We start from the raw sequence: 193,379 nt of genomic DNA, 5'->3' as shown, positions 1-193,379 counted from the left end.
CACCGGCCGCGCCCGCGGCACCGCACCGGCCGCGCCCGCGGCACCGCACCGGCCGCGCCCGCGGCACCGCACCGGCCGGGACGACAGAGAAGCCTCCGGCCGCGCCTGCCGCACCGCACCGGCCGCGACAGTGGCCAGCAGCCGGCACGGCGATGGACGAAGCCGCGGCCATAGCAGTGGACATGACAGCCGTCCACGGGGTGAATCGCGCCACGGCCGAGAACGCGTTCCGCGGGGCGGCGAATGCGGCCAATGCTGGTCCAGACCTATGCTGTCGCGCCCTGAACCCGCAGGCTGACCGGCGATTTCGTACGCTCGTTCTGGCTGAATCATGCGCTCCGCAACGCTGGGCTCTCCCTCACACTCGTGTTCGTACGGCCCACGCGCCACCCCCGCCACCCCGTCGTGGCCCCGTGCTCGGGAGGCTCAGCCGATGTTGCGAGACGCCCCACCGGACGGGGAGGGTACGACCGCGGAGCCCGAGCGTGACCGGCGCCCGGCCGACCGGATCGCGCTCCGCGCCGATCTGCGGGCCGCCGTGCCGGACGCCGCCGCCGCGCTGGTCGTGACGGCCGCGGTCTTCGTCCTGCTGTACGTCCGGATGGACGACGGCAGTTCGGACACGGTGTCCGTGATGCCGTTCATGAACGACTCCCGCACCTACTGGATGTACCTGCTCAGCCAGGCGTTCGGCTGGTCGGGGCTGCTGTGGGCGTGGGGCACGGTGATGCTGGGTCTGGTGCTCTCGGGCCCGGGGCCGGCAAAGCTCGGGGTGCGCCGGGCGGTGTGGGAACGCTGGCACCGCACCACCAGCCTCACCACCATGGCGCTGATGGCCGCCCACGCCCTGCTGTTCGCGGCCGAACTGGTCCGCTACGAGACCGACCTCGGCTGGCTGGATCGGCTGTGGGGCGGCTTCGCCGACAGCTTCGTGCCCGGCTGGTACGACTCGGGCACCGGCCGCACCGCCATCCCCATCGGGCAGGGCGCCCTCTACCTGGCGGTCCCGCTCGGCCTGCTCTTCTACGTACGGCACCGCATCGGTGCCAACACCTGGCGCCGGCTGCACCGGTTCGTCATCGTCATCTACGTGCTGAGCGTCTGGCACACCCTGCTGTACGGCACCAACGTCTGGTACGACGGCTGGCCGCGCACCGTGCTGTGGCTGCTCCAACTTCCCATCGCTGGGCTGCTGTTGCTCCGGCTGCTGCGGCCGGCCCGGCGGGCCGAGCGGCTGGGCGCGCCCACCCGCGGCGGCGCCGCGGACGCCCCGCGCTGGGCCGGACGGGCGCTCGGCCGCCTGGTCGTCGCCGCGGTCGCGGTCGGTCTCGTCGCCGTGGTGGCCTCCGGGCACGACGGCGGCCGGGCCCGCCCGGCCGAACCCCCGGCCACCGCCCCGCACGCCCAGCAGGCGGAGTAGACACGGCGGGCGCTGCGGGCGCCGACGGGGCGGGGCCGCGGCGGTGCGACGCGCGGAACCCGCGTCCGGGCCGCCCCGGCCCACCCATCGCGGCCCGGCGCACGCCGTGAGCCGCGGCCACGGTCGTACCGGCGCGGGGGACTGCGGGCGGTAGCCCCTCGCGCCGGTCGCACCCGTACCACGCCGCGTGACGCCGCACCGCGTGACGCCGCACCGCGTGGCGTCGGCCCGCATAACGCCGGCCCGCCCCGCGCCCGCTCGCGGCGGAGCACGGCCCGCGCGCCCGCCCCCGCGGCTCAGGCCGGCCGTACGGCCCGCAGGATCAGCCGCTCGGCGTCCTGGTCGTACGGGCGGCCGTCGAACCCGCCGAAGACCTCGATGCGCTCGAACCCCGCTTCCCGCACCAACTGCCGCAGCTCCACCGCGCTGTACACGAACCACACCAGCGCCGCCCGGGTGACCCGCTCGCCCCGTACCAGCACCCAGTCGCTGCGCAGCCGCGCCCACTCGTCAAGCACCGTGTCGGTCTGCACCATCAGGTCATCGCCGCGCCGCACCACCTTGGGCGGGGTGACCCGGCCGGCCAACTGCTCCTTGCCTGCCATGTCGAGCAGCAGCGTGCCACCGGGCGCCAGTGATGCGTACATGGTGTCGAGCGTCCGGGCGTTGTCGGCCGGGTCCTCGAAGTAGCCGAAGGAGGTGAACAGGTTGAGGACCACGTCGAAGGGTTGGCCGGGGCGGTAGTCGCGCACATCGGCCGACACGTAGTCGATCTCCACGCCGGAGCCGGCGGCGCGGTCGCGGGCGCGCCCCAGCAGGTCCTCGCTGCGGTCCACGCCGGTGACCCGGTGCCCGGCGGCGGCCAGCGGCGTGGCGAAGACGCCGGGCCCGCAGCACAGGTCCAGGATGCGGGCGCCGGCCGGGAAGGCCAGCAGCGGCGATCCGGCCAGCAACTCCTCGGCCTGCGTGAAGCGTTGCTCGGAGAAGAGGAAGTCGTAGAACTCGATCCAGAAGTCGTCGTCCTGGAACCCACCGGTGTCGGTCATGGTCGCGTCAGCGCTCCTTCGGTGTCGCCGTGGGGTCGGGGGAGGTCGGCCGCGGGGCGGCGCAGCAGCACCAGCAGCGGTGGCAGCAGCAGGCACTGGGCGGCGGCCCAGAGCCAGAACCAGCCGGCGTCGCCCGCGTGCTCGGCCGCGCCGTAGAGCTGCCCGCCGAGCACCCCGCTGGCGCAGGCGCCGATGCCGGCGGCCAGCCGTTGCTGGCCGAAGACCACGGCGTCCGAGCGGGGGCTGCGGCGCAGCGCCTCCAGGTCGTTCTTGAGGAAGAGCACGATGTCACCGAGGGTGATCAGCGCGCCGCCGGCCAGCAGCGCCGGCCGGTTGCCGACCGCCAGCACGGCAAGTCCCGCGGCGAGCCCGAGGAAGCCGACGGCCAGCGCCAGCCCGTACGGCATCCGCCGGATCGCCCCCGAGGCCAGCGGCTGCACGACGATGACCAGCGCGAAGCACAACAGCAGCACCAGGCTGTAGAACTCGCTGGACGCCCGCTCGACCGCGTACACGGCCAGGTAGTGCTGGAAGTGGAAGTACAGGTAGAACGCCAGCCCGTTGGCGACGAACGGCAGCAGCGCCACCCCGGACAGCAGGCCCTGCCGGCCCTCGTCCGCGATGGCCAGCGCCTCGCCCGAGGGCGCGGGCAGCCGCGCGTGCCCCGCGGTGACCAGTACGAACAGCGCCGTGACGGCGACGAACAGCCAGCCGGGCGAGGACAGTACGAACGGGCCCGCCACCAGCGGCCCCACCGCCATGCCCGCGTTCAGCGCCGCATTGCCGGCGGACAGGAACGCCGGCCGGCGCTCCTCGTCCACGCCGTGCACCAGGTACGCCTTGTTCGCCGGCAGGTAAAGGGCCGCGCCGCAACAGGTGAGGATCAGCGCGCCGACCGCCAGCGGCGGCCAGCGCAGCGCCAGCAGCAGCCCCACGAACCCGGCGGTGCGGACGACCAGCGCCCACAGCATGGTGCGCCGCAGCCCGATCCGCTCCGCGAGCGCGCCGCCGGCGATCCCGCCGGAGAACTGCACGAGCGAGGCCGCGGCCAGCACCACGCCGACCGTGCCGAGCCCCATGCCGAGCCGCTCGTGCAGGAACACCGACATGAACGGCAGCACCATGAAGCTGCCGAGCGGGATCAGGAACGAGCTGAGCAGCAGGAACCGCAGCGGGATGCTGAGCGTGCCGAGCGCGGTCCGCAGGCCCGGGCCGCCGGTGGGGCGCTCAGCCATCGTGCGCCGGGCCCGCCGCCGGTGGGGCGAACGGCGCGGTGTGCACCCGGACGCCACAGGCCGCGGCGACCGCCCGGTGGGTGGCGAGCTCCGCGCTCTCGCCCTCCGCGTACACGATGCCGGCGTAGCCGCGGCTGTCCGCCAGGTGCTCGATCGGGTCGCCGATCCGCTTGGTCGGGTACCAGGCCGGCGCGCCGGGCATGTCGGCCAGCCGGTCGAGCCCGGTGACCTCGGTGAAGGTGCCGGGCTCGGCCGGGTAGCCGAGGACGAAGGCGACGGCGGGCCCACCCGGCAGCTCGGCGTCCAGCAGCCCGGGCCGGCGCCCCAGCGCGGCCTCCACCATCGCCTCGTACACGTTGACGCCCAGCGCCCGGCACAGCCCCTCGCCGACCAGCGCGCCGCCGATCCGCGGGTTGACCTCCACCACCTCGGGCCCCGCGGTGGTGAGCACGAACTCCACGTGCGCGAACCGGTCGGTGTAGTCGAGCGCGGCCAGCACGGTGTCCAACCACCGCTCCAGTTCAGCGTGTTGACCGGCCGGGAAGGCGACCGGGAAGGCGGTGATCTCCTCGCGGAAGTACGGCTCGGGCGACATCAGCCGGCTGGAGACGCCGAGCAGCCGGGTGCGGCCGGCCCAGGTGAGGGTCTCGGCGCTGTAGAGGGGGCCGCTGAAGTACGGTTCGGCGAACGGCCTGCCCATCAGCTTCCGCCCCGCGACGGCGTCCAGCGCCGTCTGCCACGCGTCCTCGTCGCGGACCAGGAACACGTTCTGACTGCCGGTGCCCGCCGAGTCCTTGACCACCGCGGGCAGCCCCACCTCCTTCAGCAGCGCCGCCCGAAGCGCCGGGTCGTGCGCGGCGTCCGCCGCCTCCACGGCCCGGCCGCGGGTCAGCCCGGCCGCGTGCAGCCGGTTGCGCACGGCGACCTTGTCGCGGGTCAGCCGCAGCACGTCGGTGGCGAGGCCGGGCAGGCCGAAGCGGGCCGCGAGTTCGGCGCCGACCAGCGTCCAGGTGTCGGTCGAGCTGATCAGGCCGCGCAGTTCGGGCGTGCCGGCCAGCGCTGCGGCGACCTGCTCGGTGTCGAAGGTCTCCACCTCCACCACGTCCAGCGCGCCGGCCGGCAGCCGCGCCAACTCGTGCGCGTAGTAACCCGGGTCGCGGGTCAGCAGCCGCAGCCGCTCGCCGAGCCCGTCGGCGGCGCGCACCAGGTGGCCGAGGCCGAAGGTGAGCGATTCCAGGCAGACCACGCTCATGCCGCCTGCTCCTTCCAGTGCGCGGGGCACGCGGCGCGGTTCCACGCCATCGTGGACCAGGGCATGGTCATCTCCTCGGGGCTGCTGACGTCGACGGGGGCGAGGGTTGTGAGGTCGCGGGCCTCGGCGTGCCGGGCGAAGACCCGCTCCACGTAGCGGTGTCCGGTGTCGGCGCCGATCACCAGGTGCAGCCGGTCCGGGTCGCGGCGCGCGGCGTCGGTGGCGGCCAGATAGCCGGCGCCGGTGGACAGGCCGGCGAAGACGGCGTGCTCGCGCAGCAGCGCCACCGACCCGGACAGGGCGTGCACGAAGTCCATCCAGTGCAGGGCGTCGTAGAGGTGGTGGCGCACGTTGTCGAAGACGATGGAGGAGCCGATCCCGGCGATGATGGCCTCCGGGTCGTGGTGGTCCTGGCTGCCGAAGGTGACGCTGCCGAACGGCTGCACCCCCACCAGTCGCACGCTGGGGTCGGTGCGCCGCAGATGGGTCACCAGCCCGCCGGTGGAGGCGCCGGAGCCGACGCCGCCGACCACGGTCAGCGGCCGGCCGGCCAGCGTGTCGGCCAACTCGGCGGCGACCGCGTCCGCGATCTCCCGGTATCCCAGGTAGTGGATGTCGTCGTGGTACTGGCGCATCCAGTGCACCTCCGGGTGGTCGGCGAGGATCTCGCGCACCCGGCGCACCCGCAGTTGCTGGTCGAGCTTGAGGTTCTCGGACGGCTTCACCTGCTCCACGGTGGCGCCCAGCACCTCCAACTGGGCGAGCGTGGTGGCGTCGACGGTGGTGGAGGCGACGATGTGGCAGTGCATGCCGTAGCGGTGGCAGGCGAGCGCGAGGGCGTGCGCGTAGATGCCGCTCGAACTGTCGATGAGCGTCTGGCCCGGGCGCACCACGCCCCGGTCCAGCAGGTCGCGGACGGCGCCGAGCGCCGAGTAGATCTTCATCGACTCGAAGCGGAGCAGCACCATGCCGTCGGTGAGGCGGATCAGATCGGGGACCTTCAGGGCGTCGGCGATGTGGGGGTGGATCACCCGTAGCCTCCTTGGGCGAATGAGCACTGGTGGCCGAGCGAACGGAAGAAGGCGGAGAGTTCGGACTTGACGTCGCTGGGTGGGCGGTCGACGAAGAGGTAGCCGACCAGCGAGCCGGTGTGGGCGACGAAGACGCCGTCGGCCCCGAACCGCTCGCGGTGCCCGAGCACGCTGGCGAACGTCTGCTTGGGCAGCGCCTCCTGGGAGAGCACCGCACTGGTGGTGGCGGCCCGGGCGACGACGGCCGGGTCGCCGGTGTCGAACCCCTTCAACAGGTCGGACAGGCACCGCTCGTACTCCTCGCCGCGCCGCCGGTAGTGGCGCAGCAGCAGCGCGGTGACGGCGCCGGTGTCCACGGTGCCGGGCTCGGTGACGAACGCGGTGTGGAAGCCGATGGCGGTGCCGAGGGTGCGCACCACCCGGTGCCGGGCGCTCAGGTGCAGCGCGAACTCGTCCAGGAAGACGCTGTCGGCCCGCTCGATCGCGGCCAGGATGCCGAGCACCACCTGCTGGTCGTACGGCAGCAGGAAGAGCCGGAACAGACAGCGCAAGGTGGCCACGACGTCGGCGGTCGAACTCGCCATGCCGACGCCGATCCGCAGGTCGGAATGGGTGCTCCAGTGCCCGGGCGGCAGTTGGAGGTCGAACCGGTCGAGGAACAGCCGCACCGCCTTCGCCGCCTTCGCGCCCAGCGGCAGCGGCCCTGGTGGTCCTGCGCCCGGCGTGAAGTACACCCAGGAGTGCCGGTCCACCGGGAAGGAGACCAGGGCGATGTCGGGCGTCGGGCCGGCGCGCAACGGGCCCTGGTAGAGCTCGCCCAGGGTGCCGTGGCAGACGCCGGCGGCGATGGCCGGAACCGGGGTCGTGGTGGGGGCGCCGGGCGGGGGCGCGGGCGCCGTGCGTGGGGGTGGCGCGGGTGCGCCGGACGGAGCTGGGAGCGCGGGCACCGTGGCCGGGGGCGTGGTGGGTGCGGGCGCCGTGTCCGGGAGTGCGGTGGGGGCGCCGGTGGGGGTACGGGGGCGATGCGCCGATCGGCCCGGTTGCGGATCTCCGTGGCCAGGCATGCGTCCTCCCTCGTCATCCCGTGCCCCGAGCGATGACGGGGGAGGGGCGAGGGCGAAGCGCGGGGTGAGGCCCCGCGCAGCCACCTGTACCGCCGACCCAGTCCACGAGGCCACCGTGCACACACCACGTGCACCACGCACGTGAGCAGCGGCAGGTCTTCGGACTCATGGGGCCTGCCGGACTTCCGACGGACAGCTACCGGCCACCGCTCCCGGGCCCGCCGCTGCGGGTCGGACGTCGACGGCGTGAGCTCCCACTCACCGTTGCGGGACAGTCCCGGACTCACACCGGGTTCCCTCTTGCGTCACGCCACTGGTGGATGGCGTGAACCAACTGCGCCTATCAGCGTAGGGGCGCCGCTCCGCAGGGGACAGAGCGAGTTCGCCCGTTGTCCTGATGTAGCGGTGTTGTCCTGATGCAGACGGTAGCTGGAGTGAATCTTGTGGGTGACACTGCTGGGTTGGCCAGGGAAGGGAGGGGCGCGTGGGGGCGGTGTGGTTGTCACCCGCCTGCCCACCGCCCACCGCCCGCCGACTGCCCACCGCTCACCACGCGCCGCCCGCAGGGCACCCGGCCCGCCACCGCCCCGGCGCGATCATGATGGGGCAGCCGGTACGACCGTCGTGGCCGGCATCGAGGGAGGCACCCCGTGGACATCAGGACCCGCGTCTCTGCGTACGCGATCGTCGTGGAGGCCGACCGGCTGCTGCTGACCCGGCTCTCCGCCGCCTCGCCGGTCTTCGCGCCCGGGCTGTGGCACCTGCCGGGCGGCGGCATCGACCCCGGCGAGCAGCCGGCCCAGGCGCTGGCCCGCGAACTCCACGAGGAGAGCGGCCGTACGGCACGCGCCGTCCGGCTGCTGGACGCCAAGAGCTACACCGCTCACCGCAACGGCACGCACTGGCACCTGACCGGCCTCTTCTACGCGGTCGAGCTGGCCCCGGGCACGCTGCGGGTCACCGAGACGGACGGCGCGACCAGCGCGGTCGCCTGGCACCGGATCGCGGACCTGACCCCGGAGGTGCTGTCCCCGGCCGCGATCGACGCACTGGAGTTGCTGCCGCGGGCGGCTGGTTGACGCACCGGGGCCGCCGGCTCGGTTGACGTACCGGGAGCGCCGACGGGCTGGCGTAACGCCTGTCCCACCCCGTCTCGCCCCCACCGCCCCGTCGGCGGCCCACCCGCGGCGCCCCGGCGCCTACCTGCACTCCGTGGTGCGCTTGAGGTCCCTGAGCCAGACCGTCAGCGACTGCGTCAGCTCGGCCCGCAGGCCGTACGGGTCGGCGTCCACGCGCGGGCCCGACCAGGTCTCCTCGGTGCGGGCCAGCGTGTTGTCGCCGATGGCCGTGAACGTCCAGCGGTGGACCTCGTGGATGCCGGCCGCCGGGCTCTCCCAGGTGATGTGCCGGCCGGGGGTGAGCGCGATGACCGTCGAGCTCACGGCCAGCCCGTGGCTGCGCCAGCGGAAGCTGGAGCCGACGGTCAGCGTGCCGGTCGGGGCGACCCGGTCGATCCCCGAGTTCCACACTGGCCAGGCGGCGACGTCGGTGTGCAGCCGCCACACCCGCTCCACCGGTGCGTGGATGAGCAGTTCGCGTTGGCCGCGGATCATGCTGGGGCCCCGTACTTGGTCAGGGCGTGTGCCGTGACCCCATCGTCCAAGGGTGCGAGATATCGGCTGCGGTAGGGGTCGGCAGGAATCGGAGGCATGGTGCACGTCCTTTGCGATGGCGCGGGGAGTCGTACGGCAGGGGTTCGCGGCGTGGGGCGCGTGGGGTGGTGGTGGGCGGGCTAGGGGGTGGCTAGGGGGTCAGTGGCTGACGGGTGGGGGTGCGGGCACGTCAAGGACAGGGGGCAGTGATGAGTGGTGAATTACTCTTGGTGGCACGCCGGTGAGTGCCACGGCGCGTAGTGGCGAATATGGCCATTTAGCTCTGTATGTACGGCAGTTGGCGGGACGGAATGCGTCCGTGATGGGCAACGCGGGGAGGGTCGTTGAGCGGATGCGGGCCATCGCACATCTGCTAAGAGTAATAAATCACTCACATCTAACGCGGTCAAGAGAAGTCCGAGAATCCGGCGGGCCGCGGTCCGTGTCGGCGCGGAGGTCGTCGATCGGCGTTGCCGGCTTCGGAAGTTGAGATGCACGGTCGGCGGCGGGGGTTCACTGCGCGCCCGGCAAATCCGTCCGACCACCCCGCGCCGGCACCCTGCCACTCCGCGACCCCATCAACCGTCACCGCGCGACCCGGCCCTGGCCAACCGCGACCGGCCAACCGCTCCCCGCGGCGGGGTCCCGCAACCGGCATGACCCGCGGTCAACTGCGGAATGAGCTGCCCGTGTTGCCGGTTGGATCGACCATGACTGTGGGAATCTCGCTGAACGCGGCGGAAGCCGCCAACCAGATCGACGCCACCGTGCAACTCGCCACCGAGGCCGCCGCGGCCGGACTGCGGTCCGCCTGGTTCGGGCAGACCTTCGGCGCCGACTCGCCCCAACTGGCCGCCCTCGTCGGGCGCGCCGTGCCCGAACTCCAGGTCGGCACCTCGGCCATCCCGGTCTTCGGACGCCACCCGCTGACCGTGGCCAGCCAGGCACTGACGGCCCAGGCCGCCACCCACGGCCGCTACCACCTCGGCCTGGCGCTCGGCAGCAAGCTGGTCGTCGAGGAAGGTTTCCGGCTGCCCTTCGAACGCCCCGTGGACCGGTTGCGGGAGTTCTTGACCGCCATCCGCCCGCTCCTGGAGACCGGCAACGTCGACTACCGCGGCGAACTCCTCGGCGCGGCGACGCCCATCCCGGCCCGGGTGGCCGGCGCCGATGCCGGCGTTCCGCTGCTGGTGGCGGCCATGGGCCCGAAGGCGCTGCGGGTCAGCGGCGAACTCTCCGACGGCATCCTGCCGTTCCTGGCCGGCCCGCGCGCCCTCGGCGAGCACATCGTGCCGGCCGTCACCAAGGCCGCCGAGGCCGCGGGCCGCCCCGCGCCGCGGATCGTGGCCCTCGTGCACGGCGTGGTCACCGACGACGTGGAGCGCGTCCGCGCCGAGACCGCCGAGCGGCTCGCGTTCTACGAGCAGATCCCCTCCTACGCGCGGGTGATCGAACTCTCCGGGGCCGAACGCGCCGTCGACGTCGCGGCGATCGGTGACGAGGCGGCGATCGCCGCCGAGGTGCAGCGCTACCGGGACGCGGGGGCGACCGAGGTGGTGTTCGCCGGTACGGAGACCGCGGGCGAGGAGAGCCGCCGCCGCGCCTGGGCGGTCCTTGGCGAACTGGCCGGTACGGTCGGCTGATCCGACGCCCCCGGCCGGGCCCCGCGGAATCTGGCCACGCCGCGTACCTCTGTTGCACGTTGCGGGTCGCAGGTCGCAGGTCGCAGGTCGCAGGTCGCCGGTCCCACGCCGCAGGTCGGCCGTACGGGCTGGCTGCACCGGACGCCCGCGGCCGTGCGCCCGCACCCGTCCGGCCGCACCGTCCGGCCGCCCCGACCGGTCGCCCGCCAGCGCGCCCCGCCCCGTTATGCCGAGTTGGCATCTCCACGGGGCGGGGCGCGCTGGCTACCTTCGCTGGTGGTGCCGGTGTGCTGCCGACACCCGATCCGGCCGGCGCCCCCACGTGCCCGGCCGGACCCCCACCCCCACCCCACTCACCCCGCCGGCGGTCACCGTGCGCCGGCTCGGGCCCGTACCGCCGGGGCCGTACGGGCAGCTCGTACGGCCAGGACAGCCAGGGCGACGACGCGCGCCGTACCGAACGCTTTGGCGCGGGGCGCGTCCACACCGGCTGTGTCCCGGCCGATCGCGTCCGCATGGGGGGCGTCCGTGGGGCTCGTCCGTCCCCTCACAACGAAGGAGCAGCACCATGCCTAGACGACGGTTCTCCCTGGTGGCAGCCCTGTTGACGACGGTCACCTGCGCGGCCACCGTACTCGTCACGCAGCCGGCCGGTGCCGATGCGCAGGGCCAGGCGCCGGCTCCGGCCGGCCGGGGCGCCGCGCTCGCCACCTCGCCCGGCGCGCTCGACGCCCTCCAGCGCGACCTGGGGCTGACCCGTGAGGCGGCGCTCGACCGGCTGGCCGCCGAGGACCGGGCCGGCGCCGTGGACCGCCGGGTACGGGCCGAGCTCGGTCCGCGGCTCGGCGGCACCTGGTACGACGCGCGCACCGCCCGGCTGGTGGTGGCCGTCACCGACCCGGCCGACGCGGCGGCGGTCCGCGCGGCGGGCGCCGAGCCGCGGCCCGTCGCGCACTCCGAGGAGGTGCTCAAGGCGGCCGTCCGCGCCCTGGACGCGGCCGGCGACCCGGCTCCGGGTACCGTCGCCGGATGGCGCACCGACCCGGTCGGCAACGCCGTCGTGGTCCGGCACCGCACGGCGGACGCCGCAGCGGCCCGGGCGTTCGTCCGCGCGGCGGGCGTACGCGCCGAACTGGTGCGGTACGAGCGGGCGCGGCAGGCGCCGCGCCCGCTGCTCGACGTGGTCGGCGGCAACCGCTACTGGACCTCCCAGTACGGCTGCTCGGTCGGGTTCACCGTCAACGACGGGTTCGTCAGCGCCGGCCACTGCGGTGAGGTCGGCGAGCGCACCACCCAGCCCAGCGGCCAGTTCACCGGCTCCAGCTTCCCCGGCGACGACATGGCGCACATACGGGTGGCCGCGGGCAACACCCTCGTACCGGCGGTCAACCGCTACCGCAACAACGAGCGGGTGACCGTGGCCGGTTCCCAGGAGGCGCCGGTCGGTGCGTCCCTGTGCCGCTCGGGCGGCACCACCGGGTGGCACTGCGGCACCGTCATCTCCTGGGACTCCTCCGTCGACTACGGGGACCAGGGCCAGGTCACGGAGTTGTTGGAGACCAATGTGTGTGCCGAGCCGGGTGACTCGGGCGGCTCGGCCATCGCGGGGCAGCAGGCGCAGGGCGTGACCTCGGGCGGTTCGGGCGACTGCACGCGGGGCGGCAAGACCTGGTTCCAGCCGGTCAACGAGATCCTCCAGACCTACGGGGTCACCCTGGCCACCGGCACCGGCCTGGCCCTCCACCCCTGATCGCCCCCGGCGCCGGCTCCCGCCTGTTCACATCGGCGCCGGCTCCCGCTTGATCACTCCAGCACGGGCTCCCGCCGGCCGAGCCACCAGTCGTCGTACGCGCCGCTGCACCCGAGCCGGTCCCGGTAGGCGTCGGCGAGGTGGTGCAGGACCTCGTCCAGGTGTCGGTGCGGGAGGCTGTGCCGGCGGTAGAACAGGTGCAGTTCGAGACGGAGCGGCTGGTCGGCGAGCGGCCGGATGACGATGTGTCCCGGATGGTCGCTGCTGGTGGAGAACGCCGGCGCGATCGCCTGCTCGTCGGCGACCAGCTCCAACACGGTGAACAGGCTGACCGTGCTGTGCCGCTGGTCGAGCGAGACCGCCGCCTCGTGGCAGGCGCGGCGCAGATAGCTCGTCCACAGCGTGTAGCCGGGCGGCTCGTCGACCCACGGGAAGTCGGCGAGCCGCTCCAGCGGCACCGGCGCGCCGCCGCGGGCCAGCGGATGGTCATGGGCCAGGGCGATGAACACCGGCTCGTCGGCGTGCACCACCACCCCGCCGACCGCGTCCGGCACCGTGAGCCTGGCCTGCGGCGGCAGATAGACCAGCGCCAGGTCACAGGCGCCCACCGCGAGCCCGTCCACCGCGGCCTGCGGGTCCAGGTCCTCGCGCAGCGCCACCTCGGGGCACCAGGGCAGGCCGCGCAGCCGCCGGGCGAGGGCCACCTGCGGGTAGCCGCAGTGCCCGCCGAGGGTCAGCGGGTCGCGCGGCCCGCCCCTGGCCCCCCACGCCTGCGCCCGCTCCCGGATGCCGCTCATGCCGCGCAGCACGCTGTGCGCCTCGGCCAGCACGTCCGCGCCGAGCGGGGTGGGCACCGAACCGCTGCGGGTACGGACGAACAGCGTGTCGCCCACACAGCGCTCGATGCGCTGGAGCAGCTTCGACAACGCCGGCTGGGACATCCCGAGTTGGCGCGCGGCCAGCGTGAGGCTGCCGGTGTCGCTGATGGCGGCGATGGCGCGCAGGTGCCGGACTTCCAGTTCCAAGGTGAACCTCCCGTGCGAACGCGGCCGGTGGCCTACCTCGCCGGTCAGCGCCCGGCGCGCGGCTGGTCAGTCCCGGTGCGGGGAAACCGTGACGGAAACTCTGCGGGAAACTCTGTGGGAACGAACGGTCCGAGGGTAGTCCCAGATCGTCATCAGCCGCGCCTATGCGGACCGGGCCACTGTGCACCGCGCCCGTGCGAACCGCGCTGGTACGGACCGGTTCGTACGCACTCGCCCGCGCATTCGCCCACGCACTCGGCCGCCCCCGCAGCCGCACCCGCACCCGTGCCCGCCCGCTGCGGTGGGCCGCCGCCGGTCAGCGCCGCCGGCGGCCCAGCAGGGAGAGGTGGTGCAGGACGAACTCCAGCGGGCCGCGGCGGAAGAACCGCGACCAGGCGTACGCGGACAGGCTCACGGCGGCGATGAAGCCGAGCAGCAGGCCGATGGAGAGGTCGTCGCCCTCGATGTCGATGTGCAGCAGGCGGATGCCCACGATGTGGAAGACGTAGCTGCTGAGCGACATGCTGCCGACCGCGATGACCGGCACGGCGGCCGGGCGCAGCCGCGGCAGCAGGTCCATGGCGGTCAGGGCCGCGGCGACCACGGTGAGGGCGACGCCGGTGTTGGCGACGACGGAGAGCGTGGTCTCGCTGTGCGGGGCGGCCAGCAAGAGCAGGCCCGGGTTGAGGTCCTCGGGCCACTCGTCGGTATCGGCCCACCAGCCGTGCGGCATCCCGGCCCGGTCCCCGACCGCCGGGACCTGGAGCGCCAGCCAGGAGGCGCCGTAGCCGAACGCGGCGAGCGCTGGCCCCAGCACCGCGAGCCGGGCCCGTACCCGCGGGGCGCGCAGGTCGAGCCGGCCGACGGCCATGCCGGCGAGCACGAACGGCATCCAGGCCAGCGCCGGATAGTTGCCGGTGACCAGGAGCCGGGTCAGGCCCTCGCCCTCGGCGTAGTGCGCGAGTGGGTCGTGGGCGGCGATGCCCCGCTCCAGCGCACTGTCCCAGAACACCTGCTGCGCCATGTACCACAACTGCGGCCCCACCAGCGCCCAGCCGACCGCGAGTGCGGCCAGCGCCCGGCTGGTCAGCCGCACGAACGGCAGGGCGAGCAGGAAGTACAGGCCGTAGTAGGCGAGGATCACCTCGACCTTGGTGCCGCTGGCCGTCAGTACGCTGCCGAAGGCGAGCAGGACCAGGGCGCGGATGGCGATCCGCAGCGCGGCCCGCCGCCCGTCGCGGGCGTCGGACGGCGGCTGCCGGCCCGCGAGGAAGACCAGCGTCACCCCGGCGAGCACCGCGAACAGCGCCGATGACCTGCCGTGCGCCAACTCAAGGAGGAAGCCGCTGGGTTCGCCGAGTTCGGGCTCGGGCCCCAGGTGCGCCGCGTACATGCCGAACACGGCCAGCCCGCGCGCGAGATCGAGCCCCACGAGCCGCACGGCACCGCCGCCTGCGCCGGCGCGGGAGGGGGCCCCGCCGACTTCGACGACCGGTCCGGGGCGGGGTGTGCGGGTGCTGGTACCGGATTCGGCGATGGGGGCGGGGGTGGTGCTGGTGGGGGGTTCGGGGGCGGGAGTGGTGGTGGGTTCAGGGGCGCTGCCGGGGTCGGCGTCGGGTTCGGCGGCGGATTCGGCGTCGGGGGAGGAGCTCGTGCCGAGGTCTCCACGGGCTCCCGCGGCGACGCCCGTACCGGCTCCCGCCCCGTCGCCCGTATCAACGCGCGTGCAACCTGCGGCGCCTGACGTCGCACCGGGCCGCACGCCGACCCCCGCGTCAGCCCCCGTACCGTCGCCAGCCGGTCGCGGCGGATCGCCCTCCGCGGCGGCGCGTGTGCTGTTTGCCATGGCTCCACGCTCGGCCATCGGCGCCGCCGAAGCCACCGGGCGGCACGCTGTCGATCCCCGCCGGTCGGCTGGAGTGGCTCCGCCACCCGGCAGGGCCGGCCGGTTCGGCGCGCCGCCGGCCCGGTGCGCGTGGTAGGCAGGTCGGACCACAGGGCGTGGGCGGGGGCGGAAGGGGGCGGCGTGGTCCGGGTACTGGTGGTCGACGACGAGGCGTTGATCCGGAGCGGGTTCCAACTCATCCTCGACGCGGCCCACGACATCGAGGTCGTCGCGGCCGTGCCCGGCGGCGAGGCCGTGGCGGCCGTCCGCGCACACCACCCCGACGTGGTCCTGCTCGACATCCGGATGCCCGACGTGGACGGGCTCACCGTCCTGGAACACCTGCGCGCCCTGCCCGAACCGCCGGTCGTCGCCATGCTGACCACCTTCGACACCGACGAGTACGTGGCCACGGCGCTGCGCTCGGGCGCGGCCGGCTTCCTCCTCAAGGACACCGACCCCGAGCAACTCCCGCACCTGATCCGCAACCTGGCCGCGGCCGGCGTCGTCCTCTCCGCCCGCGTCACCCGCCGGGTGGTGGGCGGCTACCTGGACGGCGCGGCGGCCGGCCCGGACGCGCACGCCGTGGCCCGGCTCACCGACCGCGAACGCGCCGTCCTCGTCCTGGTCGCCGACGGCCTGTCCAACACCGACATCGGCCAGCGGCTCTATCTGAGCACCGGCACCGTCAAGGACCACGTCAGCGCCATCTACGCCAAGTTGGGCGTCACCGGGCGCATCCAGGCGGCGCTGGTCGCCCAGCGCGCCGGCCTGCTGGGCCCCGGCCGGGGCGGCGCGTGAACCCCCGCCGGATACCCGCGCCCCTGCTCGACGCCCTGCTGGTCGTGGTCGGCCTCCTCGACCTGTGGATCAACGTCGACCTCACCGACCGCACCGGCGTCGGCTGCGCCCTGCTGGCCGCCTGCGCGCTCGTGCTGCGCCGTACTCTGCCGCTGCTGGTGTTCGTGCTCTCGCTGCCCGCCGTGCTGGTCACCGCGGCCACCGCCGCCACCCTGGTCACCCTGGCCACGCTGGCCGCCCGTACCCGCAGCCGGGCCGTACTCGGCGGCTGCACCGCGGCGTTCGCCGCCTGCTACGCACTGCCCTGGCCCACCGGCCGGTTCGCCGAGGGCGACTACGGGATCTTCACCGCGCTCACCGCCGGCCACGGCCTGGCCTCCGCCGTCGCCGCGCTCTTCCTCGGCCAACTCGTCCAGACCCGCCGCGAGCTCTCGGCCAGGCTGGCGGAGATCACCGAGGCCAGGGAGACGGAGCGGGTGCTCACCGCGCAGACCGCGCTGGCCACCGAGCGCGCCCAACTCGCCCGCGAGATGCACGACGTGGTCTCCCACCAGGTCAGCCTCATCGCGGTGCGGGCCGGCGCGCTCCAGGTCAGCACCCGTGACCCGGAGACCAAGGAGGCGGCCAGCACCATCCGCCGGCTCAGCGTGCAGACGCTGGAGGAGCTGCGGCACATGGTGAGCGTGTTGCGCGGCGCGGGCGGCGCCCCCACCGAACTCACCCCACAGCCCACCCTGGCCGGCCTGGAGCGGCTGGTCACCGGTAGCGGCATCGAAGCCGAACTCCGGCTCGACCTGCCGCACGAGGTGCCGCCGCCGGTGCAGCGCGCCGTCTACCGCACCGTGCAGGAGGCCCTGACCAACGTGCGCAAGCACGCCCCCGGCGCGCGGGCCGAGGTCCGTGTGCAGCACACCGCGACCGCCCTCACCACCGAGGTCACCAACACCGCCGCCACCCGCCCCGCCCTGCGCCTGCCCAGCTCCCAGCACGGCCTGGAGGGCCTGCGCCAGCGCGCCGCCCTGCTCGGCGGCAGCCTCACCGCGGCCCCCACCCCTGCCGGCGGCTACCGCCTCACCCTCGAACTCCCCCTGGAGACGTGAGGCCGCCCGGTGCGAGGAACCGGCGTACGGGGCGGCCGGCCGCGAGGGGCCCCGTACGAGGAGATCTGCGTGCGCCGAGCCGCGTGCGCCCAGCCGCGTGCTCCGAACTGCGTGCGAGGAGGCACGTGCGGCACGTGCGAAGAGGCGCGGGCGTCCAGCCGGGAGCGGGAGCGACATGCGAAGAACCGCACGCGAAGACCGGGGCCCCGCATACGAAGACCGGGGCACGCGTCCGCGTGGTGCGGAGGCGTGCCCCGGTGGGGGAGCCGGCGGGGGATAGGGCCCTGCGCGCTGTCAGGTGGTGCGCGGGGCGTTGGGTGAGAGGGGGGAGTCGGCCTCGGACGCGGAGTGTTCGGCGGGCCGGTCACTCAGGTCCCCGAGTGCCTCGGACCGACTCAGTGCCTTGCCCCAATCGATGCCGGGCAGGTCGTCCTGGACCAACGGAGCGCCCACAGCCGTGACGGCACCTGCGACGACAGATGCCACGGTGAATAGGTCGAGCATCTTCATGTCCGGACCAACGCCTACGAACACGTCGAAGTCACGCCCAAATGGCCGCTGATGGGGCTGATTTACCCACCACGAACCGCCCTGGCCATCCGTTTCGCCCCACCCGCCCCACCTACCCCAAGCGCCCTGTCGTGCCCCCGGTGACGTTCCGTACCACGCGCAACAGGTACTCCTTGCGGTCCAACGGGTCGTGATCGGTGCGCTGCCGGGTCGGTGGGGCGCCGTGGACCGGGCGGTAGCCGGCGAAGGAGTAGTCCAGCAGGGCCTCGCCGCGGGTCAGCCCGGTCAGCCGCTGCTCCAGGGCGTGCACCGCAGCCGCCGGGATCTCCCCCTCCAGTACGCCGTACTCGCCGCGCACGGCCTGCGGGCGCGGCACGGCCCCGAGCCGGGCCAGAACGGGCAGCACCACGCCCACCGTGTCGGCGGGCACCTCCAGGTGGAAGTGGTGCATCGGCTCGTGCACCCGGGTGGCGGCGCGGCGCAGCGCCGTCAGCAGCACCAGCGGGGTCAGCTTGCGGAAGTCGCCGGCCGTGCTCGACATGCTCTTGTCGAACACCCCGTGGGCGTGGCTCTGCCGCGCCGCGTAGCCGGAGCGGGTGAGCGTGACGACGCAGTCGGGGACCGCCCAGCCGTACAGGCCCTGTCCGAGGGTCTCCCGCACGGTCTCCTCGATGGCTTTGGTGAACGCGTGTGGCAGGGCGCCGAGTTCGACGGCCAGCCGGAAGGCGACCCCGCTGCCCTCGGCCGCCGGTTCCACCCGCAGCCCCACCGTGGCCAGGAAGGGGTTGCCCGGCGCGTGCATGACCTCCACCGCCGAGCCGCTGCCGATCACCCGCTCCACGTGGATGGTGCTGGTCCGGCGGAAGACGACCGCCACCCCGAACTCCTGCGCCAGCGTTGCCTCGATGACCTCCTTCTGCACCTCGCCGTAGAGGGAGAGGAAGAGTTCCTGCCGGTCGCCGCCCTGCCGCAGGTTGATCAGTGGGTCTGCCTCGGCGAGTTGGGCGAGCGCCAGGTGCAGGGCGGGACGGTCGGTGGCGCGGTGCGGGGCGATGACCGTCTCCAGCGTCGGCGGCGCGAAGTGCTGCCCGGTCGTCCCCGCGCCTGCGGCCCAGCCCCGAGGGCGGTTGTCCACCGCCCCTGGCCCCGTGGGCGGCGGCTCGGCGCCTGGTGGCGCGCCAAGGGGGGCCGCGGCCGGTGCTGCTGTGGGCGTCGGTGTCGATGGCTGGGCTTCCACCGCGCTGATCACGTCGCCGATCCGGACGCCGGTCAGCCCCCGGACCGCGCCGATCTGGCCCGCGGTCAGCACCGCGGCCTGCCCGCCGGGCCCGGGCGCGAACACCCGTACCGCCGTGACCTTGGCCTCGCCCCGCGGGGTCGCGGCGCGCGGCTCACCGAACCACAGGCGGTCCCGGGCGCGGACGGTGCCGGCCAGGAGGCGCAGATAGGCCAGCCGTTCGCCGGCGGGGCCGCGTTCGACCTTGAAGACCGTGCCGGTGGCCGGCGCGTCCCGCTCGCCCCGCGCGCGGGGCAACAACTCCGTGATCCCGGCGGTCAGCTCCGCCACCCCGGCCCCGGTGTGCGCAGAGCCGAAGAACACCGGGTGCAGCAGCCCGCGACCGGTCTGCGTGACCAGCTCGGCCCGCAGCCGTGCGTCGTCCAGCCGCGCCTCATCGGCGACGAACTCCGCGAGCAGCCGTTCGTCGTAGGCGGTCAGTGTGTCGAGCAGCGCGCTCCGCAAGCCCGCGTCCGCACTGTCGTACGGCAGCGAGCGCGCGTCCCGGGTGCCGAGGCCGCGCACCGTGTTGAGGGCGAGTACGGCCGGGGTGAGCTTCGCGGCGAGTTCGCGCAGCAACGCGCCCTCGCGCGCACCGGAGCGGTCGATCTTGTTGACGAAGACGAGCGTGGGGATGCGCAGCCGGCGCAGGGTGCGCATCAGCACCCGGGTCTGTGCCTGCACGCCCTCGACCGCGGAGACCACGAGCACCGCCCCGTCCAGGACGCTCAGCACCCGCTCGACCTCGGCGATGAAGTCGGGGTGCCCGGGGGTGTCGATGACGTTGACCGCGAGGTCGCCGATGGGGAAGGAGACCACCGCGGCCTTGATGGTGATGCCGCGCTGCCGCTCAAGGGCGAGCGAATCGGTCTGGGTGTTGCCGTCGTCCACCCGGCCGACCTCCGGGATGACCCCGGCGGTGTGCAGGAGCCGTTCGGTCAGGCTGGTCTTACCGGCGTCGACGTGCGCGAGGATGCCCAGGTTCACGGTGTGCAAGATGTGTCATGTCCTTAGCAGAGTTGGTCATTACCTGCGAGTGGGACATGGCTGTGAGTCGCATGATCGTCTCCTGGGGACGCCGCTGCACGGCGGATGGCTGGGAAGCGCGGCCTACGGTCCGTACCCGGAACGCGCAGCGCGTACGGGCGCCCGCCGACCGGGCACGCCAAAGGGTGCGGGGCCCGATCCGGCCGCCAAGGAAAAGTGCAACAGAGCCCGACCGCGGCGGGCAACTGAGTTATGGCGCCGGTGCTGCTGTTGCTGCTTCGCCGTCGCCGCCGTCGCCGTCGTGCGCCGTGCCGCCCGCTCCCTGGTACGGCGCTCCGCGTTGCCCCACGCCCGCCGTGCTGCCTCGCTCCGTAGTGCGACGCCTCGTGCTGCCGCACCCGGCCGGCGGCGCTCCATCCGGTCCGCGCTCCCCGCCGCACGCCAATGCACCTCACAGTCCGCGGCGGCGGCCCGCGCGACCGGCCGTGGTCAGCGCGACCTGCTGCGGTGGTGACCGGCCCCGACCTAGGGTGACGGCCATGAACCTGTCACCCATTCAGCCCGGTCAGCTCGGTCAGTCCGGTCAGCCCGCCGCCGTCTCCCTCGACCTGCGGGGACGTACGGCGCTGGTCACGGGAGCGGCCAGCGGCATCGGGCGGGCCTGTGCGCTACGACTGGTGGCGGCCGGCGCGCAGGTGCGGGCGGTGGACCGGGACGCCGAGGGGCTGACGGCCCTGCTGGCCAGCGCCAACGCCGCCGCATCGGCCGCATCAGCCCAATCGACTGCATCAGCCGAAACCACAGCCGATGCCGGCGCCACCGGGAGCGCGACGAACGGGGCGAACTCCGGGAGCACAACGAGCTCCGCGAACGCGGCGAGCGCCGCACCGCCCGCCGGCGAGATGCTGCCCGTCCCGCTCGACCTGACCGACCTCGATGCCGCGGAGCGGGCCGCGGAAGGCGTGGACGTGCTGGTCAACAACGCCGGGCTGCAACTGGTCCGGCCGATCCACGAGTTTCCGCCCGAGGTCTTCTCGACCGTGCTGACGGTCATGCTGGAGGCGCCCTTCCGGCTGATCAGGGGCGCGCTCCCGGGCATGTACGAGCGGGGCTGGGGCCGCGTCGTCAACATCTCGTCCGTCCACGGGCTGCGCGCCTCGGCCTTCAAATCGGCGTACGTGGCGGCCAAGCACGGACTTGAGGGCCTGTCCAAGGTCACCGCGCTCGAAGGCGCCCCGCACGGCGTCACCTCCAACTGCGTCAACCCCGGCTACGTACGGACCCCGCTGGTGGAGCGCCAGATCGCTGACCAGGCCGCGGCCCACGGCATCCCGGCCGACCGCGTGGTCACCGACGTACTCCTCGCCGACTCGGCGATCAAGCGCCTGCTGGAACCCGCCGAGGTCGCCGAGGCCGTCGCCTACCTGTGCACCCCGCAGGCGTCCTTCCTCACCGGCGCCTCGCTGCCGCTCGACGGGGCCTGGACGGCGAGCTGACCGAGCCGGCCGGCGACCCCCGGGGCGACCGCGGCCCGGGGCCGCGGGCGGTCGCGGATTGGTCCGAGCGAGGGGTGCGCCGCAGCGCCTGCGCGTGTCGGGTCGTACGGGCTCCGCCCGGGCGCGCACGGTGTTGCCACCACTCGCCTCGGAAAGGAACGCCATGCGCTCTGTCATCCGCCCCGTCCTGATCACGCTCGCCGTCGCCGGTCTCTCGCTGGCCGGTGCCGTATCGGCGGAGGCACACAGCGGTCAGGCGGTGCACAACGACAACGACACCACGAACGTGAACGTGTGGAAGCGCATCTGGAGCACGGAGGTCGAGACCTCGATCGACGACAGCTTCAACCACAACGCCATCAACAGCTTCAACGGTTCCATCATCTTCGGGAACCAGTGAGCCCTGGCGCCCAGAGCGCCCCACGGCAGGCACGGCCCGCCGCACACCAGAGCGGCCCCGGGAGGACACTCCGGGGCCGCTCTCGGCTGCCCGGCCCGGCACCGCACGTGGCGGGCACCGCACCGGAGGGGACGGACGTAGGAGCGTACGCGGCGGGAACCGACCACCGCACGAAGACCGCGCCGCCACGACGGAACCGGACCAGATCGAGTCGCACCCCATGAGACCGGGCGGGGCCGGATGAGGCCGTACGAGATCGGACCCGACCGGACCCCTCAAACGGGTCAGCCTCAACTCAACCAGCCCCAACCGGCCCGGCCTGAGCCAGGGTTAACCATTTCGAACCGGGCCCGACCGGACCGCGTACGCGCCTACACCGTGCCCGCGGGGTCGGGCAGCCCCAGCAGCCGCCGGGCACTGAGCACCATCGTGGTGCGCAACGCCTCCTCCTCGGCGGGCGTGTGCTCGCGGCTGAAGAGGATGTAGCAGTTCCGTTCGACCATCCAGTGCGCCGCCACGGCCAGCGCCCGGGCGTCGCCGCCCGGCTTGACCAGACCACGGCCGCGGTCGCGTTCGAGCATCGCGGCCAGTTCGACCGCTCCCGCCTCCAACGCGTCCCGCCACGCTATCCGCGCCTCCATGTCCCGGCCCACGTAGTCGATGGCGGCGCAGAACAACGAACCGTGCTCCACCCAGGTGTCCAGGACGTTGTTGATCAGACCGTCGAGCGAAGCCTGGAGCGTGACCTCCTCGTCCCCGGCGACGGCCGCCGCGGTCGACAGCAGAGTGCCCATCACCCGCTGCACGGCGGCGTCGATGATGGCCTGCTTGCTGTCGAAGTAGAAGTACACCGAGGGGCGGGAGAGCCCGGCGCCCTTGGCGATCTCCTCGATGGTGATCTTCCGCGCGGGCCGCTCCCGCAGGAGTTCGACGACGCTGTCGAGGATGGCTGCCTCCCTACGGTCCCCCCGGCTGAGCCGGGGGCGCCGTCGCCCCCTGACCTCCGCCGGCGGAGGCAACGTACTGTGCAGCGCTTCGTCCCCGTTGTCGTCCATGCGGCTCACCGTAGCTGTTCGAATGGCTCGTAACGCAGTTTCGACAAAACTCAACACGACGTTGAGTTTTGCCCCGTTGGCATGTGATGCTGCGGGGGCAGAGGCGGCGGTGTCGGGGGAAGCAAGAAACGGGGGCTCACTGCCGCCTCTTCCCATTCGCGCTGCCCCGGGACGGGTTGCTCCCGGGGACGGCGCTCTGGACGGAGCCGGCGCGACGTGCCGGTGGCCACGGCGGTACGGGGGGTCGGCGGGGACCTACCCGCGCCGGCTCAACCGTTGGGCCACCGGGCCGACGTCGCCCCGGCCCCGCGTCCGAGCACCGGCGCGCATGGGCCGCGCTGGTGGCTGGAGCCACAACGGGGGAGGTGCCGACGGGGGTCGGCACCTTCAAAGCTCCAGCCACACGGCGTGGAGCGGGTACGACGGGACCGCGGAGCCTGCGGTGCACGGCGTCGGGGGACGCGGTGCGCGGCGGCCCCCCAAGGTCGCCGCGCCGGGGCCGCACCCCGGCCCCGGTCCCGTCCCCGGCCGTTGCCTACGTCACTCCCGCCGCCACCACCTGTGTCGGTGTACGAGGCACGGCCGCACATATACCTAGAATCGCCCGATGCAGATATCCAGCGAGCACGCCTTTGGGGTGAACCGGTGAACCGTCACGACGTCACCGACGAACAGTGGGAAGGGCTCGCCGAAGTCGTCCCGCTGCGCAGCAACAACGCCTGGCCGTCCTGGCCCCACCACCGGGCCCTCCCGGACGACGAGCCCGAGGAGGACCTGCGCCAGTTCGTCGTCCTCCGCGTACAGACCTTCGCCGACGCGCGCGAGGTCGCCGAGTACCTGATCGCCCAAATACCCGTCCTGCTCGACCTGACGGGAGCCGAGGCGGACGTCGCCAAGCGCATCCTCGACTTCTCCAGCGGAGTCGTCTTCGGGCTCGGCAGCGGCATGCACCGCGTGGACACCAACGTCTTCCTGCTCTCCCCGGTCGGCACCGAGGTGGACGGCCCCGAACTGCGCCCCGCATTCACCACCGTGACAGGGGCTTCCGTCCCCCGTTCGTAGGAAACCGTCAACGAGCAAACGGTTCGGCGAAAACCGGCGGCGATACCTTCCCCGCCATGAACGCATCAGGCCAGCGGCCCGCCGTAACCGAACTGAGGCTCTCGGCGTACAAGACGCACCGGCGCGCGGTCTTCCCGCTGGGACCGGTGACGCTGTTCACCGGCCCCAGCGGCAGTGGCAAATCCAGCGCACTCGAAGCCTACGGAGCCCTCGCCAGGCTCGCCGCGGGCGACGGACTCGCCGACGTCTTCCCCGACCCCGTCGGCTGCGTCCCCCACCAGGCACGCCCCGACGCACAGGGCCGCCGCGGCTTCCGCATCGGCTGCACCGTGGACGGCACGGTGGGCCCCGTACGCCTGGACGTCGCCGTCCAAGCCGAACCCGAACTGCGCATCGTGGGCGAGCGCATGACCGGCGCCGGCGAAGTCCTGCTGGAGACGGCGCTCCGCGACCCGGGCCGGCGCACCGTACAGGCCGCCTGGTACACGGCGGGCGCCGTCCCCGTCACCCGCGCCCCGCTCCCCGACGACCGCCTGGCCACCGCCCTGCTGCCGCTCCGCATCGCCGGCAAGACCGCCGGCCAGCGCCTCGCACTCGCCGCCGCGGAACAGATCGTGGTTGCGCTGCGCTCGGTCTTCCCCTGCGACCCGCGCCCCGAATCCATGCGAGGCCCCGCCATGCGCTCCGACGGACAACTCCGCAGCGCCTGCGACAACCTGGCCGCCGTGCTGTACCGCACCCACAAGGAGTGCGGCACCCGGCACGCCGCGCTGGTCACCGCCGTACGGGACGGCTGCGCGGGCCCGGCGGTCAAGGAACTCACGGTCGAGGGCGCGGGAGCGGACGCGCGTACGGGCGCGCGGAGTGGCCCGACGGAGAGCGACGGCCGCATCGCACCCCACGGCCCGCGCACCACCGGCGGCCAGGCCCGCACGGGCGACGGACGCGGCAGCGGGGGCGGCACCGGCACCGGGCGCAGCGGCGCCGGCCTGCGCGCGGTGCTCGGCCGCGGCGAGTTCGGAAGCATGCCCGTGGACCGGCTCGGCGACGGCGAACTGCGCTACCTGGGGCTCGCCCTGGTCCTACTCACCGGGCCCGGCGTACTGGACGTCGATCCGGTGGCCGACGTGCTGCCCGCACTCCAGACGCTGACCGTCCTGGCCGACGGCTTCGACCGCTGCCTGGACGCACGACAGGCGCGACTGCTCCTCGAACTCGCCGGGCGGATGTGCGAACGCGGCCACATCAGGCTGGTCGGGGCCGTCCACGCAGTACCGCTCCCGGTGCCGGACGCCGCCGCGGAACGGCCCCCCGAGCCTGCCGTGCCCGGTGCGCGTGCCGCGAGCGGTGGGGCGCGCGGCGCCGCAGCCGCCGGGGCGCCCGGGACGTCCGTGTCGGCTGGGGCGCCCGTTGAGGCCGGTGCCGCCGTGGCCGGCGGAGCGGGCCCCGTGCCCGCCGCGGTGGGGGCGGCGGGCACGGGGCGTCGGAGCGGCAGCCGGCGGGACGGCGGGGAGGCGGGCTCGTTCGGGGTGCGCGGGCTGACAGTGGTAGACCTGGGGCGTGACCAAGGCACCCCATACCGATCCTGACCTGCACGCTCTCCAGCGTCGGCTGGCCGAATTCGCGGCGGCCCGCGACTGGCAGCGCTTCCACACGCCGAAGAACCTCGCCTCCGCACTCAGCGTCGAGGCGGCCGAACTCGTGGAAATCTTCCAGTGGCTGACGCCGGACGAGTCGGCCGAGGTGATGGCCGACGCCGGAGCCGCCGCCCGCGTCGAGGACGAGGTGGCCGACGTGCTCGCCTACCTCCTCCAGTTCTGCCAGACCCTGGGCATCGACCCACTGACCGCGCTCGCCGCCAAGATCGAGCGCAACGAACTACGGTTCCCGGCACGCCGCATGGCCGCACCCTCCAGCGAAGATCGTCACTCTATGTAGTGAGAAAGTTATCTGCGGCGTAACTGTTGTCCACAGATTCCTGAATTCCCCTGGCTTTCCCGCCTGTCATTCATCACTCTGGGTAGCAGACAGTTGGCTGCTCGGTGACACGAGCGACGTGCTGGACGCGGCGGACGCGGTGCATACGGCGGAGAGGGGCAGGGGTCATGGAGGCGATGCGGCTCATCGAGGCCACTCGATCGGCCCTGACACGGTCACAGACCGTGCAGGACATCGTGGCCGAAGCATGGCAGGCGCAGGCCCTCGCGGAGGTGATCGGGGGATATTTCGCGGGCAGCGCCTCCCCCGTGACCCGCTGGGAGGCCGAGGGGCTCAGCGAGGCGGGCGGCCGGGCGTGCGGCGCCCTGCGACGCCCCGCATCCGGTCATACGACGCTCCAACGGGGCGGTGCCATACGTGCCTCCCAGTTGACGGAAGTGCGCGATCCCCAGCGCGTCCTGCTCGCACTGGGGGTCCTGCTCGGCGACGTGGGCATAGCCCTGGTCGAGGTGGCCTGCGTGGCCGACGAGGGGCTGTACTGGCAGTGCGTGGAGGCCGTCGACGCCGCCGACGAATCGCGGGACCGCGTCTTCGGCATGTTGCGCGAGTTCTCCACCCACCGGGCAGGCGGCGCCGCCTGACCAGGGCGCACCCCGCACGCCCACCCCCTGCACGGACCGCCCCCTACCCCGCCCTCGCCACCGCCCGACCACGGCTGGGCGCCACCACGGCACGCGCAGCCCAGCCCCGGCACGCCCGCGCGGCACCGCACACCTGACACCACGACCTCGGCCCGAGCACGCCGGGCCTGACGTCGACACCCCGTTCGACACCGACACCGAGGCCGGTGCCGGTATCGGCTCCGGCGCCACGGCCGGCCTGGCGGGCACCGTGCCCGGGAAAACCCGGGCACACCCCGGGCCCCGTACGGGCGCCGCCGCACCGGCCCGGACCCACCGGTTCCGCGACCGGTCTGACACGGATCGGGGCATGTCGGCGGCATGCCCCAAAGCAGGCAGGATGGAGACCATGGATCTACGCATCTTCACCGAACCCCAGCAGGGCGCGAGCTACGACACCCTGCTCACCGTTGCCAAGGCCACCGAGGACCTGGGCTTCGACGCCTTCTTCCGCTCCGACCACTACCTGCGCATGGGGAGCGTCGACGGCCTGCCCGGCCCGACGGACGCCTGGATCACCCTGGCCGGCCTCGCCCGCGAGACCAGCCGCATCCGCCTGGGCACCCTGATGACCGCAGGCACCTTCCGCCTCCCCGGCGTGCTGGCCATCCAGGTAGCGCAGGTCGACCAGATGTCCGGTGGCCGGATCGAGCTGGGGCTCGGCTCCGGCTGGTTCGAGGAGGAGCACCGCGCGTACGGCATCCCCTTCCCGAAGGAGAAGTTCGGGCGCCTGGAGGAGCAGTTGGCGATCGTCACCGGCCTCTGGCAGACCCCCGTCGGCCAGACCTTCAGCCATGACGGCACGTACTACCAGCTCACCGAGTCGCCGGCGCTGCCCAAGCCAGCCCAGCAGAAGGTGCCGGTCCTCATCGGCGGCCACGGCGCGGTGCGCACCCCGCGCCTGGCCGCGCAGTACGCGGACGAGTTCAACATCCCCTTCGCTTCCGTCGAGGACAGCGACCGGCAGTTCGGTCGGGTGCGGGCGGCGGCCGAGGCGGTCGGTCGCAAGGCCGATGACCTGGTGTACTCCAACGCCCTGGTGGCCTGCGTCGGCAAGGACGACAGCGAGGTGGCCCGCCGCGCCGCGGTCATCGGGCGCGAGGTGGACGAGCTGAAGGCCAACGGACTCGCCGGCTCACCGGCCGAGGTGGTGGACAAGATCGGGCGGTACGCGGAGATCGGCGCCTCCCGCATCTACTTCCAGATCCTCGACCTGGACGACCTCGACCACCTGGACCTGATCGCGTCCCAGGTGAAGACACAGCTCGGCTGAGGACCGCGGCCGTGACACCCGTCGCCGAACCGCCAGCCACCGGACCGCGGGGGGCCGAGCCGCCCGCCGGGCCGGAGCGGCACGCTCCGCAGCCCTGCCCCGCGGCCCCTCCGCCCTCCCTGGCCGAAGCCCTCGCCCGGGGCCCGGTCGTCCTCGACGGCGGGCTGTCCAACCAGTTGGCGGCGCAGGGCTGCGACCTGCCGGACGACCTCTGGTCCGCCCGGCTGCTGGTGGACGATCCGGCGCAGATCGTGGCGGCCCACGCGGCCTACGTACGGGCGGGCGCGCGGGTGTTGATCACCGCCAGCTACCAGGCCAGCTATCAGGGCTTCGCCCGCCGGGGCCTGGGCCGGAGCCAGGTGGACGCACTGCTCCGACGGAGCGTTCACCTGGCCCGGCAGGCGGCGGCAGAAGCAGGAGCCGAGGCCACGACGCGGGCTGGGCCCGGGGGCGGGGCCGGGCCGCACGGCCCTGGTGGCTCGGGTGTGGGTGCGGATGCGGGTGTGGGGCCGGGGGCGGGGGCTGGAGGCGTGTGGGTGGCGGGGTCCGTGGGGCCGTACGGGGCGATGCTGGCGGACGGGAGCGAGTACCGCGGCAGGTACGGGCTGAGCGTGCGGGAGTTGACGGAGTTCCACCGGCCGCGCATAGCGGCCCTGGCCGCCGCCCGGCCAGACGCCCTGGCCCTGGAGACGGTGCCGGACGTCGACGAGGCAGAAGCGATGCTGCGGGCTGCCGAGGGATGTGACGTGCCGGTGTGGCTCTCGTACAGCGTGCAGAGAAACCGCACGCGGGCCGGCCAGCCGTTGGAACAGGCCCTTGCACTGGTGGCCGGCCACGACCAGGTGATCGCGGTGGGCGTGAACTGCTGCACGCCGGCCGATGCGGACGACGCCGTGCGGCTGGCGGCGCGGGTCACGGGGAAACCGGTCGTGGTCTACCCGAACAGCGGCGAGGAGTGGGACGCGACCGCGCACGACTGGCGCGGTCGGAGCACCTTCGACCCGGCGCGGGTCGCCGCCTGGCGGACCCACGGGGCGCGACTGATCGGCGGCTGCTGCCGAGTGGGCCCAGGCCACATCGCGGAGCTTGCGCTTGCGGTCGGGGACGGGTGAGGGGCGGGCGGGTGTGGGGTGGGGTGGGGGTGGGTGTGGGGGCGGAGAGGGGGGGGAGGGGAGGGGAGGGGGAGCCCCCCGCCCCGGGGGGAGAGCGAAGCCGCAACCTCAGCAGGCCAGACAAAGCCTCCGCCTGAGCCCCCACCGGAATAGAAGCGGAAAGAACAGCAGAGCGAGGCAGCAGGACCCGGCAAGAGGAAAGCGACAGAGAAGCGCGGCAAGGAGAAGAAGCGGGAAGCGCGGCGGGGGAAGGCAGCAAGAGAGCACAGCAAGGGAACGCAGCAAGGGAACGCAGTAAAGGAATTCGGTGGGGTGAGGGGCCGTTCCCGGCGATACTCGGGCGTGTGTTCTTATCTCTGACCACCACTGGTGGCTCCGAACTGCCCGCGACCGACCTGGGTTTCCTGCTGCACAAGCATCCGGAGAAGGCCCAGCGGTTTTCCACCGCGCACGGTGTGGCGCATGTCTTCTATCCCGAGGCGTCGCCCGAGCGCTGCACTGTGGCGTTGGTGTACGAGGTGGATGCGGTGGCGTTGGTGCGGGGCGGGCGGGGGAAGGGTTCGGGGGCCCGGCGTGGTGCGGGGCCGACCGCGGCGGACCTGGGGAGTTATGTCAACGACCGGCCGTACGCCGCCTCGTCGTTGCTGGCCGTGGCGTTGCGGGCGGCCTTCGCGACGGCGCTCCAGGGCCGGTGCGTGGCGCGTCCGGAGTTGGTGGAGCGGTCGTTGCCGCTGCGCATCGAGGTGCCTGCGGTGGCGGTGAGTGGTGGGGCGGAGCTGGTGCGGCGGCTGTTCGCGCCGCTGGGGTGGCAGGTGCGGGCGACGGCCGTACCACTGGACGCGGAGTTTCCCGAGTGGGGCGATGCGGACTACGTCCACCTGGTCCTCACGGGGCGGGCCCGGCTGGTCGATGCGCTGCGGCAGTTGTACGTGCTGTTGCCGGTGCTCGACGGCGGCAAGCACTACTGGGTGGCGCCGGACGAGGTGGAGAAGCTGTTGCGGTCCGGGGAGGGATGGCTCGCCGGGCACCCGGAGGAGGAGCTGATCGCCCACCGCTACCTGGCGCGCAGTCGGGCGCTGACGCGGGACGCGTTGGAGCGGCTGGAGCTGGTGCGGTTGGCCGTGGCGGACGACACCGCGCCGGAGCAAGTGGACAACGCGGTGGACGAGTGCGCGGACACGGAGCAGGCGCCCGTTCCGCTGGCGGCGCGGCGCCGGGCCGCGATCGCGGAGGTGCTGCACGAGGTGGCGGCGGCGCGGGTGCTCGACCTCGGGTGCGGCTCGGGCCAACTCCTGGCCGAGCTGCTGCCGGATGCGCGTTTCACGGAGTTGGTGGGCGTCGACGTCTCGCAGCGGGCGCTGAGTGCCGCGGCCCGCCGGCTGCACGTCGACCGGCTCTCCGAGCGGGAGGCGGCCCGCGTCAGGCTGGTGCAGGGTTCGTTGGCGTACTCCGATGCCCGGTGGCAGGGGTACGACGCGGCGGTGCTCAGTGAGGTGATCGAGCACGTCGACCCGCCGCGGCTGCCCACGCTGGCCCATGCCGTGTTCGCGACGGCCCGGCCGCGCGCGGTGATCGTCACGACGCCGAACGCGGAGTACAACGTGCGCTATGCGGGCCTCGCCCCCGGGCAACTGCGCCACACCGACCACCGCTTCGAGTGGACTCGCCGGGAGTTCCGGGCCTGGGCCGATGCGGTGGCCCTGCGGTACGGGTACGGGGTGGAGTTCCGGCCGGTGGGCCCCGATGACCCCGAGGTGGGTGCGCCGACCCAGTTGGCGCTCTTCATCCTGCGCGCGCCGGAGGAGACGTCCCCGGGCACGACACGGAGCGCGACCACGGGTGCGGCCCCGGCACGACCGACCGCACCACCGGCGTCGTCCCCACACCCAACCGCCACACACTCGACCACCTCACTCCCAACCACTCCACACCCAACTGCCCCAGAAGCCACCTCACACCCAACCATCACCCCACCCCCACCCGCCGCGCACCCCGCGGCGGAGCGGCAGCGGGGCGAGGGGGACGCGCGATGAGTGGGGCGAGTGGGGTCAATGGGGCGAGAGGGGAAACGGTGCGTGAGGAACAGGTTCTCGGGGTGCCTGATGTGGCGCTCGTGGTGCTGGTAGGGGCCACGGGGTCAGGCAAGTCCACCTTCGCCGCACGGCACTTCAAGCCGACCGAGGTGGTGTCGTCGGACGTCTGCCGCGGTCTGGTGAGCGACGACGAGAACGACCAGGGGGCCAGCGCCGACGCGTTCGACGTGCTGCACTTCATCGCGGGCAAGCGGCTGGCCGCCGGGCGGCTGACCGTCGTCGACGCGACCAACGTGCAGTCCGCGAGCCGCAAGGACCTGGTCGCGCTGGCCCGGGAACACGACGTCCTGCCGGTGGCGATCGTGCTCGACGTGCCCGAGGGCGTGTGCGCCGAGCGCAACGCGGCGCGCCCCGACCGCGCCGGACTGCCGCGCCACGTCATCCAGCGCCACCAGCGCGAACTGCGCCGCTCGCTCGGCCACTTGAAGCGGGAGGGGTTCCGCGCGGTGCACGTGTTGCGCGGCGTTGCCGAAGTGGAGTCGGCGACCGTCGTGCGCGAGCGGCGCTACAACGACCTGCGGCACCTGACCGGCCCGTTCGACGTGATCGGCGACGTCCACGGCTGCCGGTCCGAGTTGGAGACCCTCCTCGGCGACCTGGGGTACGAGTTGCGCCGCGACGCGGGCGGGCGCGCGGTGGACGCCGTGCATCCGCAGGGCCGCACGGCGGTGTTCGTCGGTGACCTGGTCGACCGCGGACCGGACAGCCCGGGCGTGCTGCGGCTGGTCATGGGCATGGTCGAGTCCGGTACGGCGCTCTGCGTCTGCGGCAACCACGAGAACAAGCTCGGCCGCTACCTCGCCGGCACCACCGTGAAGATCGCGCACGGCCTGACCGAGACCATCGAGCAGTTGACCAGGGAGGAGGCCGTCGACCCGGAGTTCCGGGGCCGGGCCGCGGCCTTCATCCGCTCGCTGGTCAGCCATTACGTACTGGACGGCGGCGCGCTGGTGGTCGCGCACGCCGGTCTGTTGGAGAAGTACCACGGCCGACAGTCGGGCCGGGTGCGGTCCTTCGCGCTGTACGGCGAGACGACCGGCGAGACCGATGCGTTCGGGCTGCCGGTGCGCTACCCGTGGGCCGAGGACTACCGGGGCCGGGCCGCCGTCGTCTACGGCCACACGCCCGTGCCGCGGGTGCGCTGGCTCAACAACACGGCCTGCATCGACACCGGCTGCGTCTTCGGCGGTGCGCTGACCGCGCTGCGCTGGCCGGAGCGGGAACTGGTGAGCACGCCCGCCGAGCGGGAGTGGTACGCCCCGGTCAAGCCGCTGGCCAGCGACGCTTCGGGCGGTGCGGACGGCCGCCCGTTGGACATCAACGACGTCATCGGGCGGCGCACGGTGGAGACCAAGGAACTGGGTCGGGTCACCGTGCAGGAGGAGAACGCGGCGGCTGCGTTGGAGGTGATGAGCCGGTTCGCGGTGGACCCGAACCTGCTGGCGTACCTGCCGCCGACCATGGCGCCGTGCCCCACCGCCACGGCGGACGGCTATCTGGAGCACCCGGCCGACGCGTTCGCCGCCTACCGCGCCGAGGGGGTGCGCCGGGTGGTGTGCGAGGAGAAGCACATGGGTTCGCGGGCCGTGGCCCTGGTGTGCCGGGACGCCACGGTGGCCGGGGAGCGCTTCGGAGCCACCGACGGCGTGCCGGGCGTGCTGCACACCCGTACCGGGCGCCCCTTCTTCACCGACCCCGGCCTGACCGCGTCGCTGCTGGACCGGCTGGCCGCTGCCGTCGAAGGGGCCGGCCTGTGGGCAGAGCTCGACACGGACTGGCTGTTGTTCGACGCCGAGTTGATGCCGTGGTCGTTGAAGGCCGACGGGCTGCTGCGGACCCAGTACGCGGCCGTCGGCGCGGCCTCCCGGGCCGCCTTCCCCGGTGCCGTCGCGGCCCTGGAAGCGGCGGCGGCCCGGGGCGTCGACGTGACCGAACTCCTGGACCGGCAACGCGGACGTGCGGCCGACGCGCAGGCGTTCACCGACGCGTACCGCCGCTACTGCTGGCGCGTGGGCGGTACGAGCGGTACGAGCGGTACGAGCGGTACGAGCGGTACGAGCAGTGCGGGCGATGCGGGCGGTGCGGGCCTTCTGGGCGATCTCGACGGGGTGCGGCTCGCCCCGTTCCAACTCCTGGCCGGGCAGGGGCGCAACCTCGCGCTGCTGCCGCACGACGCGCAACTGGAGCTGATCGACCGGCTGGTGGCGGCCGATGCCGCTGCTGCGACCCCTGCGACCCCTGCGACCCCTGCGACCCCTGCGGCCTCTGCGACTCACGGGACCGGCATGGCCCACGTACCCGACGCACCCCACGTATCTAACGCACCCCACGCCCCCGTCGCACCTGATGCACCTCACGCACCCGCAGGGCCAGCCGCCGCAGGGCCCGGCCGCGGCGGCCTGCTCGCCCCCACGCGTCGGCTCTTCGTCGACACCGAGGACGAGGCGTCGGTGGCGGCGGGCGTCGAATGGTGGCTCGAACTGACCGCGGCCGGTGGCGAGGGGATGGTGGTCAAACCGGTCGAAGCGGCTGCCCGTACCGCGGCGGGCAAGCTCGCCCAGCCCGGCCTCAAGTGCCGCGGCCGGGAGTACCTGCGCCTGGTCTACGGGCCCGAGTACACCCGGCCGGAGAACCTGGAGCGGCTGCGGTCGCGGCACCTGCACCGCAAGCGTTCGCTGGCGCTGCGCGAGTACGCGCTCGGCCTCGAAGGGCTGGACCGGCTGGCCGCGCAGGAGCCGCTGTGGCGGGTGCACGAGGCGGTGTTCGCGGTCCTGGCGCTGGAGTCCGAGCCGGTCGACCCGCGGCTGTAGGCCGGTGTGGGGCCGTACGGGCGAGCGGCGTTCGCCCGTACGGCGGCGGCAGCCCGCGGTGAGCGCCCGGCGGTCGGTGCTGCGTGCGACAGGCAGGCAGGCAGACGCCGCGCCGGGCCGCCCGTCAGGGCCGTTCGGGTTTCCGACAGATGTCGGCAAGTGGGCCCGGCGGGCCCGGCCGGGGCGCGTCGGCGTCGCCGGTGCGCCCGGCGCGGGGTGGTGTGGGGCGGGCCCGCAGGCACCGCGCCGCACCACCTGTGACCGGGTGGCCCGGGAACCCTGCCTGGTCCACCGCGTCCGGCCGGGGGCGTACGCCGGGCGCACGGTCCGTGTCGCCAGCGATGTTCAGGGCGCTGGCTTGGGGTGAGGATAGGGACATGGGATTCCATGTCGACTCCGAGGCCGGGCGGCTGCGCCGCGTCATACTGCACCGCCCCGACCTGGAGCTGAAGCGGCTCACTCCGACCAACAAGGACGCACTCCTCTTCGACGACGTGCTGTGGGTGCGCCGGGCCAGACAGGAGCACGACGGGTTCGCCGACGTGCTGCGCGACCGGGGCGTCGAGGTGCACCTCTTCGGTGACCTGCTGGCCGAGAGCCTCGCGGTGCCGGCGGCGAGGGCGCTGGTGCTCGACCGGGTATTCGACGAGAAGGAGTACGGGCCGCTGGCCACCGACCATCTGCGGGCGGCCTTCGACGAACTGTCGGCACCGGAGTTGGCGCAGGCGCTGGTCGGCGGGGAGACCAAGCGCGAGTTCCTGGAGCGCCATCCGGAGCCGGTCTCGGTGCGCTTCCACGCGATGGACCCGGACGACTTCGTGGTCCATCCGCTGCCCAATCACCTCTTCACGCGCGACGCCTCGGCCTGGGTGTACGACGGTGTGTCCATCAACGCGATGCGCTGGCCCGCGCGTTGGCACGAGACCGTGCACTACGAGGCCGTCTACCGGCACCACCCGCTGTTCGCCGCCGGTGGTTTCCACGTGTGGTCGGAGGGGCAGGCCGCGTACCCGTCCACCATCGAGGGCGGTGACGTGCTGGTCATCGGCAACGGCGCGGTGTTGATCGGGATGAGCGAGCGGACCACGCCGCAGGCGGTGGAGATGCTGGCGCGCGGCCTGTTCGCGGCCGGGTCGGCCCGTACGATCGTGGCGCTCGACATGCCCAAGGGGCGGGCGTTCATGCACCTGGACACGGTGATGACGATGGTGGACGGCGATACGTTCACCCAGTACGCGGGCCTGGGGATGCTGCGCTCGTACACCATCGAGCCGGGCGTCGAAGAGCGCGACCTCAAGGTGACCGACCATCCGCCGGAGCACATGCACCGGGCGATCGCCGCGGCGCTCGGGCTCGACTCGATCCGGGTGCTGACCGCGACCCAGGACGTGCACGCGGCGGAGCGCGAACAGTGGGACGACGGGTGCAACGTGCTGGCCGTCGAGCCGGGCGTGGTCATCGCGTACGAGCGCAACGCCACCACCAACACGTATCTGCGCAAGTGCGGCATCGAGGTGATCACCATCCCGGGCAGCGAACTCGGCCGCGGCCGGGGCGGCCCGCGCTGCATGAGCTGCCCCGTGGAGCGGGACGCGGTGTGAGCACGGGGCCGCCCCGGCCGCTCCCGTAACCACTCGCCCCACCGGAACAGGAACCCGAGCAGGAACCCGAGCAGGAACGGGAAGCGGGAACGGGAAGCAGAAGCGGAGGGAGAGAACAGGAAGCAGCGACAGGAAGCAGAAGCGGGAACGGGGACAGGAACAGCAGCAGGCACGGGAACTGGGGCAGATACAGGGGCGGAAACCGGGGCAGGGGCCGGGGGCGGGGAGCGGCCCCACACCCGCTTGCATATAAATGCTGTTATTCGTATATGCTTCCGGAGTTCCCGAACGCTGCGACCTAGGAGCCTGCCATGGCGACAGACCTCTACGGCCGTCATTTCCTCAAGGAGCTCGACCTCACCGCGGGCGAGTTCGTCGGCCTGGTGGAGCTCGCTGTCGAGCTGAAGGCCGCCAAGCGCGCCGGCGCCGAGGTCAAGCGGCTGTCCGGCAAGAACATCGCATTGATCTTCGAGAAGACCTCGACGCGTACGCGCTGCGCGTTCGAGGTCGCGGCGGCCGATCAGGGCGCCTCGACGACCTACCTCGACCCGGCGGGTTCCCAGCTCGGGCACAAGGAGTCGGTCAAGGACACCGCCCGCGTGCTGGGCCGGATGTTCGACGCGATCCAGTACCGGGGCGCGGGCCAGTCCGTCGTCGAGGAGCTGGCGGCGCACGCCGGCGTGCCCGTGTACAACGGGCTCACCGACGACTGGCACCCCACCCAGATGCTGGCCGACGTGCTCACCATGGTCGAGCACGGCACGAAGCCGCTGGCCGAGACGGCGTACGCCTACCTCGGCGACGCGCGCGCCAACATGGGGCACTCGTACCTGATCACCGGCGCCCTGCTGGGCATGGACGTCCGCATCGTCGCGCCGCGGGCGCTGTGGCCGGCCGAGGGGATCGTGGCGCACGCGCGGCGGCTCGCTGCGGGTTCGGGCGCCCGTGTCACGCTCACCGAGGACGTCGCCGAAGGCGTGCGCGGTGCGGACTTCGTGGCCACCGACGTCTGGGTCTCCATGGGGGAGTCGACGGAGGTCTGGGACGAGCGGATCGCGCTGCTCCGCCCGTACGCGGTGACCATGGACGTGCTGCACGCCACGGGCAACCCGCAGGTGCGGTTCCTGCACTGTCTGCCCGCCTTCCACGACCTGGGCACCGGGGTCGGCCGCGACATCCACGCGCGGTACGGGCTGACCTCGCTTGAGGTCACCGACGAGGTCTTCGAGTCCGCCTACTCGGTCGTCTTCGACGAGGCGGAGAACCGGATGCACACGATCAAGGCGGTCCTGGTCGCCACCCTCGCGCATGAGTGAATAGTCATACGCCGCGGTGATCATTCATGCGGCGAGCGGGTCTAGAATGGTCGTATTACGTGTCGTATTACGTGGGGTTCGGGCGCGCCGGCTCGGGCCCCACTGGGCTGTCCGGGGCGGGTGAGACCTGCCGGCCCGCCGCGCAGACCGTGCGCAGCACGCACGTGCGTCGTAGGCGCCCTGCGGTGTGTCGGACGCCGCCCGCCCCACGAGATCCACGCGCCCCACCTACGCCACCCAACCCGCCTGCTCCACCCGTTCCACCCGTTCCACGCGTTCCACCAGAGAAGAGACCCACCCATGCGCGCGCACCTGCTACGCATCAAGTCCCCCGATGTGCTGATCGCCGAATCCGGCGCGGACCTCGCGGGGCACGGGCTGCGACGCACCATGGGCCTGTTCCAACTGGTGTGCTTCGGCGTCGGCGCGATCGTCGGCACCGGCATCTTCGTCGGCCTTTCGGACACGGTCGCCGAGGCCGGCCCCGCCACCGTGGTCGCCTTCGTGCTCGCCGCGGTGACCTGCATCCTGACCGCCTTCTCCTTCGCCGAACTGGGCGGCGCCATCCCGGTCTCCGGCAGCTCGTACTCCTACGCGTACGCCACCCTCGGCGAGGGTGCGGCGTTCATCACGGGCTGGTGCCTGCTCCTGGAGTACGGGGTCTCCGTGTCGGCGGTCGCGGTGGGCTGGGGGCAGTACCTGAACGAGCTGCTGCACAGTGTGTTCGGCTGGCAGTTGCCCGCGGCCCTGTCCAGCTCGCCCAGCGAGGGCGGGATCCTCAACGTGCCGGCCGTCGTGGTGATCATGTTGGCGGCGTTGCTGCTGGTGCGCGGCGTGCGGGAGAGCGCCCGGGCGACCGCCGCGATGGCCGTGCTCAAACTCGGCGTCCTCGCGCTGTTCTGCGCGATCGCCTTCGCGGCGTTCGAGGCGGGCAACCTGACGCCGTTCGCCGCGCACGGGCTGGCCGGCGTGACCTCCGGCGCCTCGGTCGCCTTCTTCTCGTACATCGGCTTCGACGCGATCACCACCGCCGGCGAAGAGGTGAAGAACCCGCGCCGCACCATCCCGCTGGCGATCATGGTCTGCATCGGCGTGGTGACGCTGCTGTACTGCCTGGTCGCGCTCGCCGCGATCGGCGGTCTCTCCGCAGGTGAGGTCGCTGGCAAGCCGGCTGCCCTGTCGCTGATCGTCAACCAGGTCACCGGGTCCGCCTGGGGCGGCGGCATCATCGCCTTCGGCGCGGTCGTGGCCATCGCGTCGGTGGTCCTCACGGTCACCTACGGGCAGACCCGCATCCTGATGTCGATGTCCCGGGACGGTCTGATACCGCCGGTCTTCGCACGGATCTCGCCGAAGACGGCGACGCCGGTCGCCGGCACCTGGATCGTCGCCGTGGTCTTCGCGGTGCCCGCGGCGCTGGTCCCGCTCGATGTGGTCCTCGACCTGACCACGATCGGCACGCTGACCGCCATGGTCGTGGTCAACGTCAGCGTCCTCGCACTCCGCCGCTCCCGCCCCGACCTGCCCCGCCCCTTCCGCGCCCCCCTCTTCCCGTTGCCCCCGCTCCTCGGCATCGTCTGCTGCGGCTATCTGATCTACGGCACGGGCTCCGCCGCCTGGCTACAGTTCGGGATCTTCCTGCTGGTCGGGGCCGGTCTGTACGTCGGGTACGGGCGCCGCCGCTCCCGGCTGCGCGGCGTGCCGCAGGACGCGGCTGCGGCGGGGCGTGCGCCGGCGGCCCGAGGGGCGGGCGGCGCGGTGTCGTCGGGCGGGTCGGTCGGCCGCGCGGCTCAGAGCGGGGTGGTCGACCGTGCGGCTCCGAGTGGGGCGATGGACCCCGCGGTGACGGATGGGTCGGTTGGCCGTGAGGGCCCTGGGGCAGCGGTGGCCAGTGGGGCGGGGAACGGCCGAGCCGGTCAGTAGGTCGATAGGTCGATAGGTCGGTAGGGCGACTGCGCGGCAGGTCGGTAGAGCGCGAGGTCGACCGGGTGGAGCGCTGCGGGGACGGTGCGCGTTGTGGGGGCGGGGGCTCCACGGCGCGAGCCGGTTTGGTGCTTCTGGTTCTCCTGGTGCCCCTGGTGTGTTGGGCGGCGCCGCCGGCCCACGGCGGTGTGGGCGCCAACGCTGGCGCTCGCACGGCTGGCTGCCCACGCGACCCATACGTACGGGCGTGCGATTGCCTGCCTCGCGCCGGCCCGTGCTTTCCGTCCGCGCGCCGGTCCGCACCCCCTCCCGCCTATCGCGTACTCGTGACGGCAGTCACGAAGGGGTGATAACTTCAAAGCGTTACGGGCACCTGCCGTACGGCTCAAGGAGGCCATGCGTATGAGTCCGTTCAGCGGTTCGGCGTCGGGGACGACGAGGTGGCGGCATCTGCACGTCACTTTCGACGGCGCCGTGGCCACCGTCACCCTCGCCCGTCCCGACAAGCTCAACGCCCTGACCTTCGGCGCCTACGCCGATCTCCGTGACCTGCTGGCGGAACTGTCCAGGACCCGTTCCGTGCGGGCCCTGGTGCTCGCCGGCGAGGGGCGCGGCTTCTGCTCCGGCGGCGACGTGGACGAGATCATCGGGGCGACGCTCGGCATGGCCACCGATGAGCTGCTCGACTTCAACCGGATGACCGGCCAGGTCGTCAGGGCCATAAGGGAGTGCCCGTTCCCGGTGATCGCGGCGGTGCACGGGGTGGCCGCGGGCGCCGGTGCGGTGCTCGCGCTGGCCGCCGACTTCCGGGTGGCCGACCCGAGCGCCACATTCGCGTTCCTGTTCACCAAGGTCGGCCTCTCCGGCGGCGACATGGGCGCCGCCTATCTGCTGCCCCGCGTCGTCGGGCTCGGGCACGCCACCCGGCTGCTGATGCTCGGCGAGCCGGTGCGCGCCCCCGAGGCCGAGCGGATCGGGCTGCTCAGCCAACTCACCGACGAGGGCCGGGCCGACGCCGAGGCCACCGCCCTCGCCCAGCGCCTCGCCGCAGGCCCCGCGCTCGGGTACGCGCAGACCAAGGCGCTGCTCACCGCCGAGCTCGACATGCCGCTGGCCGCCGCCATCGAACTCGACGCCGCCACCCAGGCCCTGCTGATGAACAGCGCCGACTACGCCGAGTTCCACGCGGCGTTCACCAGCAAGCGCCCGCCGAACTGGCAGGGGCGGTGACCATGGCAGGGCCGGGGCCGGGTGCAGGGCCGGTCGCCCGGCGGGTCGCGATCATCGGCGGCGGCCCCGGCGGGCTGTACGCAGCCGCGCTGCTCAAGCGGCTGCGACCGGAGCGCGAGATCACCGTCTGGGAGCGCGGCGAGCCCAGCAGCACCTTCGGCTTCGGCGTGGTCCTCTCGGACGAGACGCTGGGCGGCATCGAGCACGCGGACCCGGTCGTCTACCAGGAGCTGAGCCGCGAGTTCGTCCGCTGGGACGCCATCGACGTGGTGCGCGGCGGTCAGGTGCTGACCTCCGGCGGCCACGGCTTCGCCGCGCTCGGCCGACAGCGCCTGCTGGAGATCCTGCACCGGCGCTGCCACTCCCTCGGCGTCCACCTGCGTACCCGTACGGCCGCGCCGCCGGCCGCCGAGCTCGCCCGCGACCACGACCTGGTCATCGCGGCCGACGGCGTCCACAGCGCCACCCGCACCGCACACGCCGACGTCTTCGCCCCCCACCTCACCACCCACCGCTGCCGGTACATCTGGCTGGCCGCCGACTTCGCCTTCGACGCCTTCCGGTTCGAGATCGCCGAGACCGAGCACGGCGTGCTGCAACTGCACGGCTATCCGTACGCCCGCCCCGCGCTGCCGACCAGCGGGCCGTTCACCGGGCCGCCCGGCCCCGGCGGGCAGGCAGCGGCCGGCGCCAGCACGGTCATCGTGGAGGCCCGTGAGGAGGTGTGGCGCGCAGCCGGGCTCGACCAGTGCGACGAAGGGGAGTCGGCGCGGGCGTGTGCCGCGCTCTTCGCGGACGCGTTGGGCGGCCGTCCCCTGCGCGGCAACGCCTCCTCCTGGACGGCCTTCCGCACGGTCACCAACGAGCGCTGGTCACACGGGCCGATCGTGCTGCTCGGCGACGCGGCGCACACCGCGCACTTCTCCATCGGCTCCGGCACCAAGCTCGCCGTCGAGGACGCCCTCGCCCTCGCCGCCTGCCTGGAGGAATCGCCCACCGTGGCCGAGGCACTGACCGCGTACGAGGCGGAGCGGCGCCCCGTCGTGGCCTCCACCCAACGGGCCGCCGGCGCCAGCCTGCACTGGTTCGAGAACCTCGCCGACTACCTCGACCAGCCGCCCCACCAGTTCGCCTTCAACCTGCTCACGCGCAGCCGCCGGGTCACCCACGACAACCTGCGGCTGCGCGACGCGGACTTCGTCACCGCCGTCGAGCGTGAGGCCGGCCTCGCCCGGGACACGCCGCCGATGTTCACACCACTCACCCTGCGCGGCCTGACCCTGCGCAACCGGGTCGTGGTCTCGCCGATGGACATGTACTCGGCCCAGGACGGCACCCCGGGCGACTTCCACCTCGTCCACCTCGGCGCCCGGGCGCTGGGCGGCGCGGGCCTGGTGATGACCGAAATGGTGTGCGTCAGCCCCACCGGCCGTATCACCCCCGGCTGCACGGGCCTGTACGCGGAGGGGCACGAGGCGGCGTGGCGGCGCGTCACCGACTTCGTCCACTCCGCATCGCCCGGGGCGGCGATCGGCGTGCAACTCGGCCACAGTGGCCGCAAGGGCTCCACCCGGCTCATGTGGGAGGGCATCGACGACCCGCTGCCCGACGGCAACTGGCCCCTGGTGGCCCCCTCGCCACTGCCCTACCGCCCCGGCATCAGCCAGGTCCCGCAGGAAGCGGACGGCGCGACCCTGGCCGAGATCCGCGACCAGTTCGTGCGCTCGGCCCGCAGCGCCGCCCGGGCCGGCTTCGACCTCCTCGAACTGCACTGCGCCCACGGATACCTGCTCTCCGGCTTCCTCTCCCCGCTCACCAACCGGCGCACCGACGGGTACGGGGGCGACCTCAGCGGCCGGCTGCGCTATCCGCTGGAGGTCTTCGACGCCGTGCGCGCCGTATGGCCGTCGGACGCGCCGATGACGGTCCGCATCTCCGCGACCGACTGGGCCGAGGGCGGCACCACCCCCGACGAGGCGGTCGCCATCGCCGCCGCCTTCGCCGCCCACGGAGCCGACGCCATCGACGTATCGACCGGCCAGGTGGTGGCCCACGAGCGCCCCGAGGTGGGGCGTTCGTACCAGACCCCGTTCGCCGACCGCATCCGCAACGAGCTCGGCGTCCCGGTCATCGCGGTGGGCGCCATATCGTCCTGGGACGACGTCAACTCCCTGCTGCTCGCGGGCCGCGCCGACCTGTGCGCACTGGCCAGGCCGCACCTGTACGACCCGCACTGGACGCTGCACGCAGCCGCCGAACAGGGCTACCGCGGCCCCGGCGCCCCCTGGCCCGCCCCGTACCGGGCCGGCAGCCGACGCCCACCCACCGGACGCACCGACGACCCCAAACCACGCCTCACGCTGCACACCACGACCCCACCCATACCCCCGGCCCCGTCCCCGGCTGCGGCGTCCGGGCCCGGCACCCGGGCCCAGTAGCCGCACGCCGGTGGGGGCCGGCTCGGCCGGGCAGCGGGCCACCCCGGGGCAGGGGAGCGCGAGGGTAGGGGAGTTCGGGGCTGGGCCGTGCCGCCGCTGGTGGCGGGTTCTCAGCCGTCCGTGGAGCGTACGGTCTCCATGATCTTCTGGATCTCGGGGGCGGTGAGGGCGTTGGGGACGCCCTGGTCGGCGTAGATCACCCAGCCGTGCATGGTGCCGTCGGGCAGCTTCTGCGCGATGGAGTGCACGACGGCCGACGCCGGCACGCAGGCGCTCGGCCGGTGGGTGACGGTGACCTTGGCGGTCGCGGTGTACCCGGTGATCCCGCCCCGGTTCCACGGCTTGGCCTGGCTGACCTCGATCTTGGGCTTGTGGTCCGGGCCGCCGTACGCGGCGAAGCCCCAGTTGCCTGCCCAGTTACGGGCGTTCTCCTGCAACGAGCCCTCCGTGCCGCCGCCGGTGGTGCCGACGGTGGCGAGCTGGCCCTTGCCGGCCTCGCCGAGCGCCTTGGGGTTGGGGCTGGAGGCGCAGCCGCCCTCGCGGTAGTTGGCGGCGCCGGTCATGACGACGATCGGCTGGCCGTCCTTGTCGGTGTAGGACAGGGCGGTGTCCTCGCCGATGACCCGCCACTTCTGCGCGGCGCCCGGTACGTCGTACCGGAAGTGGTGTTCGGCACGGGCCTGCGTCTGCCATCCCGGTATCTGCGGCTGGTCGCCGGCGGGGGCCGCGGACGAGGACGAAGACGAGGACGGGGCGCCGGCCTCGGATGCGGCGGGTGCGGGCGAACTGGCCGCCGGCGACGTGGACTGGGCGCCCCGCGCACCGTCGTCCGTGCCCCCGTCGGCATCGTCGTTGCACCCGCTCAGGGCGAGGACCAGACCGAGGCCGGCCGCCGCGCACAGCACCCGGTTCCGGCGCGAGCGGACCGGAGCGGCAAGCTGGGGCTGCTGGGGCTGGTGGTGCTCTTGAGGGCTGTGTGACATAGGCATGATCAGTACCCTAAGCGGTGCGCGCGGCCGAACCGTACGGGCGACCGGGCAGCACGACCGAGGCCACCCGCCCCGCCCCGGGCCCCGGCCCCGCCCCAGACCTACTGCCCCCGCAGACCTGCCCGGATCGCAGGCCCCGGCCCGTACCGCAGGTTCGCGGCCACCACACCGGGCGCGGTGCGTGCCCGGGCGAGGGAGGCGCGCGGGCGGGCAGACGGTCGGGCAGCGGCGGCGGGAGGGGTCAGCCGGCCTGGTTGCGTACGTAGGCCGCGCCCGCTTCCCGTAGCCGTTGGTGGAGTTCGGCGAAGACGCGGGCCGAGCGTTCGCCCGGCCAGTCGGCGGGCAGCAGCGCCGGCGGGAGCCCCGGGTCGGCGTAGGGGAGGGCGCGCCAGGAGTCGAGGGCCAGGAGATAGTCGCGGTACGCGTCGGCCGGGGTCCCGCTGCCCTGCTGTGACCAGCGCTGCAACACCGGTTCGTGGGCGGCCAGGAACGCACGGTGCCGGGCGGCCAGCGCGTCCAGATCCCACCAGCGGCGCACCGCCTCGGCCGTGGGCTCGAACCCGGTGTGCGCACCGCGGAAGAGGTCGACGTAGCCGGCGAGGCCGAGCCGTTCCAGGGTGTGCCGGGTCTCCTCGTACAGCGCGGCCGGGGCGATCCACACCCCCGGCGCCGCCGTGCCGAAGCCCAGTCGGGCGAGTCGGGAGCGCAGCAAGTGACGCTTGTTGCGCTCCTGTTCGGGTACCGAGAAGACGGCCAACAGCCAGTCGCCGCCCCCCTCGGCCCCGGCCGTCCCAACGCCTCCGTCGGCCTCCTCGCCCCCATGGGCCCCATGGGCCGCCTGGCTCTCGTGAACCCCCTGGCCTTCGTGAACCTCGTGGCCCTCGTAGCGCCCAGGAACTCCGCGAGCCGCGCCGCCCGCACCGCTCGCGCCGCCCGTACTGCCCGCGCCGCCCGTACGAACCCCGCTGCCCCCATTGTCCCCGCGCCCCTCACCACTCGCCCCGTCCGCAGCAGCCACCCCACCCGCTCCGAACCCCCAGGACTTTCCGGACTTCCCGGACTCCTCGCCCGTCCCGTACGCGCCAGCCGTCCCGCTCGTCCCGCGGTGCTCGGCAGCCCCGCCGGCCGCGGCCTCCACAGCCCGGACGGCACCACCAGCTCCACCAGCCGCACCAGTCAGGGCAAACCCCTCTCCACCAGCCCCTCCGGTGGACCCCGCCGTCCCCGCCGTCCCCGCCGTTCCCGCCGCGCCGGCTCCGTGCACGGGCGACAGGTACACCTCCAGCCGCCCGTAGATGCGCCGGTCACCGTCGTCCAGCAACTGGACCGCGTCCGCGGACGGCGCGTAACCGGCGGCTCCCTCGGCGGTCTTGGCGGGTACCAGCAGCCCGCGCCGCTTGAGCCGGGAGACCGCCGAGCGCACCGACGGCGGGTCCACGCCCACCGTGCCCAGCAGCCGGATCAGCGTGGCCACCGGCACGGTGTCGGCCGCCGCGCCGTGGCCCGAGCCTCGGCCGTAGGCGCCGTAGTACGTCACGATCAGGGAGCGCGGGGTGTGCTGGACGAGCGGATCGGTCACCCGGTCACTCTAGAGCGGCCTCGGCGCCGGCCCCGCGCAGCCGGTACCGCTGGAGCTTGCCGGTCGGCGTGCGCGGCAGCGCGGCCACGAAGTGGATCTCCCGCGGGCACTTGTACGGGGCGAGCTCCGCCTTGGTGAACGCGCGCAGCGCCGCCACCGTCTCGGGGCCGTCCGGCACGCCCGCGCGCAGCACCACGTGGGCGACGACCACCGCGCCGCGCGCCGCGTCGGGCCGCCCGGTGACCGCTGCCTCCACCACGTCGGGATGGCGGGCGATGGCCTCCTCCACCTCGGGCCCCGCGATGTTGTAACCGGCGGAGATGATCATGTCGTCGCTACGGGCCACGAAGCGGAAGTAGCCGTCGGGTTCGCGGACGTAGGTGTCGCCGGTGACGTTCCAGCCGTCGCGCACGTAGCTGCGCTGCCGTTCGTCGGCGAGGTAGCGGCAGCCGATGGGGCCGCGCACCGCGAGCAGTCCGGGTTCGCCGTCCGGCAGCGGGGCGCCGGACGCGTCGACCACCCGCGCCTGGAAGCCGGGCACCGGAACGCCCGTGGTGCCAGGGCGGATCGCCTCGTCGGCGGCGGAGAGGAAGATGTGCAGCAGTTCGGTGGCGCCGATGCCGTTGATCAGGCGCAGCCCGGTCGCGGCGTGCCAGGCGTGCCAGAGCGCGGCGGGCAGGTTCTCGCCGGCCGAGACGCACCTGCGCAGCGAGGACACGTCGTGCTCGCCCAGCCGGTCCAGCATCGCCCGGTACGCGGTGGGGGCGGTGAACAGCACCGACACCCGGTGCCGGGCGACGTCCGCGAGCAGCCGTTCGGGGCCGGCCCAGGGCACCAGCAGGGCGGATGCGCCCACCCGTAACGGAAAGATCACCAGGCCGCCGAGGCCGAAGGTGAAGCCCAGCGGCGGGCTGCCGGCGAACACGTCGTCCGCGGCCGGCCGCAGCACCTGCGCCGAGAACGTGTCCGCGATGGCCAGCACGTCGCGGTGGAAGTGCATGCAGCCCTTGGGTTGTCCGGTGGTGCCCGAGGTGAAGGCGATCAGCGCCACGTCGTCGGCCGCGGTCGGCACCGGCTCGAACACGGCCGGCCGGGCCGCGGCGAGACGCAGCAGGTCATCGGGGTCGTCCGAGCCGTACGCGGCGATGCGCAGCCCCGGCACCCGGGCCTGCACCAGGTGGTCGAGTGAGTCAGCCGAGCACACCGCGTGCCGCACCCGGGCCAGTGCGCAGATGGTGGCCAGCTCCTGGGACCGCTGGTTGGCCAGCACGGTCACCGCCACCGCGCCCGCCTTGAGCACCGCGAGCCAACAGGCGGCCAGCCACGGCGAGGTCGGGCCGCGCAGCAGCACCCGGTTGCCGGGCCGCACCCCCAGGTCCGCGGTGAGCGCCTGGGCGAGCTGGTCCACCCGGCAGCGCAACTCCCCGTACGTCCACACCACCCCGTCGGCGCCCCGGAGCGCGACCCGATCGGCCGCGCGCCGGTCGGCGGTCTCGGCGAGGAGTTCGACCGCACAGTTGAGCCGGTCGGGGTAGGCGGGCGCGGGCGGGTCGCGCAGCAGTACGGGCCACTCGGCGGCGGGCGGCAGATGATCACGAGCGAAGGTGTCGACGTGCGCCGACGGCGTGAGCTCCATGGCGGATGCGCCCCCTCTGACCGATGGAGAAGTGCGGCAGTCCTGTCCCGAAGATGCTCCGTCAGCGTAACGTGTTGGTGACGACAGTCAACATGCCGCGATAAAGGAGGGGTGTCGATGACCGCCTTCGCCCTCGATCCGCACCAGCAGAAGTGGTGCGCCGAGCTGCGCACGATCGCCGCCGAGCGGCTGCGCCCGCTGGCCGAGCGCGGGTTGCCGGGCCGGGTGAACCGCCCGCTGGTGGCGGCGCTCGGTGAGCTCGGGCTGCTGCGCCGGCTCTTCCCCGCCGCCGGCCCGGCCCAGGTCAGGGCGCTGGACCTGTGTCTGCTGCGGGAGTCGCTGGCGAGCGAGTGCACCGAGGCCGAGACGGCGCTCGCCCTCCAGGGCCTCGGCAGCTATCCGGTGGTCCAGTCCGGCACGCCCGAACAGCAGGCCCGCTGGCTGCCGGAAGTGGTGGCCGGGCGCGCGGTGGCGGCGTACGCGCTGAGCGAGAGCGCGGCCGGGTCCGACGCCGCGGCGCTCACCCTCGCGGCGGAGCCGGTGCGGGCCGCGGCGGGCTCTGGTGCGGGGTGGGGCCCGGGGTCTGGTGCGGGGGCCGCCGCGAGGGTGAGCGCGGGGGCCGCTGCTGGGCCCGCTTCCGGGCCGGCTGTGAAGTCGGCCGCGGGGTCGGCGACCGGGCCGACCGCCGAGTCAACCGCCGAGTCAACCGCCGAGTCGACCGCAAGGTCGGGCAAGGGGCGTGCCGCCGGGCCCCTCGCGCACTGGCGCCTCACCGGCGAGAAGTGCTGGATCTCCAATGCGCCCGAGGCGGACTTCTACACCGTGTTCGCCCGGACGACCCCGGGCGCGGGCAGCCGCGGGATCACCGCCTTCCTGGTCCCGGCCGACCGCCCCGGGCTGGTCGGCGAGCCGTTGGAGATGCTCAGCCCGCACCCGATCGGCCGGCTGACCTTCGACGCGGTGCCGGTCAGCAGGGCCGACGTGCTGGGCGAGGTGGACGCCGGCTTCCCGGTCGCCATGCAGGCGCTCAACCTGTTGCGCCCCAGCGTCGGCGCCTTCGCCGTCGGCATGGCGCACCGCGCACTGGAACTCGCCCTGGCGCACGCCGGGGAGCGCACAGCCTTCGGCGGCCCGCTCCGCGACCTCCAGGCCGTCTCCCACCAACTCGCCGAGATGGCCACCCGCACCGAGGCCGCGCGGCTGCTGGTCTACGCGGCGGCAGCGGCGTACGACGCGGGCGAGCCCGGCATCGCCCGCCGCTCGGCGATGGCCAAACTGCTGGCCACCGAGACCGCCCAGTACGTCGTCGACGCCGCCGTCCAGATCCACGGCGCCCGCGCCCTCCAGCACGGGCACCCCCTGGAGCACCTGTACCGCGAGGTGCGCGCACCGCGCATCTACGAGGGCGCCACCGAGGTCCAACGCACCATCATCGCGAAGGAGTTGTACCGGTGACCAGTCCGCTGCACACCCCACAGCCCGGCCCCCGCGAGCCGTCGGCCCCGCCCGTCCAGCCATCGAGCCCCGCACGCCAGGAGCCCGCATCCCCAGGGCCCGCACCTCAGGAGCCCGCCGCACCCCAGGAGCCCGCGCCGCGGAAGCCGGCCCCGCAGGCGCCCACGCCCCAGGCGCCGGCCCCGCAGGCAACCGCCCCCACCCCCGCGCAGCCGCCCCTGCACCGGGTCAACCCCGCCGAACTCGCGCCGCCCACCGGCTTCTCGCACGCCGTCACCGCCACCGGCGCCCGATTGGCCTTCCTGGCCGGCCAGACCGCGCTCGACCGGGCCGGGCACCTGGTGCCGGGCCCGCTGCCGGAGCAGTTCGAGCGGGCCCTCGGCAACCTGCTGGTCGCCCTGGAGGAAGCCGGCGGCCGGCCGGAGCACCTGGCCAGGGTCACCGTCTACGCCACGGACGTCGCCGACTACCGCACCCACGCGGCCGAACTCGGTCGCATCTGGCGGAAGTTGGTCGGCCGCGCGTACCCGGCGATGGCCGTGGTCGGAGTGGTACGGCTCTGGGACGAGGAGGCTCGGGTCGAACTCGACGGGATCGCCGTCCTCCCCTGACCCACCCGCAACCGGCGACACCCAGCCACCGGACGCCCCCCGACTGGCCAGCCCGGGCCCGCGCCCCGAGCGCCCCGGACCTCGACCCGCACCCGGGCCCACACCCAACACCCAGATACGGCCCCGGACGCACTGGCCAACGCCAGCCCCAACCCCAGCCCCCACACCTCACGGTGGCGCTCCGGCCGATGCTCGCGACTGCCCAACCTCAACCCCAACCCCAACTCCAATCTCAACCCCAACACCCCACGGTGCCGCTACCGGCCGATGCCCGCCACGAGCCGGCGCGCGGCCACTGCCGCCCCGTCCGTACGGATCGTGCCGGCCACGGCCCGCGCCCGCGCCTCGCTGCCGGGGGACAGGGCCGTGGCCAGCGCGGCCGTCAGGGAGGCGACGGTCGGCGTGCGCCCCTCGTGCGCCGTGCCGATGCCGAGTTCGGCCACCCGCCCGGCCCACTGCGGCTGGTCCGCGATCTGCGCCACCACGACCTGCGGCGTGCCGGCCCGGGCGGCGGTCGTCGTGGTGCCCGCGCCCCCGTGGTGCACGACGACGGCCACCCGGCGGAACAGCGCCTGCTGGTTGACCTCGCCGACCACGAAACAGTCCGCGCCGTCGTCGACGGGCGCCAGCCCGGCCCAGCCGCGGGCGAGCACCAGTCGCCGGCCGAGCCCCCGGGCCGCCTCGACGGCCACCCGGGCGACGCCCTGGGGCGCGTGCGCGGCCATGCTGCCGAAGCCGACGTACACCGGGGGCTCGCCGGCGGCCAAGAACGCCTCCAGGTCGGCCGGGAGCGGCCGGTCGTCGGGCAGCAGCCACGCCCCGGTCTGCACCACGTCCAGGTCCGTCTTGCCGGCCGCCGGCCAGAGCGTCTGATCGGCGGCCAGCCACGGCCGGTCGGTGAAGACGTGGCCGCGGACGTCGTCCACCGGCGCCAACCCGAGCGCCGCCCGGTGTTCGTTGAGCGCCGGGCCGTACAGCGCGTTCACCCGCTCCGCGTCCTGCTTCCACAGCACCCGGACGTCCGTCTCGCCCTCCGGCGACGGGGTGCCGGGCCGCGCCCCGGGCCTGAAGTGCCGGGAGGGCAGCCCCAGGGTGTGGAAGCAGGCCAGCACGTACGGCAGCCCGAACCTCTCGGCGACGTCCCGCGCCCCGGCCGGCAGCAACCCCGTCGCAAGCACCGCGTCACAGCCGCCCGCCACCGCCCCCAGCACCTCGAACCGCGCCGCGACCAGCGCGGGAGCCAACCGGAACGCGTCCTCACGGGTCGGCGGCTGCGCCCCGGCGACCACCGAACGCACGGTCGGTCCGAGCGGCACGGCCTCCACGCCCGCCCGCGCCAACAACGACGCGAACTCCTCGTCCGGTGGCACGCACACCAGCGCGTCCACCCCGAGTCCGCGCAACTCCACCGCGAGACCCGCCAACGGTTCGACATCCCCGCGCGATCCCCACGACGTCAATAGCACCCGCACTTCGCGACTCTCCCTCGCACCTGAACCCGCACCTGAATCCGCGGTCGAATCCGCACCCGAATTCGACTTTCGGCCGCCGATTGTGCGGTACGGGCCGGGCCTTGCGGCAAGCCCCCCAGTGCGCTATACGTTGAAAAGGGTAAGGAGAACGACTCCTTACCCTTTTCGCTGCCCACTGCTTTTGCCGGCCCATCTCGGGCCCATCCCGGCCCCGCATCGGACCCCGTCGTGGTTCGGCCGCGGCCCGCCCCCAGCTTGATTCCGGCCCGACCCGGCGGGCCCAGGACCTTGACGGGCCGGGCGATCAACGGCCCGTACGGTTGACGCGCGATCACCGCCCCCAGGATTTACGCGCGATGCCTGCCCGAGCCCGGTCGCAAGCGGTTCGCCTGCGTCGCAAGATGGGCGGAGAACGTTCCGATGACGCCGCCCAACGTATTGAAGAGCAGATCGTCGACGTCCGCCGTGCGGCCGGCTGCCAGCAGGAACTGGGCCGTCTCGATGGACGCGCTGAGGGCCAGGCAGCAGCCGATGACGGCAATTCCGGAAAGGGCGGGGAAGGCGAGCGACGAAAGGGCGGCCAGCGGAATGAACATGGCCGTGTTGGCCACCTGGAGGCGCAGTACGTTCTCGCGTTCTTCGGCGAATGCGCCGGCGCCCTGGTAGCCGCTCGGCTCCCATAGGCCCTCGCCCGGGACCCAGGCCACCTCATGGCTCCCCGAACCCGGCGCCTCCATCGGCAGCACGGTCGCCACGAAGACCACCAGACCCCAGCCGACCAGCAGGAACCTGGCCACGGTCAGCAGCCGGCGGGCATCGGCCCGGGAGCGCCACCACACGCCCAGCAGACACAGCCCGACGGTTGCCGTGAGGAATGCGGCGACGGACAACGGGCTGATGTAGAGGATCACTTGCCACATGCAGGAAACGTCCCGATCTGAACTGCGGCGCGCCGTACCCGGGTGCCACCCTCACGAGTGGCGCCCGGCTCCGTACGGAATTACGGGCAGCGCCATTTCGTGTAGTAGGTGTTCTTCCGGTACTCCATGACACCGCGAATGCATTCGTCCCGGTTGATCTCATGCCGTCTGCGGAGTTCGGCAACGCCGTGCCGGGTCTTCTTGCTGCCGAACCACAGGGGCCACGCCGTGATCCTGGAATCCTTGCGCTGCGATCCAAGACGTACGGTGATCTCGTTTCCCTGATGGCGTACGTAGCGGACCCGCCAGGTGTACGTTCCGGTGCTGCCGATCTTGCCGCCCTTGACGCAGAGCGATCCCTTGGAAAGGTCGCCGCAACCCGCGGGCGTGGCACTCGCCGCGGGCGCGAGGACCAGGGTGCTCCCGAGAATTCCGGATAGGGCTACGGCTGTTCCCAGACTTCTTCGCGTAGGCACGTGCCCCCCATGCGCATCCCAACGACCCCGGGCCGGGACCAGGCCGGCGGAGCGTGGCATTGCCTCACGCCCGGGAGCCGCATCTGATATGGCGGCAATCAGAGTAGCAACTAGCAGAGTATGGGCGTATATCGCAAATAAGTCAGAGGTAAGCGACCATTCCTGCGTAATTCTGGACGAGGTTGAGGGAATGCGACTCCACCTGACCGGCTTCGACCGCGCTCCGATCGAAGCCGGCCACCTTCAACGCAGCACCCACGGGGAGCGGTGCGGTGGGTCAGCGCCCGAGCGCGGCGGCTTCCCGTACGGCCGCGACGAAGGCGTCCGGGCGTTCCTGGGGGAGGGTGTGGCCGGCCCGGTCGACCACGTGGTGGCGGCGGGGGCCGGTGAAGTGGGCCCGGGACGCGGTGCCGTCGGTCCACGGGGTCACCCCGTCCTCGCGGCCGTCGAGGGTGACGGCGGGGACGGTGATCGGGGGCTGTGCGGCGAGCCGGCGTTCCAACTCCTCGTACGCGGCGGCGCCCGGCGCGGCGGCCAGCCGGTGCCGGTAGCTGTGCAGCACGACGTCGACGTAGTCCGGATTGGTCCACTGCTCGGCGGCCTCGTCGAGCTCGGCCTCGGTGAACTGCCACTGCGGCGAGGCGCGCCGCCAGATGACGCGGGCGAACTCCTTGGGGTCGGCGGTCAGCCCCTTCCGGCCGCGCTCGGTGAGGAAGTAGAAGAAGTACCAGTAGCCGCTCTCCAGTACGGGCGCCAACGGCTCTTCGGCCGTGGCCAGTTGCTGGATCAGGTAGTTGTTGACCGAGACCAGGCCGAGGCAGCGCTCGGGCCACAGCGCGGCGACCACGTTGGCCGCCCGACCTCCCCAGTCGTAGCCGGCCAGCAGGGCCCGGTCGACGTCGAGTGCGTCCAACAGGCCGATCAGATCGGCGCCGATGGCCGACTGCTGCCCCGACCTCGGGGTGTCCGCGGCCAGGAACCGGGTGGGCCCGTGACCGCGCAGATAGGGGACGTAACAGCGGTATCCGTGGCGCGCCAGCCGCGGCGCGACCTCGGCGTACGAGCCGGCGGGGCTGTACGGCCAGCCGTGCAGCAGTACCACCGGGGTGCCGTCGACGGGGCCCGCCACGTGGTAGGCGACGTCCAGCACGTCCGTCCGCACCCGGTGCAGCGGTCCCAGCCGGGGCGGCCTCGCGGTGGCCGTCGCCGGCGGGGCGGCGGGAGTGGCGGGCGGGGTCGGCGCGGCCGATGCGGTGCCGGCGGGCGGCGGGGCGAGGCCGGCCGCCGGGAGCACGAGCGCGCCCGAGGCGACCGCCGCCGTCTGGGCGAAGTTCCGTCTGCTGATCATGGGGGGTCCACCTTCGCGGTACGGCGTTGCGTCGTGCGGTGTCGGGTGCGTGCGTGCGGCGGGTGCGTACGGGCTGGTGCCGGGGTGCGCCGCCGGCCCCACGCCGCCCCGGCCGCCCGCCTCCTACAGGCCCAAGTCCACGGCCAGGCAGGAGAAGTGGGTCCAGCTCCGCTCGGCCTGGTACGTGCTCGGTGCGCGACCCTGCGGTGTGGCCTGCTCCGTGACCATGTCCTCGTACCGGATGCGCTCGGGCAACGTGCCGAACTTGGCCCTGCGGGCCGCGCCCGCGCCGTCCCCCGTGTCCTCGGTGTGCGCCATCGTCCCCAGCTCCCTCCCGTCCCGCCCGGGGCCGTACGCCCCGGGTTCGGCCTCCAGGCTGCTCCCTCCTCGCGTCACCAGTCAAGCCGGTGACGCAATGCCGCCGGCGGGGGCGGGTGGGCGGACGGGTGGGCGGGGCGCGGATCGGGCGGCTGGTGACGCGAGTGACGAACGGGGCGAGGAATGGCCGAAGTTGGCCCTGTGCGGGGAGGGGGCGTGGTGCGTAGCGTACTCCGCAAGCAGAACGACCGTTCTTTCTCCCTGAGGAGTGACGCATGATCGACCGTCGTGCCCTGATGCGGTCCGGTGGCATCGCCGCGGCTGCCTTCGGCCTCTCCGCCGCCGTTCCGGCCGCGCACGCCGCGGATGCGGGCCCCGGCGCCGCGCACGGCCACGGCTGTCCCGGCGGCCACGGCCAGGACCGCCCGCCGGGCGGCCCGATCGACCCGTGCGACCTGACCTCCGGCGTCACCCGGGTCGAGCTCCAGCGCAACCCGTCGCCGGCCAAGGGCTGGCTCACCGTGCAGACCCTGGTCGAGATCCCCCGCCACAAGGAGTCCGGCCGGCACAGCCATCCCGGCGTGGAGGTCGGGTACATCGTGCGCGGCGACGTCCTGATGGTCTTCGACGACGGGCCCGCCCAACGGCTGCGCACCGGCGACCCGTTCTTCATCCCGTCCGGCGCGATCCACAACGCCCGCAACGTCGGCACGGTGACGACGATGATGCTCTCCACGTACGTCATCGACGAGACCAAGCCGCTGGTGACGACCTACTGACCGGGCGCCGCGGGCGGCAGGCCGGGGCCGGTGCCCCACCCGCGCGCCACCCCGGGTCCGCCGCCCCGGGTCCGCCGCCCCGCGGCCCGCCCCGTCGTCCGACCAACGGCCCACCCCGCCGCCCCGGCCCGCCAGTCGGTGCGGACGGGGGGCGGAGCCGTGCGCTCGGGGCGTCCGTACGCTGGTGCCCATGACTTCGGGGACCGATGCGACCAGCCATCCGCGGCAGCGACTGCTCGACGCCGCGGGGGAGTTGTTCTACGCGAACGGCATCCACACCGTCGGCGTGGAACAGCTCGTCCGGCAGGCGGGGGTCACCCGAGCCACCTTCTACCGCCACTTCTCCAGCAAGAACGGCCTGATCATCGCCTATCTGGAGGAGCGCGACGCCCGGGTGCGGCGCGGTGTCGCAGCCATCCGCGAGGTGCATCAGGGGCGCACGGCGCTGTTGGAGATCGTCGACATGGTGGCCCGCACCATCCTGCTCCGCGAGTTCCGCGGCTGCGGGTTCCTCAACGCCGCCGCAGAGTTCGCCGACCCGCAACACCCCGTGCGCCGCTACGTGGACACGCACCGCCGGTGGTTCCGCGGCGTGCTGCGCGACGTGGTCCAGGAGACCGGGCACCCCGACCCCGAGCGGGTGGGGCGGGCCCTGATGGTGTTGCGCGACGGGGCGATGGCCGGCGGCTACCTCGATGACGAACAGGACGTCGTCCGCACCCTGCGCGAGGCGGCCGAACAGGTGCTGGACGCCTGAGTCGGGTGCGCGCCGCCCGCACGGTCGCCCCGGCGGGGACTCACTGAGCGTGCTGGGTTCTCCGTGACGCCGTGACGCGGTGACGTCGCGGCGCCGTGACGTCACAGGGCTGCCGAGATCCCCGGCGGGGCGGCGGTCGTCGGGTGGTGGCCGGAGCGGGCGGGGCGCAGGAGGCGGGAGACATCTCTTGTGGCTTGAATCGCTCTACCACTTTCGTTGAAGATGCAAGCAAAGTGCTGTCAGGGCGGCGGAGTCGCCCCCTCCGGAGCGTTCCTGCTCCGTATCCGACCGACCGAGAGGAACGACATGTCGACAGCGTTCAGCAGGTGCGCGGTGGCGGCGGGCGGCGCGCTCGCCAGTGGGCTGCTCGTCCTGGGGGCCGCCGGCGCGCCCGCCAGCGCCGGCCAGCTCCCCGGCGTCACCTTCTACACCGGTGCGCACGGCACCGGCACGGCGATCTCCGCCGACCTCGACACGGTCGGCGCCTGCCACGAACTGCCGGCCGGCGTCCACTCCTTCCGCTCCATCTCGGAGCGCGGCGTTGAGGTCTTCTTCAACTCCGGCTGCCGCCCCGGCGCCCCGGGCACCACCGGTGACCTGCGGTACGTGGTGGGCACCCTGAACACCGGCGACTTCCCGTACACCGCCGTGAGCTACCGCGTCCTCGGCTGATCAGCTCGGCCGCCGCCGGGCCGACGTGCGGCCGACGTGCGGCCGACGTACGACTGACGCGCGGCCGGCGCACGGGTCGGCGGCCGGCCGGCGCCGTCGGGCAGCCGGCCCGGCGACGGCCGCGCCGGGTCCGCGGCGCTCCGTCAGCGGGCACCCGACCCGGCAGGGACGTCGGCCGCCGCATCGGGAGCCGCCCTCTTGCGCGCCCGGTAGGCGGCGGCCTTGATCTTGTTGCCGCAGGACTCCATGCCGCACCAGTGCCGCCGCATCCCGCGCGAGCGGTCCACGTAGACGCGGGTGCACTCGGGGTTGCCGCACTCCTTGAGCAGCGGCACGTCGGGGCCGCTCAGCAGCTCCACCGCCTGTCGGGCGACGGCGGCCAGCGCCTGTTCCGGGGTGGCGTCGGTGCGCCGCCCGGCCCGGGTGAGCTGCGGGGCTGCGGTGGGCGTGCGCGCGGCCTCGTTCAGCACCTCAAGGGCCGGCTCGCCGAACGCCTCGCCGCGGCGGCGGGCGGTGACCAGCGCGTAGATCGCCTCCCGCACCTTCCGCGCGTGTTCGACGTCGGCCGGCCGGCTGCGGGTGACGGTGTCCACGATCCCGGACTCCACGTACCACGCGTCCAGCCGCTCCGGCGTCGCGAACATCTCGAAGCGCAGCGACCGCCGGGCGCGCAGCGTCGCGGCGAAGTCGAGGGCGGGCTGTCCGCAGACGAAGACGTGGTCGAGGTTCACGCTCCCCATCTTGCGGGGCGAGCGCCGGCCCGGCCAAGCGCCCGGCCGCCCGGACGCGCGCTCGGCCCCGCAGCGACCCCTGACGTACGACGCCCGGACGCGGACGACCGCCGGCGGGCCGGGCACCCCGTCCACCAGCCGGAACAGCCGGGCAGCCAGCCAGTGGGCCACTCAGCCAGCCGCCCGGCCCAACACCGCCGGGGCCCAACACCGCCAAGGCCCAGCAAGACCGAGCCCCGGCCAAGGCCGGGGCCCCGCCTCACGCGGCCTGCCGCCGCCACTCCCGTACCAGCAGGTAGCCGAGGTAGGTGCCGCCGACGGCCATGGTGTACAGGCCCACCGGCAGATCGTCGAAGAGCGGCAGTTGCTGGGCGGCGAGGTCGGCGGCGACCAGCAGCAGGGCGCCGAGCAGCGTGGAGACCACCAACTGCGGGCCGGTGGTGCGGGTGAGCCGCTTGGCCACCTGCGGCGCCGTCAGCGACACGAACGCGATCGGGCCCGCGACGCTCACCGCCCCGGCCGACAGCACGATGGACAGCAGCACCGCCGCGGTCTTGGCCCGCCCGGGGCGGGCGCCGAGCCCGGTGGACAGGTCGTCGCCCATCTCGCCGATGGCCAGCGGCCTGGCCAGCAGCGCGGCCAGCGGCAGCGCGCACAGCAGGACGGTCCAGATGACCGTCGCGTCGTCCCAGGAGCGGGCGGCCAGACTGCCGTTGACGTACGCGGACAGTGAGCTGGCCTTGTCCCGTTCCACGGCGTACACCACGTACTGGGTGATGGCCGTCGACATCGCAGCGACCCCGATGCCCGCCACCACCAGCCGGCCCGGGCTGCGGAAGCCGGTGCCGGTGGACACGTACACCAGGCCCATCGCCACCAGCGCGCCGAGCAGCGCGCCCACCGAGACCGGCAGCACGTCGGGCAGGAAGAGGGCGACGATCGCCGCGCCCGCGCCGGCCCCGGAGCCCAGGCCGATCACGTCGGGGCTGCCGAGCGGGTTGCGGGTGACGGACTGGAAGAGCGCGCCGGACAGGCCGAAGGCCGCGCCGGTGGCGATGGCCACGCTCAGCCGCGGGCCGCGCAGCCGGTCGAAGACGAAGGCGTCCTTGCCGGTGGCGTCGCCGAGTACCGCGGCCGGCAGGTCGGGCAGTGCGATGCCGAGCCGGCCCAGGGAGAGCGTCGCGGCGCCGGCCACGACCAGCAGCACCAGCGCCGACACCGCCACCACCAGGGCGGACAGATGGAAGGGCAGCGCGATCCAGGGGCCCATCCGCAGCATCCTGCGGCGCGGGCCGGCGCGCCGTGCCAGCGGGCGCACGGTCATGACGTCCCCCTCATCCGACGCACCGCGATCAGCAGCGCGGGCGCCCCGACACAGGCGGTGACGACCCCCACCATCAACTCCTGGGGCCGCAGCAGCACCCGCCCGAGCACGTCGGCGAGGAGCAGCAGCGACGGCCCGGCCAGCGCCGAGAAGGCCAGTTGCAGCCGGAAGTCGGCGCCGACCAGCACCCGCACCAGGTGCGGCACGGCGAGCCCGACGAAGGCGATGGGGCCGACCGCCGCGGTCGCCGCAGCGCTCAGCAGCGTCGCAGCGAGCAGCCCCAGCCCCTTGATCCGGGCCGGGCTGATCCCCAGCGAGGTGGCCTTGTCGTCGCCCATGGCCATGGCGTTCAGCCCCGGCCCGAGCAGCAGCGCCACCACCAGACCCGTACCGGCGAACGGCAGCACCGACCAGAACACGTCAAAGCTGCGCCCGCCCAGCGCACCCACCACCCAGTAGCGGTAGGTGTCGAAGACCCGCGGCTGGGAGAGCGTGACGGCCTGGATGAAAGCGACCAGTACGGCGCTGAGCACCGCACCCGCGAGCACCAGCCGCACCGGGTCGGTCCGGCCGCCGGCGGTGCCGATCACGTGCACGACGAGCCCCGCGAGCAGCGCGCCGGGCAGCGCCCACCACATGGTTTCGCGCTGTCCGGCGGCCCCGAAGTAGGCGGTGGCCGCGACGATGCTCGCGGACGCGCCCGCGTTGATGCCGAGCAGCCCGGGTTCGGCCAGCGGATTGCGGGTGATGCCCTGCATCAGCGTCCCGGCGACGGCCAGGCACACCCCGGCCAGCACGCCGAGCGCGGTCCGCGGGTAGCGGCTCTCGACGACGGTGCGCAGGTAGGTGTCACCGCCCCCGGTGACGACGTCCAGCACGTCGGATGCGGGGGTCGGCTTGCTGCCGTACATCACGCTGGCGAACAGCGCGACGAGGAGCAGCAGCAGACACCCGACCAGGGCGAGGGAGAGCCCGGCAGGGCCCCGGCGACGAACGCCGGGGCCCTGCCGGGCCGAGACTGTGGTCACGCTTCCGGGCCCCCGGGAGTTACTTACCGGCCTTGGCGACGGCCGCGTCGATCATCGGCAGGTAGCGCTCGATGCTGTACGGCACGGTCAGCGGGTTGATCATCGAGGAGGCCGTGACGAAGGGCTGGTCCTTGCTGGAGACCAGGGCGCCCTTCTTGACCGCCGGGATCGCGGCGTACAGCGGCTGCGCCTCGACCTCCTTGCGGCTCTTGTCGTCCGTGTAGAACGTGAACGCGACGTCGCTGCCGGCGAGCTTGTCGGCGTTCTCCAGGCCGATCAGCGCGGAGTCGGTGCCCTCGGTCTCCTTGAAGGTGTTGACCACCGGGTCGACCTTCAGGCCCAGCTTGGAGACCATCTCCACGCGCTGCTCCTTCGGCTTGAAGACGCCGAGGGTGCCGGGGCCGGTGTTGTAGATGTACGAGAACGTCACGTCCTTGTACTTCGGCCGCTTGGCCGCGGCGTCCGCGAGCTGCTTGTTGATCGTGGCCGTCAGCTCCTTGGCCTTGGCCGGCTGACCGAGGGCCTTGGCGATCAGGTCGATCTGCTGGTCCCAGTCGGTGCTCCACGCCTTGTCCGGGTACGCGACGGTGGGCGCGATGTCCTTCAGGATGTCGTACTGCTTCTGCGTGATGCCCGACCAGGGGGCCAGGATGACGTCGGGCTCCAGCTCGGTGATGGCCTCGATGTCGAGTTCCTCACCGCCGGTGAACTGCTTGGGCAGGTCCTTGCCGGCCTTGGTGACCGCCTCGTGGACCCACGGCAGGTAGCCCGTCTTGTCGCTGCCCCACTCGTACTTCTCGATGCCCACCGGCACGTTGCCCAGCGCGATGGCGGTCTCCGTCGAGCCCTGGCCCAAGGTCACCACGCGCTGCGGCTTCTCCTTGATCACGGCCTCGCCGAGCGCGCTCTTGAGCGTGACGGGGAAGGCCCCGGCCTCGGCCGAAGCGCCCGCCGCGTCCTTCTTGGTGTCCTTGTCGTCCTTCTTGTCGTCCGAGCCGCAGCCCGTGACCAGCAGGGCGAGCGAAACGGCACCGGCGGCGGCCACGGCGGCCCGGCGGCGCAGGGAGGTCAACGGAAGGGGCATTGCGGCGGTCCTCGTTCTCAGGCATCAGGTGTCGACTGCCGCCTTCCGCGCATCGGCCCAAGGACGTGTTTCGGCCTACGGGAACCAGCGCGACGACAGGCGGCCGACGGCGATTTTAGGTGAGCCTAACCTATGTAATTCCCGGGGTGCATGGCGCCTAGCTGGTCGAGCGGTGAAGAGCTGACGACGGCCCGAGAGCGGCGGGGCTGGCGGGACCGCACCAAGTCGCGGATCTCTTTGGCCGGTATGGGGGTTGTGGGGGAGGGGCGGGGGTGTTCTCCGTATCAGCCGGTGCGGGGCGGAAGGGGCCGGTCGGGGGCCCGTCCGCACGGGATGGTCGTACGGGCCCGTCGGGCGCCGGGCGGTCGTATGGGCCGCCGGGCGTTGGGCGGTCGTACGGGGCGTACGGGGCGTACGTGCCGCCGGGCGTCGCGCCGTCCTCTCGCCGTACCGCCGTGCAGGAACGGCCGCCGCCCGGCCTGCGGGGGTGCAGACCGGGCGGCGGCGAGGTCGGAGAGTCGGCCGGGCGGCCGGGCGGGGGGGCGTTGGTGCGCGGCCGGGCCCGTCGGGCGGCTAGATGTCCCGGAAGATCTCGATCTGCGCCCCGATCGAGTTCAGCCGCTCCGCCAGGTCCTCGTAACCCCGGTTGATGACGTAGACGTTGCGCAGCACCGACGTGCCCTCGGCCGCCATCATGGCCAGGAGGACCACCACGGCCGGCCGGAGCGCGGGCGGGCACATCATTTCGGCGGAGCGCCAGCGGGTGGGGCCCTCGACCAGGACGCGGTGCGGGTCGAGCAGTTTGACGCTGGCGCCGAGCCGGGTCAGGTCGGTCAGGTAGATGGCGCGGTTGTCGTACACCCAGTCGTGGATCAGGGTCGAGCCCTGGGCGCTGGCCGCGATCGCCGCGAAGAACGGCACGTTGTCGATGTTGATGCCGGGGAACGGCATCGGGTGGATCTTGTCGAGCGGCGCGCTCAGCTTCGACGGGCGCACCGTCAGGTCGATCAGCCGGGTGCGGCCGTTGTCCGCCGGGTACTCCGCGCTGCGCTCGTGGTCGAGTCCCATCTCTTCGAGCACCGCGAGCTCGATCTCCAGGAACTCCACCGGCACCCGGCGGATCGTCAGCTCGGACTGGGTGACCACGGCCGCCGCGAGCAGGCTCATCGCCTCCACCGGGTCCTCGGACGGGGCGTAGTCCACGTCGCGGTCGATGTGCGCGACGCCGTGCACGGTCAGCGTGGTGGTGCCCACGCCCTCCACCCGTACGCCCAACTGCTCAAGGAAGAAGCACAGGTCCTGGACCATGTAGTTGGAGCTGGCGTTGCGGATGACGCTGACGCCGTCGTGCCGGGCGGCGGCCAGCAGCGCGTTCTCGGTCACGGTGTCGCCGCGCTCGGTCAGCACGATGGCGCGGGTGGGGGAGACGGCGCGGTCGACCTCGGCGTGGTAGATGCCCTCGGTCGCGGTGACTTCGAGGCCGAAGTGGCGCAGCGCCGTCATGTGCGGCTGGACGGTGCGCGTGCCGAGGTCGCAGCCGCCCGCGTACGGGATGCGGAACCGGTCCAGGCGGTGCAGCAGCGGGCCCAGGAACATGATCACGCTGCGGGTGCGGCGGGCGGCGTCCATGTCCATGGCGGCCAGGTCGAGTTCGGCCGGCGGCACGATCTCCAGGTCGTTGCCGTCGTTGATCCAGCGGGTGCGGACGCCGATGCTGCCCAGCACCTCCAGGATGCGGTAGACCTCCTCGATCCGGGCGACGCGGCGCAGCGTGGTGCGGCCGGCGTTCAGCAGCGAGGCGCACAGCAGGGCGACGCAGGCGTTCTTGCTCGTTTTGACGTCGATGGCGCCGGAGAGCTGCCGCCCGCCGACGACCCGCAGATGCATCGGACCGGCGTACCCGAGCGACACGATCTCGCTGTCCAGGGCCTCGCCGATCCGAGCGATCATCTCAAGACTGATGTTCTGATTTCCCCGCTCGATGCGGTTGACGGCGCTCTGACTGGTACCGAGTGCCTCTGCGAGCTCCGTCTGGGTCCAGCCACGGTGCTGGCGGGCGTCGCGGATGAGCTTGCCGATGCGGGCGAGATAGGCGTCTGTCATGAGATCGATATTATCTCAGATATGAGATGTACTCATGTTGTGGCTGGTGCACGGCGTGCCGCGGGTGAGTAAGCGACGGCCGGGGCGTGCGGGGGCGTTCGTGGCGATAGGCGGTGGTTGTCAGGGGGCATACGGGTACGGGGCGTATCTCCTCGGCGTGGCGTGCCGGTCGGGTGCCTCGGCCAGATGGGCCAGTCGCGCGCGCCGTGGCTTCGGCGCGCCGAGCGTGCCGGTCCGGCGCAGCGGTGGGTCCCTCGGTCCGGCGCGCCGGCCGAGCGCCACGGCCCGCCGCCGGTGGTGCGTCCGCCGGTCGTCCCACCGCCCGGCGGCGTCTCCCCACCCGGTGGCCGGCGCTCCGGCCGTACGGCACTGATCTGGGGCAACGCCCGCTGCTCGACGCGTCGTTGACGGCGCGGGCGGACATTCGGCGGGGAGGGTGCTGCGGGCAATGAATTGCCAAAGGACTGTCATTGTTGCGTGCCGCAGGCGCCTCTTACGGTGCTGGTGGCTGGAGTGCCCACGCCACCCACATGCGCGTAGCTGTCCGTACTTCCGTAAGTCGCTGCACTTTCCGTAAGTCGCCTGCACTTTCCGAAAGAGGTCTCACCATGCGCCATTCCCTTGCCCACCGTGCCCGGGCCGTCGTCACCCGCCGTCCGCGGCGGACGCTCGGCGTGGCGGTCGGCGCGGGTGCCGTGCTGTTCGGACTGGTGGCGGTGCCCAGCGCCGGCGCCGCCGATGAGCAGAGTTCGCCGGAGACCGCCTCCGCCGTGCGGTTCCCCGCCAGCCCGCGTGCCGGCCAGGCCGCCCCCGCGTCCGAGGAGATCTCCAAGGTCCGGGTCAGCCGGAACGAGGTCCCGGTCAAGCCGGGCAGCCGGACCAAGGTGACCGTCACGGTCGACTCGCCCGAGGCCGGCTACATCTGGGTCTACCTGGACCGCGCACACATGGGCGAGATGGGCCCGCAGTGGGCCAACGGCCCGCACCCGGGGCTGACCGCCAAGCCCAACAAGAAGTGCGTGTTCTTCGCCGACACGGAGAAGATCGGCATCGGTACCGGGTTCAAGTGTCCGACCCCGAAGGGCCACTCGAAGGTCGTCTTCACCGCCAAGGTGCCGCGGAACCTGCCCTCCGGCTCGGTGGCCTACTTCGACGCCTACCACCAGGTCGGCTCGTCGGTGTGGAACGCCGGCTCCTTCTCGGGCGGCTTCGGGGTCGAGTAACCCCGGCCGCGGCGCGCGGGGGCCGCGTTCCCCCGGCCGGCCGCCCCGTACGGCCGCCCGCACGGGCCCGGCACCGTGCGGCCCCCGCACCGCCGTGCTCCGCAGCACCACCCCGGGCCGCCGGGCCCGAGCCGCGCGCCCCACGCCCGGCGCGGGCGGACGACCGCTCGCGAGTCCCCCTCGCGTCCGCCCGCGCCGGAACCGCCCGGCCCCGCGCCCGTACCGCCCCGGACCAGCGCCCGGGCGGGCGGAAAAAAAGGAACTGCTCGGCGCGGCGCGGTGCGTCATGATGCCGGCATGGGAGCGATCAGGATGCATGTCGACGAAGTGCCCACCGATCCCGAACTGGTACGTCGTCTGATCGCCGACCAGTTCCCGCAGTGGGCCGGGCTCCCGGTCACCCCGGTCGACTCCTACGGCACCGACCACGCCATCTACCGGCTCGGCGACGACCTCTCCGTACGGCTGCCGCGCATCGGTTGGGCCACCCGCCAGGCGGCTAAGGAGGGCCGCTGGCTGCCCGCGTTCGCGCCGCACCTGCCGCTCGCGGTCCCGGTGCAGGTGGCGGTGGGGCGGCCGGCCGACGGCTATCCGTACGACTGGTCGGTGTACGAGTGGCTGCCGGGCGACGACGCCAACGGCACCATCGAGGACCTGGTGCGGGCCGCCGTCGACCTCGCCGCGTTCATCACCGCGCTGCGCCGGGTCGACACGGCCGGCGCCCACCAGCGCGGCCACGGCAGCCGGGGCGCGCCGCTGGCCGAACTCGACGCACAGGTGCGCAGCTCGATCGCCGAACTCGGCGACCGCATCGACGGGCCGGCGGTCCTCGCCTCCTGGCAGCAGTCGCTGCACGCGCCGGCCTGGTCGGGCCCGCAGGTGTGGCTCCACGGCGACCTGCTGCCGGGCAACCTGTTGGTGACCGGCGGGCGGCTGTCGGCCGTGATCGACTTCGGCACCCTCAACGTCGGCGACCCGGCCTGCGACCTCCAGCCCGCCTGGAACGTGTTCAGCGGCCCGAGCCGGCAGCGCTTCCGCGCGGAACTCGGCGTGGACGACGCCGGCTGGCTACGGGGCCGCGGCTGGGCCCTCGCCCAGGCGGTCTCCGCCCTTCCCTACTACTGGGACACCAACCCCAAGATGGTCCGCCAGGCGTCCCACGCGCTGGCCGAGGTGCTGGCGGACGGGACCGCGGGGTAGCCGCGCGGGGGCGGGCGCGGCGCCACTGACGGCGGTCGGCGGGGCGGCGGACGGGCCCGCCGCTTTCGACCTCGCGCGTGCGCTGCGGCCCGATCTGGCCCTCGCCGACGTCCACATGCCGGGCCTGGGCGGCCCCGAACTCCCCCGCCTCGCCGGTCCGGGCGCCCCGACGACCTCGTACCCGCCCCGGGCCCCACCTCGCGCCCCGGGCCCCGCGCCCGTCCCGTACGCGCCGACCCGGCCTCCGTGCCCGGCCGCTACGCGCCTGCGCCGGGCCGTCCCGTCGCGCGCGAGCGCCGATGGGCCGCGACGCGTTCGCGGGTCGCGCACCGGCGGGAGCAGAACCGGCGCTGCGGGCCGCTGCCCTGCGCGATGAAGACGTCCGGGCAGGCCGGGGACGCGCAGACCCGGCCGGGCGGCCGTTGGCGGTCCCACAGGAGGACCGCCAGGGCCATGCAGGACGAGGCGATGAACCACACGTCCCACGGCGCGTCGTCGTCCCGGTCCAGATGCGGGTGCCAGGGGGTGCTGCCGCCGTGCGAGGTCAGGCGCAGCGGCCCGGCGTGGTCGCGCAGCAGGCGGTTGAGGGTGGTCGCGGCGGCGTCCGCGTGCTCGGCCGCGAAGACGGGCCGCAGCAGCGCGCCGGCCGTGCGCATCCGGGCGACGTCGTCGGCGGTGAGGTCGACGGGCTCGGCCTCGCCGTAGGCGCGGAGCACGGCGGCGACGGCCGCGACGTCGCCGCCGTCGGTGGCAGCGGGGCGGTCGTCGGCGAGGACGTTGAGCAGGGCGGCGGTGCGTCGGGCCGTACTCAGCACGGAGTGCCGGGTGGACCAGTCGTCGTGGTGGGGGGCCATCGGCGGAATGTAACGCATCTTGCTGAGTTTTGAGTTACCTCCCTAACGTCGTGCCGATGAAGAGGGGACATGCGCTCCACCGCCACCTCGCCGGGGCGGTGGCGGCCCGTATCGGGGACGAGATGTCGGGGCCGGCACTGATGCTCGCGGGGTTCGCCCTGACCGGATCGGCCGCCGACGCCGCCTCGCTGCTCGCGGCCCTCACGAGCGCCGCCGCGGTGGGCGGCCCGCTGCTCGGGGTGCTGCTCGACAGGGCGGACCGCCCCGGGCGCCTGCTGGCCGGGGCACTCCTGCTGTACGCGGCGGGGCTCGGGGCGACCCTCCTGGCGCTGGGCAGGTCGCCCCTCGCCCTCACCCTGCTGATCGCGGTGGTGACGGGGTTGCTGGGGCCGGCCGTCTCCGGTGGCTGGACGGCCCAGGTGCCCCGGGTGGTGCCGGACGGCGACCGGCTGCCCAGGGCGAACGCGCTCGACGCGATGACGTTCAGCGCGGCGAGCCTGGCCGGCCCGGCCCTGGCCGGCGGGCTGGCGGAGGTGGCGGGGGCCCCGACGGCCGTCGGGGTCGCCGTGCTGCTCATCGCCGCGGCGCTGCCCGCCGCGTGGCTGGTGCCCGCCCGCCCCGCCCGGGCGCGGGCCGCCGGGCCCGCCTCCGTCCTCGGCGATCTCGTGGCCGGCGTCCGGGTGATCCTCGCGCGGCGGGCCCTGGCCCGGGCCACCCTCACCTCGACCGTCTCCTGCACCGCCCAGGGCGTGCTGCTCGCGTGCATTCCGCTCCTCGGCGAACGCGCCATGGGCGGGGCCGGTCGCGGGGCGCTGCTCCTGTCCTGTGCGGCGGTCGCCGCCCTGGCGGCGGGCGCCGTACTCGCCCGCCTCCCGCGCGCGGTCGCCCCGGACACGGTGCTGTGGGCCAGCGCCCTGGTCCAGTGCGCGGCGCTGACCCTGGCCAGCTGGGGAGAACCGGCCCCGCTCGTGGTGGCCGCGCTCGTCCTGGGCGTCGGCGAGGGACCTCAACTCGCGGCCCTCTTCGCGGTGCGCCACCGGGAGGCCCCGGAGCACCTGCGGAGCCAGATCTTCACCACCGGGGCCAGCCTGAAGATCACCGGGTTCGCCCTGGGGGCGGCGGTCGGCGGACCGCTCGCGACGTGGTCCCTGTCGGGCACGGTGGCCCTCGCGGCGGGTGTGGCGCTCCTCGCGGCGGTGGCCTTCTTCGCGGTCCCGCCGCCGACCGGCGAGGCGCCCGGGGGCGGGGCGGCGCCGAGGTGAAGCCCGCCGGGGACGGCGAAGGTCCGCGGGCCCGCCCCGGTACGACACGCCGAAGCGGCCGACCGAAATCTGAGCCGGGCCGCGCCCCGCGACGGGGAGAACCGGAGGCAGGGCCCACGACCGTGCCCGGCAGCAGCCAGAAGCAGTGGAAGCAGTGGAAGCAGCCGGAAGAGTCAGCACAGCCAGCAAGTCAGCACAGCCGTGCAGCAGCCGGGAGCCCGGGGAGCGTCGGCGCGGAGCTCGATAAGCGGGCCATGCGGACGCCGTAGGGCACCACGGGCCGGCGGGCCAGCGGTCCGGGAACGCGGGGGCCGCGGGCGCGCGGAGTCCACTGGCCCGTCGCGGCCCGTCGTACGCGCGCGCCGGGCGCCGGCCCGGCGCCGACCTACGCCCACCAGCGCCGACCTACGCCCACCAGCGCCCACCGGTGCCGATCGGGACCGGCGGGGAGCGCCCGGCGCACGACGGGCCGTGCGCCGGGCGGCGCCTGGGGCCCGGTGCCCGGTGCCCGGGGCCGCGCGGGGGCGCTGCGGACGAGCCTTGAGACGCGTGGCGGACGAGCCGTGAGGCGTGCGGCAGTAGGGCCGCGTGGTGCGCGAGGGGCAGGCCAGCGCATGACCGTGCGCCAGCGATGTACTAGAGTTATCTCGACATCGAGATATCTGCCGGGAAGGCGTACCGCTGTCGCGCTAGTTAGGTGAACCTAAGTTAGGCACACCTTAGCGGATCGGCAAGGTCCCCGGGCGGCAGGATGCGGTGGTACGCGCGAATTCATGCATGAAGGAGACTGTCGTGTCGGCGAACAGCTTCGACGCCCGCAGCACGCTGCGCGTGGGCGACGAGTCGTACGAGATCTTCAAGCTGGACAAGGTCGAGGGCTCCGCCCGCCTGCCCTACAGCCTGAAGGTGCTGCTGGAGAACCTGCTCCGTACCGAGGACGGCGCGAACATCACCGCCGACCACATCCGTGCGGTGGGCAACTGGGACTCGCAGGCGCAGCCTAGCCAGGAGATCCAGTTCACCCCGGCCCGCGTGATCATGCAGGACTTCACCGGCGTGCCCTGCGTCGTGGACCTCGCCACCATGCGTGAGGCCGTCAAGGAGCTGGGCGGCGACCCGGCGAAGATCAACCCGCTGGCCCCGGCCGAGCTGGTCATCGACCACTCCGTCATCGCCGACAAGTTCGGCACCCACGAGGCGTTCGCGCAGAACGTCGAGCTGGAGTACGGCCGCAACCGCGAGCGCTACCAGTTCCTGCGCTGGGGCCAGACCGCGTTCGACGAGTTCAAGGTCGTCCCGCCGGGCACCGGCATCGTGCACCAGGTCAACATCGAGCACCTGGCCCGCACCGTCATGGTCCGCGGCGGCCAGGCGTACCCCGACACCCTGGTCGGCACCGACTCGCACACCACCATGGTCAACGGCCTCGGCGTCCTCGGCTGGGGCGTCGGCGGCATCGAGGCCGAGGCGGCCATGCTCGGCCAGCCGGTCTCCATGCTCATCCCGCGGGTCGTCGGCTTCAAGCTCACCGGTGAGCTCAAGCCCGGCACCACCGCCACCGACCTGGTGCTCACCATCACCGAGATGCTGCGCAAGCACGGTGTGGTCGGCAAGTTCGTGGAGTTCTACGGCGAGGGCGTGGCCGCCACCTCGCTGGCCAACCGCGCCACCATCGGCAACATGTCGCCGGAGTTCGGCTCGACCGCGGCGATCTTCCCGATCGACGCCGAGACCATCAACTACCTGAAGCTGACCGGCCGCTCCGAGCAGCAGCTCGCGCTCGTCGAGGCGTACGCCAAGGAGCAGGGCCTGTGGCTGGACCCGGCCGCCGAGCCTGACTACTCCGAGAAGCTCGAACTGGACCTGGCCACCGTGGTGCCGTCCATCGCCGGCCCCAAGCGCCCGCAGGACCGCATCGTGCTGGCGAACGCCGCCCAGCAGTTCGCGCAGGACGTGCGGAACTACGTCAGCGACGACGAGGAGGCGGGCAAGGAGTCCTTCCCGGCCTCCGACGCGCCGGCCGCCACCAACGGCGTGCCGACCCGGCCGACCACCGTCACCGCCCCCGACGGATCGACGTACGAGATCGACCACGGCGCCGTCACCGTCGCCGCCATCACCTCGTGCACCAACACCTCCAACCCGTACGTCATGGTCGCCGCCGCGCTGGTGGCCAAGAAGGCGGTGGAGAAGGGCCTGACCCGCAAGCCCTGGGTCAAGACCACCCTCGCGCCCGGCTCCAAGGTCGTCACCGACTACTTCGACAAGGCGGGCCTGACCCCCTACCTCGACAAGGTCGGCTTCAACCTCGTCGGCTACGGCTGCACCACCTGCATCGGCAACTCCGGCCCGCTGCCGGACGAGGTCTCCAAGGCCGTCAACGAGAACGACCTGGCCGTCACCTCGGTGCTCTCCGGCAACCGCAACTTCGAGGGCCGGATCAACCCCGACGTCAAGATGAACTACCTGGCGTCCCCGCCGCTGGTCGTCGCGTACGCGCTCGCCGGCTCCATGAAGGTGGACATCACCACCGAGGCGCTGGGCACCGACACCGAGGGCAAGCCGGTCTACCTCGCCGACATCTGGCCGACCGAGGCCGAGGTCAACGACGTGGTCGCCAGCGCCATCGGCGAGGACATGTTCTCCAAGTCCTACAGCGACGTCTTCGCCGGCGACGCCCAGTGGCAGGCGCTGCCGATCCCCACCGGCAACACCTTCGAGTGGGACGCCGAGTCCACCTACGTGCGCAAGCCCCCCTACTTCGAGGGCATGGCCATGGAGCCGTCGCCGGTGCAGGACATCGCCGGTGCGCGCGTCCTGGCCAAGCTCGGCGACTCGGTCACCACCGACCACATCTCGCCGGCCGGCGCCATCAAGGCCGACACCCCGGCGGGCAAGTACCTCACCGAGCACGGCGTCGAGCGGCGTGACTTCAACTCCTACGGCTCGCGCCGAGGCAACCACGAGGTCATGATCCGCGGCACGTTCGCCAACATCCGGCTGCGCAACCAGATCGCGCCCGGCACCGAGGGCGGCTTCACCCGCGACTTCACCGTCGCGGACGGCCCGGTCTCCTTCATCTACGACGCGTCGCAGAACTACCAGGCCGCCGGCATCCCGCTGGTCGTCCTGGCCGGCAAGGAGTACGGCTCCGGCTCCTCCCGCGACTGGGCCGCCAAGGGCACCGCGCTGCTCGGCGTCAAGGCCGTCATCGCCGAGTCCTACGAGCGCATCCACCGCTCCAACCTGATCGGCATGGGCGTGCTGCCGCTCCAGTTCCCCGAGGGCGCCACGGCCGAGACGCTCGGCCTGACCGGCGAGGAGACCTTCGCCATCGCCGGTGTGACCGCGCTCAACGACGGCGCCACGCCGCGCACCGTCAAGGTCACCACCGACAGTGGCGTGGAGTTCGACGCCGTCGTGCGCATCGACACCCCCGGCGAGGCGGACTACTACCGCAACGGCGGCATCATGCAGTACGTCCTGCGGTCGCTGATCCGCAAGTAAAGAACCGGCCGAGCGCACCGGGTCGGCAATTTCGTTCCGGTGCGCTAAAGGTCTGGACTAAGCCGATGGCCGGGTGAGAGAAATCCGCCCTTCCGTATCGGCACGGGCGGTTTCCAGCCGGCCCGGGTAAGCCTGAGCGGGCCGCATTCCCCAGCGGGAATGCGGCCCGCTTCCGTGTCTGCGGCCGGTGCTACGGGCGGGCCGCCAGAGCCTGTCTGCGCTGCCCGAAAGGGCAGGTCGGAGATGGTGTGGCACGGGCAATCCAGCGAGGCTCCGAGATGTCCGCGGTACGTGCGTGCCAGGGGTGGAAAAGCACTTCGGACGTGCGGGTTCGGGCGCCCCGCTGTGCCATCGGTGGTGGTAAGCCGCCGAGGTCTCAACTCGGGAAAGACGCACACGATTTCTGCTGCCAATCTTGCCCCGTCACGCCAAGTGGACTATACCTGTCGCGTCTGATCCGCCGTGGTCCACGGCAATGGACCCGACGACGGATGTGCGCGCCCAAATCTGACGCGTGCCCGTCGTCCGTGTCTTTGCGCAATTCAGCACCTCCAGCTCTATCTGACCCGCGGTGTCGGGGCGTTCGTCGTACGCGGACGAAGTACGGGAGATCTGGCACCGCACAGTCCTGAAGAAGGCGAGGACTTGCCATGGGATTCACCTCAGAATTCGGTCGACGCGATCTGGTGAAACGAGCAGCGGCAATCGGGCTGATCTCGGTGCCCACGATGACGGCGCTGAGCGCCTGTGCGACCGGTGGTGGTGACGACACCAAGCAGGTCGAAAAGGGAGAGCGGACGGCGAAGAATCCGCTGGCGGTCAACGAGGGCGCGGGGCTTGACGTCGTCATTTTCGACGGTGGCTTCGGTGATGAGTACGCGAAGGCCGCTGAGGCGCAGTACGTGGCGGCTTATCCGAAGACGGACGGGAAGATCAAGCACACGGCGACGCAGAAGATCCAGGCGCGGTTGGCGCCGCGGTTCAACGGGGGTACGCCGCCGGACCTGATCGACAACTCGGGTGCGGAACAGATGGATTTCGGGACGCTGGTCGCCAAGGAGCAGTTGACGGACCTGCGGGCGCTTTTGGACGCGCCGTCCCTGGACGATCCGAAGAAGAAGGTGCGGGACACGCTGCGGCCCGGCGTGGCGGAGATGGGGCAGTTCGACGGGGACGAGGTCTGGGTTCTGTACTACGCCTACACGATCTACGGGGTGTGGTATTCGAAGTCGCTGTTGGCGAAGCACGGTTGGGAGTACCCGCAGGACTGGGACGCGATGCTCAAGCTGTGTGAGGACGCGAAGAAGCAGGGGATCGCGGGGTGGACGTATCCGGGGAAGTACCCGTACTACCTGCCGTTCAGCCTGTATCCGTTCATCGCGAAGATCGGCGGTCGCGAGGTGTTGGACGCGATCGACAACCTGGAGCCGAACGCCTGGAAGCACGATGCGGTGAAGTCGGCGTTCGAGGCGTACCACGAATTGCAGGCCAAGGGATACATCCTCAAGGGCACCCCGGGCCTTGACCACACCCAGTCACAGGTGGCGTGGAACGAGGGCAAGGCGCTCTTCATCCCGAACGGCTCGTGGGTGGAGAACGAGTCCAAGAAGACGACGCCGAAGAACTTCGACATGGCGGTGGGTGCGCCGTCCTCGCTGGATGCGAGTGACAAGCTGCCGTTCGGGACGATCTGGGCCTCCGGTGGTGAGCCGTTCATCGTGCCGAAGAACGCGAAGAACCCGCAGGGGGGCATGGAGTTGCTGCGGATCATGCTGGGCGAGAAGTCGACGCAGACGTTCATCAAGCAGGTGTCCTCGCTCTCCTCGCTGAACGGTGGCACCGAGGGGCTGACGCTCGCGCCGGGGCTGGCGTCGGCGCAGGAGCTGTGGACGAAGGCGGGGGAGAACGTGGTGAACCCGCGGCTCCAGGACTGGTACGTGCGCTTGCAGAAGGAAAAGATCGGCACGTCCGCACTGGGCGAGATGATGGCGGGTCGCCTGTCGCCCAAGGAGTGCATGGACAAGTGCCAGAAGTTCGCTGACGAGACCGCTCGGGACGATGCGGTGAAGAAGTACCGGCACCGCTAGTCCGGCGTCGACCAGATCATGCCTCGCGGGCGGGAAATGGGGTCGGTAGCAGTGCGGCACGGTAAGTACGGCTTCATCGTAGGGTTCTTGGCCCTGCCTCTGGCGATCTATGCGGTGTTTGTTCTCTCGCCGTTCGTCCAGGCCATCTACTATTCGTTCACCAACTGGAGCGGTTTGAGCTCCGATATCCAGATGGTGGGGTTCGACAATTACCGCAAGATGTGGGAAGACGACGTCTTCTGGCATGCCTTGCGGAACAATCTGGTGTTGTTGCTCGTGTTGCCGCTCGTGACGCTCGGCATGGGGCTGTTCTTCGCCTTCATGCTGAACGTGGGCGGGCGGCGCAAGGGCGCGGTGGTCTCGGGCGTACAGGGATCCTCCGTGTACAAGGTGGTGTACTTCTTTCCGCAGGTGCTGTCGATCGCGATCGTGGCGCTGATCTTCCAGTTCGCGTACAACCCGAACAGTGGCGCGTTGAACTCGTTCCTTTCGGGCATCGGACTCGATTCGTTCCAGCCGAACTGGCTGGGTGATCCGAAGTATGCGCTGTGGTGTGTGATGGCGGTGATGGTGTGGAGCAACGTCGGGTTCTACGTGGTGTTGTTCTCGGCCGCCATGAGCACGATTCCGCGGGATTTCTACGAGGCGGCCCTGCTCGACGGGGCGAACCGGTTCACGACGTTCTTCCGGATCACCTTGCCGTTGTTGTGGGACACGGTGCAGACCGGTTGGGTGTACATGGGAATCCTGGCGTTGGATTCGTTCGCCGTGGTCCAGATCATGACGGTCGGGCCCGGTGGTCCTGACTATTCGACCGAGGTCCTGACGTGGTTCGTGTACACGAAGGGCATTCAGGACGGGCAGGCGGGTTACGGAACGGCGTTGGGCGTGGCCCTGTTGATCGTCACGATGATCTTCGCCGCGATCGTCATGCGGCTCGGCCGCCGCGAAAGGCTGGAGTTCTGACATGCCCCGGCCCGTAACGCCCCGTCATCCACAGGGAATCCAGCCGCGCCACGACGCCGACCGACGTCGTACCGGGGGGAGTGAAGCTCCATGACCGAAGAACCACCACGCCGGGCCACCGGCGCACTGGACCTGGCCAAGGAGGAAGGGACTACCGGGGCCCACCACAGCGCACCGTCCGCGCCGACCGGGAAGGAGCGGCGGGATTACGCGGGTGGCGTGTTGAACGTGTTCTCGCACGGAATCCTGGCCGTGTGGGGCCTGTTGGTGACGATGCCGCTGTTGTGGGCGGCGATGAGTTCCTTGAAGACCGACAAGGAGATCTTCACCTCGCCCTGGTCGCTGCCGTCCTCGTTGCACTTCGGGAACTGGTCGGACGCGTGGCAGACCGCGAACATGGGGCGGTACTTCCTGAACTCGGCCGTGGTGGTGGCCGGTTCGCTGTTCGGCACGATGCTGCTGGGCGCGATGGCCGCCTACGTACTGGCCCGGTTCGAATTCCGCGGGAACCGGTTCATCTACTTCCTGTTCGTGGGCGGGATGAGCTTTCCCATCGTGCTGGCGCTGGTCCCGCTGTACTTCGTGTTGCAGAACATGGAGATGCTCAACACCAAGCACGGTCTGATCCTGGTCTACATCGCGTACTCGCTGCCGTTCACGGTGTTCTTCCTGACCTCGTTCTTCAGGACGCTGCCGACCTCCGTCGCGGAGGCCGCCATGCTGGACGGCGCCTCCCACACGCGCACGTTCTTCCAGGTCATGCTCCCGATGGCCAAGCCCGGACTGATCAGCATCGGGATCTTCAACTTCCTCGGCCAGTGGAACCAGTACATGCTGCCCTACGTACTGAACCAGGGCGACGACGAAGACAAGCTGCTTCCCCAGGGGCTGGTGGAACTCGCCGTCTCCCAGGGGTACAAGGGCGATTGGGCGGTGCTCTTCTCCGGCCTGCTGATCGCGATGCTGCCGGTCCTTGCGGTGTACATCATCTTCCAACGCCAGGTCCAGGCCGGCCTCACCGCCGGCGCCCTCAAGTAGTCGACCCCTCCACACCGGGCGCACCGGTCACCTCCCGGGCCCGTCCCGCCCTCCGCCGGCGCGTTCCGCCCCGCCCCGCCCGACCACGGAGCCCCGTCAGGCCCCGGCCCCGCCCCCCGGTGCGGCGGGGCCGGGGTCGCCCCGTGGCACCCCGCGGCGCACGGCCGAGTCCCTGGGAGTTACGGTGCCGCTGCACCTGCTCCTCGCCCCGTCCGGTCGCCGGGGCCGCCCCCGTCGGGCGGCCGGGGGCGGGGAGCGGACTTGACGCGCGACAACCAGTACGGCTCAGCTTAGAGTTCACATGTTGGAGACAGTGCCGGACCCGCCCCTGTGGTCCGGCCGGCGGCCGGCCGGCGAGCCGTTCGCCAAGGCAGGAGTGGGATGGGCGTGGAGACTCCGGGATCGCAGTCATCGCTGCACCGGGCCAACCTTGAGCGGGTCGTCCGCGCGGTGCGGATGGCGGGATCGCTCACCCAGGCGGAGATCGCCCGTACCACGGGGCTCTCGGCCGCCACGGTCTCCAACATCGTCCGCGAGCTCAAGGACGGCGGCACGGTCGAGGTCACCCCGACCTCAGCCGGCGGGCGCCGCGCCCGCAGCGTCGCGCTCAGCGGCGACGCCGGCATCGTGGTGGGCGTCGACTTCGGCCACGCCCACCTGCGGGTGGCCGTCGGCAACCTGGCCCACCAGGTGCTCGCCGAGGAGACCGAACCGCTGGACGTGGACGCCTCCGCGGCGCAGGGCATGGACCGCGCCGAGCACCTGGTCGGCCGCCTGATCGAGGTCAGCGGCATCGACCCGGCCAAGGTGGTGGGCGTGGGGCTCGGCGTGCCGGGCCCCATCGACGTGGCCTCCGGAACGCTCGGTTCCACGGCGATCCTGCCGGGCTGGGCCGGCACCAACCCGCGCGATGACCTCGCGGCCAGGCTCGGCGTCCCGGTCTACGTGGACAACGACGCCAATCTGGGCGCGCTCGGCGAACTGGTGTGGGGCAGCGGCCGGGGCGTGGCCGACCTCGCGTACATCAAGGTGGCCAGCGGCGTCGGCGCCGGCCTGGTGATCAGCGGCCAGATCTACCGCGGCCCGGGCGGCACGGCGGGCGAGATCGGCCACATCACCCTCGACGAGTCCGGCCCGGTGTGCCGCTGCGGCAACCGCGGCTGCCTGGAGACCTTCACCGCCGCCCGGTACGTACTGCCGCTGCTGCACTCAAGCCACGGCCCCGACCTGACCATGGAGCGCATGGTGGCGCTCGCCCAGGACGGCGACCCCGGCTGCCGCCGGGTGATCGCCGACGTCGGCCGGCACGTGGGCAGCGGCGTGGCCAACCTGTGCAATCTGCTCAACCCCAGCCGGGTGGTGCTCGGCGGCGATCTCGCGGACGCCGGTGACCTGGTGCTCGACCCGATACGGGACTCCGTCGCGCGGTACGCGATCCCCAGCGCCGCCCGCCAGCTCTCGGTGCTGCCCGGCGCGCTCGGCAGCCGGGCCGAGGTGCTCGGCGCGCTGGCCCTGGTGCTGAGCGAGATGGGCGACTCCACGCTCCTCGACGGCTCCCTCACCACGGGCACACCGGCCCTGGCCTGACCGGCACGGGCTGCCCGGCGCCTGGGCCGACCCGGGTGCCGGCGCCGCCCGCCGCGCGCACCGTAGCCGCTGCGGCCCTGGCCCGACCGCCGGGCCCAGCTCCGCCCCGGCCGGGCGTACCGCTACTCCAACACCCCGGCCGCCACACGTACCCCAGCCGCCCCCACGCACCCGCGTGGGGGCGGTTTCGTGTTGTGTGCACCGAAGTCGCCACGTTCACATAAGTTACGAATGGCACCGTTGCCATCTCGTTAAGGATTTACTTCTTGACGCGTGAGTTACTGGCGAGTTGACTGCCTGCCACCTCGGCCGCACGGACGGCCGCGTCAGGGAGGTACCCCACATGAACGCGACGCTCCGGCGTGTCGTCATCGCCACCGCCGCGGCCAGCCTCACCGTCGGTCTGGCCGCGTGCGGCAAGGCCAAGGAGGCGGACAGCAAGGAGTCGCGGGACCGCCAGCAGGGCGCTCCCCTCACGATCGGGCTTCTGCTGCCGGAAGACCAGACCGCGCGCTACGAGAACTTCGACAAGCCCCTGATCACGAAGCGGGTCAAGGAGCTCTGCTCGGCCTGCGACGTCAAGTACGTGAACGCCAAATCGGACGCCTCGGTCCAACAGCAACAGGTCGACTCCATGATCACCAAGGACGTCGACGTGATCGTTCTGGACGCGGTGGACTCCAAGTCCATCGCCAGCTCCGTCGAGAAGGCGCACGACGCGGACATCCCGGTGGTCGCCTACGACCGGCTGGCCGAGGGCCCCATCTCCGCGTACACCTCCTTCGACAACGCGGAGGTCGGCCGGGTCCAGGCCAGGTCGCTGCTGGAGGAGATGGGCAGCAAGGTCGACCGCGGCCAGATCGTCATGCTCAACGGCTGGGAGGCCGACCCGAACGCCGCCATGTACAAGGAGGGGGCGCTCTCCGTCTTCCGCGGCAAGGTCAAGGTCGGCAAGTCCTACGACGTGGAGAAGTGGCTGCCCAACCTCGCCCACGACAGCATGAACGGCGCGATCTCCTCGCTCGGCAAGGACCGGATCGTCGGCGTGTACGCGGCCAACGACGGCATGGCGGGCGGCGCGATCACCGCGCTCCAGCACGGCGGGTTCGCCACGATCCCGCCGGTGACCGGGCAGGACGCGGAGCTCGCCGCCGTGCAGCGCATCGTCGCGGGTGAGCAGTTCATGAGCGTCTACAAGTCGTACAAGGTCGAGGCCAGGACCGCGGCCGAGATGGCGGTGGCGCTCGGCTGGGGCGAGGACGTGCCGGCGAAGACCACCGTGGACAGCCCGACCGAGCAGGACGTCCCCGCCACGCTGATCCCCCCGGTCGCGCTGACCGTGGACAACATCAAGGACACCGTGGTCAAGGACCGCCTCTACCCGCTGGGCAAGATCTGCACGCCCAGGTACCGGGCCGCCTGCGAGCGGGCCGGACTGCGCTAGCCCCCGCCCCTGCCCACCGCGGCCGGGCCCCGGCCGGGCACCCGGCTTCGACGCGCCCGCCCCGGCGGTGCGGCGCAGACCCGCCCCGACGGGCGGCGAAGGAGATGGTTGACGTGACCGCTACGCCCGTACTGGCGTTGCGCGGGATCTCCAAACGGTTCGGTGCCGTCCAGGCGCTCACCGACGTCGATCTGGAGGTCCACGCCGGCGAGGTGGTCGCCCTGGTGGGCGACAACGGCGCCGGCAAGTCCACCCTGGTCAAGACGGTCGCCGGGGTCGGCCCCGCGGACGGCGGGGTGATCGAGTGGCGCGGCCGGCGGGTCCGGGTCGAGCGCCCGCACGACGCCCAGGCGCTCGGCGTCGCGACGGTCTACCAGGACCTCGCGCTCTGCGACAACATCGACGTGGTCGGCAACCTCTTCCTCGGCCGGGAGCTCACCCGCGCCGGCATCCTGGACGAGGTCGAGATGGAGCGCCGGGCCCGCGAACTGCTCCGGACGCTGTCCATCCGCATCCCCAGCGTGCGCATCCCCATCGCCGCGCTCTCCGGCGGGCAGCGCCAGACGGTGGCCATCGCCCGCTCCATGCTGGGCGAACCCGGCCTGGTGATCTTGGACGAGCCGACCGCGGCGCTGGGCGTCGAGCAGACCGCCCAGGTGCTCGACCTGGTGGAGCGGCTGCGTGAGCGCGGCCTCGCGGTGATCCTCATCAGCCACAACATGGCCGACGTCAAGGCGGTGGCCGACCGGGTGGCGGTGCTGCGGCTGGGCCGCAACAACGGCACCTTCGACGTTCGGAGCACCTCACAGGAGGAGATCATCGCCGCGATCACCGGCGCCACCGACAACGCTGTCACCCGCCGTAAGGCCCGTATCTCGGACCCGGAGGACCTCGCGTGAGCCCCGATCTGGACAAGCCGGCCGACGGCGCGGCCGACGAGCCGCGCCCGTCCACCGCACCTCCGCACGCCGCCGCGCACGCCGATCCGCCCGCATCCGGTGTCCCCGCTGCGGACCCGCCGGCGGAACCGGCGGCAGGACCGGCCATCGAGGGCGAGCCCGCGGCCCCCGGCGCGATCGCCGCCGTCGACCCCCGGCTGCTGGTCCGCGAGCGCGGCCTCGCGGGGTACGTGCAGGAGTTCGGCCGCAAGCTGCGCGGCGGTGAACTCGGCGCGGTGCCCGTCGTCGTCGGGCTGGCGATCATCTGGGCCGTCTTCCAGTGGCAGGACTCGGCCTTCCTCTCCCCGAAGAACCTCTCCGACCTGTCCATCTACATCGTCGGCACCGGCATGATCTCGGTCGGCATCGTCCTGGTGCTGCTGCTCGGCGAGATCGACCTGTCGGTCGGCTCGGTCAGCGGCCTCGCCGCCGCCGTCGTCGCCGTACTGCACGTCAACGAGGGCGTGCCCGAGGGGCTCGCGATCCTCGTCGCCCTCGCCTCCGGGGCGGTGGCCGGCGCGGTGCACGGCTTCTTCTTCGCCCGCATCGGGGTGCCGGCGTTCGTGGTGACGCTGGCCGGGCTGCTGGCCTGGAACGGCCTGATGCTCCAGGTGCTGGGCACCACCGGCACCATCAACCTCGATCGCGACAGCTTCATCGTCAACCTCACCAGCCACTACTTCGTCTACATCGCGGTGGCCTACGGCGTCGCCGGGCTCGCCGTCGCCGGATTCCTCGCCGCCCAGCTCCTGGACGCCCACCGCCGCCGGGCCGCGGGCGTGCCGCACCGGCCGCTCGGCGAGATCCTGGCGCGCACCGGCGTGCTGGCCGTCCTCGCCTTCGCGGCGGCCTGGCGGCTCAACGAGTACAAGGGGCTGCCGCTGGCCCTGCTGATCTTCCTGGTGGTGCTCATCGGCTACGACGTGTTGCTGCGCCGCACCCGCTTCGGGCGCCAGGTCTTCGCGGTGGGCGGCGGCGTGGAGGCGGCGCGCCGGGCGGGCATCAACGTCACCTTCGTACGCATCGCCGTCTTCGCCGTCTCCGGGCTGATGGCCTCGGTCGGTGGCCTCTTCATCGCCTCCCGGATCGCCGCCGCCAACCAGGGCGCCGGCACCGGGAACCTGCTGATGGAGGCCATCGCCGCGGCCGTGATCGGCGGCACCAGCCTCTTCGGCGGCCGGGGCAGCGTCTGGTCGGCGCTGCTCGGCATGTTGGTGATCGGCTCCATCGCCTCCGGCATGACGCTGCTGGGCATCGAGGCGTCCGTGCAGTACATGATCACCGGTGGTGTGCTGCTGGCGGCCGTGGTGATCGACTCGGTCGCGCGCCGCACCCAGCGGTCGGCGGGCCGCGGCTAGTGGCGGGCCGGGGCTAGGGCGTACGGCGTTGGTGGTCGGGTGGGCCGTGGGTCGTGGCCGGCGGTCCGGTCTGTGGCCCGCTGCCCGCTGCCCGCTGCCCGCGGTCGGCCGGCCGCCGCGTGCGGGCCCGTGCCGCGCATCGCTCGTACGCAGCCGGTGCGTAGCCCGAATGCAGTCCGGATGCAGCCCAGATGCAGCCCGAATGCTGCCCCCTACGCCCCACCCGCCCCCATACACCATCTGTGCCCCGTCCGCGCGTCGCCCGTCGGGGGCGCTAGGGGCCGCTCCGGGGGTGGTCGGCCGGGTGTCGGGCCCGGGGCGCCTGCCCCGTTCCGCCGGGCGCACGGTACGCACGCGCGGTCGAGCCGCGTCCCGCACGGGAAGTAGACCACTCGCGTGAGTTACATCGCATCCTCTCGACATCACCGATAAGTGCGGAACATTAGACTCGTCAGACCGGCAAGGCTCGACAGCTTTACACCAAGGAGGCGCAAGTGCCGAAGGAGCCGCGTGCAGCGCGTGCGGAGGCAGCGGACGGGTGGCGACTGCTGAGCCGGGTCAAGCGGCCACGCGACCTCGACAAGTTCAGTACCGAGCAACTGGACGAGCTGGCGACGGAGATCCGCTCCTTCCTCGTGGAAGCCGTCTCCAAGACCGGCGGGCACCTCGGACCCAACCTCGGCGTGGTGGAGCTCACCATCGCCCTGCACCGTGTCTTCGACTCCCCGAAGGACCGGGTGCTCTTCGACACCGGACACCAGTCCTACGTGCACAAACTCCTCACGGGCCGGCAGGACTTCTCCAAGCTCAAGGGCAAGGGCGGCCTCTCCGGCTACCCCTCGCGCGCCGAGTCCGAGCACGACGTCATCGAGAACAGCCACGCCTCCACCGTCCTCGGCTGGGCCGAGGGCATCGCCAAGGCCAACGAGATCCTCCGCAAGAAGGACCACGTCGTCGCCGTCATCGGCGACGGCGCGCTGACCGGCGGCATGGCCTGGGAGGCCCTGAACAACATCGCGGTGGCCAAGGACCGTCCGCTGGTCATCGTCGTCAACGACAACGAGCGTTCGTACGCGCCGACCATCGGCGGCCTCGCCAACCACCTCGCGACGCTGCGCACCACCGACGGCTACGAGCGCTTCCTCGCCCGCGGCAAGGACCTCCTGGAGCGCACCCCGGTCGTCGGCCGCCCGCTGTACGGCACGCTGCACGGCGCCAAGAAGGGCCTCAAGGACTTCATCGCGCCGCAGGGCATGTTCGAGGACCTGGGTCTGAAGTACGTCGGCCCGATCGACGGCCACGACATCGAGGCGCTGGAGTCGGCGCTGGAGCGGGCCAAGCGGTTCGGCGGCCCGGTGATCGTGCACTGCCTCACCGAGAAGGGCCGCGGGTACACGCCCGCCCTCCAGGACGAGGCCGACCGCTTCCACGCGGTGGGCAAGATCCACCCCGACACCGGACTGCCGATCTCCAACTCGGGCGCCGACTGGACCTCGGTCTTCGGCGAGGAGATGGTCAAGCTCGGCAAGGAGCGCAAGGACATCGTGGCGATCACGGCGGCCATGCTCCAGCCGGTGGGCCTGGAGAAGTTCGCCAAGGAGTTCCCCGACCGGGTCTTCGACGTCGGCATCGCCGAGCAGCACGCGGCGGTCTCGGCTGCGGGCCTGGCCACCGGCGGCCTGCACCCGGTCTTCGCCGTCTACGCGACCTTCCTCAACCGCGCCTTCGACCAGGTCCTGATGGACGTGGCGCTGCACAAGTGCGGGGTCACCTTCGTGCTGGACCGGGCCGGGATCACCGGCACCGACGGCGCCTCGCACAACGGCATGTGGGACATGTCCATCCTCCAGGTGGTGCCGGGGCTGCGGCTGGCCGCGCCGCGCGACGCCGACCAGGTCCGCGCCCAGCTCCGGGAGGCCGTGGAGGTTACCGACGCGCCGACCGTGGTGCGCTATTCCAAGGGCGCGGTGGGCCCGGCCGTGCAGGCCGTGGACCGGATCGGCGGCATGGACATCCTGCGCGAGCCGGCCCCCGAGGGCCGCGCCGCCGGGCGCGCCGACGTGCTGCTCGTCTCGGTGGGCGCCCTCGCCCCGATGTGCCTTGAGGTCGCCGACCTCCTGGACAAGCAGGGCATCTCGACCACCGTGGTCGACCCGCGTTGGGTCAAGCCGGTGGACGAGGCGATGCCGGCGCTGGCCGAGCGGCACCGGGTGGTCGTCACCGTCGAGGACAACAGCCGGGTCGGCGGCGTCGGCTCCGCCATCGCCCAGGCGCTGCGCGACGCGGGCGTGGACGTCCCGCTGCGCGACTTCGGCATCCCGCCGCGCTTCCTCGACCACGCCTCCCGCAAGGAGGTGCTGGCCGAGATCGGCCTCACCGCCCCCGACATCGCACGCCAGGTGACCGGCCTGGTGGCGCAGATCGACGGCCGGTACGAGGCGGACGCCGCCGGCGCCCGCACCGGCTCGGCGGAGCCGGCGCGCGACTGAGCCCCGGCGCCCGGCCCCCGCTGAGGGGCGCCCGGGCGCACCGACCGACCGCTGCCGGGTCGGCCCCCACGGCACCCGCCGTCCGGGCCGGCCCGGCTTCGTGGTGCCCGGGCCCGGCACGCGTCGGGCGGACCGGGCACCGCAGGTCCGAGCTCTGCACGCGTACGCCCGCCCCCGGCACCGCAGGGCCGAGCCCAGTACCCGTACGCCCGGGCCCCGCACCGCAGGCCCGAGCCCGGCACCGGTACCCCCAGCCCCCGCACCGCAGGCCCGGCCGGACCCGTACGCCTGAGCTCGGACCCGTACGCCCGCCCCCGTCGGCCCTCCCCGCACTGCTCCGGGTGGGCGATCCCCGCCGCGTCGCCCCGCACCCCATCGGGTGAACCGTGCGGTCGCCGGCGGGGTGCGCGGCCGGCCCGTCTCCGCCGTGCGAGACCTTGGCGCGTACACGCGCAGCGCCAGGTACGGGTCGGGTGCGCGGCGGAGCGGAGCCATAAGGAGCACCGGTGAGTGCACGGGTACCCAGGGGCGACGCCGGGGGCTATTTCCGGACGAAATCTGTCGAGCAGTCCATCCGGGACACCGAGGAACCGGACCACGCGCTGAACAAGTCGCTCTCCGCGCTCGACCTCACCGTCTTCGGGGTCGGCGTGGTCATCGGCACCGGCATCTTCGTCCTGACCGGCCAGATCGCCAGGAACACGGCGGGCCCCGCGGTCGCGCTCGCCTTCCTCGCCGCCGGCCTGGTCTGTGCCCTGGCGGCCCTGTGCTACGCGGAGTTCGCCTCCACCGTGCCGGTCGCCGGCTCCGCCTACACCTTCGCGTACGCCTCGCTCGGCGAACTCCCGGCCTGGATCATCGGCTGGGACCTGATGCTGGAGTTGGCGCTGGGCTGCGCCGTGGTGGCCGTCGGCTGGTCGGGGTACGTGCGCTCGCTGATGGACAACGTCGGCTGGCACCTGCCGGCCCGGCTGTCGGGCGGCGAGGCGGACGGCGTCGGCTTCGACCTGCTCGCCTTCGTGCTGGTGCTGGTGATCACCGGGGTGCTGGTGGCCGGCATGAAGCTGTCCGCGCGGATCACCTCGCTGATCGTGGCGGTCAAGGTGGGGGTGGTGGTGCTGGTGATCGTGGCCGGGGCGTTCTTCATCGAGGTCGACAACTGGCGCCCCTTCGTCCCGCCGGCCGAGGGCACCGCCGACCGCGGTTCGGGCCTGGCCGCCCCGCTGATCCAGGTCATGTTCGGGTACGAGCCGACCACCTTCGGCGTCCAGGGCATCTTCACCGCGGCGGCCGTCGTCTTCTTCGCCTTCATCGGCTTCGACATCGTGGCGACCGCGGCCGAGGAGACCCGCGACCCGCAACGCGACGTGCCCCGCGGCCTGCTCGGCTCGCTCGTCGTCTGCACCGTGCTCTACGTCGCGGTGTCCCTGGTGGTCACCGGCATGGAGAAGTACACCCGGCTGACGGTGGACGCGCCGCTCGCGGACGCCTTCAAGGCTACCGGGCACCCCTTCTACGCCGGGCTCATCAGCTTCGGCGCCGCGGTCGGGCTCACCACCGTCTGCCTGATCCTGCTGCTCGGCCAGTCCCGGGTGTTCTTCGCGATGAGCCGTGACGGACTGCTACCCAGGACCTTCTCGCGGGTCCACCCGCACTACGGCACCCCGTACCGCTCCACGGTGCTGCTCGGCGTGGTGGTCGCCGTCATCGCCGGCTTCACCAGCCTGTCGGAGCTGGCGGAACTGGTGAACATCGGCACCCTGTTCGCCTTCGTCGTGGTGGCGGTCGGCGTCGTCGTCCTCCGCCACACCCGCCCCGACCTGCCCCGCGCCTTCCGCACCCCGCTGGTGCCCGCGCTCCCCATCGCCTCCGTACTGGCGTCGCTGTGGCTGATGCTCAACCTCCCCACGGAGACCTGGCTCCGCTTCGGGGCCTGGATGCTCGTCGGCACCGTGATCTACTTCGCGTACGGGCGGGCGCACAGCCGGCTGGGGGCGGCGAAGGACCGGGCGGACTAGGAACCGTGGCAGAGGCGGGCCGCCCGGGCCGGCGGCGGGACTTCCGTGCCGTGGGTTCGACGGGAGTGGGACCGGAGCGGGCCGAGTGAACTGAACGTTGCTTTACGGGTCCACCGGGCGGTGGCGCTTTTCAGACGTAGCTACCTGAGAGTCACCGCTCCCACTTTCCGGGCCCCGTTGACGGGTCATCACGCTACCTGCGATTCTCATGCGGGCTCAGTGACGTGGTTGCCTCTGATGTTGTATTTGCCGTACGACCGTGGAAGGAGAGGTTTTTCTACTGCCGTGTGCTACCAGGCCGCTTTGGGCCGTGGACTGCCGATTCGCCGTGAAGGCTGCCGCAAGGTGTGCGGCACAGTGCGGGAAGGGCGTGCAGTAATTCGGCTGGCGATCGCCAGTTTGCGACATGTTGATGATTAACGCTCTTGTTGTTGTTTGCTCGATCAGTGGTGTTTCGGAAGGTCGCCGGACGCGTGCCCGCGACGTCGCGGGGCCCGCGCTTTTCCCGTGCGGCTCACCAGTGTGCATTCTGCCCTTGAGGCCACACGGCTGTACGCGATGGGTGCCGCGTGCAGGTACCGCGCCGGCGTCACCCAATCGGCGTTAACGACGCTCCCTCTTGGGGCCTGTTGCAGCGTTCGCCCGTAGCTGCGGCACGCCCACGGCGAGCCCGGGCCAGCGGCGGGTCGCGTTCCGTGACCCGGGTCTGTAGCCGCCGTGATGGGTCCCAGCAGTTCACTTCAGACATCACGCCCTACGTCACCCGGCCCGGCGTCCCGCGCTCCGTGCGACTGAAGAGGAATGGCGCACGCACGGCGCGCCAACGGGACGCCCGCTGTCTCTCAACTGCGCAGAGAAGGGGCACGTGTTGAATTCCCGAAGAAAGAGAAAGAAAGCTCCGCTCGCGGCCGTCGCCGCCGCAGCGCTGACCGTGGGATTACTTCCCAACCTGCCGGCCTGGGCCGATGAGGACGGCCGGGGGAACGCCGCACCGTCGTCGGCGCCGGCCACCGCCACCCAGGCCGCGACATCCTCCAGCGTGAATCCGGCTGACCGTAGCGAAATCCTCGGAAAGGACTGGCAGCGGTCCCGTGACCGGGCCTGGACGACGACCGGTGACGCGCTGGGCTTCCACCTGCTGGTCGCGGACCAGAAGGACGGGTACGCCTGGCGTACCGTCGCCTCGCTTGCAGAACCCGGCTTCGACGCGGACCAGTGGATCGGCAATGCCTGTGTGACGGGCTCCGGGCGGCGCGCGGTCGTCGCCTACGCGCCGCGGACGTTCACGAACAAGCCCGAGTTGATGGCGCGGGGCGCCTTCACCGCCGTGGTGGACCTCGGGACCGGCGCGGTGACGAAGCTGAAGCACCAGGCGTCGCTCGCGTACTTCAGTCCCGGTTGCGGCACGGCCGAGACCGCCGTCCTGACCCAGTACGCGGGCGAGACGAAGAACGCCACCCGGCTCGTCACGGTCGACACGGAGACCGCCAGGACCGGCCGGCCCATCGAGTTGGAGGGCCAGGTCAGTTCCGCGGTTCCGGTGGGCAAGGATATCGTCGCGGCCGACGCCGCCCGGCTCGTCAAGATCGACGGAGCGGGCCGGCGTACGGCGCTCGCCCGGACCGACCAGGTTCCGTTCCTGCTCAGGCCCGACGCCGACGGCGGCGTGAGCTACCTCGACCGGCCGGCCGGTCGCGCCCGGGGGAACGCCGAGCGGGGCGAGGTGGAACGCCTGACCGCCGAGGACATCAAGGCGGCGGACGCGGCTGGTGCCAGGCCCCGCGTGCTGGCGGTCGGCCCGCTGCGCGGGATGGACCTCACCAGCAGCGCGGACGGCACGGTCTTCGTCACGGGTGAGACCACCGCCGTCGGCCCCATGCCCAGCACGGTCAAGCGCCGCACCGACATCCCCGCGGGCGCCCACGCGACGACCCGCGGCGCTGCACTGGTGACCGAAACGGCCTGGGTGACGGGCAAGGGCTCCCGGAGCGCCGCACCGGACCCCACGGGGGCGCGGCCGGCGAGCATCGACCTGAAGGTGCTGGCCACGGGGGAGCGGGCCGCCTTCCGGGTCACGCCAGGTGAGGCCGTCAAGCGTCCGAAGGGCGGGGGGAACGCCCGCTCCCCGGCCCTCCCGGGCGGCAAGGCCCCGTCCGGTACGAGGCGCTCGGTGGCCGCGGCGGGTTCCCCGAACAACCCCGTCGAGGACGAGCGGTACTGCTCCGTCCCGCGCAACGACGTGCGCAAGCAGGCCATGCAGCCCAAGCCCCGCCAAGTCGAGTGGGCCGTGGACCAGGCCATCACCAACAACCTGAACAAGCACATATCGCGCCCGGCGAATTGGAAGAACCTGGGCATGGGCGCCTATCAGCCGCAGAGCCTCTTCCCCCTCAAGGCGTTGGAGGGCGGCGGACGGATTCCCGCACAGATCATGCTCGGCATCACCGCACAGGAATCCAACATGTGGCAGGCGTCCCGCGTCGTCGTGCCCGGAGTGACCGGAAATCCGCTGATCGGCAACTACTACGGCATCAAATACGCGGCTGACGGCGAGCAGACCGACCCGTGGGGCATCGACTGGGCCGAGGCGGACTGCGGTTACGGCATCACCCAGGTCACCGACGGCATGCGCGTGCACGGCAAGGAGAAGCCGGGGGAGAAGCCCCTGACCACGCTCCAGCAGGAGGCCGTGGCGCTGGACTACACCGCGAACGTCGCCGCCGGCGTCAACATCCTGGCCGACAAGTGGAACCTGACCCGCAAGGACGGGATGACCGTCAACGGCGGTGACCCCAAGTACCTGGAGAATTGGTTCTTCGCCTTGTGGGCCTACAACTCCGGCTACTACCGGAAGGCCGACGCCGCCAAGAACGACGGCCTGTGGGGGGTGGGTTTCACGAACAACCCCGCCAACCCGCTCTGGAAGGCCAACCGTACGCCGTTCCTCTCCAATGCGAGCGGCACGGGAGACGACTACTCGCATGCCGCGCACCCGCAGGACTGGCCGTACCAGGAAAAGGTCATCGGCTGGGCCGCCCGTCCGCTCCAGGCCCTGGAATCCCCCGGCACCATGGTGCTCGGCTTCCGGCAGGCGTGGTGGAACAGCAACGAGCTCCGCATGGCCATGAAGCCGTCGGAGAAGCTTTTCTGCACGACTGCGAACACATGCGATCCGAGCAAGATCGGGCCGAACGACCAGAACGAACCGGGGCTCGGCGCCTGTACGCGTGCGGACCTGAAGTGCTGGTGGTCGCAACCCGTCAAATGGAAGGACTGCACCAAGGCGGAGTGCGGCAACGAGATCCTGCGGTTCAACGACACCTACAAGGAAGAAGCGGACGGCACCGCCTATCCGCCGAACTGCTCCACCGCCGGACTCCCCGGCAAGGCGCTGATCGTCGATGACGTCCCCGACAACATTCCCTCGATCCGCCCGGATTGCCCCCGGCAGGCCGGGTCCGGCAGCTTCAGCTTCGACTTCATGAACAACGGGGTGGAGGCACACCTCCCGGCCAAGATCGACACCCATCAGCTCGGCGCTGGATACGGGGGGCACTTCTGGTTCGCCCATACTCGTCAGTCCGACGTCGAGGGCCAGCGACTCAAGGTCACGGGAACGTGGACGCTGAACAAGCCCATCAACGGCACGGCCAGAGTGTGGGTGCACCTCCCTGATCACGGTGCACAGACCGAACAGGCGCGGTACGAGGTGAAGGGGAAACAGGGCTGGCGGACGAAGCTCCTTTCCCAGAAGGGCAACAAGAACCGGTGGGTACCGCTCGGGGCCTATCGGTTCAACGACAGCAACCCGCAGGTCCGGCTCACCACGATCACCTCGGACGGTACGGGCGACCAGGACATAGCCTTCGACGCCGTCGCCTTCGAGCCCGGCAACTTCCCGACTCTGCCCGAGGTCAAGGTCCCCGACCCGGATCCGAACGCACCGGACCCGGACTACAGCGTCCAGGAGCCCCAGGGGAACGACGGCCCCGTCGCGGTGGCCCAGCGGGTGGTGTGCAGCAGTACGGCCGAAGTGGACCGAAAAATCTGCGCCGAAGCCGCAAGGAAGGCGCCGGACCTGAAGGACGTGACAGACCCGGCCCAGCCGAAGAGCAACCTGAATCCCTGGTGCGACAAGATGAGGCACAAGTACGAGATCAAGCGCTACGAGGGGTGCTATCGGGACCAGTGGCCGGTCCTTTATCTGGACCCCGACACCCTTTCGCTCCTGGGCACGGTCGTCTTCTCTTTCGTACAGGAATTCAAACTGCGCGGGAACGAGAGCCAGTTCCTCGACAGCATCACCTTCAAGCCCGTCAGTTATACGGGGGCAATGCCTCCCATCTCCATTAAAGAGTGGACTTCCAGTTGCACCCCGCAGGGCAAGTGTGACACCACGAACACCCCGCCAGCGCCCGCTCCCACCTGGCAGGGCAAGCCCACCTGGGTAATGGGGGAGTTCCACCAGGCATCGGCTGTCCGGGGGCACCAGTCGGGCGACCTGCTGATACCCGGATATACTCACGAGCACCGGGTTCAGACTCAGATTGACATGCAGGTTCCGGGCACCGAGAAAGTCATCGACTTCGGCTCGTGGGACTCTGCGTCGATGGGCCCCATCCGATGCGACTCCGTCTTTCCCAAGGACACCAAGGGGTGCGTCTTCAAGGACTACCGCCCGACATTCAAGACCAATACCTATCAGTACCCTGCGGCGGCGGCCTACTACTGGCTGATGCGCGAGGGACTCGATTCCCACCCGGGGAGCAAGCGGCACAAGAGCCCGCTCCGTCGGGAGGGAACCAAGGCCGTCAGCGATAGGAACCGCGAGGTGATCTGCAACCTGGGGGGCCAGGAGAACCGTTGGAGCGCACACCCGGACGCCACGCCCGACGCCGAAGGGGTGCAGTGCGACGAGTACCCCTTCGCCACCACCAAACAGAGCGGTGGGCAGAAACTGCCACACGGAAAGTCGTGCGTCCAGCTCTATGCGAAGAAGGAGAGCGACGGGTGGCGCCTGTACGACGATGACAGGGAGGAGTTGCCCAACTGGAGTGCCATCTGTGCGCGAGCTTCCATGCCCGCGAAGCAGAACATGGACGCCGGGCGCGCCGGGGGCCTCGCCACCTTCACCAAGAATATGCGGGTACAGGACGACGATCCGTACTACATCGAGGTCCCGGAGCTCGAAGGATGCGACACCAGCAGCGTGTGCGTCATTCGCCCGCGTAGCTGAAGCAGAGCCCGCGTCATGGACGTGCGGTGCGCCTTTGACATGAAGTGAGCACGGTGGGGAGCAGGCGCCATGCCTGCTCCCCACCCCACTGAAGTCAGCCGACACGCCATTCGACGCTCAGTGAGTCCTCGCGTATCTGCGGTAGGTAGTGGTCAATGCGGCTCATGGTCTCCAGCGCGTCCGCCACCTCGCCGAAGAAGTGCGTCAGGCTCCGCCATCGCGGCTCGTACCGGCAGTACTCGTCGTCGTATTCCAGCACCTGGCCGTAGGTGGCGCCCGGGCGGTGGTCGACGACGAGTTCCTGCCCCGTGACGTCGCCCGCGAACGGTATCCAGTGGGTGTGCGCCGTCTCGCCGATGACCAGGCTGCTTGTTTCCTCTTCGATGCTCCACGAGACGTTTTCCCTCATGTGCTGGTGCCCCGCACGTAGGCGCTGCGTCCCGTAGAGCCCGCGGGTGCCGGGGAGGAAGGAACCGGGATCGCCCGCGCTGCGCAGGAGCGGCACCCCGTCGTGGTGTCGTAAGAGCGCGCGCAACTCGTCGCACAGCGGGAACGCGCCGTCCGTGACGGAATTGATCGCCGCGTCGGATGCGGGTGCCCGAAGGGCGCGGTAGTCATCCGGAGCGTGCAGTTCCAGCCAGGTTTCCAGGCGTTCCCACACCTCGTGGAATTCGCTTGTTCCGCGGTCCTCGCTCGGCATCGTCGCCGCCCTTTCGCGTCCGATTCATTCACGGCCCGCCCAGTGTCCCGCGGCCCCGACCGGCGGCTCTCCCGCCACCGCACCCGCGTCGGCGCCGTCACGAGGACGGTTCCGTCCGGGACGACGGAGCGGAAGGCGAAAAGTACCGTGACCCGACCGGTAAGTGACATGGCGTCAGATTCGCGAGTGCCTAAGCTGGTCCTGCCGTACGCATACCACTCTCACGCCACGGACACCTCAGCGATCACGAGCATCTCGGGAGCCTCCAGTGAGAAGTGCAAAAATCACGCTCTGCGCCCTGCTCTTCATCGGGGCCACCAGCCTCTCGCCAGCCACTGCCGCGCCGGCTTCACCGGCTTCAGCAGCTCGGTCGAACCTGTCGAACCCGTCGACCGGGAACGCATTCGCCCTGTCCAGCACCGCATTCGCCGACGGCGGCGTCATACCCAAGGTCCACGAGTGCACCAGTGGCGGCGGGAGCGACCCCGGCAAGCGCAACGAATCCCCCGCCCTGAACTGGTCGGGCGCTCCGGCCGGCGCCAAGAGCTATGCGATCGTCATGCGGGACCTCGACAACGCCAGCCTCATCCACTGGGTCATCTACGACATCCCCGCGCAGGCGACCTCGCTCCCGCAGAACGTCGACCACGTGTACCAGCCCTCGACCCCGGCGGGGTCCCGGCAGGTCTACTACCGCGGCAGCGCGAGCCTCTTCGGCTACCAGGGGCCGTGCTCGCCCTCCACGGTGAACACCTACGAGTTCGTCGTCCACGCGCTCAACCAGCCGTCGCTGACCAGCCTGAACTCCAGCTCGACGACCCGGACCGCGGCCAGGACGATCGCCGCGGCGACCATCGGGTCGGCCCGGATCACCGGCGAGTCATAGCGCCGCCGCGCGGGCCCGCGCACCGGCCCGCGCCCCACCCGGCCGCCTGCTCCCGCCGGGCAGGCTCCCCGCTCGCTCCCGCCGGCAGGCCCCCGTATGCGCCCGCCCGCGCCCGCCTGCCCGCTCCGGCCCGCCCGCTCCCGCCCACGAGCTGACCGCCCGCGTTACGAACGGACCGCCCGCGGCCCCGCCACGTCCGCGCCCAACGCGCCCACCCGCTGCCGCAGTTCGCGGTCGGCGGTGACCACCAGGCAGGGGCGGTCCGGGGCACGGGCGGCGACCACCGCCACGATGTGATCATCGCCACTGCCGGGCGCCGACTCGACCCGTACGACCGGCGTCGATTCCACGCCACGCGCCCGGCCTTCGACCACGAGCACGACCTCTACGGGGCCCTCCTGCGCCCAGCCGGGCACGTCCGCGCGGGCGGGCAACCCAGCGTCGGCCAGGGTCGCCAACGCGTCCCGCAGGCGCTCGGCGGCGCCGTGCCGATCGCGCCACCATCCGTCGGGTACGGAGCCGACCACGTTCGCCGCGTCCACCACCACGAGTGCCTTCATGCGCTCAGCCTGGCACGATCAGGGCGTCGGGGCCGTATTGCCCTGGAGAGGGCACGCGGCGCCCTGGGCCAGGCAAAATACTATGGTCGGTGTTACAAGAGGGAAGGTTGTCTGCGAACCATGGTGTTGCGGTTGCTGCGCGGAAAGGACGGCAGGCTCTCGGCCTACGCCCCGGCGGCAGGCGGCATCGCCCGCTGGACGGAGACCCGTCCCGGAGGGCCGAACTGGACCGGGCCCGAGTGGCTCGACGTGCCGGGTCTGACCGCCTGTTCCATCGGCCAGGGGTCGGACGGTTACGTCCATCTGGTCGGGCTGCGCGAGAAGCGGGCCCCCGATGACCAGATCGACGTGGACGTGGTGCACGCCACCCAGTACCAGACGGGGCGGCCGACCACGGTCTGGCACTCGCTGGGCACCCCGCACCCCAAGGACGCCGAGCGGGCGCGGCGCGTGACGGTGGTCTCCACCGTCGTCGGCAAGGAGGGCGCCCTGCACGTCGTGGTCCGCAACGCGGGCGGCGGCATCAGCGCCCGCCGGCAGGACGCCAAGGGCAAGTGGAGCGGCTGGGTCGACTTCAAGGGCAGCAACGTCACCGATGGCGTGTCCACGGTCGCCACCAAGGAGGGCCGGGTCGAGTTCTTCGCGCCGGCCACCGGCGCGGCCCTGCGCTGGTACATGACCGAGCCAGGCGGCGGCCTCAAGCGCGGCGCCAACCTCGACGTGAACCCGCTGCCGGGCTCCGCGTCGGGCGTCCAGACCGGCCGTGACTCCCTCACCCACTACTGGCGGGACGCGGACACCCGGGAGATCGTCGCCTACCGGCCCGGCGCGGACGCCGAGCCCGTGTCGCTGGGCGGCGCGGCCGGCGAGGGCCCGGCGGCGGTCATCCAGGCGCCCGTCTACGGCTACGACTGCACGGTGCTGGCCCAGCACGAGCCGGGGACCAGACGCCTGGCGGTCGCCGCCTACCCCACCGAGAACGAGGCCGCTGGCGCCTACTGGACGCCCACCGGCGAGCCCGGCCTCACCGATCCGGCCCTCGCGCTCGACGGCTACGGACGGGTCGTCCTGGCCGCGCTCGGCCCCGGCCGCGAACTGCTGGTCACCCGACAGAAGACGACGGAACCCGGGCTCGCGCTGGACGCCTGGACGGTGGTCTAGCCTCCCCTCAAGAAAACGCCGACCGGGGAGCGGCCACACGCCTCGTGCGTGTGCCCGCTCCCCGGTCAGGTGGTGGCGTGTCGCGCTACTGCGGGACGCTCGCCAGGCCCGGGGCCAGGAAGCGCTTGCCGATGACCCGCTCGGAGACGCCCGTACGGTCCAGGTACGGGGTGATGCCGCCCAGGTGGAAGGGCCAGCCGGCGCCGGTGATCAGGCACAGGTCGATGTCCTGCGCCGCCGCAACCACGCCCTCGTCCAGCATCAGGCCGATCTCCTGCGCGACGGCGTCCAGCACCCGCTCGCGCACCTGCTCCTCGCTCAGCACGGTGTCGCCCTGCTGGAGCAGCGCGGCGACCTCCGGGTCGAGTTCGGGGGTGCCCGAGTCGTACACGTAGAAGCCGCGCTTGCCGGCGGCCACGACGGCCTTGAGGTTCGGCGAGACCGTGAAGCGGTCGGGGAAGGCCCGGTTCAGGGTCTCCGACACGTGCAGGCCGATCGCCGGGCCCACCAGCTCCAGCAGCACCAGCGGGGACATCGGCAGTCCGAGCGGCTCCACGGCGCGCTCCGCGGTGGCCACCGGGGTGCCCTCGTCGATGACGTTCTGGATCTCGCCCATGAAGCGGGTGAGGATGCGGTTGACGACGAACGCCGGGGCGTCCTTGACCAGTACCGCGGTCTTCTTCAACGTCCTTGCGACCGCGAACGCGGTGGCCAGCGACGCGTCGTCGGTCTGCTCGGCGCGCACGATCTCAAGCAGCGGCAGGATCGCCACCGGGTTGAAGAAGTGGAAGCCGACGACCCGCTCCGGGTGGGCGAGTTGGGAGGCCATCTCGCTGACCGAGAGCGAGGAGGTGTTCGTGGCCAGGATGGCGTGCTCCGGCACGACCGCCTCGACCTCGGCGAACACCTTCTGCTTGACGCCCATCTCCTCGAAGACGGCCTCGATGACGAAGTCCGCGTCGCCGAACGCGGCGGCCTTGTCCAGCGATCCGGTCACCAGGGCCTTGAGCCGGTTGCCCTGGTCCTGGTTGACCCGGCCCTTGAGCAGCAGCTTGTCGATCTCGCCGTGGACGTACGCGACGCCCTTGTCCACCCGCTCCTGGTCGATGTCGGTGAGCACCACCGGCACCTGGAGGCGGCGCACGAACAGCAGCGCGAGCTGCGAGGCCATCAGCCCCGCGCCGACCACGCCGACCTTGTTCACCGGGCGGGCCAGCGACTTGTCGGGGGCGCCGGCAGGCCGCTTGGCGCGCTTCTGCACCAGGTTGAACGCGTAGATGCCGGACCGCAGCTCGCCGCCCATGATCAGGTCGGCGAGCGCCTGGTCCTCGGCGTCGAAGCCCTGCCGCAGGTCGCCGTTCTTGGCCGCGGCCATCAGGTCCAGCGCCCGGTAGGCGGCCGGCGCCGCGCCGTGCACCTTGCCGTCCGCGATGCCCCGACCGCGCTCGATCGCCCGGTCCCACGCCTCGCCGCGGTCCACGTCGGCCCGTACGACCTCGGTGTCGCCGCGCAGCACCGACGCGGTCCACAGCAGCGACTGCTCAAGGAAGTCGGCGCCGTCGAAGATCGCGTCGGCGATGCCCAGCTCGAACACCTGGGCGCCCTTGAGCTGCCGGTTCTGGTTGAGCGCGTTCTCGATGATGACGGTGATCGCGCGGTCGGCGCCGATCAGGTTCGGCAGCAGCGTGCAGCCGCCCCAGCCGGGCACCAGGCCGAGGAAGACCTCGGGCAGCGAGAACGCCGGCAGCGCTCGGGAGACGGTGCGGTACGTGCAGTGCAGACCGACCTCGACGCCGCCGCCCATCGCCGCGCCGTTGTAGTACGTGAAGCTGGGGACCGCGAGCTGGGACAGCCGCTTGAAGACGTCGTGCCCGCCCTTGCCGATGGCCAGCGCGTCCTCGTGCTGCTTGAGCAGCTCGACGCCCTTGAGGTCGGCGCCGACGGCGAAGATGAACGGCTTGCCGGTGAGGCCGACGCCGACGATCTCGCCGTCCGCGGCCTCCCGCTCCACCTGGTCGATGGCCGCGTTCAGGTTGGCCAGTGACTGCGGGCCGAAGGTGGTCGGCTTGGTGTGGTCGAAGCCGTTGTCCAGGGTGATCAGCGCGAACCGCCCGGCACCGGGCAGCTCCAGGTGGCGCACGTGCGCCTGCGTGACGACCTCGTCGGGAAACAACTCGGCCGCGCCCCGCAGGAGTTCGGTGGTGCTGGTGCTCACTTGCCCTCCCAGTGGGGGTTCTCCCAGATGACCGTGGCGCCCATGCCGAAGCCGACGCACATGGTGGTGATGCCGTACCGCACCTGCGGCTGCTCCTCGAACTGCCGGGCGAGCTGCGTCATCAGCCGCACGCCGGAGGAGGCCAGCGGGTGGCCGAAGGCGATGGCGCCGCCGTACTGGTTGACCCGCGGGTCGTCGTCGGCGATGCCGTAGTGGTCCAGGAGCGAGAGCACCTGCACCGCGAACGCCTCGTTGATCTCGAACAGGCCGATGTCGTCGATCGTCAGGCCCGCCTTGGCGAGTGCCTTCTCGGTCGCCGGGATCGGGCCGATGCCCATGACCTCCGGCTCCACACCCACGAACGCGTACGAGACCAGCCGCATCTTCACCGGCAGGCCCAGCTCGCGGGCCACGTCCTCGGCGGCGATCAGCGAGGCGGTGGCGCCGTCGTTGAGGCCGGCCGCGTTGCCGGCGGTGACCCGGCCGTGCGGACGGAAGGGGGTCTTCAGGCCCGCCAGGTTCGCCAGCGTGGTGCCCGGGCGCATCGGCTCGTCGGCGGTGGCCAGGCCCCAACCGGTCTCGCCGCCCTCCGGGCTGGTGCGCCGGATCGAGATCGGCACCAGGTCCTGCTGGATCTTGCCGTTCGCGTACGCCTTGGCGGCCTTCTCCTGGCTGCGCACCGCGTACTCGTCGGCCCGCTGCCGGCTCAGGTGCGGCAGCCGGTCGTGCAGGTTCTCCGCCGTCATGCCCATGAACAGGGCGGACTCGTCCACCAGCTTCTCGGCGACGAACCGCGGGTGCGGGTCCACGCCCTCGCCCATCGGGTGCCGCCCCATGTGCTCCACGCCACCGGCGACCACCACGTCGTACGCGCCGAAGCTGATCGAGCCGGCGGTGGTGGTCACGGCCGTCATGGCGCCGGCGCACATCCGGTCGATGGAGTAGCCGGGCACGCTCTGCGGCAGCCCCGCCAGGATGCCGGCGGTGCGGCCGAGCGTCAGGCCCTGGTCGCCGATCTGGGTGGTGGCGGCCACGGCCACCTCGTCGATCCGCTCGGGCGCCAGCGTGGGGTTGCGGCGCAGCAGCTCCCGGATGCACTTGACGATCAGGTCGTCAGCGCGGGTCTCGTGGTAGATGCCCTTGGGGCCCGCCTTGCCGAACGGGGTGCGGACGCCGTCGACGAAGACGACTTCCCTAGCGGTACGAGGCACGTTGGCTCTCCCTCTCATTGTGTTCGCTCGCCACGGGGTACGGCGCGACCGATGCCGCCCCGGCGGACCCGGGGTCCGCACGGACCGGCGGTCGGCGGACCGCCGGAGCCGACGCGCGACCCGGGACGGCCCGCGGACCGGGCTCCCCGTGCGACATCGGAGCACCCGCCGGCTCGCTCACCTCACGGGGCTGGCCGGATACACAGGGCAGGTCACCCGGCAGAGCTCACCGCAGGCGTAGCGGCGGGGCTCACACCGCCATGCTACTTACGAGTAACCAAGCTGCCCACCCCCTGCGGGCTAAGCGGCGTAGATCACACCGGGATCATTCCCGGATCACCCCGGCGGCCTTTCCGGCGCGTCCCGGCAGCGCCGCGGGGCCGTCCGCCCCGGGCCGTCCGGAGCCTTCCGCGAGCGCCGCGGGGTCGGGCCGGGCAGCGCGTGCCGCGACCGCCGGGCGGACCGGCGGGGGAGGTCGGTCGAGCGGACCGGTCGCGGGCGCCCGTGCACGCCGAGCGCACCCGAACGCGTCGAGGGTGCCTATCCGCGCGTCACTCAGGCAGCCGTCGCGAGCAGCGCCTTGGTGAGGGCCGGCGTGACCAGCTCGATCTGCCAGGGCCTGGCCCCGTACCCGCCGAGCACCGAGGCGACGCTCTCCGGCGTGGCGTTCGCCGGCGGCTCCCAGCACAGCCGGCGCACCGTGTCGGGGGTGATGAGGTTCTCCTGCGGCAGGTTCAGCCGCTCGGCGATGGCGCTCACCGCGGAGCGGGCGGCGGCGAGCCGGGCGGCGGCGGCCGGGTCCTTGTCGGCCCAGGCGCGGGGCGGCGGGGGGCCGTTCAGCGGCTGGCCCGGCTGCGGCAGCTCCGTCTCGGGCAGCGCGCGCGCCCGCTCGACGGCCGCGTGCCACTGCTCCAACTGGCGGCGGCTCATCCGCTGCCCGAACCCCGGCAGTGCGGCCAGCGCGCGGGGCGTGGTCGGCAGCGCCAGCGCGGCCTCCACGATCGCGCCGTCGCCGAGCACCTTGCCGGGGGAGATGTCGCGCCGCTGCGCCACCCGGTCCCTGGCCTCCCACAACTCCCGCACCACGGCCATCTGCCGGCGCTTGCGCACCTTGTGCATGCCTGAGGTGCGCCGCCAGGGGTCCTTGCGGGGGGCGGCCGGCGGCGCCGCCGCAATGGCGGCGAACTCCTGCCGGGCCCACTCCAACTTGCCCTGCTCCGCGAGCTCGGCCTCCAGCGCGTCGCGCAGGTCCACCAGGAGCTCCACGTCGAGCGCGGCGTACCGCAGCCAGGGTTCGGGGAGCGGCCGGGTCGACCAGTCGACCGCCGAGTGCCCCTTCTCCAGGGCGTAGCCGAGCACGTTCTCGACCATCGCGCCGAGCCCCACCCGGGCGAACCCGGCCAGTCGGCCCGCGAGCTCGGTGTCGAAGAGCCGCTCCGGGACCATGCCTATGTCCCGCAGGCACGGCAGGTCCTGGGTGGCGGCGTGCAGCACCCATTCGGCGTCCGCGATGGCGGCGCCGAGTTCGGAGAGGTCGGGGCAGCCGACCGGGTCGACGAGGGCGGTCCCCGCCCCGGCGCGGCGCAACTGGACCAGGTACGCGCGCTGTCCGTAGCGGTAGCCGGAGGCGCGCTCGGCGTCCACGGCCACCGGCCCCGAACCGGCCGCGAAGGCCGCGATGACCTCGGCGAGTGCGGTGGAGTCGGCGGTGACCTCGGGGATGCCCTCGCGCGGCTCCAACAAGGGGACCGCTGCCGATGGGCTGTCCGGGGGGCCGCCCCCGGTGGTTCGCAGTGTCGTCTTAGCTGCGGCTTCTTGGGCGTCGGTCACCCATCAAGGGTATAGCTCGCACCGATCGATGACCTGCCCTGATTCCACACCCTGGGCGATCACCTGCGACCACCACGCTCAGTAGTTCCCAAGCCCACACCAAGGGGCTATTTCCGGCATCCATGCTCACCGCCCCCGACCAGCGCGAAGGCGTGGGACGACCGCCCGCGCCCCCGGCCGCCCCACTGCGGGCGCCCCGCCCAGAAGCCTGGTGTACCGCTTGTATGCGTCTGGTGCACTTCTGGTACACCGCTGGTGCACGGCTCGTGTACTGCTCGTGTGCCGCTTGTCTGCTGACCGCGTACGGATCGGGTACGGGCTGGGCGTGGGCCGGGCGCCCCGCGCGGCCGGCCGTCGTGGTCCCGGGGTCGGGCCGGACGGGCATGACACGCGCCCGCCGGCGGGACGTTGCCGTCGACGGGCGCGGGGCTCGTGCGGGGAGCGCCCCGGTGGCTGGGGCGGTGGGCGCGGGGGAGGGGAGTGGGGCTCGGGGTCAGTGGATGATGCCGGTACGGAGGGCGACGGCGACCATGCCGGCCCGGTCGCCGGTGCCCAGCTTGCGGGCGATCCGCGCCAGGTGGCTCTTGACGGTCAGCGCGGACAGGCCCATCGAGACGCCGATGGCCTTGTTGGACTGGCCCTCCGCCACCAGCCGCAGCACCTCCACCTCGCGTCCCGACAGTTCCCGGTAGCCGCCGGGGTGGCCGGGGGCGCCGGGCGGCCGGCGGTGCAGCCGGGCCGCGGTCGCGCCGACCGGGGCGGCGCCGGGCCGACCGGGAAGGCCGAGGTTGGTACGGGTGCCGGTGACCACGTACCCCTTGACGCCTCCGGCGAGGGCGTTGCGGACGGCCCCGATGTCGTCGGCGGCCGACAGGGCCAGGCCGTTGGGCCAGCCCGCGGCACGGGTTTCGGAGAGCAGGGTGAGCCCCGAACCATCGGGGAGGTGGACGTCGGCGACGCAGATGTCGCGCGGGTTTCCGACTCGGGGGCGGGCCTCCGCGATGGACGACGCCTCGATGACGTCCCGTACCCCGAGCGCCCACAGGTGGCGGGTCACGGTGGAACGGACTCGGGGGTCGGCCACGACGACCATGGCCGTCGGCTTGTTCGGGCGGTAGGCGACCAGGCTCGAAGGTTGCTCAAGAAGAACAGACACCAGGCCTCCTGGAGGGAGTGGCGAAGCGGACGCCGAGCTCGGGGGGATAAGCGGGGCGTTCCGTGCGGGAAGGGTCATGTGATCCTTCGGCAGCTCAGGTGCGGGGCTTTAGAGAGCGATCGTGGAATGTTTGGTAACAATTGAGAAGAAAAATGGACTAGATCCCTAAATGTCGAACTCGGCGGCAGCGAGTCGGGCGTGGCGGAACCGGGCGGCACGAGGACGGGCGCGGCGGCATCGGCGTGCCCTGCGGAGTGCGGTCCACCGGGCCGCGGCGGTGGCCCGGGCCGTGGGAACGCCGCAGCCGCCCGACGGGTGCGCTGCGGCGGACGACGGCCGGCGGCCGGGGCGGCTGGCGTGGGCCGGGTCGTACGGGGGAGGCCGCGCGCCCCCCGCCCGGTGCGTACGCCGCGTACGTCGCGCGGTGGCCGGTGGGGCGCGGCGGTGGCGACGGCGGCTCGCCGCGCCGTGCCGGGTGGGGCTGTCCGCCCCCGTGCGAGGGCTGCCCGAGGGCCGTGCGAAAGCCGTACGGGAGCGCTGCCCGGGCCCGGGCCCCCGCCCACGCGATGCGCGGGCCGCAGCAGCCACGACCACCGGAGCCACCGCGCCGGGGCCGGCAGGCCCGTAGACCGACCCGGGCGCGGGGCGATCCCGCGGGCGGATGGCGGGTCGGTCGGCGGCGGGGCCGCCGCAGCCGCCGCCGGGGTCAGCGGGAGAGCGGGCCGCGGCGCTGCGGGAGGGTGACCACGCTGGGGTCGCCGCTGCCCAGCGGCGGCAGGCCCGCGATCTGGCAGAGCAGGTCGCCCCAGGCGGAGAGGTGGGCGGCGGTGTCGGGCACCGGGGCGAGGACGCCCCGCCGGTCGGGTTCGCCCGGGTCCGCAGGGGTCCACGAGGCGCGGATCTCGATCCGGGTGGAGGGTTCGCGGTCGGCGAGGCCGCCGAAGAAGTGCGACCCGGCGCGGGTCACGGTGCCGCTGGGTTCGGAGTACGCGACGCCGCGCGCCGACAGCGCCCCGGTCAGCCACGACCAACACACCTCGGGCAACAGCGGGTCGGCCGCCATCTCCGGCTCCAGCTCCGCGTGGACGAGGGTGACCATGCGGAACGTGCCGTGCCAGGCGTCGTGCCCGGCCGGATCGTGCAGCAGGATCAGCCGGCCCTCGGCCAGCTCCTCGTCGTCGACGACCACCGCCGCCTCCAACGCGTACGAGAACGGCGCCAGGCGCCGTGGCGGTGGCGTCGGATCGATCTCCAGCTCGGGCCGCAGCCGCGCGTCGCGCAGCCCGGCGACCGCATGCCGGAACACGAGCGGGGTGCCCTCCCCGTCCGCGCCGTCCGCACCGTCAGCGAGGTGTCCGTGAGCCGCAGCCATGCGGGGAAGACTAGGCGGAGATCGGAGCTGGGTCGGGTAGGAACACCCGCATGGGCGGGTCACTCGTTCGGCCCGTGCGAAGATTTGGGACATGAGCGCCAACTCCCGGCCGACGAGCCAGCAGCAGACCGACCGCACCGCTGCCCACGACTCCGCGTTCCTGCGGGCGTGCCGGAGGGAGCCCGTTCCGCACACTCCGGTGTGGTTCATGCGGCAGGCGGGCCGCTCGCTGCCCGAGTACCGCAAGGTCCGCGAAGGCACCGCCATGCTGGAGTCTTGCATGCGGCCCGACCTGGTCACGGAGATCACGTTGCAGCCGGTGCGGCGGCACAACGTGGACGCGGCGATCTACTTCAGCGACATCGTGGTGCCGCTCAAGGCCATCGGAGTGGACCTCGACATCAAGCCCGGCGTCGGCCCGGTCGTCGAGCACCCCATCCGTTCGCGGGCGGATCTCGAACAACTTCGGCCACTCACGCCCGACGATGTGAAGTACGTCACTGAGGCCATGGGGATGCTCGTCGGGGAGCTCGGCGCGACCCCGCTGATCGGCTTCGCGGGCGCGCCGTTCACGCTCGCCAGCTATCTCGTGGAGGGCGGCCCGTCCCGCAACCACGAGCACACCAAGGCGCTCATGTACGGCGACCCGGAGCTGTGGGCCGACCTGCTCGACCGGCTCGCCGACATCACGGCCGCCTTCCTCAAGGTGCAGATCGAGGCCGGCGCGAGCGCCGTGCAGCTCTTCGACTCGTGGGTGGGCGCGCTGGCCCCGGCCGACTACCGCAGCTCGGTCATGCCCGCATCGACCAAGGTCTTCGAGGCGGTCGCCGAGTACGGCGTGCCGCGCATCCACTTCGGCGTCGGCACCGGCGAACTGCTGCCGCTGCTCGGCGAGGCCGGCGCGGACGTGGTGGGCGTGGACTGGCGGGTCCCGCTGGACGAGGCCGGCCGGCGCATCGGCCCCGGCAAGGCGCTCCAGGGCAACCTGGACCCCGCCCTGCTCTTCGCTCCGCGCCGCGCGGTCGAGGCGGCGACCGACGAGGTCCTGTCCGCCGCCCGCGACCTGGAGGGCCACGTGTTCAACCTGGGCCACGGCGTGCTCCCGGACACCGACCCGGACGCGTTGACCCGCCTGGTCGCGTACGTGCACGAGCAGACGCAGCGCTAGGCGCAGGGGCAGGAGCCCCGGGCGTGACGGGTACGGGCCCGGCCCACCGCGATGGCGGGGGCCGGGCCCGTACGCGTACTGCGCCGTCGAGAGCCGGGCCGTACGGGCGGCCGGGCCGCGCGGTCGGGCCGTTCCTCAGCGCCCGCCCGCGGCCGTGTCCTTGGCCACCGCGGCAGCCGCCTTGCGGGCCGCGACCAGGACCGGGTCCCAGACCGGCGAGAACGGCGGGGCGTACCCGAGGTCCAGGGCCGTCATCTGCTCCACCGTCATGCCCGCGGTCAGCGCCACGGCCGCGATGTCCACGCGCTTGGCCGCGCCCTCGCGGCCGACGATCTGCACCCCGAGCAGCCGGCCCGTACGCCGCTCGGCCAGCATCTTCACGTGCATCGGCCGGGCGCCCGGGTAGTAGCCGGCCCGGCTGGTCGACTCGATGGTGACCGTGACGAACTGGAGCCCCACCGCCCGCGCCTGCCGCTCCAGCAGCCCCGTACGGGCGATCTCCAGGTCGCACACCTTGCTCACGGCGGTGCCGACCACGCCGGGGAAGGTGGCGTAGCCGCCGCCGACGCCCGCGCCGATGACCTGGCCGTGCTTGTTGGCGTGGGTGCCGAGCGCGATGTGCCGGGTGCGCCCGGAGACCAGGTCGAGCACCTCCACGCAGTCGCCGCCGGCCCACACGTTCTGCTGCCCGCGCACCCGCATCGCCAGGTCGGTCAGCAGCCCGCCAGACTCCCCGAGCGGCAGCCCGGCCTGCCGGGCCAGCGTCGTCTCGGGGCGCACGCCGAGGCCGAGCACGATCACGTCGGCCGGGTACTCGGCGTCCTCGGTGACCACCGCGCGGGCCCGCCCGTCGGCGTCGGTACGGATCTCGGTGACCTGCGCGCCGCGCACCGTCTCGATGCCGAGGCCGCACATCGCCTCGTGCACCAGGCGCCCCATGTCCGGGTCGAGCGTGGACATCGGCTGCTCGCCGCGGTCCACCACGGTGACCCGGTAGCCGCGCTGCACCAGCGCCTCGGCCATCTCCACGCCGATGTAGCCGGCCCCGACGACCACCGCGCGCGGCGCCTCGCCGCCCTCCGCGGTGCGCAGCGCGTCCAGCAGCGCCTGCCCGTCGTCCAGGTTCTGCACCCCGTACACGCCCGGCGCGTCGATGCCGGGCAGCGGCGGCCTGACCGGCCGCGCGCCGGTCGCGATGACCAGGTCGTCGAAGCCCGTCCACGCCTCGGTGGCACCGGGTGCCGCAAGATCGCGGGTGCGCACCCGCTGCCGGTCGAGGTCGATCTCGGTGACCTCGGTCCGCATCCGCAGGTCGATGCCGCGCTCCCGGTGCTCCTTGGGCGTCCGCGCGATCAGCGCGTCGGGCCCCGCGACGCTGCCACCCACCCAGTACGGGATGCCGCAGGCCGAGTACGAGCTGAAGTGCCCCCGCTCGAAGGCGACGATCTCCAACTCGTCGGGCTTCTTGAACCGCCGCGCCTGCGACGCGGCGGACATGCCCGCCGCGTCACCACCGATGACCACCAGCCGCCGAGTTGCCATGCCGCGTGCTCCTCCATCGTTCGCCGAACGTGCGGCTTCACGGTACGTGGCGGCCGGGGGGCGGGCCGAAGGCAGTGGTCGTGGTGGTAGGGCCGTGCCCGACCCGGTGCAGTGGGCCGGGCCTGGGTGGCGGCAGTGGCCCCCACCCCTGTCCTTTTGCCCTACTCGTCTTCCCAGACCAGGTCGGACTCGTCCACGACCTGGTCGGCGGGCGGCGGCTTGAGGACGAAGCCCTTGGGGAGGGCCTGGAACGTCAGGGTCCGCTCCACCAGTCCCTTGGGGGTGTTGCTGCGCATCCGGTACCGCTTGGTCTGAAGGCGCGCGTCGTCGACCCAGATGTCGACCGTGAAGCGCTTGATGCCCCATTTCTTGAATTCGCTCATGGTGGCAGCGTTCTGCAACCGTTTGTCCCGGTTCTTCGCCGAATCGCGTAGTGCGGCGCTCATCCGGTCCACGGGCGTGGTGCCGCGGTAGTGGGTGGTGCGCACGCCTTCGATGACCTCTTTGCCGATCTTGCGGAGGCCGTCTACCGCTGATGTGTCGGGGGCGGAGTCCTTCGCCGCCCCGTCGAACGCGCCGTCCAGCAGCTCTGGTGCCCGCTTGGACCCCTTGATCCAGGGGGTGTCGCCCAGCCCCTCGCTGCTCTCCGCATCGCCCTTGTAGTACATCCAACCGTCGACGAGTCGAAATTCCATCTGCGGCTCGCCGCCCAGGCTCGGTACGTAGGTCCGACGGGCCACGGCCTTCGGCTTGTCGGTTATCACGAGCTCGTTGATCGTGAGCGGCTCCCCGGGTTGCCGCGCGGTCCCCGTCATGCGGAAGGACCCGTACTTCTTCCCGTTCTTCTTCATGGCCTCGCGCAGCTTCGCCATCTCATCCGTCCGGGGCGAACTCGTCCCGGTGGCGGGTGCGGAGCCGGGCGTGGCGCGTGGCTTCGCACTCGGCTCCCCGCTCCGCGCGCCCTGCGATGTCCCGCTGGGCCGCGCCCCCACCCGTCGCAGGTCGTCTTCGGCGGCGTTCGACGACGAGCCGCAGCCGGCTGCTGTGCCGCACAGGACGATGGTGCCGAGGAGGGCGCCGATGCGGTGTCTGTGGCGGTGGTTGGGTCTTTGTTGGTGTGTGCGTAAGGCGTTCGTCATATGTCCCACCCCTGTTGGTTATGGCGCGCTTTGTGTGCGGCTCGCGGACTGTAGCGCACGGATAGCGGACGGTTGGGTGGGGGGTGGGGTGAAGTTCCCTGGTGGGGTGGGGTGTTGCCGCGGCCCGGGGTGACGGCTTGGTGCTGCGCGCAGCGGGCCGCGGCGTGGCCTCAGGCGCCCGAACCGCCGCTGTCCGCAGCCGGGTCGGTGATCTGGTCGGGCGCGGGCGGGTCGATGCTGAAGCCCGAGTCGATGCCGTCGTAGGCCAGCCCCATCGCGAAGGGACCGGCGGGCGAGGTGCCCCGCATGACGTACTGGCGGAGCAGGCCGTCGGTGTCGATCCACAGCTCCAGCGTGAACTGCTTGATGCCCAGCGCCTCGTACTTCGCGATGCGCCGCGTACGGTCCGCACGCTGGGTCCGGTCCTTGACGGCGGCGAGTTCGGCGCGCAGGGCGGCCACGGTCACGGTGCCCCGGTAGCGGGTGGTCTCGGCGTTGCGCAGGGACTCGGTGCCCGTCTTGCGCAGGCCGTCGATCTTCGCGGGCGGCGTCGACGGGCCCATCGGGTTCTCCAGCATCCGGTCGGCCAACTGGTCCCAGCCGCCCTCCAGCGGCCCCGAACGCCCCTGCTTGACCCAGGGGGCGTTCCCGTCGACCTGGGTGTAGACCACGCGGTCGACGACGCGCTTGGAGCGCGAGTCGGCGGAGCCCGTTGTCTCATCGGCGCCTGCGAGGTCGACGTCCTCCCGGCTCATGCTGAACGGCTTGAAGGCCATGTCGGCGCTGGTGAACAGCTCCTTCTTGCCGGGCGCTGTGACATTGAGCGTGACGCGGATCGAGGTGGCCTGCTGGAGGCGGCGGGTGGCCGTGCGCACCGCCTCCGCCGGGGAGAGCTGGGCCGGCGTCGAGCTCGTACGCGCGCTCGGCGTGGACCGCCGGGGCTCGTCGGCCGCGTTCGACGAGGAGCCGCAGCCGGCCACCGTGCAGCACAGCACGGCACTGACGGCGACGAGCGCCGTCCGGTTGGGTCTGTGGTGGTGCTCCCGTAAAGCTGTGTTCATCTGCCCCGCCCCTTAGCGTGGTCGGACCCCTGCAGCCCGGCGCGCGGACCCTAGCGCGGGCCGAACGGGGCGCCGGGCGCGGGGTGGGGTGAACGAACCGGCAGGCGGGGCGGCGGGGCCGGCCGGTGTCGCGGCGGGGGCCGCCCGGCCCGGCCGCCTCGCGCGCACGCGTACGCGCGAGGCGGCGGAGAACGGGGCCGCAGCGGCGGGGACGGGGCTGCCGCGCGAGGCGGCGGGGGACGGGGCCGGGCGCGCGGCGCCGTTCAGCGTTCCAGCACCAGCGCCTGCCCCTGCCCCACCCCGATGCACAGCGCCGCGAGGCCCACGCCCGAGCCCGCCGCGGCGAGTTGGTGGGCGACCGAGCCGGCGAGGCGGGCGCCGGAGCAGCCGAGCGGGTGGCCGATGGCGATGGCGCCGCCGCGCGGGTTGACGATCGCCGGGTCGAGCTCGGGCCACTCCGCGAGGCAGCCCAGCGCCTGGGCCGCGAACGCCTCGTTCAGTTCGAACGTGGTCAGGTCGCCGAAGCCGAGCCCGCTGCGCTCCAGGACCTGCCGCACCGCCTGGATCGGACCGAGGCCGAAGTGCTGCGGCTCGATGCCGGTGACCGCCGTCGCCCTGATGCGGGCCAGCGGTTCGCGCCCGGTCGCCGCCAACCCCTCGGCGCCGCACAGCAGCAGCGCCGCCGCCCCGTCGCTCAGCGGCGAGGAGTTGCCCGCGGTCACCGTCCCCTGCGGGCGGAACGCGGGCCGCAGCCGGGCCAGCGCGTCCAGCGAGGTGTTCTCCCGGATCGTCTCGTCCCGGTCGAGGGCGGCGGCCGGGCAGGCCACCACCTCCGCCTCGTACGCGCCGTCCTTCCACGCCCGGGCCGCCTTGTCGTGGCTGGCCAGCGCGAACGCGTCCTGCGCCTGGCGGCTGATCTCGTACTGGTCGGCGATGAGTTCCGCGCCCTCGCCCAGCGAAACCGTCCACTCCGGCGCCATCTGCGGATTGGTCATCCGCCAGCCGAGCGTGGTGTTCAGCAGCGTCTGGTTGCCCGGCGGGAAAGCCCGGTCCGGCTTGGGCAGCACGTACGGGGCGCGGCTCATGGACTCGACGCCGCCGGCGATGACCGTCTGCGCGTCGCCGACGGCGATGGCCCGCGCCGCCTGCACGACGGCCTCAAGCCCGGAGGCGCACAGCCGGTTGACGGTCGCGCCCGGCACCGTGACCGGCAGCCCGGCCAGCAGCACCGCCATCCGGGCCACGTTGCGGTTCTCCTCGCCCGCACCGTTGGCGTTGCCGAAGTACACGTCGTCGATCCGGGCCGGATCGAGCTGCGGCGAGCGCTCCACGAGCGAGCCGAGTACGTGCGCGGCGAGGTCGTCCGGCCTCACGCCGGACAGCCCGCCGCCGTACTTGCCGATCGGCGTGCGAACTGCGTCGACGATGTACACATCGCGAAGGCGGTCATTCATGCGGTGGTGGTCCCTCGTCTGAAGGTGTGCCGGTGGATGACGGTGGTGCCAAGGCTGGTACGGGGCGGGGCGGGAGCGGCAACGGGCAGGCGGCGGTGCGGCCGGGTGCCACGCGTGGTGAGGCAGGTCGGAAGCCGGTGGCGCCGTTGCCGGGCCGGCCCGTCGGCGGGCAGCAGCCAGCCGGCCGACCGATCGTCCGTTCGGCCGGTGGGAGCAGCTCTGCGCATCGTGCGCCCCGCGCCGAGTCTCCGCACCATGGCACGCAGTGTCAATGGGGCCCGCACACCCGTCCGCCGACGGGGGCGCCGCCCGGGGTGGGGGCGGGGCGGGACGGACCCGGCGCGGTGAGAGAGTGGGGGTATGAGCGAATCGCACGTTCCGGCCCGCCGGGTGGTCGTCATCGGCGGCGGGATCTCCGGACTGACCGCAGCCCACCGGCTCCAGCACGGCGGCGCACAGGTCACGCTCCTGGAGGCGACGGGCAGGCTCGGCGGCAAGCTGTACGCGGGCGAGATCGCCGGCGTCCCGGTGGACCTCGGGGCCGAGTCGATGCTCGCCCGCCGCCCCGAGGCGGTGGACCTGGCGCGCGCCGTGGGGCTCGCGGACCGGCTGTGCCCCCCCGCCGCGTCGGCCGCCGGCCTGTACACCCGGGGCGCCCTGCACCCGATGCCGGCCGGCCAGGTGATGGGCGTCCCCGGCGACCTGACCACGCTGGCCGCTTCCGGGGTGCTCACCGACGCCGGCGTCGCCCGCGCGCGCGAGGACGCCGAACTGCCCCCGGTGGAGGTCGGCGAGGACATCGGCATCGGCGCGTACGTCGCCGCCAGGCTCGGCCGCGAGGTCGTCGACCGGCTGGTGGAACCGCTCCTCGGCGGCGTCTACGCCGGCGACGCGTACCGCATCTCGATGCGTGCCGCCGTGCCCCAGTTGTACGAGGTGGCGCGCGCCGGCGGGCCGCTCACCGGGGGAGTGGCGGCCCTGCTGCGGCGGGCGGCGTCCGCCGGCACCGCGGCGGGCCCGGTCTTCATGGGCATCGAAGGCGGCGTCGGCCGGCTGCCGCTGGCGGTGGCCGACGCGCTGCGGGCCGCCGGCGGGCAGGTGCGCCTGCACACCCCGGTGCGCGAGCTCACCAGGACCGGCGCCGGCTGGCGCGTGGTCACCGGTGACGGGGCCGCGCTCACCGCCGACGCGGTCGTGCTCGCGCTGCCTGCCGCCGCTGCCGCCCGGCTGCTGGCCGCCGAAGCGCCGGCCGCTGCCACCGAGCTCGCCACCGTCGAGTACGCGTCGATGGCCCTGGTGACCATGGCGTTCCGGCGCAGCGAGGTGAGCGAACTGCCCGCCAGCCGCGGCTTTCTGGTGCCGTCCGTCGACGGCCTGACCATCAAGGCGTCCACGTTCTCCAGCAACAAGTGGGGCTGGGTCGGGGACGCCGACCCGGAGCTGTTCGTGCTCCGTACCTCCGTCGGCCGGTACGGCGACGAGGCCGACCTGGAGCGCACCGACGCCGAACTGGTCGCCGCCTCGCTGACCGACCTCGGGACCGTCGCCGGGCTGCGGGCCCGCCCGGTGGCCAGCCGCGTCGAGCGCTGGGACGGCGGGCTGCCGCAGTACCCGGTCGGCCACCTGGCCCGGGTCGCGCGCATCCGCGAGCACGTCGCCGGGGTGCCCGGGCTCGCGGTGTGCGGCGCGGTCTACGACGGGGTGGGCATCCCGGCGTGCGTGGCCAGCGCGCACGCCGCGGCGGACGCGCTACTCGCGACGGCGACGGTGGCTGGGGCGGCGACTGCGACGGCGCCCGCCGGCTGAGCGCCCCAGCCCCCGATGTCGTGAAGACTCCCGGCACCCGACCGCCCCGGCACCGCGCCCGGCGGCGGGCGGCGACCGCCGGAGGCAAGGTGAAGAGTGAGAAGAGGAACGATGACTGCTGCTCCAGACAAGACGCCGAACGCGGGCAAGCGGGCCAAGGACCTCAACGAGGTCATCCGCTACACGCTGTGGTCGGTGTTCAAACTGCGCGACGTGCTGCCCGATGACCGCAGCGGCTACGCGGACGAGGTGGAGGAGCTGTTCGCGCAGCTCGCCGCCAAGGACGTGACGGTGCGCGGCAGCTACGACGTGTCGGGGCTGCGCGCCGACGCGGACCTGATGATCTGGTGGCACGCCGAGACGGCGGAGGCGCTCCAGGACGCGTACAACCGCTTCCGCCGCACCCGGCTGGGGCGCGCGCTCGAACCGGTGTGGTCGAACATGGCGCTGCACCGCCCCGCCGAGTTCAACAAGTCGCACATCCCCGCCTTCCTCGCCGACGAGGAGCCCCGCGCGTGGGTCAGCGTCTACCCCTTCGTACGGTCCTACGACTGGTACCTGCTGCCCGACGAGGACCGGCGCCGGATGCTGGCGGACCACGGCAAGATGGCGCGCGGCTTCCCGGACGTACGGGCCAACACGGTGCCGGCGTTCTCGCTCGGCGACTACGAGTGGCTGCTCGCCTTCGAGGCGGACGACCTGCACCGCATCGTGGACCTGATGCGCCACCTGCGGGCCTCCGAGGCACGCCTGCACGTCCGCGAGGAGGTGCCGTTCTTCACCGGCCGCCGCAAGCCGGTCGCGGAACTGGTGGCGGGGCTGGCCTGAACCACGTTCGCTGGCTGCGCGGCGTGGGTACGGGCAGCCGGCGGCACGGGGTGCCGCCCACCGTGGAGCGGGCGGGCGGCGTCGGCCGCGGGCCGCGCACACCGGCCGTGGCGCAAGCGACTGCGCGCTCAGTGGTGGCCGCGGTGCCTGCCACCGCGCAGCGCGGCCCGTAGCGCGGGGTCAGCGAGTCCGGCCGCGCCGTGGATGGCCAGCACGGTGAGCGCGGCCCTGGCGGCCCGGGCGTCCGCGTCGTCCGATGCCCGGCCGGTGACGCCGGCCGGGCCCGCGCCCGCGGCGGGCTCCGCGGGGGCGGTCCTGGCGGGGCCCGGCTCGGGCAGCCGGTCCTCGCGCGGCGGTACGGATATCTCGCCGAGCCGCTGCTGCCCGGCCGGCGAGGCCCACCGCGTGTACGGGTGGACCTCCACGCGCGCGATGACCAGACAACCCGTGGTCAGCACGAGGGGCAGCGCGAACCAGGCGGCGACCGGCCCCGCCCCGGTCGTCGGCGGCACGATCGCCAGCGCGGCGAACGCCGCCACCAGCACCAGCACACAGGCGCCGCGCACCAGCGAGACGGCGGACGCCACGCCGTTCCTGGCCGCGTCCGGCACCGCCAGCCCCGCGGCCACCAGCCGGTCGGCCAGGGCCCGTACGGCATCGGCCGCCGCGAGCGCTGAGCGCACCGGCGACACGGGCGCCTGCCCGGCCGAGCCGACTGCGCGGATCAGCGAACGCTCCAACTCGTCCCGGCCCACCGGGTCGACCACCGTCACCCAGCCGGTGTGCGCGAGCAGCAGTCGCCGCTCGCGGTGCATGGCGACCAGGGCGAGTTCGCTCACCCGGTACGGGCCGCCGGACAGGAACGCCGTCTCGTACAGCGTCAGGGCCCGGCCGGCATCGGTGGCGGCGGGGGCGTCGGCGCCCCGCGCGGCGGCGACGGCCGCCTGGCACAGCCTGGCGCAGGTGACGATCGCCGCGACCCAGGCGACCACGAGGAAGAGAACCCACAGCATGGCCGATTCTTACTCGGCCAATTCCCGCTCCGCCACGATGTGTTCACGATACGGACGGTCGGTGTGCGGGCGGTCACCGACGGTTTCCTCCCGGCGGGGGAGCCGGCCCCGGCCGGCCGCGTGTGGTCCCGTGCGGCTGCGTGTGTCCCGCGTGGTCTCAGCCGCCACCCCCGCCGCCGCAGCCACCCCCGCCACCACCGCAGCCTCCTCCGCCGCCACAACCGCCGCCCCCTCCGCCTCCGCCTCCGCCACCACCACAAGCGCCGCCGCAGGCGCTCCCACCACCGCAGCCCCCGCCGCTACCCGAGCTGACCCCGCAGGAGGAGAGGCCGCAGCCCCCCGGAGTGGCGCAGCCGCCGGTGCCGTTGCCGCCGCCGCTGCTGCCGGACCAGCCACCGCTCTTGCCACCGGCGGAGGTCCGCACCGACGCTTCGAGCGCCGTGCCGCACCAGGCGACCACCGCGGCCCCGGCCGCCGCCGTGCCCGCCGCCGCTGCCCCGGCCGCGGGCTGCCCGGTCAGGCTGCGGCGCGCGGCCTCCCGCAGCAGCGTGCGCACCTTCTCCTCCATCACCGCCGTGCCGCGGACCGCGATGCGGGACTTGGACGTCGCCGAGGTGTTGCCGGCGACGCCGCGCGACCGGGCGTACGCGGTCAGGGCCGTGCGCCCGGCACGCGTCACCCGGCGGCCGAGCGCCCGCTGACAGCCGAGGGCGGCCAGCGCCCCGAGGAACAGCGGCGGCAGCAGCGCCGCCAACAAGGTCCACGGGGAGTCCGAACCGAAGGTGGACACCATGGCGATCACCGCGAGCGCCAGGCACGCGTACTTGACGACCCGGCACCGCAGGCGCCAGTGGTCACCCGCCCCGGGCCGCACCATCAGGCCGCGCACCGCGAGCGCGTCGCCGATCTGCTGGACGGTGGGGCTGCGCATCACCTCGCCGCGCAGCCAACCGAGGCTGCCGTACGGGGAGCGGGCGTGGGCCGCGACGACCTCGCCCTCCACCGGATGCCGCGGCTTCACCCGCTTCACGGTGACCACACCCGGCTCGATGAGCTTGATCCGCTTGTCGGTGTGCATGGAGCACAGGACGAGGTCGGCGACCCGGCCGGGCCCGCCCGCCAGGAACGCCGCCTCCCACAGGTCGTCGGCGTCCGGCTCGCCCACCGGCGTCGGCCGCGCACGGCGGGCCCGTACGACGCCCTGCACCAGGTACGCCACGGCCGAGGCGACGGCCACGTAGGCCGCCACGGTGAGGCTCGTGAGGATCATGCCCGCCCCCAGCGCAGTCGGGCGGCGCGCCACAGCCGCGCCGCGGGGTGCCCGGTGGGCGGCGCCGGTTCGGCGCGCTCCTGCCACCAGGCGGTGAGGCTGCGGCGCAGCGCCGGGTCCCGGTGCTCGTCGGCGGCCAGCAGGTGTTCGACGAAGGCCAGCGCGTCCCGCCGGTAGCCGGCACTCAGCGGGCGGCTGCGGGCGTACGCCCAGAACGCCGGCCGGTAGTCGGCGCCGAGCAACTGCGGGAGTTCGGGGGCCACCCTGGCGATCACGTCGCAGCGCTTGGCGAGCAACGCCCGCCCCTGCACCCGGATGCGGGCCCGGTCGAACCCCTCGGGCACCGGCGTGCCGGCGACCAGCGCCGAGAGCAGGGCGGTCTGTGCGAGCGCCACCTGTTGCCGCACCGGGTCGGCCACCTCGCGCGCGCCCGCGGGCGATGCGGGGCGGGCCGGGCCGGCCTCGGAAGCCGGGCCTGCCGAGGTGGTCTCGTCGGCTTCGGCTGTCTTGGAAGCGCCGGCTGCTTCGATGGTGTCGCCGGTGTCGCCGGTGTCGCCGGTGCTGCCGGTCGCGGAAGCCCCGCCCGGCCTGGCTGCCCTGTCGTCCGCGATGCCCGCGATACCTGCGATGCCCGCCACGGCCGCCGCGGTGGCCAGGGCCGGGGCGGCGGCAGGGTGCGCGGCGCCCGGCGCGGCGACGGCCGCTACTGCGGGCGGGTGCGGATGGCCGACGCGTGCCGGGCCGCGCGCCCTGCGGGCCAGTGACACCGGGTGCCGCTGCCGTGTCCCGCCACCGGGCGGACGCGGCCCGGCCGCCGAACCGGCGGCGTGCGGCAGCGAGCCACCCGACGGCACGCACCCGCCGGGGCCACCCGGCGACCCGGGCCCGCCAGGGGCGCCCGGCGTTGTGTACCCGCCAGGGCCACCCGGCCGGCGGGCCTCCACCTCAGCCACCTCAGCCGCCGGCTCGGCCGTCACCCCGGCACGCTCGGCCGCGGCCCCGCCTGGTCCGGCAGCTCCGCCCACGGCGGGGCGCCGCCCGGTCGTCCCCGTCAGTACGGACCGGATCGCATCGAGCTCGCCCGCGAGTTCCGCCGCGGCGGGGAACGCCTCGTCGCGCTCCAGCAGGACGCCGGGCGGCGCCACCCGGGCGCACAGTTCGGCGAGGACGTCGAGGACCGGCTCGGTCACCGGGTGCGCGTGGCTGTCGTGCCAGATGCCGTCGCGCTCGACGCCGCCGGCCACGTGGACGTACGCCAGCGCATCGACGGGCAGCGCGTCCAGCGTGGCGGCCGGGTCCTCGCCCCGGTTGACGTGGTTGGTGTGCAGGTTGGCCACGTCGATCAGCAGATGGACCCCGGTCCGCTCCACGAGCTCGGTCAGGAACTGCCCCTCGGTCAGCTCCTCGTCCGGCCAGCGGAACAGCGCCGCGATGTTCTCCAGCGCCAGCGGGACCGGCAGCGCGTCCTGCGCGATGCGGACGTTGGCGCACAGCACGTCCAGCGCGTCCCGGGTGCGCGGCACCGGCAGCAGGTGCCCGGCCTCGATGCCGGGCGAAGCGGTCAGCGGCCCCCCGCCGCGTACGAACGCGATGTGTTCGGTGACCAGCGGGGCCGCCAGCGCCTCGGCCCGCTCGGCGAGCGCGGCCAGCCGCTGCGGGTCCGGGCGGGTGGCGTCGCCGAGCCCCAGCGAGACGCCGTGCGGGACGACGGTCGTGCCGCCGTCCAGCAGCGTGCGCAGGGCATCGGGCAGATGGTCGGGGCAGATGTTCTCCGCCACCACTTCCACCCAGTCGATGCCCGGCAACTGCGCGATGTCGGCGGCGATCTCCGGTCGCCAGCCGATGCCGATGCCTAGCCGTTCCATGGCGCCCCCCTGAAATGCGCGACGGTCCGCGTGCGAGAAGTCTTCGCCCCCACAAGCGGGGACGAACCGCACTCGCGTTTGGTTCAGAGCTTCTTTTGAGGTTGCCCTCCCGGCCGTCCGGGGCCGGAGGGCGGGGTTCCCCGGGCGCCCGGCAGGGGCGGGCGCGCCCGGCTCCGAACCGATCCGGAACCGGGCGCCTACGGAGCCGCCCCCGCCGGTGGTGGTTCCGATTTTCCAGCGCCTTGGCAGAAGGTTGAGTGATGATAGGCACGCAGACCCGGATACGTAGATTGCTCTTGCACGAGTCCGCTAATGTCAGCACTGCTACGAACTTGTGCGGTTCTCTTGCGAAAGCTGTTCACAAGGCGCCATAGGGTCGGACGGTTATGGGGGCGCAGTGGATGCGGCAGCGCGCCGTGTTCACCGTGTCGCACGCGGGACGTGGGAGAGACGTGCGGATCGGAAAGCTGTTCGCTGCGGCCAAAGCGCGGCGCAACGGGGAGACGGGCGGCGCGGAAAACGCGGGGGACCAGCCCACCGCCACCGGCGGCGCCAGCAGGCTCCCCGACGACCACACCATCTCCTTCGGCATCGTCACGCCCGGCTCCGCCTCCCGCGGCGGCCCGCGCGTTCCGCCCCCGCCGGGCACCCCACCGCCCTCCGCACCGCGGGCGTCCCACGCCGCCGCGGACGGTGAGGCCGCGGACGGCACGGGCGCGGCGACCGCAGGCCGCTCCACCGACGAGACCGCCAAGGGGCGCACCCCCGCAGGTGGTACGGGCCGTAGGCGCAAGAGCCGGCCGCAGCGCGCGCGTTGGCTGCGCCGCCCCTGGGTGGACTATCCGCGCGCGGGCAAGCGCGGCGTGCGCCGCTGGATACCCTCCTGGCGACTCTCGCTCGGCCTCTTCCTCTTCGTCTTCGGAACGCTGTCCGGCGTCGTCGGATACGCGTACTCGCAGACCGAGATCCCCGAAGACCTCAATGACTTCGCGACCCAGCAGGACAACGTCTACTACTGGGCGGACGGCACCGAAATGGGCCGCACCGGCCAGATCAACCGGCAGGCCACCGCGCTCGACCGGGTGCCGGAAGACGTGCGCTGGGCGGTGCTCGCGGCCGAGAACGCCTCGTTCTACTCCGACAGCGGCGTCTCGCCGACCGGCATGTTCCGCGCGGTGACCCGCATGGTGACCGGCGGTGAAACCCAGGGCGGCTCCACCATTACCCAGCAGTATGTGAAGAACGCCTATCTGAATCAGCGGCAGGACCTCTCGCGGAAAATCACCGAGATGTTCATCGCCATCAAATTGGACAACAAGCTGAGCAAGGACGAGATTCTAGAGGGATACCTCAACACCAGTTGGTTCGGGCGCGGCACCTATGGAATTCAGCGCGCTTCGTACGCGTACTACCGCAAGGACGTTTCCGAACTGACGGTGAGCGAGGGCGCCTTCCTCGCCACCTTGCTCAAGGGCGCCGGCATGTACGACCCGCACATCAGTGACGCCAATCGGCGGCGGGCCGTGGAGCGCTGGAACTGGGTGCTGGACCGGATGGTCGAGATCGGCAAGCTCTCGCGCGACGAGCGGAAGGCCATCACCGAGTTCCCCGAGCCGCGCAAGCAGCCGCAGCCGGCCGGGCTCGACGGGCAGACCGGCTACCTGGTGGAGACCGCCCGCGCCTACGTCGCCGCGCACACCGACATCGAACCCGCCGACTTCGACCTGGGCGGCTACCAGATCCGCACCACGTTCGAGAAGCCCAAGGTGGAGGCGTTGGCCGCGGCGGTCAAGAAGGTTCGCGGCGGCCTCAAGCCGGATCAGCGGGAGGCCGACAAGCAACTGCGCATCGGCGCCGCGACGGTGGCCACCGACGGCCGGATCGTGGCCCTGTACGGCGGTCCCGACTACGTCAAACAGGGCTTCAACGACGCCAACGCCTCCAACGTGCCGGCCGGCACCTCCTTCGCCCCCTTCGTCTACGCGGCCGGGCTGCAACAGGGCGTGCTCAAGGAGCGCGGCGCGGCCCGCAGCACCGTCACCCCGGCCACCGTGTACGACGGCGACGACAAGGTGGCCGTGCGCACCCCTGAGGGCCCGTACTGGGACCGCAGCGGCAAGATCGTGCGGGCCCGCAACGACGGCGAGAAGTCCTGGGGCAAGATCAGCCTGCACCAGGCGGTGGTCAACTCGGTGAACACGCCGATCATGCAACTCGGCATGGACGTCGGGCTCGACCGGGTGCGCAGCACCGCCGTGGCGACGGGGATGCTGCCCAGCAGCTTCGGCGAGCAGGTGCCGGCGCTCTCGCTGGGCACCGCCAAGCCGAGCGCGATCCGGATGGCCAGCGCGTACGGCACCTTCGCCGCCCGCGGCCAGCACACCGAGCCGTACTCGGTGACCCGGCTGACCCGCAACGGCGACGCCGTCGACCTGAGCATGCCGACCGGGAAGCAGGTGTTGCGCCCGGAGGTCGCCGAGGCGGTGGACGGGGCGCTCAAGGACTCCGTGCGCAGCGGCGCCGCGAGCGCGGCGGGCGTGGTGGGGGCCGGTGCCGCGGGGAAGGCGGGCACGGCGCAGGACGACACCGCCGCCTGGTTCGTCGGCTACCGCGACACGCTCGTCACCTCGGTCGCCGTCAGCAGGCTCGACCCGAAGACCCACGAACTCCAGCCGCTCGACGGCATGGGCGGCGACCCCACGCCGAAGACGGGCAACGGCTACCCGCTGCGCATCTGGACCGACTACCTACGGGCGGCGCGCTGACCGGTGGGGGCGGCGGCTGAGCCGCCCGCCGCGGCCGGAACGACCAACAGCGGCGCGGGCGGTGAACCGCTCGCGCCGCTGCGTGGTGCCGATGGGGCCGATGGGGCCCGCGCTACTTCTTCTTGGTCAGGGTCTTCCAGTCGGGCGCCTGCGCCGGGTCGAGGCCGCGGAACTTGGCGAGCACCTCCGGGTCCTGCGCGTCGAGCCAGTCGCTGAGCTGCTTGAAGGAGACGCACCGCACGCCCTTGCGCGGGCAGATCTCGCGCATCACGTTCTCAATGGCCTGCATGTATATGCCGCCATTCCAGTCCTCGAAGTGATTGCCGATGAACATCGGCGCGCGGCTGCCGTTGTAGACCCGCTCGAAGCCGTTGAGATAGCCGCCGGTGGTGAGCTTCAGCCATTCCTCGTACTTGGCCGGATCGCCCTCGGTGGTGTCCCCCGACTGGTTGTAGAGGAAGTTGAAGTCCATCGAAAGGACCTGCTTCTCGCTCTTGGGGTACGGCAGGAGTTGGAGCGGGAAGTTCCAGATGCCGTCCATCTTGGTCGGCCATATCTGGAAGTCGCCCGGCGAACTCGCGTCGTACCGCCAGCCGAACGACTTGATCGCCGGTATGAGCGTCTTCTGGCCCTCAAGGCACGGGGCCCGGCCGCCCACCAACTCCTTCGTGTAGTCGAAGGGCAGCGGGTCGATGTCGGTGAAGCCGGTGTTGGTCTTCCAGTTCTGTACGAACGAGTACTGCTGCTTGATCTCGCTCTTCCACTCCTCGACGCTCCAGTCGTCGCCGCCCTTGGCGCCGCAGAAGTGTCCGTTGAAGTGGCTGCCTATCTCGTGGCCGTCCTGCCAGGCGCCGCGCAACTGCTCCAGCGTGTCCCGGATGTGCGGATCGGTCGCGAAGGATATCGCCGCGCTGCCCGGCTTGTGCTGGGGCGGCCGGTACGACTCCTTCTTGGACTTCGGCAGCAGGTACATGCCGGTCAGGAAGAACGTCATCTTCGCGTTGCTGTCCCGGGCGACCTGGCGGAAGTGGGAGAACAGCCGGTCGTCCCCCTGGAGCGCACCGTCCCAGGAGAACACCACGAACTGCGGGGGCTGCTCGCCCGGCTTGAGCTTCTCCGCCTTCGGCTGGTGCGGCTGCGGCCCGGTGTAGGACGTGGAGCCGTCCCCGAGCACCTTGACCTTGCCGTCCCAGGGCGGCTCCGTCGACTTGGGCTTGCCGTCCTTCCCCTTGTCTCCCTTGCCCCCCTTGCCGTCCGCACCGAGCGGGCCCGGGAGCGTGGGCCGGGCGCCGGTGGCAGCGGTGGAGTCCTGCTTACCGTCATCGGAATCGCCGCGGGAAAGGCCGATCGCCACCGCGGTCACGGCACACGCCGAGACCAAGGCTATCGAGGTGTATATCGCCTTTTTTGACGGTTTGGACGCTTTGCGCGACGTACGCGCTCTACGTGACTTCTTCCGGGACGTGCTCAACTTCGCCCCCCTGGGCACCTGTACAGATGTTCTCGTGCCTAAGTATCACAGTTATCTGGGGCGTGTCCGAAGGGCCGGGTGGTCTGCGACGACCGTGCATGAACCGGGCGCGATCTCCGTGTACCCCGCGTCCCGTACGACCGGCAGTCCGCTGCCGGTCAGCGCGGACCATCGGGCGGCCGGGGCGACCCGTACCGCCAGTGGGAACCCCGCCTGCCGCCAGGCCGCCCGCTGCTCGTCGGTCAGCTCCCACCAGGCGAGCTGTGCGCCGTGCCCGGCCTGGGCCATCGCCTTGCCCGCGGACATCTCCAGCGCGGGGTTCAGCCACAGCACCGGCGCGTCCGCGGCCGGCCGCTCGGGCTCCTGCGGGTCGGCCAGTTCGGTGCCCGAGACCTGGAGCTTGGCCAACTCCTTGGGCCAGCCGTCCAGCGGCACCGGCGGGTAGACCCGCACCTCGGTGCCGCCGGCGCCGGTGACCGTGATGCCCGGCAGTTCCGCGGCCCGCCGCCACTCGGCGCCCCTGGCCCGCCGCACCACCTTGCGGATGCGGGCGTCCTGCCAGTCGCGTACGGCCTGGTGCCACGGCCCGTCCGACTCCGTGGCCCGCGGGTCGTCGAGCAGCGTGAGCACGGCACGGGCGGCGGTCTCCAGCGCCTCCGTACGGGCCGGCGGCGCGGCCTTCTCCACACGGACCACCAGCGGCAGCACGAACTGCGGCGCGGCGTCCCGCTCCGCGGCGCTGCGCGGGGTGGCCGCGGGGTCGGTCGCGCGGCCGGTCGCCGGGCCGGGTGCGGGGGCGGTCGCCGCGCCGGACGCGGAGCCGGAGCCGGCCGCAGGGCTGGAGTCAGAGCCGGAACCAGGGCCGGTCGCAGGGGCGGAGTCGGAGTCGATCACACGCCCCAGTCTGCCAGCCGTGTCCATGTCCCGGCCTGACCTGGCCTCCGCCCCGTCCTCGGCCCGGCCGCCGCCGCACTCGCATCCCGCCCGGTCCGCTCGCCCGGTGCGCCGCACCGCCCTCCGCCCCCACCCAGCCGTCGGCTACGGTCAGCCCCATGGAGCCGTCGGGACCACCGCAACCGTCCGGAACTGTCGTGCACCTGCGCGGGGTTGGTCGGCGCTACGGGCTGCGCGGTCCCTGGGTGCTGCGCGGCGTGGACCTCGTCGTGCCGTGCGGGGCGCTGGTGCGCGTCGAAGGCACCAACGGCACCGGCAAGTCGACCCTGCTGCGGCTGGTCGCCGGCATCGACCGGCCCACGACGGGCCGGGTCGGCGGCCGGCCGAGGACCGCGTACGTACCCGAGCGGTTCCCGGCCGCGCTGCCCTTCACCGCCACCGACTACCTGGTCAGGATGGGCCGGGTGCACGGTCTGGGCCGGCAGCGGGCGGCGCGGGCCGCGGGGGAGTGGCTGGAGCGTTTCGGGGCCGCCGGCCACGCCCGTACGCCGCTGGCCGAGCTGTCCAAGGGCACCAGCCAGAAGGTGGCCGTGGCCCAGGCGCTGCTGGCCGACCCCGAGTTGCTGGTGCTCGACGAGGCGTGGACCGGGCTCGACCAGCGGGCCAGGGCGGAACTCGACCGCGCGGTGGCGGCGCGGGTCGCCGCCGGTGGCGCGGTGGTTTTCGTCGACCACGACCCGCTGCGGCTCGCCGGCGCGCCCGACGCCGTCTACCGCGTCCAGGGCAGCGGCCTCGCCCCGGCACCGCAGGACACGGCCCCCGCTGGCTCCGCTGTCCCCGCAGTCCCATTCGGCCACACCGATCCCGTCGGCTCCGCAGCCCGCCCCGGCCCCCTGGTGCTGATCGAGGTGGTGGGGCCGCCGGGCGTCGTGCCGCCGAGTGGGCTGCCCGGCGAACCCGAGGTGGCCGGCGCGCCAGGCGGCGGCAGCACGCTGACGGTGCCGGCCGCCCACTCCGACGCCGTGTTGCGCGCCCTGCTCACGGCCGACCCGCCGTGGCACGTCCGCGCGGTGACCCCCGAGCGCGACCACCCGCGGACCGGGTCGCCCCCCACCCGCGGACCGAACGGCCCGGAAGGGCCGGAGGAGGAGCCGGAGGGATCGGAGAGCCCAGAGGGCTCAGAAGGCTCAGAGGGAGAGGCCCGCCAGTGACCGCCCTGCTGCGCTACCAGATGGAACTGCTGCTCCGCTCGCACCGCTGGCTGCCGCCGCTGCTGCTGTACGCGTTGTTCCTGGTCATCGGCGTGCAGTCCGGCCAGCCGATCCTCGACTCACTCGGCTACACGGCCGCCGGTCTGCTGCCGGTGGCCGCCTGGTGGGTGCGGGTGTGTACGAGCGGTGACTCGCCGGCGGCCCGGCACGTGGCGGCTGCGGCGACCAGCCCGGCCCGGGTCCAGTTGGCCTGTGTGCTGACCGCGCTGCTGTGTTCGCTCGGGCTCGGCGTGCTGGCCACCGTGGTCGTAGCCCGGATCAGCAGCCCGCACAGCGCCGACCACCAGGTGGCCGTGCCGGTGGGGGAGGCGACGGCCGGCGGGCTGCTGGCCGCGCTCGCCTGTGCCCTGCTCGGCACGGCCGTCGGTGCCCTGTGCAACTGGCCGCTGGTGCGCCGCCCCGGCTGGGGCCTGCTGGCCACGGCCCTGCTCGCGCTGCTGGCCCTGGTGTGGGCCGCGTCGCCCGCCTACGCGGCCGTCCACGACCTGGTCACCGGATCGCACAGCGGCGCCGTACCGCTGCCGCTCCTGCCCTGCCTGCTCGCCGCCCTGGTCTGCGCCGCGGCCACGGGGCTGGCGTGCGCGGCGGCGGGGCGGCGCGGGTAGCGACCCCGCCCGCGGCCCATCCGACACCGACCGTACGAGCCGGGCGCCGGCCCCGGAGCCACCCGCGGCCTTCTCCGCCGGCGGGCGGACGCGCGGGCCCGCCGCCTCTCCGCCCGCGCCCCCAGCGGATGCGCCCCCGGCGGACGTGCCCCGCCCCGCCCGCTCAGCGCCAGGGCCCCGTAATGGCGAACGTCGTCCCCGGCGTGTAGCAGTTGACGTACAGGGTGCGCCCGTCCGGGGCGAAGGTGACGCCCGCGAACTCGCCCCAGGCCGGGGCCTGCGGGGTGCCGATGTTCTGTCGGCCGCGGGCCACCGGGTGGACCTCGCCGCGGCGGGAGAGGGCGAAGACGTGCTGGGCCCCGTCGCCGTCCTCGCACACCATGAGGCCGCCGCCGGGGGCGAGCGCGATGTTGTCGGGCGCCTCGCCGGGCAACTGCACGTCGGTGTCCGGGCCGAAGACGACGATCAGGGTCAGGCGGTTGTGGTGCGGGTCGTACCGCCACACCTGGCCGTGGTGGTCGGCGGCCGAGCCCTCGCGGGCGCGCGCGTAGCTGGACACGAAGAACACGCCGGTGCCGCCCCAGTAGCAGCCTTCGAGCTTCTGCGCGTGGGTGATGCCGCCCTTGCCGAAGTCCTGGAACCGGATCGGGGTCCGCCTGGCCAGCGGGTCGGGCACCGGCACCCACGCGATGTCGTCGAAGACCGTGCCGGGCTCCTTGACCACCGACAGGTCGGGCACGCCGGGCACCCGCATCGCTTCGAGCACCCCGCCGGCGCGCAGCGAACCGCGCCCGCCACGGGGTTTGTTGGGCAGCAGCCGGTAGAAGAGGCCGAAGGGCCGCTCGAAGGCGTCCTCGGTCTCGTAGACGACGCCGCGCCGCGGGTCGATCGCGACCGCCTCGTGCTGGAACCGCCCGAGCGCGGTGAGCGGCACCGCGCCGGTGCGCTGCGGGTTGTACGGGTCGACCTCGAAGACGAAGCCGTGGTCCTTGGTGTAGCCGTTGGTGCCGGCCAGGTCCTCGGTCTCCTCGCAGGTCAGCCAGGTGTGCCAGGGGGTGCGCCCGCCGGCGCAGTTGACGGCGGTGCCGGCGATGGCGACCCGCTCGCCGAGCACCCGGTTGCGTTGGTCGAGGGCGAGTGTGGTGCAGCCGCCCATGGCCGTCGGGTCGTAGGTCAGGCCCGGTACGGCGGGTACCCGGATGGCGGCGTTCGGGCGGTTCTCGTGGTTGCGGACCAGTCGGGTGTGCGCCCGGCCGTAGGCGGCGGGGCCTGGGTGGCCGGGGGAGCCGAGGAAGGCCGCCATGCCGTCGTGGTTGCTGGGCACCGGGCCCTCGCCGGATCGCAGTGGATCGCCCTCGCGGGACAGCACGCGGTAGCGGAACCCGGCCGGCAGGTCGAGCAGGCCGTCGGGGTCGGGGAGCAGCGGGCCGTAGCCTCCGGGGCCGTCGCCACCCGGCGCGGCGGCTGCCGCCCCGGCGAAGAGGGCTTCGAAGGACCCGGCGAAGGCGATGCCCGCCCCCACCGCTCCGGTACGGGCCAGGACCTGACGTCGTGTCGTGGACATACGGTGACTCCCTGCTGGCGAACAGGTGACGTAACCGCATGTGTGTACCACGCAGCAGACCGTACGGGAACCAGCCGCGCGTGACCGCGTCCGGCCGACTGACCTGTCGACCTGTCACCCGGGAAGTGCGGCCCCCCGGACCCCGGCCGGACCCCCGCTGTGGTGCGCATTCCGCTGGGCGTCAACTCACCGCATACGAAGGGGAGTTGACCATTCCTCCGGCGGCGAGCCGGAACCGCATCCGGCGAGTCAGTCACCCGCCGCGCGCGGGCGCCCCGAGCCCCGCGCCCAAGCCGCCCCCAGAGCCCCGCTCCCTACCCCGCCACCTCGGTCAGCCCCTTCGCGTCCCGGGCCAGGGCCGTCAGCCGGGATATCGCGCGGAAGTACTTCTTCCGGTAGCCGCCGTTGAGCATGTCCTCGCTGAAGAGCTGGTCGAAGGGGACGCCGGAGGCCAGCACCGGGACCTCGCGGTCGTAGAGCCGGTCGGCGAGGACGACCAGGCGCAGCGCCGTCGACTGGTCGGGCACCGGCGTCACGCCGGTCAGGCAGACCGCGTGCAGGCCGTCGGTCATCGCCCCGTACCGGCTGGGGTGGACCGTGGACAGGTGCGTGAGCAGCGCGCCGAAGTCGTCGAGCGAGGCGCCGCGGGTGCGCTGGGCGACCTCGGTGACGGTGGCGTCCGCGTACGGCTCGGGCGCCGCCGGCAGGCCGCGGTGCCGGTAGTCGTCGCCGTCGATGCGCAGCGGCTGGAAGTGCGCCGACAGGCCCTGGATCTCGCGCAGGAAGTCGGCGGCGGCGAACCGGCCCTCGCCGAGCTTGCCCGGCAGCGTGTTGGAGGTGGCGGCGAGCGCCACGCCCGACTCGACCAGCCGCGACAGCAGGCTGGAGACCAGCACCGTGTCGCCCGGGTCGTCGAGTTCGAACTCGTCGATGCACAGCAGCCGGTGTCCGCTCAGGGTGCGCACCGTCTCCTGGAAGCCCAGCGCGCCGACCAGGTTCGTCAGCTCCACGAAGGTGCCGAACGCCTTCTGCTCGGGGGCCGCCGGGGTGGCGTGCCACAGCGAGGCCAGCAGGTGGGTCTTGCCGACGCCGTACCCGCCGTCCAGGTACACCCCGCGCGGGCCGCCGGGCGCCGCGGTCTTCGCCGTACGCCGGAACCAGCGCCTGCGCCCGCCGTCCGCCGCGCTCGCCCCGCCGCCCAGGCCCGCGGCGAAGGTACGCAGCACGCGCACGGCCTCGGCCTGGCTGGGCTGGTTCGGGTCGGGCAGGTAGTTGTCGAAGCTCACCACGCCGAAGCGGGGTGGCGGCACCATCTCGGCCACGAGCTGGTCGGCGGGGACGCGGGGGGCGCGGGAGGTCAGCGCGAGCGGGCCCTCGTGCGTCGCCGCGCTCCCTATTCGGGAGGCGGACCGGGAACCTGCGGCTGAGTCGGAGGTGGAAGACACAGCCGTCCAGCCTAGCCGCTGCCCACCGGGGCCCTGCACGTCGAGCGACCCATGTCACACTGCGCCCATGCGACGCCTGTTCCCCACACCATCCGATCCGTCGAATTCTCCAGCCGGCTCCTGGTCGCTGGAAGAGCTGGCCGACGCGTACGCCTATCCGGGTGAGATCGACGCCGCGGACGGGCTCGCGGGGCCGGGCGACGAGGCGGGCGCCGGGCCCGTCGGGGCCGACCCCGCGACGGCTGCCGGGGGCGCGGGCGGCGCCGCCCCGACCCGGGCGCGGACCCCCTGGCTGCGGGCGAACATGGTCTCCTCGCTGGACGGCGCCGCCCACCACGAGGGCCGTTCCCAGCCGCTGTCCTCCGATGCCGACATGCGGATCTTCGGGGTGCTGCGCGGCCTGGCCGACGCGGTGGTGGTCGGCGCGCAGACGGTGCGCCAGGAGGGGTACCGGCCGGCAAAGGCGCGGGAGGCGTTCGCGGCCCGCAGGGCGGCGCTCGGGCAGCCGCCGGCGCCCGCCATCGCCGTCGTCAGCGCCAGCCTCGACCTGGACTTCTCGCTCCCGCTGTTCACCGCGCCGCTGACGCCGACGCTGGTGGTCACGGGCGCCGCGGCGCCCGCGGACCGGGTGGCTGCGGCCCGGGCGGCCGGGGTCGAGGTGGTGCGGGCCGGGCAGGGCGCCGCGGTCGATCCGGCGCTCATCAAGGGCGCGCTGGCCGAGCGCGGCATGACCCGGCTGCTCACCGAGGGCGGGCCGCGGCTGCTGGGGCAGCTCGTGGCCGCGGGCGCGCTCGACGAACTGTGCCTGTCGGTGGCCCCGCTGCTGGTGTCGGGAACGGCCGCCCGAGTGGTGAACGGGCCCCCGCTCAGCGTGCCGGAACGCTTCGCTCTCGCCTCCGTCATCGAGGAGGACGGTTTTCTCTTCACCCGCTACCGTCGGTTCTGACAAACGGCGGAATTTACCGTTCCGGTTAGCTTCTGCTGGGCAGACTTGTGTCACGCGGTCCCGTCAGGGCACGCGCAGGATGGTTTCTGTTGGGCCGCATGGGCCCAAGGAGGAAGAAGGGCGTCCGTCGTGTTCACGAGCGTATTGATGATCGAGCAGCCCCTGACACCCGTGGACGTGGACTTCGTCGCCTCGCTGCACGGCGACGACTCCGTCTCCTTCATCGTGCTCATGCAGCCGCGCGGCGACCAGGACCGGCTGTTGCGCGCCATCGACGATGTGGCGCTCGGCGAGTTGGACCGGGCCGTGCAGGAGGCCGAGACCCCCGAGGGCCGCACCGACGGGCTGCCCGCCGAGCGCGCCCTCGCCCACTCGCTGGAGGCGCTACGGGCCACCGGCAGCGAGGCGGTCGGCCAGATCGTCCAGCGCCACCCGCTGGACCTGCTGCGCTCGGTGGTGGAGGAGACCGGCGCTGACGAGGTGATCGTGTTGACCGCCCCGCACTTCGTGGAGGAGTTCTTCCACCGCGACTGGGCGTCCAGGGCCCGGCACAAGGTGGGCGTCCCGGTGCTCAAGCTGTTCGCGCACGCGGCGGACGAGCCGGCGGACGGTTCCGCCGACGGCCCGGCGGGCGGATCGCGGCCGGGCCCGGTCTAGCCCGACGGCGGCTCGTGGTGCCCCACACGAACGTTTCTGCGGGGCACTGCCAGCCCGTACGCCCGTACGCCCGTACGCGCCGGCCCGGCCCGTACGCCGCCGGCCCCGCGTTCGTCGCGGCATCCCGCGCGCGGGCGGGAGGCCCACTGGGGCCGAGGCGTCCGAGTCACCCGCTCACGCGTCCCGCGCGCGAGGTGCGGCCGGCGACGGTGCGGGGCGGCGGGGCCCACGCGGCCGACCCCGCGCGCGGGGCAGAGGCCGCGCACGCTGCGGGGCCGCCGGGCGGGCGCGGTCGGCCGGGGGCCGGGGGAGCCGTGCGGGGTGTGAGAATCTTGGCCGGGGTCGGCGGCAACGCCGGCCCGCACCATCCGGCGGCCTCCGGCCGCGCACAGCTACCACCAGGGAGAACCGCGATGGCACCGGCGGGCCTCGGCTCCGAGAACGCAGCGCGGCACGAAGCGGCGGCCCCCGCAGACCATGCGCCCCTCGCAGGTCATGCGGCCGGTGACGCGCTCGCGCGTCCGCACTTCATCGGGATCGGCGGTGCCGGCATGTCCGGCATCGCCCGCATCCTGGCCATGCGCGGGGCGCAGGTCGCGGGCAGCGACGCCCGCGAGTCGGCCACCGCCGCCTCGCTGCGCGCACTCGGCGCCACCGTGCACATCGGGCACGCAGCCGAGCACCTGGCGGACGACACCACCAGCGTCGTGGTCTCCAGCGCCATCCGCGCGGACAACCCGGAGCTGCGGGCGGCGGCCGAGCGCGGCGTCCCGGTGGTGCACCGTTCCGACGCGCTCGCCGCGCTGATGACCGACCGGCGGGCGATCGCCGTCGCCGGCACCCACGGCAAGACCACCACCACCTCCATGCTGGCCGTCTCGCTCGGCACCCTCGGCGTCGAACCGTCGTACGCGATCGGCGGCGACCTGAACGAGCCGGGTTCCAACGCGCGGCACGGCACCGGCGAGATCTTCGTGGCCGAGGCCGACGAGAGCGACCGCAGCTTCCACAAGTACGCGCCCGAGGTCGCCGTCATCCTCAACGTGGAGCTCGACCACCACGCGAACTACGCGTCGATGGACGAGATCTACGAGTCCTTCGAGACCTTCGTGGGCCGCATCCGCCCCGGCGGCACCCTGGTCATCGCCGCCGACCAGGCAGGCGCCCGCGAGCTGACCGACCGCGTCCGGGGCCGCGCGGGCCTGAACGTCGTCACCTACGGCGAGTCCGACGGCGCCGACCTGCGCATCCTGGCCGTCACCCCGCACGGTCTGACCAGCGAGGTCACCGTGGCCCTGGCCGACGGCGAGGAGCTGACGTTCACCGTGTCGGTGCCGGGCCGGCACTACGCGCACAACGCGGTCGCCGCGCTCGCCGCCGGCATCGCGGCCGGCCAGCCGGCCCGCGAGCTGGCCACCGCGCTCGCCTCGTACACCGGCGTCAACCGCCGCCTCCAGCTCCGCGGCACCGCCCGCGGCGTGCAGGTCATCGACTCCTACGCGCACCACCCCACCGAGATCGCCGCCGACCTGGAGGCGATCCGCGGGGGCGCCGGCGAGGGCCGGGTGCTGGTGGTCTTCCAGCCGCACCTGTTCAGCCGCACCCAGGAGCTGGGCACCGAGATGGGCGAGGCGCTGACGCTGGCGGACGCCGCGTTCGTGCTGGACATCTACCCGGCGAGGGAGGACCCGGTCGCCGGCGTGACCAGCGCGCTGGTCATCGACGCCGCCACGGCCAAGGGCGCGGACGTACGGGGCGTCGCGGACCGGGAGGCGATCCCGGCGCTCATCGCGGGAATGGCGCGGCCCGGCGATCTCGTTCTCACGATGGGCGCGGGCGACGTCACGGACCTCGGTCCGCGGATCGTGGCCCACCTGGAGAGCTGACCCACGGCCGGCCCGCGACCTGCACCGGCCGCGGGCCGGCGACACGCAGCAGACCGCATCCCCGAAAGGCGCGAGATGGCGTACGAGGTCGAGAAGTCCGACGAGCAGTGGCGCGCGGAGCTGTCGCCGGCGGAGTACCAGGTGCTCCGCCAGGCCGGCACCGAGCCCGCGTTCCGCGGCGAGTACACGGACACCGAGACGGCGGGGGTCTACTCCTGTCGGGCGTGTGGGGCCGAACTGTTCCGGTCCACGGAGAAGTTCGCCAGCCACTGCGGCTGGCCCAGCTTCTTCGACCCCAAGGACTCCTCAGCCGTGGAGCTGATCGAGGACCGCTCGCACGGCATGGTCCGTACCGAGGTGCGCTGCGCCCGCTGCGGCTCGCACCTGGGCCACGTCTTCGCGGGCGAGGGCTACCCGACCCCCACCGACCAGCGCTACTGCATCAACTCCATCTCGCTGCGGCTCCAGCCCACGACGGACTGAGCGGCCCGGCCGCGGCCGGCGACGACCGGGCCAAGGCCGCCGGGCCGGCCCAAGCCACCGGGCCGTGGGCGCGCCACGCGGGCCCGCCTACGACCCCGGGCCGGGAGGCGCACGACCCCGGGGCGGAGCGACCGGCACCGGCCGGCTGCTCCGCCCCGTCAGCCGTTACGCCCGCCGGCCGTTACGCCGCGGCGCCCGCGGGCCCCGCGGCCTCCGGCCCCTTCGGCCACTGGAAGTAGCTGCGCTCCTGCGTGACGGGATAGCCGGCCTTGGCGAAGTTGGCGGCCATCGGCCGGTTGCCGAAGTCGGTGTCGGCGACGATCCGCTCCGCGCCCTCGGCGGCGAGCATCCGGGTGCAGTCGGCGAGCAGGTCGTACGCGTAGCCGTGGCCGCGCTGTTCGGGCAGTACGCCGATGAACCCGACGATCGGCGCGGTGTGGTTGCGCGCCGGCACGTGCAGCCCCACCAGTTCGCCCTCAGCCGTCCACGCGGTGCGCCACCACTCGCGCGGCGAGGGGCACCACCGGAAGAAGTCCAGGTCCTCCTGGGCGGCGGCCTCGTAGCCGGTGGCCTCGATGGTGCGCCGGGCGTGCGCGTCGAGCGTGCCGTGCTGGATGCAGCCGAGGATGGCGAGGATCGCCGCGTCGTCGGGCTCGGGCCGGAACGTCAGCCGCCCCGGCTGCTCGGGCACCCCGCACTCCGGCGTCCACACGTAGTGGAAGCGGTCGACGAGCCGGGTCATGCCCGCGGCGAGTACCGCATCGGTACGGGCTCGCGCGGCCTGCGCGACCGCCGGCTCCTGCTCCCAGCCCGGCGGCAGCAGCAGGACGTAGTCGGCCCGGAACGGGGCCGTGCGCAACAGTTCCACGGCCGCCGCGTGGTCGGTGAAGTCGAACCAGTCGAGCGCGACGGGCTCGGCATCGTCGGGCCCGCCCCACCAGGCCGCGCGGGCCACCACGGTCTCGCCGCGCAGGGCGACCCGGGTCCACTCGGGCCGGTACGTGCCGCCGTCGGCGACGGTGACGTACTTCCGGTCGAACCGGGCGTGGCCGACCAGCCCGGCATCGGGCAGGGCGTGAAAGAGAGGGGCGTCGTGCTCGGAGAGCTGACGGATGACCAGGTCGGTCATGGGTTTCCTTCCGGGATGGCGATGCGCTCCCGGTCGGACGACGTCAGACGGAGATCAGCCCACGGGCGGGGCGGGAGCGCGACAAAGACGTGGTGTACATGGCTCCGGGCCTCCTTCCGTGATCAAGGGCTTGCCCGAACAATAGGCCGCCCCTGCTGCCGTGTCCACACGTTTGTGCGGGCCGCACGCCGCTGGCACCGCGGCCGACAGGGCTACGAGCTGCCGGGCCACCGGGACCTACGGAACGTCATCCAACAACCCTGCATCATGCGCCAACAGAGCTATCTGCACCCGGTTGTTGAGGTCGAGCTTGGCCAGGATGCGGGAGACGTGGGTCTTGACCGTGGGGACGCTCATGTACAGCGTGCTGCCGATCTCCGCGTTGGACTTGCCGTGCCCGACGGCGACGGCGACCTCGCGTTCCCGGTCGTTGAGCCGGGCCAGCAGCGTGTCCGCCCGGCTGCGCCTGCTGCCCTGGCCGCCGCCGGCGACGTGCTCGATGAGCTGCTGGGTGACGGCGGGGGAGAGTGCCGGGTCCCCGGCGGCGACGCGGCGCACGGCGGCCACGATCTCCGCCGGCGGCGTGTCCTTGAGCAGGAACCCGGCGGCCCCGGCGCGCAGCGCGCGCAACACGTGCTCGTCGGCGTTGAACGTGGTCAGCACGATGACCTCGGGCGGGTTGGGCCGGCGCCGCAGCGCCTCGGTGGCGGTCAGCCCGTCCAGCGTCGGCATCCGGATGTCCATCAGGACCACGTCCGGCGCCAGCCGGTCCACCAGCGGCTCGACCTCGCTGCCGTCGGCGGCCTCGCCGACGATCTCCACTTCGCTGGAGCCGCCGAGCATCAGCCGCAGCCCGGCCCGTACCAGCGGATCGTCGTCGACGAGCAGGATGCGGACGCACGGTTGATCGTGATCGTTCATGCGGGCCACGGTAGCCAGGCGCGCAACAGGAAGCCGCCGTCTTCGGTCGCGCCGGACGTCACCCGGCCGCCGGCGAGCGAGGCGCGTTCGGCGAGACCGATCAGCCCCTGCCCCGAGCCGGGTATCGCCGGCCGCCCCCGCCCCGTACGCGCCGCGGCCTGCTCGGGCCCCGCGCCCCGGTCCCGCACCTCCACGGTCAGCCCTTCCCCGGGCCCTCCGGTGACCCGTACGCTCACCGCCGCGTCCGGCGCGTGCTTCCGGGCGTTGGTCAACCCCTCTTGAACGATGCGGTACGCGGTCCGCCCGGTCGCCTCCGGCACCGGACTCGGCCCGTCCGTCTCGTCGTGCAGCGCGACGCGCATCGCCGCCTGCCGCGACTCCCCGACCAGCCGCGGCAGGTCGGCGAGTGTCGGCTGCGGCCGGTACGGGACGGCCTCGGGGCCGGCCGGGGCGAGCGGCGTACGGTCCGCGGCCGGTACGTCGTCGACGGCCGACGCCGCAGCCCCCGCACCTGCCGCACCTGTCGCAGCCCCCGCAGCCGCCGCGGGCCCGGGGCCGCCGATGGGTGCGCGCAGTACGCCGATGACCTCGCGCAGGTCCTCCAGGGCCTGGTGGGCACTGGCCCGGATGACGCCGGCGGCCTGCGCGACGTCCCGCGGCGGGGCGTCGGGCCGGTACTCAAGGGCGCCCGCGTGCACGCTCAGCAGGGACAGCCGGTGCGCCAGTACGTCATGCATCTCGCGGGCGATCCGCTCCCGGGTCAGCCGCTGGGCGCGCTCGGCGCGCAGCGCGGCCTCGGACTCCGCCCGCTGCGCCCGTTCCCGCAGCGAGACCACGAGCTGGCGCCGGGAGCGTACGAACATGCCCCAGCCGATGACCGTGCTGTAGAAGACGGCGCTGGTGATCCACGAGCCGAGGTAACCCAGGTCGGGATCGATGTGCACCGCGCTGTTGACGGCGCCGCAGGCCAGCGCGAGGGTGCCGACGGTGACGACGGGCCGCAGCGGCCGGTGCACGGCGACCGAGAACACGGCCACCAGGCTCGGCCCCACCACGAAGTGCGAGAACGTGGAGAGGAGCAGGGCGATCACGGCCACCTGCACCGGCCACCGCCGGCGCAGCCACAGGGCCAGGCACATCGCGCAGCCGAGCAGCAGGTCGCCGAAGACCATCAGCTCTGTCATCCGCGGGTCGGTGACCACGGGTTCGGCGGTCATGAACGAGATCCCCGCGGCCAGGACGAAGGCGGTGCTGTCCACGGCCCAGTCGCGGGCCCGCCGCCTGGTCCGCGCCGCCCGGCCCGGGGCGGGCACCGTGGAGGTGGCTGCCGCCCCGGCGAGCGCTGGCTGATACGTGCTGGTCATACCGGCGAATCTACTCACCACCGGCGGCCCCGCCCTCCCTCGCGACAGGGCCCGCTACCAAAGTTGCGGGGCCGTAGACCTTCGACGGATGGGGCCGCCGGAACCGCCCGCCTAGCGTCATGGTCATGAAGAAGCTCCTTGAGTGGGCGGGCCTCGGCCTGCTGGTGATCGGTGGGTGCAGCGTGCTCCACCACTACGTGTCGTGGTTCGACAAGTGGGCGCTGGTGGAGTACTTGCCGCTGGCCGATGAGCACAAGCTGTACGTCGGCGGCGCCGTGATCGTGCTGGGTCTGGTCGTACTGCTGGTGAGCGACAAGGTGAGCGACGAGCCCCGCCCCGCCACGGGCGGCGTGCGCCGACCGGCAGTTCCCGAGCCGCTGGTTCCTGAACCGGTGGTTCGGGAGCCGGCCTTCGAGGCGGACGCGCCCGACTGGCCGTGACGGGGCGGGCGGCCCGGCCGGCGGGACCTCCGCTCTAGGTCCCGTCGCCCGCGTGGTGCCCGCCCCATCCCCGCCCTACTTCCGCGGAGTTCGCGGCATCCCTTCGACGAGCAGCGGCGTTTCGACGGCGAGCAGCCGCGTACGGAGGGCGTGGACGAGGGCGACGCGTTCCAGGTCCTCGACGGCCGACCACTCGATGTCGACCTCGTGCCGAGGCAGCCCCTGGAACGCGTTCTCCTCCGCGGCCCCGCCGTCGACGACGAAGGCGAGTTCCTCGTCCGGCCCGCCGTCGATGGCGGGTTGTTGGTCGACGGCGAGCAGGGCGGGCGACTCGGGCAGCCTGATGCCCAGCGCGTCGGCGACGCGCTCAGCGGCCGATTCGATCGCCTCGCCCGGCCGCAGTACGACACCCGGCGGGCAGCCCCACCCGTCCTTGACGACTTGCAGCACGCGCGGCCACATGCCGACGGCGTCGAAGTGCTTGCCGGCTTCGCCGGCGCAGCGGATGAGCAGGAACACCCATACGTCGCGCGGGGCGCTAGCGGGATCGGCGGGGTTCACACGGGCCTCACTCCCGATCGGGATTCCCCTCATCAGCCGCTGCTCACAAGGGTGTTGGCCTTCCGGTGCCGCGGGCAACGGCACGGCGGCCAGGCCCCGGTGACCGCTTCGCGGAACTCGTCCCCGAGAGCCTGCTCGGGGTCAACCGTGACGTTGACGACGGATGAGTCAGAGGTGGGCGGCCCGGATTCTCCAGGGCTGCGGCGATAGATCTTCATGGTCATGGTGCGTTCCATCGACTTCGCTCGTTCCTAGGGCAGGGGGATTGAACTGCTGATCTCCGATTGCCGATCTGCGTTCTCCAACAACGTTCCGCTTGCCTGGAGTTGGGCGCAATAGAATCTGCTCCAGAATCATCCTGAGCAGACGAAATGGCACATGCCACCCCGATCACATGGGCTTTCGCTGCGCACACGTCGGGCGTCAGACTGGACGCTAGGTAGGTAACGGCGCTCCCAAGCGCCGGGATTGAGGGCACATGGCCGCAAGACCGCAGCCGACGGCTCGGCGCATCGAGTTGGGCCACGAACTGCGCCACCTGCGGAAGGTGGCAGGACTGACGATCACCGATGCTGTCCACGGGCTGCATATAGACGAGAGCACGTTGCAGCGTGTGGAGACCGGCTGGAAGTCGTTCCGGCAAGCGTCGCAGCTACGTGAGCTGCTTGAGCGGTATGGGATCACCGATGAAGACGAGGTGACCCGACTCCTCTCGCTCCAGCGAGAGGCCGCCAGCCGCGAGTGGTGGACTGGCACGGGAGCAACGCTGTTGTCAGGGATGCCACGGTTCCTTGGCGTGGAATCTGCGGCGAAGGAGATCCGCATGTTTCACCCCACGATCATCCCAGGGCTCTTGCAGACTCGGAGCTACGCCATGGCGGTCCACGAGGTCCACAAGCCGATCGACGAGACAACCACCGAATTCATCCGTCAGAGCGTTGAGTTCAGGATGAAGAGGCAAGAGGCGGTCACGCGCGACGATGACCCGTTGAAGGTGTGGGCCGTGCTTTACGAACCGGCACTGCGCTACGCGATTGGCGACACTGCGGTCATGCGCGAGCAGTACCAAGCCCTCTCAGGTCTGGCAGAGCGCGACAACGTGACGCTGCAAGTTCTCCCACAGCCAGGGCGAAGCTACCTCGCGTTCCACGATGTCAATATCATGATCCTGGACGACGGCCTGCCTACGACGGTCCAGACGGACACCGCATGGTTCACCGTTGCCGTGACCGATAAGCCAAAGGAGGTAGGGCGCTTCAACCGTATGTTCGACGCATTGGGCGCAAGTGCTCTGCCCCCGCGAGAGACCCCTAAGATTCTGACCCAACTTGCGAAGGAACTCCCGGAATGAACCTCATCGGCGACTGGCACAAGTCCACCTACTCCAACGGCGGCGGCAACTGCATTGAGTGGGCGCCCAGCCATGCGGCGGCTACCGATGTGGTTCCCGTCCGCGACTCGAAGGACCCGCATGGTCCGGCCCTTGCGTTCGAGGCATCCGCCTGGCTCGCATTCGTCGCGGGCGTGAAGGCTGGCGACTTCGACGCCTGATCATCCCTCGACGTACGTCTGGGCCCCCGACCACAACGGTCGGGGGCCCCGTTGTGCCCGGGCCGAATGGCGCGGCAACACATCGGGCACATTCGTGACGTTGGCCTTTTCCGTACGCGAGGGCGCCGTTGGCTCTCGCCGTGTGCTGGGGGTTGAACGAAGAATGGCGTGGCCCACCGCCGTACGAGGTGCCCTGAAGACGGGCCCGGATCGAGAAGTGGTCGCTGTCTACCCCTACCGCTCGGCCTGCCCGTCCACCGTCTGGACCGAGCTGATCTCCCAGGCGCACGAAGACATCACGCTGGCCGGCTTCACCAACTATTTCCTGTGGACGCAACAGCCGCACTTCGCCCGTACGATCACGGACAAGGCGCGGGCCGGCTGCCGGGTGCGCTTCCTCCTCGGTGACCCGGAGAGCACCACGACGCGACAGCGCGAGGACGTCGAGAAGAGCGCGCTCACGGTTTCGACGCGCATCAGGATCAGCATCGCGGAGCTAGACAAGCTCCGGGGGAGCGGCATCGAGGCCCGGTTCAGCAGCGCCGCCGACGCGCCGTCACACCTGGCGCTCAGCGTCTTCCGCTTCGACTCCACGGCACTGGTCACCCCCCACCTCGCCTCCGGCGTGGGCCACGACTCCCCGCTGCTCCACCTCCGCCGCGTGGGCCCCGACGGCATGTTCGACCGCTTCTGCCAGCACCACCTGGAAGAGGTCTGGGAACGCAGCCGCCCTATGGAAGCGGACTGACGCCCGGCCACTACCCCCGCCGCAACACCACCATGCTGTGATCCACCAGCGTCAAGCGGTCCCCCGCCCGTGCCATCGGCCCCGCGCCAGGGGAAACCCCGTCGGGGAGTGCCGTGTCCACCACCACCTGCCAGTGCTCGCCGTGCTGCTGCGGCAGCGTGAAGTCCAGCGGGGCGCTGTCCGCGTTGAACAGCAGGAGGAACGAGTCGTCTTGGACGCGCTCGCCGCGCGGGCCCGGTTCCGAGATCGCCTCGCCGTTCAGGAAGACCATCAGCGCATTGGCCGGCGCCGCCTGCCAGTCGCGCTGGCGCATCTCCGTCCCCGAAGCCGTGAACCACGCGATGTCCGACAGCGCGTCGTGCGTGCCGGCGACCGGGCGGCCGTGGAAGAAGCGGCGCCTGCGGAAGACCGGGTGGTCGCGGCGCAGCCATACCAGCGACCGGGTGAAGTCGCGCATCCGCAGCGCCTCCAGGTCCGCCAGGTCTTCCGGGGCCGCCGGGTCTGCGGGGGCCGCGAGGCCCTCCCGCTGTGTCGGCCAGCGCACCCACGAGACCTCGCTGTCCTGGCAGTACGCGTTGTTGTTGCCGTGCTGCGTGCGGGCGAACTCGTCGCCGTGGCTGAGCATCGGCACCCCCTGCGACAGCAGCAGCGTCGCGACGAAGTTCCGCATCTGCCGCGCGCGCAGCGCCCGTACCCGCGGGTCGTCGCTCTCGCCCTCCACGCCGCAGTTCCACGACCGGTTGTCGTTCTCGCCGTCCCGGTCGTCCTCGCCGTTGGCCGCGTTCCGCTTGCGCTCGTACGTCACCAGGTCGCGCAGCGTGAAACCGTCGTGGCAGGTGACGAAGTTGATCGAGGCCAGCGGGCGGCGGCCGTCGCCCTGGTACAGGTCGGATGAGCCGGTGAGCCGGGACGCGAACTCCGCGAGCGTGCGCGGCCGGCCGCGCCACAGGTCGCGCACCGTGTCCCGGTACTTGCCGTTCCACTCGGTCCACAGCGGTGGGAAGTTGCCCACCTGGTAGCCGCCCTCGCCCACGTCCCACGGCTCGGCGATCAGCTTCACCCGGCTCACCACCGGGTCCTGCTGCACCAGGTCGAAGAACGAGGACAGCCGGTCCACCTCGTGGAACTGCCGGGCCAGCGTCGCCGCCAGGTCGAACCTGAACCCGTCCACGTGCATCTCGCTCACCCAGTAGCGCAGCGAGTCCATGATGAGCTGGAGCACGTGCGGGTGGCGCATCAGCAGCGAGTTGCCCGTGCCCGTGGTGTCCGTGTAGTGCCGCAGGTCATCGGCGGCCAGCCGGTAGTACGAGGCGTTGTCCAGGCCGCGGAAGGAGAGCGTGGGGCCGGTGTGGTCGCCCTCGGCCGTGTGGTTGTAGACCACGTCCAGGATGACCTCGATGCCCGCCTGGTGCAGGGCCCGCACCGCCGACTTGAACTCCAGCACCTGCTGCCCGCGGTCCCCCCAGGAGGCGTACGCGTTGTGCGGGGCGAAGAACCCGATCGTGTTGTACCCCCAGTAGTTGGCGAGCCCCGCGTCCACCAGCCGGTGGTCGTGCACGAACTGGTGCACCGGCATCAGCTCCAGCGTCGTCACGCCCAGCTCCGTCAGGTGCTCGATGACGGCCGGGTGCGCCAGCGCCGCGTACGTGCCGCGCAGCTCGTCCGGCAGCTTCGGGTGGCGCATCGTCAGGCCCTTGACGTGCGCCTCGTAGATGACGGTGCGGTGGTAGTCGGTGCGCGGCGGCCGGTCGTCGCCCCAGTCGAAGTACGGGTTGACCACCACCGAGGTCATCGTGTGCGGCGCCGAGTCCGCGTCGTTGCGCCGCTCGGGCCGCCCGAAGGGGTAGCCGTAGACGGCCTCGCCCCAGTCGATCCGGCCGCTGACCGCCTTGGCGTACGGGTCGAGCAGCAGCTTCGCCGCATTGCAGCGGTGGCCCCGCTCGGGCGCGTACGGGCCGTGCACCCGGAAGCCGTACCGCTGACCCGGCATCACGCCCGGCAGGTAGGCGTGCCGGACGAACGCGTCGGTCTCCCGCAGTTCCACGGTGTCCTGGGTGCCGTCGTCGTGCAGCAGGCACAGTTCGATCCGGTGCGCGACCTCGGAGAAGACCGCGAAGTTGGTTCCCGCGCCGTCGTAGGTGGCGCCCAGGGGGTACGGCTGACCTGGCCAGACCTGCATGAGTTCGACACTTCCACTTCGCCAGGGCCGCACGGGCGCCCCGCGCGGCCGACCGGAACGGGGCCGTGGTCCAACGAGCACGCACGCCGGGATGTTTCGGTTGAATTCGGGTGGTTAGCGGCGCGGGGCGGCGGTGGGGTGAAGGTGGGGCAGGCCGGCCGAAGCGCGCCGAAGCCGTTCGGGGCGGGGCGAAACCGTACGGCGGGGGCCGCGGGGGCTTGCCGAAGGGCCGTCGGGCGGCGAGGGTGGGCGATCGGCGGCGGTGCGTTGTCGTCGGGCTGACCTGCTGAGGCTGCACCGGCTCCCCGCATCGCAGTAGTCTGCCTTGATCGTTGGACGGGGGCGGGAAGGCGGTGCACGGGTGAGCTCGGGTGGGTTGGAGCTGCCATCGGGGGAGGAGACGACCCCGGGAGGTGGCGCCACCGATGCACCTCCTGGTGCGGTCTCCCTGGTCAGGCCGGTGGAGATCGGAGCGGAACTGGACTGGGGCAGCGACGCGTGGGCCGAGGTGCACACGCGCGCACGGCGCGCCGGACGCGCCTACATCTGGCTGAATCTGGTCGAACAGCGGCTGCGGGCGGTGGTGGCCGCGGTGCTGCAACCCGTCTACGAGCCGGTGCACGGCGACGACTGGGTGGTCGCCGCCGCGGGCCCGGCCGGCCAGGAGTGGGTCCAGCGGGCGGTCGCCGTCCGCGAGGTCAGCCGCCGCAAGGGCTATCTCCTGGACCCGGCCGACGACAATGTCGTCAGCTTCCTGACGCTGCCCCAGTTGCGCGAACTCCTGGTCCAGCACTGGCCCTGCTTCGCGCCGTACCTGGACGACCGGCGCGATCTGGAACTCGCCCTCGACGAGCTCGAAGTCACCCGCAACGTGGTCTCCCGCAACCGCGCGCTCTCCCAGAACGTGCTGGACCAGGCCGAGCGCGCCTCGGCCAGGCTGCTGGACATCCTGGGCGGCGGCACCGGCGGCCCCGCCACCGACCGGCTGCCCATCGACGCCGTCGAAGACCTGGTCGGCGACCGGTACGCGGACGTGGTCAGCGTGCACGCCGACCGGGTCCGGCTCCAGCGGCAGCTCCCGGCCGAGGACCTGTTCAGCAGCGCGCGGCGGCTGGACGCCCTCGGCATAGGTCTCAACCTGCTGGTGCAGAACTACTCGGGCCGCCGGCTGGTGCGGCTCGCGGAGACCGGCTGCCGGATACGGCTGCTCTTCCTCAACCCGGCCAGCTCCGCCGTACGCCGCCGCGAGCGGGAGCTCGGCATGAAGAAGGGCGAGCTCAGCCGCGCGGTGGAGATGAACATCCTGCACATGCGCCGGGTGCGGTCCAGCCTGCGCGACCCCGGGGCCTTCGAGATCCACGTCTTCGACGAGACGCCCCGGGTGACCGCCTACCTCATCAACGGCGACTCCGCCGACGGCATCGGCGTCATCCAGTCCTACCTGCGCAAGGCACGTGGCATGGAGGCCCCGGTCCTGGTGCTGCGCGCCGGCGGCCGGGACCGCGAGGTGGTGCGGGCCGGCACGGTCGACATGGGCGCCGAGAACAGCCTCTTCGAGGTCTACCGCGAGGAGTTCGAGGGCGTCTGGGCGGACTCCCGGCCGGTCTCCTGAGGGGCGCCGCCCCGCGCGGGGCGGTGGGCCCCGGTGCGTCCGGCCGCCGCGTGTCCCGCGGCGCCGGCCCCGGGCGCACCCGTACCGCGCGATACGCTGCGTGAACCTGCCAAGACGGGAGAGGGAACAGCGACGTGAGTATGCCCCCGCAGCAGCCCGGGTCCGGCGCCCCGGAGGGCGGCTGGCCGCCCGGCCAACCCGGAGCGGGCGGGCAGCCGCACCCCGCTCCCGGCCCCTACGGCTACCCCCAGCAGGGCGTGCCGTACGGCCAGCCGGCGGGCCAGCAGTCCCCGTACGGACAGCCCGGTTACGGGGCACAGCCCGGGCCCGGCTACGGCGCCCCGTACCCGGGCGGCCCCGGGGTCGGTGGGCCGGGGCAGCAGCCGCCGGGTGGCTCGGGCAAGAAGGTCGCGGTCGTGGTGGCGGCGGTGCTCGCCGGTGCGCTGGTCATCGGCGGCGTGGTCTTCGCCGTCAGCGACCGGGGCGGCGACGACGGCGGCAAGCGGGACGAAGCGAAGGTCGACACCTCGGCCGACCCCACCCCGAAGCCCAGCACCAGCGAGGACGCACCGACCCCGACGCCTTCCCCGACCAGCGGTCGTGACCTGGACGCGGACGACCCGAACACCACCTACCGGGTCGTGCTGCCCAAAACGCTGGAGAACGGCGCGTACACGATGGCCAAGGACCTCAGCTCGCCGGCGGACGACCAGGTGCCGGACAGCGGCAGCGGCGCGTCCGGCGTGAAGCCGAAGATCGGGCGCTACGCGAACGCCAGCCGCGAGCGGGAACTGGTGGTCAACGGGCTCAACGGCACCTTCGCCAGCCCCGCCTACGCCAAGGACAGCTTCCTCAGCGGGATGGAGAGCAACGACGACGCCGAGGTGGGCGTACCGCGCCGGGAGATCACCCCGCCGGGCTCGAAGCGCACGCTGAGCTGCGAGGTCGTGATCAAGAAACAGAACGGCCAGGAGATGGTGATGCCGATGTGCATCTGGGCCGACACCTCCACGCTGGTCGCCGTGGTGGAGAACGACATGGACAACTGGGGCGCGGAACCGACCTCGATCGACCTGGACGGGTTCGCCGCCCGGGTGGTCCGCATGCACGGGGAGCTGTTGGTGCCGAACGCGTGAGGCGGATGGCGTCGCGGAGCGGGGCGGCTCGGGACGGGTGTGCCCCGCGCGTCACGGCCGCGGCGCCGGGCCGCTCGCGCGCCACTCCTGTTCGTACTCGTCGAAGACCGTCCGCAGGTGGTGCCCGATCCGCAGGTAGTCCAGGTCGTCCAGGTTGGCCAGGGAGACCCGGATCGACCACTGCGGGCCGTCGAAGCCCCCGCCGTTGAGGAGGACCACGCCGGTCTGCTCCGCGATCCGGAAGAGCGGGTCGATGGGCTCGTAGGTGTCCTTGAGGTATCGGGCGAAGTCGGCGCCGCGGGTGCGCTCGGCCTCCGCAAGCAGGTCCAGTTCGAGGTAGTAGCCCGCCCTCAGCGGATCGTGCGCGATCTTCATCGCGGCACCTTCGATGAGTAGCCGCAGCCGCTCGGCGACCACCCGACGGATGCGGTGCTTGTACGCCTGGCCCTCGTCGAGCAGGTCGAAGAGCGAGAAGAGCGCCATGAGGACCTGCTGCGGCGTGGACAGTCCGGCCGTGTGGTGGAGCGCCACGTCGCGCGAGTCGGCAACCAGGCGGTCAATGAAGCGCATCGCCCCGGGTTCGAGCGAGAGCGTTCCGTACCGCCGGGCCAGCCGGGTCGTGACGTCCTGGGGGAGCGCGGCGATCATCCGGTCGATGACGTTGTCGTCGTGGAGCGCGATCACCCCGAGCCGCCAGCCCGTCGCCCCGTAGTGCTTGGAGTACGAGTAGACGAGCAACGTGTTGTGCGGCAGGTCGCAGGCGAGCGAGCGGAACCCCTCGATGAAGGTCCCGTACACGTCGTCGGTGACGACCACCAGGTTCGGGTTGGGCCCGGCGACGATCTCCTTGAGCTGCTGCCTGACCCGCTCGCTCAACGCGAGCGAGGGCGGGTTGCTCGGATTGACCAGGCACACGAGCTTGACCGACGGATCGGCGAGCTTGGCGACCTCCTCTTCTGGATAGCGCCACTCCCGCACCCCCTGCTCCGCGAACATGGTCGCTCGCACCAGCACGACGTCGAAGTCGAAGGTGTCGAGCTTCGGGATCTCGATGTACGGGGTGAAGACCGGCACCATGAGCGCGATGCGGTCGCCCCTGTTGACGAGGCCGTTTTGCTGGAGCGAGTCGAAGACGTAGCACATGGCCGCCGTGCCGCCCTCGGTGGCGAACAGGCTGACCCCGCCCGCCGGCAGGGCCCCGCCGTACAACTCCTCTTCCAGGTACCCGCGGACGATCTGCTCGGTGCACGGCAGGATGCGCCCGGGGACCGGGTAGTTGTCGCCGGTGATGCCGTCGGCGAGCTCGTGGATGAGCCCGTCCCGGTCGAGCCCGAATCTGCGCTGCGCCTCCGTGACGCAGCGCGCTAGCAGTTCGGTGCCCGGGAGCCCGGGGTGGCGGCGTAGGAATGAGTCGAAGCGCTCGCCCGCGCCGGTGGCCGCCGGCATCCCGCCGAGATTGTCCGCGGTCCACACTCGCCGCGACTCCTCCAGCGCGAAGTACCCGAGGGCGTGGAACGCCTCGCGCGGGCCGGTGGCGATCCAGTTCGGGTTGCCGCGGCCCGCGTTGAGCATGTGGGTCTGCGAGGCGCTCTGCTGGCCCGGCCCGTCCTGCTGGGCGTGCTGGGCGAGCCGGATGAAGACGTCCTTGAGTTCGAAGGGGCTCAGTTCGCCGTACCGGCGGATCTGCTCCCGGCTGTAGCCGCTGGAGTGGTCCACGGCGCGGGAAGCGGGCTGGCTCATGCGCGTACTCCTCACGAGGGGATGGTGCGTCGGTGGGCGGTCGGGTCAGGTTCGGCAGGGACCGGGTGTGTCCGGTGCGGCCGGCTGCCGCGTCGGGCGGGGCCACTCCCTCAGTGGTTGAGCAGGACGATCACGGCGCCCCAGATCGTCAGCAGCACGTTGCTGAAGGCGTACGGGACCGTGTAGCCGAGCGTGGGGACCTGGCTCTTCGCGGCCTCGTTGACGGCGCCGATCGCGGCGGTCGTGGTCTGGCCGCCCGCGAGGACGCCCATCAGGATCGGGAAGCGGATGTGCTGGACGTGGTGGCCGACGAGGAAACCGATGAGGAGTGGGGCGAGGGTGCCGATGGCGCCGAAGAGCAGCAGGCCCCAGCCCGCCTCGGCCAGGCCGCTGGTGAAGCTCGGCCCCGCGTCGATGCCGACGACGGCCACGAAGAGGCAGAGCCCGAGGGTGTCCATGAACCACTGCGCGCCGCCGGGCACGTTCCCAAAGGTCGGATAGCGTCCCCGGACCCAGCCGAAGACCAGGCCGGCGATGAGCGCGCCGCCGGAGGTCGAGAGCGCGATCGGCACGCCGCCCAGGGTCACCGCCGGGATGCCGAGGCAGCCGCCGAGGAAGATGCCGAGCCCGACCCACGCCATATCGGTCGCGAAACTCGTCGGCACCGGCGTGCCGATCGCCCGCGCTGCCGGCTCCACGAGGCGCTTGGCGCCCTTGAGTACGAGCGTGTCGCCGCGGTTGAGCTGGGTGGCCAGGCGGAAGGGGTAGTGGGCCCCGGAGCGGTAGACCTCGTCCACGAACACGCCCGCCATGAACGGCTCCGCACGCAGGTCGCGGATGGTCCGGCCGATCTGGTCCCGCTGCGCGACGACCACGTGCAGCGTCTCCGTGTCGTAGCTGAGCAGGGTGGTGTCGTCCACCTCGGGACCGATGTGGGCCCGCGCGTCGAAGTCGACGAGCGAGCCCCGCAGCGCGCTCACCGCGAGCGTGTCGCCTGGCGCGAGCCGTAGTTGCTGGTCGTGCGGCAGGATCTCGCCGGCCCTGCGCACCCGAGTGATGTACAGCCGGTGGCCGGCGCGGTGCTGTGCGGCCTCGATGTCGGCGATGGTGTGGCCCACCAGGCCGGGGCGGTCCAGCCGGTAGGCGCGCAGCACGATCTCGTAGTAGCCCTGGCCGAGGTCCAGATCGGCGCTGGGGGCGTCCATCTCCCGGGCGATGCGGGCGGATTCGGCGGCCATGTCCACGCGGTAGAGCCGCGGCAGGACATTGGCGAGCAGGACCGCGCACAGGATGGTGCCGAGTGGATAGGTCACCGCGTACGCGACCGGGACGAGGTCGCTCTCCTCCTTGACCTGTGCGTTGCTGAGGCCCGGCAGGTTGGTGATCGCGTCTTGGGCGACCCCGATCACCGCCGACTGGGTGAGCGCCCCGCCAAGCAGTCCGGCGCCGAGCCCTGGGCCGTACCCGAGGAGCTTGGCGAACCCGAGCGTGACGCCGAGCCCCGCGATGCACACCACCAGGGCGTTGATGACCTGCGGCAGACCGTCCTTCTTCAGGCCGCGAAAGAACTGCGGGCCGATGCGGTAGCCGAGCGCGAACAGGAACATGACGAAGAACAGGCTCTTCACCGTCTGGTTGACGTCCACCTTGAACTGGGCGCCGAAGAACAGCCCCACGACGAGGCAGCCGGTGACGCTCCCCAGAGCGATCGTCCGGTAGCGCAACTTCCCGACGAGGAAGCCGAGCGCGACCGTGAGGAAGACGAGCAGTTCGGGATAGGGGTGGAAGACGTGGCGGTTCAGGAAGTCAACCATCAGGACCCGAGCACCCCCACCAGGATCGGCCCGGTCAGCGGGAGGAGGAAGTTGGAGAGTGTGTAGGTGATCGTGTAGCCGATGAGCGGCACGGAACTGCGTGAGACCTGGGTGATCGCGGTGATCGCCGGGGTGGAGCACTGCTGGCCCGCGATGGCCCCGATGAGCAGCGGCTTCTCCAGCCCCAGCAGCTTGATCCCGACGACGAGCGAGAGGCAGGCTGGCACCAGCACCATGGCAACGCCGGCGATCGGCAGCAGCGCCCCGTACTCCTTGATGAGCGGCCACGCCTGCGGGCCCGCGGCGAGCCCGGTGCAGGCGATGAAGACGGCCAGGCCGAGGTCCTTCAGGGTGCTCGCCGCTTGCGGTGGGAAGGCGCCGAAGGTCTGGCTGCGACTGCGGAACCAGCCGAAGACGAGCCCCGAGACCAGGCAGCCGCCGCCGGTGCCGAGGGACAGCGGTACGTCCCCGAACCGCACCACGACCTGCCCGAGCAGCGCACCCGCGGCGATGCCAAAACCGATGTAGAGGAAGTCGGTGCTGGAGTTCTTGACCACCGAGCCGAGCTTGTCAGTCAACTTGTCGACTCCGGACCGCGCCCCCACCAGGGTCAACACGTCACCGCGGCGCAACTCGGTCTCCGCCGTGGCGGGCAGGTCCAGGTCACCGCGGACCACGTCGGTGACGTAGACACCGTTCTGGAGGAATTCGGGGTGTTCGTGCTGGAGCCGGTCGAGCGTCTTCCCCGTCGTCGTCCGCGCGGTCAGCGAGATCTGCCGCGTCGCGAGCGGCGAATCGAGCCCGGGCACGGCGCCGGTCTCCGGCCCGATGTGCCGCCCGGCCTCGATCATCACGGAACGCCGCCCCACGACCAGCACCAGGTCCGAGAGCGTGAGGACCAGATGGGGCGCGGCCGTCAGCAGCGTGCTGCCGCGCTTGACGCCCTCGATGGTGACTCGCCGCCCGGTCGCCTCCTCGATCTCGTCGACCGTCTTCCCGTCCGCGTACGTGACGAGGTAGGTGCGGCCGACCGTGGACGGCAGGGCCTCGCGCTCGTCGGACTCCAGCGCCCGCACATCGCCGCGCGTCTTCACCCACAGCTCGTGCGAGGCGTCCGCCAGATCGATCCGCAGCAGGAGGGGCAGCACCTGACTGGTGAAGAGGACGACCGTGATCAGGCCGAAGAGGTAGCAGACGGTGTACGCGGTGGCCACGTGGCCTTGGTACTCGCTGCTTTGGTGCGGGCTCAGCCCGGAGAGCTTCCCGATCGCCTCGGTGGCGGTTCCGACGACGGCCGATTCGGTCGCGGCACCGGCGAGGATGCCACTGGCCGTGCCGACGTCGAGGTCGAACACCTTCGCCAGGACGTACGCGATGACGAGCACGGTCACCATCTCGATGAGCGGGAGCACGCCGTAGCGCAGTCGGCGACGGTCGAAGTTGGCGAAGAACTGCGGTCCGGCCAGGTAGCCGAGGGCGAAGATGAAGAGGGCGAAGAAGACTGTCTTCACGTCGTCCTCGACGGAAACGTGCCGGGTGCCGAGCAACAACGAGACGATGAGCGTCCCGCAGACCCCGCCGAGCGCGATCGGCCCGACGCGCAACCTGCCGACGAGGTGGCCGAGGGCGAGGCACAGGAAGAGGGCGAGCTCGGGATGATCTCGAATGACCCCCATCGCGCTCAGCCGGAAAAGCGGGGGTGGGGCCGGGGAGGGAAACGGCGGCGAGAGCGGGAACAGAGCCGAGGGGGCATTTCGGACATAAAGGGAAAATTAGCAGCAGTCTTGAGTCTGGGGTCGTTTGAGGGCGCCTCACCCGGGGGGTGTCGCCCCCGGGTGGAGTTCGCGGGGGCGCGAACGGGGCGAGGGACGGGGGTGCTCGTGCTCGGGGGAGCGTGTGCCCGGGGGCGGGCGGGTAGGCGGGGCGTTGCGGATACGCCACGACGCTCGGGCGGCAGCCGGTGGGGAGAGACGGGTGGACCGGCCGGCGAGGCGTGCCGCGTCGCCCGGCGCCGGACGGGTTGTCAGTGGCGCGTGCGAGGCTGTTGAACAACAGGGGGACGCACCACGAAGGAGGGCCGCCATGGGCTGGCACCGAGAGCTGCTGATCGGATTCGACCTTGAGACCACGGGCACCGACCCGGACCAGGCGCGGATCGTGACCGCGGCGGTCGTCGAGGTCAGGGGCGGGGAAGTGGTCGGCGGCCGGGAATGGTTGGCCGACCCGGGCATCCCGATCCCACAGGACGCGGTCGCCGTGCACGGCATCACCAACGAGCGGGCGGCGGCCGACGGCCGGCCCGCACCCGAGGTGGTGGAGGAGATAGCGGAGGTGCTCGTGGCCCACTGGCGGGCCGGCACCCCGATCGTGGCGTACAACGCGGCGTTCGACCTGAGCATGCTCGCCGCCGAGCTGCGCAGGCACGGACTGCCCTCGCTGGCCGAGCGGCTGGGCCGGGAGGAGATAGGTCCGGTCGTCGACCCGTACACGATCGACCGCTCCGTCGACCGGTACCGCAGGGGCAAGCGCACGCTGGAGGCGGTCTGCGGGCACTACGGCGTGGTGCTCGACCGGGCGCACGAGGCCAGCTCGGACGCCGTGGCCGCGGCCCTGGTCGCCTGCGCGGTCGCCGAGCGCCACGCCCAGGTGGCCGAGCTCGACCTGTGGGAACTGCACCACAAGCAGGTCGGTTGGTACGCGGAATGGGCCGCCGGCTTCCAGACCTGGCTGCGCAGCAAGGGCACCAGCGACGCGGTGGTGGACGGCAGTTGGCCACTGCGCGGGGCCCGCGCGATAGCGGGCTGAGCGGGAGCGGGCGGGGCGTGCGGAGGTGAGGGGCGGGCCGGAGGCGAAGGGTCCGGGTGCGGGGGGTCGCGTACGAGGGGGTTGGGTGTGGGGTGGCTGGGTGTGAGGTGAGGTGAGGTGGGTGTGTGGGGTGAGGTGGGGTTGCGTTGGGTGTGAGCGGGCTGGGTGGGTGCGGGGTGGCTGGGCGTGGGGTGCGGCGGGTGAGGCGGGTGCGGGTTGGGTGTGAAGGTGGTGGGGGCCGGGGCCCGCTGGGTGTGGGGTGCGTTACAGCGCCGACCAGCGGACGGACTCGTCGCCGCTGCGCAGCGAGGCCACCCGGCGTTCGAACTCCGCCAGCGCGCGCGGATCGCCCGGGGCGTGCTGGGCCACCCAGGCGCAGCTAGCCGTCTCGCGGGCGCCACGGAGCACGGAGCAGCCCGGCCACTCGCGGACGTCCCAGCCGTAGCCGGTGGCGAACTCCGCGTAGGCCGCGGCGCCGAGGCCGTACCGGTCGCGGGTGAGCGCCATCACCACCAGATCGTGTTCGCGCAGGTCGTCGGAGAAGGTCTCCAGGTCGACCAGGACCGGGCCGGCCGCGCTGACGTGCACGTTGCGCGGCAGCGCGTCCCCGTGCAGCGGGCCGGGGGTCAGCTGTGGCACCAGCGCGTCGGCCGCCGCCGCGAACCCGTCCCTGCGGTCGCGCAGGTACGCGGCGTCGGCGGGGTCGATCGCGTCGCCGGCCAGCCGCAGCCAGCGCTCCACCCCGCCCAGCAGGTCGCGGCGCGGCAGCGGGAACGGGGGCCGGGGCAGGGCGTGCACGCGGCGCAGCAGCGTGGCGAGGTCGGCCGGGGTGGCCGGGCGGACGGCCGGCGGCAGCCGGTGCCAGACCGTCACCGGCAGGTCGTCGACGAGCAGCGCCCGCGGTTCCGCGGGCCGGACCGCCGGCACGTCGTGCTCGGCCAGCCAGGCCGCGATGCGCGGTTCGCGGTCGGCCCGCTCCCACAGCCCGCGCTCGCGCCCCACCTTGACCACGGTGGATTCGAGCGCGAACACGGCGTTCTCGCCCAGGGTGATCAACCGCGCCGCATCGGGCACGGACGCGAAGCCGGCCGCGGCCAGCACCCGCCGGGCCCGCTCCTCGGTGAACGCCTCACTCACGCCGTACTCCCCACACCATCTCGGTCTGCCCTGCCTCCGGTCTCCCCTCAGCTTCTCGTACGCCGCGGGGAGCGTGGTGGGTGGGCCCCGGTGGGTGGGTCCCCGTCAGGCCGCGAGCCCACCGCCCCCGGCCCGCCGCTGCGCGCCGCGCCACCAGACCATCCCGTACCGCGGCCAACCCGCACGCCGTGCACGCACGGTTCTTGACTGGGCGACGGGGCGTCAGCACGATGACGTGGGCCTCCTGACCGGGCGCCCCTCCCAGTGACGTGGGGCAAGGCGTCGCTGCCCCGTGCGGTGGCGCCCCCCCCCAACCGCCGCCGGGGCGCGCTACCCGGACGGCGTTCGGGCCGGTGCTCCCGGCGGCGCCGCGGCCCGAAGGAGAGTTGCTGCTGTGCGACGGATGACCGCCGGGGCGCGGCCGGACCGCTCCCCGGGACCCGCGGGGGCCGCGTCGCCTGGGCGCGGCCGGGGCCGTGGCGGCGCCGCGCGGGGCGTCGGCGGGCGGAGTGCCAGTGGGTGGGGTGCCGGCGGGCGGTGGGGCGGCTTCGGGCCCTGGTTCCTGGTGCTGCCCGCGCTGCTGCCGATCCTGCTGCTGAGCGTGGGGCCGCTGCTGTACGGGATCGCCCTCGCCTTCACCGACTCCCAGTCGGGCCGTACCGAACCCACCGAGTGGATCGGCTTGCTGAACTTCCGCGACCTCAGGCACGACGGGCTGTTCTGGGAGTCGTTCCGGATCGGCCTGGTGTGGGCGGTGGGCGTGACCGTGCCGCAGTTCCTGCTGGGCCTCGGGCTCGCGCTGCTGCTCAACCAGGACCTGCGGATGCGCTGGCTGGCGCGGACGCTGGCGATCGTGCCGTGGGCGATGCCGGAGGTCGTCGTCGGCATCATGTGGCGGCTCGTCTACCACCCCGACGCGGGCATCCTCAACGAGACGCTGCGCGATCTGCACCTGGGCGACGGCACCGACTGGCTCGCCGGCCTCTCTAGCGCCCTGCCCGCGGTCATCGTGGTCGGCATCTGGGCGGGCCTGCCGCAGGTGACCGTCGCCCTGCTGGCCGGCTTGCAGAACGTGCCGCGCGAACTCCACGAGGCCGCGGCCGTGGACGGCGCCGGCGCCTGGCGCCGCTTCCGCACCGTCACCTGGCCCGCCATCAGACCCGTCGCCCTGGCCATCAGCGCCCTCAGCTTCATCTGGAACCTCAACTCCTTCGCCCTGGTGTACGTGCTGACCAGCGGCGGGCCCGGCGGGCGCACCCGGCTGCCGATGCTCTTCGCGTACGAAGAAGCGTTCCGCTACGGCCAGTTCGGCTACGCGGCGGCGATGGGGTGCGTGCTGGTCGCGGCCGTCTCCGTACTGCTCGCCCTGCTGCTCGTACGCCGTCTGAAGGGGGAGGACCAGTGAGCGAACGACACGGACCGACGGACGCGGACGACGCGCGGCCCGCGGCCTCTCGCCCCACCGCTTCCCCGACCGGCGCGCGCCCCACTACATCCCCGGCCGGCGCGCGACCCGCCGCCACTTCTCGCCCCGCCGCCCCGGCCGACCCACGCCGCACTCGTCGCGCCCAGCACACCCGCCGCGCCCGCCGCCGGGCCGCCCGGGCCGGCCAGTACCTGGCGCTCCTGTGCTACCTCCTCTTCCTCGCCTTCCCGCTGCTGTGGCTGCTCGCCACCGCCTTCAAGCCGCCGGCCGAACTCGCCACGCTGCACCCGACCTGGCTGCCCGAGCGGCCGACGCTGGACAACTTCCGGCAGGCGTTCGACGAACAGCCGCTGCTGCGCGCCGCGGGCAACAGCCTGCTCACCGCCGGCTGCGCGGCCGTCATCGCGGTCCTGCTCGCCACGCCGCTGGCCTACGTGCTGGCCCGGCACCGCTCCGTGCTCTCCCGCGCTGCCACCGGCTGGGTCGTGGTCAGCCAGGCGTTCCCCTTCGTGCTGGTGATCATCCCGCTGTTCCTGCTGCTCAAGGAGGTCCGGTTGGTCAACCAGCCGGCCGGCCTGGTCCTGGTCTACGTGGTGTGGTCGCTGCCGTTCGCGCTGTGGATGCTCACCGGGTACGTGCGGGCCGTGCCGCAGGAGGTGGAGGAGGCCGCGGCGGTGGACGGCGCCGGCCGGCTGCGCACCCTGGTCTCGGTGACGGCGCCACTGCTCGCGCCGGGCATCGTGGCCACCGCCCTGTTCACCTTCATCACCGCATGGAACGAGTTCTTCTTCGCACTCGTCCTGCTCAAGTCCCCGGAGCGACAGACGTTGCCGGTCGTCCTCACCCACTTCATCGGCACCGAAGGCGTCGCCGACCTCGGCCCGCTGGCCGCCGCCGCGCTGCTGGCCACGCTGCCCTCGCTGCTGCTCTTCGCCCTCATCCAACGCAGGATCACCGGCGGCATGCTGGCCGGGGCGGTGAAGCAGTGACCGCCGGCGGCCCGCCCGTGCGCCGGCGCTCGCTGCTCGCCACGGCGGCGGCCACCGGCGCCGCGACCCTGCTGCCCGGCTGCGCGCGCGGGCGCCACGACGGGCTGCGGTTCCTCTCGCTGGCCTGGCAGGAGGAGTCCGTACGGGCCAACAAGGCGCTGGTCGCGGAGTGGAACGCGGCGCACCCGCAGTCCCGGGTCAGCTACGTGCAGGGCAGTTGGACCAGCGTCCACGACCAACTCCTCACCTCCTTCGAGGGCGGCGAGGCGCCCGACGTCATCCACGACGCGTCCGACGACCTCGCCGACTTCGCGTACGGCGGCTACCTCGCCGATCTGACCGCGCTGCGCTCGGAGCGGCTGCGGCGCGCGATCCCGGCGCACGGCTGGGACACCGCCACCTTCGACGGCCGGGTCTACGGGGTGCCCTTCCTCCAGGAGCCGCGCATGGTGATGGCCAACCGGCGGCTGCTCGCCGCGGCCGGCGTGCGGCTGCCGACGGTGGCCAAGCCGTGGTCGTGGCCGGAGTTCGCGGCCGTGGCCAGCCGGCTGACCAGGGGCGATGCGTACGGAGTGGCCTGGCCGCTCAAGGAGCCGGTCTCAGCGACGCTCAACCTGTCGCTGTCCACCGGCGGCCGGCTCTTCCACCGCGGCCCGGACGGCAAGGTGACCATCGGCTACGGGCCCGCCGACCACACGGTGCCGCGCACCATCCACGACCAGGTCGTGCGCGAGGGCTCGGCGGCGCGCAGCACCCTCGGCATGAGCGGCGCCGACACGCTGCCGGGGTTCTTCGGCGGCCGGTACGCGATGGTGCCGCTCGGCTTCGCCTACCGGCAGCAGATCGTGCAGCAGGCGCCGAAGGACTTCGACTGGGTGGTGCTGCCCGCGCCCGCCGGCCCCGGCGGCGACCTGCGGCAGGGCGTCAGCCCGCAGACCCTGTCGATCGCGCAGGACTGCCGCCGCAAGGAGGAGGCGATGTCGTTCGTCGAGTTCCTGGTGCGCCCGGAGAACCAGGTGCGCCTCGCGCGCGGCGACTGGCTGCTGCCCACCGCGACCGCCGCCCTCGCCCATCCGGCGTTGCACACCGGCCGGTACGGCTGGGCCACCGGCACCGCACTCGCCGCCCACCTGCGCCCGGCCCCCGCCCAGACCGTCCGCGGCTACCCGGAGTGGAAGGACAAGGTGGCGACGCCGGCGTTCCAGGAGTACTACAGCGGCGCGATCGACGCGGCCGACCTGCGCCACCGCCTGGTCTCCGACGGCAACCGGGTCCTCGCCCGCTACCAGCGCTGACGGCGCCACCACCCCCGAGGCTGGAGCCCGATCCCGTACGCCAAAATAGTTGTACGAGACGTCTCGTCTCGCTTATGGTGATCGACATGACGACACCAGAACGCGCCCACATCGCCATGTTCAGCATCGCGGCCCACGGGCACGTCAACCCGAGCCTCGAAGTGATCAGGGAGCTGGTCGCCCGCGGGCACCGGGTCAGCTACGCCATACCCGCGCCGTTCGCGGAGAAGGTGGCGGCCACCGGCGCCGAGCCCGTGATCTACCAGTCCACGCTGCCGACCGAGGACGACCCGGACGCCTGGGGCGCCGAGCTCATCGACCACCTCGAAATCTTCCTGGCCGACGGCATCCAGGCGCTGCCGCACCTGGCCGACGCCTTCGCCGGCGACGAACCCGACCTGGTCCTGCACGACATCACCAGCTACCCGGCGCCGCTGCTCGCCCACCGCTGGCAGGTGCCCGTCATCCAGCTCACGCCGAACCTGGTCGTCTGGGACGGCTACGAGGAGACCGAGTTGGCCAAGACGTTCGCGGACGCCATGCAGACCCCGCGCGGCGCCGCGTACCACGCCCGGTTCGCCGACTGGCTCGCCGAGCACGACATGACCCGCACCTCGCCCGAGCGCCTGGTGGGCGCCCCCGAGCGGGCCATCGTGCTGATCCCCAGCGCCCTCCAGCCGCACCACGACCGGGTGGACACCTCCGTCTTCACCTTCGTCGGCGCCTGCCAGGGCGACCGAGCGGACCAGGGCGAATGGCAGCGGCCGGCGCACCTGGACCCGCAGACCAAGGTGGTTTTGGTCTCGCTCGGCTCGGCCTGGACCAAGCAGCCGGAGTTCTACCGGGAGTGCCTGGCGGCCTTCGGCGACCTACCCGGCTGGTACCTGGTGCTCCAGGTCGGCAAGTTCGTGGACGTCGCCGAACTCGGCCCGATCCCCGCCAACGTCGAGGTCCACCCGTGGGTGCCGCAACTGTCCGTGCTGCGCCAGGCCGACGCCTTCGTCACCCACGCGGGCGCCGGCGGCAGCCAGGAGGGGCTGGCCAGCGGGGTGCCGATGGTGGCGGTGCCGCAGGCGGCCGACCAGTTCGGCAACGCGGCCATGCTCGCCGAACTCGGCGTCGCCCGGCAATTGTCGATGACCGAAGCGGACGCCGCCGCACTGCGGGCCGCCGTCCTGGACGTCACCTCCGATCCCGAGGTCGCCGCTGCCGTGCGCCGGATGCAGCAGCGCACGGCAGCGGAGGGCGGCACCCAACAGGCCGCCGACCTGATCGAGGGGGCACTGCCGTCGCGCGATCGGGGGTGAGGGGCGGTGGGCGTTGGCTTCGACCGGGGCTTCGGCCGGGGCCGCGGACGGTCCGGCGCGGGTCGCGGCCGGCCGCCGGTTCGTACGGGAACAGCGCCGTGCCTGCCGTACGGGGCTGGCGCCGGGGCCCGGTCGGCGCGGCCCGTGGCGCGCCCCATCGCGTACGGGTCCGGCCCCGCTGCGTACGAAGCCAGAATCCCCAGCCCGTACGGGCCCCGCTCCACCTCATTCCACCCCGGAAGACAAACGTGCCGCGGAGCGTCCGCCCGCCTGAACGGCGGGGGAGCTCCGCGGCGCGTTCACGCGCGGACGACCGCGTGGGTGACTAGGAGGCGTCCCGTACCCGGCCGGTGAGCACCGGGCCCTTCAGCTCCTTGCCGTCGTTGTCGTAGGTGATCAGTTGGACCTGGAGGACCTCCTCCGACTCGGCGACCTTGTCCTTGACGGTGGGCACGGTCACCACCTGGGTGAGTTCGCCGCCCTCCACCGGGGCCGAGATCGACGGCGGCTGCGACGCCTGCGACAGCGGCCTGACCGGCGTCGGGTCCTCGAAGAACGTCTCCTCGAACCACGTGCGGTCCACGTCGTCGGAGGCCAACTCGGTGCCCTTGGCCGGCTTCTGGGCCATCAGCACCGACCAGATCTCGGCGTCGGCGACCTCGGAGATCCGCACCCGCCAGCTCAGCGCCTCACCCTCGGTGACGCTGTCCTTGATCGGCTCCACCGTGACCTTCGGCATCGGGTCGTCGTTGCGGATGAGCAGGCCGCCGGAGTCGGCGCCGACCACGGCGCCCCGGAGCGCCTTCACGTAGACCGGGTTCCGGTAGTCGTAGCCGTAGCGGGTGTTGCCCGTCACCTTCACCGGCAGGTCGATGGAGTGGGTCCCGGGGCGCAGCGTCACCAGGCGCTGCGAGACCTCGTCCGACCACGGGTTGTGCTCGAACACCCGGACCTGCGCGGTGCCGCTGCCCGAGACGCGGATCGGCACCCGGTGCGTGCGCTGCCCCGAGTTGCCCTCGGGCACCTCGGCCAGGCCGACGTCCACGCGCGGCAGCGAGACCGGCGTGACCGCGGGGGTGCCGGCGCGCCAGCCCCACGCGTCCAGCAGCCAGACCCGCCCGGCGCCGCTGCGCGGCGTCAACTCCAGCTTCTTCACGCGCGCCAGGTCGACCCGGGCCTTGCTGGCGGCCGACAGCGACACCCGCACCTCCTGGCCCCAGTGCGCGGACATCTGCTGGTGCGCGGCCAGCCCGTCCACCCGCACCTGGCCGAGCACGGCGCGGCGGCCCGCCGCGTCCGTCACGGCGACGTCCAGCTTGGTGTCCTTGGTGTTCGGCGGCACGATCACGCGCAGCGCGAGCGCCGTGGAACCGGTCACCGAGACCGGCTTGGGCAGCCCGATCCCGATCGGCTTGCCCGCCTTCGACCAGCGAGCATCGATCGCGTGCCGGTCCGGGTCCGTCCCCACCTGCCAGGAGACGAAGTGCGGTGAGTAGTCGGTCTCGTTCTCCACCAGGCAGGTCTGCGCCTCGTCCTGGGAGACCTGGGCGCACACCCGACCGCCGGAGACCGACAGCGCCGGGCTCGGGGCGATGAGCGGCTTGCGGTTGCCGCCGATGGCGTGGCTGAGGACGCGCGCCGGGCCGGCCGAGGGCGCGCTGCGGTGCGAGCCGTCGAGCAGCGGGCGCACCTTGTCGTCACCGGCGACGAACAGCCGGGCCGCGGCGGCGATGTACACGGCGCCCGCGACCTGCTGCTGGGTGGCGGTCAGCCGGGTCTTGGTGCCGGGCGAGCAGACCCGGTTCGGGCCCTCGCCCGGGGCGTAGTCGTCGTCGGACGGGGCCTGCGACTGGCCGGGCGTCCACTCGGTGTTGAAGAAGTTGTGGTTGGCGCCGACCACGTACAGCGAACTGTGCAGGGCGGCGCCGCGGCTCACGCCCCGGGTGCCGTCGGTGTAGATCTGGCCCTGGAGGTCGGACACGTCGCCGTCGCAGCCGGGCAGGATGGTCGCCGACGGCACGTCGGGCACCGGGTTGTGGCCGAAGATCGTCGGGCCGATCAGCACGTTGCCGCGGATGCGCCAGCGCACCGGACCGCGGTAGCCGTCCTGCGCGGCCGGCGGCTTGGTCAGGCTGTCCATCGCCGCCCGGTTGACGCCCTCACCGCCGCGCGAGTGGCCCACCAGCAGCACCTTCGACAGGTCGGCCGGCGCCACCGCGCGCACCGCGCCCGGGGTGCCCTTGGGCTTGCCGGCCCAGTCCGCCCAGTGCGCGAGGTGCTGGCGCACCAGCGAGGAGCGGGCCTGCGCGCCGCCGTCCTCGGCGGCGAAGTCCTGGCCGTTGATGCCGTTGGCCGAGATGGAGACGGTGACGTAGCCCTGGGAGGCCAGCAGTTGCTGGGCGCGCAGGTAGCCGCGGTAGCTGGGCACCTGCTTGGACCCGGCGGCGCACGGCCAGTCGCCGGTCTGCTCCTCCTCGGTCGTGCCGTAGCAGGTGTAGTGCCGGCCGTGCAGGAACAGCGCGAGCGGCCGGCGCCCGGGTGCGTCGGTCGGCCCGACGACCGTGGCGCGCATCTCCACCGGCTCGGGGAAGTCGGGCAGCCGCACCGACTTGAGGGAGTACTCGCCGCGGGCGGTGTGGAAGCGGCCGGGCTTGCCCGGGTCCACCGCGTTCGCCGGCGCCTGGGCCGGCGGCTGCGCGGATGCCCTGGGGGCGCCCTTGGCGGGCGTACGGGCCGGGGCCGCGGCGTCCACGCGACGGGTGCCGGTCCGCGCCTGGAGCTCGGTACCCGCGGTCAGCCGCTGGTCGCCGATGGCGAGTCGGAACGTTTTTCCGTCCGCGTCGGCCACCGGAGCGCCGAGCAGCCGGTCGCCGGCGTGGAACGTGAGGCGGGCATCGCCCATCGGCACCGGCTCGTGCGCCCGCCACACCAACTGGCGGTTGGCGCCCTGACCGGTCAGCCGCCAACCGGTCGGGAGCTGCCCGTCAGCCCCGACGGTGGCGGTGGTCGGTATGCGGTCGTGCGACTGCTGGCCGGTGGCGGGTCTGGGCGCCCCGTGCGCCAACCCGGGCAGCCCGGCCGCCAACGCGAGGGCCGCCAGGGTGGCGGTCACCGTGCGTGGGACATGGATCAAGGTGGTCTCCTTCGTGCCGACGTCGTCTCGGTGCACGGCCAACCGGCCGCGCACCCGACGGGCGGGCCCCGCGCGGGCGCGGAACTCCCGCCATCGCGAAGGATGGCGAGCGGGCCGCGGAGGTTGCCCCTCCGATGATCAACTTGGCCATAAACCCGTCACTTGGCCGAGACGCCCCCGCCCGACCGACGAGCCGCCCGGACGGAGGCCGACCCACACATGGCCCCGCCCACGCCGCGGATACGGCGTGGGCGGGGCGGGGGCCCGGTCGGAGCGGCGACCGGGCGGCCGGGGGCGCCGGGCGGTGCCCGGCGGTGCCGCGGGGCGGCAGGATGTGACGGGAGGTCAGACGCGGACCTGGCCGGGCAGTCCGTCGCCGCCCTGCGGGGCGCCGACCGGCACCGCGCCGGGCTGCGGCGGGGCCGCCACCTCGTCCTCGTGGCTGAGGTCGGGCAGCCACCGCAGCCACCGCGGCAGGTACCAGTTGCGGTCACCCAGCAGCACCATCACGGCCGGCAGCAGCACCCCGCGGATGATCGTCGCATCGATGAGCACCGCCACCGCGAGACCCACGCCCATCTGCTTCATGCTCTGCATCGACAGCGTGCCGAAGATCGAGAAGACCGCCACCATGATGACCGCCGCGCTGGTGACCACGCCGGCCGTGGTGACCACGCCGTGCACCACCGCGTCCCGGGTGGCCCGGCCGGCCACGTGGGCCTCGCGGATACGGGAGACCACGAAGACGTGGTAGTCCATGCTCAGCCCGAACAGGATCACGAACAGGAACAGCGGCAGCCAGGCCACCACCGCGCCCACCCCCTCGGCGCCGACCAGCGAGGCGCCCCAACCGTGCTGGAAGACGGCGGTGAGGATGCCGTACGCCGCGCCCACCGACAGCAGGTTCAGCGCGATCGAGGTCACGGCGATCGTCAGGGAGCGGAAGGACATCAGCATCAGCAGGAACGCGAAGACGATGACGAAGGCGAAGACCGGGGCGACGCTGGAGCCGAGTTCGTCGCTGAAGTCCTTGGATGCGGCCGTGTCGCCGCCGATCGGCGCGCTCACCCCGTCCACCGTGCCGAGCGTGGCCGGCCGCACCTCGTCCCGCAGCACGTTCAGGCTGCGCTCGCTGCGGTCCTCGTCGGTGCCGCCGATCAGCGGCACCTCGATGACGGCCACGTTCTCCTTCTCGTGCACGGTCACCTTCACCGGGCCCTTGGACGCGCCCTTGGTCACCGCCTGGGCCCGGAAGTCCTCGATCGCCTCGCGCACCGGCGCCGCCCGTACGTCATCGGCCTTGACCACCACCCGCGCCGGGGCCGGCCCGCCGGGGAACTGCTCGTTGATGTGCCGGTAGGAGGCCACGATCGGCAGCGAGTCGCCGAACTCCTGGTCCATGTTGAGGTTGGCGGTGTGCATGCCGAGCGCCGGCAGCGCCACGGCCACCAGCGAGCCGCCCGCCAGCGTGATCGACACCCAAGGCCGGCGCAGCACCCGGTTCAACACCGCACGCCAGAACCGGCTCTCGCCGTTGCCCGCCTTGGTGCGCTTGTGCAGGAAGGGCACCCTGCCCTTCTCGACCCGCTCGCCGAGCAGCGAGAGCAGCGCGGGCAGCACCGTCACGGAGCCGACCATGGCGACCGCCACCACCATCAGGGTGCCGAGCCCCATCGCCTCGAACTCGGCGATGCCGGTGAACAACATGCCCGCCATGGCCACGATCACCGTGATGCCGGAGATCAGCACGGCCCGCCCGGAGGTGGCGGCGGCGATCTGGAGCGCGGTCGTCGCATCGCGCCCCGCGGCCCGCTCCTCGCGCTCCCGACGCAGGTAGAAGAGGCAGTAGTCGACGCCGACGGCCAATCCCACCAGCAGCATCACCGAGTTGGCGGTGTCGCTCATGTGCACCGCGTGGCTGACCACCGCCACCAGCCCGGTGGTGGCCAGGAACGCGGTCATCGCCAGGACCACCGGCAGCAGCGCGGCGACCAGCGCGCCGAACGCGATCAGCAGGATGCCGAGGGCCACCGGCAGCGCCGAGTACTCGGCCTGCTGGAAGTCGCTGCCGAACGCCTCGTCGAACGCCTTCTGCCCACTGGCGTCACCGAACTGTTCGAGCCGTACGGACTGGTGCCGGTCGGCGGCCTTGTCCACCGCGTCGGTGATCGGCTGCACCCGGTCCGCCGCGTCCTCGGGGTCGCCGCGCAGGTCGAACTGGATGAGCGCCGAACGCCCGTCGGCGGAGACGGCGCCCGCCTCGTACGGGGAGCGGACCTCGGCCACCTCACCGGTCGCGCGGACCGCCGAGATCACCTCGCGCACCGTCGCCTTGACCTCGGGGTCGGTGGCCTTCACACCCTGCTCGCGGCCGGTGACCAGCACCATCTCGCCGGCCGGGTTGGTGATCCCGACGTCGTCCAAGATGGCGGACGCCCGCCCGGCCTCGCCCGGCGTCTGCTCGCTGCCGCTGACGTCGACGCGGCCGGTCATCGAGCCGACGGCCAGCGACAGGATGACGAACACCACCCAGCCGCCGACCGCCAACCACCGGTGCCGCGCACTCCAACTGCCCGCACGGGCCGCTATGCCACGTGGTTTCGATCTGTGCCCCGTGGTCGCCACGGTTCCCCCTCTGAATCTCGCTCCTCGCCCGCGGCCCGCGCCGCCGTGCAGCAAGAACGCTAGGTCGCGGGACGTGCCGCCTCCTCCTGCTGAAAGCTGGCTGATCCCTTAGCGGTCAGAGGTTTGGGGCCCCTACACGTAACGGTCGTTGCGTCAATGGCCCAGGCCAATGGTGTCCGTAAGTACCAAGCGGCCCGGCGGTTTTGGGCGCCTTTCACGGCGTACGAGGCACATGGGCGCCCGTTGGAAATGTCACAACGCCTGAACGCGGTTGTGCCGGCCGCGGTCGGTCGGCCAGAGTTTCGATTCTCCTCCCGGGCGCCCCACGGCGCCCCCGAGGAGCGAACCGGTGCGCCGCCTTACCCGGGCCCGCACCCCCGCCCCACCCGGCCGGCGCGCCCAACCCCCACGGGGCGCGGCGGCCGGGTTGAGGTGACGGGCTGGCGCCCGGGCCCGATGCCGTCGGGGTGGCGGTGCGCGCCTCCTCGCCCTGTTCGGCGCGTACGTCTGCTACACGGTCATCGACGGCGCGGCCGGATAGAGGGGGCTCGGGGTAGAACGTCGCGAACGCGCGCAAGCCCTGCCGTGGGTCGCCCACGTGCCCAACGGTCGGCCGCTCAATAGGCCGGCCGCTCAACGTATCGACTGGCGGAGAGGCTGCCCGGCCGGCCGGCCGCCCTCGCAGGCGCGGCTCGCCAGGTCCCGACGCCCCGTCGCGTTATCTCGCTCACACACCCACTCCCACCTGCGGTGATACGCGAAGCGGAAGGGGATCTGTTGGTTGTTGAGTTACCTTACCGCAACGTAGCGTGCCTAAGGTGAGTGATGATCTTGGCAATCGCCGCGAGAGCGAGGATGACTGACAGTGGGCTCACAGCGACTGAGCGCGGCCGACCTCCGGGGGTTTTCGGCGCCGCCCAAGGTGCGCAACCTGCACAACGGCTACCGCTCGGTGAGTTGGACGGCGCCGGCCAAGCTGGCCGACGGCTGCCGCGAGCGGCTCTTCGACCTGGTGACCGACGTCGCCACCCGCACCTTCGAGACCGACTACGCCGGCTACTGGCGGGCGCGCAAGGAACAGAACTTCTTCGACCAGGTCGCCAACTTCACCCTCACCCTGGCCCCTGACGACGAGGTCGTCGGCTGGGCCGGCTATCAGAGAAAACGTTTCTTCAACAAGCAGGTCGTCTACCTCGACGCGGCCGGGCTGCTGCCCGGGCACCGGCGCTCCAAGCTCTCGGCGCGGGTGCAGGCGCGGTTCCTGGCCACCGAGGTCCTGTTGCGCAACCCGTTCCGCCCCACGTACGTGATCCTGCGGACCCAGAACCCCGGCATACACGCCGGCTTCACCAAGACCTTCGGCCCCGACCGGGTCTTCCCGCAGCCGGGCCGCCCGGTCCCGGCCGAGGTGCAGCGCATCGGCGCCGAGGCGATGCGCTGGCTCGGCCACCACCCGGGGGCGATCGACGCCGAACGGCTGCTGGTCACGAACGCGCTGAGCGGTGTGCTGTCCCAGTTGTACGGGGCGGCGCCGCGCAGCGGAGAGCCCGAACTCGACGCGTACTTCGCCGAGTCCATCGGCGCCACGGACTGCTTCGCCCTGGTCACCAAGGCCAGCGCCGGCCCGCTGCTGGCGTTCATGGCGCGTGAGGCCGGCGCGCAGGCGAAGACCCGTATCAGGCGCCACCTGGGCGCGGCGCTCGGCGGCGTACGGCACGCCGCGCGACGGGTGTCGCGGTGAGGCGGCACGTGGTGCGCGGCGCGATGGGCCTCCCGTCGCCCGGCTGCCGTAGGGGGTCTGAGTAGTTGCGGTACCGGATGGAGCGCTGAGATTGATCATGGCCCTGGGCTGGGTGTCCTGTCGCAGCACAATCGGCAGGAGCCACGATGCTGACCTGCGTTGTTGCCGTGCCGTTTGAGAATCCCGGGATCTCCGTTCTCATCCGACATGGCAGTCGCGGAAGAGGCTCCGTCCTTACCGGCCCTGGCCGACGGGGACGTCGCCAAGCCGAACGCTGAGCTGGACACCCAGTTCCCGGAACCCCAGAGCTACAGCCACACGCCGGGAGGGATAGGGCCGTGCTCTCCACTGCGGCAGCAACCCGGCATCGAGGGCGTGGGCCACTGCTGCGGACGCCACGGCCCGGGCCAGGCGCCGGCCCCGATGTTGCGGGGCAACCAGCACACTCAGGTGGGCTACCGACTGCGGCCAGGACCGGTACCCGGCTGCGGCTACCACCTCCTCGCCCCGGCGGAGACAGAACGCGGGAGAAGAGATGTCCTCAAGACCGCTCTCACCGGCCTCCTCCTCCCCGGCCACGGCCAGCAGCGCGGCCAGGCCGCCATCACCGATCGGCAACTGCTCGACCCCGGTGCCTTCATGCGCAGGAAGAAAGCCGTCCCGGCCGAGATAGGAGAGCGAAGCTGGCCCGAGAACATCGAGAACCGGCAGCACCGCACGTAGACGAGCGATGTCAACGACCTCTTCGTGGGTCATCTTCCGCGCGGCGTCGTCCACCATCCCGGCGGCCTGCACGCTCGGTGCAGTGATGAGGGCGGCGTCACCGATCCGCACGATCCCGGTCCACGACGGCGGACACAACAGCGACCCGGGCGCGACCACAACCGTTGCCCCTCCTGGGGGAAAGAACTCGACCGGTGCGCCCGCCAGTTCCACCCAAAGCTCCCGGGCGTGCATGAGCAAGAGGTCGTCAGCCATGGCTGCATCCTGTCGTCTCCACAGCCGGGGCGCGACCAGATTCCTCCCGGACAGCCGTACCGCAAAACTCAGACCAGCCATGATCCATTGAGAAACCGCCACGTCGCGTGAGATGCGATGTTCCCCGGGCCGGCGGGGTCGTAGATGCCGGCCAGTGGCCCGGCGAGCATCTCCAGGATGAGGCCGTGGGCGGTGAGGTGGCTGGCGAGCGCGGTGAGTTCGGCGGCGTCACGGCCGAGTCGTTTCGTCTCGTACAAGGATCGTCTGTACGAAGCGGAAGAAGACTCCGTGGTGAGGCAACGGTCTCGGCTTCGTAGGGACTCTTTTGAGCATCTAGGAGGGAGGTGCTCATGGGGGTTCGAAAGCAGGTCGGGGACCGAGAGTTCCACGATTTCGTCGTCGGCCGCTGGCCGCGCCTGATGCGCACGGCATTTCTGCTCACGGGTGAGCAGCACGCTGCGGAGGATCTGGTCCAGTCGACGCTGGAGCAGGTCTATGTGGCCTGGCACAGGGTCGCCTTGGCCGATGCCCCTGAGGCGTATGCGCGACGAGTGATGATCAACGCGCATGCCCGCAGATATCGAAGGAAGCTGCGGGAATTCCTGTTGCCCAGGAGCGGGGACGCGGGCCTGACACCCGAGGTGGCCGACACCGGTGACCGGATCGCCCAGGCCGACGACCGTCACACGCTGCTGAAGGCGCTGGCCCAATTGCCGACACGGCAGCGGGAAGCAGTGGTCCTACGTTACTGGGAGGACCTCACTGAGACACAGACGGCCGAGGCGATGGGCTGTTCGGTCGGCACGGTGAAGAGCAACGCAGCCAAGGGGATCGCGAAGCTGCGCGCCGTTTCGGGACTGGCGGAGAAAGTGACGCAGGGAGGGCGAACGTGAAGAGCGCGGACGGGGAGACGAGCCACGACATGACACAGCACGACATCGCCTTCCTGCTGGCCGAAGCCGCCGACGAGGTGAGGATCGGCACAGCCCCCGCCCAGGCGCTGATTCGCGGCGGCCACCGCCGCAGAGTACGGCGCTGGGCGGTCGTGGCGACCACCACCCTGGTCGTGGCCGGCTCCACGGGGGCCCTGGCACTGAACGGGCTGTCCGGTGACGGGGAACAGAGGGTGTCGGCGGCGAGCCAGCCGGTCCCCAGCGCGGAGGCATCGGAGCCGGACATGCGGACGACCCTGGCGAGCGGCACCGACGAGGGAGTGCCGTGGAGGGTGTACATCGACGTGTGGAAGGCTCCGGCGGACACGGCGGAGGCCCGGGCCACCCTGGCGGCCATGGCGAAGTTCGGCGAGCACCCGCAGGACGTCTCCACAGCCTCCGAACTGGTGGGCAAGGTCGCGCACTTCGTGCACCGGGTCACCGGTGAAGAGGCGACGACCACTCAGATCGGGAACCTGGTGCTACCCGAGGACGACGTCCTGACCGGCGGCGAGCACGGGACCGTCTCGCTCCCGCTGCTCCCGGGGGACGGCACATCCCCCCCGCGCCTGGTGTTTGGCCAGGTCGCCAAGACCGCCCAAGAGGTCACCTGCACCTGGAAGGACGGCACGTCTACCAAGATCGGTCGTACGTCCGCGGACACCGAGGCGAACGCCGACGTTCCGGTCATCCACAGCCTCAAGCACTCCCCCTACGACTGGTTCGCCATCCTGGCGCCACAGTCCACCGAGTTGGAGGGGATCAAGGTCACGAAGTAGACCAAGCGGGAGACCAACGCTCCGAGGGGCAGGAGAACCACGGCAACAACCCCCGACGGGCACCATGTGACGAAGTGCATCCTTCATATGCACCAGGTCATCGAGAAGGGCACGCGAGCTTCCAGCCGGCACCGGCACCGGCACCGGCACCTGCGGGTACGCCTGTCCACGAACTGGCAGCGATCCGGTGACTCGGCGTCCAGCGCCCCCGCAGCTCACGCCGTGAGCGGTACGTCCAACGACGTGCGTACCGCCCGCGCCGCGCGGCACTGTGCGAAGCGGCGGAGCAGCAGTTCGGCCACCTCGGGCGCGGGGCCGAGCACATCGGCCAGTACCTCGGCGCCGGCGCGCTCGGCGCCGGCGGCGATCCGGTCGGGCAGCCGGCCCGGCGCCAGCACGTACGGGGCCACGGCCACCTGCCGGGCCCCATCCGCACGCAGCGCCCGTACCGCGTCCTCGGTCCCGAGGATCGGCGTGAGCGGAGCTGCCGCGGAGGCGAACGCGGGTCGCACGGCGCACCAACCGGTGAGCCGCCACTCCCGCGCGATTGCTGCGATCACCGCGATCGCCTCCGGGTCTGAAGAGCCCGCCGAGGCCAACACGACCCCGGTCGAGCCGCGTTCGCCGGGACCCACCCCGGCCTCGGCCAGCCGCCGCTCCAGGGCGGCGGTCAGCAGCGCGGACGGGCCGAGCACCGCCGCCTGCCGCACCCGCAGGTGCGGCAGCGCGGTGCGGGCCTCGCCGAGCACGGCCGGGATGTCGGCCTTGGCGTGGAAGGCGTGGGTGAGCAGCAGCGGCACCGCCACCGCCTCCCGTACCCCGTCGGCCGCCAGCCGCGACAGCACCTGTGACACGCTCGGCGCGCAGAAGTCGAGGTAGCCGACCTCCACCCGCAGCCCGGGCCGCAGCGACCTGACCCGAGCGGTGAGCTCGGTGACGGTCGCCGCGTGCCGCGGGTCGCGGCTGCCGTGCGCGATGATCACCAGTGCTGTCGCGTCCACGTCCCGGCCCCTAGCGGCTGCTCGCGAGGAGGCCGCGGCTGCGCAGCACCCGACGCTCGATCGGCGCGAAGATCAGCAACTCGATGCCGATGCCCACGATGAGGATGAGCAGGATCGCCGCCAGCACCAGGGACATGTCCGAGTCGACCCGGGCCTGGTCCAGGAGTTGCCCGAGGCCGGTGCCGAGCTCCGGCGAGGTCGCGATGAGCTCGGCCGCCATCAGCGAGCGCCAGGAGAACGCCCAGCCCTGCTTGAGGCCGGCGATGTAGCCGGGCAGCGCGGCCGGCAGCAGCACGTGCCGTACGCCGGCGAGCCCCGTGGCGCCGATGGTGCGGCCCGCGCGCAGGTACAGCGGCGGGATCTGGTCCACGCCCGCCACCAGACCGTTGGCGATCGAGGGCACCGCGCCCAGCAACACCACCGCGTAGATGGTGGAGTTGGTCAGCCCGAACCAGATGATCGCCGCCGGCACCCAGGCCACCGAAGGCAGCGACTGGAGACCGGACAGGATCGGCCCGATGGCCGCGCGGACGAACCGCACCCGCGCCACCAGCAGGCCCAGCGGCGTGCCGATGAGCAGCGAGGCGGCGAAGCCCAGCGCGCCGCGCGAGACGCTCTCCCAGACGTAGCCGAGCAGCGTGCCGTCCAGCCACTTGTCCTGGAGCGCCCGTGCCACGTCGGCGGGGCTCGGCAGTTGGTAGTGCGGCTTGACCTCGAAGTGGTACGCGAGTTGCCAGCCGATGAGGACCAGGGCGACGGCCACCACCGGCGGCACCACCCGGTCGAGCAGGATCCGGGCCAGCGGCACCCGGGTCTTGGCGTGCGTCTCCAGCGCGTCCAGGCCGGCGCCGAGCCCCGCGAGCTGGTCGGACGGGGCGCCGGCACCATCCGAGGCAGCCGCGGCAGCGCTCGTGGCGGTGCCCGCGGCAGGGCCGCTCTGGGCCGGGACCTTGGCGGCGTCCTTCCGCAGACCGGCCCTACTGGCTGGGCCCGCGGCCCCGTCCGCGGACGGCTCTGGGTCCCCCGGGGCCGCGGGGGAGTGGGTCTCAGTGTTGGCCATGGCGGCGGATCTCCCCACGGAGCTGCTCGGTGATCTCTACGGACAGGTCGGTCACGGCGCTGTCCTCGATGCGCCGCGGCTGCGGAAGGTCGACCTGCCACTCCCGGGCGATCCGCCCGGGACGTGAGGAGAGCAGCACGATGCGCTGCGCCAGCCGCACCGCCTCGCCGACGTTGTGCGTGACGAACAGCACCGAGACGTGTGTCTCGGACCAGATCCGCATCAGCTCCTCGTGCAGCACGTCCCGGGTGATGGCGTCGAGCGCGGCGAACGGCTCGTCCATCAACAGCAGCTTGCTGTCCTGCGCCAGCGCCCTGGCCAGCGCCACCCGCTGGCGCATGCCGCCGGACAGCTCGTGCACCCGCTTGCCGTACGCGCCGTTCAGCCGCACCAGGTTCAGCAGCCGCTCGGCCTCCGGGCGGCGCTCGGCCCGCGGCAGCCCGCGCATCCGCAGCGCCAGCTCGATGTTCTTGCCGGCCGTCAGCCACGGGAACAGCGCGTGTTCCTGGAACATCAGGGCCGGCCGGCCGTCGGGCACCTCGATGGCCCCGACGGTCGGCTTGTCGAGCCCGGCGACCAGGTTCAGCAGGGTGGACTTGCCGCACCCGGAGGCCCCGAGGAGGCAGACGAACTCACCGGGTGCGACGTCCAGTGCGATGTCGTCGAGTACGTGTTGCTGGGCGCCGGGACGGCCGAACGACTTGGAGACGTGATCGATGCGTGCGGCGTAGCCGCTCGACCGTTCCGTCGTGACGGGCTGTTGGGTGAGCGTTGCGGTCATGGCGTCACCTCCTGGGAAAGGGGCCTGCGTTGCAGTGGGACGTGGGGGGCGGCGCGTGGGGGGTGGCAAGTAGCGTTGCGCTAGCTGGCGCCGAGCCCGGCGTCCTCCGCCTGGGGCTTCCCCTCGGCCTTGAGCACCTTGTTCAGCAGGGTGAGGTCGTAGATGCCGTCGAGCTTGGGCTTCTCCAACAGGCCCGCCTCGACCGCGTGTTGTGCCTCGTCCCGCAGCGTCTTGGCCAGCGGGTCGTTGGTGACGTCCACGTTCTTAAACGCCGGGTCCAGGACCTTGTCGGCCAACTGGCTCCCGGTGAGGTTCTTCAGGGCCGCGTTGACCTGCTTCTTCGCGGCGTCCGGGTTGGCCTTGATCCAGTCGTTGGTGCGCACCGCCCCGCGCAGCACGGCCTCCACGACCTTCGGGTGCTCCTTCAGGAACTTCTGGGAGACGATCACGTTCGTGATGACGAACTTGCCGCCCTCCCACAGGTCACGCTCGTCGATGATGGCCTTGCCGCCCTCGGCCACCAGCTTGGAGGCGGTCGGCTCCGGCACCCAAGCGCCGTCGATCCCGCCCTGCTTGAAGGTGGTCGGGATCTCCTTGTTGTCCTGCCGGATCACCGACACGTCGCCCTTGCCGGTCTGGGCGTCGACGTCGTACCCCTTCTCGGACAGGTAGTTGAGCAGGGCGACGTCCTGCGTGTTGCCCTTCTGCGGGGTGGCGATCCGCTTGCCCTTGAGGTCGTCGGGCGTCTTGATCTTGTCGGGGTTGACGACCAGGGAGACGCCGCCGGAGGCGGAGCCGGAGATGATGCGCAGGTTCTGGCCGCCGGACTTGGTGTAGCCGTTGATGGCCGGCGAGGGGCCGATCCAGCCGATGTCGATCGAGCCCGCGTTCAGCGCCTCGATCTCGGAGGGCCCGGCGTTGAAGGTGAACGGCTTGATCTCGGTGCCGCCCAACTCCTTCTGGATCAGGCCCTCCTGGATGCCGACCAGGGGGGTGGCGTGCGTGACGTTGGCGAAGTAGCCGATCCGCACCGAGTCCAGGCCGTCGAGCTTGGCGCCCTCTGCCTTGGCCGCGGGCTTCTTGCCGTCGTCCTCCTTCTCCGACCCGTAGCCGCAGGCGGCGAGCGCGCCGATCAGCAGCGGGACGAGGGCGGCGGCGGCCCCTATGCGGTGGCGGGCGCCCCGACGGGCGCGTGATGCGGGAAGGGCAGACACAGAGGTGGTTCCTCTCAGCGAGCCGGGGTACGCCTCACGGCGGTCCCGGCGGTGGTTCCGGTGCACGGAAGGGGACGTTCCCGGCCGGGCGGCCGGGGGCGCGGGGGGTGGGAGCGGTCAAGGCGGTCAGCACACACATCGCCCGACACCGCCCTGCCCACTGCCGAGTGCGCCGCTGCCCACGCGCCCGCCCTCCTTGGCGAACGTGGAATACGCCTCGCCTGCCACGTCACACACCCCGTTCCGCATCACCCACGGGCGCCGTGCCCGCACCGGCGAACGCCTCGCCGGACATGCCGGCGGTCAGCGTGGTGCCGTCCGCCGGGTCGATCAGAAGGAAGGAACCGGTACGCCGGGACGCGGCGTACGCGTCGAGCGCCAGCGGCTCCGCGGTCCGCAGCACCACCCGGCCGATGTCGTTGGCCACCAACTCGCCGGGCGCCGGATGCTGGGACAGGTCGTCCAGGGCCAGCCGCGAGGGGATGTCCTTCACGATGGCCTTGACCGTACGGGTGGTGTGCTTGAGCAGCACCCGGTCGCCGACCCGCAGCGGCCGGTCCGCCACGTGGCACACCGTCGCCGCCACGTCCTGGGTGGGGCTCGGGGCCGTCGTCGCCGGCGCGATCAGGTCGCCCCGGGAGACGTCGATGTCGTCCGCGAGCCGCAGCGTCACCGACTGCGGCGCCCACGCCGCGTCCACCGGGTCGCCGAGCGCGTCGATGCCCTCGATCACGCTGCTGCGCCCGGACGGCAGCACCACCACCTGCTGGCCCACGTGCAGCACGCCCGAGGCGACCTGCCCCGCGTAGCCGCGGTAGTCGGGGTGCTCGGCGGACTGCGGACGGATCACGTACTGCACCGGGAAGCGGGCCACGTCGCGCGCCGGGTCGGCCACCACCGGCACCGTCTCCAGGTGTTCGAGCACCGTGGGACCGCCGTACCAGTCCATGTTGGCCGACGGCGTCACCACGTTGTCGCCGGCCAGTGCGGAGATCGGGATGGCCGTGCACCACGGGTCCTCGCCCGGGCCGCCCGCGCCCCAGCCGGGCACGCCCAGCGACGCCGCGTACGCCGTGAACTCCTGCGCGATCGCCGCGAACACCGGCTCCGCGTAGTCCACCAGGTCCATCTTGTTCACCGCGAGCACCACGTGCGGCACCCGCAGCAGCGCGGCCACCGCCGCGTGCCTGCGGGTCTGCTCCACCACCCCGTTGCGCGCGTCCACCAGCACCACGGCCAGCTCGGCGGTGGAGGCGCCGGTGACCATGTTGCGGGTGTACTGCACGTGCCCCGGGGTGTCGGCGAGGATGAACCGGCGCCGCGCGGTGGCGAAGTAGCGGTACGCCACGTCGATGGTGATGCCCTGCTCGCGCTCGGCGCGCAGCCCGTCCGTCAGCAGGGCCAGGTCGGGCCCTTCCTTGCCGCGGTGCCGCGAGGCGTGCTCGACCGCTTCGAGCTGGTCGGCCAGGACCGACTTGGAGTCGTGCAACAGCCGCCCCACCAGCGTGGACTTCCCGTCGTCCACGCTGCCCGCGGTCGCGAAGCGCAGCAGCGAGGCGGCCGGCGCGCGCTCGGTGGGCCCGGGCTGACCGGTGATGATGCTCGTCATTAGAAGTACCCCTCGCGCTTACGGTCTTCCATCGCGGCCTCGGACAGCTTGTCGTCCGCCCGCGTGGCACCCCGCTCGGTCAGTCTGGACGCGGCTATCTCCGCGATGACCTGGGAAATGGTGGCCGCGTCCGAGTCCACGGCACCGGTGCAGGACATGTCGCCCACGGTGCGGTAGCGCACCAGGCGCCGCTCGATCCGCTCGCCCTCGCGCGGCCCGCCCCACTCGCCGGGCGCCAGCCACATGCCGGACCGGGAGAACACCTCGCGCTCGTGCGCGTAGTAGATCGCCGGCAGGTCGATCTTCTCCCGCTCGATGTACTGCCACACATCCAGCTCGGTCCAGTTCGACAGCGGGAAGACCCGCACGTGCTCGCCGGGGGAGTGCCGCCCGTTGTAGAGCTGCCACAGCTCGGGGCGCTGGCGCCGCGGGTCCCAGCCGCCGAACTCGTCGCGCAGCGAGAAGACCCGCTCCTTGGCGCGCGCCTTCTCCTCGTCGCGCCGCCCGCCGCCGAAGACCGCGTCGAACCGGTTCTTCTCGATCGCGTCGAGCAGCGGCACCGTCTGGAGCGGGTTGCGGGTGCCGTCCGGCCGCTCGCGGAGCTGCCCGCGGTCGATGAACTCCTGCACCGAGGCCACGTGCAGCCGCAGCCCGTGCTGCTCGACGGTGCGGTCCCGGTAGTCGATGACCTCGGGGAAGTTGTGCCCGGTGTCCACGTGCAGCAGCGCGAAGGGCACCGGCGCCGGCGTGAACGCCTTCAGCGCCAGGTGCAGCATCACGATGGAGTCCTTGCCGCCGGAGAAAAGGATCACCGGCCGCTCGAACTCGCCCGCCACCTCGCGGAAGATGTGCACCGCCTCGGACTCCAGGGCGTCCAGGTGCGCGAGTGCGTACGGGTTGTCGGCGTCCTCGCCGACCGATGCGGGGGGTGTCATGGGGGGCTCCTCCAGGTCGCAGTGTGGGTCGTTCGCCGTGCGTGCGCCGCTCACACCATCCCCCGCTTGGCCAGCAGCGCATGCAGCGCCGCGGCGGACTCGTGCACACCCTGCCGGTGCGTCTCGATCCGCAGGTCCGGGTCGGCGGGCGCCTCGTACGGGTCGTCCACACCGGTCAGCCCGGAGATCTCGCCCGCCGCCTGCTTGGCGTACAGGCCCTTCACATCACGCTCCGAGCACACCTCGACCGGGGTCGCCACGTGGACCTCCAGGTACGGCGTGCCCGCCGCCCGGTGCCGCTCGCGCACCGCCGCCCGGCTGTCCGCGTACGGGGCGATCACCGGGACCAGCGCGATCACCCCGTGCGAGGCCAGCAGTTCGGCCACGAAACCGATGCGCTGCACGTTGGTGTGCCGGTCGGCGCGGGTGAAGCCGAGACCGGCGGAGAGGAACTCGCGGATCTCGTCGCCGTCCAGCACCTCCACCCGGTGGCCCTCGCCGGCCAGCCGCTCGGCCAGCGCGTACGCGATCGTCGTCTTGCCCGCACTGGGCAGACCGGTGAGCCACACGGTCGCACCGGTGTGCCGGGCGGTGTCGGTGCCGCGCCCGCTCGGTGTGGCCTCGGTCATCGGTGGCTCCTGGGGTATGTGTGTGTCCGTCATCAGCCGTGCAGTCCGCATTCCGTCTTGCCGCGGCCGGCCCAGCGGCCGGCGCGCGCGTCCTCGCCCGCCAGCACCCGCCGGGTGCACGGGGCACAGCCGATGGAGGTGTATCCGTCCATCAGCAGCGGGTTGGTCAGGACGCCGTGTTCGGCGACGTAGTCGTCCACGTCGCGCTCGGTCCAGCGGGCGATCGGCGACAGCTTCACCTTGCCGCGCCGCGCGTCCCAGCCGACCACCGGCGTGCCGGCCCGGGTGGGCGACTCGTCGCGGCGCAGCCCGGTCGCCCAGGCGTCGTACCCCGCGAGGCCGCTCTCCAGCGGTGCGACCTTGCGCAGCGCGCAGCACAGGTCCGGGTCCCGGTCGTGCAACAACGGCCCGTACTCGGCGTCCTGTTCGGCGACCGTCTGGCGCGGGGTGAGGGTGATCAGATTGACGTCCATCACCGCCTCCACCGCGTCCCGGGTGCCGATGGTCTCCGGGAAGTGGTAGCCGGTGTCGAGGAAGACCACGTCCACGCCGGGGCGCACCCGGGTGGCCAGGTGGGCCACGACCGCGTCCGCCATCGACGAGGTCACGCAGAAGCGCGCCCCGAAGGTCTCCACGCCCCAGCGCAGGATCTCCAGCGCCGGCGCGTCCTCAAGCTCCCGGCCGGCCCGCTCGGCCAACTCCTTGAGCTCGCCCGCCGTACGTCCTTCGGTCGTCGTCATGCCGCACCACCCCTCTCCCCGGTCCCCTCGGCATCCCGCCGCAGACCGGTGGCTAGCAGTCCAAGGAACGACAGCCGAAACGCACGGTTGCAGGACGCGCATTCCCAGGCACCGGGGCCCTGGTCGGACGGGCGCAGGTCCTCGTCGCCGCAGTACGGACAGTAGAATGGCGCGGCCCGCTCGCTCACGACAGGTCCCCTTCGGCCGCGCGCGCGGCCCACTGCGCGAACCGCTCGCCCTCGGTGCGCTGCTCCTGGAAGCGGGTCAGCAACCGCTCGATGTAGTCGGGGAGTTCGGCCGAGGTGACCTTCAGGCCACGCACCTTGCGGCCGAACCCGGCGTCGAGGCCGAGCGCCCCGCCCAGGTGCACCTGGTAGCCCTCGACCTGCTGGCCGTCGCCGTCGGTCACCAACTGGCCCTTGAGCCCGATGTCGGCGACCTGGATGCGGGCGCAGGCGTTGGGGCAGCCGTTGATGTTGATGGTCAGCGGCTCGTCGAAGTCCGGCATCCGGCGCTCCAACTCGTCGATGAGCGCCGCGCCGCGCGCCTTGGTCTCGACGATGGCCAGCTTGCAGAACTCGATGCCGGTGCAGGCCATGGTGCCGCGCCGGAAGGTCGACGGCTTGACCTGGAGCTCCAGCGCTTCCAGGGCGGCCACCAGGGACTCCACCCGGTCCTGCGCCACGTCCAGGACGATCATCTTCTGCTCGGCGGTGGTCCGCACCCGGCCCGAGCCGTGCTCCGTGGCCAGCTCGGCGATCTTGGTCAGCGTCGCGCCGTCCACCCGGCCCACGCGCGGCGCGAAACCGACGTAGTACCGGCCGTCGCGCTGCCGGTGCACGCCCACGTGGTCGCGCCAGCGCTCGGCCGGCTCGTCGGGCGCCGGCCCGTCGGTCAGCTTGCGCCCCAGGTACTCGTCCTCAAGGACCTGCCGGAACTTCTCCGCGCCCCAGTCGGCCAGCAGGTACTTCATCCGGGCCCGGTTGCGCAGCCGGCGGTAGCCGTAGTCGCGGAAGATGGAGATGACGCCGCCGAAGACGTCAGGCACCTCCTCCAGCGGGACCCAGGCGCCCAGCCGCACGCCGAGCTTGGGGTTGGTGGACAGTCCGCCGCCCACCCACAGGTCGAAGCCGGGGCCGTGCTCGGGGTGGCGCACGCCGACGAAGGCCACGTCGTTGATCTCGTGCACCACGTCGAGCAGCGGCGAGCCGGAGACCGCGGTCTTGAACTTGCGCGGCAGGTTCGAGTACGCCGGGTCGCCGATGTAGCGGCGGTGGATCTCGTCGATCGCCCAGCTTCCGTCGATGATCTCGTCCTCGGCGATGCCGGCGACGGGCGAGCCGAGGATGGTGCGCGGGGTGTCGCCGCACGCCTCGGTCGAGGAGAGGCCGACGGCTTCGAGGCGGCGCCAGATCTCCGGCACGTCCTCGATCCTGATCCAGTGGAACTGGATGTTCTGCCGGTCGGTGATGTCGGCCGTGCCGCGGGCGAACTCCTGCGATATTTCGCCGATCACCCGCAGTTGGTCGGTGGTGAGCCGGCCGCCGTCGATGCGGACCCGCATCATGAAGTAGCTGTCGTCCAGCTCCTCCGGGGCGAGGACGGCCGTCTTGCCGCCGTCGATGCCGGGCTTGCGCTGGGTGTACAGGCCCCACCAGCGCATCCGGCCGCGCAGGTCGGCGGGGTCGATCGCGTCGAAACCGGCCCTGGCGTAGATCGTCTCAATGCGTGTCCGCACATTGAGACCGTTGTCGTCCTTCTTGACCTGCTCGTTGCCGTTGAGCGGAGTGCGGTGGCCCATGGCCCACTGGCCCTCGCCGCGGTGGCGACCCGCCTTGCGGCGGGGCGCTGCGGTGGGGGCGCCTTGGGCCGAAGTCTGGGGGCGTTCGGGATTGGCGGCCATGGCGGTGTGTCCTTCTGGGCAGCTCTGGCTCGGGCGGGACGGCGTGCGTCGAGCGGGTGAGGCGGGCGTGACGGGATGACGGGGCGCGCGGGCGGGCCCCGCACGGGCAGAGCAGTTCGCGCTGAACTCTCGCTTGCGCAGGAAGAGTCGCCGGCAACTCGACCGGACCGTGCGCGACCCCCGTACGGGCGGGCGCGCAGCGCGAGCGGAGCGGGCCCCGGGACGGGGTGGTCGGGAGGTCTACGGATCGAGCGCGTCCGCGACGGTGGGGACGGCCAAAAATGCGGTGGTGCTGCGCTGTCAGCCCGCGGGACAGATGGCGCTGGACAGGCGGCCGAGGTCGACGTGGCGTCGACTCACCAAGGCAATTCCAGCTCTAGACATGACGGAAGCGTGGCACGGGCCTCTCGCGAGCGTCCACCATTGTCCAGCATGTGGGCGATCGGGTCTCGTTTCGTGAGACGCTAGGGGGTCGCTCACAAGGGTGAACCCGATTTACCGACCTTGCCGAGACGATCGCTCTACGCGCTGGTAGGGGCCTCGTGTGCGCCCGCCCAAGGCCCTGGATTCACCGGTTCCGGTTCTTCGGTTGTGAGCGTCTTGTAGACGCCGAAGCCCCGCCTCTTGTAGTTGTCGAGCGCGTACGCACCATCCTTGGAGCAGGTTTGCAACCACACCCGGCGGGTGGGCGCGAGATTCGGCCACCGCTCGGCCAGATCCCAGGCCCGGGCGACGCCCACGGACAACAGATGTCCACCGATGCCCCGCCCGCGGAAGGCCGGAAGTAGTCCGAAGTAGGTGAGCTCGACGGACCCGTCGGGAGTGCTCGCCATTTCGACGTAGCCGGCGGGCGTCCCCGCTTCGTAGGCCACCCAGGTCTCCACGCCGGGCCGGCCGAGGAACGCCTGCCACTGGGCGTACGACCAGCCCAGCCGGTCGATCCAGGCGTTGTCCCCGCCCACGGCGGTGTAGAGGAAGCGGCTCAGCTCGGGGCTCGGCACGCCCGCCCGGGCCACCCGCACGCCGCTGCCGGGGGCCGGTGGGCGGGCGGGGGAGAGGTCCGTCGCTGCGGTCTGCTCCAAATACCAGGTGGTCACGGTCGTCGTCACCCCGCCAGCCAACCATGCGCACACTTTCCGCCGACGATCGGCCCAGGTCACCCGGCAGGGAGGGGCGACCAGGGCAGATACGGTGAAGACGTGCAGCCAGCGAACGAATCCCCCAGTCGGCCAGCCGGCCGGCTGCACAGGGCCAGGGCCCTGTCGCAGCACGTCTCCAAGCGCAGGATGGCGTGGCTGCTGCTGAAGGACACGGTCAACTCCTGCATGGAATACCGGGTCACCGGGCTCGCCGCCGAGGCGGCCTTCTTCACCCTGCTCTCGCTGCCGCCGCTGCTGCTCGGCCTCATCGGCCTGCTCGGCTACCTCGACGCCTGGACCAACACCGAGACCGTCGCCTCCATACGGGACAACATCCTGGAGGCGTCGGGCACGGTCCTGTCCGACAAGGGCGTCAGCGACATCGCCAGACCCCTGCTCGACGACGTCATCGAGGGCGGCAGACCCGACGTGATCTCGCTCGGCTTCGGCATCGCCCTGTGGTCCGGCTCACGCGCGGTCAACGTCTTCGTCGACACCATCACCATCATGTACGGCCTCGAAGGCCACCGCGGCATCGTCAAGACCCGGCTGCTGGCCTTCCTGCTGTACCTGGTCGCACTGGTGGTCGGGGCGGTGGCGCTGCCGTTGATGGTGGTGGGGCCGGACGCCATGGTGCAGATCTTCCCGGGCAGTGCGGGCACCGTACGCATCCTGTACTGGCCCGTCGTGATCCTGCTCTCGATCGCCTTCCTGACCACGCTCTACCACGTGTCGGTGCCGGTCAGATCGCCCTGGCGGGAGGACATCCCGGGCGCGCTGATCGCCCTGACCATGTGGGTGCTGGGCAGCTTCCTGCTCCGCATCTACCTCACCCAGACCGTCGAGGGCCCCACCATCTACGGCTCGCTGGCGGCCCCGGTCGCGGTGCTGCTGTGGATCGGGGTCTCCGCGTTCGCCGTGCTGGTGGGGGCCGCGGTCAACGCCTCGCTCGACCGGGTCTGGCCGTCGGTGGCGACGGCCGCGGCCCGCGAGGAGCGCGAACGCGAGCGGCGCCGGGCGGCGGCCCGTGCCTTCGCCGAGGCGTCCGCGCTCGCGGACGACGAGGACGGCGCCGACGCCGAACCGCCGTCGGAGTTCCCCGAGCGCTGGGCGCAGTTCCTGCCGCCCGAGGACATCAAGTCGCGGCTGCACGCCTGGCGCGAGCGGGAGCGCGCCCAGGAGGACGACCGGCGCGCCCACGCCCGCGCCAAGACCGCCACCCCGGACGGCCCCGCCCCCGCCGGCTCCTCCGCTTCCACGGGCTCCGCCGCAGGTTCCACCGCCGCTACGGGCTCCGCCGCCGCAGGCTCCCCCGCGCCCGACGGGCCCGCAACGACCGCGCCCCGGGCCGCACCGGAACACCCGGCCGCCCCCGCCCCAGCGCCCGAGACCCGCTACCCGCCGCGCCCCACCTACCCGCCGGGCCCCTTCCCGCCGAGCGCGTACGCGCCCACCGACCGGCCCCGCCCGACCCCGACATCGCCGTACCCGCACCCCGCCGCGCCCCAGGAGCGCCCGATGGACCCCCGGCAGCCGGCCCCCGCCCCCCAGCACTCCCCGACTCCCCGCGAGCGCCCGGCCGACCCCCGCCAGCCGGGCCCGGCCCGCGGCCGACACCGGGCGGGACCGTAGAGCGCCCACCCCGCGCCCCCCGCCGCACCGGCCCCGCGTCACCCGTTGTCGCACCTGCCCCGTCCCGCCCGGCCCCGTTCCCGTACGACGCAGGGCCCGCCCCGTACGCGTCGTACGGCCGCCCCGTCCGTGACGCGGGCCCGCTCCTAGCCCGCGCTCCGCGCGACGTTCCCGCGGCGGTCGAGGATGGCGTCCGCGCAGCCGTACGGGGGGAGCGCGGCGTGGCTGTTCCCGACGGACTGTCCAAGTCCACAAGATCTCTCTACCGTTGGTGCCCGGCCGTGGGGCCAGGCAACGACACAGCAAGAGGGGGCTCTGTGGAAGCCGAGTTGGCGGCGCTCGCTGGGACGGGAGCGGCGACCTTGGTCGCGTTGATGGTGTCCGACGCGTGGACGCGGGGCAGGGCGAGCGTGGCCAGGTTCCTCAGCCGGCGGCGGGGCGGGGCCGCGGAGCCGGACGACGTGGCGGCGGTCGAAGCGGAACTCCAGCGTTCCAGCGCCGCCCTGACCAGGGCCAGGGAGACGGGCGACGAGCGCGTGACGGCCGACGCCGAGCAGGGGCTGCGGGCGCGCCTCGGCGCACTGCTCGCCGAAGACCCGGCCGCCGCCGAGGAGTTGCGCCGGCTGCTGGCCGAGGTGGCGCCGCTGGCCGCCGACGGGCTGACGGTCAACGCGCTCAGCGGCGGCACCCACCACGCGCCCGTCTTCCAGGGCTCGCACCTGCACGGCGACATCACCTTCCACGTCCCGGCGCCCCGCCCCAGCGGGCCGGCCGTCCGCCCCGACCAAGTGCCGGCCCTCACCACGCGGTTCATCAACCGGCGGGCGGACCTGGCCGTGCTCGACGGGTGCTTCGGCCGGGCCGGCCACGGCGCCGACCACCCGGTCGTCGGGGTGCTCACCGGACTGCCCGGGGTCGGCAAGACCGCCACCACCTGGCGCTGGGCCGACACCGCCCGCGCCGCCTTCCCCGACGGGCAGATCTACGTCGACTTCGCGGCCCTGCGCCGGCACGACCGGCCGGGCCTGCGCGGTCCTGCCGACGACCCCGGCGCCGACGTCTCGGAGGCTGCCGCCATGTGTCTGCGGGCGCTCGGCGTCGGCGACGACTTCATGCCCCGCTCGCTGGCCGAACGGACCGCGCTGTTCCGGTCCAGGTCCGCCGCACTGCGCCTCCTCGTCGTCCTCGACGACGTCAACCAGCCGGCCCAGGTCAGGGCGCTGATCCCGAAGGGCAAGGGCAGCGCGGTACTGGTCACCGGCCAGGGCGCGCTCGGCGAGTTGGCGATGGCCGGGGCCACCATGATCCCGTTGGAGCCGCTGGACGCCGAGGGCGGCCTCGCCCTGCTGGCCGACCGGTGCGGCGAGGCCGTCGTGGCCGCCGAGCAGGAGGCGGCCGGGCGCCTGGTGACGCTCTGCGGCGGACTGCCGATCGCACTCCAGGTGGTGGCCGCGCGACTGGGCATGGACGCAGGGTTGACGATGACCGCGCTCGCCGCCGAACTGGAGGACGAGACCGGCCGGCTGGCCGGCCTCTCCCTCGGAGCGGAGAACCCCGTGACCGCAGTCTTCGGCCTCGCCTACCGCCAACTGCCGCCGCCGGCGGCCCGGCTCTACCGGCTGCTTGGCCGGCTGCCGATGGACACCTTCGACGCAGGCGTGGCCGCCGTCGCCGCCGACCGCCCGGCGGCCGAGACCAGGTCGCTGCTCGCGACCCTGGTGGGCGCCGGCCTGCTGACCCCCACCGACGACCGCCGCTACCGGCTGCACGGCCTGGTGCGGCTGCACGCCCACGAGTGCGACGCGGCGGAGCAGACCCCGGTCGACCAGGCCGCGCTGACCGAGCGGGTCACCCTGCACTACCTGGTGCTCACCGCCCTGGCCGACCGGGCGCTGCGCAAGGACCGGCTGCGCATCGCCGACCTCGCCGACCTGCTGCGGGACGCCACCGACCCGTTCGCGGCCACCGGCGGGCCGGCCCCGCTGGAATGGCTCGACGTGGAACGCGCCTCGGTGCTCGCCGTGCTGCGCGCAGCCGCCCGCCAGGCGCAGCACCGGCCCGCCCTGCACACCCGGGTGTGGCAGTTGGCCGAGGCGTTCACGGCGCTGTTCCTGCACCGCAGGTACCTGGGCGCCTGGCAGGAGTCGCTGGAGCTCGGGGCGGACGCGGCAGCCGCGGCCGTGGCGCCGGCCGCCGAGGCGCGGCTGCGCGCCCTCCTCTCCCGCCCCCTGATGGACCTCGGCGCGCACGAGCGGGCCCGCCGCGAGCTGGAGACCGCCGTGGCCTGTGCGGAGATCGCGGACGACCTGGTGCTGCGCGCCTCGGTGCAGGAGTTCCTCGGCCGGTACTGGGATCGCTTCGACCCGGAGCGCGCGATCATCGCGTACGAGACCTCGCTCGACCTCAACCGCCGCGCGCAGGAGCCGCGCGGAGTGGCCATCGCCGCGTACTTCCTGGGCTGCGCGCAGGCCGCCGGCGGCGATCACGGGAGGGCCCTCGCCACGTTGCGCGACGCGCGCCGGGACCTGCTGGCCGGTTCCGAGCCCGACCTGCGGATGGCGGGGCGGGTCACGGCCGCCATCGGCGACACGCTGGACAGGGCGGGCGAGACGGCCGCGGCCGTCGACGCCTTGCAGCAGGCCGCCGCCGACCTGCGCGCGGCCGAGGCCACCAGCTACGAGGCACAGGCGCTGATCCGGCTCGCCGACATCGCCGAGCGCACCGGCGGGCACGGGGCCGACGTGCGGGGGTGGCTCACCCGCGCCCTGGAGATCCACGAGGCGGGCGGCAGCCCGCAGGTGGACGCGTTGCGGGCGCGCATCGACGGGCTGCCGGGCGACGACCAGGGGTAGCGGGCGCGGGGTCGCTGCGGGGCAAGGGTTGCTGCCGGGCACGGGCAGCTACCGGGTGCGCCGCGGCCCGCCGCCGAGCCCGCCGGAGGGGCGCGCGGCGCACGGGCCGGTCCGGCCGCTAGCCGGTGGCCGGTGCCGCGGGGCGCAGTCGGAGGGTGACGTCCTCGGTGCGGGCCGCGCCGATCCGCAGCGTCACCGTCTCGCCGGCGACCGGGTGCCCGGCCCGCAGGCAGCCGTAGACGACGGCGGCCAGCAGGCCGGGCGCCACGTCCCCGCCGGTGGCCACCACCTCCACCACCCGCCCGTCCCGCAGCCCGACCAGCGCGCCGCTGTCCCGTACCGCCGAGGCCGCCAGCAGGCTGCCGGGCAGGTCGGCGAGGGCGGCGTGGGCCCAGCGCAGGGCCTCGGCCGGCGCTGTGGCGGGCGCCCGGCGCACCACCACCGATGCGCTTTCGACCAGCCGGCGGTCGGGTTCCGCATCGCTGGCGGCGAGATGGACGAAGCGGTCGGCGGTCTCCGGCGGTACGGCGCCGGGGCCCGCGTGGTCGAGCACCGTCGCGGGCGTGCGCTCCACGGTGACGCAGGTGCGCCCGGAGCGTTCGGCGACGGCGGTCGCCACCCGCCACGCGGTGGGCGGCGTGACGTCGGGGGCGTCCGGCAGCGGCAGCGCCCTCGCGGTCGGCGGCGGGGTGCCCGGCTCCGGCAGCTTGAGCAGCCGGTAGAGGGCGGTCCGCAGCCGGGCCAGTGCCTGACCGGGGTCGGCGAACGCCTGCCGGGCCACCGCCGCGTACCGCTCGCGCGAGTGGTCCCGTACGGTCTCCTCGATCTGCTGGCGCAGCCCGTGGTGCAGTACGAGCCGCGGCGCCAGGTCCGCGAGCCGGTGCGCCGCGGTGCCCGGCACCGAATCGCTGCCGAACGCGGCGAGCAGCAGCGGCGTGCCGAGCGCCGCCCCGTACAGCGTGACCGAGCCGTGGTCGCCGATGACCACGTCGGCCGCGACCAGGCCGGCGCGCCAGGCGTGCACCGGCGGCATCAGCAGCAGCCCCGCGTCCAGCGCCGGCGCCTGGGTGGTGCGGAGTTGCCAGGTGCCGTGCGCCGACCAGACGTTGGGGTGCACGATGGCGCCGACCCGGAACTCGTCGTGCGGCAACTCGGCGAGCAGCCTGGCCGGCAGGTCAGGTACCTGGCCGAGCAGTGAGGTGGGGCCCCAGGTGGAGCTGACCATCACCAGCCGCTGGTGCTCGGCGATGCCGAGCGCCTCCCGGTAGGCGGCCCGCCACGCGCGGCTGGCCACCAGGTCGTCGTAACAGGCGTCGCCGGCCAGCAGTACCCGCCCGGCGGCCTTGGGGTGCGCCGCGACGAGCTGTTCCTCCTGGCTCGGGTGGGAGACGGCGAGCCAGGCGCGACCCGCCTCCAGGAGCGCGTCCGGCACGACCCCGGACAGCCGCTCGCCGGTGCCCCGGGAGTCCGGCACCAGCTTCTGGAAGCCCACCCCGTGCGGCAGGACGAGGACCGGGCAGTCGCCTTCCGGCACGTCGATGTTCTCGCTCGCGGACAGCACCAGGTCCGGCGCGACCTGCCCCAACTGCTCCCATGGCATGACCCGGCAGCCGGCCCCGTTGAGCAGCGCGAGCACCCCGTCGTTGAAGGCGGACGTCGGGTCGTACGCGAAGACGACGGTCACCCGGCTGTCCCCGCGCAGCAGCGCGGGCAGCGACTCCAGGATGCGGACGGTCGAGGTGACGGTACGGGCGGCGACCACCAGGACGCGCTGGCCGTGGAAGGTGTTCCACCGCTGGGCGTCGTCCCCTACGGGCGCGCGAAGGATCGGATTACCGAGCATCGTGCCCGCCCAGGCTCGCGGCTCGCGGCTCGCGGCTCGCGGCTCGCGGCTCGCGGCTCGCGGCTCGCGCGCCATGGTCCTTATCGCAAATCAACTCGCCCGGCAACCTTTCGCGGAGTCGGTGGATCGGCAGGGGGCGGTCCCACCGTAACCGGGCGGGGCGGGTGGGGGAGTGGTGGGTGTGAGGAGGAGGGAAGGGACACAGGGGGGCGTGGGTGGGAGGGCCAGCAGGCGTGGGTGGGCCTGCGGCACGCGGGGTCGGGGTGTCGTGGCCTAGACTTGCTGAGTTCTGCAATTGGTAAGTTGCTGCGTCCCGCACGCGAGGCGGCTTCGCCCGTACCGGCTCGGGTTCCGTGCCGGGGCGCGCGCCGCCTACCGGGACGTCCAGCCAGGGAGGCCATCCAGTGAGTGGTGAGGCACCGGAGCGCGCCGGCTCCGCTGAGCAGGGCGCGGCCACTCCGGCCGCGAAGCCGCAGACCGTGACGGGGCAGCCGGCAGGGCCGCGGGCCGGGGCGGAGCCGACCGTGGTGGAACCGGCCGAGGCGGCGACGGCCGCGCCGCGCGTGCCGCACGTCGCCGAGGTCCAGCCGGTGGAAGCCGCCACGGCGCAGGCCACCGGAGCGCAGCCGGCCGAAGCGGCCGAGGCGCAGCCGGCGGGGGCGGATCAGGCCCCGGCGCCTGACGCCACCACCGCCCGGGCGAAGGAAGCCGCCGCCGCGAAGACCAAGGAGAGCGAGTCGTGGCTTGAGCGCGGCGTGGCGATCCGCGTCGGGTTCTACGTCTTCGGTACGCACCTGTTCGCCGGCTTCATCTGGCTGCTGTTCTACCTCGGCCAGCACGCCAACAAGTAGCCGCAGCAACCCGTCCGGCGAGCAGCCCCGGCTCACCCGGGCGGCGCGCGGAGTGGGCCGTTCGTCGGGCCGGCCGACGGCGGGGCGGGCCCGCTGCGGTGCGCGGGGCCGTGCCAGCCGGGCCGGTCGCACGCCGGGGCGGCTAGGCCGACGGCTTCGACTTCCCGGTCGCGGCGCGTAGGTCGGCGAGGAGTTCGGCCTGGCTGGTCAGCACGCCGGTCAGGATCGTACGGGCGGTCGCCAGCAGTTCGGCCACGTGCGGCGTGGTCAGCGAGTAGTAGACGGTGGAGCCCTCCTTGCGGGGCACCACCAGGTTCGCGCGCCGCAGTACGGCCAGTTGCTGCGAGAGGTGTGCGGGCTCGACGCCGACTTCGGGCAGCATCTCGGCGACCGCGTGTTCGCGCTCGCTCAGCAGCTCAAGCACCCGGATGCGGACCGGGTGGCCGAGGGTCTTGAAGAATTCGGCCTTGAGCTGGTACAGGGGCGTACTCACTGAACCGGCCTCCCGTTCCGCCCGTGGGCGACCGGCCACCGGTGCCGTCGCCGCGAATGCTCCGCGCGGTCCGTCCGCCCAGAATCCAACAACCTGCGCCATCCTCCCCGCGCGGGGACCGTGCGGGAACCACCCCGAGCCGGTCTGCCGAGCCGTCGTCGCGGGCGGCCCGCGCCGTGGACCTCCGCGCGATGCGCACGCCCGACCGGCGGGATCGCGCCCTTCAACTTAGCACTGCACCCGGCAGGTCCCCGCGCCGTGCGCGCCCCGCCGCCCGCCCCGGCCTGCGCCGCCACCGGCGGGTTCGGGCCGGTGGGCCGCGGCCCGTGCGGTGCCCGCGCCGGGTGCGGACCCATGCCGCGCGGGCGTCGGCCGCTGCCCCGCCCGCGCGTCACAGCGGCAGCACGATCCACACGCTCTTGCCGCCGCCGTCGGCGTCCCGCTGCACGCTGGCGGTGCCGTCGAGGCCGAGCGTGAGCTCGGCGACGGTGGCCAGACCGCTGCTGCCGGGCATCGAGCCGGACAGCAGGGGCTGGTACGGGTGCCGGTCGTGCACTCCGAACGCCAGGGTCTGTCTGCTCGCCGCGTACACGACGGTGACCTGCGAGGAGAGGTCCGCCGCATGGCGCACGCTGTTGGTCACCAACTCGCTGAGGATCAGCAGCGCGGGATCGGTGACCGGGTGGCGCACCAGGCCGTTGATGCCCCATTCGGTCAGGGCCAGTTCGGCGGTCTCGCGGGCCATCCGCACCGCGGCCGGCATCGTCGGCAGGGTCAGTACGTGCCGGTAGGGCAGCGCGGTGACCTCGGCGAACCCATTGGGGTCGATCACGGGCGCGGCCCCGCGGGGGAGAGCCGGAACCCGGTCACCGACTGTGGGAGGAGCCGGACGAGCGTGTCGTGCGGGCCGTGTATCCAGCCGGTCAGGGTGCGCCGGTAGTGGGCCACCTCGTCCCGGTCGGTGAGGAGTTCGGCGGGCCCGCTGACGGTCAGGCTCCAGCCGGCGCCCTTCCCGGCGGCGGTCGGCCAGGCGTCGACGTGGTACGCCACCGGCGCCCCGCCCTGTCGCAGCGCGGCGCCCGGCACCGGCGCGCGGACGACCAGGTGGCCGTGGGCGAGCACGTGGGCGGCGGGTCGGAGGGCGGGAGCGCCGCGGTGCGGATAGACCAGTCGTCCGCTGCTGCTGCCCTCCAGCAGGTACAGGGCCTCCGCCCCCGATACCTCAACCAGGCGGTGGGCGGCGTCAGTTGGGCTCATCGGGCGGTTCCTCGGCTGGCGGGACGGACGGGCTGCGTACGACGGTGCCCCCGGGCCCGGCGGCCGGTGGGACCCGGTCCAGGCCCCGGCCTCGCAGGACGAGACCGACCCGACCCCGTCCACCCCGACCCCAGCTCTCCCGCGTGCGCCCCCGCCGTCGCCGGTGCGCGCGCACGCCCTGGGGCGAGGCCCGGAGCGCCCGCGGACACCTTTGGACACGGCCCACACCATCTAATGAATTGCAAAGTTTCGCAATTCCGTGCATCCGGTGGTGCGTGGGGCGAGAAGCGGCGCAGCGCCCCACCTGCTCGGCCGGTCGCCCCGACCGCCCCGGCCCGTGCACCGCCGTACCCGGCCGGCGCGCTGGGAGGTACCCGCGCGCGGTGCCTCGCCGTACCCGGCCGGCGTCCCGCCGTACCCGCCCGCCGTGCGGGGGCCCGGCCCGGCGGGCAGGCTGGGTGCAGCACAGCGGTCACCGGAGCGATCGGAGAAGGCCATGCCCCGCGCACTCGCCCTCGTCTGCACCCTCACCCCGTCCCCCGAGCCGTCCAGCAGCCACCTGCTGGCCACCCAGGTGATGGGGGAACTGGCGGGCCTGGGGGTGACGGGAGAGGTGATCCGCGTCGCTGACCACGAGGTGAAGCCCGGCGTATCGGTCGACATGGGCGACGGCGACGCCTGGCCGACGCTGCGCGAGAAGGTGCTGGCCGCCGACATCCTGCTGCTCGCCACGCCGATCTGGCTCGGCCACCCCTCCAGCCTCGCCCAGCGGGTCCTGGAACGGCTCAACGCCGACATCTCCGAGACCGACGGGGAAGGCCGCCAGCTCCCGTACGGGAAGGTGGGCGTGGTGGCCGTCGTCGGCAACGAGGACGGCGCGCACCACGTCAGCGCCGAGCTCTTCCAGGGCCTGAACGACCTCGGCTTCTCCCTCGCCCCCGGAGCCGTGGCGTACTGGGTCGGCGAGGCCCAACAGGGCACCGACTACCAGGACCTGGACCAGACGCCCGAGTCCGTCAAGGACGCCGTCCGGACCCTCGCGCTGAACGCCGCACACCTGGCGAAGCTGCTGAGCTCGTCGCCGTACCCGCCGAGGTGACCCGACTGGCCCGCCCCGCCCGCGCACCACTGGCACGTCGAGGAGGTTCTCGTGTCGGAAGACCCGTCCGCCGACCCCACCAGCCGTCACCCGCGTCCGCCACTGCCCGAGCAGGACCAGGAGTACCCGGGGAGCACCGCGGCGATGGACCCGCAGCCCGACCACGGTGAGGACAGCTACCGGGGGCACGGGGTGCTCGCCGGCCGGACCGCCGTGATCACCGGTGGCGACTCGGGGATCGGCCGGGCCGTCGCCCTCGCCTACGCCCGCGAAGGGGCGGACGTCGTCTTCACGCACCTCCCCGAGGAACGCGAGGAGGCGGAGCGGACCGCGGCACTCGTCCGGGACGCGGGCCGCCGGGTACACGCGGTGGTGTGCGACATCCGCGCGGAGGACGCCTGCCGGGAACTGGTCGACCGGGCCGTTCGCGAGTTCGGCCGCATCGACGTCCTCGTCAACAACGCGGCCTACCAGATGTCCCAGCCCGACGGCATCTCGGCGATCTCCACCGAGCAGTTCGACCGCGTGCTGCGCACCAACCTCTACGGGATGTTCTGGCTGACGAAGGCCGCGCTGCCACACGTCCCGCGGGGCGGATCGGTCATCAACACCACCTCCGTCCAGGCGTACAAGCCAAGCCCCCACCTGCTGGACTACGCCATGACCAAGGGGGCGATCGTCACCTTCACCCACGGGCTGGCGCAGATGCTCGCCGAGGACGGCATCCGGGTCAACGCGGTGGCCCCGGGTCCCGTGTGGACCCCGCTGATCCCGGCGACCCTCCCGGGCACCGCCGACTTCGGTGAGCAGTCGCCCCTCGGGCGGCCGGCCCAGCCCGCTGAGATGGCCCCCGCCTACGTGTTCCTGGCCTCCCCGCAGGCGAGTTACATCACCGGCGAGGTCGTCAACGCCACCGGCGGCATCCCGCTGCCCTGACACGCGGCAGCGGCGCGCCCCAAGCGCCGGGCACCGGGCACGGCACCACGAGCTCGGGCTCTACGCCGGCGTGAAGGTGGTCACCAGTACGTCCCGGCGGGCCGGTCGCGCGGGGTCCTCGGGCCGCAGCGCGGACACCTCGTGCCACGTGCGGCGGTCGTCCCCGACGAGCAGTGTTCCCGGCTCGTCGAGCACCGCCGTCAGGAGGGGCGTGCCGGCCGGCGTCGTCACGGTGCTCTGCCCGCCGGTGGCGTTGGCCCGGTCGACCAGCAGCGTGGACACCAGCGTCACGCCGTCCTGGTGCCGCCCCTCCGGCGTGGGCTCGCCGCTCGCCCCCGCGGAGGCGAGCACCCGGAACGGGTGCACGTGCACGGTCCACTCCGGCGGACCGTCGAGGCCCTGCGCCAGCGTCCCGAGCAGGCGCAGCAGCCGCGCGAGCACCGGATCGGCGACGAACGCGCCGGTCAGCGGCTCGAAGGCCCGTTGCTCCCCGTCGTGCAGCGGATTGGTGCCGCTCGGCTGGACGAAGGGCACGTGCGGACGCGCGGTGAGCGTCCCGGTCGCCGGGGTGAACGAGAAGACGCCGTACCGCCGCTGCCGCACGCTGCCCCGCGCGGCGGCGTACGGGTCAGGTGCCAACTCCTCCCAGCCGGCCCGGAACCGGGCCCACGCCTCCTCCCGGTCCGCCGCCAGCAGGCCGCGGACGGTGGGGGCGGCCATCAGGTGCGCGCCGCCACCCGTCAGGTGCGCGACCGCCGCCCGCACGTCGCCACTGTTCGTCCCGGCCCCGTCCGTCGCGGTCGAGGGCGTAGCGCCCGCGCTCGTGTCCACATCGCCTCCTCGTCAGGAGGCCGCCCCCAGGGGTGGGGTGCGGCGTGGTTACCGACGGGCCCCGGGTACCCGCCGGGCACCGTTCCTCACTCCCGCGATCGCCGGCCGCCCCGGCCGGCAACGCCCCGTACCCAGCGCCCCGTCCCTCTCCCCCCGGCCGGCGAGGCGGTGGCGCGCCTGCTCGCGCCGCTGACGGGGCGGCGGGGCAGAAGGGCGGAAGGCAGGTGTGGTCCCGGCCCCGAGGGGCACTCGGGAGGCCAGCGGGGCCACGGGGAGCCCCGGGTGCTCGTCCCCCTCAGCGAAAGGGCCCCCATGGTGAGTCCGACCGTCGCTGGCGCCGTCCCGCGGCTCCCCCCGGTGGTGACCATCCCCGGGGTCTACGCACCGCAGGACGACACGCGGCTGCTGGCCGCCGCGCTGGCCCGCGAGGGCGTCGCCCGCGGCGCCGACGCACTCGACCTGTGCACGGGCAGCGGCGTCCTCGCGATCGAGGCGGCCCGGCACGGCGCCCGGGTGACGGCTGTCGACATCTCCCGCCGGGCGCTGTGGAACACCCGCATCAACGCGCTGCTCGCGCGGCGGCGGGTGCGGGTGCGCCGCGGCGACCTGACCGCGCCCCTGCCCCCGGGCGGCCGGTTCGACCTGATCGTCAGCAACCCGCCCTACGTACCCGCCCCGCCGGCCGCCACGGTCGCCGCACACGGGCCGGGCCGGGCCTGGGACGCCGGCCCGGGCGGCCGGCTGCTGCTGGACCGGATCTGCGACGACGTACCGCCCCTGCTCCGGCGCGGCGGCCTGCTCCTGCTGGTCCACTCGGCTCTGTGCGGGCCGGAAGAGACCCTGCTGCGCCTCACCTCCGCCGGACTGGACGCCTCCGTCAGCGAGCGGACCCGCATCCCGTTCGGCCCGGTGCTGCGCGAACGCTGGGCCTGGCTGCGGGAGCGCGGCCTGTTGGCGCCCTGGGACGAGAGCGAGGAACTGGTGGTCATCCGTGCCCACTGCCCCTGAGCGCGAGCCGCGCCGCATCCGGACCGAGCCCGGCGGCCCGCTGCTGATCGACGGCCCGGTGGAGGCGGTGCTTGACGACGGCACCGCGGTCGTCTCCGACCGCCCCGTGGTCGCGATCTGTATGTGCGGGCGCAGCCGCATCCGCCCCTGGTGCGACACCAGCCACCGGCGCCGCCCGCGCAAAGCCCCCGCACGGGGCGACGGGCCCCACGACGGCCGGGACGGGGCCCACGGCGAGTCGGGCGACGGAGCCCACCGAAGTGACGCCGCCCACCGGAGCGACGGAGGCGCCGGAGGCAACGGAAACGACGCCGGAGGCAACGGAAGTGACGGACGCGACGGAGGGGAAACACCGTGACCGTGCTCTGCGCACCACCGACCCGCCCCCGACCGCCCCGCGCGCGGGGCACCCTCTCGGACGCCGTCCTCACCCGCCTGGCCAGCGGCACCTCGCCGCTCCCGCCCTCCGCCGAGGCCGCCCGCGCCGATCCGTACGGGGACGATCTCCAACTCGCCCTCTACGCCCTGTACGAACTCCACTACCGGGGCTTCGACGGCGTGGACGACCGCCTCGAATGGGATGCGGAACTCCTGCGGCTGCGGGCCGGGTTGGAGGACCGGTTCCTGACCGCCCTGCGCGCCGACGCCCGGGCCGGCGGCGGTGCCCAGCAGGCGCTGGCCGAGCTGATGGACGAACCGGCCGGCGGCCGGGGCAGCGTGAGCCACTTCCTGCTGCGCCACGGCGAACTGTGGCAACTGCGGGAGTACGCGGCCCTGCGCTCCCTCTACCACCTCAAGGAGGCCGACCCCCAGCTCTGGGTGGTGCCGCGGCTCACGGGGCGGGCGAAGGCGGGCATGGTCGCCGTCGAGTACGACGAGTTCGGCGCCGGCCGGGCCGAAGCGATCCACGCCCGGCTCTACGCCGACCTGTTGGCGGACCTCCAGGTCGCCGGCGGCTACGGCGCGCACCTGGACGCGGCGCCGGCCGAGATGCTGTCCGTGGTGACGATGATGTCCCTGTTCGGCCTGCACCGGGCCCACCGCGGGGCCCTGGTCGGCCACTTCGCCGCCGTGGAAGTGACCTCGTCGCCGGCGTCGGCGCGGCTGGCCGACGCCCTGCGCCGCTGCGGCGGGGGACCGGCGGCCCAGCGCTTCTACGACGAACACGTCGAGGCGGACGCCGTGCACGAACAACTCGTCCGGCACGAGGTCGTCGCCGGACTCCTGGCCGACGAGCCCTCGCTGGAGCCCGACGTCGTCTTCGGCATCCGCGCCACGAGCCTGCTGGAGGACCGGTTGACCGCCCGCCTGCTCGCCTCCTGGAACGCGGGGCGCAGCGCGTTGCGGCCCGGGCGCGGGGCGGCCTGACGGGCCGAACGGAGCCCCGGGGCGGACGCTGCGCCCGGTGCCACAGGCCGGGTCCGGAGTGTCCGTCGGGCACCTCCCGCCGCCCGCGGAAAATCGCTGGCCCCCACTCCGGGTACGGGCTACGGTTGCCCCGTTCTGCCGCAGCGAGGGCCAGCCAAGGCCCGGGGCTCGTCCCCGGCCGGCCACCGACGGACCGGTTCCGCAATCCGTACCGACGGATCGGTTCCGTATCCCTGTCGGTGCCAGCGCCGTCAACGCCGGCGACGGTGTCGACGGCGGTGACCGGTGTCGACGTCGGGCCAAGGTGCCGCACCAGCGGCGGAGCAGCGGAATCGGATCAGTGGAACAGGCAGAGGAAGAGGTGGGGACAGTGACGACGGTCATGGTCGCGGGCGCCGCCCGTACTCAGGAGTTCATCCTTTCCACCCCTGTGGTCTCCGGCTGACACCCACACCTCCGCGCGTCGTACGCGCCTGCGCCGGGGCCACCCTCCGAAGGGTTTCCCCACCTTGTCCAGCAATGCGCTCAACCCGTCATCTTCTGCTGCCTCCAGCGAGACCGACGTCGATCTGGCCCCGTACGGCTGGGACGCCGGCTGGGAGGCCGAGTTCGCCCCGTACGCCGAACAGGGCCTGGTGCCCGGCCGCGTCGTCCGCGTCGACCGCGGTCAGTGCGACTGCATCACCCCGGCCGGTCTGATCAGGGCCGACACCGAGTACGTCACCCCGCACGACCCGCTGCGCGTGGTGTGCACCGGAGACTGGGCGGCGGTCGACCCGGTCGGCGGCGACCCGCGGTACGTACGGACGCTGCTGCCGCGCCGCACCTCCTTCGTCCGCTCCACGTCCTCGCAGCGCTCCGAGGCGCAGATCCTCGCCGCCAACGTGGACCACGCGATCATCGCCGTCTCGCTCGCGGTCGAACTCGACCTCGGGCGCGTCGAACGCTTCCTCGCCCTGGCGTGGGAGTCCGGCGCGACCCCCCTGGTCGTCCTCACCAAGGCCGACCTCGTCGGCGACGAGGCCACGCTCGGCCACCTGCTCGCCGACACCGAGGCCACTGCGCCCGGCGTGCAGGTGCTCGCCGTGAGTGCGGCCACCGGCGCGGGCATGGACGTCCTGGCCGCCTCGCTCGCCGGCGGCACGGCCGTACTGCTCGGCCAGTCGGGTGCCGGCAAGTCCACCCTGGCCAATGCGCTGGTCGGCGCCGATGAGCAGGTGGTGCAGGCCACCCGCGACGCCGACGGCAAGGGCCGGCACACCACGACCACCCGCAACCTGCTCGCCCTGCCGTGGGGCGGGGTGCTCATCGACACCCCCGGGCTGCGCGGCGTCGGCCTGTGGGACGCGGAGGGCGGCGTGGCCCGCGCGTTCGCCGAGATCGAGGCGCTGGCCGCGGAGTGCAGGTTCCACGACTGCGCGCACGAGAGCGAGCCCGGCTGTGCGGTGCTCGCCGCCCTGGACGCCGGCGAACTCCCCCCGCGCCGCCTGGACAGCTACCGCAAACTGCTCCGCGAGAACGAGCGCATCGCCGCCCGCACGGACGCCCGCCTCCGGGCCGAGATGCGCCGCGACTGGAAGCAGCGGCAGGCCCTGGGCCGCCACATGATGGAGCGCAAGCGCGGCCCGATGCGCAAGCCGTAGCGGGGGGAGCGGGTGAGCCCGTGGCCCGAGTTCCCGGCGACCGGCGGCCCGTGTCCGCGGCCGGCGGCGTGCGCGCTCCGGGCTGCGGACCCCGGCGCCCCGGCGCCCGGCCCCGGCCCGCGGAGACGCCGAACCGGGAACGCGGCGTACGGGGTACGGGGCGGCGGCGCTGAGGTGAGGGACGCGAGGTGAGAACGGCGAGCCCGGGGGTACTCCGTACGGACGCCCCTGGGGGCGGCGGCGCGGCCATCCGCGCATCCGGCTGGCCGGGGTCGGCGGGGCGGGGTAAGGATGGGGCCGTGCGGGGCGCGTACGACGGTCCGCGGTCGCGCTCGTGACCGCGGACGCGGGCGTGGCCGTACCGGTGGCCGCAGGCCCGCGGCCCCGGACCGGGCCACGCCGGCTAGCGCCCCGCCCGCAGCCGTTGCCGCATGTCCCTGCCCCAGTGCCGAAAGAGAGCGGGTTGTGATGGACGCCGCCATGGATACGTACGACGTGATCGTCCTGGGCGCGGGCCCGGTGGGCGAGAACCTGGCCGACCGGGCCCATGCGGCGGGCCTGTCCGCCGTGGTGGTGGAGAGCGAACTCGTCGGCGGCGAGTGCTCGTACTGGGCGTGCATGCCGAGCAAGGCACTGCTGCGTCCGGTCATCGCCCGGGCCGACGCGCGGCGCACCCCGGGGCTGCGGGAGGCCGTGGCCGGGCCGCTCGACGCCCCGGCGGTCCTCGCCCACCGGGACGCGTTCGCCTCGCACTGGAAGGACGAAGGACAGGCCCGGTGGCTGGACTCGGTCGGGATCGACCTGGTCCGCGGGCACGGGCGGCTCGACGGGCCGCGCCGGGTCACCGTCACGACGCCGGACGGGCAGCGGCGCACGCTGACCGCGCGGCACGCCGTCGCGGTCTGCACCGGCAGCCGCGCCGCGCTGCCCGATCTGCCGGGCCTGGCGGACGCCAAGCCGTGGACGAGCCGCGAGGCCACCAGCGCTGCCGCGGTACCGGGGCGGCTCGCGGTGGTCGGCGGGGGCGTCGTCGCGGTGGAGATGGCCACCGCCTGGCGCGCGCTGGGGTCGGCCGTGACCCTGCTGGTGCGCGGCGACGGACTGCTGCCGCGGATGGAACCGTTCGCGGGCCGACTGGTCGCCGACGCGCTCACCGAGGCCGGCGCCGACCTGCGCTTCGGTACGTCCGTGACGGAGGTGCGGCGCGCCGACCCGGCGGGCCCCGTCACGCTCACGCTCGCCGATGGGGCCACCGTGGAGGCGGACGAGGTGCTGTTCGCTACGGGCCGCGCCCCGCGCACCGACGACCTCGGTCTGGAGACCGTGGGCCTGACACCGGGCACCTGGCTTGAGGTGGACGACACGTGTCAGGTGCAGGACGTGCCGGGCGGTTGGCTGTACGCGGTCGGCGACAGCAACCACCGGGCGCTCCTGACCCACCAGGGCAAGTACCAGGCCCGCATCGCCGGCGCCGTCATCGCCGCCCGCGCCCAGGGCCTGCCCCTCCTGGAAACCGACCCCTGGGGCGCCCACGTCGCCACCGCCGACCGCGCCGGCGCCCCCCAGGTGGTCTTCACCGACCCGGAGGTCGCCGCGGTCGGCCTCACCGCGGCCGAGGCGGAACGGGCCGGCCACCGGATCCGCGTGATCGACCACGACCTGGCCCAGGTAGCCGGCGCCAGCCTGTACGTCGACGGCTACCGCGGCCAAGCCCGCCTGATCGTCGACGAAGACCGAGGCCACGTCATCGGCGCCACCTTCGCGGGCCCAGCCGTAGGCGAACTCCTCCACTCGGCGACCCTGGCGGTGGTCGCCGAAATCCCCATCGAACGCCTTTGGCATGCGGTGCCGGCTTATCCGACGGTTAGTGAGGTTTGGTTGCGGTTGTTGGAGAGTTACCGGGGGTAGGCGCGGCCGTTAAGTACACACGGTGGTGGCAGCCGGCTGCCGGCGGGCGGTCACGGCGCGCGGTGTGAATGGCCGTTGCTGAGGTGGTGGTGGGTCGGTGCCGTGGGGTGCGCCCGGGCTGCCTCGCCTGTGGTCCCGCCTGCCTGGGGCGATGAGGCGCAGCGAATGCGAAGGGGACGCAACTCCCGTTTGATGGTCCTTGATTTCCTGGCCCGGTCAAGAGCCGGACCAGGAACGGATGGCCTGTCATGCGGGGCGAGATGGGCACACTGCGCCCGTCGGTCGTGGCCAGGATCGGTACGGGCCCGAAGCGGCAGCCCTTAGGGCAGGGGGGAAAGATCATCCCAGCGGAGTTGGCGGCCGGGGGCGGGGTGGGTGCGGGAGGTGGCGGCGGGAGGTTTCAGAGCCGACCGAGGTGAGCAGGAATGTATGGAGCCCTCTGATGTGGCTCGTCTGCACGTGACCACCATCTCGCCGCAGCTCATGAGGGGCACCCATGAAAAAGGGTCGATTCGAAGTGGAGAAGCCCCGCACGGGCGGGGACCAGGACGGCTCGATACAGCCGGCGCACCTGGGTCGTGGACGATCCCCGCTCATGCGAGGGCTACACATCCTGGTGCTGGGCATGGAGGCTAGCAAGTTTTGCTTAGTCGGGGACTCGGGCTGGAGTTGGAACGCGATGGTGCGGCGTGCCTCGTTGTTCATGCACGCTATCAGGCGTCTGATGGGAGCGCCTGGCTCTCTACGATTGACGTATTGCAGATGTGTCCTTCGCGGTTCGAGTAGATCTCCAAGTGGCGAGTGCGAGAGGCCGTGGGGAAAGAAGGCCATAGGAGACGTCTGGCGGAGAAAGTTTCCACGCGATATGCGAAGTATCCAGGATGTTTGGTCTTGGGCTAAGGGCTTCTTTCGAGAGGAGGCTCAAGCGTGGAATGCCAGGTCGATCTTCGGTGAGTTGGGCGCGAATGCAGTGAAGCATGGTGACAACGGCAGAGGTGACGGGGAAATCTATGTGGAAGTTCTCACGTCAGGTCCGAAGGTTGCCGTATCTATCGAGCATACGGGCGGGGCGGGGAAAGGGATTCCAAAACTGAGGTATGTGGGTACGGAGTCCGAGGGAGGGCGAGGACTTCACATCGTTTGCGCGCTCGCCGAACAAGTCGTAGTGCACAGGGGCCGTGATGGCTGGAGAATCGTCGCGTTTCTGCGTTCTGGTGAGGAAGGCGTAGGCCGCCCATCCTGAACCACCCGAATTCGCTCAGGCGCCTCTCGCCCTGCTCGTTGCCGGAATCGCCATATCCCCGCCTCCAACCACCACCTGACCCCCACTCAATTCCCTTCCCCCTCCCCCTCCCGCTCATCAAACTCCGCACGGGCCCGCTCGATGGCGGGTAGTTGCTCGTCTGCCCAGGCCAGCAGGGTGTCGATCGGGGGCCGCAGGGTCTTGCCCAAGGGGGTGATGCGGTAGGTCACCGCTACGGGGCGGGTGGCGGTGATGTCGCGGGTCACCACGCCGTTGCGTTCTAGGCGGCGCAGGGTGGCGGTCAGGGACTTCTGGGTGACCTGGGGGATCGCTCGGCGTAGTTCGTTGAAGCGGCAGGGGTGTTCGCACAGTTCGTTGAGGACGCTGAGGGACCACTTGTCGAGTACCTGGTCGAGCAGTTCTCGGTGGGGGGCGGGGATGCGGAGTTCGTGCCCGGGGTGCGCGGTATCCATGGCGAAACCTGGTCTCGTTGAAGTGGCCTTTGGCTACTAAGTATCTTCCGGATACCTCGACCGGATGCCAAGGGGCCGAGGAAGACCTCGTACGTATACGCGTACGCATGTGCACACGAAGGAGACGCCGTCGTGGCCGTCCGTCAGTTCACCCCGCGGGGCATGTTGCAACCCACCCCCTACCACCACGTCGCCGTCGGCACCGGCAGCCGGCACGTGCACGTCAGCGGGCAGATCGCCCGCGCTGCGGACGGGACCCCGGTGGCGCCCGGTGATCTTGCCGGGCAGGTCGGCCATGCGCTGCGGAACACCGCGCTCGGGCTGGCCGGGGCGGGCGCTTCGTTCGCCGATGTGTTGCGGCTGACCTTCTACGTGACCCGGTGGCGCCCGGAGCTGATCGGGCCCTTCATGGCCGGCGTGGAGGCCGTCGCCGATGAGGTCGGGCTGTCGCTGCCGATGCCCCCGGCCTCCCTCATCGGTGTCGATTTCCTCTTCGAGCCGGACGTGCTGGTCGAGGTCGAGGCGACCGCGCTGCTCGATTGAGGGGCGGGGCGCGTACTGCGGGCCGGCGGGGGCCGGGCCCCGCGCCGGGGCGCGGCGCGCTTCCCGCCTGCCGGTCAGCCGAAGACCACGGCCGCGACCCAGGCCGCCGTGATCAGCAGGCAGATGACGAGTTCGATCAGTACGGCGTAGCCGATGGCGCGGAGGGCGTTGCGGGTGGAGACCCAGGCCGGGCCGTGGGCGCCCAGGCGGATGCGTTCGGCGGTGTAGAGGCCGGCGAGGAAGCCGGGTACGGCACCGACGACGGGCAGCAGGACGAAGCCGGCGCCCGCGGTGGTCGCGGCCAGGAGCAGGGTGCCGCGGGTGATGCCGGAACCCTGCATGCTGCGGGCCGGCAGCAGCCAGCGGAGCGCCTGGTTGAGCAGGAGCAGGGCCGTTGCGCAGGCCAGTAGGCCCCAGGCCACGGTGGTCTTCTCCGCCATCGACCACCAGAGCACCCCGGCCCACACCAGCAGCGGCCCGGGCACGCCCGGCAGGACGACGCCCACCAGCCCGAAGAGCAGCACCAGGCCGTCGAGGACGAGTTGCCCAGTACCCATGGCCCCAGGTTGCCGGACCAGGCACCGAAGCGCCCGGCGAGCGGACCGCGGGGGCGGGCGCCGTGGGGTGGCTCGGCCGTTGGGCGATTGGCGCGTACGGGGCTGTCGCCTGCTGGGGTGGGGGCTTCGGCGCAGGTCAGGGTGGTGGCTGCGATTCCGGCGGCCAGGGTCTGGGCGGCGGCCCCGTGCGCGTGCCGGTAGTCAGCCGTTCACGGCGGCGGTGCCCTCGCGCAGGGCCGGCCGGTCGCCCACGCCCGCACCGCCGCCGTCTCCGCCGCCCGCCCCGCGGGGCGCCGTCCCCTCGCGCGCGGCCGACCCGTCGCGTACGGCTGCCGCCCCGTCGGCCGGGACCACCCCGCCACCGGCGGCCGGCCCGGGCCCCTCGCCCGCCGCGCCTCCGTAGGCCGCCCCCTCGTGCCGTTCGCCTTCGTCCCGTGCGCCTTCGTGCGGCGCGCCTTCGTATCGCGCGCTCGCGCGCGGGACGCCCGCGGATGGCGTGGCCTCGAACGGCACGCCTGCGTACGGCGTACCCGCGGGCGCCCCGCCGCTGCCGCGCACGGTCCGACCCCCGGGAGCCGCCGCGGCCGGTCGGGGCGCGGGGGCGGTCGGCGTCGTCCCGCCGGCAAGCGCTGCGGGGGCCGCCGTCCCCCGCGCGCCGCCGCGGGTCGGGCC

The 193,379-nt window shown here is 72.8% G+C and carries 150 protein-coding genes, 6 pseudogenes and 1 riboswitch; of the genes and pseudogenes, 78 read left to right on the top strand and 78 right to left on the bottom strand.

The window, feature by feature from the left end; genetic code table 11:
- Window positions 1-433 precede the first annotated feature (433 nt).
- Window positions 434-1,420, top strand: coding sequence for a ferric reductase-like transmembrane domain-containing protein (locus ACMA1D_RS07455; protein ID WP_414723079.1), 987 nt, complete (start codon window positions 434-436; stop codon window positions 1,418-1,420).
- Window positions 1,421-1,716: 296 nt separating this feature from the next.
- Here ACMA1D_RS07455 and ACMA1D_RS07450 read toward each other — a convergent pair whose 3' ends face one another.
- From ACMA1D_RS07450 to ACMA1D_RS07430, 5 genes are read right to left on the bottom strand one after another with little or no spacing between them, the layout of a single operon-like run.
- Window positions 1,717-2,466: a class I SAM-dependent methyltransferase gene (locus ACMA1D_RS07450; protein ID WP_414723078.1), complete on the bottom strand. Its 750-nt coding sequence runs from the start codon at window positions 2,464-2,466 to the stop codon at window positions 1,717-1,719.
- A complete protein-coding gene (locus tag ACMA1D_RS07445) occupies window positions 2,463-3,701 on the bottom strand; it encodes an MFS transporter (protein ID WP_414723077.1) in 1,239 nt (412 codons plus the stop codon). The genes ACMA1D_RS07450 and ACMA1D_RS07445 overlap by 4 nt, the downstream gene beginning before the upstream one ends.
- The gene (locus ACMA1D_RS07440) at window positions 3,694-4,953 is read right to left on the bottom strand and encodes an ATP-grasp domain-containing protein (RefSeq protein ID WP_414723076.1); all 1,260 of its coding nucleotides are present in this window, start codon (window positions 4,951-4,953) and stop codon (window positions 3,694-3,696) included. The genes ACMA1D_RS07445 and ACMA1D_RS07440 overlap by 8 nt, the downstream gene beginning before the upstream one ends.
- Window positions 4,950-5,984, bottom strand: a complete 1,035-nt coding sequence (locus ACMA1D_RS07435) for a cysteine synthase family protein (RefSeq protein WP_414723075.1) — start codon at window positions 5,982-5,984, stop codon at window positions 4,950-4,952. Before ACMA1D_RS07435 ends, ACMA1D_RS07440 begins: the two co-directional genes overlap by 4 nt.
- Window positions 5,981-7,048: a hypothetical protein gene (locus tag ACMA1D_RS07430; RefSeq protein WP_414723074.1), complete on the bottom strand. Its 1,068-nt coding sequence runs from the start codon at window positions 7,046-7,048 to the stop codon at window positions 5,981-5,983. Before ACMA1D_RS07430 ends, ACMA1D_RS07435 begins: the two co-directional genes overlap by 4 nt.
- 132 nt (window positions 7,049-7,180) lie before the next feature.
- A riboswitch (cobalamin riboswitch) is annotated at window positions 7,181-7,398 on the bottom strand.
- Between the two features lie 300 nt (window positions 7,399-7,698).
- Between ACMA1D_RS07430 and ACMA1D_RS07425 the strand changes: the two genes are divergently transcribed.
- The gene (locus tag ACMA1D_RS07425; RefSeq protein WP_414723073.1) at window positions 7,699-8,127 is read left to right on the top strand and encodes an NUDIX hydrolase; all 429 of its coding nucleotides are present in this window, start codon (window positions 7,699-7,701) and stop codon (window positions 8,125-8,127) included.
- A gap of 120 nt (window positions 8,128-8,247) precedes the next feature.
- Here ACMA1D_RS07425 and ACMA1D_RS07420 read toward each other — a convergent pair whose 3' ends face one another.
- Window positions 8,248-8,661, bottom strand: coding sequence for an SRPBCC family protein (locus tag ACMA1D_RS07420; RefSeq protein WP_414723072.1), 414 nt, complete (start codon window positions 8,659-8,661; stop codon window positions 8,248-8,250).
- A gap of 749 nt (window positions 8,662-9,410) precedes the next feature.
- Here ACMA1D_RS07420 and ACMA1D_RS07415 point away from each other — a divergent pair.
- Both ACMA1D_RS07415 and ACMA1D_RS07410 read left to right on the top strand, forming a co-directional pair.
- The gene (locus ACMA1D_RS07415) at window positions 9,411-10,343 is read left to right on the top strand and encodes a TIGR03564 family F420-dependent LLM class oxidoreductase (RefSeq protein WP_414723071.1); all 933 of its coding nucleotides are present in this window, start codon (window positions 9,411-9,413) and stop codon (window positions 10,341-10,343) included.
- Between the two features lie 568 nt (window positions 10,344-10,911).
- Window positions 10,912-12,093, top strand: coding sequence for a S1 family peptidase (locus tag ACMA1D_RS07410; protein WP_414723070.1), 1,182 nt, complete (start codon window positions 10,912-10,914; stop codon window positions 12,091-12,093).
- Window positions 12,094-12,146: 53 nt separating this feature from the next.
- Here ACMA1D_RS07410 and ACMA1D_RS07405 read toward each other — a convergent pair whose 3' ends face one another.
- Together ACMA1D_RS07405 and ACMA1D_RS07400 are read right to left on the bottom strand one after the other, a co-directional pair.
- On the bottom strand, window positions 12,147-13,118 hold the full coding sequence (locus tag ACMA1D_RS07405) for a LysR family transcriptional regulator (protein WP_414723069.1): 972 nt from the start codon (window positions 13,116-13,118) through the stop codon (window positions 12,147-12,149).
- A 316-nt stretch (window positions 13,119-13,434) separates the two neighbouring features.
- The gene (locus ACMA1D_RS07400; RefSeq protein ID WP_414723068.1) at window positions 13,435-14,964 is read right to left on the bottom strand and encodes a DUF418 domain-containing protein; all 1,530 of its coding nucleotides are present in this window, start codon (window positions 14,962-14,964) and stop codon (window positions 13,435-13,437) included.
- A 180-nt stretch (window positions 14,965-15,144) separates the two neighbouring features.
- On the opposite strand from ACMA1D_RS07400, the gene ACMA1D_RS07395 reads away from it, so the two are divergent.
- Window positions 15,145-15,804 carry a response regulator transcription factor gene (locus tag ACMA1D_RS07395; RefSeq protein ID WP_349993383.1) on the top strand — a complete coding sequence of 220 codons (660 nt, stop codon included), beginning with the start codon at window positions 15,145-15,147 and terminating at the stop codon, window positions 15,802-15,804.
- Window positions 15,801-16,904, top strand: a complete 1,104-nt coding sequence (locus ACMA1D_RS07390; protein WP_414723067.1) for a sensor histidine kinase — start codon at window positions 15,801-15,803, stop codon at window positions 16,902-16,904. The genes ACMA1D_RS07395 and ACMA1D_RS07390 overlap by 4 nt, the downstream gene beginning before the upstream one ends.
- A 294-nt stretch (window positions 16,905-17,198) precedes the next feature.
- Here the strand turns inward: ACMA1D_RS07390 and ACMA1D_RS07385 are convergent, their stop codons facing one another.
- Complete coding sequence (locus ACMA1D_RS07385; protein WP_414723066.1) at window positions 17,199-17,357, bottom strand: hypothetical protein; 159 nt, start codon at window positions 17,355-17,357, stop codon at window positions 17,199-17,201.
- Window positions 17,358-17,526: 169 nt separating this feature from the next.
- Window positions 17,527-19,686, bottom strand: a complete 2,160-nt coding sequence (locus tag ACMA1D_RS07380; protein ID WP_414723065.1) for a GTP-binding protein — start codon at window positions 19,684-19,686, stop codon at window positions 17,527-17,529.
- Between the two features lie 530 nt (window positions 19,687-20,216).
- On the opposite strand from ACMA1D_RS07380, the gene ACMA1D_RS07375 reads away from it, so the two are divergent.
- Together ACMA1D_RS07375 and ACMA1D_RS07370 are read left to right on the top strand one after the other, a co-directional pair.
- Entirely contained in the window at window positions 20,217-21,173 is a 957-nt protein-coding gene (locus ACMA1D_RS07375; protein ID WP_414723064.1) for an SDR family NAD(P)-dependent oxidoreductase, read from the top strand.
- 163 nt (window positions 21,174-21,336) lie between these two features.
- On the top strand, window positions 21,337-21,573 hold the full coding sequence (locus ACMA1D_RS07370; RefSeq protein WP_349993378.1) for a hypothetical protein: 237 nt from the start codon (window positions 21,337-21,339) through the stop codon (window positions 21,571-21,573).
- Window positions 21,574-21,944: 371 nt separating this feature from the next.
- On the opposite strand, the gene ACMA1D_RS07365 is transcribed toward ACMA1D_RS07370, so the two are convergent.
- A complete protein-coding gene (locus ACMA1D_RS07365) occupies window positions 21,945-22,628 on the bottom strand; it encodes a TetR/AcrR family transcriptional regulator (RefSeq protein ID WP_414723063.1) in 684 nt (227 codons plus the stop codon).
- Between the two features lie 645 nt (window positions 22,629-23,273).
- On the opposite strand from ACMA1D_RS07365, the gene ACMA1D_RS07360 reads away from it, so the two are divergent.
- The 13 genes from ACMA1D_RS07360 to ACMA1D_RS07300 all read left to right on the top strand — a co-directional run bounded on the left by ACMA1D_RS07360 (window position 23,274) and on the right by ACMA1D_RS07300 (window position 42,104).
- A complete protein-coding gene (locus tag ACMA1D_RS07360) occupies window positions 23,274-23,690 on the top strand; it encodes a cell division protein SepF (protein ID WP_349993376.1) in 417 nt (138 codons plus the stop codon).
- Between the two features lie 56 nt (window positions 23,691-23,746).
- Window positions 23,747-25,279: an ATP-binding protein gene (locus ACMA1D_RS07355; protein ID WP_414723062.1), complete on the top strand. Its 1,533-nt coding sequence runs from the start codon at window positions 23,747-23,749 to the stop codon at window positions 25,277-25,279.
- Window positions 25,251-25,628 carry a nucleotide pyrophosphohydrolase gene (locus ACMA1D_RS07350; protein WP_414723061.1) on the top strand — a complete coding sequence of 126 codons (378 nt, stop codon included), beginning with the start codon at window positions 25,251-25,253 and terminating at the stop codon, window positions 25,626-25,628. The genes ACMA1D_RS07355 and ACMA1D_RS07350 overlap by 29 nt, the downstream gene beginning before the upstream one ends.
- Window positions 25,629-25,795: 167 nt before the next feature.
- On the top strand, window positions 25,796-26,269 hold the full coding sequence (locus ACMA1D_RS07345) for a DUF6099 family protein (RefSeq protein WP_414723060.1): 474 nt from the start codon (window positions 25,796-25,798) through the stop codon (window positions 26,267-26,269).
- A 388-nt stretch (window positions 26,270-26,657) separates the two neighbouring features.
- A complete protein-coding gene (locus ACMA1D_RS07340; protein ID WP_414723059.1) occupies window positions 26,658-27,581 on the top strand; it encodes an LLM class F420-dependent oxidoreductase in 924 nt (307 codons plus the stop codon).
- 119 nt (window positions 27,582-27,700) lie between these two features.
- Window positions 27,701-28,693, top strand: coding sequence for a homocysteine S-methyltransferase (gene mmuM, locus ACMA1D_RS07335; protein WP_414723090.1), 993 nt, complete (start codon window positions 27,701-27,703; stop codon window positions 28,691-28,693).
- Window positions 28,694-29,037: 344 nt separating this feature from the next.
- Window positions 29,038-30,726: a 3' terminal RNA ribose 2'-O-methyltransferase Hen1 gene (locus ACMA1D_RS07330; RefSeq protein ID WP_414723058.1), complete on the top strand. Its 1,689-nt coding sequence runs from the start codon at window positions 29,038-29,040 to the stop codon at window positions 30,724-30,726.
- Window positions 30,723-33,596 (top strand): polynucleotide kinase-phosphatase, encoded by a 2,874-nt coding sequence (locus ACMA1D_RS07325; RefSeq protein WP_414723057.1) that lies wholly within the window; start codon window positions 30,723-30,725, stop codon window positions 33,594-33,596. The genes ACMA1D_RS07330 and ACMA1D_RS07325 overlap by 4 nt, the downstream gene beginning before the upstream one ends.
- Window positions 33,597-33,973: 377 nt before the next feature.
- The gene (locus ACMA1D_RS07320; protein ID WP_414723056.1) at window positions 33,974-35,197 is read left to right on the top strand and encodes an arginine deiminase; all 1,224 of its coding nucleotides are present in this window, start codon (window positions 33,974-33,976) and stop codon (window positions 35,195-35,197) included.
- A 311-nt stretch (window positions 35,198-35,508) separates the two neighbouring features.
- Window positions 35,509-36,513 carry an ornithine carbamoyltransferase gene (argF, locus tag ACMA1D_RS07315; RefSeq protein ID WP_414723055.1) on the top strand — a complete coding sequence of 335 codons (1,005 nt, stop codon included), beginning with the start codon at window positions 35,509-35,511 and terminating at the stop codon, window positions 36,511-36,513.
- Between the two features lie 300 nt (window positions 36,514-36,813).
- Window positions 36,814-38,436: an amino acid permease gene (locus ACMA1D_RS07310; protein WP_414723054.1), complete on the top strand. Its 1,623-nt coding sequence runs from the start codon at window positions 36,814-36,816 to the stop codon at window positions 38,434-38,436.
- A 402-nt stretch (window positions 38,437-38,838) separates the two neighbouring features.
- On the top strand, window positions 38,839-39,666 hold the full coding sequence (locus tag ACMA1D_RS07305; RefSeq protein WP_414723053.1) for an enoyl-CoA hydratase family protein: 828 nt from the start codon (window positions 38,839-38,841) through the stop codon (window positions 39,664-39,666).
- Window positions 39,667-39,668: 2 nt separating this feature from the next.
- Window positions 39,669-42,104: an FAD-dependent monooxygenase gene (locus ACMA1D_RS07300; RefSeq protein WP_414723052.1), complete on the top strand. Its 2,436-nt coding sequence runs from the start codon at window positions 39,669-39,671 to the stop codon at window positions 42,102-42,104.
- 110 nt (window positions 42,105-42,214) lie between these two features.
- Here the strand turns inward: ACMA1D_RS07300 and ACMA1D_RS07295 are convergent, their stop codons facing one another.
- The 4 genes and pseudogenes from ACMA1D_RS07295 to ACMA1D_RS07280 form a co-directional block, all read right to left on the bottom strand.
- On the bottom strand, window positions 42,215-43,093 hold the full coding sequence (locus ACMA1D_RS07295; RefSeq protein ID WP_414723051.1) for a hypothetical protein: 879 nt from the start codon (window positions 43,091-43,093) through the stop codon (window positions 42,215-42,217).
- A 241-nt stretch (window positions 43,094-43,334) separates the two neighbouring features.
- Window positions 43,335-43,856, bottom strand: a pseudogene (locus ACMA1D_RS07290) (PaaX family transcriptional regulator C-terminal domain-containing protein); the annotation flags it as partial.
- Between the two features lie 516 nt (window positions 43,857-44,372).
- Window positions 44,373-44,672: pseudogene (locus ACMA1D_RS07285) on the bottom strand (PaaX family transcriptional regulator); the annotation flags it as partial.
- A 4-nt stretch (window positions 44,673-44,676) separates the two neighbouring features.
- Complete coding sequence (locus ACMA1D_RS07280) at window positions 44,677-46,308, bottom strand: AMP-binding protein (RefSeq protein ID WP_414723050.1); 1,632 nt, start codon at window positions 46,306-46,308, stop codon at window positions 44,677-44,679.
- 117 nt (window positions 46,309-46,425) lie between these two features.
- On the opposite strand from ACMA1D_RS07280, the gene ACMA1D_RS07275 reads away from it, so the two are divergent.
- Together ACMA1D_RS07275 and ACMA1D_RS07270 are read left to right on the top strand one after the other, a co-directional pair.
- Window positions 46,426-47,763: an acyl-CoA dehydrogenase family protein gene (locus ACMA1D_RS07275; RefSeq protein WP_414723049.1), complete on the top strand. Its 1,338-nt coding sequence runs from the start codon at window positions 46,426-46,428 to the stop codon at window positions 47,761-47,763.
- Window positions 47,764-47,981: 218 nt separating this feature from the next.
- Complete coding sequence (locus tag ACMA1D_RS07270; RefSeq protein WP_414723089.1) at window positions 47,982-48,374, top strand: RidA family protein; 393 nt, start codon at window positions 47,982-47,984, stop codon at window positions 48,372-48,374.
- Between the two features lie 257 nt (window positions 48,375-48,631).
- Here the strand turns inward: ACMA1D_RS07270 and ACMA1D_RS07265 are convergent, their stop codons facing one another.
- The 5 genes from ACMA1D_RS07265 to ACMA1D_RS07245 all read right to left on the bottom strand — a co-directional run bounded on the left by ACMA1D_RS07265 (window position 48,632) and on the right by ACMA1D_RS07245 (window position 52,908).
- Entirely contained in the window at window positions 48,632-49,846 is a 1,215-nt protein-coding gene (locus tag ACMA1D_RS07265) for a glycosyltransferase (protein WP_414723048.1), read from the bottom strand.
- Window positions 49,847-50,193: 347 nt separating this feature from the next.
- Window positions 50,194-50,766 carry a VanZ family protein gene (locus ACMA1D_RS07260; RefSeq protein WP_414723047.1) on the bottom strand — a complete coding sequence of 191 codons (573 nt, stop codon included), beginning with the start codon at window positions 50,764-50,766 and terminating at the stop codon, window positions 50,194-50,196.
- Between the two features lie 80 nt (window positions 50,767-50,846).
- On the bottom strand, window positions 50,847-51,242 hold the full coding sequence (locus ACMA1D_RS07255) for a hypothetical protein (RefSeq protein WP_414723046.1): 396 nt from the start codon (window positions 51,240-51,242) through the stop codon (window positions 50,847-50,849).
- A 277-nt stretch (window positions 51,243-51,519) separates the two neighbouring features.
- The gene (locus ACMA1D_RS07250; protein WP_414723045.1) at window positions 51,520-52,590 is read right to left on the bottom strand and encodes an alpha/beta fold hydrolase; all 1,071 of its coding nucleotides are present in this window, start codon (window positions 52,588-52,590) and stop codon (window positions 51,520-51,522) included.
- 123 nt (window positions 52,591-52,713) lie between these two features.
- Window positions 52,714-52,908: a hypothetical protein gene (locus ACMA1D_RS07245; RefSeq protein WP_414723044.1), complete on the bottom strand. Its 195-nt coding sequence runs from the start codon at window positions 52,906-52,908 to the stop codon at window positions 52,714-52,716.
- Between the two features lie 275 nt (window positions 52,909-53,183).
- On the opposite strand from ACMA1D_RS07245, the gene ACMA1D_RS07240 reads away from it, so the two are divergent.
- The 3 genes from ACMA1D_RS07240 (at window position 53,184) to ACMA1D_RS07230 (ending at window position 55,116) form a co-directional block, all read left to right on the top strand.
- Entirely contained in the window at window positions 53,184-53,687 is a 504-nt protein-coding gene (locus ACMA1D_RS07240) for a cupin domain-containing protein (protein WP_414723043.1), read from the top strand.
- Between the two features lie 190 nt (window positions 53,688-53,877).
- Window positions 53,878-54,444, top strand: a complete 567-nt coding sequence (locus ACMA1D_RS07235) for a TetR/AcrR family transcriptional regulator (RefSeq protein WP_414723042.1) — start codon at window positions 53,878-53,880, stop codon at window positions 54,442-54,444.
- A 306-nt stretch (window positions 54,445-54,750) separates the two neighbouring features.
- On the top strand, window positions 54,751-55,116 hold the full coding sequence (locus ACMA1D_RS07230; protein ID WP_414723041.1) for a hypothetical protein: 366 nt from the start codon (window positions 54,751-54,753) through the stop codon (window positions 55,114-55,116).
- Window positions 55,117-55,259: 143 nt separating this feature from the next.
- Here ACMA1D_RS07230 and ACMA1D_RS07225 read toward each other — a convergent pair whose 3' ends face one another.
- The 5 genes from ACMA1D_RS07225 to ACMA1D_RS07205 all read right to left on the bottom strand — a co-directional run bounded on the left by ACMA1D_RS07225 (window position 55,260) and on the right by ACMA1D_RS07205 (window position 61,386).
- Window positions 55,260-55,847 carry a CGNR zinc finger domain-containing protein gene (locus ACMA1D_RS07225; protein WP_414723040.1) on the bottom strand — a complete coding sequence of 196 codons (588 nt, stop codon included), beginning with the start codon at window positions 55,845-55,847 and terminating at the stop codon, window positions 55,260-55,262.
- Between the two features lie 259 nt (window positions 55,848-56,106).
- The gene (locus tag ACMA1D_RS07220; RefSeq protein ID WP_414723088.1) at window positions 56,107-57,117 is read right to left on the bottom strand and encodes a FecCD family ABC transporter permease; all 1,011 of its coding nucleotides are present in this window, start codon (window positions 57,115-57,117) and stop codon (window positions 56,107-56,109) included.
- Window positions 57,118-57,167: 50 nt separating this feature from the next.
- Complete coding sequence (locus ACMA1D_RS07215; protein ID WP_414723039.1) at window positions 57,168-58,199, bottom strand: FecCD family ABC transporter permease; 1,032 nt, start codon at window positions 58,197-58,199, stop codon at window positions 57,168-57,170.
- 19 nt (window positions 58,200-58,218) lie between these two features.
- Window positions 58,219-59,283 (bottom strand): iron-siderophore ABC transporter substrate-binding protein, encoded by a 1,065-nt coding sequence (locus ACMA1D_RS07210; RefSeq protein WP_414723038.1) that lies wholly within the window; start codon window positions 59,281-59,283, stop codon window positions 58,219-58,221.
- A gap of 573 nt (window positions 59,284-59,856) precedes the next feature.
- Window positions 59,857-61,386, bottom strand: coding sequence for a helix-turn-helix domain-containing protein (locus ACMA1D_RS07205; RefSeq protein WP_414723037.1), 1,530 nt, complete (start codon window positions 61,384-61,386; stop codon window positions 59,857-59,859).
- Between the two features lie 608 nt (window positions 61,387-61,994).
- Here ACMA1D_RS07205 and ACMA1D_RS07200 point away from each other — a divergent pair.
- Together ACMA1D_RS07200 and ACMA1D_RS07195 are read left to right on the top strand one after the other, a co-directional pair.
- On the top strand, window positions 61,995-62,609 hold the full coding sequence (locus ACMA1D_RS07200) for a hypothetical protein (protein WP_414723036.1): 615 nt from the start codon (window positions 61,995-61,997) through the stop codon (window positions 62,607-62,609).
- 312 nt (window positions 62,610-62,921) lie between these two features.
- The gene (locus tag ACMA1D_RS07195; RefSeq protein ID WP_414723035.1) at window positions 62,922-63,809 is read left to right on the top strand and encodes an aminoglycoside phosphotransferase family protein; all 888 of its coding nucleotides are present in this window, start codon (window positions 62,922-62,924) and stop codon (window positions 63,807-63,809) included.
- Between the two features lie 257 nt (window positions 63,810-64,066).
- Here the strand turns inward: ACMA1D_RS07195 and ACMA1D_RS07190 are convergent, their stop codons facing one another.
- On the bottom strand, window positions 64,067-64,681 hold the full coding sequence (locus tag ACMA1D_RS07190; protein ID WP_414723034.1) for a CGNR zinc finger domain-containing protein: 615 nt from the start codon (window positions 64,679-64,681) through the stop codon (window positions 64,067-64,069).
- 38 nt (window positions 64,682-64,719) lie between these two features.
- Here ACMA1D_RS07190 and ACMA1D_RS07185 point away from each other — a divergent pair, with 38 nt between their 5' ends.
- From ACMA1D_RS07185 to ACMA1D_RS07130, 12 genes are all read left to right on the top strand, one after another.
- Window positions 64,720-65,925, top strand: a complete 1,206-nt coding sequence (locus tag ACMA1D_RS07185; protein WP_414723033.1) for an MFS transporter — start codon at window positions 64,720-64,722, stop codon at window positions 65,923-65,925.
- A gap of 792 nt (window positions 65,926-66,717) precedes the next feature.
- Window positions 66,718-69,432 carry an aconitate hydratase AcnA gene (acnA, locus tag ACMA1D_RS07180; RefSeq protein WP_414723032.1) on the top strand — a complete coding sequence of 905 codons (2,715 nt, stop codon included), beginning with the start codon at window positions 66,718-66,720 and terminating at the stop codon, window positions 69,430-69,432.
- Window positions 69,433-70,082: 650 nt separating this feature from the next.
- Window positions 70,083-71,519: an N-acetylglucosamine/diacetylchitobiose ABC transporter substrate-binding protein gene (gene ngcE, locus ACMA1D_RS07175; protein WP_414723031.1), complete on the top strand. Its 1,437-nt coding sequence runs from the start codon at window positions 70,083-70,085 to the stop codon at window positions 71,517-71,519.
- A gap of 51 nt (window positions 71,520-71,570) precedes the next feature.
- A complete protein-coding gene (locus tag ACMA1D_RS07170) occupies window positions 71,571-72,485 on the top strand; it encodes a carbohydrate ABC transporter permease (protein WP_414723030.1) in 915 nt (304 codons plus the stop codon).
- A gap of 90 nt (window positions 72,486-72,575) precedes the next feature.
- Window positions 72,576-73,523, top strand: coding sequence for a carbohydrate ABC transporter permease (locus ACMA1D_RS07165; protein WP_414723029.1), 948 nt, complete (start codon window positions 72,576-72,578; stop codon window positions 73,521-73,523).
- A 387-nt stretch (window positions 73,524-73,910) separates the two neighbouring features.
- The gene (locus ACMA1D_RS07160; RefSeq protein WP_414723028.1) at window positions 73,911-75,110 is read left to right on the top strand and encodes an ROK family transcriptional regulator; all 1,200 of its coding nucleotides are present in this window, start codon (window positions 73,911-73,913) and stop codon (window positions 75,108-75,110) included.
- Between the two features lie 343 nt (window positions 75,111-75,453).
- Window positions 75,454-76,554, top strand: a complete 1,101-nt coding sequence (locus ACMA1D_RS07155; protein WP_414723027.1) for a substrate-binding domain-containing protein — start codon at window positions 75,454-75,456, stop codon at window positions 76,552-76,554.
- 104 nt (window positions 76,555-76,658) lie between these two features.
- Window positions 76,659-77,453, top strand: coding sequence for an ATP-binding cassette domain-containing protein (locus tag ACMA1D_RS07150; protein ID WP_414723026.1), 795 nt, complete (start codon window positions 76,659-76,661; stop codon window positions 77,451-77,453).
- 146 nt (window positions 77,454-77,599) lie between these two features.
- Window positions 77,600-78,850 (top strand): sugar ABC transporter permease, encoded by a 1,251-nt coding sequence (locus ACMA1D_RS07145; protein WP_414723087.1) that lies wholly within the window; start codon window positions 77,600-77,602, stop codon window positions 78,848-78,850.
- A 545-nt stretch (window positions 78,851-79,395) separates the two neighbouring features.
- A complete protein-coding gene (gene dxs, locus ACMA1D_RS07140) occupies window positions 79,396-81,339 on the top strand; it encodes a 1-deoxy-D-xylulose-5-phosphate synthase (protein WP_414723086.1) in 1,944 nt (647 codons plus the stop codon).
- A gap of 506 nt (window positions 81,340-81,845) precedes the next feature.
- A complete protein-coding gene (locus ACMA1D_RS07135; RefSeq protein ID WP_414723025.1) occupies window positions 81,846-83,357 on the top strand; it encodes an amino acid permease in 1,512 nt (503 codons plus the stop codon).
- A gap of 865 nt (window positions 83,358-84,222) precedes the next feature.
- Complete coding sequence (locus ACMA1D_RS07130; protein ID WP_414723024.1) at window positions 84,223-88,593, top strand: hypothetical protein; 4,371 nt, start codon at window positions 84,223-84,225, stop codon at window positions 88,591-88,593.
- A 94-nt stretch (window positions 88,594-88,687) separates the two neighbouring features.
- On the opposite strand, the gene ACMA1D_RS07125 is transcribed toward ACMA1D_RS07130, so the two are convergent.
- Complete coding sequence (locus ACMA1D_RS07125; RefSeq protein ID WP_414723023.1) at window positions 88,688-89,293, bottom strand: SMI1/KNR4 family protein; 606 nt, start codon at window positions 89,291-89,293, stop codon at window positions 88,688-88,690.
- 268 nt (window positions 89,294-89,561) lie between these two features.
- Here ACMA1D_RS07125 and ACMA1D_RS07120 point away from each other — a divergent pair, with 268 nt between their 5' ends.
- Window positions 89,562-90,179 carry a YbhB/YbcL family Raf kinase inhibitor-like protein gene (locus ACMA1D_RS07120; RefSeq protein ID WP_414723022.1) on the top strand — a complete coding sequence of 206 codons (618 nt, stop codon included), beginning with the start codon at window positions 89,562-89,564 and terminating at the stop codon, window positions 90,177-90,179.
- A gap of 164 nt (window positions 90,180-90,343) precedes the next feature.
- Here the strand turns inward: ACMA1D_RS07120 and ACMA1D_RS07115 are convergent, their stop codons facing one another.
- Window positions 90,344-90,739 (bottom strand): NTP pyrophosphohydrolase, encoded by a 396-nt coding sequence (locus tag ACMA1D_RS07115; protein ID WP_414723021.1) that lies wholly within the window; start codon window positions 90,737-90,739, stop codon window positions 90,344-90,346.
- A gap of 120 nt (window positions 90,740-90,859) precedes the next feature.
- Between ACMA1D_RS07115 and ACMA1D_RS07110 the strand changes: the two genes are divergently transcribed.
- Window positions 90,860-91,900 (top strand): hypothetical protein, encoded by a 1,041-nt coding sequence (locus ACMA1D_RS07110; RefSeq protein ID WP_414723020.1) that lies wholly within the window; start codon window positions 90,860-90,862, stop codon window positions 91,898-91,900.
- Between the two features lie 85 nt (window positions 91,901-91,985).
- Here ACMA1D_RS07110 and ACMA1D_RS07105 read toward each other — a convergent pair whose 3' ends face one another.
- The 5 genes from ACMA1D_RS07105 to ACMA1D_RS07085 all read right to left on the bottom strand — a co-directional run bounded on the left by ACMA1D_RS07105 (window position 91,986) and on the right by ACMA1D_RS07085 (window position 99,684).
- Entirely contained in the window at window positions 91,986-94,115 is a 2,130-nt protein-coding gene (locus ACMA1D_RS07105; RefSeq protein WP_414723019.1) for a 3-hydroxyacyl-CoA dehydrogenase NAD-binding domain-containing protein, read from the bottom strand.
- Window positions 94,112-95,326: a thiolase family protein gene (locus ACMA1D_RS07100; RefSeq protein ID WP_414723018.1), complete on the bottom strand. Its 1,215-nt coding sequence runs from the start codon at window positions 95,324-95,326 to the stop codon at window positions 94,112-94,114. Before ACMA1D_RS07100 ends, ACMA1D_RS07105 begins: the two co-directional genes overlap by 4 nt.
- Window positions 95,327-95,881: 555 nt before the next feature.
- A complete protein-coding gene (locus ACMA1D_RS07095; protein ID WP_414723017.1) occupies window positions 95,882-97,156 on the bottom strand; it encodes a ribonuclease D in 1,275 nt (424 codons plus the stop codon).
- Between the two features lie 493 nt (window positions 97,157-97,649).
- On the bottom strand, window positions 97,650-98,312 hold the full coding sequence (locus ACMA1D_RS07090) for a response regulator transcription factor (RefSeq protein WP_349994522.1): 663 nt from the start codon (window positions 98,310-98,312) through the stop codon (window positions 97,650-97,652).
- 706 nt (window positions 98,313-99,018) lie between these two features.
- Window positions 99,019-99,684 carry a DUF3000 domain-containing protein gene (locus ACMA1D_RS07085; protein ID WP_414723016.1) on the bottom strand — a complete coding sequence of 222 codons (666 nt, stop codon included), beginning with the start codon at window positions 99,682-99,684 and terminating at the stop codon, window positions 99,019-99,021.
- A gap of 91 nt (window positions 99,685-99,775) precedes the next feature.
- Between ACMA1D_RS07085 and hemE the strand changes: the two genes are divergently transcribed.
- Window positions 99,776-100,852, top strand: coding sequence for a uroporphyrinogen decarboxylase (hemE, locus tag ACMA1D_RS07080; protein ID WP_414723015.1), 1,077 nt, complete (start codon window positions 99,776-99,778; stop codon window positions 100,850-100,852).
- 135 nt (window positions 100,853-100,987) lie between these two features.
- On the opposite strand, the gene ACMA1D_RS07075 is transcribed toward hemE, so the two are convergent.
- From ACMA1D_RS07075 to ACMA1D_RS07060, 4 genes are all read right to left on the bottom strand, one after another.
- A complete protein-coding gene (locus tag ACMA1D_RS07075) occupies window positions 100,988-102,394 on the bottom strand; it encodes an FAD-dependent oxidoreductase (protein WP_414723014.1) in 1,407 nt (468 codons plus the stop codon).
- Window positions 102,395-102,555: 161 nt separating this feature from the next.
- The gene (locus ACMA1D_RS07070; protein WP_414723013.1) at window positions 102,556-103,266 is read right to left on the bottom strand and encodes a hypothetical protein; all 711 of its coding nucleotides are present in this window, start codon (window positions 103,264-103,266) and stop codon (window positions 102,556-102,558) included.
- Between the two features lie 437 nt (window positions 103,267-103,703).
- Window positions 103,704-104,594, bottom strand: a complete 891-nt coding sequence (locus tag ACMA1D_RS07065; RefSeq protein WP_414723012.1) for a hypothetical protein — start codon at window positions 104,592-104,594, stop codon at window positions 103,704-103,706.
- A 263-nt stretch (window positions 104,595-104,857) separates the two neighbouring features.
- A complete protein-coding gene (locus ACMA1D_RS07060; RefSeq protein WP_414723011.1) occupies window positions 104,858-106,048 on the bottom strand; it encodes a thiolase family protein in 1,191 nt (396 codons plus the stop codon).
- 360 nt (window positions 106,049-106,408) lie between these two features.
- On the opposite strand from ACMA1D_RS07060, the gene hemG reads away from it, so the two are divergent.
- Both hemG and hemQ read left to right on the top strand, forming a co-directional pair.
- On the top strand, window positions 106,409-107,854 hold the full coding sequence (gene hemG, locus ACMA1D_RS07055) for a protoporphyrinogen oxidase (RefSeq protein WP_414723010.1): 1,446 nt from the start codon (window positions 106,409-106,411) through the stop codon (window positions 107,852-107,854).
- 111 nt (window positions 107,855-107,965) lie between these two features.
- Window positions 107,966-108,682: a hydrogen peroxide-dependent heme synthase gene (gene hemQ / locus ACMA1D_RS07050; RefSeq protein WP_414723009.1), complete on the top strand. Its 717-nt coding sequence runs from the start codon at window positions 107,966-107,968 to the stop codon at window positions 108,680-108,682.
- 128 nt (window positions 108,683-108,810) lie between these two features.
- On the opposite strand, the gene ACMA1D_RS07045 is transcribed toward hemQ, so the two are convergent.
- From ACMA1D_RS07045 to ACMA1D_RS07035, 3 genes and pseudogenes are all read right to left on the bottom strand, one after another.
- A complete protein-coding gene (locus ACMA1D_RS07045) occupies window positions 108,811-109,695 on the bottom strand; it encodes a TIGR04222 domain-containing membrane protein (protein ID WP_414723008.1) in 885 nt (294 codons plus the stop codon).
- Window positions 109,696-109,852: 157 nt separating this feature from the next.
- Entirely contained in the window at window positions 109,853-110,965 is a 1,113-nt protein-coding gene (locus ACMA1D_RS07040; protein ID WP_414723007.1) for a TIGR04222 domain-containing membrane protein, read from the bottom strand.
- 956 nt (window positions 110,966-111,921) lie between these two features.
- Window positions 111,922-112,830 (bottom strand): annotated as a pseudogene (locus ACMA1D_RS07035) (DUF692 domain-containing protein); the annotation flags it as partial.
- A gap of 452 nt (window positions 112,831-113,282) precedes the next feature.
- Between ACMA1D_RS07035 and ACMA1D_RS07030 the strand changes: the two are divergent.
- Window positions 113,283-115,595 carry a transglycosylase domain-containing protein gene (locus ACMA1D_RS07030; RefSeq protein ID WP_414723006.1) on the top strand — a complete coding sequence of 771 codons (2,313 nt, stop codon included), beginning with the start codon at window positions 113,283-113,285 and terminating at the stop codon, window positions 115,593-115,595.
- Between the two features lie 112 nt (window positions 115,596-115,707).
- Here the strand turns inward: ACMA1D_RS07030 and ACMA1D_RS07025 are convergent, their stop codons facing one another.
- Together ACMA1D_RS07025 and ACMA1D_RS07020 are read right to left on the bottom strand one after the other, a co-directional pair.
- The gene (locus ACMA1D_RS07025; protein WP_414723085.1) at window positions 115,708-116,994 is read right to left on the bottom strand and encodes a hypothetical protein; all 1,287 of its coding nucleotides are present in this window, start codon (window positions 116,992-116,994) and stop codon (window positions 115,708-115,710) included.
- Between the two features lie 123 nt (window positions 116,995-117,117).
- A complete protein-coding gene (locus tag ACMA1D_RS07020) occupies window positions 117,118-117,960 on the bottom strand; it encodes a peptidyl-tRNA hydrolase (protein WP_414723005.1) in 843 nt (280 codons plus the stop codon).
- 158 nt (window positions 117,961-118,118) lie between these two features.
- On the opposite strand from ACMA1D_RS07020, the gene ACMA1D_RS07015 reads away from it, so the two are divergent.
- Both ACMA1D_RS07015 and ACMA1D_RS07010 read left to right on the top strand, forming a co-directional pair.
- Window positions 118,119-119,171 (top strand): ATP-binding cassette domain-containing protein, encoded by a 1,053-nt coding sequence (locus tag ACMA1D_RS07015; RefSeq protein WP_414723004.1) that lies wholly within the window; start codon window positions 118,119-118,121, stop codon window positions 119,169-119,171.
- Window positions 119,168-119,836 (top strand): ABC transporter, encoded by a 669-nt coding sequence (locus ACMA1D_RS07010; protein WP_414723003.1) that lies wholly within the window; start codon window positions 119,168-119,170, stop codon window positions 119,834-119,836. The genes ACMA1D_RS07015 and ACMA1D_RS07010 overlap by 4 nt, the downstream gene beginning before the upstream one ends.
- A 163-nt stretch (window positions 119,837-119,999) precedes the next feature.
- Here ACMA1D_RS07010 and ACMA1D_RS07005 read toward each other — a convergent pair whose 3' ends face one another.
- Both ACMA1D_RS07005 and zapE read right to left on the bottom strand, forming a co-directional pair.
- Window positions 120,000-121,400 (bottom strand): alkaline phosphatase PhoX, encoded by a 1,401-nt coding sequence (locus tag ACMA1D_RS07005; protein ID WP_414723002.1) that lies wholly within the window; start codon window positions 121,398-121,400, stop codon window positions 120,000-120,002.
- Between the two features lie 314 nt (window positions 121,401-121,714).
- Window positions 121,715-122,797 carry a cell division protein ZapE gene (zapE, locus tag ACMA1D_RS07000; RefSeq protein WP_414723084.1) on the bottom strand — a complete coding sequence of 361 codons (1,083 nt, stop codon included), beginning with the start codon at window positions 122,795-122,797 and terminating at the stop codon, window positions 121,715-121,717.
- A 115-nt stretch (window positions 122,798-122,912) separates the two neighbouring features.
- Here zapE and ACMA1D_RS06995 point away from each other — a divergent pair, with 115 nt between their 5' ends.
- From ACMA1D_RS06995 to msrB, 4 genes are all read left to right on the top strand, one after another.
- Window positions 122,913-123,791 carry a pyrimidine reductase family protein gene (locus tag ACMA1D_RS06995; RefSeq protein WP_414723001.1) on the top strand — a complete coding sequence of 293 codons (879 nt, stop codon included), beginning with the start codon at window positions 122,913-122,915 and terminating at the stop codon, window positions 123,789-123,791.
- Between the two features lie 129 nt (window positions 123,792-123,920).
- A complete protein-coding gene (locus ACMA1D_RS06990) occupies window positions 123,921-124,448 on the top strand; it encodes an indole-3-glycerol phosphate synthase (RefSeq protein ID WP_414723000.1) in 528 nt (175 codons plus the stop codon).
- Window positions 124,449-124,861: 413 nt separating this feature from the next.
- A complete protein-coding gene (gene murC / locus ACMA1D_RS06985) occupies window positions 124,862-126,334 on the top strand; it encodes a UDP-N-acetylmuramate--L-alanine ligase (RefSeq protein WP_414722999.1) in 1,473 nt (490 codons plus the stop codon).
- Between the two features lie 75 nt (window positions 126,335-126,409).
- Window positions 126,410-126,817: a peptide-methionine (R)-S-oxide reductase MsrB gene (gene msrB / locus ACMA1D_RS06980; RefSeq protein WP_414722998.1), complete on the top strand. Its 408-nt coding sequence runs from the start codon at window positions 126,410-126,412 to the stop codon at window positions 126,815-126,817.
- A gap of 181 nt (window positions 126,818-126,998) precedes the next feature.
- Here the strand turns inward: msrB and ACMA1D_RS06975 are convergent, their stop codons facing one another.
- The 3 genes from ACMA1D_RS06975 to ACMA1D_RS06965 form a co-directional block, all read right to left on the bottom strand.
- Complete coding sequence (locus ACMA1D_RS06975; RefSeq protein WP_414722997.1) at window positions 126,999-127,946, bottom strand: GNAT family N-acetyltransferase; 948 nt, start codon at window positions 127,944-127,946, stop codon at window positions 126,999-127,001.
- 237 nt (window positions 127,947-128,183) lie between these two features.
- Complete coding sequence (locus tag ACMA1D_RS06970) at window positions 128,184-128,867, bottom strand: response regulator transcription factor (RefSeq protein ID WP_414722996.1); 684 nt, start codon at window positions 128,865-128,867, stop codon at window positions 128,184-128,186.
- Window positions 128,864-130,231 (bottom strand): sensor histidine kinase, encoded by a 1,368-nt coding sequence (locus ACMA1D_RS06965; protein WP_414722995.1) that lies wholly within the window; start codon window positions 130,229-130,231, stop codon window positions 128,864-128,866. Before ACMA1D_RS06965 ends, ACMA1D_RS06970 begins: the two co-directional genes overlap by 4 nt.
- Before the next feature lie 125 nt (window positions 130,232-130,356).
- On the opposite strand from ACMA1D_RS06965, the gene ACMA1D_RS06960 reads away from it, so the two are divergent.
- On the top strand, window positions 130,357-130,671 hold the full coding sequence (locus tag ACMA1D_RS06960) for a hypothetical protein (RefSeq protein ID WP_414722994.1): 315 nt from the start codon (window positions 130,357-130,359) through the stop codon (window positions 130,669-130,671).
- A 75-nt stretch (window positions 130,672-130,746) separates the two neighbouring features.
- Here ACMA1D_RS06960 and ACMA1D_RS06955 read toward each other — a convergent pair whose 3' ends face one another.
- Complete coding sequence (locus ACMA1D_RS06955) at window positions 130,747-131,232, bottom strand: hypothetical protein (RefSeq protein ID WP_414722993.1); 486 nt, start codon at window positions 131,230-131,232, stop codon at window positions 130,747-130,749.
- Window positions 131,233-131,264: 32 nt separating this feature from the next.
- Window positions 131,265-131,456 carry a hypothetical protein gene (locus ACMA1D_RS06950; RefSeq protein WP_414722992.1) on the bottom strand — a complete coding sequence of 64 codons (192 nt, stop codon included), beginning with the start codon at window positions 131,454-131,456 and terminating at the stop codon, window positions 131,265-131,267.
- 254 nt (window positions 131,457-131,710) lie between these two features.
- Between ACMA1D_RS06950 and ACMA1D_RS06945 the strand changes: the two genes are divergently transcribed.
- The 3 genes from ACMA1D_RS06945 (at window position 131,711) to ACMA1D_RS06935 (ending at window position 133,531) form a co-directional block, all read left to right on the top strand.
- Window positions 131,711-132,583, top strand: coding sequence for a helix-turn-helix domain-containing protein (locus ACMA1D_RS06945; RefSeq protein WP_414722991.1), 873 nt, complete (start codon window positions 131,711-131,713; stop codon window positions 132,581-132,583).
- Entirely contained in the window at window positions 132,580-132,783 is a 204-nt protein-coding gene (locus tag ACMA1D_RS06940) for a DUF397 domain-containing protein (RefSeq protein ID WP_414722990.1), read from the top strand. Before ACMA1D_RS06945 ends, ACMA1D_RS06940 begins: the two co-directional genes overlap by 4 nt.
- A gap of 163 nt (window positions 132,784-132,946) precedes the next feature.
- Window positions 132,947-133,531 (top strand): XRE family transcriptional regulator, encoded by a 585-nt coding sequence (locus ACMA1D_RS06935; RefSeq protein WP_414722989.1) that lies wholly within the window; start codon window positions 132,947-132,949, stop codon window positions 133,529-133,531.
- Window positions 133,532-133,541: 10 nt separating this feature from the next.
- Here ACMA1D_RS06935 and glgX read toward each other — a convergent pair whose 3' ends face one another.
- Window positions 133,542-135,710 carry a glycogen debranching protein GlgX gene (gene glgX / locus ACMA1D_RS06930; RefSeq protein WP_414722988.1) on the bottom strand — a complete coding sequence of 723 codons (2,169 nt, stop codon included), beginning with the start codon at window positions 135,708-135,710 and terminating at the stop codon, window positions 133,542-133,544.
- 361 nt (window positions 135,711-136,071) lie between these two features.
- On the opposite strand from glgX, the gene ACMA1D_RS06925 reads away from it, so the two are divergent.
- Together ACMA1D_RS06925 and ACMA1D_RS06920 are read left to right on the top strand one after the other, a co-directional pair.
- Window positions 136,072-137,322, top strand: coding sequence for an SAV2148 family HEPN domain-containing protein (locus tag ACMA1D_RS06925; RefSeq protein ID WP_414722987.1), 1,251 nt, complete (start codon window positions 136,072-136,074; stop codon window positions 137,320-137,322).
- 134 nt (window positions 137,323-137,456) lie between these two features.
- Window positions 137,457-138,458 carry a hypothetical protein gene (locus ACMA1D_RS06920; protein ID WP_414722986.1) on the top strand — a complete coding sequence of 334 codons (1,002 nt, stop codon included), beginning with the start codon at window positions 137,457-137,459 and terminating at the stop codon, window positions 138,456-138,458.
- Window positions 138,459-138,509: 51 nt separating this feature from the next.
- On the opposite strand, the gene ACMA1D_RS06915 is transcribed toward ACMA1D_RS06920, so the two are convergent.
- The 3 genes from ACMA1D_RS06915 to aspT all read right to left on the bottom strand — a co-directional run bounded on the left by ACMA1D_RS06915 (window position 138,510) and on the right by aspT (window position 143,688).
- Window positions 138,510-140,198 (bottom strand): bifunctional aspartate transaminase/aspartate 4-decarboxylase, encoded by a 1,689-nt coding sequence (locus ACMA1D_RS06915; protein ID WP_414722985.1) that lies wholly within the window; start codon window positions 140,196-140,198, stop codon window positions 138,510-138,512.
- Between the two features lie 110 nt (window positions 140,199-140,308).
- The gene (locus ACMA1D_RS06910) at window positions 140,309-142,012 is read right to left on the bottom strand and encodes an aspartate:alanine exchanger family transporter (protein ID WP_414722984.1); all 1,704 of its coding nucleotides are present in this window, start codon (window positions 142,010-142,012) and stop codon (window positions 140,309-140,311) included.
- Window positions 142,012-143,688 (bottom strand): aspartate-alanine antiporter, encoded by a 1,677-nt coding sequence (gene aspT / locus ACMA1D_RS06905; RefSeq protein ID WP_414722983.1) that lies wholly within the window; start codon window positions 143,686-143,688, stop codon window positions 142,012-142,014. The genes ACMA1D_RS06910 and aspT overlap by 1 nt, the downstream gene beginning before the upstream one ends.
- A gap of 406 nt (window positions 143,689-144,094) precedes the next feature.
- Here aspT and ACMA1D_RS06900 point away from each other — a divergent pair, with 406 nt between their 5' ends.
- Window positions 144,095-144,817 (top strand): 3'-5' exonuclease, encoded by a 723-nt coding sequence (locus tag ACMA1D_RS06900; protein WP_414722982.1) that lies wholly within the window; start codon window positions 144,095-144,097, stop codon window positions 144,815-144,817.
- 264 nt (window positions 144,818-145,081) lie between these two features.
- Here the strand turns inward: ACMA1D_RS06900 and ACMA1D_RS06895 are convergent, their stop codons facing one another.
- The gene (locus tag ACMA1D_RS06895) at window positions 145,082-145,954 is read right to left on the bottom strand and encodes a phosphotransferase enzyme family protein (protein ID WP_414722981.1); all 873 of its coding nucleotides are present in this window, start codon (window positions 145,952-145,954) and stop codon (window positions 145,082-145,084) included.
- Window positions 145,955-146,357: 403 nt separating this feature from the next.
- Here ACMA1D_RS06895 and ACMA1D_RS06890 point away from each other — a divergent pair, with 403 nt between their 5' ends.
- From ACMA1D_RS06890 to ACMA1D_RS06875, 4 genes and pseudogenes are all read left to right on the top strand, one after another.
- Window positions 146,358-147,359 (top strand): carbohydrate ABC transporter permease, encoded by a 1,002-nt coding sequence (locus ACMA1D_RS06890; RefSeq protein WP_414723083.1) that lies wholly within the window; start codon window positions 146,358-146,360, stop codon window positions 147,357-147,359.
- Window positions 147,360-147,571: 212 nt separating this feature from the next.
- A complete protein-coding gene (locus ACMA1D_RS06885) occupies window positions 147,572-148,369 on the top strand; it encodes a carbohydrate ABC transporter permease (RefSeq protein ID WP_414723082.1) in 798 nt (265 codons plus the stop codon).
- Window positions 148,370-148,386: 17 nt separating this feature from the next.
- A complete protein-coding gene (locus ACMA1D_RS06880; RefSeq protein ID WP_414723081.1) occupies window positions 148,387-149,664 on the top strand; it encodes an ABC transporter substrate-binding protein in 1,278 nt (425 codons plus the stop codon).
- A gap of 49 nt (window positions 149,665-149,713) precedes the next feature.
- Window positions 149,714-150,971 (top strand): annotated as a pseudogene (locus ACMA1D_RS06875) (macrolide family glycosyltransferase).
- Between the two features lie 325 nt (window positions 150,972-151,296).
- Here ACMA1D_RS06875 and ACMA1D_RS06870 read toward each other — a convergent pair.
- Window positions 151,297-154,104, bottom strand: coding sequence for a hypothetical protein (locus ACMA1D_RS06870; protein WP_414722980.1), 2,808 nt, complete (start codon window positions 154,102-154,104; stop codon window positions 151,297-151,299).
- Between the two features lie 345 nt (window positions 154,105-154,449).
- Window positions 154,450-156,633, bottom strand: a complete 2,184-nt coding sequence (locus tag ACMA1D_RS06865) for an MMPL family transporter (RefSeq protein ID WP_414722979.1) — start codon at window positions 156,631-156,633, stop codon at window positions 154,450-154,452.
- 961 nt (window positions 156,634-157,594) lie between these two features.
- On the opposite strand from ACMA1D_RS06865, the gene ACMA1D_RS06860 reads away from it, so the two are divergent.
- Window positions 157,595-158,470 (top strand): hypothetical protein, encoded by an 876-nt coding sequence (locus ACMA1D_RS06860; protein ID WP_414722978.1) that lies wholly within the window; start codon window positions 157,595-157,597, stop codon window positions 158,468-158,470.
- 234 nt (window positions 158,471-158,704) lie between these two features.
- On the opposite strand, the gene ACMA1D_RS06855 is transcribed toward ACMA1D_RS06860, so the two are convergent.
- Both ACMA1D_RS06855 and ACMA1D_RS06850 read right to left on the bottom strand, forming a co-directional pair.
- Window positions 158,705-159,448 carry a GNAT family N-acetyltransferase gene (locus ACMA1D_RS06855; protein WP_414722977.1) on the bottom strand — a complete coding sequence of 248 codons (744 nt, stop codon included), beginning with the start codon at window positions 159,446-159,448 and terminating at the stop codon, window positions 158,705-158,707.
- Between the two features lie 68 nt (window positions 159,449-159,516).
- A complete protein-coding gene (locus ACMA1D_RS06850; RefSeq protein WP_414722976.1) occupies window positions 159,517-159,705 on the bottom strand; it encodes a hypothetical protein in 189 nt (62 codons plus the stop codon).
- Window positions 159,706-159,798: 93 nt separating this feature from the next.
- On the opposite strand from ACMA1D_RS06850, the gene ACMA1D_RS06845 reads away from it, so the two are divergent.
- Both ACMA1D_RS06845 and ACMA1D_RS06840 read left to right on the top strand, forming a co-directional pair.
- The gene (locus tag ACMA1D_RS06845) at window positions 159,799-160,341 is read left to right on the top strand and encodes a SigE family RNA polymerase sigma factor (protein WP_414722975.1); all 543 of its coding nucleotides are present in this window, start codon (window positions 159,799-159,801) and stop codon (window positions 160,339-160,341) included.
- The gene (locus ACMA1D_RS06840; RefSeq protein WP_414722974.1) at window positions 160,338-161,159 is read left to right on the top strand and encodes a hypothetical protein; all 822 of its coding nucleotides are present in this window, start codon (window positions 160,338-160,340) and stop codon (window positions 161,157-161,159) included. Before ACMA1D_RS06845 ends, ACMA1D_RS06840 begins: the two co-directional genes overlap by 4 nt.
- A gap of 215 nt (window positions 161,160-161,374) precedes the next feature.
- Here the strand turns inward: ACMA1D_RS06840 and ACMA1D_RS06835 are convergent, their stop codons facing one another.
- From ACMA1D_RS06835 to ACMA1D_RS06780, 12 genes are all read right to left on the bottom strand, one after another.
- Window positions 161,375-162,160, bottom strand: a complete 786-nt coding sequence (locus tag ACMA1D_RS06835; RefSeq protein WP_414722973.1) for a sirohydrochlorin chelatase — start codon at window positions 162,158-162,160, stop codon at window positions 161,375-161,377.
- A gap of 10 nt (window positions 162,161-162,170) precedes the next feature.
- Window positions 162,171-163,220 carry an ABC transporter permease gene (locus ACMA1D_RS06830; RefSeq protein WP_414722972.1) on the bottom strand — a complete coding sequence of 350 codons (1,050 nt, stop codon included), beginning with the start codon at window positions 163,218-163,220 and terminating at the stop codon, window positions 162,171-162,173.
- A complete protein-coding gene (locus ACMA1D_RS06825; RefSeq protein WP_414722971.1) occupies window positions 163,207-164,001 on the bottom strand; it encodes an ABC transporter ATP-binding protein in 795 nt (264 codons plus the stop codon). The genes ACMA1D_RS06830 and ACMA1D_RS06825 overlap by 14 nt, the downstream gene beginning before the upstream one ends.
- Window positions 164,002-164,081: 80 nt before the next feature.
- Window positions 164,082-165,215: an aliphatic sulfonate ABC transporter substrate-binding protein gene (locus ACMA1D_RS06820; protein WP_414722970.1), complete on the bottom strand. Its 1,134-nt coding sequence runs from the start codon at window positions 165,213-165,215 to the stop codon at window positions 164,082-164,084.
- 229 nt (window positions 165,216-165,444) lie between these two features.
- Window positions 165,445-166,824, bottom strand: coding sequence for a sulfate adenylyltransferase subunit 1 (locus tag ACMA1D_RS06815; RefSeq protein WP_414722969.1), 1,380 nt, complete (start codon window positions 166,822-166,824; stop codon window positions 165,445-165,447).
- The gene (gene cysD, locus ACMA1D_RS06810; protein WP_414722968.1) at window positions 166,824-167,759 is read right to left on the bottom strand and encodes a sulfate adenylyltransferase subunit CysD; all 936 of its coding nucleotides are present in this window, start codon (window positions 167,757-167,759) and stop codon (window positions 166,824-166,826) included. The genes ACMA1D_RS06815 and cysD overlap by 1 nt, the downstream gene beginning before the upstream one ends.
- A gap of 50 nt (window positions 167,760-167,809) precedes the next feature.
- A complete protein-coding gene (cysC, locus tag ACMA1D_RS06805) occupies window positions 167,810-168,388 on the bottom strand; it encodes an adenylyl-sulfate kinase (protein ID WP_414722967.1) in 579 nt (192 codons plus the stop codon).
- A gap of 32 nt (window positions 168,389-168,420) precedes the next feature.
- Window positions 168,421-169,128 (bottom strand): phosphoadenylyl-sulfate reductase, encoded by a 708-nt coding sequence (locus ACMA1D_RS06800; RefSeq protein ID WP_414722966.1) that lies wholly within the window; start codon window positions 169,126-169,128, stop codon window positions 168,421-168,423.
- Window positions 169,125-169,316 (bottom strand): hypothetical protein, encoded by a 192-nt coding sequence (locus tag ACMA1D_RS06795; RefSeq protein WP_414722965.1) that lies wholly within the window; start codon window positions 169,314-169,316, stop codon window positions 169,125-169,127. Before ACMA1D_RS06795 ends, ACMA1D_RS06800 begins: the two co-directional genes overlap by 4 nt.
- Window positions 169,313-171,031: a nitrite/sulfite reductase gene (locus ACMA1D_RS06790; RefSeq protein ID WP_414722964.1), complete on the bottom strand. Its 1,719-nt coding sequence runs from the start codon at window positions 171,029-171,031 to the stop codon at window positions 169,313-169,315. The genes ACMA1D_RS06795 and ACMA1D_RS06790 overlap by 4 nt, the downstream gene beginning before the upstream one ends.
- Window positions 171,032-171,331: 300 nt before the next feature.
- The gene (locus ACMA1D_RS06785; protein WP_342671247.1) at window positions 171,332-171,415 is read right to left on the bottom strand and encodes a putative leader peptide; all 84 of its coding nucleotides are present in this window, start codon (window positions 171,413-171,415) and stop codon (window positions 171,332-171,334) included.
- Window positions 171,416-171,552: 137 nt separating this feature from the next.
- On the bottom strand, window positions 171,553-172,140 hold the full coding sequence (locus ACMA1D_RS06780) for a GNAT family N-acetyltransferase (RefSeq protein WP_414722963.1): 588 nt from the start codon (window positions 172,138-172,140) through the stop codon (window positions 171,553-171,555).
- A 90-nt stretch (window positions 172,141-172,230) separates the two neighbouring features.
- Here ACMA1D_RS06780 and ACMA1D_RS06775 point away from each other — a divergent pair.
- Window positions 172,231-173,329 (top strand): annotated as a pseudogene (locus ACMA1D_RS06775) (YihY/virulence factor BrkB family protein); the annotation flags it as partial.
- A 790-nt stretch (window positions 173,330-174,119) separates the two neighbouring features.
- Window positions 174,120-176,654 carry a hypothetical protein gene (locus ACMA1D_RS06770; RefSeq protein WP_414722962.1) on the top strand — a complete coding sequence of 845 codons (2,535 nt, stop codon included), beginning with the start codon at window positions 174,120-174,122 and terminating at the stop codon, window positions 176,652-176,654.
- 118 nt (window positions 176,655-176,772) lie between these two features.
- Here ACMA1D_RS06770 and ACMA1D_RS06765 read toward each other — a convergent pair whose 3' ends face one another.
- Window positions 176,773-178,497 carry a hypothetical protein gene (locus tag ACMA1D_RS06765; RefSeq protein ID WP_414722961.1) on the bottom strand — a complete coding sequence of 575 codons (1,725 nt, stop codon included), beginning with the start codon at window positions 178,495-178,497 and terminating at the stop codon, window positions 176,773-176,775.
- Between the two features lie 404 nt (window positions 178,498-178,901).
- Here ACMA1D_RS06765 and ACMA1D_RS06760 point away from each other — a divergent pair, with 404 nt between their 5' ends.
- Window positions 178,902-179,348, top strand: coding sequence for a DUF6126 family protein (locus ACMA1D_RS06760; RefSeq protein WP_414722960.1), 447 nt, complete (start codon window positions 178,902-178,904; stop codon window positions 179,346-179,348).
- A gap of 142 nt (window positions 179,349-179,490) precedes the next feature.
- On the opposite strand, the gene ACMA1D_RS06755 is transcribed toward ACMA1D_RS06760, so the two are convergent.
- The 3 genes from ACMA1D_RS06755 to ACMA1D_RS06745 all read right to left on the bottom strand — a co-directional run bounded on the left by ACMA1D_RS06755 (window position 179,491) and on the right by ACMA1D_RS06745 (window position 181,098).
- Window positions 179,491-179,841 carry an ArsR/SmtB family transcription factor gene (locus ACMA1D_RS06755; RefSeq protein ID WP_414722959.1) on the bottom strand — a complete coding sequence of 117 codons (351 nt, stop codon included), beginning with the start codon at window positions 179,839-179,841 and terminating at the stop codon, window positions 179,491-179,493.
- A 391-nt stretch (window positions 179,842-180,232) separates the two neighbouring features.
- Complete coding sequence (locus tag ACMA1D_RS06750) at window positions 180,233-180,604, bottom strand: ATP-binding protein (RefSeq protein ID WP_414723080.1); 372 nt, start codon at window positions 180,602-180,604, stop codon at window positions 180,233-180,235.
- Between the two features lie 65 nt (window positions 180,605-180,669).
- Window positions 180,670-181,098: a pyridoxamine 5'-phosphate oxidase family protein gene (locus ACMA1D_RS06745; RefSeq protein ID WP_414722958.1), complete on the bottom strand. Its 429-nt coding sequence runs from the start codon at window positions 181,096-181,098 to the stop codon at window positions 180,670-180,672.
- A 496-nt stretch (window positions 181,099-181,594) separates the two neighbouring features.
- Here ACMA1D_RS06745 and ACMA1D_RS06740 point away from each other — a divergent pair, with 496 nt between their 5' ends.
- Together ACMA1D_RS06740 and ACMA1D_RS06735 are read left to right on the top strand one after the other, a co-directional pair.
- A complete protein-coding gene (locus ACMA1D_RS06740) occupies window positions 181,595-182,197 on the top strand; it encodes a flavodoxin family protein (RefSeq protein ID WP_414722957.1) in 603 nt (200 codons plus the stop codon).
- A gap of 51 nt (window positions 182,198-182,248) precedes the next feature.
- A complete protein-coding gene (locus ACMA1D_RS06735) occupies window positions 182,249-183,133 on the top strand; it encodes a glucose 1-dehydrogenase (protein WP_414722956.1) in 885 nt (294 codons plus the stop codon).
- A 60-nt stretch (window positions 183,134-183,193) separates the two neighbouring features.
- Here ACMA1D_RS06735 and ACMA1D_RS06730 read toward each other — a convergent pair whose 3' ends face one another.
- Window positions 183,194-183,964: a 2OG-Fe dioxygenase family protein gene (locus ACMA1D_RS06730; RefSeq protein WP_414722955.1), complete on the bottom strand. Its 771-nt coding sequence runs from the start codon at window positions 183,962-183,964 to the stop codon at window positions 183,194-183,196.
- Window positions 183,965-184,276: 312 nt separating this feature from the next.
- On the opposite strand from ACMA1D_RS06730, the gene ACMA1D_RS06725 reads away from it, so the two are divergent.
- From ACMA1D_RS06725 to ACMA1D_RS06700, 6 genes are all read left to right on the top strand, one after another.
- Window positions 184,277-184,972: a HemK2/MTQ2 family protein methyltransferase gene (locus tag ACMA1D_RS06725; protein WP_414722954.1), complete on the top strand. Its 696-nt coding sequence runs from the start codon at window positions 184,277-184,279 to the stop codon at window positions 184,970-184,972.
- On the top strand, window positions 184,956-185,330 hold the full coding sequence (locus ACMA1D_RS06720; protein WP_414722953.1) for a CDGSH iron-sulfur domain-containing protein: 375 nt from the start codon (window positions 184,956-184,958) through the stop codon (window positions 185,328-185,330). Before ACMA1D_RS06725 ends, ACMA1D_RS06720 begins: the two co-directional genes overlap by 17 nt.
- A complete protein-coding gene (locus tag ACMA1D_RS06715) occupies window positions 185,327-186,340 on the top strand; it encodes an iron-containing redox enzyme family protein (RefSeq protein ID WP_414722952.1) in 1,014 nt (337 codons plus the stop codon). Before ACMA1D_RS06720 ends, ACMA1D_RS06715 begins: the two co-directional genes overlap by 4 nt.
- A gap of 509 nt (window positions 186,341-186,849) precedes the next feature.
- Window positions 186,850-187,983: a ribosome small subunit-dependent GTPase A gene (rsgA, locus tag ACMA1D_RS06710; RefSeq protein ID WP_414722951.1), complete on the top strand. Its 1,134-nt coding sequence runs from the start codon at window positions 186,850-186,852 to the stop codon at window positions 187,981-187,983.
- Window positions 187,984-188,463: 480 nt separating this feature from the next.
- Window positions 188,464-189,891, top strand: coding sequence for a dihydrolipoyl dehydrogenase family protein (locus tag ACMA1D_RS06705; RefSeq protein ID WP_414722950.1), 1,428 nt, complete (start codon window positions 188,464-188,466; stop codon window positions 189,889-189,891).
- Window positions 189,892-190,387: 496 nt separating this feature from the next.
- Window positions 190,388-191,134: an ATP-binding protein gene (locus ACMA1D_RS06700; RefSeq protein WP_414722949.1), complete on the top strand. Its 747-nt coding sequence runs from the start codon at window positions 190,388-190,390 to the stop codon at window positions 191,132-191,134.
- An 86-nt stretch (window positions 191,135-191,220) separates the two neighbouring features.
- Here ACMA1D_RS06700 and ACMA1D_RS06695 read toward each other — a convergent pair whose 3' ends face one another.
- Entirely contained in the window at window positions 191,221-191,607 is a 387-nt protein-coding gene (locus ACMA1D_RS06695) for a winged helix-turn-helix transcriptional regulator (protein ID WP_414722948.1), read from the bottom strand.
- A 132-nt stretch (window positions 191,608-191,739) separates the two neighbouring features.
- Here ACMA1D_RS06695 and ACMA1D_RS06690 point away from each other — a divergent pair, with 132 nt between their 5' ends.
- Window positions 191,740-192,150: a RidA family protein gene (locus tag ACMA1D_RS06690; protein ID WP_414722947.1), complete on the top strand. Its 411-nt coding sequence runs from the start codon at window positions 191,740-191,742 to the stop codon at window positions 192,148-192,150.
- A gap of 74 nt (window positions 192,151-192,224) precedes the next feature.
- Here the strand turns inward: ACMA1D_RS06690 and ACMA1D_RS06685 are convergent, their stop codons facing one another.
- Window positions 192,225-192,707: a DUF456 domain-containing protein gene (locus ACMA1D_RS06685; RefSeq protein ID WP_414722946.1), complete on the bottom strand. Its 483-nt coding sequence runs from the start codon at window positions 192,705-192,707 to the stop codon at window positions 192,225-192,227.
- 201 nt (window positions 192,708-192,908) lie between these two features.
- Window positions 192,909-193,379 (bottom strand): annotated as a pseudogene (locus ACMA1D_RS06680) (hypothetical protein); the annotation flags it as partial.

It is taken from the genome of Streptomyces sp. 796.1 (genome assembly GCF_047525675.1).
In the GTDB taxonomy this organism is placed as follows: domain Bacteria; phylum Actinomycetota; class Actinomycetes; order Streptomycetales; family Streptomycetaceae; genus Streptomyces.
This window is presented reverse-complemented; position numbering and strand designations above follow the sequence as displayed.

What these genes read in the sequence shown, in the direction of transcription:
- ACMA1D_RS07455 (WP_414723079.1), top strand. Translation starts at nt 434, where the DNA reads ATGTTGCGAGACGCCCCACCGGACGGGGAGGGTACGACCGCGGAGCCC.
- ACMA1D_RS07450 (WP_414723078.1), bottom strand. Translation starts at nt 2,466, where the DNA reads ATGACCGACACCGGTGGGTTCCAGGACGACGACTTCTGGATCGAGTTC.
- ACMA1D_RS07445 (WP_414723077.1), bottom strand. Translation starts at nt 3,701, where the DNA reads ATGGCTGAGCGCCCCACCGGCGGCCCGGGCCTGCGGACCGCGCTCGGC.
- ACMA1D_RS07440 (WP_414723076.1), bottom strand. Translation starts at nt 4,953, where the DNA reads ATGAGCGTGGTCTGCCTGGAATCGCTCACCTTCGGCCTCGGCCACCTG.
- ACMA1D_RS07430 (WP_414723074.1), bottom strand. Translation starts at nt 7,048, where the DNA reads ATGCCTGGCCACGGAGATCCGCAACCGGGCCGATCGGCGCATCGCCCC.
- ACMA1D_RS07420 (WP_414723072.1), bottom strand. Translation starts at nt 8,661, where the DNA reads ATGATCCGCGGCCAACGCGAACTGCTCATCCACGCACCGGTGGAGCGG.
- ACMA1D_RS07415 (WP_414723071.1), top strand. Translation starts at nt 9,411, where the DNA reads ATGACTGTGGGAATCTCGCTGAACGCGGCGGAAGCCGCCAACCAGATC.
- ACMA1D_RS07410 (WP_414723070.1), top strand. Translation starts at nt 10,912, where the DNA reads ATGCCTAGACGACGGTTCTCCCTGGTGGCAGCCCTGTTGACGACGGTC.
- ACMA1D_RS07400 (WP_414723068.1), bottom strand. Translation starts at nt 14,964, where the DNA reads ATGGCAAACAGCACACGCGCCGCCGCGGAGGGCGATCCGCCGCGACCG.
- ACMA1D_RS07375 (WP_414723064.1), top strand. Translation starts at nt 20,217, where the DNA reads ATGAACCTGTCACCCATTCAGCCCGGTCAGCTCGGTCAGTCCGGTCAG.
- ACMA1D_RS07370 (WP_349993378.1), top strand. Translation starts at nt 21,337, where the DNA reads ATGCGCTCTGTCATCCGCCCCGTCCTGATCACGCTCGCCGTCGCCGGT.
- ACMA1D_RS07365 (WP_414723063.1), bottom strand. Translation starts at nt 22,628, where the DNA reads ATGGACGACAACGGGGACGAAGCGCTGCACAGTACGTTGCCTCCGCCG.
- ACMA1D_RS07355 (WP_414723062.1), top strand. Translation starts at nt 23,747, where the DNA reads ATGAACGCATCAGGCCAGCGGCCCGCCGTAACCGAACTGAGGCTCTCG.
- ACMA1D_RS07345 (WP_414723060.1), top strand. Translation starts at nt 25,796, where the DNA reads ATGGAGGCGATGCGGCTCATCGAGGCCACTCGATCGGCCCTGACACGG.
- ACMA1D_RS07340 (WP_414723059.1), top strand. Translation starts at nt 26,658, where the DNA reads ATGGATCTACGCATCTTCACCGAACCCCAGCAGGGCGCGAGCTACGAC.
- ACMA1D_RS07325 (WP_414723057.1), top strand. Translation starts at nt 30,723, where the DNA reads ATGAGTGGGGCGAGTGGGGTCAATGGGGCGAGAGGGGAAACGGTGCGT.
- ACMA1D_RS07320 (WP_414723056.1), top strand. Translation starts at nt 33,974, where the DNA reads ATGGGATTCCATGTCGACTCCGAGGCCGGGCGGCTGCGCCGCGTCATA.
- argF (WP_414723055.1), top strand. Translation starts at nt 35,509, where the DNA reads ATGGCGACAGACCTCTACGGCCGTCATTTCCTCAAGGAGCTCGACCTC.
- ACMA1D_RS07310 (WP_414723054.1), top strand. Translation starts at nt 36,814, where the DNA reads ATGCGCGCGCACCTGCTACGCATCAAGTCCCCCGATGTGCTGATCGCC.
- ACMA1D_RS07305 (WP_414723053.1), top strand. Translation starts at nt 38,839, where the DNA reads ATGAGTCCGTTCAGCGGTTCGGCGTCGGGGACGACGAGGTGGCGGCAT.
- ACMA1D_RS07300 (WP_414723052.1), top strand. Translation starts at nt 39,669, where the DNA reads ATGGCAGGGCCGGGGCCGGGTGCAGGGCCGGTCGCCCGGCGGGTCGCG.
- ACMA1D_RS07295 (WP_414723051.1), bottom strand. Translation starts at nt 43,093, where the DNA reads ATGCCTATGTCACACAGCCCTCAAGAGCACCACCAGCCCCAGCAGCCC.
- ACMA1D_RS07280 (WP_414723050.1), bottom strand. Translation starts at nt 46,308, where the DNA reads ATGGAGCTCACGCCGTCGGCGCACGTCGACACCTTCGCTCGTGATCAT.
- ACMA1D_RS07275 (WP_414723049.1), top strand. Translation starts at nt 46,426, where the DNA reads ATGACCGCCTTCGCCCTCGATCCGCACCAGCAGAAGTGGTGCGCCGAG.
- ACMA1D_RS07260 (WP_414723047.1), bottom strand. Translation starts at nt 50,766, where the DNA reads ATGTGGCAAGTGATCCTCTACATCAGCCCGTTGTCCGTCGCCGCATTC.
- ACMA1D_RS07250 (WP_414723045.1), bottom strand. Translation starts at nt 52,590, where the DNA reads ATGATCAGCAGACGGAACTTCGCCCAGACGGCGGCGGTCGCCTCGGGC.
- ACMA1D_RS07245 (WP_414723044.1), bottom strand. Translation starts at nt 52,908, where the DNA reads ATGGCGCACACCGAGGACACGGGGGACGGCGCGGGCGCGGCCCGCAGG.
- ACMA1D_RS07240 (WP_414723043.1), top strand. Translation starts at nt 53,184, where the DNA reads ATGATCGACCGTCGTGCCCTGATGCGGTCCGGTGGCATCGCCGCGGCT.
- ACMA1D_RS07235 (WP_414723042.1), top strand. Translation starts at nt 53,878, where the DNA reads ATGACTTCGGGGACCGATGCGACCAGCCATCCGCGGCAGCGACTGCTC.
- ACMA1D_RS07230 (WP_414723041.1), top strand. Translation starts at nt 54,751, where the DNA reads ATGTCGACAGCGTTCAGCAGGTGCGCGGTGGCGGCGGGCGGCGCGCTC.
- ACMA1D_RS07220 (WP_414723088.1), bottom strand. Translation starts at nt 57,117, where the DNA reads ATGGGCCCCTGGATCGCGCTGCCCTTCCATCTGTCCGCCCTGGTGGTG.
- ACMA1D_RS07210 (WP_414723038.1), bottom strand. Translation starts at nt 59,283, where the DNA reads ATGCCCCTTCCGTTGACCTCCCTGCGCCGCCGGGCCGCCGTGGCCGCC.
- ACMA1D_RS07205 (WP_414723037.1), bottom strand. Translation starts at nt 61,386, where the DNA reads ATGACAGACGCCTATCTCGCCCGCATCGGCAAGCTCATCCGCGACGCC.
- ACMA1D_RS07200 (WP_414723036.1), top strand. Translation starts at nt 61,995, where the DNA reads ATGCGCCATTCCCTTGCCCACCGTGCCCGGGCCGTCGTCACCCGCCGT.
- ACMA1D_RS07195 (WP_414723035.1), top strand. Translation starts at nt 62,922, where the DNA reads ATGCATGTCGACGAAGTGCCCACCGATCCCGAACTGGTACGTCGTCTG.
- ACMA1D_RS07190 (WP_414723034.1), bottom strand. Translation starts at nt 64,681, where the DNA reads ATGCGTTACATTCCGCCGATGGCCCCCCACCACGACGACTGGTCCACC.
- ACMA1D_RS07185 (WP_414723033.1), top strand. Translation starts at nt 64,720, where the DNA reads ATGAAGAGGGGACATGCGCTCCACCGCCACCTCGCCGGGGCGGTGGCG.
- ngcE (WP_414723031.1), top strand. Translation starts at nt 70,083, where the DNA reads ATGGGATTCACCTCAGAATTCGGTCGACGCGATCTGGTGAAACGAGCA.
- ACMA1D_RS07165 (WP_414723029.1), top strand. Translation starts at nt 72,576, where the DNA reads ATGACCGAAGAACCACCACGCCGGGCCACCGGCGCACTGGACCTGGCC.
- ACMA1D_RS07155 (WP_414723027.1), top strand. Translation starts at nt 75,454, where the DNA reads ATGAACGCGACGCTCCGGCGTGTCGTCATCGCCACCGCCGCGGCCAGC.
- ACMA1D_RS07150 (WP_414723026.1), top strand. Translation starts at nt 76,659, where the DNA reads ATGGTTGACGTGACCGCTACGCCCGTACTGGCGTTGCGCGGGATCTCC.
- ACMA1D_RS07125 (WP_414723023.1), bottom strand. Translation starts at nt 89,293, where the DNA reads ATGCCGAGCGAGGACCGCGGAACAAGCGAATTCCACGAGGTGTGGGAA.
- ACMA1D_RS07115 (WP_414723021.1), bottom strand. Translation starts at nt 90,739, where the DNA reads ATGAAGGCACTCGTGGTGGTGGACGCGGCGAACGTGGTCGGCTCCGTA.
- ACMA1D_RS07110 (WP_414723020.1), top strand. Translation starts at nt 90,860, where the DNA reads ATGGTGTTGCGGTTGCTGCGCGGAAAGGACGGCAGGCTCTCGGCCTAC.
- ACMA1D_RS07085 (WP_414723016.1), bottom strand. Translation starts at nt 99,684, where the DNA reads ATGGCTGCGGCTCACGGACACCTCGCTGACGGTGCGGACGGCGCGGAC.
- hemE (WP_414723015.1), top strand. Translation starts at nt 99,776, where the DNA reads ATGAGCGCCAACTCCCGGCCGACGAGCCAGCAGCAGACCGACCGCACC.
- ACMA1D_RS07075 (WP_414723014.1), bottom strand. Translation starts at nt 102,394, where the DNA reads ATGGCAACTCGGCGGCTGGTGGTCATCGGTGGTGACGCGGCGGGCATG.
- ACMA1D_RS07070 (WP_414723013.1), bottom strand. Translation starts at nt 103,266, where the DNA reads ATGGCGAAGCTGCGCGAGGCCATGAAGAAGAACGGGAAGAAGTACGGG.
- ACMA1D_RS07065 (WP_414723012.1), bottom strand. Translation starts at nt 104,594, where the DNA reads ATGAACACAGCTTTACGGGAGCACCACCACAGACCCAACCGGACGGCG.
- ACMA1D_RS07060 (WP_414723011.1), bottom strand. Translation starts at nt 106,048, where the DNA reads ATGAATGACCGCCTTCGCGATGTGTACATCGTCGACGCAGTTCGCACG.
- hemG (WP_414723010.1), top strand. Translation starts at nt 106,409, where the DNA reads ATGAGCGAATCGCACGTTCCGGCCCGCCGGGTGGTCGTCATCGGCGGC.
- hemQ (WP_414723009.1), top strand. Translation starts at nt 107,966, where the DNA reads ATGACTGCTGCTCCAGACAAGACGCCGAACGCGGGCAAGCGGGCCAAG.
- ACMA1D_RS07045 (WP_414723008.1), bottom strand. Translation starts at nt 109,695, where the DNA reads ATGCTGTGGGTTCTCTTCCTCGTGGTCGCCTGGGTCGCGGCGATCGTC.
- ACMA1D_RS07040 (WP_414723007.1), bottom strand. Translation starts at nt 110,965, where the DNA reads ATGATCCTCACGAGCCTCACCGTGGCGGCCTACGTGGCCGTCGCCTCG.
- ACMA1D_RS07015 (WP_414723004.1), top strand. Translation starts at nt 118,119, where the DNA reads ATGGAGCCGTCGGGACCACCGCAACCGTCCGGAACTGTCGTGCACCTG.
- ACMA1D_RS07005 (WP_414723002.1), bottom strand. Translation starts at nt 121,400, where the DNA reads ATGTCCACGACACGACGTCAGGTCCTGGCCCGTACCGGAGCGGTGGGG.
- ACMA1D_RS06995 (WP_414723001.1), top strand. Translation starts at nt 122,913, where the DNA reads ATGCGACGCCTGTTCCCCACACCATCCGATCCGTCGAATTCTCCAGCC.
- murC (WP_414722999.1), top strand. Translation starts at nt 124,862, where the DNA reads ATGGCACCGGCGGGCCTCGGCTCCGAGAACGCAGCGCGGCACGAAGCG.
- msrB (WP_414722998.1), top strand. Translation starts at nt 126,410, where the DNA reads ATGGCGTACGAGGTCGAGAAGTCCGACGAGCAGTGGCGCGCGGAGCTG.
- ACMA1D_RS06975 (WP_414722997.1), bottom strand. Translation starts at nt 127,946, where the DNA reads ATGACCGACCTGGTCATCCGTCAGCTCTCCGAGCACGACGCCCCTCTC.
- ACMA1D_RS06970 (WP_414722996.1), bottom strand. Translation starts at nt 128,867, where the DNA reads ATGAACGATCACGATCAACCGTGCGTCCGCATCCTGCTCGTCGACGAC.
- ACMA1D_RS06965 (WP_414722995.1), bottom strand. Translation starts at nt 130,231, where the DNA reads ATGACCAGCACGTATCAGCCAGCGCTCGCCGGGGCGGCAGCCACCTCC.
- ACMA1D_RS06960 (WP_414722994.1), top strand. Translation starts at nt 130,357, where the DNA reads ATGAAGAAGCTCCTTGAGTGGGCGGGCCTCGGCCTGCTGGTGATCGGT.
- ACMA1D_RS06950 (WP_414722992.1), bottom strand. Translation starts at nt 131,456, where the DNA reads ATGACCATGAAGATCTATCGCCGCAGCCCTGGAGAATCCGGGCCGCCC.
- ACMA1D_RS06945 (WP_414722991.1), top strand. Translation starts at nt 131,711, where the DNA reads ATGGCCGCAAGACCGCAGCCGACGGCTCGGCGCATCGAGTTGGGCCAC.
- ACMA1D_RS06940 (WP_414722990.1), top strand. Translation starts at nt 132,580, where the DNA reads ATGAACCTCATCGGCGACTGGCACAAGTCCACCTACTCCAACGGCGGC.
- ACMA1D_RS06935 (WP_414722989.1), top strand. Translation starts at nt 132,947, where the DNA reads ATGGCGTGGCCCACCGCCGTACGAGGTGCCCTGAAGACGGGCCCGGAT.
- glgX (WP_414722988.1), bottom strand. Translation starts at nt 135,710, where the DNA reads ATGCAGGTCTGGCCAGGTCAGCCGTACCCCCTGGGCGCCACCTACGAC.
- ACMA1D_RS06915 (WP_414722985.1), bottom strand. Translation starts at nt 140,198, where the DNA reads ATGAGCCAGCCCGCTTCCCGCGCCGTGGACCACTCCAGCGGCTACAGC.
- ACMA1D_RS06910 (WP_414722984.1), bottom strand. Translation starts at nt 142,012, where the DNA reads ATGGTTGACTTCCTGAACCGCCACGTCTTCCACCCCTATCCCGAACTG.
- aspT (WP_414722983.1), bottom strand. Translation starts at nt 143,688, where the DNA reads ATGGGGGTCATTCGAGATCATCCCGAGCTCGCCCTCTTCCTGTGCCTC.
- ACMA1D_RS06900 (WP_414722982.1), top strand. Translation starts at nt 144,095, where the DNA reads ATGGGCTGGCACCGAGAGCTGCTGATCGGATTCGACCTTGAGACCACG.
- ACMA1D_RS06890 (WP_414723083.1), top strand. Translation starts at nt 146,358, where the DNA reads ATGACCGCCGGGGCGCGGCCGGACCGCTCCCCGGGACCCGCGGGGGCC.
- ACMA1D_RS06855 (WP_414722977.1), bottom strand. Translation starts at nt 159,448, where the DNA reads ATGGCTGACGACCTCTTGCTCATGCACGCCCGGGAGCTTTGGGTGGAA.
- ACMA1D_RS06845 (WP_414722975.1), top strand. Translation starts at nt 159,799, where the DNA reads ATGGGGGTTCGAAAGCAGGTCGGGGACCGAGAGTTCCACGATTTCGTC.
- ACMA1D_RS06830 (WP_414722972.1), bottom strand. Translation starts at nt 163,220, where the DNA reads ATGGCCAACACTGAGACCCACTCCCCCGCGGCCCCGGGGGACCCAGAG.
- ACMA1D_RS06825 (WP_414722971.1), bottom strand. Translation starts at nt 164,001, where the DNA reads ATGACCGCAACGCTCACCCAACAGCCCGTCACGACGGAACGGTCGAGC.
- ACMA1D_RS06815 (WP_414722969.1), bottom strand. Translation starts at nt 166,824, where the DNA reads ATGACGAGCATCATCACCGGTCAGCCCGGGCCCACCGAGCGCGCGCCG.
- cysD (WP_414722968.1), bottom strand. Translation starts at nt 167,759, where the DNA reads ATGACACCCCCCGCATCGGTCGGCGAGGACGCCGACAACCCGTACGCA.
- cysC (WP_414722967.1), bottom strand. Translation starts at nt 168,388, where the DNA reads ATGACCGAGGCCACACCGAGCGGGCGCGGCACCGACACCGCCCGGCAC.
- ACMA1D_RS06800 (WP_414722966.1), bottom strand. Translation starts at nt 169,128, where the DNA reads ATGACGACGACCGAAGGACGTACGGCGGGCGAGCTCAAGGAGTTGGCC.
- ACMA1D_RS06790 (WP_414722964.1), bottom strand. Translation starts at nt 171,031, where the DNA reads ATGGCCGCCAATCCCGAACGCCCCCAGACTTCGGCCCAAGGCGCCCCC.
- ACMA1D_RS06785 (WP_342671247.1), bottom strand. Translation starts at nt 171,415, where the DNA reads ATGTCTAGAGCTGGAATTGCCTTGGTGAGTCGACGCCACGTCGACCTC.
- ACMA1D_RS06765 (WP_414722961.1), bottom strand. Translation starts at nt 178,497, where the DNA reads ATGCTCGGTAATCCGATCCTTCGCGCGCCCGTAGGGGACGACGCCCAG.
- ACMA1D_RS06750 (WP_414723080.1), bottom strand. Translation starts at nt 180,604, where the DNA reads ATGCCGGCCGCGGTGCGGATGGCCCGCGAGACCGCCGAACTGGCCCTG.
- ACMA1D_RS06745 (WP_414722958.1), bottom strand. Translation starts at nt 181,098, where the DNA reads ATGAGCCCAACTGACGCCGCCCACCGCCTGGTTGAGGTATCGGGGGCG.
- ACMA1D_RS06740 (WP_414722957.1), top strand. Translation starts at nt 181,595, where the DNA reads ATGCCCCGCGCACTCGCCCTCGTCTGCACCCTCACCCCGTCCCCCGAG.
- ACMA1D_RS06725 (WP_414722954.1), top strand. Translation starts at nt 184,277, where the DNA reads ATGGTGAGTCCGACCGTCGCTGGCGCCGTCCCGCGGCTCCCCCCGGTG.
- ACMA1D_RS06705 (WP_414722950.1), top strand. Translation starts at nt 188,464, where the DNA reads ATGGATACGTACGACGTGATCGTCCTGGGCGCGGGCCCGGTGGGCGAG.
- ACMA1D_RS06700 (WP_414722949.1), top strand. Translation starts at nt 190,388, where the DNA reads ATGAAAAAGGGTCGATTCGAAGTGGAGAAGCCCCGCACGGGCGGGGAC.
- ACMA1D_RS06695 (WP_414722948.1), bottom strand. Translation starts at nt 191,607, where the DNA reads ATGGATACCGCGCACCCCGGGCACGAACTCCGCATCCCCGCCCCCCAC.
- ACMA1D_RS06685 (WP_414722946.1), bottom strand. Translation starts at nt 192,707, where the DNA reads ATGGGTACTGGGCAACTCGTCCTCGACGGCCTGGTGCTGCTCTTCGGG.